The organism is Streptomyces sp. MRC013 (genome assembly GCF_023614235.1).
GTDB lineage: Bacteria > Actinomycetota > Actinomycetes > Streptomycetales > Streptomycetaceae > Streptomyces.
Map to the genome: position 1 here is coordinate 2,796,706 of NZ_CP094264.1, position 227,709 is coordinate 3,024,414.

General features: G+C 73.2%; 189 protein-coding genes, 11 tRNA genes, 3 rRNA genes, 1 other RNA gene, 11 pseudogenes and 1 riboswitch (2 of these 216 cut by a window edge). Of the genes and pseudogenes, 116 read left to right on the forward strand and 99 right to left on the reverse strand.

What is annotated here, in order from left to right; all coding sequences use genetic code 11:
- Nucleotides 1-617, reverse strand: partial view of a hypothetical protein gene (locus LUW75_RS12865; RefSeq protein WP_250337649.1) — the 5' portion only. The gene continues 370 nt to the left of window position 1, outside the view; only the first 617 of its 987 coding nucleotides appear in the window; its start codon is at nucleotides 615-617; its stop codon lies off the left edge, out of view.
- A gap of 143 nt (nucleotides 618-760) precedes the next feature.
- Nucleotides 761-2,245, reverse strand: coding sequence for an APC family permease (locus LUW75_RS12870; RefSeq protein ID WP_250335729.1), 1,485 nt, complete (start codon nucleotides 2,243-2,245; stop codon nucleotides 761-763).
- Nucleotides 2,246-2,917: 672 nt separating this feature from the next.
- Here LUW75_RS12870 and cbiE point away from each other — a divergent pair.
- From cbiE to LUW75_RS12885, 3 genes are all read left to right on the forward strand, one after another.
- On the forward strand, nucleotides 2,918-4,186 hold the full coding sequence (cbiE, locus tag LUW75_RS12875; RefSeq protein WP_250335730.1) for a precorrin-6y C5,15-methyltransferase (decarboxylating) subunit CbiE: 1,269 nt from the start codon (nucleotides 2,918-2,920) through the stop codon (nucleotides 4,184-4,186).
- A complete protein-coding gene (gene cobM / locus LUW75_RS12880; protein ID WP_250335731.1) occupies nucleotides 4,183-4,935 on the forward strand; it encodes a precorrin-4 C(11)-methyltransferase in 753 nt (250 codons plus the stop codon). Before cbiE ends, cobM begins: the two co-directional genes overlap by 4 nt.
- A 279-nt stretch (nucleotides 4,936-5,214) precedes the next feature.
- Complete coding sequence (locus tag LUW75_RS12885) at nucleotides 5,215-6,504, forward strand: COG1361 family protein (RefSeq protein WP_250335732.1); 1,290 nt, start codon at nucleotides 5,215-5,217, stop codon at nucleotides 6,502-6,504.
- Between the two features lie 337 nt (nucleotides 6,505-6,841).
- On the opposite strand, the gene LUW75_RS12890 is transcribed toward LUW75_RS12885, so the two are convergent.
- From LUW75_RS12890 to LUW75_RS12910, 5 genes are all read right to left on the reverse strand, one after another.
- Nucleotides 6,842-7,489 (reverse strand): response regulator, encoded by a 648-nt coding sequence (locus LUW75_RS12890; protein WP_250335733.1) that lies wholly within the window; start codon nucleotides 7,487-7,489, stop codon nucleotides 6,842-6,844.
- Complete coding sequence (locus LUW75_RS12895; RefSeq protein ID WP_250335734.1) at nucleotides 7,482-8,948, reverse strand: sensor histidine kinase; 1,467 nt, start codon at nucleotides 8,946-8,948, stop codon at nucleotides 7,482-7,484. Before LUW75_RS12895 ends, LUW75_RS12890 begins: the two co-directional genes overlap by 8 nt.
- 6 nt (nucleotides 8,949-8,954) lie before the next feature.
- Nucleotides 8,955-9,743, reverse strand: a complete 789-nt coding sequence (locus LUW75_RS12900; RefSeq protein WP_250335735.1) for an ABC transporter permease — start codon at nucleotides 9,741-9,743, stop codon at nucleotides 8,955-8,957.
- Nucleotides 9,740-10,645, reverse strand: coding sequence for an ABC transporter ATP-binding protein (locus LUW75_RS12905; protein ID WP_250335736.1), 906 nt, complete (start codon nucleotides 10,643-10,645; stop codon nucleotides 9,740-9,742). Before LUW75_RS12905 ends, LUW75_RS12900 begins: the two co-directional genes overlap by 4 nt.
- 200 nt (nucleotides 10,646-10,845) lie before the next feature.
- Entirely contained in the window at nucleotides 10,846-11,295 is a 450-nt protein-coding gene (locus LUW75_RS12910; protein ID WP_250335737.1) for a hypothetical protein, read from the reverse strand.
- A gap of 230 nt (nucleotides 11,296-11,525) precedes the next feature.
- On the opposite strand from LUW75_RS12910, the gene LUW75_RS12915 reads away from it, so the two are divergent.
- From LUW75_RS12915 to LUW75_RS12930, 4 genes are all read left to right on the forward strand, one after another.
- Entirely contained in the window at nucleotides 11,526-12,008 is a 483-nt protein-coding gene (locus LUW75_RS12915; RefSeq protein ID WP_250335738.1) for an MSMEG_6728 family protein, read from the forward strand.
- Nucleotides 12,009-12,511: 503 nt separating this feature from the next.
- Nucleotides 12,512-12,961 (forward strand): helix-turn-helix transcriptional regulator, encoded by a 450-nt coding sequence (locus tag LUW75_RS12920; RefSeq protein WP_250335739.1) that lies wholly within the window; start codon nucleotides 12,512-12,514, stop codon nucleotides 12,959-12,961.
- Nucleotides 12,962-12,966: 5 nt separating this feature from the next.
- Entirely contained in the window at nucleotides 12,967-13,377 is a 411-nt protein-coding gene (locus tag LUW75_RS12925; RefSeq protein WP_250335740.1) for a VOC family protein, read from the forward strand.
- Between the two features lie 468 nt (nucleotides 13,378-13,845).
- Complete coding sequence (locus LUW75_RS12930) at nucleotides 13,846-16,278, forward strand: ATP-binding cassette domain-containing protein (protein ID WP_250335741.1); 2,433 nt, start codon at nucleotides 13,846-13,848, stop codon at nucleotides 16,276-16,278.
- 157 nt (nucleotides 16,279-16,435) lie between these two features.
- Here the strand turns inward: LUW75_RS12930 and LUW75_RS12935 are convergent, their stop codons facing one another.
- Complete coding sequence (locus LUW75_RS12935; protein WP_250335742.1) at nucleotides 16,436-18,634, reverse strand: FG-GAP repeat domain-containing protein; 2,199 nt, start codon at nucleotides 18,632-18,634, stop codon at nucleotides 16,436-16,438.
- An 800-nt stretch (nucleotides 18,635-19,434) separates the two neighbouring features.
- Between LUW75_RS12935 and LUW75_RS12940 the strand changes: the two genes are divergently transcribed.
- Nucleotides 19,435-19,764: a hypothetical protein gene (locus LUW75_RS12940; RefSeq protein WP_250335743.1), complete on the forward strand. Its 330-nt coding sequence runs from the start codon at nucleotides 19,435-19,437 to the stop codon at nucleotides 19,762-19,764.
- 697 nt (nucleotides 19,765-20,461) lie between these two features.
- Here LUW75_RS12940 and LUW75_RS12945 read toward each other — a convergent pair.
- Genes LUW75_RS12945 through LUW75_RS12955 form a run of 3 tightly spaced genes read right to left on the reverse strand, consistent with a single transcriptional unit; the run spans nucleotide 20,462 to nucleotide 23,551 of the window.
- Nucleotides 20,462-21,304: a hypothetical protein gene (locus tag LUW75_RS12945; protein ID WP_250335744.1), complete on the reverse strand. Its 843-nt coding sequence runs from the start codon at nucleotides 21,302-21,304 to the stop codon at nucleotides 20,462-20,464.
- A 10-nt stretch (nucleotides 21,305-21,314) separates the two neighbouring features.
- The gene (locus LUW75_RS12950; RefSeq protein ID WP_250335745.1) at nucleotides 21,315-22,190 is read right to left on the reverse strand and encodes a DNA adenine methylase; all 876 of its coding nucleotides are present in this window, start codon (nucleotides 22,188-22,190) and stop codon (nucleotides 21,315-21,317) included.
- Nucleotides 22,190-23,551, reverse strand: coding sequence for a hypothetical protein (locus LUW75_RS12955; RefSeq protein ID WP_250335746.1), 1,362 nt, complete (start codon nucleotides 23,549-23,551; stop codon nucleotides 22,190-22,192). The genes LUW75_RS12950 and LUW75_RS12955 overlap by 1 nt, the downstream gene beginning before the upstream one ends.
- Nucleotides 23,552-24,048: 497 nt before the next feature.
- Here LUW75_RS12955 and LUW75_RS12960 point away from each other — a divergent pair, with 497 nt between their 5' ends.
- The 14 genes from LUW75_RS12960 to LUW75_RS13025 all read left to right on the forward strand — a co-directional run bounded on the left by LUW75_RS12960 (nucleotide 24,049) and on the right by LUW75_RS13025 (nucleotide 33,952).
- On the forward strand, nucleotides 24,049-24,900 hold the full coding sequence (locus LUW75_RS12960) for a helix-turn-helix domain-containing protein (RefSeq protein WP_250335747.1): 852 nt from the start codon (nucleotides 24,049-24,051) through the stop codon (nucleotides 24,898-24,900).
- Nucleotides 24,901-24,997: 97 nt separating this feature from the next.
- A complete protein-coding gene (locus tag LUW75_RS12965) occupies nucleotides 24,998-25,390 on the forward strand; it encodes an ATP-binding protein (RefSeq protein WP_250335748.1) in 393 nt (130 codons plus the stop codon).
- Nucleotides 25,391-25,565: 175 nt separating this feature from the next.
- Nucleotides 25,566-26,417, forward strand: coding sequence for a sigma factor-like helix-turn-helix DNA-binding protein (locus tag LUW75_RS12970; protein ID WP_250335749.1), 852 nt, complete (start codon nucleotides 25,566-25,568; stop codon nucleotides 26,415-26,417).
- The gene (locus LUW75_RS12975) at nucleotides 26,414-27,235 is read left to right on the forward strand and encodes an integrase (RefSeq protein ID WP_250335750.1); all 822 of its coding nucleotides are present in this window, start codon (nucleotides 26,414-26,416) and stop codon (nucleotides 27,233-27,235) included. The genes LUW75_RS12970 and LUW75_RS12975 overlap by 4 nt, the downstream gene beginning before the upstream one ends.
- Nucleotides 27,236-27,433: 198 nt before the next feature.
- Nucleotides 27,434-27,781, forward strand: a complete 348-nt coding sequence (locus LUW75_RS12980; RefSeq protein WP_250335751.1) for an SCO3933 family regulatory protein — start codon at nucleotides 27,434-27,436, stop codon at nucleotides 27,779-27,781.
- Nucleotides 27,782-27,786: 5 nt separating this feature from the next.
- Nucleotides 27,787-29,151: an FtsK/SpoIIIE domain-containing protein gene (locus LUW75_RS12985; RefSeq protein WP_250337650.1), complete on the forward strand. Its 1,365-nt coding sequence runs from the start codon at nucleotides 27,787-27,789 to the stop codon at nucleotides 29,149-29,151.
- An 85-nt stretch (nucleotides 29,152-29,236) separates the two neighbouring features.
- Nucleotides 29,237-29,449, forward strand: a complete 213-nt coding sequence (locus LUW75_RS12990) for a hypothetical protein (protein WP_250335752.1) — start codon at nucleotides 29,237-29,239, stop codon at nucleotides 29,447-29,449.
- A gap of 24 nt (nucleotides 29,450-29,473) precedes the next feature.
- Entirely contained in the window at nucleotides 29,474-30,256 is a 783-nt protein-coding gene (locus tag LUW75_RS12995) for a DUF2637 domain-containing protein (RefSeq protein ID WP_250335753.1), read from the forward strand.
- Between the two features lie 14 nt (nucleotides 30,257-30,270).
- Nucleotides 30,271-30,450, forward strand: a complete 180-nt coding sequence (locus LUW75_RS13000; protein ID WP_250335754.1) for a mobile element transfer protein — start codon at nucleotides 30,271-30,273, stop codon at nucleotides 30,448-30,450.
- 13 nt (nucleotides 30,451-30,463) lie between these two features.
- The gene (locus LUW75_RS13005; protein WP_168437522.1) at nucleotides 30,464-30,619 is read left to right on the forward strand and encodes a hypothetical protein; all 156 of its coding nucleotides are present in this window, start codon (nucleotides 30,464-30,466) and stop codon (nucleotides 30,617-30,619) included.
- Between the two features lie 20 nt (nucleotides 30,620-30,639).
- Nucleotides 30,640-30,972 (forward strand): SpdD-like protein, encoded by a 333-nt coding sequence (locus tag LUW75_RS13010; protein WP_250335755.1) that lies wholly within the window; start codon nucleotides 30,640-30,642, stop codon nucleotides 30,970-30,972.
- Between the two features lie 98 nt (nucleotides 30,973-31,070).
- On the forward strand, nucleotides 31,071-32,447 hold the full coding sequence (locus LUW75_RS13015) for a replication initiator (RefSeq protein WP_250335756.1): 1,377 nt from the start codon (nucleotides 31,071-31,073) through the stop codon (nucleotides 32,445-32,447).
- Nucleotides 32,447-32,686 carry an excisionase family DNA-binding protein gene (locus LUW75_RS13020; protein ID WP_462933729.1) on the forward strand — a complete coding sequence of 80 codons (240 nt, stop codon included), beginning with the start codon at nucleotides 32,447-32,449 and terminating at the stop codon, nucleotides 32,684-32,686. Before LUW75_RS13015 ends, LUW75_RS13020 begins: the two co-directional genes overlap by 1 nt.
- Before the next feature lie 12 nt (nucleotides 32,687-32,698).
- Nucleotides 32,699-33,952, forward strand: coding sequence for a tyrosine-type recombinase/integrase (locus LUW75_RS13025; protein WP_250335757.1), 1,254 nt, complete (start codon nucleotides 32,699-32,701; stop codon nucleotides 33,950-33,952).
- Nucleotides 33,953-34,016: 64 nt separating this feature from the next.
- Here the strand turns inward: LUW75_RS13025 and LUW75_RS13030 are convergent.
- Nucleotides 34,017-34,104 (reverse strand) — tRNA-Ser (locus LUW75_RS13030).
- A gap of 72 nt (nucleotides 34,105-34,176) precedes the next feature.
- Here LUW75_RS13030 and ffs point away from each other — a divergent pair.
- The 6 genes from ffs (at nucleotide 34,177) to LUW75_RS13060 (ending at nucleotide 43,152) form a co-directional block, all read left to right on the forward strand.
- Nucleotides 34,177-34,275, forward strand: an RNA gene (ffs, locus tag LUW75_RS13035) — signal recognition particle sRNA small type.
- A 72-nt stretch (nucleotides 34,276-34,347) separates the two neighbouring features.
- Entirely contained in the window at nucleotides 34,348-36,600 is a 2,253-nt protein-coding gene (locus LUW75_RS13040; RefSeq protein WP_250335758.1) for a DNA polymerase III subunit gamma and tau, read from the forward strand.
- A gap of 61 nt (nucleotides 36,601-36,661) precedes the next feature.
- Nucleotides 36,662-37,915 carry a phosphoribosylamine--glycine ligase gene (gene purD / locus LUW75_RS13045; protein ID WP_250335759.1) on the forward strand — a complete coding sequence of 418 codons (1,254 nt, stop codon included), beginning with the start codon at nucleotides 36,662-36,664 and terminating at the stop codon, nucleotides 37,913-37,915.
- A 255-nt stretch (nucleotides 37,916-38,170) separates the two neighbouring features.
- Nucleotides 38,171-40,015 (forward strand): M48 family metalloprotease, encoded by a 1,845-nt coding sequence (locus LUW75_RS13050; protein ID WP_250335760.1) that lies wholly within the window; start codon nucleotides 38,171-38,173, stop codon nucleotides 40,013-40,015.
- A 685-nt stretch (nucleotides 40,016-40,700) separates the two neighbouring features.
- Nucleotides 40,701-42,164, forward strand: a complete 1,464-nt coding sequence (locus LUW75_RS13055; RefSeq protein WP_250335761.1) for a N,N-dimethylformamidase beta subunit family domain-containing protein — start codon at nucleotides 40,701-40,703, stop codon at nucleotides 42,162-42,164.
- Nucleotides 42,165-42,249: 85 nt separating this feature from the next.
- The gene (locus LUW75_RS13060; protein WP_250335762.1) at nucleotides 42,250-43,152 is read left to right on the forward strand and encodes a phosphoribosylaminoimidazolesuccinocarboxamide synthase; all 903 of its coding nucleotides are present in this window, start codon (nucleotides 42,250-42,252) and stop codon (nucleotides 43,150-43,152) included.
- A 131-nt stretch (nucleotides 43,153-43,283) separates the two neighbouring features.
- Here LUW75_RS13060 and LUW75_RS13065 read toward each other — a convergent pair.
- From LUW75_RS13065 to LUW75_RS13100, 8 genes and pseudogenes are all read right to left on the reverse strand, one after another.
- Nucleotides 43,284-43,359: transfer RNA gene (locus tag LUW75_RS13065), tRNA-Gly, on the reverse strand.
- 22 nt (nucleotides 43,360-43,381) lie between these two features.
- Complete coding sequence (locus tag LUW75_RS13070) at nucleotides 43,382-43,990, reverse strand: response regulator transcription factor (RefSeq protein WP_250335763.1); 609 nt, start codon at nucleotides 43,988-43,990, stop codon at nucleotides 43,382-43,384.
- A 540-nt stretch (nucleotides 43,991-44,530) separates the two neighbouring features.
- Nucleotides 44,531-45,310, reverse strand: a pseudogene (locus LUW75_RS24665) (histidine kinase); the annotation flags it as partial.
- 19 nt (nucleotides 45,311-45,329) lie between these two features.
- The gene (locus LUW75_RS13080; protein WP_250335764.1) at nucleotides 45,330-46,130 is read right to left on the reverse strand and encodes an ABC transporter permease; all 801 of its coding nucleotides are present in this window, start codon (nucleotides 46,128-46,130) and stop codon (nucleotides 45,330-45,332) included.
- Nucleotide 46,131: 1 nt separating this feature from the next.
- Nucleotides 46,132-47,097, reverse strand: a complete 966-nt coding sequence (locus tag LUW75_RS13085) for an ABC transporter ATP-binding protein (RefSeq protein ID WP_250335765.1) — start codon at nucleotides 47,095-47,097, stop codon at nucleotides 46,132-46,134.
- A gap of 173 nt (nucleotides 47,098-47,270) precedes the next feature.
- Nucleotides 47,271-47,346: transfer RNA gene (locus LUW75_RS13090), tRNA-Gly, on the reverse strand.
- Between the two features lie 79 nt (nucleotides 47,347-47,425).
- Nucleotides 47,426-47,497: transfer RNA gene (locus tag LUW75_RS13095), tRNA-Gly, on the reverse strand.
- Between the two features lie 198 nt (nucleotides 47,498-47,695).
- Nucleotides 47,696-48,022, reverse strand: a complete 327-nt coding sequence (locus tag LUW75_RS13100) for a histone-like nucleoid-structuring protein Lsr2 (protein ID WP_250335766.1) — start codon at nucleotides 48,020-48,022, stop codon at nucleotides 47,696-47,698.
- Nucleotides 48,023-48,389: 367 nt separating this feature from the next.
- Here LUW75_RS13100 and purS point away from each other — a divergent pair, with 367 nt between their 5' ends.
- From purS to purM, 7 genes are all read left to right on the forward strand, one after another.
- Nucleotides 48,390-48,638, forward strand: coding sequence for a phosphoribosylformylglycinamidine synthase subunit PurS (purS, locus tag LUW75_RS13105; protein WP_023587565.1), 249 nt, complete (start codon nucleotides 48,390-48,392; stop codon nucleotides 48,636-48,638).
- Nucleotides 48,635-49,315, forward strand: coding sequence for a phosphoribosylformylglycinamidine synthase subunit PurQ (purQ, locus tag LUW75_RS13110; RefSeq protein WP_250335767.1), 681 nt, complete (start codon nucleotides 48,635-48,637; stop codon nucleotides 49,313-49,315). Before purS ends, purQ begins: the two co-directional genes overlap by 4 nt.
- Before the next feature lie 88 nt (nucleotides 49,316-49,403).
- A complete protein-coding gene (gene purL / locus LUW75_RS13115) occupies nucleotides 49,404-51,653 on the forward strand; it encodes a phosphoribosylformylglycinamidine synthase subunit PurL (protein WP_250335768.1) in 2,250 nt (749 codons plus the stop codon).
- Nucleotides 51,654-51,890: 237 nt separating this feature from the next.
- The gene (locus LUW75_RS13120; protein ID WP_250335769.1) at nucleotides 51,891-52,691 is read left to right on the forward strand and encodes a maleylpyruvate isomerase family mycothiol-dependent enzyme; all 801 of its coding nucleotides are present in this window, start codon (nucleotides 51,891-51,893) and stop codon (nucleotides 52,689-52,691) included.
- Between the two features lie 60 nt (nucleotides 52,692-52,751).
- Nucleotides 52,752-53,567 carry an META domain-containing protein gene (locus LUW75_RS13125; RefSeq protein WP_250335770.1) on the forward strand — a complete coding sequence of 272 codons (816 nt, stop codon included), beginning with the start codon at nucleotides 52,752-52,754 and terminating at the stop codon, nucleotides 53,565-53,567.
- 151 nt (nucleotides 53,568-53,718) lie between these two features.
- Entirely contained in the window at nucleotides 53,719-55,245 is a 1,527-nt protein-coding gene (purF, locus tag LUW75_RS13130) for an amidophosphoribosyltransferase (protein ID WP_250335771.1), read from the forward strand.
- 40 nt (nucleotides 55,246-55,285) lie between these two features.
- On the forward strand, nucleotides 55,286-56,365 hold the full coding sequence (gene purM, locus LUW75_RS13135; protein ID WP_250335772.1) for a phosphoribosylformylglycinamidine cyclo-ligase: 1,080 nt from the start codon (nucleotides 55,286-55,288) through the stop codon (nucleotides 56,363-56,365).
- 57 nt (nucleotides 56,366-56,422) lie between these two features.
- On the opposite strand, the gene LUW75_RS13140 is transcribed toward purM, so the two are convergent.
- Entirely contained in the window at nucleotides 56,423-56,674 is a 252-nt protein-coding gene (locus tag LUW75_RS13140) for a DUF3073 domain-containing protein (RefSeq protein ID WP_023587557.1), read from the reverse strand.
- 402 nt (nucleotides 56,675-57,076) lie between these two features.
- Nucleotides 57,077-58,160 (reverse strand): annotated as a pseudogene (locus LUW75_RS13145) (Leu/Phe/Val dehydrogenase).
- 154 nt (nucleotides 58,161-58,314) lie between these two features.
- On the opposite strand from LUW75_RS13145, the gene LUW75_RS13150 reads away from it, so the two are divergent.
- Together LUW75_RS13150 and bldC are read left to right on the forward strand one after the other, a co-directional pair.
- A complete protein-coding gene (locus LUW75_RS13150; protein ID WP_250335774.1) occupies nucleotides 58,315-59,166 on the forward strand; it encodes a hypothetical protein in 852 nt (283 codons plus the stop codon).
- A 517-nt stretch (nucleotides 59,167-59,683) separates the two neighbouring features.
- A complete protein-coding gene (gene bldC, locus LUW75_RS13155; protein ID WP_003949541.1) occupies nucleotides 59,684-59,890 on the forward strand; it encodes a developmental transcriptional regulator BldC in 207 nt (68 codons plus the stop codon).
- 781 nt (nucleotides 59,891-60,671) lie between these two features.
- Here the strand turns inward: bldC and LUW75_RS13160 are convergent.
- Both LUW75_RS13160 and hrpA read right to left on the reverse strand, forming a co-directional pair.
- Nucleotides 60,672-60,746, reverse strand: a tRNA-Asp gene (locus tag LUW75_RS13160).
- A 108-nt stretch (nucleotides 60,747-60,854) separates the two neighbouring features.
- Nucleotides 60,855-64,814: an ATP-dependent RNA helicase HrpA gene (hrpA, locus tag LUW75_RS13165; RefSeq protein ID WP_250335775.1), complete on the reverse strand. Its 3,960-nt coding sequence runs from the start codon at nucleotides 64,812-64,814 to the stop codon at nucleotides 60,855-60,857.
- Between the two features lie 107 nt (nucleotides 64,815-64,921).
- On the opposite strand from hrpA, the gene LUW75_RS13170 reads away from it, so the two are divergent.
- The 3 genes from LUW75_RS13170 (at nucleotide 64,922) to LUW75_RS13180 (ending at nucleotide 66,977) form a co-directional block, all read left to right on the forward strand.
- Entirely contained in the window at nucleotides 64,922-65,359 is a 438-nt protein-coding gene (locus LUW75_RS13170) for a hypothetical protein (RefSeq protein WP_250335776.1), read from the forward strand.
- Between the two features lie 62 nt (nucleotides 65,360-65,421).
- Nucleotides 65,422-66,156, forward strand: a complete 735-nt coding sequence (locus tag LUW75_RS13175) for a DsbA family protein (RefSeq protein WP_250335777.1) — start codon at nucleotides 65,422-65,424, stop codon at nucleotides 66,154-66,156.
- Entirely contained in the window at nucleotides 66,153-66,977 is an 825-nt protein-coding gene (locus LUW75_RS13180; RefSeq protein WP_250335778.1) for a cytochrome c biogenesis CcdA family protein, read from the forward strand. The genes LUW75_RS13175 and LUW75_RS13180 overlap by 4 nt, the downstream gene beginning before the upstream one ends.
- A 4-nt stretch (nucleotides 66,978-66,981) precedes the next feature.
- On the opposite strand, the gene LUW75_RS24330 is transcribed toward LUW75_RS13180, so the two are convergent.
- The 7 genes from LUW75_RS24330 to LUW75_RS13210 form a co-directional block, all read right to left on the reverse strand.
- Entirely contained in the window at nucleotides 66,982-67,116 is a 135-nt protein-coding gene (locus LUW75_RS24330) for a hypothetical protein (RefSeq protein WP_284453832.1), read from the reverse strand.
- Between the two features lie 132 nt (nucleotides 67,117-67,248).
- Complete coding sequence (locus LUW75_RS13185) at nucleotides 67,249-67,539, reverse strand: WGxxGxxG family protein (protein WP_168440671.1); 291 nt, start codon at nucleotides 67,537-67,539, stop codon at nucleotides 67,249-67,251.
- A 17-nt stretch (nucleotides 67,540-67,556) separates the two neighbouring features.
- A complete protein-coding gene (locus tag LUW75_RS13190) occupies nucleotides 67,557-68,393 on the reverse strand; it encodes a DUF2382 domain-containing protein (protein ID WP_250335779.1) in 837 nt (278 codons plus the stop codon).
- Between the two features lie 301 nt (nucleotides 68,394-68,694).
- Nucleotides 68,695-68,771: transfer RNA gene (locus LUW75_RS13195), tRNA-Phe, on the reverse strand.
- A 22-nt stretch (nucleotides 68,772-68,793) separates the two neighbouring features.
- Nucleotides 68,794-68,868: transfer RNA gene (locus LUW75_RS13200), tRNA-Asp, on the reverse strand.
- Nucleotides 68,869-68,907: 39 nt separating this feature from the next.
- A tRNA-Glu gene (locus tag LUW75_RS13205) sits at nucleotides 68,908-68,980 on the reverse strand.
- A gap of 81 nt (nucleotides 68,981-69,061) precedes the next feature.
- The gene (locus LUW75_RS13210; protein ID WP_250335780.1) at nucleotides 69,062-70,708 is read right to left on the reverse strand and encodes a metallophosphoesterase family protein; all 1,647 of its coding nucleotides are present in this window, start codon (nucleotides 70,706-70,708) and stop codon (nucleotides 69,062-69,064) included.
- A gap of 77 nt (nucleotides 70,709-70,785) precedes the next feature.
- On the opposite strand from LUW75_RS13210, the gene LUW75_RS13215 reads away from it, so the two are divergent.
- From LUW75_RS13215 to LUW75_RS13240, 6 genes are all read left to right on the forward strand, one after another.
- Nucleotides 70,786-71,136: a metallopeptidase family protein gene (locus LUW75_RS13215; protein ID WP_189534212.1), complete on the forward strand. Its 351-nt coding sequence runs from the start codon at nucleotides 70,786-70,788 to the stop codon at nucleotides 71,134-71,136.
- Between the two features lie 151 nt (nucleotides 71,137-71,287).
- A complete protein-coding gene (locus LUW75_RS13220; RefSeq protein WP_250337797.1) occupies nucleotides 71,288-71,935 on the forward strand; it encodes a hypothetical protein in 648 nt (215 codons plus the stop codon).
- Between the two features lie 207 nt (nucleotides 71,936-72,142).
- Nucleotides 72,143-74,419, forward strand: coding sequence for a DEAD/DEAH box helicase (locus LUW75_RS13225; RefSeq protein WP_250335781.1), 2,277 nt, complete (start codon nucleotides 72,143-72,145; stop codon nucleotides 74,417-74,419).
- 154 nt (nucleotides 74,420-74,573) lie between these two features.
- Nucleotides 74,574-74,649, forward strand: a tRNA-Lys gene (locus tag LUW75_RS13230).
- Nucleotides 74,650-74,944: 295 nt separating this feature from the next.
- A complete protein-coding gene (locus LUW75_RS13235) occupies nucleotides 74,945-75,301 on the forward strand; it encodes a PRC-barrel domain-containing protein (RefSeq protein WP_250335782.1) in 357 nt (118 codons plus the stop codon).
- Nucleotides 75,302-75,331: 30 nt separating this feature from the next.
- Nucleotides 75,332-75,502 (forward strand): hypothetical protein, encoded by a 171-nt coding sequence (locus LUW75_RS13240; protein WP_250335783.1) that lies wholly within the window; start codon nucleotides 75,332-75,334, stop codon nucleotides 75,500-75,502.
- 12 nt (nucleotides 75,503-75,514) lie between these two features.
- Here LUW75_RS13240 and LUW75_RS13245 read toward each other — a convergent pair whose 3' ends face one another.
- Complete coding sequence (locus LUW75_RS13245) at nucleotides 75,515-76,003, reverse strand: DUF5994 family protein (protein ID WP_250337652.1); 489 nt, start codon at nucleotides 76,001-76,003, stop codon at nucleotides 75,515-75,517.
- Nucleotides 76,004-76,274: 271 nt separating this feature from the next.
- On the opposite strand from LUW75_RS13245, the gene LUW75_RS13250 reads away from it, so the two are divergent.
- Nucleotides 76,275-76,348, forward strand: a tRNA-Met gene (locus tag LUW75_RS13250).
- Nucleotides 76,349-76,669: 321 nt separating this feature from the next.
- A riboswitch (cyclic di-AMP (ydaO/yuaA leader) is annotated at nucleotides 76,670-76,805 on the forward strand.
- Nucleotides 76,806-76,817: 12 nt separating this feature from the next.
- A pseudogene (locus tag LUW75_RS13255) lies at nucleotides 76,818-77,884 on the forward strand (M23 family metallopeptidase).
- Between the two features lie 359 nt (nucleotides 77,885-78,243).
- Here the strand turns inward: LUW75_RS13255 and LUW75_RS13260 are convergent.
- From LUW75_RS13260 to LUW75_RS13275, 4 genes and pseudogenes are all read right to left on the reverse strand, one after another.
- Entirely contained in the window at nucleotides 78,244-79,596 is a 1,353-nt protein-coding gene (locus LUW75_RS13260) for a PrsW family intramembrane metalloprotease (RefSeq protein WP_250335784.1), read from the reverse strand.
- Between the two features lie 66 nt (nucleotides 79,597-79,662).
- Nucleotides 79,663-80,381, reverse strand: a pseudogene (gene trmB, locus LUW75_RS13265) (tRNA (guanosine(46)-N7)-methyltransferase TrmB).
- A 209-nt stretch (nucleotides 80,382-80,590) separates the two neighbouring features.
- The gene (lhgO, locus tag LUW75_RS13270) at nucleotides 80,591-81,802 is read right to left on the reverse strand and encodes an L-2-hydroxyglutarate oxidase (protein ID WP_250335785.1); all 1,212 of its coding nucleotides are present in this window, start codon (nucleotides 81,800-81,802) and stop codon (nucleotides 80,591-80,593) included.
- 142 nt (nucleotides 81,803-81,944) lie between these two features.
- Nucleotides 81,945-83,453, reverse strand: coding sequence for an MFS transporter (locus LUW75_RS13275; RefSeq protein ID WP_250335786.1), 1,509 nt, complete (start codon nucleotides 83,451-83,453; stop codon nucleotides 81,945-81,947).
- A gap of 701 nt (nucleotides 83,454-84,154) precedes the next feature.
- On the opposite strand from LUW75_RS13275, the gene LUW75_RS13280 reads away from it, so the two are divergent.
- Nucleotides 84,155-86,269: an asparagine synthase-related protein gene (locus LUW75_RS13280; protein ID WP_250335787.1), complete on the forward strand. Its 2,115-nt coding sequence runs from the start codon at nucleotides 84,155-84,157 to the stop codon at nucleotides 86,267-86,269.
- A gap of 260 nt (nucleotides 86,270-86,529) precedes the next feature.
- On the opposite strand, the gene LUW75_RS13285 is transcribed toward LUW75_RS13280, so the two are convergent.
- The 3 genes and pseudogenes from LUW75_RS13285 to LUW75_RS13295 all read right to left on the reverse strand — a co-directional run bounded on the left by LUW75_RS13285 (nucleotide 86,530) and on the right by LUW75_RS13295 (nucleotide 89,424).
- Nucleotides 86,530-86,955, reverse strand: a complete 426-nt coding sequence (locus LUW75_RS13285) for an NPCBM/NEW2 domain-containing protein (protein WP_250337653.1) — start codon at nucleotides 86,953-86,955, stop codon at nucleotides 86,530-86,532.
- Between the two features lie 671 nt (nucleotides 86,956-87,626).
- A pseudogene (locus LUW75_RS24670) lies at nucleotides 87,627-87,848 on the reverse strand (sigma-70 family RNA polymerase sigma factor); the annotation flags it as partial.
- A gap of 820 nt (nucleotides 87,849-88,668) precedes the next feature.
- Nucleotides 88,669-89,424 (reverse strand): TetR/AcrR family transcriptional regulator, encoded by a 756-nt coding sequence (locus tag LUW75_RS13295; RefSeq protein ID WP_250335788.1) that lies wholly within the window; start codon nucleotides 89,422-89,424, stop codon nucleotides 88,669-88,671.
- A 429-nt stretch (nucleotides 89,425-89,853) separates the two neighbouring features.
- Here LUW75_RS13295 and LUW75_RS13300 point away from each other — a divergent pair, with 429 nt between their 5' ends.
- Together LUW75_RS13300 and LUW75_RS13305 are read left to right on the forward strand one after the other, a co-directional pair.
- Complete coding sequence (locus LUW75_RS13300) at nucleotides 89,854-91,278, forward strand: NAD(P)/FAD-dependent oxidoreductase (RefSeq protein WP_250337654.1); 1,425 nt, start codon at nucleotides 89,854-89,856, stop codon at nucleotides 91,276-91,278.
- 107 nt (nucleotides 91,279-91,385) lie between these two features.
- Complete coding sequence (locus LUW75_RS13305; RefSeq protein ID WP_250335789.1) at nucleotides 91,386-93,098, forward strand: ATP-binding SpoIIE family protein phosphatase; 1,713 nt, start codon at nucleotides 91,386-91,388, stop codon at nucleotides 93,096-93,098.
- 10 nt (nucleotides 93,099-93,108) lie between these two features.
- Here LUW75_RS13305 and LUW75_RS13310 read toward each other — a convergent pair whose 3' ends face one another.
- The gene (locus LUW75_RS13310) at nucleotides 93,109-94,386 is read right to left on the reverse strand and encodes an MFS transporter (RefSeq protein ID WP_250337655.1); all 1,278 of its coding nucleotides are present in this window, start codon (nucleotides 94,384-94,386) and stop codon (nucleotides 93,109-93,111) included.
- Nucleotides 94,387-94,528: 142 nt separating this feature from the next.
- Here LUW75_RS13310 and LUW75_RS13315 point away from each other — a divergent pair, with 142 nt between their 5' ends.
- The 4 genes from LUW75_RS13315 to rrf all read left to right on the forward strand — a co-directional run bounded on the left by LUW75_RS13315 (nucleotide 94,529) and on the right by rrf (nucleotide 100,857).
- A complete protein-coding gene (locus LUW75_RS13315; protein WP_250335790.1) occupies nucleotides 94,529-95,083 on the forward strand; it encodes a MarR family winged helix-turn-helix transcriptional regulator in 555 nt (184 codons plus the stop codon).
- 626 nt (nucleotides 95,084-95,709) lie between these two features.
- Nucleotides 95,710-97,237: ribosomal RNA gene (locus LUW75_RS13320) — 16S ribosomal RNA — on the forward strand.
- A 308-nt stretch (nucleotides 97,238-97,545) separates the two neighbouring features.
- Nucleotides 97,546-100,662: ribosomal RNA gene (locus tag LUW75_RS13325) — 23S ribosomal RNA — on the forward strand.
- Nucleotides 100,663-100,740: 78 nt separating this feature from the next.
- Nucleotides 100,741-100,857, forward strand: a 5S ribosomal RNA gene (rrf, locus tag LUW75_RS13330).
- Together the 16S, 23S and 5S rRNA genes form the textbook arrangement of a ribosomal RNA operon.
- 201 nt (nucleotides 100,858-101,058) lie before the next feature.
- Here rrf and LUW75_RS13335 read toward each other — a convergent pair.
- Nucleotides 101,059-101,472, reverse strand: a complete 414-nt coding sequence (locus LUW75_RS13335) for a YunG family protein (RefSeq protein WP_250335791.1) — start codon at nucleotides 101,470-101,472, stop codon at nucleotides 101,059-101,061.
- Nucleotides 101,473-101,792: 320 nt separating this feature from the next.
- On the opposite strand from LUW75_RS13335, the gene LUW75_RS13340 reads away from it, so the two are divergent.
- On the forward strand, nucleotides 101,793-102,383 hold the full coding sequence (locus LUW75_RS13340) for a GNAT family N-acetyltransferase (RefSeq protein ID WP_250335792.1): 591 nt from the start codon (nucleotides 101,793-101,795) through the stop codon (nucleotides 102,381-102,383).
- Nucleotides 102,384-102,447: 64 nt separating this feature from the next.
- On the opposite strand, the gene LUW75_RS13345 is transcribed toward LUW75_RS13340, so the two are convergent.
- The 6 genes from LUW75_RS13345 to LUW75_RS13370 form a co-directional block, all read right to left on the reverse strand.
- On the reverse strand, nucleotides 102,448-104,010 hold the full coding sequence (locus LUW75_RS13345) for a type IV secretory system conjugative DNA transfer family protein (RefSeq protein ID WP_250335793.1): 1,563 nt from the start codon (nucleotides 104,008-104,010) through the stop codon (nucleotides 102,448-102,450).
- A 1-nt stretch (nucleotide 104,011) separates the two neighbouring features.
- A complete protein-coding gene (locus LUW75_RS13350; RefSeq protein ID WP_250337656.1) occupies nucleotides 104,012-105,421 on the reverse strand; it encodes an ATP-binding protein in 1,410 nt (469 codons plus the stop codon).
- Nucleotides 105,422-105,423: 2 nt separating this feature from the next.
- Nucleotides 105,424-107,082: an SCO6880 family protein gene (locus LUW75_RS13355; RefSeq protein ID WP_349816417.1), complete on the reverse strand. Its 1,659-nt coding sequence runs from the start codon at nucleotides 107,080-107,082 to the stop codon at nucleotides 105,424-105,426.
- Nucleotides 107,079-108,428, reverse strand: a complete 1,350-nt coding sequence (locus LUW75_RS13360) for a hypothetical protein (protein ID WP_250335794.1) — start codon at nucleotides 108,426-108,428, stop codon at nucleotides 107,079-107,081. Before LUW75_RS13360 ends, LUW75_RS13355 begins: the two co-directional genes overlap by 4 nt.
- Nucleotides 108,418-109,293 (reverse strand): hypothetical protein, encoded by an 876-nt coding sequence (locus LUW75_RS13365; RefSeq protein ID WP_250335795.1) that lies wholly within the window; start codon nucleotides 109,291-109,293, stop codon nucleotides 108,418-108,420. The genes LUW75_RS13360 and LUW75_RS13365 overlap by 11 nt, the downstream gene beginning before the upstream one ends.
- A 135-nt stretch (nucleotides 109,294-109,428) precedes the next feature.
- Entirely contained in the window at nucleotides 109,429-109,737 is a 309-nt protein-coding gene (locus tag LUW75_RS13370) for a hypothetical protein (RefSeq protein WP_149179851.1), read from the reverse strand.
- A 1,275-nt stretch (nucleotides 109,738-111,012) separates the two neighbouring features.
- Between LUW75_RS13370 and LUW75_RS13375 the strand changes: the two genes are divergently transcribed.
- Nucleotides 111,013-111,420 carry a YciI family protein gene (locus tag LUW75_RS13375; protein ID WP_250335796.1) on the forward strand — a complete coding sequence of 136 codons (408 nt, stop codon included), beginning with the start codon at nucleotides 111,013-111,015 and terminating at the stop codon, nucleotides 111,418-111,420.
- Between the two features lie 8 nt (nucleotides 111,421-111,428).
- Nucleotides 111,429-112,604 (forward strand): RNA polymerase sigma factor, encoded by a 1,176-nt coding sequence (locus LUW75_RS13380; RefSeq protein ID WP_250335797.1) that lies wholly within the window; start codon nucleotides 111,429-111,431, stop codon nucleotides 112,602-112,604.
- Between the two features lie 34 nt (nucleotides 112,605-112,638).
- Here the strand turns inward: LUW75_RS13380 and LUW75_RS13385 are convergent, their stop codons facing one another.
- Entirely contained in the window at nucleotides 112,639-112,980 is a 342-nt protein-coding gene (locus tag LUW75_RS13385; RefSeq protein WP_250335798.1) for a DUF397 domain-containing protein, read from the reverse strand.
- Between the two features lie 11 nt (nucleotides 112,981-112,991).
- Nucleotides 112,992-113,843: a helix-turn-helix domain-containing protein gene (locus LUW75_RS13390; protein ID WP_250335799.1), complete on the reverse strand. Its 852-nt coding sequence runs from the start codon at nucleotides 113,841-113,843 to the stop codon at nucleotides 112,992-112,994.
- Nucleotides 113,844-114,052: 209 nt separating this feature from the next.
- On the opposite strand from LUW75_RS13390, the gene LUW75_RS24970 reads away from it, so the two are divergent.
- A complete protein-coding gene (locus tag LUW75_RS24970) occupies nucleotides 114,053-114,223 on the forward strand; it encodes a hypothetical protein (RefSeq protein WP_462933730.1) in 171 nt (56 codons plus the stop codon).
- 341 nt (nucleotides 114,224-114,564) lie between these two features.
- Here the strand turns inward: LUW75_RS24970 and LUW75_RS13400 are convergent, their stop codons facing one another.
- Complete coding sequence (locus LUW75_RS13400; RefSeq protein WP_250335800.1) at nucleotides 114,565-115,815, reverse strand: DUF1266 domain-containing protein; 1,251 nt, start codon at nucleotides 115,813-115,815, stop codon at nucleotides 114,565-114,567.
- 345 nt (nucleotides 115,816-116,160) lie between these two features.
- Nucleotides 116,161-116,409 carry a colicin immunity domain-containing protein gene (locus tag LUW75_RS13405; protein WP_250335801.1) on the reverse strand — a complete coding sequence of 83 codons (249 nt, stop codon included), beginning with the start codon at nucleotides 116,407-116,409 and terminating at the stop codon, nucleotides 116,161-116,163.
- A gap of 315 nt (nucleotides 116,410-116,724) precedes the next feature.
- Here LUW75_RS13405 and LUW75_RS13410 point away from each other — a divergent pair, with 315 nt between their 5' ends.
- Entirely contained in the window at nucleotides 116,725-117,531 is an 807-nt protein-coding gene (locus LUW75_RS13410) for a transposase family protein (RefSeq protein WP_250333784.1), read from the forward strand.
- 195 nt (nucleotides 117,532-117,726) lie between these two features.
- On the opposite strand, the gene LUW75_RS13415 is transcribed toward LUW75_RS13410, so the two are convergent.
- Genes LUW75_RS13415 through LUW75_RS13430 form a run of 4 tightly spaced genes read right to left on the reverse strand, consistent with a single transcriptional unit; the run spans nucleotide 117,727 to nucleotide 123,866 of the window.
- Nucleotides 117,727-118,089 (reverse strand): hypothetical protein, encoded by a 363-nt coding sequence (locus LUW75_RS13415; RefSeq protein ID WP_250335802.1) that lies wholly within the window; start codon nucleotides 118,087-118,089, stop codon nucleotides 117,727-117,729.
- 5 nt (nucleotides 118,090-118,094) lie between these two features.
- Complete coding sequence (locus tag LUW75_RS13420) at nucleotides 118,095-122,729, reverse strand: putative T7SS-secreted protein (RefSeq protein ID WP_250335803.1); 4,635 nt, start codon at nucleotides 122,727-122,729, stop codon at nucleotides 118,095-118,097.
- A complete protein-coding gene (locus LUW75_RS13425) occupies nucleotides 122,729-123,370 on the reverse strand; it encodes a hypothetical protein (protein WP_250335804.1) in 642 nt (213 codons plus the stop codon). The genes LUW75_RS13420 and LUW75_RS13425 overlap by 1 nt, the downstream gene beginning before the upstream one ends.
- Nucleotides 123,360-123,866, reverse strand: a complete 507-nt coding sequence (locus tag LUW75_RS13430) for an SseB family protein (RefSeq protein ID WP_462933793.1) — start codon at nucleotides 123,864-123,866, stop codon at nucleotides 123,360-123,362. Before LUW75_RS13430 ends, LUW75_RS13425 begins: the two co-directional genes overlap by 11 nt.
- Nucleotides 123,867-124,025: 159 nt before the next feature.
- Between LUW75_RS13430 and LUW75_RS13435 the strand changes: the two genes are divergently transcribed.
- Both LUW75_RS13435 and LUW75_RS13440 read left to right on the forward strand, forming a co-directional pair.
- Nucleotides 124,026-125,039 carry a C40 family peptidase gene (locus LUW75_RS13435; protein ID WP_250335805.1) on the forward strand — a complete coding sequence of 338 codons (1,014 nt, stop codon included), beginning with the start codon at nucleotides 124,026-124,028 and terminating at the stop codon, nucleotides 125,037-125,039.
- Between the two features lie 146 nt (nucleotides 125,040-125,185).
- Nucleotides 125,186-125,905, forward strand: a complete 720-nt coding sequence (locus LUW75_RS13440; RefSeq protein ID WP_250335806.1) for a phosphatase PAP2 family protein — start codon at nucleotides 125,186-125,188, stop codon at nucleotides 125,903-125,905.
- 193 nt (nucleotides 125,906-126,098) lie between these two features.
- Here LUW75_RS13440 and LUW75_RS13445 read toward each other — a convergent pair whose 3' ends face one another.
- On the reverse strand, nucleotides 126,099-126,296 hold the full coding sequence (locus LUW75_RS13445) for a hypothetical protein (protein WP_250335807.1): 198 nt from the start codon (nucleotides 126,294-126,296) through the stop codon (nucleotides 126,099-126,101).
- Nucleotides 126,297-126,439: 143 nt separating this feature from the next.
- Between LUW75_RS13445 and LUW75_RS13450 the strand changes: the two genes are divergently transcribed.
- On the forward strand, nucleotides 126,440-127,315 hold the full coding sequence (locus LUW75_RS13450) for an SCO4651 family lipoprotein (RefSeq protein ID WP_250335808.1): 876 nt from the start codon (nucleotides 126,440-126,442) through the stop codon (nucleotides 127,313-127,315).
- Between the two features lie 153 nt (nucleotides 127,316-127,468).
- Nucleotides 127,469-127,657 (forward strand): hypothetical protein, encoded by a 189-nt coding sequence (locus LUW75_RS13455; protein ID WP_250335809.1) that lies wholly within the window; start codon nucleotides 127,469-127,471, stop codon nucleotides 127,655-127,657.
- A 72-nt stretch (nucleotides 127,658-127,729) separates the two neighbouring features.
- Here the strand turns inward: LUW75_RS13455 and LUW75_RS13460 are convergent, their stop codons facing one another.
- Nucleotides 127,730-128,083 carry a metal-sensitive transcriptional regulator gene (locus LUW75_RS13460; protein WP_250335810.1) on the reverse strand — a complete coding sequence of 118 codons (354 nt, stop codon included), beginning with the start codon at nucleotides 128,081-128,083 and terminating at the stop codon, nucleotides 127,730-127,732.
- 189 nt (nucleotides 128,084-128,272) lie between these two features.
- On the opposite strand from LUW75_RS13460, the gene LUW75_RS13465 reads away from it, so the two are divergent.
- Both LUW75_RS13465 and LUW75_RS13470 read left to right on the forward strand, forming a co-directional pair.
- Entirely contained in the window at nucleotides 128,273-128,893 is a 621-nt protein-coding gene (locus tag LUW75_RS13465) for a DUF47 domain-containing protein (RefSeq protein WP_250335811.1), read from the forward strand.
- Nucleotides 128,894-128,899: 6 nt separating this feature from the next.
- The gene (locus LUW75_RS13470) at nucleotides 128,900-129,898 is read left to right on the forward strand and encodes an inorganic phosphate transporter (protein WP_250335812.1); all 999 of its coding nucleotides are present in this window, start codon (nucleotides 128,900-128,902) and stop codon (nucleotides 129,896-129,898) included.
- Between the two features lie 148 nt (nucleotides 129,899-130,046).
- Here the strand turns inward: LUW75_RS13470 and pstB are convergent, their stop codons facing one another.
- The 8 genes from pstB to LUW75_RS24975 form a co-directional block, all read right to left on the reverse strand.
- Nucleotides 130,047-130,823 carry a phosphate ABC transporter ATP-binding protein PstB gene (gene pstB / locus LUW75_RS13475; RefSeq protein WP_250335813.1) on the reverse strand — a complete coding sequence of 259 codons (777 nt, stop codon included), beginning with the start codon at nucleotides 130,821-130,823 and terminating at the stop codon, nucleotides 130,047-130,049.
- Between the two features lie 67 nt (nucleotides 130,824-130,890).
- Nucleotides 130,891-131,970 (reverse strand): phosphate ABC transporter permease PstA, encoded by a 1,080-nt coding sequence (pstA, locus tag LUW75_RS13480; protein ID WP_250335814.1) that lies wholly within the window; start codon nucleotides 131,968-131,970, stop codon nucleotides 130,891-130,893.
- On the reverse strand, nucleotides 131,967-132,965 hold the full coding sequence (gene pstC, locus LUW75_RS13485; protein WP_250335815.1) for a phosphate ABC transporter permease subunit PstC: 999 nt from the start codon (nucleotides 132,963-132,965) through the stop codon (nucleotides 131,967-131,969). Before pstC ends, pstA begins: the two co-directional genes overlap by 4 nt.
- Nucleotides 132,966-133,070: 105 nt before the next feature.
- The gene (gene pstS, locus LUW75_RS13490; RefSeq protein ID WP_250335816.1) at nucleotides 133,071-134,201 is read right to left on the reverse strand and encodes a phosphate ABC transporter substrate-binding protein PstS; all 1,131 of its coding nucleotides are present in this window, start codon (nucleotides 134,199-134,201) and stop codon (nucleotides 133,071-133,073) included.
- Between the two features lie 285 nt (nucleotides 134,202-134,486).
- Entirely contained in the window at nucleotides 134,487-134,894 is a 408-nt protein-coding gene (locus LUW75_RS13495) for an NUDIX hydrolase (protein WP_250335817.1), read from the reverse strand.
- A complete protein-coding gene (locus LUW75_RS13500) occupies nucleotides 134,891-135,844 on the reverse strand; it encodes a CHAD domain-containing protein (RefSeq protein ID WP_250335818.1) in 954 nt (317 codons plus the stop codon). Before LUW75_RS13500 ends, LUW75_RS13495 begins: the two co-directional genes overlap by 4 nt.
- Entirely contained in the window at nucleotides 135,831-138,077 is a 2,247-nt protein-coding gene (locus LUW75_RS13505) for an RNA degradosome polyphosphate kinase (RefSeq protein ID WP_250335819.1), read from the reverse strand. The genes LUW75_RS13500 and LUW75_RS13505 overlap by 14 nt, the downstream gene beginning before the upstream one ends.
- A gap of 755 nt (nucleotides 138,078-138,832) precedes the next feature.
- A complete protein-coding gene (locus LUW75_RS24975; RefSeq protein ID WP_462933731.1) occupies nucleotides 138,833-139,180 on the reverse strand; it encodes a hypothetical protein in 348 nt (115 codons plus the stop codon).
- A gap of 517 nt (nucleotides 139,181-139,697) precedes the next feature.
- On the opposite strand from LUW75_RS24975, the gene LUW75_RS13510 reads away from it, so the two are divergent.
- The 3 genes from LUW75_RS13510 to LUW75_RS13520 all read left to right on the forward strand — a co-directional run bounded on the left by LUW75_RS13510 (nucleotide 139,698) and on the right by LUW75_RS13520 (nucleotide 146,112).
- Nucleotides 139,698-140,408 (forward strand): ABC transporter ATP-binding protein, encoded by a 711-nt coding sequence (locus tag LUW75_RS13510; RefSeq protein WP_250335820.1) that lies wholly within the window; start codon nucleotides 139,698-139,700, stop codon nucleotides 140,406-140,408.
- Nucleotides 140,405-142,921 carry an FtsX-like permease family protein gene (locus LUW75_RS13515; RefSeq protein ID WP_250335821.1) on the forward strand — a complete coding sequence of 839 codons (2,517 nt, stop codon included), beginning with the start codon at nucleotides 140,405-140,407 and terminating at the stop codon, nucleotides 142,919-142,921. The genes LUW75_RS13510 and LUW75_RS13515 overlap by 4 nt, the downstream gene beginning before the upstream one ends.
- A gap of 1,895 nt (nucleotides 142,922-144,816) precedes the next feature.
- Nucleotides 144,817-146,112: a DUF2079 domain-containing protein gene (locus tag LUW75_RS13520; protein WP_250335822.1), complete on the forward strand. Its 1,296-nt coding sequence runs from the start codon at nucleotides 144,817-144,819 to the stop codon at nucleotides 146,110-146,112.
- A gap of 192 nt (nucleotides 146,113-146,304) precedes the next feature.
- Here LUW75_RS13520 and mshD read toward each other — a convergent pair.
- Nucleotides 146,305-147,277, reverse strand: a pseudogene (gene mshD, locus LUW75_RS13525) (mycothiol synthase).
- Nucleotides 147,278-147,459: 182 nt separating this feature from the next.
- On the opposite strand from mshD, the gene LUW75_RS13530 reads away from it, so the two are divergent.
- The gene (locus LUW75_RS13530; RefSeq protein ID WP_250335823.1) at nucleotides 147,460-149,283 is read left to right on the forward strand and encodes a bifunctional metallophosphatase/5'-nucleotidase; all 1,824 of its coding nucleotides are present in this window, start codon (nucleotides 147,460-147,462) and stop codon (nucleotides 149,281-149,283) included.
- A gap of 255 nt (nucleotides 149,284-149,538) precedes the next feature.
- Here LUW75_RS13530 and LUW75_RS13535 read toward each other — a convergent pair whose 3' ends face one another.
- The gene (locus LUW75_RS13535; protein WP_250335824.1) at nucleotides 149,539-150,522 is read right to left on the reverse strand and encodes a S1C family serine protease; all 984 of its coding nucleotides are present in this window, start codon (nucleotides 150,520-150,522) and stop codon (nucleotides 149,539-149,541) included.
- A gap of 810 nt (nucleotides 150,523-151,332) precedes the next feature.
- Nucleotides 151,333-151,968, reverse strand: a complete 636-nt coding sequence (locus LUW75_RS13540) for a TetR/AcrR family transcriptional regulator (RefSeq protein WP_250335825.1) — start codon at nucleotides 151,966-151,968, stop codon at nucleotides 151,333-151,335.
- A 99-nt stretch (nucleotides 151,969-152,067) separates the two neighbouring features.
- On the opposite strand from LUW75_RS13540, the gene LUW75_RS13545 reads away from it, so the two are divergent.
- Nucleotides 152,068-152,721, forward strand: coding sequence for a CatB-related O-acetyltransferase (locus tag LUW75_RS13545; RefSeq protein ID WP_250335826.1), 654 nt, complete (start codon nucleotides 152,068-152,070; stop codon nucleotides 152,719-152,721).
- Between the two features lie 85 nt (nucleotides 152,722-152,806).
- A pseudogene (locus LUW75_RS13550) lies at nucleotides 152,807-153,724 on the forward strand (glycosyltransferase); the annotation flags it as partial.
- Between the two features lie 295 nt (nucleotides 153,725-154,019).
- On the opposite strand, the gene LUW75_RS13555 reads toward LUW75_RS13550, so the two are convergent.
- The 3 genes from LUW75_RS13555 to LUW75_RS13565 are packed head-to-tail and all read right to left on the reverse strand — an operon-like array spanning nucleotide 154,020 to nucleotide 155,995.
- Nucleotides 154,020-155,048: a LacI family DNA-binding transcriptional regulator gene (locus LUW75_RS13555; protein ID WP_250335827.1), complete on the reverse strand. Its 1,029-nt coding sequence runs from the start codon at nucleotides 155,046-155,048 to the stop codon at nucleotides 154,020-154,022.
- A gap of 24 nt (nucleotides 155,049-155,072) precedes the next feature.
- Nucleotides 155,073-155,855, reverse strand: a complete 783-nt coding sequence (locus LUW75_RS13560; RefSeq protein ID WP_250335828.1) for a response regulator transcription factor — start codon at nucleotides 155,853-155,855, stop codon at nucleotides 155,073-155,075.
- A complete protein-coding gene (locus LUW75_RS13565; protein WP_250335829.1) occupies nucleotides 155,852-155,995 on the reverse strand; it encodes a hypothetical protein in 144 nt (47 codons plus the stop codon). Before LUW75_RS13565 ends, LUW75_RS13560 begins: the two co-directional genes overlap by 4 nt.
- A gap of 593 nt (nucleotides 155,996-156,588) precedes the next feature.
- On the opposite strand from LUW75_RS13565, the gene LUW75_RS13570 reads away from it, so the two are divergent.
- The 7 genes from LUW75_RS13570 (at nucleotide 156,589) to LUW75_RS13595 (ending at nucleotide 161,200) form a co-directional block, all read left to right on the forward strand.
- The gene (locus LUW75_RS13570) at nucleotides 156,589-156,843 is read left to right on the forward strand and encodes a MoaD/ThiS family protein (RefSeq protein ID WP_250335830.1); all 255 of its coding nucleotides are present in this window, start codon (nucleotides 156,589-156,591) and stop codon (nucleotides 156,841-156,843) included.
- A gap of 10 nt (nucleotides 156,844-156,853) precedes the next feature.
- Nucleotides 156,854-158,368: a hypothetical protein gene (locus LUW75_RS13575; protein WP_250335831.1), complete on the forward strand. Its 1,515-nt coding sequence runs from the start codon at nucleotides 156,854-156,856 to the stop codon at nucleotides 158,366-158,368.
- Between the two features lie 147 nt (nucleotides 158,369-158,515).
- Nucleotides 158,516-159,205, forward strand: coding sequence for an LmeA family phospholipid-binding protein (locus tag LUW75_RS13580; RefSeq protein ID WP_250335832.1), 690 nt, complete (start codon nucleotides 158,516-158,518; stop codon nucleotides 159,203-159,205).
- Nucleotides 159,206-159,436: 231 nt separating this feature from the next.
- Nucleotides 159,437-159,520: a putative leader peptide gene (locus tag LUW75_RS24675; protein ID WP_349816468.1), complete on the forward strand. Its 84-nt coding sequence runs from the start codon at nucleotides 159,437-159,439 to the stop codon at nucleotides 159,518-159,520.
- Between the two features lie 149 nt (nucleotides 159,521-159,669).
- Nucleotides 159,670-160,515: a sulfurtransferase gene (locus LUW75_RS13585; RefSeq protein ID WP_250335833.1), complete on the forward strand. Its 846-nt coding sequence runs from the start codon at nucleotides 159,670-159,672 to the stop codon at nucleotides 160,513-160,515.
- Between the two features lie 36 nt (nucleotides 160,516-160,551).
- On the forward strand, nucleotides 160,552-160,839 hold the full coding sequence (locus tag LUW75_RS13590) for a DUF1416 domain-containing protein (protein WP_250335834.1): 288 nt from the start codon (nucleotides 160,552-160,554) through the stop codon (nucleotides 160,837-160,839).
- 97 nt (nucleotides 160,840-160,936) lie between these two features.
- The gene (locus LUW75_RS13595) at nucleotides 160,937-161,200 is read left to right on the forward strand and encodes a DUF3099 domain-containing protein (protein WP_250335835.1); all 264 of its coding nucleotides are present in this window, start codon (nucleotides 160,937-160,939) and stop codon (nucleotides 161,198-161,200) included.
- A gap of 703 nt (nucleotides 161,201-161,903) precedes the next feature.
- Here LUW75_RS13595 and LUW75_RS13600 read toward each other — a convergent pair.
- The 3 genes from LUW75_RS13600 to LUW75_RS13610 form a co-directional block, all read right to left on the reverse strand.
- Nucleotides 161,904-162,197: a hypothetical protein gene (locus LUW75_RS13600; protein ID WP_250335836.1), complete on the reverse strand. Its 294-nt coding sequence runs from the start codon at nucleotides 162,195-162,197 to the stop codon at nucleotides 161,904-161,906.
- Between the two features lie 224 nt (nucleotides 162,198-162,421).
- Nucleotides 162,422-162,676 (reverse strand): hypothetical protein, encoded by a 255-nt coding sequence (locus LUW75_RS13605; RefSeq protein WP_250335837.1) that lies wholly within the window; start codon nucleotides 162,674-162,676, stop codon nucleotides 162,422-162,424.
- 455 nt (nucleotides 162,677-163,131) lie between these two features.
- Complete coding sequence (locus tag LUW75_RS13610; RefSeq protein ID WP_250335838.1) at nucleotides 163,132-163,494, reverse strand: DsrE family protein; 363 nt, start codon at nucleotides 163,492-163,494, stop codon at nucleotides 163,132-163,134.
- A 486-nt stretch (nucleotides 163,495-163,980) separates the two neighbouring features.
- On the opposite strand from LUW75_RS13610, the gene LUW75_RS13615 reads away from it, so the two are divergent.
- Genes LUW75_RS13615 through ygfZ form a run of 3 tightly spaced genes read left to right on the forward strand, consistent with a single transcriptional unit; the run spans nucleotide 163,981 to nucleotide 166,032 of the window.
- Nucleotides 163,981-164,553, forward strand: coding sequence for a heme-binding beta-barrel domain-containing protein (locus LUW75_RS13615; protein WP_250335839.1), 573 nt, complete (start codon nucleotides 163,981-163,983; stop codon nucleotides 164,551-164,553).
- Nucleotides 164,554-164,591: 38 nt separating this feature from the next.
- Complete coding sequence (locus LUW75_RS13620) at nucleotides 164,592-165,041, forward strand: Fur family transcriptional regulator (RefSeq protein WP_250335840.1); 450 nt, start codon at nucleotides 164,592-164,594, stop codon at nucleotides 165,039-165,041.
- 10 nt (nucleotides 165,042-165,051) lie between these two features.
- The gene (gene ygfZ, locus LUW75_RS13625) at nucleotides 165,052-166,032 is read left to right on the forward strand and encodes a CAF17-like 4Fe-4S cluster assembly/insertion protein YgfZ (RefSeq protein ID WP_250335841.1); all 981 of its coding nucleotides are present in this window, start codon (nucleotides 165,052-165,054) and stop codon (nucleotides 166,030-166,032) included.
- A gap of 19 nt (nucleotides 166,033-166,051) precedes the next feature.
- Here the strand turns inward: ygfZ and dtd are convergent, their stop codons facing one another.
- Nucleotides 166,052-166,477 carry a D-aminoacyl-tRNA deacylase gene (gene dtd / locus LUW75_RS13630; protein WP_250335842.1) on the reverse strand — a complete coding sequence of 142 codons (426 nt, stop codon included), beginning with the start codon at nucleotides 166,475-166,477 and terminating at the stop codon, nucleotides 166,052-166,054.
- Nucleotides 166,478-166,589: 112 nt separating this feature from the next.
- On the opposite strand from dtd, the gene LUW75_RS13635 reads away from it, so the two are divergent.
- Entirely contained in the window at nucleotides 166,590-167,267 is a 678-nt protein-coding gene (locus tag LUW75_RS13635) for an RsiG family protein (RefSeq protein ID WP_250335843.1), read from the forward strand.
- A 78-nt stretch (nucleotides 167,268-167,345) separates the two neighbouring features.
- Here LUW75_RS13635 and LUW75_RS13640 read toward each other — a convergent pair whose 3' ends face one another.
- A complete protein-coding gene (locus LUW75_RS13640; protein WP_250335844.1) occupies nucleotides 167,346-168,098 on the reverse strand; it encodes an ABC transporter permease in 753 nt (250 codons plus the stop codon).
- Nucleotides 168,091-169,190 (reverse strand): annotated as a pseudogene (locus LUW75_RS13645) (ATP-binding cassette domain-containing protein). Before LUW75_RS13645 ends, LUW75_RS13640 begins: the two are co-directional and overlap by 8 nt.
- Nucleotides 169,191-169,295: 105 nt before the next feature.
- Between LUW75_RS13645 and LUW75_RS13650 the strand changes: the two are divergent.
- The 4 genes from LUW75_RS13650 (at nucleotide 169,296) to LUW75_RS13665 (ending at nucleotide 174,102) form a co-directional block, all read left to right on the forward strand.
- A complete protein-coding gene (locus tag LUW75_RS13650) occupies nucleotides 169,296-170,057 on the forward strand; it encodes a TetR/AcrR family transcriptional regulator (protein WP_250335845.1) in 762 nt (253 codons plus the stop codon).
- A 17-nt stretch (nucleotides 170,058-170,074) separates the two neighbouring features.
- On the forward strand, nucleotides 170,075-170,722 hold the full coding sequence (locus LUW75_RS13655; RefSeq protein ID WP_250335846.1) for a TetR family transcriptional regulator: 648 nt from the start codon (nucleotides 170,075-170,077) through the stop codon (nucleotides 170,720-170,722).
- A 48-nt stretch (nucleotides 170,723-170,770) separates the two neighbouring features.
- Nucleotides 170,771-172,807 (forward strand): HelD family protein, encoded by a 2,037-nt coding sequence (locus LUW75_RS13660; RefSeq protein WP_250335847.1) that lies wholly within the window; start codon nucleotides 170,771-170,773, stop codon nucleotides 172,805-172,807.
- A 119-nt stretch (nucleotides 172,808-172,926) separates the two neighbouring features.
- Nucleotides 172,927-174,102 (forward strand): ATP-grasp domain-containing protein, encoded by a 1,176-nt coding sequence (locus LUW75_RS13665; protein WP_250335848.1) that lies wholly within the window; start codon nucleotides 172,927-172,929, stop codon nucleotides 174,100-174,102.
- A 321-nt stretch (nucleotides 174,103-174,423) separates the two neighbouring features.
- Here LUW75_RS13665 and LUW75_RS13670 read toward each other — a convergent pair whose 3' ends face one another.
- Nucleotides 174,424-175,179: a DUF5710 domain-containing protein gene (locus LUW75_RS13670; protein ID WP_250335849.1), complete on the reverse strand. Its 756-nt coding sequence runs from the start codon at nucleotides 175,177-175,179 to the stop codon at nucleotides 174,424-174,426.
- A 283-nt stretch (nucleotides 175,180-175,462) separates the two neighbouring features.
- Nucleotides 175,463-175,738 carry a muconolactone Delta-isomerase family protein gene (locus tag LUW75_RS13675; protein ID WP_250337658.1) on the reverse strand — a complete coding sequence of 92 codons (276 nt, stop codon included), beginning with the start codon at nucleotides 175,736-175,738 and terminating at the stop codon, nucleotides 175,463-175,465.
- A 673-nt stretch (nucleotides 175,739-176,411) separates the two neighbouring features.
- On the opposite strand from LUW75_RS13675, the gene LUW75_RS13680 reads away from it, so the two are divergent.
- From LUW75_RS13680 to LUW75_RS13690, 3 genes are all read left to right on the forward strand, one after another.
- Nucleotides 176,412-176,813 (forward strand): helix-turn-helix domain-containing protein, encoded by a 402-nt coding sequence (locus LUW75_RS13680; protein WP_250335850.1) that lies wholly within the window; start codon nucleotides 176,412-176,414, stop codon nucleotides 176,811-176,813.
- 61 nt (nucleotides 176,814-176,874) lie between these two features.
- Entirely contained in the window at nucleotides 176,875-177,489 is a 615-nt protein-coding gene (locus LUW75_RS13685; protein WP_250335851.1) for a hypothetical protein, read from the forward strand.
- Nucleotides 177,490-177,623: 134 nt separating this feature from the next.
- Nucleotides 177,624-177,953: a DUF2516 family protein gene (locus LUW75_RS13690; RefSeq protein WP_250335852.1), complete on the forward strand. Its 330-nt coding sequence runs from the start codon at nucleotides 177,624-177,626 to the stop codon at nucleotides 177,951-177,953.
- Between the two features lie 37 nt (nucleotides 177,954-177,990).
- On the opposite strand, the gene LUW75_RS13695 is transcribed toward LUW75_RS13690, so the two are convergent.
- The 3 genes from LUW75_RS13695 to LUW75_RS13705 form a co-directional block, all read right to left on the reverse strand.
- On the reverse strand, nucleotides 177,991-179,226 hold the full coding sequence (locus LUW75_RS13695; RefSeq protein ID WP_250335853.1) for a PP2C family protein-serine/threonine phosphatase: 1,236 nt from the start codon (nucleotides 179,224-179,226) through the stop codon (nucleotides 177,991-177,993).
- 496 nt (nucleotides 179,227-179,722) lie between these two features.
- Complete coding sequence (locus LUW75_RS13700) at nucleotides 179,723-180,781, reverse strand: C40 family peptidase (protein WP_250335854.1); 1,059 nt, start codon at nucleotides 180,779-180,781, stop codon at nucleotides 179,723-179,725.
- A 219-nt stretch (nucleotides 180,782-181,000) separates the two neighbouring features.
- A complete protein-coding gene (locus tag LUW75_RS13705) occupies nucleotides 181,001-181,819 on the reverse strand; it encodes a class I SAM-dependent methyltransferase (protein ID WP_250335855.1) in 819 nt (272 codons plus the stop codon).
- A gap of 902 nt (nucleotides 181,820-182,721) precedes the next feature.
- On the opposite strand from LUW75_RS13705, the gene mshA reads away from it, so the two are divergent.
- Nucleotides 182,722-184,068, forward strand: a complete 1,347-nt coding sequence (gene mshA / locus LUW75_RS13710; RefSeq protein WP_250335856.1) for a D-inositol-3-phosphate glycosyltransferase — start codon at nucleotides 182,722-182,724, stop codon at nucleotides 184,066-184,068.
- Nucleotides 184,061-184,549 (forward strand): type III secretion system chaperone family protein, encoded by a 489-nt coding sequence (locus tag LUW75_RS13715; RefSeq protein WP_250335857.1) that lies wholly within the window; start codon nucleotides 184,061-184,063, stop codon nucleotides 184,547-184,549. Before mshA ends, LUW75_RS13715 begins: the two co-directional genes overlap by 8 nt.
- A 171-nt stretch (nucleotides 184,550-184,720) precedes the next feature.
- On the opposite strand, the gene LUW75_RS13720 is transcribed toward LUW75_RS13715, so the two are convergent.
- Nucleotides 184,721-186,064, reverse strand: coding sequence for an MDR family MFS transporter (locus LUW75_RS13720; protein ID WP_250335858.1), 1,344 nt, complete (start codon nucleotides 186,062-186,064; stop codon nucleotides 184,721-184,723).
- A gap of 134 nt (nucleotides 186,065-186,198) precedes the next feature.
- On the opposite strand from LUW75_RS13720, the gene LUW75_RS13725 reads away from it, so the two are divergent.
- Nucleotides 186,199-186,960: a phosphoglyceromutase gene (locus tag LUW75_RS13725; RefSeq protein WP_250335859.1), complete on the forward strand. Its 762-nt coding sequence runs from the start codon at nucleotides 186,199-186,201 to the stop codon at nucleotides 186,958-186,960.
- A 316-nt stretch (nucleotides 186,961-187,276) separates the two neighbouring features.
- Nucleotides 187,277-187,496: pseudogene (locus LUW75_RS13730) on the forward strand (hypothetical protein).
- A 572-nt stretch (nucleotides 187,497-188,068) separates the two neighbouring features.
- Here the strand turns inward: LUW75_RS13730 and LUW75_RS13735 are convergent.
- Nucleotides 188,069-189,610 (reverse strand): PucR family transcriptional regulator, encoded by a 1,542-nt coding sequence (locus tag LUW75_RS13735; RefSeq protein WP_250335860.1) that lies wholly within the window; start codon nucleotides 189,608-189,610, stop codon nucleotides 188,069-188,071.
- A gap of 147 nt (nucleotides 189,611-189,757) precedes the next feature.
- On the opposite strand from LUW75_RS13735, the gene LUW75_RS13740 reads away from it, so the two are divergent.
- Entirely contained in the window at nucleotides 189,758-191,317 is a 1,560-nt protein-coding gene (locus LUW75_RS13740) for a purine-cytosine permease family protein (protein WP_250337659.1), read from the forward strand.
- A 240-nt stretch (nucleotides 191,318-191,557) separates the two neighbouring features.
- On the opposite strand, the gene LUW75_RS13745 is transcribed toward LUW75_RS13740, so the two are convergent.
- A complete protein-coding gene (locus tag LUW75_RS13745) occupies nucleotides 191,558-191,707 on the reverse strand; it encodes a hypothetical protein (protein WP_250335861.1) in 150 nt (49 codons plus the stop codon).
- A 254-nt stretch (nucleotides 191,708-191,961) separates the two neighbouring features.
- Nucleotides 191,962-192,642 (reverse strand): phosphate signaling complex protein PhoU, encoded by a 681-nt coding sequence (phoU, locus tag LUW75_RS13750; RefSeq protein ID WP_250335862.1) that lies wholly within the window; start codon nucleotides 192,640-192,642, stop codon nucleotides 191,962-191,964.
- A gap of 206 nt (nucleotides 192,643-192,848) precedes the next feature.
- Between phoU and LUW75_RS13755 the strand changes: the two genes are divergently transcribed.
- Together LUW75_RS13755 and LUW75_RS13760 are read left to right on the forward strand one after the other, a co-directional pair.
- Nucleotides 192,849-194,069, forward strand: a complete 1,221-nt coding sequence (locus LUW75_RS13755) for a two-component system sensor histidine kinase PhoR (protein ID WP_250335863.1) — start codon at nucleotides 192,849-192,851, stop codon at nucleotides 194,067-194,069.
- Nucleotides 194,066-194,746 carry a two-component system response regulator PhoP gene (locus LUW75_RS13760; RefSeq protein WP_250335864.1) on the forward strand — a complete coding sequence of 227 codons (681 nt, stop codon included), beginning with the start codon at nucleotides 194,066-194,068 and terminating at the stop codon, nucleotides 194,744-194,746. The genes LUW75_RS13755 and LUW75_RS13760 overlap by 4 nt, the downstream gene beginning before the upstream one ends.
- A 105-nt stretch (nucleotides 194,747-194,851) precedes the next feature.
- Here LUW75_RS13760 and LUW75_RS13765 read toward each other — a convergent pair whose 3' ends face one another.
- Nucleotides 194,852-195,502, reverse strand: a complete 651-nt coding sequence (locus LUW75_RS13765) for a DUF461 domain-containing protein (RefSeq protein ID WP_250335865.1) — start codon at nucleotides 195,500-195,502, stop codon at nucleotides 194,852-194,854.
- 613 nt (nucleotides 195,503-196,115) lie between these two features.
- Between LUW75_RS13765 and LUW75_RS13770 the strand changes: the two genes are divergently transcribed.
- The 3 genes from LUW75_RS13770 (at nucleotide 196,116) to ispF (ending at nucleotide 198,176) form a co-directional block, all read left to right on the forward strand.
- Nucleotides 196,116-196,598: a CarD family transcriptional regulator gene (locus LUW75_RS13770; RefSeq protein WP_010472787.1), complete on the forward strand. Its 483-nt coding sequence runs from the start codon at nucleotides 196,116-196,118 to the stop codon at nucleotides 196,596-196,598.
- A 350-nt stretch (nucleotides 196,599-196,948) separates the two neighbouring features.
- Nucleotides 196,949-197,692 (forward strand): 2-C-methyl-D-erythritol 4-phosphate cytidylyltransferase, encoded by a 744-nt coding sequence (ispD, locus tag LUW75_RS13775; RefSeq protein ID WP_250335866.1) that lies wholly within the window; start codon nucleotides 196,949-196,951, stop codon nucleotides 197,690-197,692.
- A complete protein-coding gene (gene ispF, locus LUW75_RS13780) occupies nucleotides 197,682-198,176 on the forward strand; it encodes a 2-C-methyl-D-erythritol 2,4-cyclodiphosphate synthase (RefSeq protein ID WP_250335867.1) in 495 nt (164 codons plus the stop codon). Before ispD ends, ispF begins: the two co-directional genes overlap by 11 nt.
- A gap of 399 nt (nucleotides 198,177-198,575) precedes the next feature.
- On the opposite strand, the gene LUW75_RS13785 is transcribed toward ispF, so the two are convergent.
- Nucleotides 198,576-198,824, reverse strand: coding sequence for a DUF5133 domain-containing protein (locus tag LUW75_RS13785; RefSeq protein ID WP_250335868.1), 249 nt, complete (start codon nucleotides 198,822-198,824; stop codon nucleotides 198,576-198,578).
- A gap of 140 nt (nucleotides 198,825-198,964) precedes the next feature.
- Here LUW75_RS13785 and cysS point away from each other — a divergent pair, with 140 nt between their 5' ends.
- The 4 genes from cysS to LUW75_RS13805 all read left to right on the forward strand — a co-directional run bounded on the left by cysS (nucleotide 198,965) and on the right by LUW75_RS13805 (nucleotide 204,022).
- Nucleotides 198,965-200,365, forward strand: coding sequence for a cysteine--tRNA ligase (cysS, locus tag LUW75_RS13790; RefSeq protein WP_250335869.1), 1,401 nt, complete (start codon nucleotides 198,965-198,967; stop codon nucleotides 200,363-200,365).
- 86 nt (nucleotides 200,366-200,451) lie between these two features.
- Nucleotides 200,452-201,402 (forward strand): 23S rRNA (guanosine(2251)-2'-O)-methyltransferase RlmB, encoded by a 951-nt coding sequence (gene rlmB, locus LUW75_RS13795; RefSeq protein ID WP_250335870.1) that lies wholly within the window; start codon nucleotides 200,452-200,454, stop codon nucleotides 201,400-201,402.
- Between the two features lie 206 nt (nucleotides 201,403-201,608).
- On the forward strand, nucleotides 201,609-203,207 hold the full coding sequence (locus LUW75_RS13800) for a DoxX family protein (RefSeq protein WP_250337660.1): 1,599 nt from the start codon (nucleotides 201,609-201,611) through the stop codon (nucleotides 203,205-203,207).
- 215 nt (nucleotides 203,208-203,422) lie between these two features.
- On the forward strand, nucleotides 203,423-204,022 hold the full coding sequence (locus tag LUW75_RS13805; RefSeq protein ID WP_250337661.1) for a helix-turn-helix domain-containing protein: 600 nt from the start codon (nucleotides 203,423-203,425) through the stop codon (nucleotides 204,020-204,022).
- Nucleotides 204,023-204,094: 72 nt separating this feature from the next.
- On the opposite strand, the gene LUW75_RS13810 is transcribed toward LUW75_RS13805, so the two are convergent.
- From LUW75_RS13810 to LUW75_RS13820, 3 genes are all read right to left on the reverse strand, one after another.
- Nucleotides 204,095-204,832: a nucleotidyltransferase family protein gene (locus tag LUW75_RS13810; RefSeq protein WP_250335871.1), complete on the reverse strand. Its 738-nt coding sequence runs from the start codon at nucleotides 204,830-204,832 to the stop codon at nucleotides 204,095-204,097.
- 49 nt (nucleotides 204,833-204,881) lie between these two features.
- Nucleotides 204,882-205,298, reverse strand: a complete 417-nt coding sequence (locus LUW75_RS13815; protein WP_250335872.1) for a hypothetical protein — start codon at nucleotides 205,296-205,298, stop codon at nucleotides 204,882-204,884.
- Between the two features lie 242 nt (nucleotides 205,299-205,540).
- On the reverse strand, nucleotides 205,541-206,677 hold the full coding sequence (locus LUW75_RS13820) for an ABC transporter ATP-binding protein (protein ID WP_250335873.1): 1,137 nt from the start codon (nucleotides 206,675-206,677) through the stop codon (nucleotides 205,541-205,543).
- A gap of 180 nt (nucleotides 206,678-206,857) precedes the next feature.
- On the opposite strand from LUW75_RS13820, the gene LUW75_RS13825 reads away from it, so the two are divergent.
- Nucleotides 206,858-206,931, forward strand: a tRNA-Thr gene (locus LUW75_RS13825).
- Nucleotides 206,932-207,338: 407 nt separating this feature from the next.
- Nucleotides 207,339-207,812 carry a GNAT family N-acetyltransferase gene (locus tag LUW75_RS13830; RefSeq protein ID WP_250335874.1) on the forward strand — a complete coding sequence of 158 codons (474 nt, stop codon included), beginning with the start codon at nucleotides 207,339-207,341 and terminating at the stop codon, nucleotides 207,810-207,812.
- 309 nt (nucleotides 207,813-208,121) lie between these two features.
- Here LUW75_RS13830 and LUW75_RS13835 read toward each other — a convergent pair whose 3' ends face one another.
- On the reverse strand, nucleotides 208,122-209,036 hold the full coding sequence (locus LUW75_RS13835; protein ID WP_250335875.1) for an IS982 family transposase: 915 nt from the start codon (nucleotides 209,034-209,036) through the stop codon (nucleotides 208,122-208,124).
- Nucleotides 209,037-209,096: 60 nt separating this feature from the next.
- On the opposite strand from LUW75_RS13835, the gene LUW75_RS13840 reads away from it, so the two are divergent.
- Nucleotides 209,097-209,639 carry a DapH/DapD/GlmU-related protein gene (locus LUW75_RS13840; RefSeq protein ID WP_250335876.1) on the forward strand — a complete coding sequence of 181 codons (543 nt, stop codon included), beginning with the start codon at nucleotides 209,097-209,099 and terminating at the stop codon, nucleotides 209,637-209,639.
- 157 nt (nucleotides 209,640-209,796) lie between these two features.
- Here LUW75_RS13840 and LUW75_RS13845 read toward each other — a convergent pair whose 3' ends face one another.
- On the reverse strand, nucleotides 209,797-210,297 hold the full coding sequence (locus LUW75_RS13845) for a hypothetical protein (RefSeq protein ID WP_250335877.1): 501 nt from the start codon (nucleotides 210,295-210,297) through the stop codon (nucleotides 209,797-209,799).
- 575 nt (nucleotides 210,298-210,872) lie between these two features.
- On the opposite strand from LUW75_RS13845, the gene LUW75_RS13850 reads away from it, so the two are divergent.
- Nucleotides 210,873-212,273 carry a M1 family metallopeptidase gene (locus LUW75_RS13850; protein ID WP_462933732.1) on the forward strand — a complete coding sequence of 467 codons (1,401 nt, stop codon included), beginning with the start codon at nucleotides 210,873-210,875 and terminating at the stop codon, nucleotides 212,271-212,273.
- A gap of 11 nt (nucleotides 212,274-212,284) precedes the next feature.
- Here the strand turns inward: LUW75_RS13850 and LUW75_RS13855 are convergent, their stop codons facing one another.
- Nucleotides 212,285-212,797, reverse strand: coding sequence for a GNAT family N-acetyltransferase (locus LUW75_RS13855; RefSeq protein ID WP_250335878.1), 513 nt, complete (start codon nucleotides 212,795-212,797; stop codon nucleotides 212,285-212,287).
- 101 nt (nucleotides 212,798-212,898) lie between these two features.
- Nucleotides 212,899-213,474, reverse strand: coding sequence for a TerD family protein (locus tag LUW75_RS13860; RefSeq protein WP_250335879.1), 576 nt, complete (start codon nucleotides 213,472-213,474; stop codon nucleotides 212,899-212,901).
- Nucleotides 213,475-213,603: 129 nt separating this feature from the next.
- On the opposite strand from LUW75_RS13860, the gene arfB reads away from it, so the two are divergent.
- Entirely contained in the window at nucleotides 213,604-214,041 is a 438-nt protein-coding gene (gene arfB / locus LUW75_RS13865; protein WP_250335880.1) for an alternative ribosome rescue aminoacyl-tRNA hydrolase ArfB, read from the forward strand.
- A 207-nt stretch (nucleotides 214,042-214,248) separates the two neighbouring features.
- Here the strand turns inward: arfB and LUW75_RS13870 are convergent.
- Nucleotides 214,249-214,714 (reverse strand): annotated as a pseudogene (locus LUW75_RS13870) (flavin reductase family protein).
- A 356-nt stretch (nucleotides 214,715-215,070) separates the two neighbouring features.
- Here LUW75_RS13870 and cdgB point away from each other — a divergent pair.
- Nucleotides 215,071-216,771 carry a diguanylate cyclase CdgB gene (gene cdgB, locus LUW75_RS13875; RefSeq protein WP_250335881.1) on the forward strand — a complete coding sequence of 567 codons (1,701 nt, stop codon included), beginning with the start codon at nucleotides 215,071-215,073 and terminating at the stop codon, nucleotides 216,769-216,771.
- Between the two features lie 65 nt (nucleotides 216,772-216,836).
- Nucleotides 216,837-217,820 (forward strand): carbohydrate-binding protein, encoded by a 984-nt coding sequence (locus tag LUW75_RS13880; protein ID WP_250335882.1) that lies wholly within the window; start codon nucleotides 216,837-216,839, stop codon nucleotides 217,818-217,820.
- 148 nt (nucleotides 217,821-217,968) lie between these two features.
- Here LUW75_RS13880 and LUW75_RS13885 read toward each other — a convergent pair.
- Nucleotides 217,969-218,896, reverse strand: a pseudogene (locus LUW75_RS13885) (1-phosphofructokinase family hexose kinase).
- Between the two features lie 141 nt (nucleotides 218,897-219,037).
- Nucleotides 219,038-220,198, reverse strand: coding sequence for an N-acetylglucosamine-6-phosphate deacetylase (gene nagA / locus LUW75_RS13890; protein WP_250335883.1), 1,161 nt, complete (start codon nucleotides 220,196-220,198; stop codon nucleotides 219,038-219,040).
- 661 nt (nucleotides 220,199-220,859) lie between these two features.
- Between nagA and LUW75_RS13895 the strand changes: the two genes are divergently transcribed.
- From LUW75_RS13895 to LUW75_RS13915, 5 genes are all read left to right on the forward strand, one after another.
- Nucleotides 220,860-222,104 (forward strand): extracellular solute-binding protein, encoded by a 1,245-nt coding sequence (locus tag LUW75_RS13895; RefSeq protein ID WP_250335884.1) that lies wholly within the window; start codon nucleotides 220,860-220,862, stop codon nucleotides 222,102-222,104.
- Nucleotides 222,105-222,118: 14 nt separating this feature from the next.
- On the forward strand, nucleotides 222,119-222,358 hold the full coding sequence (locus LUW75_RS13900; protein WP_250335885.1) for a DUF3263 domain-containing protein: 240 nt from the start codon (nucleotides 222,119-222,121) through the stop codon (nucleotides 222,356-222,358).
- 63 nt (nucleotides 222,359-222,421) lie between these two features.
- The gene (otsB, locus tag LUW75_RS13905; RefSeq protein ID WP_250335886.1) at nucleotides 222,422-223,267 is read left to right on the forward strand and encodes a trehalose-phosphatase; all 846 of its coding nucleotides are present in this window, start codon (nucleotides 222,422-222,424) and stop codon (nucleotides 223,265-223,267) included.
- A gap of 17 nt (nucleotides 223,268-223,284) precedes the next feature.
- On the forward strand, nucleotides 223,285-223,716 hold the full coding sequence (locus LUW75_RS13910; RefSeq protein ID WP_250335887.1) for a hypothetical protein: 432 nt from the start codon (nucleotides 223,285-223,287) through the stop codon (nucleotides 223,714-223,716).
- Complete coding sequence (locus tag LUW75_RS13915) at nucleotides 223,713-226,442, forward strand: KGGVGR-motif variant AAA ATPase (protein WP_250335888.1); 2,730 nt, start codon at nucleotides 223,713-223,715, stop codon at nucleotides 226,440-226,442. The genes LUW75_RS13910 and LUW75_RS13915 overlap by 4 nt, the downstream gene beginning before the upstream one ends.
- Nucleotides 226,443-226,544: 102 nt before the next feature.
- Here LUW75_RS13915 and LUW75_RS13920 read toward each other — a convergent pair whose 3' ends face one another.
- A protein-coding gene (locus LUW75_RS13920; protein ID WP_250335889.1) for an alpha,alpha-trehalose-phosphate synthase (UDP-forming) crosses the window boundary here: on the reverse strand, nucleotides 226,545-227,709 show its 3' portion. The gene runs 230 nt beyond the window's last position; 1,165 of the gene's 1,395 nt are visible here — the last part of the coding sequence; its start codon lies beyond the right edge, outside the window — the gene reads right to left on this strand; it ends in the stop codon at nucleotides 226,545-226,547.

The window sequence follows — 227,709 nt, forward strand, 5'->3', positions numbered from 1 at the left end:
CAGCCGGGCGGCGCCGCGCCGGCCGCGTCGCGCGCGAAGTCGTACATCGAGCCGTGCGTGCCGTGCCACCGCGCCGACCAGTAGCGCAGCAGCTGCACGTGGCCCTCCGTGTTGTGCGGGTCGCGCCGGCGCAGCTCGTCCCACCAGCGGCGCAGCTCCGCCCGGCTCACCCCGCCCTCGTACAGCCGGGCCACCGTCAGCAGCGACACCCACGGCATCGGGTCCGCGGGCCGGACGTCCGCCGCGAACAGGCAGGCCAGGACCGTGGAGTCCAGCCGGGTGCGGTCCACGGCGCTGCCCCGGCCCGCCACGATCGCCGCGTCGAAGACCCGTACCACCTCGGTCGCGGCCCGCAGCACCGCCGCGTCCGGGTCGTCGGGCTCGGCGGCCCGCCAGCCCTCGACGGCCGACGTGCCGGCCGCCGCGTGGGCGAGCAGCCGGATGCGGTGGGTGCGCCGCGGCCAGTCGTCCCCGGTCTCCCGCAGCAGGTCCCGTACGCCCTGCCAGCGGCCGACGGCGATGTCGTGGCGCACGTCGCCGAGCGCCTCGTCCCCGAAGTACGGGTCGGGTTCGAGTGTGAGCCGGTCCTCGCGTGCGGAACGGCCCGCCCGGCCCATGAGCCCGGTCCGCCTCGTACTGCGCCCGTGCCGCGGCTTCCCGGAGCCGCCCCGGTCCGGGCGTCCCCCTCCGGTGGCGCGGTGGCGTGCGGCCATGCCTTCTCCCCCCGATCGCGTGGTCAGTCGCGTGGTCGGTCGCGTGGTCAGAAGTCGGTCGCCAGGGTCTCGTCGGCGGCCGGCCGGTGCCGCCGCGGTACGTCCCCGTACGGCGTGTCGCTCTTCGCCGCCAGTGCCCGCACCGCGTCCAGCTTCGCCGGACGGTAGTACGAACTACCCCGCCGCCAGTACCAGAACATCGGAATGAGTCCTGCCGCGAGTCCCCCGAGACCGATGGCGAGCGGCGCGGCGGGCAGCTCCACCAGCGACTCGTAGAAGACCCACGACATGAAAGCGGCCCCCGCCAGCGGCCACACCCCGCCCAGCAGCAGCTCCCGGACCGACGACAGCAGCACGCGGCGGTACGCGACGACGGCGGCGAGCCCGGCGAGCCCGTGGGAGAAGGCGAGCTGCAGGCCCATCGCACCGACCGCGCCGGACACGACGTCACCGACCGAGTCGAACGCGTTCGACGCGGCGAACAGCGCCAGCGCGACCCCGCCGACGGCGGCGACGGCCACCCACGGGGTGTTCCGCCGCCGGTGCACCAGCCCGAACGCGGACGGCACCGTGTGGTCCCGGCCCATCGTGAACAGCGTCCGCGTCACCTGGATCAGCGTCGTCTCCAGCGTCACCACGGTCGACAGCACCACCGCCACCACGAGCAGCCTCCCGCCGACCCCGGGCCAGACCGCGTCGCAGAGCAGGGCGAGGGTGCCGGCACCGCTCCGTGCGGTGGTCCCCTCCGTCGCCAGCACCACGTTGACCGCCAGGGTGAACGCCTCGAGCAGCAGGAAGACCGTCCCCGCCCCGATGAACACCGGCAGCACCGACCGGCGCCGGACGCCCCGCGCCTCCTCGCCGGGGCAGCCGGTGGCGTGCCAGCTCCGGTAGGAGAACGCCGCGACCAGCGCGCCCGCGGCGACGCCCGACACCCCGCAGAAGTCCCCGGACCCCAGCCACGACCAGTCGAACGCGGCCGCCGTGCCGTTGCGCGCCACCGCGCCCAGCACGAACAGCAGGAGGACCGCCAGCTCGACGCCCGAGACGATCGTCCGCGCCCGTGCGGTCAACCGGGCCCCCACCAGTGCCACCAGCAGCATCATCACCAACCAGCACGCCCCGGCCGCCGTCGCCGGCCAGGTGCCCCTCGCCAGCTCGGGGTCGAACAGGGTGAGCGTCAGCATCCCCGCCGGCAGCGCGCCCGCCACCATGAACAGCGTCGTCGACACGACCAGCGCCCACCCGCACAGGAAGCCCAGGAACGGATGGAGGGTCCGTCCCACCCACGAGTACGCGGCGCCCGCGTTCACGTCGAGCCGTTCGAGCCTTCCGTAGGCCAGCACGATGCCCAGCACGGGCAGCACGCAGTACAGCAGCGCGGCGGGGGCGGCGAGCCCGGCGGCCCCGACGAGCACGGCGGCCGTCACGACCGGCGAGTAGGCCGGGATGCCGCCCGCGGCCGCCCTCACGACGGTGCCGAACGTGCCCGGCACATCGGGTCGGAACCCTCTGCCGGAAGAGTTGCGCATGCCGAACGTCCTTGACTGGCAGGGGAAATGTCGCGGGGGACAGCCGCATCGTAGTGCCGCTCCCGGAACCCGGAGGTCGGGAGCGGTCCACACGCGCCACACCCTCGGCGCCGGCCGGCCGGAGGGCCGGCCCGCCCACCGGTCCCTCGCCCGCGGACGGGTTCGGCGGCGCCGTCCCGGGCCCGACCGCCGGCACCTCCGCCTCCGCGGGTCTTCCACACGCACGAGTGAACCCCACCGTTCGACCCGCGTACCGCCCGCGTACCGCCCGCGTTCCACCCGCGTTCCACCGCTGTCCGCCCGCGGGCCCGACCCCGGCATCCGGCCACCGCCCCGGCGCGGCCGCGGGCGGACCCGCCGGGACGGAAGGGGACGGCCGGGCCCCGGCGCGGCCGCGGGATGCGGCCGCACCCGCGGCACGGGAGCGGCACGGGAGCGGCCCCGGCCGCGCTGCCGGGTGCCAAAGCCGCTCCCGTACGGGAGGCCGGAGCTCCTCCCCGTGTCGGGGAGCGGAGCCCCTCCCGAGCCCGGGTGCCGGGCCGCCCCCGTCGGAGGCCGGAGGCCGGAGGCCGGAGGGCGGAGGGTGGCGGGCGGATTCCGCGTCGGCGAGCACGCCGCGAAGTGACCCCCGCCACCCGGCCGCCCCCCGGCCGGCCGGTAGGGTTCCGGCCCGTGAGCAGGCCATCCAGCAGCCAGGACGCCCCCCGTCCCGCCGACACCGTCACCGTCGTGGGCATCGGCGCCGACGGCTGGCCCGGCCTGCCCGAGGCGTCCCGCGCCGCCCTGCGCGCCGCGGACGTGGTCCTCGGCGGCGGCGCCCGCCAGCTCGGCCTGCTGCCGGCGGAGGTGACGGCCGAGCGCGTGCCGTGGCCCAGCCCCCTGCGCCCGGCCGTCCCCGCCCTGCTCGCGGCGCACGCCGGCAGGGCGGTCGCGGTCCTGGCGAGCGGCGACCCCATGTTCCACGGCGTCGGCCGCGCCCTCGCGGAGGTCCTCGGCCCGGACCGGCTGCGCGTCCTGCCGCACCCGTCCTCCGTCGCGTACGCCTGCGCCCGCCTGGGCTGGCCGCAGGAGGACACCGAGACGGTCACCCTGGTCGGCCGCCCCCTCGACACCCTGTCCGCCGCGCTCCACGACGGCCGCCGCCTGCTCGTGCTGAGCGCCGGCGCGGGCACCCCCGCCGAGGTGGCCGCCCTGCTGCGCGCCCGCGGCTACGGCCCGAGCCGCCTGCGCGTGCTGGAGCAGCTGGGGCACCCGGACCGCGAACGCGCCCTGCGCGGCACCGCCGACGGCTGGCCGCACCCGCCGGGCGATCCCCTGAACATCGTCGCCGTCGAGTGCGTCCGCGCCCCCGGCGCCCCGCGCCTCGGAGCCGTACCGGGCCTCCCCGACGACGCGTACGAACACGACGGGCAGCTCACCAAGCGCCACGTCCGCGCCGCGACGCTCGCCGCGCTGGCGCCCGCGCCGGGCGAGCTGCTGTGGGACGTCGGCGGCGGCTCCGGTTCCGTCGGCGTCGAGTGGATGCGCGTCCACCGCGCGTGCCGTGCGATCGCGGTCGAACGCGACCCGGTACGGGCGGAGCGGATCACCCGCAACGCCGCCGCGCTCGGCGTGCCGGGCCTGCGCGTGGTCACCGCCGCCGCACCGGACGGACTCACCGGCCTCGACGCACCGGACGCCGTCTTCGTCGGAGGCGGCCTCACCACGCCCGGCCTGCTCGACGCCTGCTGGTCGGCGCTGCGCCCCGGGGGCCGGCTGGTCGCGAACACCGTGACGCTGGAGTCGGAGGCGCTGCTCGCCGAGCGGTACCGGCGGCACGGCGGCGAACTCGTCCGGCTCGCGGTCGCGCACGCCGTGCCGGTGGGCGGCTTCACCGGCTGGCGGCAGGCGATGCCGGTCACGCAGTGGTCCGTAACGAAGGCGGGAGCAGAGGAACAATGACGGTCTACTTCATCGGCGCGGGCCCCGGTGCCGCCGACCTGATCACGGTGCGGGGCGCCCGCACCCTCGCCTCCTGCCGGGTGTGCCTGTACGCGGGCTCACTGGTCCCGGAGGAGCTGCTGGCCGAGTGCCCGCCGGACGCGCGGCTCGTCGACACGGCCCGCATGGACCTGGACGCCATCACCGCGGAGCTGGTCGCCGCCCACGCGGCGGGCCACGACGTGGCGCGGCTGCACTCCGGCGACCCGTCCGTGTTCAGCGCGGTCGCCGAGCAGATGCGGCGCCTCGACGCGGCGGGCGTGCCGTACGAGGTGGTGCCGGGCGTCCCCGCCTTCGCGGCGGCCGCGGCGGCGCTGAAGCGGGAGCTGACCGTCCCGACGGTCGGCCAGACCGTGATCCTGACCCGGATCGCCCGGCAGGCCACGCCCATGCCGGAGGGCGAGGACCTGGCGACGCTCGGCCGCAGCGGGGCCCTGCTGGTGCTCCACCTCGCGGCACGGTACGTCGACCGCGTCGTCGCCGAGCTCGTCCCGAACTACGGCGAGGACTGCCCGGCCGCCGTCGTCGCCATGGCGAGCCGCCCGGACGAGGTGGTGCTGCGCGGCACCCTCGCGGACATCGCCGCGCGGACGAAGGCGGCGGGCGTCACCCGCACGGCGGTGATCATCGTCGGGCGGACGCTGGCGGCGACGGAGTTCCGCGACAGCCACCTGTACTCGCCGGAGCGGGACCGGCACTCCTGCGGGTGATCCGCCGTCGGGCCGGGACGCCTGCGGGTGATCCGCCGTCGGGCCGGGACGGACCCACCGCCGGGCCGGGATGAGAAACCCCACACGGGAAAACCCGGGAACGGGGGCAACCGCGTTGAATGCCCCGGTTCGGTCGGCGGTGGAGCATTCCCTTCCGTGACCGGCCGGGCCGGGTGGGTCCCGGCTCCCTTCACCGTGCGGCGGTTCGGTCCCTACGATCGTTCGACCACCGACGTGCTCCGTCGCGTTCACGACTTCCGCTCCCGAGAAAGAGCATCCGTGAAGACCAGACGTACTCCCGCAACGGCCGTCGCCGCTGCCGTCATCGCGCCCGTCGTCCTCCTCGCCGCCTCCCCGGCGTACGCGGCGACGGCGACCCCGCCGCCCGCGCCGCCGGCCGTGTCCGAGCCGTCCGGGGCGCGGGGGCCGTCCGGGTTCGGGAAGGGCAGGTCCGTCGCGGACCTGGAGAAGGCCGTCGCGGAGGCCCGCAAGGCGTACGACGCCGCGATGGCCGCCAAGGCGGCCGCCTACGAGAAGCTGCTGGTGGCGGTCTCCGACACCACGCCGGAGGCCCTCGCGGCCGCCGCCGCCGGGAAGGAGGCCATCGCCGCCGCCGCCGCGCACACCGCCGCGGTGAAGGTGCTGGAGGAGGCCGAGGCGAAGCTCGCCGCCCTGCCGGACACGGCCGCCCCGGAGGCGCGGACGGCCGCCGAGAAGGCCGTCGCGGACGCCCGGACCGCCGTCGAGGAGGCCGCCGCGGAGAAGACCGCCGCGGACGGGAAGCGGGCCGAGGCCGGCAAGGCCCTCGACGACATGCGCGTCGCCGCCTTCCGGGCGGACCACCTGGCGGGGGAAGCGGTCAAGAAGGCCGCCGCCGACCTGGCCACCGCCGAGAAGGCGCTCGCGGACGCGAAGAAGGAGGAGGACGACGACGGCATGTGCGACGGGGACGACCGCCTCGTCGCCGAGCTGACCGGCCTGCCCGAGAAGGTGACCGCGGGCAGCACCGTCGACCTCACCGTCCGCGTCACCAACAACACCGGCGAGGCGGTGGACCGCGCGTACGCCCAGGTCACCCTCGCACCCGGCACGAAGGACCTCGTCACCCTCTTCGAGCCCCAGTACTCCACGGGCGCGTCCGCCACGTGGCGCGACTGGAACTCCTGGGGCATCGCCGTGAACGTCGGCGGGCTGAAGCCCGGGGCCCACGCCGACCTCAGGCTGCGGCTGAACCCGGCTGCGACGCTGAAGGACTGGTCGGGCCGCGTCGAGGTGAACGGCTGGTACGAGCGCGGCGACGACTGCGGCGCCAACACCACGCTGAAGCTCCACAGCTTCCAGGTCGTCGCGGCCCCGGTCGCGAGTCCGCCGCCGGCCCCGTCGCCGCAGGGCGGCACGACCACCCCGGTCGGGACGACCACGACGGCCACCACGCCGACGGCCGGGACGCTTGCCAGGACCGGTTCGTCCGATGCCCTGAACGGTCTCGCCGCCACCGCCGGCGCGGCGATCACCCTGGGCGCCGCCGCGGTCTACGGCACGCGCCGCCGCCGCTCGACCGGAGCCTGACGCCCGCACGCCCCGGGCGCCCCCACCCCGGCGGGCGCCCGGAACCCGATGGCCGGAACCCGATGGCCGGACCCACAGGCCGGAACCCGAAGGTCCCGACCGTCGGCAGCCAGGCCCGGCGGGCCGGGGCCTTCCGCACGCGGTGCGCGCACCACGCGCGCGGTGAGGGTGTGCCCGACCGCCGCCGTCCGGACGGGCGGGCACCGCCGAGCCGGACACACCGTCCCGCACCCCCGCGGAACCACGGGGCCCGCAAGGTCCCGCCGCGTCCCGCCGCGTCCCGCCGCGTCCCGCCGCGTCCCGCCGCGTTCGGGCACGTCCGGCCGCGTCCGGGTGCTCAGCCCAGGATGCCGCGGTCGTAGGCGGTCGCCACGGCGGCCGCGCGGTCCTTCACGCCGAGCTTGCCGTACAGGTGCGTCAGATGGGTCTTCACCGTCGCCTCGCTGATGAACAGCTCGCGTGCGATCTCGCGGTTGGAGGTACCCCTGGCGACCAGTTCGAGTACTTCGCGCTCGCGGGCCGACAGGGCGCGGTCCGCCGGCAGGGCGGGCCTCCTGACGGCCGATACCAGGCGGGAGGCGACGGCGGGCGACAGGACCGCCCGCCCCTCGGCCGCCGCCCGGACCGCCGCGAACAGGTCCTCGCGGGGCGCGTCCTTGAGCAGGTAGCCGGTGGCGCCCGCCTCGATCGCGGGGATCGTGTCGGAGTCCGTGTCGTACGTGGTGAGGACCAGCACCTTCGAGCGGGCGCCGCGCCGGGACAGCTCCGCGATGGCCTCCACCCCGCCCCCGGCCGGCATGCGCAGGTCCATCAGCACCACGTCCGGGTCGAGGCGCAGGGCGAGTTCGACGCCCTCGACGCCGCCGGCGGCCTCGCCGAGGACGTCGAAGCCCGGGTCGGAGGCGAACATGCCGCGCAGCCCGTCCCGCACCACGGGATGGTCGTCGACGATCAGCAGGGTGACGGCGGTGGTCCGGTCAGTCATGGCGCACCAACGGTACGCGGGCGCTGACGGCGGTCCCGTGGCCGGGTTCCGACTCGACGGTGACGGTGCCCGCGATGCGCTCCGCGCGGGCCCGCATGCCGTCGAGGCCGAAGCCGCCGGCGCGGGTGCGCGGCGGTACGGCGAGCGGGTCGAAGCCGCGCCCGTCGTCCCGTACGTCCAGGGTGATCTCGTCGTCCATGTACGAGAGGGTGACCCCGGCGCGGCGGGCGCCCGCGTGCCGGGCCGCGTTGGAGAGGGCCTCCTGGCCGATCCGCAGCAGGGTCGCGGCGACCTCGTCGTGCAGCGGCTCCTCCGTGCCGGTCACCGTGAACCGGGCGTCCGCGCCCGTTCGGTCGGCCCACTCGGCGACGGCCTTCTCCAGCGCCCGGGGGAGCGTGTCGTGCTCCAGCGCGGACGGGGAGAGGTTCTGCACGGAGCGCCGCGCCTCGCCGAGGGAGCGGCGTGCCAGTGCCTGGGCCCGGTCCAGGTGCTCGCGCGCCGCGTCCGGGTCGGCGGTGGTGGCGACGGCCTGGAGCTGGGCGATGACGCCGGTCAGGCCCTGGGCGATCGTGTCGTGGATCTCGGCGGCGAGGCGGCGGCGCTCGTCGGCGACGCCCGCCTCGCGGGCCTGGACCACGAGTTGGGCGTGGAGGGCGGCGTTCTCGGCGAGGGCGGACTCCAGGGCGGCGATCGTCCGCGCCCGCTCGGCCGCCTTCTCCGCCTCCTTGTCCTCCAGGTGGTCCATGACGACGGCGAGGGCCGCGTTGAGGACGAACAGCGCCCCGAACGCGGCCCAGTTCATCGGTGAGGCGGGCGGCAGGCCGCCGGACTGGGAGCCGGCCATGGTGACGGCGGTGACCGCGAGCCCGACGCGGGCGGCGCGCGGCGGGAGCAGGCGTCGGGCCTCGAAGTAGCCGAGGCAGGCGTAGACGGCGAAGAACGGGTTCAGCCAGGTGAGGACGAACGCGAGGAGGGTGCGGAGGGTGAAGTACACCCGCCCCGCGGCCGTCCCCTCCGGCAGCCCCCGCCCGGCGGCCCCGGCCCCGGCCCCGGCACCGGCACCGGCACCGGCGGTACGACCCGCACCACCCGTACCACGGGGCACGTCCGACCCGCCGGGGCCGCACGCACCGCCGGGGCCGCCCACCTCACGGGGGCCGCCCACCTCACGGGGGCCGCCCACCTCACGGGATCCGCCCGCCTCACCGGATCCGCCCGCACGGCCGGCCCCGCCCGTACCGCCGACCCCGTCCGCATCGCCCTGCGGCCGGGGCGCGGCCCGCGTCCACCACAGCTGGAGGACCAGCGAGGCGAGGAGCGGCACCCCGGCGGCGTACGCCTCCCGCCGGGTCATCACCAGGTCGGCGGTCGCGGCGGAGAGCAGCGTCGCGAGCCCCAGCAGGGCGTACGGGCCGTACCGGAAGAACTGCGCCCACCGCTCCTCCAGCGTCGTCGTCATGCGGACCTACTCCCAGGTGAACCAGCGTCGCGCCGCGGCCGTCAGCACGGCGCTCCAGAGCGCCATGATCCCCAGGTGCGTCCACGCGGGCCAGCCCCCCGCCGCGGCCTGGTCGAGGGCCCGCGCGGCGGCACCCAGCGGCGTGAGGTGCACGATCCGCTGGAGGGCGTCCGGCATGGCGGAGACCGGCAGCCACACCCCGGCGGTGAACATCGAGGGGAAGAACACCACCGACCCCACCGCCTGCGCGATCTTGACGGTGCGGCTGACGGCCGCGACGGTCCCGCCGAGCGCCAGCGTGGTGAACGCGGCCAGGACGAAGGCGGCGAGGTACCCGGGTGCGTGGCCGGGCAGCGCCACGCCGAACACGGTCCGCCCCACGGCGAGGGCCAGCAGCCCGGACACCACCACGGCGGCGCCGTGCAGCACCACCTGCGCCCCGACGAGGGCACCGGGCCGCACCGGCGTGGTCGACATGCGGCGCAGGATGCCCCGCTCCCGGTAACCGCTGAGGACGGGCGGCATGGACTGGATGCCGGACGTGACCAGCGCCAGCAGCACGGTGACGGGGACGTACAGGTCGATGACGCGCAGACCGCCCAGGTCGGGCGACGGCTTCCGGAACGAGGGGACCGCGCCCAGCACGCACAGCAGGGCCGTCGGGAAGACCAGGATCCAGAACAGCGACGCCGGCTCCCGGAGGAAGAGGCGCGCCTCGGACCGCAGTACGGCGGCGGCGCTGCCCCTGACGGCGGCGCTCCGGGTACGGGCGGGGGCGGGGGCGGGGGCGGTCATGCGTCCAGTCCCGTCAGGTCGAGGTAGGCGTCGTCCAGGGTGGCGTCGGCGACGCGGAGGCGGAGGGCGGTGACGCCCCGCCGGGCGAGGAGCGACAGCACGGCGTCGACGGTCTCGTCGGTGCCGTGCAGGACGATCCGGCCGCCGTCCCGCTCCGCAACGGAGGCGACGGAGGGCAGATCGGCCAGCAGCCGGACGTCCAGCGGTGCGGAGGGCGTGAAGGAGACCTCGGCGTTGCGCGCGCTGCGCCCGATGAGCCCGGCCGGGGTGTCCAGCGCGGTGACCCGCCCCCCGTCGACCAGGGCGATCCGGTCGCACAACCGCTGGGCCTCCTCCATGAAGTGGGTGACCAGCAGCACGGTGACCCCGCTGTCCCGCACGTCCTCGACGAGCCGCCAGGTGTCGCGTCGGGCGCGCGGGTCGAGCCCGGTGGTCACCTCGTCCAGCACGACGACGCGGGGGCCGCCGACCAGGGCGAGCGCGATGGACAGGCGCTGCTTCTGGCCGCCGGACAGCTTCGCGAAACGCGTGTCGAGCCGGTCGGCGAGCCCGAGGCGCTCGGCGAGGGCCCGCCAGTCGGCCGGCTCCGGATGGCAGGCGGCGTACAGTTCCAGCGCCTCCCGCACGGTGATCCTCGGCTGGAGCTCGCTCTCCTGGAGCTGCACCCCCAGCAGCCGGGTGACCGCGTCGCGGTCGGCGGCGGGGTCGTACCCGGCGACGCGCACCGTCCCCCCGTCGGGCCGCCGCAGCCCTTCCACGCACTCGACGGTGGTGGTCTTGCCGGCGCCGTTGGGCCCGAGGATCCCGAAGACCTCGCCCTCCTCGACGGCGAAGGTCACCCCGTCGACGACCGTCCTGCCCCCGTAGACCTTGCGCAGGTCGTCGACCTCGATGATTCCCATGCCCAGGAGCCTCCCGCCCCCGGGCACCCGGCGGCATCCCCCACCCCGCCGGACCCGGCGTCAACCGATCGGTCGACCCCGCATACGACCCCGCCGGCGCCGCCCCGCCCGGCACCACCCCTCCCGACGGGCCGGCAGGGGTCCCCGGCCACGCCCCCGGCAGGTCCGGCGGAGGCCTTCCGGCGGCCCGGCGGACCTCGTCAGCGAGCCGTGTCGGGGCGGGCGGTGTGGTCGGGGTGGCCCGGGGTGCGGCGGGCCTCCTTCATCTCCGCCTCGTACAGGTGGCGGCGCCCCTCGGCCAGTTCCCGCACGGCGGCGCCTTCGAGGTCCTTGAACGGCCCGTAGTACGTGTCGTCGTAGGCCTCGACGATCTGGAAGGTCCAGTGGCCGGGGATGACGTTGCGGCCCAGGACCTCCGTCGCCACCCGCTCGGCCCACTCCGGGCGACCGGCCTCGCGCAGCAGCGCCACGGCCCGGTCCAGTTCGAGGTCCGCGGTGCCGGTCAGCTGGTGGAACGAGTAGAGGTGCCCGCGCGCCCGCTCCGTCGTCTCGAGGGCCTTCGACAGGGAGCCCAGGGCCTCCACCAGAACGTCGCTGAGGCCCTCGGGTCGCTGGTGGGCACGGTCGGGGCCGTCGTGGTGCGTGTGCATGATCCTGCCGTTTCGCCGAGGCTGCCGGAGGGGCGGGCGGGTGCCCGCCGCCGGGCGCGGACCGGTCCGCCCGGTGCGGGTGCCCCGTCGCCGGCGGGAGAATCCCGGATGTCGCCGAACGATGTACGGGCCGCGGGGCTCCGCCCCGGTCGCAGGTGCGGCCCGCGCCCCGCGTGGTACCCGGGCGGTACGCGCGCGCCCCGTCGCGCACACCGTACGAAGGGCGACCGATGCAGACCTTCCTGCCCTACGCCGACTTCCGGGCCTCGGCGCAGGCCCTGGACCGCCGCCGGCTCGGCAAGCAGCGGGTGGAGGCGCTCCAGATCCTGCGCGGCCTGACCGTCGCCGGTTACGGATGGCGCCGGCACCCGGCGGTGCGGATGTGGGCGGGGTACGAGGAGGCGCTGGTCCGCTACGGCCTGGAGGTGTGCCGGGTCTGGCGCGACCTCGGCCACCAGGACAGCTGCGCGGCCTCCCTCGTCTCCGGCTGGGCCGGACTGCGCCCGCACACCCAGGTGCGCGGCCAGGCGGTCCTGGCGGACGCCGGGGAACTGCCGCCCTGGCTGGGCGACGACGCCTTCCACCGCAGCCACAGGTCGGCACTGATCCGCAAGGACCCGGCCGCCTACACCTCGCTCTTCCCCGGGGTCCCCGACGACCTGCCATACGTCTGGCCGCCGTCGGACCGCCGCACCGACCTCCACCCCGCCTGACCGCCCCGGCGCCCGCGAAGGACCGGACCGCCCCACTGGCCCCGAAGGACCGGACCGCGCCCGGGGCCCGGCCCCCGAGCGGTTCACCCGCACCCGGCCGCAGAGGTCCTGGGAGGCCCACCTGCCGCTGTGTGTCGCCGCCTGTTGCGCGTCGCCGTCCGCCGCCCGCTGCCCGTCCGCCGCCCGCCGCCCTTCCGCTGCGCGTCGCCGTCTGCCGTCGCCCGATGGCCGGTGGCCGATCGGCGACCCGCAGGCCGGGGTCGGCCTCCGCGAAACCGCTGCGCCGTACCGGGAGGGCCGCGGCGGCGGGACGGAAGCGATCGCCACCGGCTGCGGGCCCCACCCGCCGGACGCGCCCGCCGGACGCGCCCGCCGGACGCGCCCGCCGGATGCGGGCGCCGGATGCGGGCGGCGGCGGGACGCGACCCCGGAGGACGCGCCGGCGAGTACGCGCGCCCGGCGGTCCACTGCGCGCCCCGGTGCGATGTGGCACGATCAAAGGAGTGAGCAACAGGCCTGCCGCAGCACAGAACTTGAGCGACCTCGCACGTCTGCGCCGGGTCCGCGACCGGATCGACCGGGAGTACGCGCAGCCGCTGGACGTCGAGGCGCTCGCCCGCGGCGTGAACATGTCGGCCGGGCACCTCAGCCGCCGGTTCCGGCTCGCCTACGGCGAATCGCCGTACTCCTACCTGATGACGCGGCGCATCGAGCGCGCGATGGCACTGCTGCGCCGGGGCGACCTCAGCGTCACCGAGGTCTGCTTCGCGGTCGGCTGCTCGTCGCTGGGCACCTTCAGCACCCGCTTCACCGAACTGGTCGGCATGCCGCCCAGCGTCTACCGGCGCCGGGCGGCGAGCGCGCCGGCGGGAGTGCCGTCCTGCGTGGTGAGACAGGTGACCAGACCGATCAGGAATCGAGAAGCGCCGGCCGCGAGGCCCCACTTAGCCTGAGCCCCATGGACATCACCATTCACACGAGCTTCCTCCCCCACGACGACCCGGACGCCTCCCTGGCCTTCTACCGGGACACCCTCGGCTTCGAGGTCCGCAACGACGTCGGCCAGGGCGTGATGCGCTGGATCACGGTCGGCCCTCCCGGCCAGCCCGGCACGTCCATCCTCCTGGCGCCTCCGGCCACCGACCCCGGCATCACCGACGACGAGCGCCGCACCGTCACCGAGATGATGGCCAAGGGCACCTACGGCTGGATCCTGCTGGCGACCAAGGACCTCGACGCCGCCTTCGAGAAGGTGGTGGCCGACGGGGCCGAGGTCGTCCAGGAGCCGACCGAGCAGCCGTACGGCATGCGCGACTGCGCCGTCCGCGACCCCGCGGGCAACATGGTCCGCATCCAGGAACTGCGCTGAACCGTCCGGTGACGCGGCCCCGCCCGGCCCCGCCCCGCCCCGGCCCTGCCCGGCCCCGGCCCCGGCCCGTACGGACCCCGGCCGCCGGCGCACGGCCCGGCGGCCACCGCCACCGGCTTCCCCGAGCCCACCGCCCCCGGCCGTCCGGCCACCGCCCCGGCACCCCCACCTCCACCACTGCCACCCCCGGCCCCACCCGCCCCACCGGCCCCGATCCCACGCCTGACGGGCTCCGGCCTCCGTACGCGGTCCGCCCGCGACACCGGGCACCAGCCCGCCCGCGACACCGGGTCCGGGGCCGACGAGGCCGCCCCGCCCGGACGGCGGGGACGGACGGACCCCGAGAGGGGCCGGAAGAACGCACCGGAGCCCGCCAGGTCTCACCGGAGACCGCCAGAACCGGCGGAGTCCGCCGAAGCCCGCCAGAGAACCGCCGAGAACCGCCGAGAACCGCCAGAGGGAGACACGATGAGCAGGGCCGAGAGGACGGATCCGCAGCCGTCCACGCCCCACGCCGCCGACAGCCACGACCTGATCCGCGTGCACGGCGCGCGCGAGAACAACCTCAGGGACGTCAGCGTCGAGATACCCAAGCGCCGGCTCACGGTGTTCACCGGTGTCTCCGGCTCGGGCAAGAGCTCCCTGGTGTTCGACACGATCGCCGCGGAGTCCCAGCGGCTGATCAACGAGACCTACAGCGCCTTCCTGCAGGGTTTCATGCCGGCGCTGGCACGGCCGGAGGTCGACGTCCTCGACGGGCTGACGACCGCGATCATCGTCGACCAGCAGCGGATGGGCGGCGACCCCCGGTCCACGGTCGGCACCGCCACCGACGCCAACGCGATGCTGCGCATCCTCTTCAGCCGACTCGGGCAGCCGCACGTCGGCCCGCCCGGCGCCTTCGCCTTCAACATCCCCTCGGTCCGGGCGAGCGGGGCGGTCACCGCCGAGCGCGGCGACGGCAAGACCGTGAAGGTGACCTACACCCGCACCGGCGGCATGTGCGCGCGCTGCGAGGGCCGGGGCACCGTCACCGACTTCGACCTGACCCGGCTCTACGACGCCTCCAAGTCGCTCGCCGAAGGCGCGATCACCGTCCCCGGCTACGGGGAGAAGAGCTGGAACACGCGGCTCTTCAGCGAGTCGGGCTTCCTCGACCCGGACAAGCCCGTCCGCGACTACACCGAGGCGGAACTGCGCGACTTCCTCCACCGCGAGCCGACCAAGGTGCGGATCGGAGGCGTCAACCTCACGTACGAGGGGCTGATCCCGCGGGTCAGGAAGTCGTTCCTCGCCAAGGACCGGGAGGCGATGCAACCGCACGTCCGGGCGTTCGTGGACCGGGCGGTCACCTTCACCACCTGCCCCGACTGCGACGGCACCCGGCTCTGCGCGGCGGCCCGGTCGTCGCGGATCGAGGGTGTCGGCATCGCCGACGCCTGCGCCATGCAGATCAGCGACCTGGCCGAATGGGTCCGCGGCCTCGGCGAACCCTCCCCGGGCTTCCCGGACGGGCGGTACCCCACGGTGGCACCGCTGCTCACCGCGCTGCGGCAGACCCTCGACTCGTTCGTGGAGATCGGCCTGGGCTACCTCGCGCTCGACCGGCCGTCGAGCACGCTCTCGGGCGGTGAGGCGCAGCGCGTCAAGATGATCCGCCACCTCGGCTCCTCGCTCACCGACGTCACCTACGTCTTCGACGAGCCGACCGTCGGCCTGCACCCCCACGACATCCGGCGGATGAACGGCCTGCTGCTGCGACTGCGGGACAAGGGCAACACGGTGCTCGTCGTGGAGCACAAGCCGGAGACGATCGCCATCGCCGACCACGTCGTCGACCTCGGCCCCGGCGCCGGTGCGGCGGGCGGCACCGTCTGCTTCGAGGGCACCGTCGAGGGGCTGCGGGCCTCGGGCACGGTCACCGGTCGCCACCTCGACGACCGGGCCGCCCTCAAGGACACCGTGCGCGAGCCCGTCGGCGCGCTCCGGATCCGCGGCGCCACGGCGAACAACCTGCGCGACGTCGACGTCGACATCCCGCTCGGGGTGCTCGTCGCCGTCACCGGTGTGGCGGGCTCCGGCAAGAGCTCGCTCGTGCACGGGTCGCTGTGCCGGGAGCCGGGGCCCGCCGGCACGGACGTGGTGTCGGTCGACCAGTCGCCGATCCGCGGCTCCCGGCGGAGCAACCCGGCGACGTACACCGGGCTGCTCGACCCGATCCGCAAGGCGTTCGCGAAGGCCAACGGCGTGAAACCGGCGCTGTTCAGCGCCAATTCCGAGGGCGCCTGCCCCCGGTGCAACGGCGCCGGCGTCGTCTACACGGACCTGGCGATGATGGCCGGCACCGCGACCACCTGCGAGGACTGCGAGGGTAAGCGGTACCAGGAGTCGGTGCTCGAACACCGCCTCGGCGGCAGGGACATCAGCGAGGTGCTCGCGATGCCGGTGACCGAGGCCCGGGAGTTCTTCGGCGCCGGCGAGGCGCGTACGCCGGCCGCGCGCGCCGTCCTCGACCGGCTCGCCGACGTCGGACTCGGCTACCTCACCCTCGGCCAGCCGCTCACCACCCTGTCCGGCGGGGAGCGGCAGCGGCTCAAGCTGGCCGCCCGCATGGCCGAGGAGGGCGGCGTCTACGTCCTCGACGAGCCGACCACCGGCCTCCACCTCGCCGACGTCGAGCAACTGCTCGGCCTGCTCGACCGGCTCGTCGACTCCGGCAAGTCGGTCATCGTCGTCGAGCACCACCAGGCGGTCATGGCGCACGCCGACTGGATCGTCGACCTCGGCCCCGGCGCCGGCCACGACGGCGGCCGGGTCGTCTTCGAGGGCACCCCCGCCGCCCTCGTCGCCGCCCGCTCCACCCTCACCGGCGAGCACCTCGCCGCCTACGTCGGCGCCTGACCGGCCCCGCGCCCCCGGCCCCGCACGACCCCGAGCCCGGCCCCGCGCCCGATCCCGCAGCCCCGTGGACCCGCGGTCACCACGAGGGTGACCGCGGGCGCCGGTGGCGAGCCGGCGGTGGTGCCGGGGAGGGCGCGGTGCACGGTGGCACCGCTTTTCACGCGAGGTGGTTGAACCTGGAGCCCTCGCCCGCGTACAGCGATGTCGACTGACGGTTGAAGGGGGCGGTGACGGAGCCCGTCGAGCGGTAGACGTACGTGCCGCCCGTCCCGTACGCGATCATGTCCGGGCGCCCGTCGCTGTCGACGTCACCGGCGCCGACCAGCTGGGTGAAGGCGTTCCAGCCGCTGCCGACCCGCACGCGGGCGGCGAAGCCGCCGGCGCCGTTGCCCTGGTACAGCCAGAGGACGCCGGAGGTGTCGCGGGCGACCAGGTCCCCGGAGGCCGTACCGGCGATGTTCCCGACGGCGGTGAGCTGGTTGTAGACGCCCCAGCCGCTGCCGACGCGCACGCGGGCGGCGAAGGGGGCGGTCGCGGAGCCCGTGCCCTTGTAGAACCACAGGACGCCGGCGGTGTCCACGGCGAGGAGGTCGGCACGGCCGTCGCCGTTGAGGTCCGAGCCGCCGGTGAGCTTGGTGTAGACGCCCCAGCCGCCGCCGATCCGCGCCCGGGCGGCGAACGCGCCGTCGCCCCTGCCGAGGTAGTGCCAGAGCACGCCGGAACCGTCGAGGGCCACCAGGTCGCCGACCTCGTTGCCCGCGATGTCGCCGACGGCCTCGATCTGCTTGTACGTCTGCCAGCCCCGGCCGACCTGGGTGCGCCGGGCGGACACGACCTTGCCGTCCACCGGCCGGTCCCGCAGGTCGTCGCGCCACAGCACACCGGCGGCGTCCCGGGCGAGGACGTCCGTGGAGCCGTTGTCCGTGTAGTCGTGCGGGTTGGCCGAGCGGACCACGTTCATGAGCCAGCCCTGGTAGGCGGGCTCCCCGGAGCCGTCGAGGAGCCTCGCCTCGGCCTCCACCCCGTACGAGCCGTTCGGCGCGTCCACCCCGTCGACGGTGCCGTCCCAGGAGAAGGAGAAGCGGGTGCCGGTGGCGGGGGCGTTCACGCGCGTGCGGAACTCCCTGCCGGTGACGACGTGGGTGAGCGTGACGTCCAGGTAGGCCTCGCGGTGCGACAGCGTCCACCCCATGGCCACCTCGCCGCCGGTCGTGTCGAGGTTCACCGTGTCGGGGACGTGGACCTGCTCGATCTTCAGCTCGGCCGGCTCGGCCGGCTCGCCCGCTTCCGCCACCTTGGTGACCGTCGGGGCGCCGTCCGCCGCGGCCGCGATCCGGAACAGCCCCTCGCCGTCGGCGGCCCGGCCGCCGCTCACCAGCACGCTGCCGTCGCCCGCGGCCGCCGAACCGGTCGCATGGTCGATGAGGTCGCGGACCTCGCCGCTGGTCAGGGAGACCGCCCGGGCGGGTGTCGAGGAGTTGCCGTACACCAACCAGCCGCCCACGAGGTCCATGTACCACTCGCTGTCGCGGGCGCCCAGGACGGTCCGCCTCTGCTCGCGCGTCCTGCGGTCGACGGAGGTGACGAACAGCCCGGTGCCGCTCTGGTAGTCGAGCCAGGCCACGTGCGAACCGGAGAACATCAGGTGGCTGAAGTCGTACCCGGACTCGACGGAGGCGTACGTCTCGACCACGGTCCCGGTCGCCACGTCGACCAGCGCCCGGCCGCCGGTCCTGGCGTCCGCCGGGCCCGTCTCGTACCCGACGAGGGCGATCCCGCCCCGGACCGCCGAGCCGATGAAGTCCGTGGCGTCCGCGGGCAGCCCCGACACCCTGCGGCTCGTCGCCGTGGCGCCGTCCTTGGTCACGACGTGGAGTTCCGCCGCGCCGTCCTTCGTCACCTGGGCGAGCACGCTCGTCGGGCTCAGCACGGCCACGTAGTTGCCGTTGAGGGCGCCGAGGTCGATGTCGACGCCCGGGGCCGAGGGGTCGGCCATGTTCCGCAGGGTGAGCGAACGCATCTGGACGTTCCAGTTGGCGTCGCCGAGGACGACCACGTCGCCGCCCGACGTGGTGAAGCCGCCGTTCTCGGGCGCCCGGAGCCGGGTCGGGGCCCCGCCGTCGTACGGCGTCCAGAGCAGGTCGGTGGACCCGTCCTGGGTGAAGGAGTAGGAGAGGAACCCGGTGGTGCCCGCGCCGTGGAGGTTGGAGCCCGTCGGGAAGAGGGGAAAGGCGGTGGACCGCTCGGCCGAGGCCGGGCCCGACACGGAGCCAGGGCCGGTGGCGGAGGCGGCCGGGGCGGTGGTCAGCGTGCCGGCGCCGAGGGCCGTGACGGCGAGGACGGCGGTGACGGCCATGGCGAGACGGGTGGAACGGAATTGCAAGGTGGACCCCCACGAGAAGAACGGGCACGGAAGTGCCGTGCCCGGTCAGACTCATGGCTGATTCGTTCGGTTGTACGGGAATTTCGATGAACCGTTCGACCTCGTCGGGGCGGATGTCGGCACCCGTCACCCGAGCCATCCCCTCCGCCCGCTCACTCCACCACCCCGCCCGTTGGCCTGTGTCCTGCCCTGCGCGCCGCCCTGTGCGCTGGCTCAGAACCGGCCGCACCGGCGAAGCCGTGCGCCGTGCGCCGCGCGCCGCGCGGCGGACGGCGGACGGCGGACGGCGGACGACCGGGATGACGGACCTGCTGACCGGGTTGCTCCGTGCTGTTCCGTGCGCGCGGGGGCTCGGAACGGGAACAGGCGGAGGCCGGCACCGATCGGGTCGGCACCGGGCGCACCCTCACCTCTCCTGCCGACGGTCCGTTGGCCCTGGACACCGCCCACTGACCCGGACACCGAGGGACGCACGACGGCGAAGGGCCCCACCGATGATCGGCGGGACCCTTCTACCTCGTGCCCGGTAAGGCCTGGCGGAGGATACGAGATTCGAACTCGTGAGGGGTTGCCCCCAACACGCTTTCCAACTGTGTTGGAGCCTTGCGGGGCCTCGTACAGGGGCGTTCACCTGGGTTCACCGCCGGGTGGACGCCGGAGCGGCTACGGGCTTCGGCCCCGGCTGAACGGCCTTGAACGGCACTGAATGAGACGGAAACTGAGACGGGCTGCGAACCGGGCTGGCTGGCATCGCGGCTGTTGAGGGGAGCCTCATGGCACTGGTCCGCAAGGGATCGCGACGGATCATCGTCGACGGCACGGTCTACCGCTGGCGGCTGCGGGGCCGGCCGACGTACTGCCGGGGGTTGGCCTGGTCGCCGTGTGCGTTCGCGGTGGAGCATGCGGACACTCCGGGGGCGACGCTCGTGGTCGTCGCCGACCAACCGCACCCGAGCAACTGGACCGGCCGCGAGGCTGAGCCTGTAGTGCCGTCCCGTGTCGCCGCGGCTGTTCGGCTCGCCCTGAGCAAGGGTTGGACCCCGACGACTCCGGGCTCCTCGTTCCACCTCGACCAGTCCACCGGCTTCACGCCCTCGTCCTAAGCGGTGTTGAAAGCAGCCACCGCTTTAGGAGAGAGGCTGGGTGATCTGCGGGCTGAGCTGCGGCTTTGCTAAGCGAGGTAGCGGGCGACTACCCGACCGCGGGACACCGGCGCTGACCGTGACTGACCCCTGCATCTGGCACGGTTGTGGCACGAACCTCAGCCGACGACAGTCAGCCACGACGGCGGGCGCGCCGACCGACCAGGCGCGCGTGTGCCTCGCTGCACCCCCACCGGTCTCAGCCACGTTGTCGAGTAGTGCCGGCCAGTCCTTCCGCGGCGAGCGGAGTGGTACACGGCTCCGGAGGCCCTTTGTGGCATAGGTGAAGCAGGAGGTGGGCGGGTTCTCTGTGGCGTAGACGGCAGCTTCAGCCCACGGATAGTCCATAGCTCCGGCGAGTGTCGGCCGAGTACCTGGCGGCCCGCCAAGTACTCGGCATGCTCGCTCGATCCGTCTGTCACCCGTCGCAGAGCCCCCGGGCTAGCAGCTGCTTGCGGGTCGACTGTGTGGCGTGTGTCACATGCGCCCTAAAAGTCGGCCAGCTGTCCTCGGGAGGCTGTTACGGTGTTCTTGCTATGAGGGTGCGAGGCTGAAGAAGCCCACTACGGCTCATGACCGTTGGCATCCGCAGAAGAGGGAGGTCCGGGTTCGAGTCCCGGCTGGTAGCTTAACAGGTAGAGCGTCCTCTTTTCATCTTTTACCAGCCCGCTCGCTGTATTGCCGAGTTCAACTCGCTACTACTCAGATTGAGCGGGCTGTAGTACGTCTTCAAAAATCCCGGCAACTTACGCCTTTTCTGGGAAATGTGCTTAAGTGTCGGGTGTTGGGACTCAAAGTCCTCCAGGCATATATCTGCCCAAACTTCGCGTTTCAATCTATCCCTGAGTAGATAGTTCATTTCCTGGGATATCCGCTTCGTGACAGCGAGCGCGAGAATCAACTCGCCGTGCGAGAAGGTCACCGGAACCCCCGGGGTGATGCGCGTCTGTGGATGCTCTCCGGTTACCCTAATCCACTGGTCTTGGGCGCTCTGACTGAGGCCGCCGGCTGCTCGCACGAGGCGCGCCTCGGGCATTCCTCCAGCGTGAATAACTGCGTTCCTCATCTGGCGAATCAGATGAAATTGCTGCATGGAGTCCTGAGGGAGGCCCTTCCCCACCTTTCTTTCGAAAGTTGCATGCATGGAGTACGCCTTCGTGCTGTCGGCCTCTCCTTGAGTCATTTGCCCCGCTCTGATGAGCAGGTCAAAGCAGGTGTGCACAAAATCCTCGTGGATTGCCAGGGCATACGGAACCGCCATCGCGCTGAGGTGCGTCTCTGCCTCGGCTAGGAGCGATTGCGCGTTCGCGGTAGACAAATTCATGCGCCTGATGTGAGGTACAGCTGGGAAGATCTCAGGCAATAGACGAGTACTGCCCGCGGTTAACCGAAGAGTATTCTCGGCAAGTCGAGAGCCAGCTAGAAGTGCCATAATTGCGTCGCTGGCGCGAATTCTATCTTGTTCATACGCGCGATACTCAGGAAAATGAACAAGGCTCACGCTAGATTCCTTAGTTGGTTAGCCACAGGTAATCACCTGTCCCAATCACCCCATCGAATTCCGGCACGGTGAGAGAGTCACTGAAGACAGCGTACTCGACGCCTTGATGACGCACTTGGGCGCTGTGAGAGATCTCGAATTGCATGCAACGATGCCTAGAGTAGAGTTCTTCCGTGATTCGGGCCTCGGCATCATAGGTAAGGAACCACTTGATTGGAGTTTCTCCCAAGAGAGTGGCTAGCTCGGTATGGTCTCCGGAGCTCAGGGAGTCCATGTACAGGCGATCACCCTGCACTAGATAGGGTGGATCCACGTAGGCAATGATGTCCTGCCCTAACACGGCGAGGCTGCGAATATGGTCCCTACCGTCTTGCTGTGACAAAGAAACTCTGTCACCGTAACGTCCCAGGAACTCGATACGTTCTGCTAGAGCTTCACGATTGAATCGGGCATCAATCTTCCACTTTCCAGTCTGCTCGAAACCGCCAATCGGGCGGGCGCGCAATATACCGGATCGGTTACATCGGTTGAGGAAAAACGTTGCGAAGCCGAGCTCCAAGTCGTTCTTTCCTATGGGGCTCGCGTAGATAGCCGAATTACTCCGCCACGCCTCGACAGTCACCTCAGCGCTACGGATCATTGAGGCTAACTCATTGCTCTTTCCGAAGACGCAGCGCCAGAAGGCCGCGATCCCAGGATCTGCGTCATTCAAGTGAATGCGCTCCACGGCGCCGTCTACGAGGAGCTTTAAGGCGGCGCCGGCTCCGCCGCAGAATGGTTCTGCGTAGTGCTTCGGTTGGGGGTTTTGGGCGCGAATGAGTTGACTGATGTAGCCCGCGAGACGGGCTTTCCCGCCCGGGTAGCGCAGAGGGCTGATGTACCTCATTACTTGTGATTCTCTCCCAAGGAAGCATCAAGCTTCATGAGCATTGGTGTGTAAACTGCGCTCAGCTTGGTGATGTCGAGGATCATGGGTTCGACGTCCCACTGATGCATGAAGGCGTGGAGATTTTTAACAGAAAGAGCCCCATCGTTTTGAGACATTCGGCGAGCCTCATCTAGATCCCGATCGCTACTATCAGGGTCTATGTGCAGCAATGCCAGGCGGATACGGTCGCGCAGCCTGTCTTGCTTTCTCCGCCATCCTTTCTTTTCGGCGAGCTCGGTGACGGTAATGTCGATCACTGCGCGGATCATGATAGCCGCTACGTTCGGAGACTCTGTAATGATGACTTTCTTCGCCTCGTTGAGTACTTTTGCGGTTCGCGGGCTGACGTTCCGCAGCACAACATTCTGGAAGACACGCTTGTCTTGATTTGGGCGCCCGACAGCAGGAAGTCTTTTCTCCGGCGTGGCCGTTTGACTGGGTGGTGTGACGGACCGCTGAATAGCGGTGGGCTGCGTAGCGTCAGTACCTGGTACTAGGCGGGGTTGTGCAAGGCGATCTGAATTCTGAGGAAGATGGTCCTTTATTCCAGCGATGTACTCACGGCGTTGATCTTTGTTCTTGACGTGGGATACCGAAAGGTGAGATGCCAGATCAGAGAAGAGCTTACGAACTGAGCTATGCATAGCTTCTGGTTCGTAATCAGCAAGAATACCCTTCTCAGTGAATTCGATTCCCAAGGCGTTTCGAACCTTGGAGTCGCTGAGTACCCGAGCTAGTGTCGTGAGGCGAGTAGATCGGACCTTCTCGACGTCCGCAAGAAGTTCTCGGTCGTGGGCATACCAGAGGTAGACCTGATGGATGAAGCGCAGCGCCCTTTCGGAGGGGTTCTTCTTCTTCGCGTACCGGGTTACCTGTTCGTGGTTCCATCTGACAACACCTACGCCACCATTCTCTCCAGTGTGCCGGAGTGCGATCCAATGGCGTGCTGCGTCTCTATTGGGCGAAACAATGCATCGCACCGTGTGAGGGATTGTGTTTCGATTTCGGCGGGCAATGATCGCGATTTGCTTCCGGATCTCGGGATCATCTACTAGTGTCGAATCTAATAATGCCTTGAGCGCCGAAATTCTCCGATTCCCTTCAATTACTACCATGTCGCCTTCTTCCTGCACGACGATGGTCAGTTCAGTTGGGTTCAGACCCTTGGAGGCGATGTCTTGGGCCAAGTTCACCCATTTATCCGGATCTGTCGCAAGGAGAGCTGAGATGGCCTCGCGTGTCGTTGATGTGGGCACGTCGTGCCGAGGATTCTGCTTGTCAAGGGTGAGGTCTGTGACCGCGAAGTCCTTCTGCTCCATGGTGATGATGTTCTCATTTGGGTCGCCAACTGCGGTAGCGATCTAGCAAAGTTGCCCCGCTGAAGAGCCTGCCGAGGCGGAGCGGGTTTGGCCGGTGGCCTGCCCGGTCTGGGGTCGAGCATGATCAGGGGGCCGTACGCTGGTTGGCAACTCGGGCAGGCTGTGGACCTGCCCGCAATGTGCACGAGTGGCCCCCTGGTCTTGCTCGACGCGGGACCCGGACCGGGGAGGTGGCTAAAGCCGTGGAGCCCCCAGCCACGGCGTACCCCTCCTCTGGCATCAGGCGGCTGATTGCTCTGCGCGCGGCACGGGCGTCGGTCGGGCTGGAGCGGGGCGGAGACAGGAGCGCAGGTCCGGCCGGGGGCCGGGCCGCGCGCGGGGAGCGGAGCGAGCCGCCTTGAACCCGTAGAGAAAGTTTGAATCACGCTCGGGCCTCCTGGTGATCGCTGGGGCTCGTGCATCCGGCTCCCGTCGCCTCGTGGTGTAGAACCCTGGGTATGGGGAGTGAGCGGCGGGAGCGGATGAAGGCGCTGGGGATGCGTCTTCGGGAGCTGCGTGCGGGGGTCGGTCTGACGGGTGCCGCGCTGGCTCAGCGGGCCGGGGTGGGACAGCCGACCGTGTCCAAGGTGGAGACGGGGCGCATGGTTCCGAGTGCTGATGTGCTCGACCGGCTCTTGCGCGCCCTCGACCTCGACGAGTCGACCGCCCGTGAGGTCCGTGACCTCCTGGCCGCCGTGGAGGCTGCCGCGGACTTCGATCCGGTACCGGATGAGGGTGCTCCCGCCGGGGCCGTCCTTGATGAGGCGGTGCGGTCGGCTCGGCTGGTGCGGTCGTTCCAGTGCGTCGTCCTGCCGGCCCTGCTCCAGAGTGCGGAGTACGCCCGGCACGTCTTCGCGAGTGCGCCGAACGCGACTCCGGAGGGTGTCGGGCGGGCGGTCGCTGCTCGGGTGGAGCGGCAGAGCGTGTTGTACGAACCGGGGCGGGAGTCGGTGTTCGTCCTGACGGAAGCGGTGTTGAGGACCTGGCCGGGGACTCCGGCGCTGATGCTCGCCCAGCTCGACCGGCTGCTGGCCGTCGAGAGTCTGAGCACCGTACGGCTCGGGGTCGTCCCGTGGTGCCGGCCGGTGCCGGTTCTGCCTCGGCACGGGTTCACGTTGTGCGACCGGCGGACGGTCGTGATTGAGGCGTTCGCCGATGAGCGGGTGTCGACCGACTCCGCCGAACTGGCCGCGTATGAGGAGACGTTCAGCCGCTTCGAGCGGACTGCCGTCTTCGGCGACGAGGTGCGGGACCTGCTGTTGCGCGTGATGAGGGAGTTCCGGGACATGGGAGACACCCTCACCCCATAGAGGAATAATTCCTCGAAATGCCTAGCGTGCCGCTCGCTCATGGGAATACTCTGCCGCTGCGCTGTCTAGACCCCTAGACGCAGAGAGGGAGTTCGTCATGCCTGCCAAGTGGTTCCGCGCCTTCCCCGGCCTGGCCGAGCAAGTGACCCACGCCCGTCACTTCGTGGCCACTCTGGTCACGGGGAGGGGGCCGGTCGACGACGCCGTCCTGATCGTCAGCGAGTTGGCGGCCAACGCCGTGCGACACACGCTGAGCGGTTCGGCCGGCGGCCGGTTCTTCGTGATCGTCGGCTTCGATGACGACCACGTGCGCATCGAGGTGGTCGACCAGGGCGGCAAGCGCGTCCCGGAACTGCGCGACGCGACCGACCAGGAGGAGGAAGGCGGGCGCGGGCTGCTGCTGATCGCTTCCTGCGCCAAGAGGTGGGGCGTACGGGACTGGGCCGACGGGCGCTCCGTGTGGGCCGACCTGGCGCTGGGGGATGCGTGAACGTGCTCTGCTCGTCGACGGTCGACGGCCGCCCCATAGGTGGTGGCGGGTGACTCCCCGGGGTGTACCTCGTCGGCGGTCCCGGTTCTTCGTGGTCGGCGTTCGTACGGGACGGCGCCTGTCGCCCATTCCGTCTAGGGCCCTAGACTCCTGGTTACTTCCAGGAGGTGTGATCATGTCGGACGAGTTGCAGCGGATCATGGCGATCGATGATCCGTACCTGCTCCTGCGTGAGGTCACGACGAGGTTGGCCGCCGCGCAGCAGGAGGTGACCGAACTCGCCCGGCTCCGCCGCCGCGTGGTCCAGGACCTCCACGCGCAAGGGCTGTCCTACGCGCAGATCGCCGAGAAGGCCGGTCTCAGCCGCGGGCGGATCCATCAAATCCGGCACACCGGGCCGGCGCCTGAGGGGGCCTTCCTCGGTACGGGCGCCGTCACCGTCGTGACCCCGCTGCGGTGGGACGACGTGAAGAAGCGGCCGGTCGTCGCCATGGCCGACATGAACTCCGGCAAGCGGCTGGAGGAGCTGGCGAAGTCGTACGGGCTCGACGTCAGCTCCGGCCACGTACTCGTGAGCGGTGAGGTCGACCTCAACCGCAACGGCCTGGTCGTCGTCTGCGGACCGGCCATGTCGCAGGCCATGCGGGACCTGTACGCCCAAGATCCGGTCCTCGGCTGGGAGCACCCGGAGGGTGAACCGTGGGCGCTGGTGGACCGGCGTACCGGTGCGAAGTACAACGCCGGGGCGGACCTGGAGCCGCGCCGCCCGCACGATGTCGGGTACCTCGGTCGCCTGCCTCGCCCGGACGGCAACGGCTCGGTGCTCGCCATTGCCGGAATCCACACGGCGGGCTCCCTCGGCGTCGTCCACCTGCTCACCTCGGACCTGAGCACCTTGTGGGGGCAGGTGGGGGAGCGCCATTTCTCCACCCTCGTAGGCGTCGAGTACGACCCCGAGACCGATGAGCCGCAGTCGGTCGAACTGCTCTGCCCCCTCTACCTGCACGACGAGGAGACGGCGGCGTGAACGTCGACCTCGCCTCCCTGCCTGCCGAACCCGGGCAGGAGAACGAGGACTTCGCGGCCGTCGCTCCCGGTGCGGCCGTCCTCCTCGACGGCGCCGGCGTGGCCGGGGCGGAGACCGGATGTGTCCACGGCATCGCGTGGTTCTCCTCGACGCTGGGCGGGCTGCTGCTGGGCAGCATCACGGCGCATCCCGCCCGGCCGCTCGCGGACTGCCTCGCCGATTCGATCCGCGGCGTTCGGTCCCTGCACGAGGACACGTGTGACCTGACCTACCGGGCCAGTCCGACCAGTACGGTCGTCGCGATCCGGGCCGGTGCGGGCACCCTGGAATACCTCGTCCTGGGTGACTCGACCCTCCTCTTCGCCGACGGGGAGGGGAAGGCGACCGCCGTCACGGATCAGCGCCTGGACGAAGTAGGCGAGCGGCTTCGTGCACCGGTCGACGAACTGCCCACCGGCTCACCCGAGCACGCCGCCGCCCTGGCCGAGTACCGCGACGCCCTGACGGGGCTCCGCAACCGGCCGGGCGGCTTCTGGATCGCCGGCCCCGACCCGCGGGCGGCCGAACACGCCCTTACGGGGACGGTGCCGCTGGACTCCTTGACGTCCGTGACGCTGCTGAGCGACGGCGCGACGCGCCTCGTCGACGAATTCGGCCTCGCGGACTGGCGGGACGTGCTGGGCATCCTCGGTTCCTCCGGTCCGGATGGGCTGATCCGCCGGGTGCGGGAGGTGGAGGACGACGACCCCGACGGTCGGCGCTGGCCGCGCGGCAAGGCGCGCGACGACGCGACGATCCTTCACTGGGCGCTTGGGTAACGGTGCTCTTGTAGCGCATCTGTGCGTCCACTGAAGCCCGTTCGTATACCCCCCTAGACAGTTGACGGGGTGTCGCGTTACGGTAGTCGTCAACCCCCCTAGACAGATAGGACGGGTCGCCCTTCTGCTGTCTAGGGGGGTATTCAGTTCGGTGCGGTGCCGCACGACGGATACCGCCGACCCTGTGAGGTTCAAAGAATGCGTGTCATCCCCGTGGACACCTCGGCCGCGACGCTCCTCGTCACCAAGCTGCCCGAGGTGAAGGTGAAGGACCGGCAGACCGGTGAGGTCGCCGTGGACCCGGTGAACGGGCAGCGGCTGATGGTGCTGGAGCTGGTGTTCATCGCGTCCGGCGGCTCGGACATGATCAAGGTCACCGTTCCCGAACAGGGCATCGGCGAGGGCCTGGTCATGGGCACGCCGGTCATCCTGTCCGGCCTGGTGGCCCGGCCCTGGGAAAGCGAGTTCGGCGGGCGCAGCCGGCACGGCATCGCCTTCCGGGCCGACGCGGTCATGGTCAACGCCCCGGCCTCGGTGCAGGGCTGATGACCATGGCCGACGTCGTCCGGGTGCTGCTGCCGGTTGTCCTGGTCCTGGTCGTGCTGCTGGCGGTGCGCCGCCGATCGCCGGTCCTGTTCTGGTGGCTGGTCGGGTATCCGCTCGTCGCGCTGCGGGTGCTCGCCTCGTACCGGGCGACGATGGACGCCTGCGGCCTGACGGTCCCGGCCTCGCCCGTCCGCCGGGCCACGGCCCGGATGGTGGGGCGGCAGGCGGCTCCCGTACCGCCCCGCCGGTCGCTGCCGCGGCCGACCGGGTCCGGCCTCGTGATGCGGCTGCGCATGGCGGCCGGGCAGGCGCCCGAGGACTTCACCGCCTCGGCCGACCGGCTGCGGCACGCCTGGGGCGCCCACGCCGTGCACGTCCGCCCCACCAAACCGGGCTGGCTCGAACTGCGGCTCGTCGGCTGGGACGTGCTCGCCGAGGTACGGCCTCCTCGGCGTCGGCTGGCGGCCGGTCCGCTCCGCCTGCCGCTGGCGCTGCGGGAGGACGGCGAGTGGCACGTACGGGACTTCCGCACCGTGCCGCACGAACTGATCCTCGGCGCCACGCAGTCGGGCAAGTCCGTCTACCTGCGCAACCTGCTGTGCGGGCTGGCCCGGCAACCGGTCGTCCTCGTCGGCATCGACTGCAAGTGGGGTGTCGAACTGGCGCCGTTCGCACCTCGGCTGTCGGCGCTCGCCGACACCCCGGACCGGGCGGGCGAACTGCTCGACGCCCTGCTGGAGGAGATGGAGGCGCGGTTCCGGCTGATCGGCCTTTCGAGCGGGGCCGGCCCGGACGCCGTACTCACCTCGGACGTGTGGGGACTGCCGGAAGCGGTACGGCCGGTGCCGGTCGTGCTCGTCGTCGACGAGGTCGCGGAACTCTTCCTCGCCGCGAACAAGGACGACGAGAAGCGGCGGGACGCCATGGTCACCAAGCTCATCCGCCTCGCCCAGCTCGGCCGCGCGGCCGGCATCTACCTGGAGGTGTGCGGGCAGCGGTTCGGCTCCGAACTCGGCAAGGGCGCCACCATGCTGCGCGCCCAGCTCACCGGCCGGGTCTGCCACCGCGTCAACGACGAGACCTCCGCCACCATGGCGCTCGGCGACATCGCGCCGGAAGCGGTGTTGGCCGCCACCGCCATCCCGGCCGAACGGCCCGGCGTCGCCGTCGTCGGCGACTCCTCCGGCGGCTGGTCCCGCGTCCGCTCGCCTCATCTCTCCCTCGACGACGCGGCGGCCGTCTGCCGCGACACCTCCGCCCTGGTGCCGGAACTGCCTCGGCTCGATCCCTTCCGGCCCGTCGTCGCCATCGAACCGGCCGGGTCGTTCTCCGCACCGGCCGTGCCTCTCACCCACCCGGTGACCGAGTAGCCGCGCCCCTCCTCCCCTCACGGCCGGCGCGACCGCCTCGCGCCACGTCCCTACCCCTCCCATGCCGGAAACCGGAAGGAACCCCATGTCACGTCCCTCCATCGCCGAGGTCAGCGCGCTCGTCGCCGACCTGGCCGCGCTCCGCCGGGGCGGCACCTCCGCCGAGTACGCCGAACTCATGGACCGGAAGGCGGAGCTGCTGGAGCGCATCGCCGCCCACACGCCCGGCGACGACGAAGCCGCCGAGGTGGCCCGCCTCGCCCGTGAGCGCGCCGATGCGTTCAAGTCCGCCGACTGATCGCACAGAAGGGAACCCCAGCCGATGCGTGCCCATCTGGCCCGTGTGGACGCCGTGCTCGTCCAAGCCGCCATCGCGGGTGCCCTGTCCTTCTCGCACCTGCACGACCTCGCGGCGGCGGCCGGACAGAGCGGCTGGAAGGCGTGGGCCTACCCCGTGAGCGTCGACCTGCTGCTGGTCGCCGCCTGGCGCCGGATGCGTCAAGCGCAGCAAGCAGGACGGACGGCCCAGGGGCCGCGGCTGTGGTTCCTCGTGGCACTGGCCGCGTCCCTCGGCGCCAACGTCGCCACCGCCGGACTCCTCGACCTCGACCACGTCCCCGCATGGCTCCGCGTCGTCGTGGCGGGCTGGCCTGCCGTCGCTTTCTTCGGCGGGACGCTGCTGGCCCATACGCCTCACGGACCGGAAGCTTCGTCGGCGCCGGTCCCGACTCCTGACCGGGTTCCGGCCTCGACTCCGGCTCCGTCGACGACGGGCACGGACACGGAACCGCAGTCCGTCCTGGACGCCGTCGACGCGCCCGGCCGTGAAGCGCTGCCGGTGCCGTCCACCACCTCGGAGCCTCCGCCCGAACCCGCTCCCAAGCCCGCCGTTGCCGAACCGGTCGCCAGTCCGGCCCCGGCATCGACCCCGCCCACGCCTACGCCCCCAACCTCCGCCGCCCTGCCGCCCGCCCTCGTCGACCGCGTCCGGACCCTCGCCGAGGAGCACCGCTCCACCACCGGGCGCCCCGCCGACCCCGACGCCGTACGCGCCCGGCTCGGCCTGCCCCCATCCATGACCGCATCCGTCGCCACCTACCTCTGAGAGGAGCACCAACCATGAACCCGCGCTTCCGCAACGTCCGCCGCATCGGCCCCGTCAACGTCGCCTCGTATCTCGTCCGCGGTCGCAACCGCCACGTGGCCGCCTGTACCGCGCCGCGCTGTGACTTCTCGGCCGAGTACGACAGCCGCGCCGCCGCCGAACTCGCTGCCCGTACCCACCGCTGCCCGGCCTGACAGGAGCGCCGTCGTGGACGTTCCCCTCTGGTTCGCCCTGCTCGTCGTCGGCGCCTTGGGCGTCAAGCTCGTCCGTCCGCCCTGGTGGCTCGTCGCCGTGCTGCTCCTCGGCGGCTACCTCCTCGCCGACAGCCTGCTTGCCCCCGTCATCGACTCCGCCGTCAAGTAACCCCCGGAAGGACCGCGCTCATGTTCCGACCGAAGCTCCCCACCATGCCGCAGCCGACCGGCCCGGTCCTCCCGTCCGCCGCCGTCGAGCCGCACTCCGTCGCGCCGGCCGCCCCGGTCGTCCCGGTCGCCCCGGTCACCTCGGTTCCTCCGCCCGTCCCCGCGACGTCGGCACCGTCCCGCACGACCGCCCAGCTCACCCCCGGGAACGTGCTCGCCCTCGTCGGCGCCGGTACCGCCGTGGCCCTGGTCGTCGGCGCGGTCCTGGTCTCCATGCTCCTCGCCGTGGCCGTCACGGCTGCGTCCGTGGCCGTGTGCGCTGTCGTCGTCCGCTCCGTCCTCAAGGACCGCTGACCTTCTTCGTTCCGCTCGCTCGGTTGCCCACCCTGTCTAGTCCCCTCGACAGGGTGGGAGCCCGTCCCGCTCCCGCTCTCCCAAGGAGGAACCCGCACATGCACCCCGCGGCTCCGGCCGGAGCCATCCGCCGGCTTGCGGCCCTCGCCCGACACGGCGACCTCAGCGCTTACGCGCGCCAGATCCAGCGCCTCGGCGGCTGCGAGCGGCCCGTCCGGATGGAGGGCTACCGGCTCGACGTCCACTCCGGTACGGGTGAGATCGTCCGGGAGATCGCCGACCGCGACCTTCCGGCCGGACAGCTCCTCATCCGCTGCAACAACCGCCGCGCCACCCGGTGCGCCTCCTGCGCCGAGGTGTACCGCAGGGACACCTTCCACCTGGTCACGGCCGGACTGAGCGGCGGCAAGGGCATCGGCCCGTCCGTCGCCCGGCATCCGCGGGTCTTCGTCACCTTCACCGCCCCGTCCTTCGGTCCCGTCCACAACCGCCCCGGCGGCGGCCGGTGCCGCTGCGGTCGCCTCCACGCCGAGGACGATCCCGCCCTCGGCACGCCCCTGGACCCGGACCGGTACGACTACCGCGCGGCCGTCCTGTGGAACGCGCACGCCGGGGCGCTGTGGGGCCGCTTCGCCACCTACCTGCGCCAGCAGCTCGCCTCCCGCGCGGGCCTCAGCCGCTCGGCGCTGCGCCATCACCTCAAGGTGTCGTATGCCAAGGTCGCCGAGTACCAGCGGCGCGGCGCCGTCCACTTCCATGCCGTCATCCGCCTCGACGGCCCCGACGGCGCCGAGGACGACCCGCCAGCCTGGGCCACGACCGAACTCCTCACCGATGCCATCCGCTCCGCGGCTCAGCTCGCCGAGGCACCCGGCCCGGTCCTCGACGGCCGCGCGTACGCCTTCCGCTTCGGCGACCAACTCGACATCCGCCCCATCCGCTCCGCCGACTTCACGGGCACCTCGGAACTGTCCAGCCGCGCCGTGGCCGCCTACATCGCCAAGTACGCCACCAAGGGCGCCGAAACCGCGGGCACCCTCGACCGCCCCATCCGCAATCCGATCACCGACCTGATCGGCTCCGGCGTCACCGACCACGCCCGGCAGATGATCCTCACCTGCTGGCATCTCGGCACCCGGCCCGAACTCGAAGACCTGCGCCTGCGCAAGTGGGCCCACATGCTCGGCTTCCGCGGCCACTTCTCCACCAAGTCCCGCGCCTACTCCACCACCCTCGGCACCCTCCGCCAGGAACGCGCCGACCACAACGAAGCCGCGGCCCGTGAACGCGCGGCCGACGCCGGCCACCCGCTGCCCGACCCGGACACCGTCCTCGTCCTCTCCCACTGGCGCTTCGCCGGCACCGGCCTGACCGACGCAGAGCACCTGCTCGCCCATGGCGCTCCGCCACCTGATGCCGCACGACCGACCGTGACCTCTGACGTTCCCCTCCTCGACCAGATGGGAGATGCCTGATGACCGTATTGACGACCGCTGAACCGTCGGCCGACACCATGAGCACCGACGGTTCCGGCCCGGTGCTGCTGACCGTCGAAGAGGCCGCGCGACGGCTCCGGATCGGCCGTACGACGTGCTTCCGGCTCGTCATGTCCGGAGAGATCGAGTCCGTGACCGTGGGGCGGCTGCGGCGCATTCCGGTCGACGCTCTCCCGGCGTACGTGGCGAAGCTGCGTCGTCCGGCCGTCGCCGCATAAGGGGTGGGGGAGATGGCAGAGAAGAAGCGCACCCGTCAGCCCAACGGGGCCTCGTCGATCTACTTCGGCAAGGACGGCAAATGGCACGGCCGGGTGACGGTCGGCGTTCGCGACGACGGCAGGCCCGACCGCCGCCACATCGAGCGGAAGACCAAAGCGGAAGTGACCAAAGCCGTCCGCGAAATGGAGCGGGCGCGCGACGAGAGGAAACTCAGGAAGCCGGGGCAGAGCTGGACCCTCCAGGCCTGGCTGGAGCACTGGGTCGAGAACATCGCCAAGCCGTACGTCTCCGAGAACACGTACGACGGGTACGAAGTCGATGTACGCGTGCACCTGGTGCCCGGCCTGGGTGCCCACAAGCTCGACCGCCTGGAGCCCGAACACCTGGAACGCTTCTACCGGAAGATGCAGGATTCCGGGAGCTCTGCCGGCACCGCCCACCACGTCCACCGGACGATCCGGGTCGCCCTCGGTGAGGCGGTCCGGCGCGGACACGTCCCGACCAACGCGGCCGAGATCGCAAAGGCTCCACGGCTCGAAGAGGAGGACATCGAGCCGTACACGATCGAGGAGGTTCAGAGCCTGCTCGTCGAGGCGTCGAAGCTGCGGAACAGCGCGCGGTGGGTCGTCGCCCTCGCCCTCGGGTTGCGGCAGGGGGAAGCGCTCGGGCTCCACTGGGAGGATGTCGACCTCGACGCGGGGTACGTCCGCATCCGCAAGAACCGGTTGCGGCCGAAGTACCGCCACGGCTGCGGCGGGACCCCGTGCGGCAGGGCCGCGGCCGGCTACTGCCCCCAACGCGAGCAGATCCGGCGTGAGCACAAGTCCACCAAGTCGCGTGCCGGGCGCCGAATGATCGGACTGCCCGACCCGCTGATCAAGCTCCTTTGCCAGCACCGGGAGGAGCAGGAACGCGAGCGGATCGCTGCCGGCGCCGACTGGGAGGGCAAGGGATACGTCTTCGCCTCACCCACCGGCGGGCCGCTGAGCCCGAACACCGACTACCACGTCTGGAAGCGGCTGCTTCGGGACGCCGGTGTGCGAGACGGTCGTCTCCACGACGCCCGCCACACCGCCGCGACCGTGTTGTTGATCCTCGGCGTCCCGGACGTCGTGATCGACTCGATCATGGGGTGGGAGCCCGGGGGAGCGGCACGGATGCGCGCCCGGTACATGCACGTGACGGGGGTCATGCTGCGCAAGGTCGCCCAGCAGGTCGGGGACGCGCTGTGGGAGCCGCCCGCCACCGGTGGGAAAACCGACTGAGACGGAAACCGAGACGGAGAAACGCCAGAGGGCCGGATCGCTTTCGCGGTCCGGCCCTCTGAGCTGGCGGAGGATACGAGATTCGAACTCGTGAGGGGTTGCCCCCAACACGCTTTCCAAGCGTGCGCCCTAGGCCTCTAGGCGAATCCTCCGCCGGGAACATTACATGACTCCCAGGGGTGGTCGCGAACTCGTTCCCCGGCCGACGGATCGGGTACCCTGGGCGCAGCCCCTCACGTGGCGCTATCTGACTGAACTCCCCCAGGGCCGGAAGGCAGCAAGGGTAGGTCGGCTCTGGCGGGTGCGTGGGGGGCGCTTGCGTGGGGGCGGGAGGAGTCGCCGGCGGGGATCCCGGTGCGGTCCGGTTGTCGGTGCGGCCCGATATCGTCGTAAGCGTGTCGTCCCTCGCGCTGTACCGCCGCTATCGACCCGAGTCCTTCGCAGAGGTCATCGGGCAGGAGCATGTCACCGACCCGCTGCAGCAGGCGCTGCGGAACAACCGGGTCAACCACGCGTACCTGTTCAGCGGTCCGCGCGGCTGTGGCAAGACGACCAGCGCCCGCATCCTCGCGCGGTGCCTGAACTGCGAGCAGGGGCCCACGCCGACGCCGTGCGGCGAGTGCCGGTCCTGCCGGGACCTCGCGCGCAACGGGCCGGGTTCCATCGACGTGATCGAGATCGACGCCGCGTCGCACGGCGGTGTGGACGACGCCCGCGACCTGCGCGAGAAGGCGTTCTTCGGACCGGCCTCCAGCCGGTACAAGATCTACATCATCGACGAGGCGCACATGGTCACCTCGGCGGGGTTCAACGCCCTGCTGAAGGTGGTCGAGGAGCCGCCGGAGCACCTCAAGTTCATCTTCGCCACGACCGAGCCCGAGAAGGTCATCGGGACCATCCGGTCGCGGACCCACCACTACCCCTTCCGGCTCGTGCCGCCCGGCACGCTGCGGGAGTACCTCGCCGAGGTCTGCGGGCGCGAGCAGATCCCCGTCGAGGACGGTGTGCTGCCGCTCGTCGTGCGGGCCGGCGCCGGATCGGTGCGCGACTCGATGTCCGTCATGGACCAGCTCCTCGCCGGCGCCGGCGAGGAGGGCGTGACGTACGCCATGGCCACGTCCCTGCTCGGGTACACCGACGGGTCGCTGCTCGACGCGGTCGTCGAGGCGTTCGCGACCGGGGACGGCGCGGCCGCGTTCGAGGTGGTCGACCGGGTCGTCGAGGGGGGCAACGACCCCCGCCGGTTCGTCGCCGACCTGCTGGAGCGGCTGCGCGACCTGGTGATCCTCGCCGCCGTGCCCGACGCCGCCGACAAGGGGCTCATCGACGGGCCCGCCGACGTCGTCGAGCGCATGCAGGCGCAGGCGTCCACGTTCGGCGCGGCCGAGCTCAGCCGGGCCGCCGACATCGTCAACGGCGGGCTCACCGAGATGCGCGGCGCCACCTCGCCACGCCTCCAGCTGGAGCTGATCTGCGCGCGCGTGCTGCTGCCCGCCGCTTTCGGCGACGTGCGGTCGGTGCAGGCCCGCCTGGAGCGGCTGGAGCGCGGGGTACGGGTGCAGCCCGGGCCCGCCGCAGGCCACGTGCCGGTGCCCGGCGCCCCCGTGCCCGGCGCCGTCACGGTGCCGGGTGCCGCGTACGCGGGTGCGGTGCCCGGCGGCCCGGCGGCGGGGGACGGGACCGGCGCCCCGGCCGCCCCCGCCCCGGCGCGGTACGCGGACCTCGTGGAACCCGCCCCCCCGACGGCCCCCGCCGGGCCGTCCGCCGTCGGGCCGTCCCCCGCCGGGCCGTCCGCCGTCGGGCCGTCCGCCGTCGGTCCGTCCGCCGCCCGCGCCCCGGGCGCCTGGCCCCCCGCCGCGTCCGGTGCCGGTGGTGCCGCCGGTGGTGCGGACGTACGGCAGCCCGGTGCCTGGCCCTCCGCCGCCGCACCCGGCCAGGGCCGCCCCGCCGCGCCCGCCCGGCCGCAGCGGCCCCAGGCACCCGCCCCGGCCGCCCCGGCCGTTCCCGCCGCCCCCGGCGCCTCCGCCGACATGGCGCAGGGCGCCGCCCAGGTCCGTGCCATGTGGCCCGGGATCCTCGACGCCGTCAAGAACAGGCGCCGCTTCACCTGGATCCTCCTCAGCCAGAACGCCCAGGTCGCCGGGTTCGACGGCACCACCCTCCAGCTCGGCTTCCTCAACGCCGGCGCCCGTGACAACTTCGCGGGCAGCGGCAGCGAGGAGGTCCTGAGGCAGGCCCTCGCCGAGCAGTTCCACGTCGACTGGAAGATCGAGGCGATCGTCGACCCGTCCGGCGGCGCCGGGCCGGTCCCCTCTCCCCAGGGCGGCCACGGCGGCCCCCTCCGCCCCGCGGCCCCGCCCGCACCGCAGGCCCCTCCGCCCCCGCAGGCCGCGCCCCGTCCCGCGCAGCCCGCCCCCGCCGGCCCCGCCCCGCACCGGCCGCCGCGGACCGGCCCCGGCCCCGCCGGTCCCGGGTCCGGCCCCGCCGGCCACGCGGCCCCGCCCCCGGCCCCGCCCCAGCCGGTCGCCCCCGAGGACGACGTACCGGAGGAGGACGACCCGGACCTCGTCGACTCCGCGCTCTCCGGCCACGAACTGATCGTCCGCGAGCTCGGTGCGACCGTGGTGGAGGAGTACACGAACGAGTAGGGGCGGCCCGCCCGGCGGCCCGCACGAGGAGCGGGCCGCCCTCCGGGCTACCCTGACTGGCGTGAAGGTCCTCGTCATCGGCGGCGGCGCCCGCGAACACGCCCTGTGCCGCTCCCTCTCCCTCGATCCCGACGTCACAGCCCTGCACTGCGCGCCCGGCAACGCCGGAATCGCGGAGGTCGCCGAGCTCCACCAGGTCGACGCCCTCGACGGCGCGGCCGTGGCCCGCCTCGCCGGTGACCTGGGGGCCGACCTGGTCGTCATCGGCCCGGAGGCGCCGCTCGTGGCGGGCGTCGCCGACGCCGTGCGCGCGGCGGGCATCCCCTGCTTCGGCCCCTCCGCGGAGGCCGCGCGACTGGAGGGCTCGAAGGCGTTCGCCAAGGACGTGATGGCGTCCGCGGGCGTACCCACGGCCCGCAGCTACGTGTGCGCCACCCCCGCCGAGATCGACGAGGCGCTCGACGCGTTCGGCCCTCCGTACGTCGTCAAGGACGACGGCCTCGCCGCCGGCAAGGGCGTCGTGGTCACCGAGGACCTGGAGCGGGCCCGCGCCCACGCCCTGTCCTGCGACCGCGTCGTGGTGGAGGAGTACCTGGACGGGCCCGAGGTCTCCCTCTTCGCGATCACCGACGGCACGACCGTCCTCCCCCTCACGCCCGCCCAGGACTTCAAGCGCGCCCTCGACGGCGACGAGGGTCCCAACACGGGCGGCATGGGCGCCTACTCGCCGCTGCCCTGGGCCGACCCGAAGCTGGTCGACGAGGTCGTGGAGACGGTCCTGCAGCCCACCGTCGACGAGCTGCGCCGCCGCGGCACCCCGTTCTCCGGCCTGCTGTACGCGGGTCTCGCGATCACGTCGCGCGGTGTGCGGGTCATCGAGTTCAACGCCCGCTTCGGCGACCCCGAGACGCAGGTCGTCCTCGCCCGGCTGCGCACTCCCCTCGCCGGTGTCCTGCTGCACGCGGCGACCGGCTCCCTCGACTGCGAGGCGCCGCTCACCTGGCGCGACGAGGCCGCCGTCACCGTGGTCGTCGCCGCGTGCGACTACCCCGGCACCCCGCGCACCGGCGACCCGATCACCGGCCTGGACGAAGTCGCGGAGCTGGACGCCCCGCACGCGTACGTCCTGCACGCCGGCACGAAGCGGGACGGCGACGCGGTGGTGAGCGCCGGCGGGCGGGTCCTGTCGGTCACCGCGACCGGCGAGGACCTGGCGCAGGCGCGGGAGCGGGCGTACGCGGCGGTCGGACGCATCCGGCTGGACGGCTCCCAGCACCGCACGGACATCGCGCGGGCGGCCGCGGAGCGGCGGTAGGCACGGGGCGGACCCGGGTACGTGCTCCCCGGGCCCGCCGTACACCCCCGAGCACCCCGAACCACCCCCGGCCCTGCCCAAGCCATTCCATCGAGTGACGGCTGCCTCATCCGAATGACGCCCGCGGACACCCCAACTAGGGTGCCGCGCAGGCATTCCGGCACTTGGCCCACTGACATTGCGGTGTCGGTGGCGGGTGTCACAGTGGGGGAGTGAGTAAAACCGCCGCAGGGGTGGAGGGGGTGACGTACGGCCGTGTTCGGTTCCGGATCGGACGGCGGCGACGGGCGCGCGACGCGCGTCGCGGACGCCTTGGGTGAGGAGCGGGGAGCGCGGGCCGCGCGCGCCCGGGCCCTGGCCGTGCTGCGCGTGCGCGGCAGGGCCCTGGCCGTCGCGCTCCTGCCGGCGGCCCTGGCGACCGTACTGCTGGCCGGCGGGGTCACGGGCAGTCTGGAGGGCCCCGGCTGGGACACCGCCCGGTGGGCGGTGTCCGCTGTCGCGGTGGTCGTGCTGCTGTCCGCGGCGGGGGTCGGAGCGGCGATCGCGCGGGCCCGGCCGGCGCTCACGCCGACGGTGGAGATCGCGGAGTCGTCCGCGCCCGACCTGTACCGGATGGTGCGGGACCTGGCGGTGCGGCTGGCGGTGCCCGCGCCGTCCGCGATAGCGCTCACCCCGGACTGCGATAGCTGGCTGGAGGACCGTACGCACCGGGCCCACCGCACCTCCGGCGGGGAGGCGCGCGGGGCGTCGGACGCCGCTCCGGTGCTGGTCATAGGCTCGCCGTTCCTCTGGTGGATGCGGGTCGGCGAGCTCCGGGCGGTACTGGCGCCGGTGGTGGCCGGTACGGGGCCGTCCGCCGACCCCGACATAGCCGCCGCGCGGCGGTTCGTGCGGGGTCTGGACGCCGCTGTGGCGCTGCCCGGCCGACCGGGCCTCGGCGCGGTGCGCCGTCCGGGCGCGCGGGCCGTGGGCGCGGTGGCCCGGATGATCCTGAGGGCCGTGCGGGACCACGCCGCGGAGATGGAGCGGGGCGCCGCGGCCGCCGCGTCGGAGCGGGCGCAGACGGTGGACTACGGGCTGCGGATCGTCGCCCAGGAGCAGGTCGGCCTCGCGTACGCGGGGTGGGACCGGCTGCTGACCCGGGTGGCGCTGCCCGCCTGGCGCATGGGGAGGTGGCCCTCCCGGCTGGACGCGGGCGTCGTCTCGGCCCTCACCGAGCTGTCCCGGCGCGACCGGCTCGCCGAGGGGTTCGCGTCGCGGCTCGGCGAGCGGCCCGCGTGCGACCTGCTGGAGGAGCCGGGTCTCGTCGACGAGGCCGCATCTCTGCTGGCCGCCCGCCTCTTCCACGGCGGGCCCGCCGAGCCGGGACCCGACTGGGCGCCGGTGGACTGGCATCGGTACCCGGAGGAGGTCGTCGACCGGAAGTGGCGCACCGAGGCCGCGCGCCTCCACCGCGTCCTGGATCGCCTGGGCGCCCGTACCGCCCCGGAGGGGCCGACGCTGACCCGGGTCATGGACCACTTCTCGACGGCCGACGGCACGGAGGCGCTGGCGGCGGCGCTGAGCGCGGAGCTCTCCCGCGAGGAGCGCTCGCCCCGCGGGAGCACGGCGGGGCGGGCGGTGCCCGCCGCGTCCGCGCCGGCCGGGGACACCGCCCCGGCCGCGGAGGGCGACCGCGCGGCGGCCGCCGGCCGGAGCGGGGACGGCGCCGGCCCGGACCCCGGCGGGGACCCGGGTTCCGACGCGGGCGCCGCCGCGTCCGCCGGGCCCGCGCTCTCCGTCCCGGCGACCGACGAGCTGCCCCTGCTGCCGCTCCAGCCGCCGCGCAGCGGGCGCGAACTCCTGACGGACCACGTGCTGGCCATGGTGTGCTGTGCCGCCGTGGACACCGCCGGCGCGGCACCCGGACTGGACTGGCTGGACGGCCCCGTACTGCTCGTCGGCGTCGGCGTCGGCGACGGCGACGGCGGCGGCGGGCGTCGGCGGGCCGACGTGACCCCGGGGGTCCACGCGCTGGTCGAGGACGCCGACCCCGCGCCGCTGCGCGACTGGCTCGCCTCCGTCGGGGCGCGCCCCGAGAAGCCCGTGCGCCTCGTCTGACCCCCGTGTGCGTGCTCCCCGTCCGGGCCCGCCCCGCAGGACGTGCGGCACTCCTCGTCCGGCCCGCCCCGCACTTCGGGCGGTACTCCTCGTCCGGCCCGCCCCGCACTTCGGGCGGTACTCCTCGTCCGGGCCCGCCCCGCACTTCGGGCGGTACTCCTCGCTCGGCCTCGTCCCGTACGCCGTGTGGTGCTTCCCGTTCGGCCTCGTCCCGTACGCCGGCTCCGTGCCCGCGGCCCCTCCCCGAAGGCCCGCCCCTCGCATCCGCGCCCCGGTCCCCGAACGCCCACGTTCCGCACCCGCGACCCGTCCCCGACGACCCGCCCGCGCACGCCCGCGCGCGCCCGCGGCCACCCGAATACACGACCACGCGGATACACGGCCACGCGACGCTGCAACACCGCGGTCATGCGACAACGCGACCATGCGGGGCCGCGGCGGTGCGAAGCCGCGGCCATGCGGGGCCGCGTCTATGCGACACCGCGACCGTAGGCCGAAGCGAGCACACGTATACGCGATCACGCGATCACGCGTGTACACGTATCGCGTTTCGGGACATCCCCTTCCGTTCACGCCAATTCGCGACGACGGGTGACGGAGTGCATGCGTAATGTGATGTGCTGTGGACCGGCGTTGAACGCGTCGGAACGGCCGGGCACCGGGGGAGCCGAAGGAGGGGCGCAGCATGGGGGCGGAGCAGGTTCGGCGGTGGGAGTCGGGGGCCCTGGCCCACGCCGCGGACGACCCGTTCGGTCAGGGGCCGCTGCCCTGGCTGCGCGGCACCGAGCAGTACGTGGGCGAGGACGGCCGGATCACCCCCTGGTACGCGCAGCCCGCCCCGCCCCGCGCCGCGCCGGGCGGCGGCCCCCGCGCGGCCGACGACGTCCACCTCCAGATCAAGGGCTTCGCCTCGGCCGGCGCCGTCTCCCCCGGTGAGGCGATCGACTTCCACGTCACCGTCAACCCGCCGCAGCAGTTCTCGGCCGACGTCTACCGGGTCGGCCACTACGGCGGGGACGGCGCCGCCAAGATCACCACCAGTCCCCGCCTCTCCGGCATCGTCCAGCCGGCACCGCTCACCGCCGACCGCACGGTCTCCTGCCACCACTGGTGGCTCTCGTGGCGGCTGCAGGTCCCGTCGTACTGGTCGACCGGGGCGTACGTCGCCGTCCTCACCACGGCCGACGGGTACCGCTCCCACATCCCCTTCACCGTCCGCGACGACCACCCGGCCGACCTGCTGCTCGTCCTGCCCGACCTGACCTGGCAGGCGTACAACCTGTACCCGGAGGACGGCCGCACGGGCGCCAGCCTCTACCACGCGTGGGACGACGGGGGCCGTCTCCTGGGCGAACCGCACGCCGCGGTCACGATCTCCTTCGACCGCCCGTACGCCGGCCAGGGCCTGCCCCTGCACATCGGCCACGCGTACGACGTCATCCGCTGGGCGGAGCGCTACGGCTACGACCTCGCCTACGCCAACGCCAGCGACGTCCACTCCGGCCGCGTCGACCCCGCCCGCTACCGGGGCCTGGTCTTCCCCGGCCACGACGAGTACTGGTCGGCGCCGTTGCGCCGAGCCGTGGAGGAGGCCCGCGACGGCGGCACCTCCCTGGTCTTCCTCTCCGCCAACACCCTGTACTGGCGGGTCGAACTGACCCCGTCCCCGTCCGGTGCCCCCGACCGCCTCCTGACGTGCCGCAAGCGCCGGGGCCCCGGCCGGCCGGCGCTGTGGCGGGAGGCGGACCGGCCCGAGCAGCAGCTGCTCGGCATCCAGTACGCGGGCCGCGTCCCGGAGCCGCGCCCCCTCGTCGTGCGCAACGCCGGGCACTGGCTGTGGGAGGCGACCGGCGCCGACGAGGGCGACGGGCTGCCGGGGCTCGTCGCGGGCGAGGCCGACCGGTACTTCCCGCGCACGGCACTGCCCGCGCACCGGCGCCGCATCCTCCTCGCGCACTCCCCCTACCGGGACGCGGGCGGGGCCGTGCGCCACCAGGAGACGTCCCTGTACCGGGCCCCGTCCGGGGCGCTGGTCTTCGCGTCCGGCACGTTCGGCTGGTCCCCGGCCCTGGACCGGCCGGGTCACGTCGACACGAGGATCCAGCGCGCCACGGCGAACCTGCTGGACCGCATCTGCAAACGCGACTAGAACATCCCCGCACCCCCTGACCGCGGCGCACCTCCCCGCGTACGGGAGAATCGGAGCCGACGGGACAGAACCACGGGGAGGAACCGTGTCCGGATTCGTAGAGAAGCCCGAGCCCCTTCAGGTGCCGGGCCTGGTGCATCTGCACACCGGGAAGGTGCGCGAGCTGTACCGCAACGAGGCGGGCGACCTCGTGATGGTCGCCAGCGACCGCATGTCCGCGTTCGACTGGGTGCTGCCCACGGAGATCCCGGACAAGGGGCGCGTCCTCACCCAGCTCTCCCTGTGGTGGTTCGACCAGCTCGCCGACCTGATCCCCCACCACGTGATCTCGTCGGAGGTCCCGGAGGGCGCCCCCGACGACTGGGCGGGCCGCACGCTGGTCTGCAGGTCGCTGCGGATGATCCCGGTCGAGTGCGTGGCCCGCGGCTACCTCACCGGTTCCGGTCTGGCCGAGTACGAGGAGTCGCGCACGGTCTGCGGCCTCGCCCTCCCCGAGGGCCTCACCGACGGCTCGGAGCTCCCCGCCCCGATCTTCACGCCCGCGACGAAGGCCGCGGTCGGCGAGCACGACGAGAACGTCTCGTACGAGGAGGTCGCCCGCCGGGTCGGTGCGGAGACCGCCGCGCGGCTGCGCCAGACGACGCTCGCCGTCTACAGCCGCGCGCGGGACGTGGCGCGGGACCGGGGGATCGTCCTGGCGGACACGAAGTTCGAGTTCGGCCACGACGAGGACGGCGGGCTGGTCCTCGCGGACGAGGTGCTCACCCCGGACTCCTCGCGGTTCTGGCCGGCCGCCGAGTGGCAGCCGGGCCGCGCGCAGCCGTCGTACGACAAGCAGTACGTGCGGAACTGGCTGACCTCCCCGGAGTCCGGCTGGGACCGCCGCGGCGAGCAGCCGCCCCCGCCGCTGCCGCAGGAGGTCGTCGAGGCCACGCGCGCGAAGTACGTCGAGGCGTACGAGCTGCTGACCGGTACGGCCTGGTCGTAGCGGCGGGAGGCCGGCGGGGCCGGTGCGGGTACACCGGCCCCGCCGGGTCCGGCGCTCCCGCTTCCGGGACGGCGGACACGGCGGTTCCGGGAACGCCGAAGGCCCCGGTCCGATGACCGGGGCCTTCGCTCTGGAGCGGACGACGAGATTCGAACTCGCGACCCTCACCTTGGCAAGGTGATGCTCTACCAACTGAGCCACGTCCGCCTGCGCCGCAGCGCGAGAACCACTATACCCAACCTCGCTCGCGTGCGAGACGCACCGCCGTGTGACGGTTCTCCGCACCGAGCTTCAGCACGGCGGAGGAGAGGTAGTTGCGGACCGTTCCGGGGGAGAGGGACGCGCGCCGGGCGATCTCCGCCACGGGGGCGCCGTCGGCGGCGAGTTCCAGCACCTCGGCCTCGCGGGCGGTCAGCGGGGAGTCGCCCGTGGAGATGGCGTCGGCCGCCAACTCCGAGTCCACGTAACGGCTTCCGGCGTGGACGGTGCGGATGATCTCGGCGAGCCGCTGGGCGCTGACGGTCTTCGGCACGAAGCCGCGCACCCCGGCGGCGAGGGCCCGCTTGAGGTGCCCGGGGCGGCCGTGGCCGGTCAGGATCATGGTGTGGCAGCCGGGGAGCTCGGTCCGCAGTGCTGTGGCGACCCTCACACCGTCGGCGCCCGGCATCTGGAGGTCGAGCACCGCCACGTCGGGGCGGTGGGCGCGGGCCATGGCGATCGCCTCCGGGCCGGACGCGGCCTCGGCGACGACCTCCAGGTCGTCCTCCAGCCCGAGGAGCACGGCGAGCGCGCCCCTGATGAGGTGCTCGTCGTCGGCGAGCAGGACCCGTACGGTCATGACAACCCCTTCCCCGCCGGTTCGCCCGCGGCGGGGAGCCGGTCCTCGCCCGCGAGGGGCACCCGCGCGGTCACCCGGAACCGCCCGCCGCCCGGGGGCCCGGCCTCCAGCGCCCCGCCCAGCACCACGAGCCGCTCCCGCAGCCCGGCCAGCCCGGACCCGGCGGTCCCGCCGGGCGCCTCCGGCTCCCCGGCCGCCCCGGTGCCGCCCGGCGTCCCGCCGCCGTGCGGGGGGTCTCGCGCCCGCGCCGTCGTTCTCGACGACCAGCACCGCCTGCCCCCCGTCCGACGGTGCCGAGAGCGTCACCCGGCAGTGGCGGGCGTCGCTGTGGCGCAGGACGTTCGTCGTGGCCTCCCGGACGACCCAGGCCAGGGCCGACTGCGCCGCGGCGGACAGGTCCGCGTCCGGGTCGCGGACGTCGATGCGGCAGTGTATGCCCGCCGCGGCCAGGACGCCGCGCGCCCCTTCCAGTTCGGTGTGCAGGTCGGCCTCGCGGTAGCCGCGCACCACGTCCCGCACCTCCCGCTGGGACTCGCGGGCGATCCGCTGGACCTCGACCATCTCGTCGACGGCCCGGTCGGCGTACCCGCGCCGGGCCAGCCGCACGGCCAGTTCGCTCTTGAGGGCGATGACCGAGAGGTTCCGCCCCATCACGTCGTGGAGGTCCCGCGCGAACCGCAGCCGCTCCTCGGCGACGGCCAGCCGCGCCTGGAGCCGGTGGGCGGCGTCCAGCTCCCACACGGCCCGCAGCAGCCACCCGGAGAAGCCGCTGGTGAAGGTGAAGACGACGGTGCCGAACGCGGCCGGGAACACGTACGTGGCCGTGTCGACGGGCGGCAGCCCCACGACCAGCGAGGCCGCGAAGAGCCCCGCCACCGTGACCACCGTCAGACCCAGCATGTGCCGTACCCGCACCGTGCACAGGGCGAGCGCCCCGACACCCCAGCTGGCCAGGCCGGCCACCACGTACATCGACATCTCGAGGTCCACGTCCGGCCTCGCCCGCCGCAGTGTCAGCACCGCGCCGCAGCCGGCCGCGGTGAGCACGGCGACGGCGACGGCGAGCCGCTTCGGGCGCCCGCGCCGGCCGAGCTGCCAGCTGAGCGCCCGCGACGAGAGCACGGCGACGACCACGGTGTGGAGGAGCACCGCGAGGGACAGCCACCCGCCGACCGGCCCCGCCTCCCCGGTCGCGGCCAGTGCGGGCAGCCCGCCGACGAAGACGGCCACGCAGGCGAGCCCGTGGTACGTCCAGCGCGTGTAGAGCTCGACCTTCTCCGGGTTGCTCCTGCGGGTCCACCAGCCCGTCAGCGCGGTCATGCTTCCGTGTCCCTCCCCCTCAGCGGCGCGGCTCCCACCGGAACCGCCGCCGCACGGCGAACAACGCCGCGGCGGTCCAGGCCAGGGCGGTCGCCCCGGCCCGTACGAGCTCCCCCGCGTCGGCCCCGCCGAGCCACCCGGCCCGTACGAGCGCCACCACCCCGGTCACGGGCAGCAGCGCGCACACCGCCTCGACCCGCTCGGGCAGCGCCTCCAGCGGGACGAACAGCCCGGAGCCGAACGCCGACACCAGGAACAGCGGCATCGTCGTCAGCTGCGCGCTCTCCACGGTCCTGGTGAGCGTCGCCGTGAGCGCGGCGAGCGCGCCCAGCAGCACTATGCCCACCAGCATGCCCGCGACGAGCAGTTCGGGCCGCCGCGGCGCCCGCACGCCGAGGAACGCCACCGCGGCCACCGACATGATCACGCACTGGGCGAGGGCGAGCGCCACCGAGGGCAGCGCCGTCCCGGCGAGGATCTCCGCGTCGGAGACCTCCCCGGTGCGCAGCCGCTTCAGCACCAGCTCCTCGCGCCGGCTGACGTAGGCGGGAACGAGGTTGAGGTAGACGACGATGACGAGGACCATGCCGAGACCACCGGTCACGGCGGCCTCGACCAGGGTCATCCCCGTCCCCTCCAGGCCGGTCCCGTCGAGGGCGGCGCGGAGGGAGCCGATCATCAGCAGCGGCATGAGGAGGGTGACGAAGAGGGCGGTCCGGTTGCGGACGAGGAGGAGCAGTTCGGCGCGGGCGAGCGCGCCGAGCCGCCCGGCCGCCGTGGTGCCGGTGCCGGACCGGCGCGGAGCGGTCGTGGTGGCCATGTCACACCCCCGCCGGCTCGGCCGCGGCGCCGGAGCGGGCGATCTCCAGGAACGCCTCCTCCAGGGACGCCGACCGGGCGTCGAGCGCTTCGAGCCGTACGCCCCGCTCGTCCGCCCACCGGAGCAGCTCGGCCAGCGAGGACTGCAGGTCGTGGGTGCGGACCTCGACGCGCCGCCCGTCCGGCAGGGCGGCCCGCAGGGAGAGCGGGAGCTGTGCGGCGGCCACCCCGGCGGGCAGCTCGAAGCGGATGCGGGCGGGCCGGGAGGCGGTGACCTCGGCGGGGGTTCCGGAGGTGACGATCCGGCCGCCGTGCATGATCGCCAGCCGGTCGGCGAGGGCCTCGGCCTCCTCCAGGTAGTGCGTGGTGAGCAGCACGGTGGTGCCGGTGTCGCGGAGGTCCCGCACGAGGTTCCAGGTGTCGCGGCGGCCCTCGGCGTCGAGCCCGGTGGTCGGCTCGTCGAGGAACAGCACCTCGGGCCGTCCGAGCAGGGCGAGCGCCAGGTCGAGGCGGCGCCGCTCGCCGCCGGAGAGCTGCTTGACGCGGACGCCCGCGCGGCCGGCGAGGCCGACCGTCTCCAGGGCCTCACCGGTGGGACGCGCCCCGCTGGTGCAGCCCGCCCACATGCGGACGGTCTCGGCGACGGTCAGGTCGGAGGGGAAGCCGCCCTCCTGGAGCATCACGCCGATGCGCGGCCGGACGGCGGCGCGCTCCCGGTACGGGTCGCGGCCGAGGACGCGGACGCGGCCGCCGCTCGCGGGGGCGAGACCCTCCAGGAGCTCGACGGTGGAGGTCTTGCCCGCGCCGTTGGTGCCGAGAAGGGCGAAGACCTCACCGCGGGGGACGGCGAAGGTGACGCCGCTCACGGCCTCGAAGCCCCCCGTGTAACTGCGCCGTAGTTCTTCGGCCTCGATCACGTGGCCGTGCGCGGGGCGGTCGCGGCCCGTGTGGTGGTCGTAGCTGGTCATGGCTCCAGCCTCGGGGTGCCCGGGGACGCCCGGCAGTACGCGGTGTCAGCGGCCGGCGATGACAAATGTCATGGGGAGGGGCGGCCCCCGGGGACGAACGGCGAAGCCCGGCCAGACGGTGAAGCCCCCACCGAATGACGAAGACCCCGGTCTGATGACCGGGGCCTTCACTCTGGAGCGGACGACGAGATTCGAACTCGCGACCCTCACCTTGGCAAGGTGATGCTCTACCAACTGAGCCACGTCCGCATTGCTCCCGACCGGCTCTCACCGGGCGGTGCGAACACCACTCTACCTGATCCACCGGAGTGGTAGGTATGTGGTGCGGAGCGGGTGACAGGAATCGCACACTGCGCCTTCCCCCTGGAAGGGGGATGTTCTGCTACTGAACTACACCCGCACGCTCCGTGAGGCGCTCGGCTTTTCCGCCGCGCCCCTCGGCGTGCTCCAGACTCTAGCCGATCAAGGGGGGTGCCACGCAACTCGATGCCCGGGGCCGACCCCGGCCCGCCGTCCCGGCCGGTCGGCGTCCGGGACGGCGGGCCGGGAGGGGTGCGGCGGCGCGGCGGCGTCCCGCGCGGGAACGCTCGCCCCGGCCTCAGTTGGCCTGGTGGAAGGCTTCGTAGATCCGCTTCGGGATGCGCCCGCGCGCGGGCACCTCCATCCTGTTGGACTGCGCCCAGGCGCGCACGGCCGCGGGGTCGGGGTCGACGGCGGTGTGCCGGAACGGCTTGCGGGCCTTCTCCGTGCCGGACTTCTTCCGCCCCGCCTCCATGTACGGCTCGAGGCTCTTGCGCAGTTTCTCTGCATTGGTTTCGCTGAGGTCGATCTCGTACCACTTACCGTCGAGGCCGAACCTGACCGTTTCCGCCGCTTCTCCGCCCTCGATGTCGTCGGTGAGCGTCACCACTACGCGCTGCGCCACGGATATCGGTCCTTTCCCGTGGTAAGCCGCCGTTCAAGGTGTGTTCTGTCACACGTGTGACGTGCGGCGATACCTGATTTACATGGTGTATTCCTTTGTACATCCCGGAGTGCCGCACTGGGAAGACCCGGCAATTGTCCCAGCGTGTCCTCCGGCAATCGCCGCACCTGATTCTTTTCCCGGATTTTCCCGCGTGCTCCCCGGCGCCGGGCCGCCGGGCCGCCGGGGCGTCCGCGGCGCCTGCTCGATCCCTCCCATCCATGATCACTTCGTGCGTTTGTGGGATCCTCTGGAAATCTACTCGCGTAGAATTTGTCGGCAGGTACGCTGAGGGAACCGCCCACGCAACACACCACCGGGAGTGCCAGTGGCACGCGTCGTAGTCGACGTCATGCTCAAGCCGGAGATCCTCGACCCGCAGGGACAGGCGGTGCAGCGCGCACTGCCCCGCCTCGGTTTCGAGGGGATCGCGGACGTCCGTCAGGGGAAGCGTTTCGAACTGGATGTGGAGGGTCCGGTCGACGACGCCGCCCTCGCCCGCATCCACGAGATGGCCGAGACCTTCCTCGCCAACACCGTCATCGAGGACTTCGTCGTCAAGGTGGAGGAGGCGTGACGTCCCGCATCGGAGTCGTCACCTTCCCCGGGACGCTCGACGACCAGGACGCCCTGCGCGCCGCCCGGCTCGCCGGCGCCGAGCCGGTCCCGCTCTGGCACCGCGACAAGGACCTCAAGCAGGTGGACGCGGTCGTCCTGGCGGGCGGCTTCTCCTACGGGGACTACCTGCGCGCCGGGGCGATCTCCCGGTTCTCGCCGGTCATGGAGACGATCGTCGAGCAGGCCAGGGCCGGCATGCCGGTCCTCGGCATCTGCAACGGCTTCCAGGTCCTGACCGAGGCGCACCTGCTGCCCGGCGCCATGCTGCGCAACGACCACCTGCACTTCGTCTGCCGCGACCAGAGGCTGCGGGTGGAGAACGCCGAGACCGCCTGGACCGCCGACTACGAGCGGGGCCAGGAGATCTCCGTACCGCTGAAGAACATGGACGGCCGGTACGTCGCCGACGAGCGCACGCTCGACGAGCTGGAGGCCGAGGGCCGGGTCGCGTTCCGGTACCTGGACGTGAACCCCAACGGCTCGCTGCGCGACATCGCGGGCGTCACCAACGCCGCGGGCAACGTCGTCGGCCTCATGCCCCACCCCGAGCACGCCGTGGAGCCGCTCGTCGGCACGGGCCGCACGGACGGGCTCGGTTTCTTCACCTCGGTCCTCAAGAAGCTGGTCAACGCCTGATGGGCCTCGACGCCGGAACGGCCGCGGGAGCGACTGGGCGCCCCGGCCCTCGACATCTGCACCACCCCGCGCGAAGGAGCGACCGAGCGTGACCCTCGACACCGTCAAGCACGCCGCCGAGACGCCCGACGTCGAGCAGCCGTGGGCCGAGCTGGGCCTGAAGAAGGACGAGTACGCGCGCATCCGCGAGATCCTCGGCCGCCGCCCGACCGGCGCCGAGCTGGCCATGTACTCGGTCATGTGGTCCGAGCACTGCTCGTACAAGAGCAGCAAGGTCCACCTGAAGCAGTTCAGCGAGAAGAAGCCCGACTCCGACGCGATGCTCGTCGGCATCGGCGAGAACGCCGGCGTCGTCGACGTCGGCCAGGGGTACGCGGTCACCTTCAAGGTGGAGTCGCACAACCACCCCTCGTACATCGAGCCCTACCAGGGCGCGGCCACGGGCATCGGCGGCATCGTCCGCGACATCCTCGCGATGGGCGCCCGCCCGGTCGCCGTCGTCGACCCGCTGCGGTTCGGCGCCGCCGACCACCCCGACACCCGGCGCGTCCTGCCCGGCGTCGTCGCCGGCATCGGCGGCTACGGCAACTGCCTGGGCCTGCCCAACATCGGCGGCGAGGTCGTCTTCGACCCCTGCTACCAGGGCAACCCGCTGGTCAACGCCGGCTGCATCGGCGTGATGAAGCACGAGGACATCCACCTCGCCAAGGCGTCCGGCGCGGGCAACAAGGTCATCCTGTACGGCGCCCGGACCGGCGGCGACGGCATCGGCGGCGTCTCGGTCCTCGCGTCCGAGACCTTCGACGACACCAAGCCCGCGAAGCGCCCGGCGGTCCAGGTCGGCGACCCCTTCCAGGAGAAGCTCCTCATCGAGTGCACCCTGGAGGTCTTCGGGGAGAAGCTGGTCGCGGGCATCCAGGACCTCGGCGGCGCCGGCCTGTCCTGCGCCACGTCCGAGCTGGCCTCCGCGGGCTCCGGCGGCATGCGCGTGGAGCTGGACCGCGTCCACCTGCGCGACGCGACGCTCTCGCCCGAGGAGATCCTCATGAGCGAGTCGCAGGAGCGGATGTGCGCGATCGTCGAGCCGCAGTACGTCGACCGCTTCATGGAGATCTGCGAGAAGTGGGACGTCGTCGCCACCGTCATCGGTGAGGTGACCGACGGCGACCGCCTGGAGATCTTCTGGCACGGCGAGCAGATCGTCGACGTGCCCCCGGGCACCGTCGCCCACGAGGGCCCGACGTACCACCGGCCGTACGAGCGCCCGGAGTGGCAGGACGCCCTCCAGGCCGACGACGCGGCCGCGCTGCCCCGGCCGGAGACCCCCGGGGAGCTGCGCGAGCAGGTCCTCAAGCTGGTCGCCCACCCCAACCAGGCGTCCAAGGCCTGGGTGACGGACCAGTACGACCGGTTCGTGCAGGGCAACACCGTCCTCGCCCAGCCCGAGGACTCCGGCATGATCCGGATCGACGAGGAGACCAACCTCGGCGTGGCGATGGCGACGGACGGCAACGGCCGGTACGCCAAGCTCGACCCGTACGCGGGCGCGCAGCTCGCGCTGGCCGAGTCGTACCGCAACGTCGCCGCCTCCGGCGCCAGGCCGCTCGCCATCTCGAACTGCCTGAACTTCGGCTCGCCCGAGGACCCGGCGGTCATGTGGCAGTTCGCCGAGGCCACCCGCGGCCTCGCGGACGCCTGCCTGGAACTGGGCACGCCCGTCACCGGCGGCAACGTCTCGCTGTACAACCAGACCGGCGACGTCGCCATCCACCCGACGCCCGTCGTCGCCGTCCTCGGCGTGATCGACGACGTGACGCGGCGGACGCCGATCGCCTTCGCGGAGGAGGGCCACCTCCTCTACCTGCTGGGCGACACCCGCGAGGAGTTCGGCGGCTCGGCCTGGTCCCAGGTCGTCCACGACCACCTCGGCGGCCTGCCGCCCAAGGTGGACCTGGAGCGCGAGCGGCTGCTCGGCGAGATCCTCGTCGCCGCCTCCCGCGACGGCATGGTCGACGCGGCGCACGACCTGTCCGACGGCGGCCTGGTCCAGGCGGTCGCCGAGTCCTGCCTGCGCGGCGGGAACGGCGCGCGGCTGGTCGTCCCGGACGGCCTGGACGCGTTCACCTTCCTGTTCAGCGAGTCGGCGGGGCGCGCCGTCGTGGCGGTGCCGCGCGGCGAGGAGCTGCGCTTCACCGACATGTGCGGCGCGCGCGGGCTGCCCGCGACGCGCATCGGCGTCGTGGACGGCGACGCGATCGAGGTGCAGGGCGAGTTCACCATCCCGCTCGCGGAGCTGCGCGAGGCGCACGAGGCGACCATCCCGGGCCTGCTGGCCTGAGACCCGGACGCCCGGACCGCACGCACTGCGGAGGGCCGGCCCCGCGACACCGCGGGGCCGGCCCTCCGCGGCGTCGCGGCCCCGGCCGGGCCGGTGCGCCGTCCGTCCCGGGGAAGCCGGACGCCGCCCCGCGCCACGGCCGCCCGGCGCGGCGGCGGGGACGTCCGGCCGGGGCGGGAACGGCGGATGTGCGGCGGACACGGCCGCGGCCCGGCGGAGCGGCGGTAACCTCGGGGCATGCCAGAGCCGAGGAAGCGCGCCCGCCGGTACGACTCCGCGAAGACCCGTACGGCGGTGACGGCGCAGTTCACGCACGTGCGGGACGGTGTCGCACGGCTGACGGAGGAGCAGTCGCGGCTGCCGACGCGCCTGGGCGAGTGGACGGTGCGCGAACTGGCCGCCCACATCGCGCTGGTGCTGCGGTCCGTCGTGCGGGGTGTGGCGGCACCGGAGCCCGCTACGCGGGACGCGGGGCTGCTCGACTGGCCCGCGGCGACCCGGAGGTTCGCGACGGCGGTGGACGAGGACACCCGCGAGCTGGCCGAGTGGGCGGACGAGGCGGGCGGGCTGACGGAGCTGTACGCGCGCACGGCGGACGAGCTGGCCGAGGCGTTGGAGGCGCCGGACGAGCGGCTGATCGCGACGCGGTTCGGGGGGATGCCGCTGGGCGACTTCCTGGTGACGCGGACGGTGGAGCTGACCGTGCACACCGACGACCTGAACGCCGCGACGGGACTGGCCGTCCCGCACGACCGGCAGGCGCTCGCGACCTGCACGCGCGTGCTGTCGGACGCGCTGGCGCTGAAGGCGCCGGGCGGCTCGGTGGAGCTGCGGGTGCCGCCGTACGCGGTGGTGCAGTGCGTGGAGGGCCCCCGGCACACGCGCGGGACGCCCCCGAACGTCGTCGAGACCGACCCGCTGACGTGGGTCCGCCTGGCTACGGGGCGGACCTCCTGGCAGGAGGCGCTGTCCGGGGCCCGCCTCCACGCCAGCGGCGAACGCGCCGACCTGGCGCCCTGGCTCCCCGTCCTGGGCTGACCCCGTCCCCGCGCCGGCGCGGGGACGGAACCGGTTCGCCGCGCGACCCGTCAGAACGGCATGCGGATCAACAAGTGCCTGCTTCCCGTACTCGCCGCCACCGCCACCGCCCTCGCCGGCTGCGCCGGCGGCTCCGGCTCCGGACCGGGCTCCGGAGACCGGCCCGACATCCCTCTCACCGGAACCCACTGGGCCCTCGACGCCCTCACCGCCGACGGCGCGAAGAAGACCGCCCCCGCCCCGGGGGCCTACGTCGAGTTCAAGCCGGACGGCTCGGTCCAGGGCACCGCCGGATGCAACCACTTCTTCAGCGAGGACACCGTCGTCGACGGCGACACCGTCACCGTGGGTCGGGTCACCATGACCAAGAAGGCCTGCGAGAAGCCCGTGGGGGACTTCGAGGAGGCCTTCCACGAGGCGTTCACCGGCAGGCTCGAAGCCCGCCTCGACAGCGGCGGCGACCGCCTCACCCTCACCACCCGCGGCGGCGACACCCTCGTCTTCTCCGAGCGGCCGGAGGCGCCCCTGAAGAACACCAGGTGGAGCGTGGAGACGCTCGTCGAAGGGGGGACCGCCGCCTCCCTGCCCGCCGGTGTCAAGGGCAGGCCGCACCTCACCATCGGCGCCGACGGCACCGCGCGCGGAAACCTCGGCTGCAACAACTTCACCGCCACCGTGAAGACCGAGGGGGACCAGCTCACCTTCGGCTCGCTCGCGGTGACCCGCCGCATCTGCGCCCGGCCCCAGAACGAGCTGGAGCGGAAGCTGTACGGAACGCTGGGCAGCGGACCGGTGACGTACCGCGTCGAGCAGCGCGCACTGACGGTCACCGCGCAGGACGGCTCCGGGTTCGAAGCCCGCGCCACGACCCCGTGAGGTGCGAGGTCCGTCACACCGGACACGGCCTGGAAGGGCCCCGGAAGCGGGGAAACGCCGCCTGGACAGGGGGCCCTTCCCGCTGCGGGGCCCTCCGGGCGGCTCCGTCCCCAATTCGGACCAGTGGTCGACCTCGCCTACACTCGGTGGCGTGCCACGTGGTGACGGTCGACTCAATCACGATCTGCTTCCCGGCGAGAAGGGCCCCCAGGACGCTTGCGGCGTCTTCGGCGTCTGGGCTCCGGGCGAAGAGGTCGCAAAGCTCACGTACTTCGGGCTCTACGCCCTCCAACACCGGGGTCAGGAATCGGCCGGAATAGCGGTCAGCAACGGCTCCCAGATCCTCGTCTTCCGGGACATGGGACTCGTCTCCCAGGTCTTCGACGAGACCTCCCTCAGCTCCCTGCAGGGTCACATCGCGGTCGGTCACGCCCGCTACTCGACCACCGGCGCGTCCGTCTGGGAGAACGCCCAGCCGACGTTCCGGGCCACCGCCGACGGCTCCATCGCCCTCGGCCACAACGGCAACCTCGTCAACACGGCGCAGCTCGCCGAGATGGCCGCCGGCCTCCCCAAGGGGAACGGCCGGTCCGACCAGGCTGCCGCCACCAACGACACCGACCTCGTCACGGCGCTCCTCGCGGGCCAGACCGACGAGGACGGCGAGCCGCTGTCCGTCGAGGAGGCCGCCGCCAAGGTCCTGCCGCAGGTCCAGGGCGCCTTCTCCCTCGTCTTCATGGACGAGGGCACGCTGTACGCCGCCCGCGACCCGCAGGGCATCCGCCCGCTGGTCCTCGGCCGGCTGGAGCGGGGCTGGGTCATCGCCTCGGAGACCGCCGCCCTCGACATCGTCGGCGCCAGCTTCGTCCGCGAGATCGAGCCGGGCGAGCTCATCGCCATCGACGAGAACGGCCTGCGGACGTCCCGGTTCGCGGAAGCCAAGCCCAAGGGCTGCGTCTTCGAGTACGTGTACCTGGCCCGCCCGGACACGGACATCGCCGGCCGGAACGTCTACCTCTCCCGGGTGGAGATGGGGCGGAAACTCGCCAAGGAAGCTCCCGCCGACGCCGACCTCGTCATAGCCACGCCCGAGTCCGGCACCCCCGCCGCGATCGGCTACGCGGAGGCGAGCGGCATTCCGTTCGGCGCGGGCCTGGTCAAGAACGCGTACGTCGGGCGGACCTTCATCCAGCCGTCCCAGACCATCCGCCAGCTGGGCATCCGCCTCAAGCTGAACCCCCTCAAGGAAGTCATCAAGGGCAAGCGCCTGGTCGTCGTCGACGACTCGATCGTCCGCGGCAACACGCAGCGCGCACTCGTCCGGATGCTCCGCGAGGCCGGCGCCGCCGAGATCCACATCAGGATCTCCTCGCCGCCCGTGAAGTGGCCGTGCTTCTTCGGCATCGACTTCGCCACCCGCGCCGAGCTGATCGCCAACGGCATGACGGTCGACGAGATCGGCAAGTCCCTCGGCGCCGACTCGCTCGCGTACATCTCGCTCGACGGCATGGTCGAGGCGACCACGATCGCCAAGCCGGACCTCTGCCGGGCCTGCTTCGACGGCGAGTACCCCATGGAGCTGCCCGACCCCGAGCTGCTCGGCAAGCAGCTGCTGGAGACGGAGCTGGCCGCGGGCCTCGCCGCCACGGCCGCCGCCGACGCGCTCCGCCGCCCGTAGGCACCCACGCCCCCGCCGTACGACCGAAAGTTCTGTAGCCATGTCTCAGGCCACCAGTGCCACAGGCGGCGCCAGCTACGCCGCCGCGGGCGTCGACATCGAGGCGGGCGACCGCGCCGTCGAGCTGATGAAGGAGTGGGTGAAGAAGACCCGGCGCCCCGAGGTCCTCGGCGGCCTCGGCGGTTTCGCCGGCCTCTTCGATGCCTCCGCCCTCAAGCGCTACGAGCGTCCCCTCCTCGCCTCCGCCACCGACGGCGTCGGCACGAAGGTCGACGTCGCCCGCCGCATGGGCGTGTACGACACGATCGGACACGACCTCGTCGCCATGGTCATGGACGACATCGTGGTGTGCGGCGCCGAGCCGCTGTTCATGACCGACTACATCTGCGTCGGCAAGGTCCACCCCGAGCGGGTCGCCGGCATCGTCAAGGGCATCGCCGAGGGGTGCGTCCTCGCCGGCTGCGCCCTCGTCGGCGGTGAGACCGCCGAGCACCCCGGTCTCCTCGGCCCCGAGGACTTCGACGTCGCCGGCGCCGGCACGGGCGTCGTGGAGGCGGACCGGCTGCTGGGCGCCGATCGCATCCGTACGGGTGACGCGGTCGTCGCGATGGCCTCCTCGGGTCTTCACTCCAACGGGTACTCGCTCGTCCGCCACGTCCTGTTCGACCGGGCCGGCATGGCGCTGGAGCAGCACGTGGACGAGCTCGGCCGGACCCTCGGCGAGGAGCTGCTGGAACCCACCAGGATCTACTCGCTGGACTGCCTGGCGCTCACCCGGACCACCGAGGTGCACGCCTTCAGCCACATCACCGGCGGCGGCCTGGCGGCCAACCTGGCGCGGGTCGTCCCGGACCACCTGCACGCCGTGGTCGACCGGTCGACGTGGGCGCCCGGCGCGGTCTTCGACCTGGTCGGCAGGGCCGGTCGGGTGGAGCGGCTGGAGCTGGAGAAGACCCTGAACATGGGAGTCGGCATGATGGCCGTCGTCCCCGCCGAGTCGGTGGACGTCGCGCTGGCGACGCTTGCGGACCGGGGCGTCGAGGCCTGGGTCGCGGGTGAGGTCACCGAGCGCGGGGACCACGCGGCCGGTGCCGCCCTGACGGGTGACTACGCGGGCTGAACAGCACCAAACCCGGTCCGGGGCGGAACCCCGGACCGGGTTGGAAGAGTGCGGGCGTCAAGCGCCGCGACGCTGCGATGACGGACCGGACTCCTCGTCCTCGTCATCGTCGTCGTTGTACAGCTCCGCATAGCGGGCGTACGGGTCGTCTTCCTCGTCGTCGTCCTCGAACGGCTCTCCGTTCGGAGGCTGACTCGAAGTCGATGCGCCCAGCTCGCTGGCCAGCCGTGCGAGGTCCGTCCCACCGCTGTTGTACTTCAGCTGGCGGGCGACCTTCGTCTGCTTGGCCTTGGCCCGGCCGCGCCCCATGGCTCGACCCCCTCGGTGACGGGGCTCGACGGCCCCAGAGTCTTGACACGCGTTCATGGTGCGGAACGGACTCTCCGCGGAGAGACCGGCCCGTGGGCTTTAACGGTACCTGCTTCCGCGGCCATACGGTACGCCGCCCGCATGACGCGCCTCGGCGCCGGACCCGCGAGGCGCCCCGTCCTCGCTGGTCAGCTGCGATTCTAGCTTCTTCCGAAGGTCGACCCGCCGACCGGGGTGAGCCATCTCTCCCCGACGGCGGGCGCAGGATTGTGCGAACCCACCAATGCGGAGAGTGTCCGAAAGGCGCCTCTGAGCACATGTGCGGCGTCCGCCGGATGGCCTGTCAAGGGAGCCCACCCGGCGGACGTGCGTTCCATGACCGGAAACGGCCCGTGCGCGGTGCTACGCGCGGCGGGCGTCGGCCATCCGCTGCTCGGCGATCCGGTCGGCCGCGGCGGCCGGCGGAATGCCGTCTTCCTTCGCACGTGCGAAGATCTCCAGCGTGGTGTCGAAGATCTCCGCCGTCTTCGCCCTGCAGCGGTCGAAGTCGAAGCCGTGGAGTTCGTCGGCGACCTGGATCACACCGCCCGCGTTGACGACGTAGTCGGGCGCGTAGAGGATCCCGCGCTCGGCGAGGTCCTTCTCGACGCCCGGGTGCGCGAGCTGGTTGTTGGCCGCGCCGCACACCACCCGCGCCGTCAGGACGGGCACGGTGTCGTCGTTGAGCGCGCCGCCGAGCGCGCACGGCGCGTAGACGTCCAGGCCCTCGGTGCGGATCAGGGCGTCCGTGTCGGCGACCACCCGGACCTGGGGGAACCTGTCGGTGACACGGCGCACCGACTCCTCGCGCACGTCCGTGACGAGGACCTCGGCGCCGTCCCGGACCAGGTGCTCGACCAGGTGGTGGCCGACCTTGCCGACGCCCGCGACGCCGACCCTGCGGCCGCTCAGCGTCGGCTCGCCCCACAGGTGCCGGGCGGAGGCGCGCATGCCCTGGAAGACGCCGAAGGAGGTGAGGACCGAGGAGTCCCCGGCGCCGCCGTTCTCGGGGGAGCGGCCGGTCGTCCAGGGGCACTCGCGGGCGACGACGTCCATGTCCGCCACGTACGTGCCGACGTCGCAGGCCGTGATGTACCGGGCCCGCCCAGGAGGCCACCATCCGGCCGTAGGCCAGGAGCAGCTCCTCGGTCTTGACGACCTCCGGGTCCCCGATGATCACGGCCTTGCCGCCGCCGTGCTCCAGACCAGCCAGGGCGTTCTTGTACGACATCCCCCGCGACAGGTTGAGCGCGTCGAGGACGGCCGCCTCCTCGGAGGCGTACGGGTAGAAGCGGGTGCCGCCGAGGGCGCTGCCCAGGGCGGTCGAGTGGATGGCGATGACGGCCTTCAGGCCGGAGGCGCGGTCCTGGCACAACACGACTTGCTCGTGGCCCCCCTGCTCCGACCGGAACAGGGTGTGCAGGACGCCGTCGGTCACATCGGTCACGGTGGTGACTCCCAAGTACGAAGCGGCGGTATCGGTTCCTCCGGGGGGTGGGGAGGGACCTGTCCGCAAGAGGGTAAGTCCTACCTGGCCGTAAAGCCGACGCAGTGCGCAGGATCACCTTCCCGGGGGGCGCCTGCGTGGAAGGATGCGGCGCATGTCGGCTGTCTCCTCGGTCCTCGTCCCGTACGCCTCCTACCTGCGCGTGTACGAGCCCCTGGCCGCCTTCCCGGAGCCCGAGCGCGCCCACTGGGCCCGCTACGCGGAGCGCGTCCTGCGCGGCGGGGGGCCCACGGCCCAGGACGAGTTGCGGCGCTCCCTCGCCGACCTGGTGCCGACACCGCCCGTGCCCGTGCCGGTGCACGAGAGCGCGGAGGCGTTCGTGGCGGAGTCGGCCGGCGCGTTGTGCGTCTGCCCGTGGCGCACGCGGCTGCGCTCCTGGCTGGCCCTGGGAGAGGCGCAGGAGCTGCTGCCGCGGTCCGTGCTGGACGCGGCGCTGCCGCCGCCGGTGCGGAGGCAGGCCGCGGCGGACCACGAGCGGTGGCGGGAGCGGAACCCGGACGCGCGGCCGTGGATCAGGAGCGCGGTGTGGCAGGTGCCCGTCCGGTGGTTCGTCCTCTTCGCGGACGAGGAGCGCGAGTACGCGCCGGGCGGCGGAGGGGAGGCGCCGGTGCTGCGGTACCGCACGCCGATGGTCCAGGCGCGGCGGCGGGTGGCGCGGTCGCTGCGGACGCTGCGCGAGTCGGTCGACGAGGGGCCGCTCACCGAGGGCCTGCTCGACGTGGGCCGGTGGCTGGAGGAGTTCCACCCGCGTTCGCTGGTGGAGCTGGACTACGGCGGCCTGGTGCACGCCCTGCCGGCGGAGCTGCTCGCCGGGGACCGGTCCGCGGCGGACGTCGCGGCGGGCATCGCCGCGCTCCGGGACGGCGACGGGGCGGCCGCGGGGGCGGCCTACGAGCGGCTCGCAGAGCGGTGGCGCGCGGTGCGGCACCGGCAGTTCGCCAACTGAACGGAAGATTCCCGGGCCGGGCTGTTGCATCGGGCACTGTTGCGCTTGAGTCTTGTGTGACGTCAGGTGATGGAGGGATCCCCTTCGAACCGGGCCTTTGTCCCAAGGGTGATGGATCGCACTAACAGTGGCTCTTGCGCCCATCGCCCAACCTCGTGTCAAAATAGGACAAGGAGTCCGGGGAGGGCTCTTTCCGTCCAACTATGGGTGGAAGGCTCAGCATTGCACGCTATGGGGGGTCTGGTGGCTCCTGATCGCTCTGTGACTGATCGTCACTGTGACGTGACTGTCCGCTATGGCATGGTCCATCGACTTCCGCCGTTGATGGATGCCTGAGAGGGCAATTCCATCGGTTTGGCCGAAGGTGGCTGGACAGATGGTGTAGTTGTAGTGCCGAGGACAAGCCGTTCGTCCTATAACCGACTCGGCCCGCGTCCGCCATTTCGGGCAACGCGGGTCAAGGTGCAGAATTTAGAGGAAAGAACCGAGAACGTCGGTTCTCCCGAGGAGGCCGCTCATGACCGCTCGCACCCCTGATGCTGAGCCGCTGCTGACCCCCGCCGAGGTCGCCACGATGTTCCGCGTGGACCCGAAGACGGTGACCCGCTGGGCAAAGGCGGGCAAGCTCACGTCCATCCGCACGCTGGGCGGGCACCGCCGGTACCGCGAGGCGGAGGTCCGTGCGCTGCTCGCGGGCATCCCGCAGCAGCGAAGCGAGGCCTGAACACCCTTGTGAACCGGGCTTTTCCGGGTCCCCCAACCCGGTCCGCCCACCCCATGCGCCACCGACGGCCACCCGCCCCAACGGGCTGACGTCATCGATCGCGCCGGACTCCGCCGGGTCCGGCGCGATCTTTTTTGTGTGTCCATGCGCACATGGGGCGCGGTGCAATTGCACACTTTAAATGGGGCGGGTGGTCGGGAGGGGCGGATGGGTCGGCTGTAGGGAAAAGTTCCGTGACTCGTGTCACACCGCACCGTGGCTCCGACACCCCGTCAGGGGCGGCTGCCGTGCCGGAAGCCGGGCTGCCCGGGTCTCCCCCTTTCCCGCGCAGCCCGCGGGAGCGCCCGCCCCCGGGGTGGCGACCGGGCCGGCGGTACGGGCGGACGGCGACGGCCGGGGACGAGCCGCGTGGGAGCGCACGGCCCCCGCCTCCACGGTCCCCCGCCCGGTCGCGGGTCCCGGTTCGGCCGGGGGCGGTTCGTGCGGCCGCCGCTCCCGGTCCGGCCGCACGCGGCTTGTCCGGCTCCGGGTCGCCCGCCCGGTCGTGGGCCGCCGCTCCGGGCCGTCCGCCTCCGGCCGGGACCGGCCGCGTCCCCGCAGTCCGGGCCGTCCGTCTCCGGCGGCCGGCACCGATCCGCCGGCGGGCGGTACCGGCCCCGACCGCCGGCGCGCGTCGTGCGGGACGACGGGAGGGCGGCGGGAGCGCGGCAGAGCACGACGGGGACGCGACGGGAACACGACTGAGGCCCGCACCTCTCGGTGCGGGCCTCGTCGATCGATGCGGTCCTGACGGGATTTGAACCCGCGGCCTCCACCTTGACAGGGTGGCGAGCACTCCAAACTGCTCCACAGGACCAGGTTTCGCAGCCGCTTGCTCCCCGGCTGCGAGAGAGACTCTACAGCAGGCCGGACCGTGCGGTCGAACTCACCCGCGGCGACCGTCCCGTCACCACGTCGCGCGGCCTCACGGGGCCAGCGCGTCGATCGCCTTCACGATCCGCTTGTCCGACACCGGGTACGCCGTCCCCAGCGCGTGCGCGAAGTAGCTGACCCGCAGCTCCTCGATCATCCACCGGACGTCCAGGACCTCCTGCGGCACCGGACGCTCCTCCGGGAACTGCTCCAGCAGCCACGCGTACTCGTCCTGCATCTCGTGGACCTTCTCCATGCGGGTGGTGTCCCGCTGCACCGACGTCGGCATCTGCTGGAGGCGGCGGTCCACCGCCACCAGGTACCGCATCAGGTCCGGCAGGCGGCGCAGGCCCGTGGCGGTGACGAAACCGGGGGGCACGAGCGCCGCCAGCTGCTCCCGCACGTCCTGGAGGTTGTTCACCAGGGCCGGGCTGTTCGCGGCCTTCAGGCGCCGCTCACAGGCCTGCCAGGCGGCCAGGACCTGCTGGACCCGGTCCACCGTCCGCACGGTCAGCTCCACCAGGTCGGCGCGGACGCCGTCGTACAGCTTCCGGTACGCCTCCTCGTCCCAAGCCGGTCCGCCGTGGTCGGCGATCAGTCTGTCCGCCGCAGCCGTCGCGCAGTCCTCGAACAGGGCCTGCACCGAGCCGTGCGGGTTGCGGGAGAGGGCCAGCTTCTGCTGGTTCGTCAGCTTTTCGGACGCGAACTTCGCCGGGTTCACCGGGATGTTCAGCATGATGAGCCGCCGGGTGCCCCGCCACATCGCACGCGCCTGCTCGGCCTCCGTGTCGAAGAGGCGCACGGCGACGGTCTCGCCCTGGTCGACGAGGGCCGGGTACGCCTTCACCGGCTGGCCCGCCCGGCGGGTCTCGAAGACCCGGGTAAGCGTGCCGATCGTCCAGTCCGTCAGGCCCGAGCGCTCCAGCGACCCGCCCGAGCCCGAGGGGCCCGCGGAGGCGGCCGCCGCGGCCTTCGACAGGGCCTGGCGGGCCTTGGGGCGCAGCGTCAGCCTCAGCGCCTCCAGGTCCTTGTCCTCGGCGAGCTTGCGGCGCCGCTCGTCCACGATCCGGAACGTGATCTTCAGGTGGTCGGGGACCTTCGCCCAGTCGAAGTCGTCCGGGCCCACCGGGACGCCCACCATGCGGTGGAGCTCGCGGGCCAGGACGGACGTCAGGGGCTCCGCGCTCGGCGCGGTCCGCTCCAGGAACCGCTGCGCGAAGTTCGGCGCCGGCACGTAGTTGCGGCGGACCGGCTTGGGGAGGGAGCGGATCAGCTCGGTCACGACCTCCTCGCGCAGGCCCGGGATCTGCCAGTCGAAGCCCTCGTCGACGACCTGGTTCAGCACCTGGAGCGGGATGTGGACGGTGACGCCGTCCGCGTCCGCGCCCGGCTCGAACTGGTACGTCACGCGGAACTTCAGCGGTCCCTGCCGCCACGAGTCGGGGTAGTCGGCCTTGGTGACCGCCCCCGCCTTCTCGTTGATGAGCATCTCGCGCTCGAAGTCGAGCAGCTCCGGCTCGTCGCGGCGCTTGTGCTTCCACCACGAGTCGAAGTGCGCGCCCGACACGACGTGCTCCGGGATCCGCCGGTCGTAGAAGTCGAACAGCGTCTCGTCGTCCACGAGGATGTCGCGGCGCCGCGCCCGGTGCTCCAGCTCCTCGACCTCGGTGAGCAGCTTCCGGTTGTCCGCGAAGAACTTGTGGTGGGTGCGCCAGTCGCCCTCCACCAGGGCGTGCCGGATGAACAGCTCGCGCGACGCCTCGGGGTCGACGCGCCCGTAGGTGACCTTCCGCTGGGCGACGATCGGCACGCCGTACAGCGTCACCCTCTCGTACGCCATGACGGCCGCCTGGTCCTTCTCCCAGTGCGGCTCCGAGTACGTGCGCTTCAGCAGGTGCCCGGCGAGCGGCTCGATCCACTCGGGCTCGATCCTGGCGTTGACCCGCGCCCACAGCCGGGACGTCTCGACCAGCTCGGCCGACATCACGAACCGCGGCGGCTTCCTGAACAGCGCCGAGCCGGGGAAGATCGCGAACTTGGCGTTCCGCGCGCCCAGGTACTCGTTCCTCCCCGCGGGCTTCCCGCCCTCCCCGCCGGTGGTCTTCACGTCCTTCACGCCGACGTGGGAGAGCAGGCCCGCGAGGAGCGAGACGTGGACGCGCTGCTCGTCGGCGTCCTCCTCGTTGGGGTGCATCCCCATCTGCTTGGCGACGGTGCGCAGTTGACTGTAGATGTCCTGCCACTCGCGGATGCGCAGGTGGTTCAGGTACTCCGCCTTGCACATGCGGCGGAACGCCGACGACGACAGCGCCTTCTGCTGCTCGCGGACGTACCGCCACAGGTTGAGGAAGGCGAGGAAGTCGGACGTCTCGTCCTTGAACCGGGCGTGCTGCTGATCGGCCTGCGCCTGCTTGTCGGCGGGGCGCTCGCGCGGGTCCTGGATGGACAGGGCCGCCGCGATCACCATGACCTCGCGGACGCAGCCGTTCTTGTCGGCCTCCAGCACCATGCGCGCCAGGCGCGGGTCGACGGGGAGCTGGGCGAGCTTGCGGCCGAGCGGGGTGAGGCGCTTCCGGGGGTCCTTCTGCGCCGGGTCGAGCGCGCCGAGCTCCTGGAGGAGCTGCACGCCGTCGCGGATGTTGCGGTGGTCCGGCGGGTCGATGAAGGGGAACTTCTCGATGTCGCCGAGTCCGGCCGCGGTCATCTGGAGGATGACGGACGCGAGGTTCGTCCGGAGGATCTCCGCGTCGGTGAACTCCGGGCGGGCGAGGAAGTCGTCCTCGGAGTACAGCCGGATGCAGACGCCGTCGCTGGTGCGGCCGCAGCGGCCCTTGCGCTGGTTGGCGCTGGCCCGGCTGATCGGCTCGATCGGCAGCCGCTGCACCTTGGTGCGGTGGCTGTAGCGCGAGATCCGCGCCGTGCCGGGGTCGACGACGTACTTGATGCCGGGGACCGTCAGGGACGTCTCCGCCACGTTGGTGGCGAGGACGACGCGGCGGCCGGCGTGCTGCTGGAAGACGCGGTGCTGCTCGGCGTGGGACAGGCGCGCGTACAGCGGCAGGACCTCGGTGTTCCGCAGCTTCCTCTTCAGCAGCGCGTCCGCCGTGTCGCGGATCTCCCGCTCGCCGGAGAGGAAGACCAGGATGTCGCCCGGGCCCTCCGCCTGGAGCTCGTCGACGGCGTCGCAGATCGCGGTGGTCTGGTCGCGGTCGGGCTCCTCGGAGTCCTCCTCCAGCAGCGGCCGGTAGCGCACCTCCACCGGGTACGTCCGGCCGCTGACCTCGACGATCGGCGCGTCCCCGAAGTGCCGGGAGAACCGCTCCGGGTCGATGGTCGCGGAGGTGATCACGACCTTGAGGTCGGGGCGATTCGGCAGCAGCTGGGCCAGGTAGCCGAGGAGGAAGTCGATGTTGAGGCTGCGCTCGTGGGCCTCGTCGATGATGATCGTGTCGTAGGCGCGCAGCTCGCGGTCGGTCTGGATCTCCGCGAGGAGGATGCCGTCCGTCATCAGCTTCACGAACGTGTCGGGGCCGACCTGGTCGGTGAAGCGGACCTTCCAGCCGACCGCCTCGCCGAGCGGCGTGCGCAGCTCCTCCGCGACGCGCTCCGCGACCGTGCGGGCCGCGATCCGCCGGGGCTGCGTGTGACCGATCAGGCCGCGCACGCCCCGGCCGAGCTCCAGGCAGATCTTCGGGATCTGCGTCGTCTTGCCGGAACCCGTCTCACCGGCGACGATCACGACCTGGTGGTCGCGGATCGCCTCCAGGATCTCGTCCTTCCTCCGGCTGACGGGCAGCTGCTCCGGGTAGGTGATCTCGGGCACGCGGGACGCCCGCTCGGCGGTGCGGGCCGCCGCCTTCGCCGCCTCGGCGGCGATCTCGTCCAGGACGGCCTGCCTGGCCTCGGGCTTGCGGATGCGGCGGGCGCCTTCGAGACGGCGGCCGAGCCGATGGGCGTCGCGCAGCGGGACCTCGGTCAGCAGGGTCTGGAGGTCGGCGAAGGAAGTAGACATACCGTTTCCCAGGATCTCACCTGCGGCTCGGGAGTGGCGAACCCATTTCCCCGTACCATTCCGGGCGAGCCGAACAACGGACCACCGACGAGGAAGGCGCCCCTCCGATGCCCCGTACCGATGCCCGGCGACGCGGCGCGGGGGCGCGCGCCGTGTGGGTGCTGGTACTGGTGCTGATGGGGCTGCCGGTCCGCGCGGACGCGGGGGACCGGCCGTACGGGGACCGCGCGCGTCCGGCGCACGCCGCCGCGGACCGCTCCCACCCGGTGGACCGCGCCGCCGCGGACGCCCCGGCGGCCGCCTCGCCCGGGGACGGCCGGCCGCCCGGCTGCCGGGACGGCTCCCGGCCCGACGGCGGGGTGGTCCCCGCCACCCCGCCGCGCGGACCGTCCCCGGGCGGGCCGCTCCCCGTGGCGCACGACGCGCGCGGCGCCGCGGCCCCCGCCGGGTGCGGGGCGTGGGAACCGGCCGCGACCGGCCCGAAGCGGGCCCCGCCCGCGCTCGCACCGCCTTCTCCGATGGACCTGTCGATCCTGCGCGTGTAGCGGGCGGTGTCCTCCCGCCGCACCGCCCTCCCACCCGCCAACCGCACCGCAGGAGCACACCCATGTCCACGAAACCGTCGTCCCTGAAGCCGTACGCCGTGGGAGCGGGGGTCGCGGCCGCCGCCGGGCTGCTCGCGTTCGCCTCGTACACGGCCACCAAGCCCGCCGACCGGGAGGACCCCGGTGTCTCCGCCGCCGCGCCGGCCTCCTCCTCCGCCCCCGCCGCCGGGGAGGACGCCCGCCCCGGGCCGGAGCGGTCGGCCCGCCGCGAACCCGGCGACGCCCTCGCCGTGGGCCGCGCCGACGCGCCGGTCGTGCTGGTCCAGTACGCCGACTTCAGGTGCGGGTACTGCGGGAAGTTCGCCCGCGACACCGAGCCGGAGCTGGTGGAGAAGTACGTCGAGAAGGGCGTGCTGCGCATCGAGTGGCGGAACTTCCCGGTCCTCGGCGAGGAGTCGGAGGGCGCCGCCCGGGCCGCGTGGGCGGCGGGGCGGCAGGGGCGGTTCTGGGAGTTCCACCGGGCGGCGTACGCCGAGGGGGCCGGGGAGAAGGGCTTCGGCGAGGACCGGCTGGTGGCCCTCGCGCGGGAGGCCGGCGTGCCGGACCTCGCCCGGTTCACCCGCGACCTGGGCGGCGCTGAGGCCCGGCGGGCGGTGAAGCGGGACCAGGAGGAGGGGTACGCCCTGGGCGCGACGTCCACCCCGACGTTCCTGGTCAACGGGCGGCCCATCATGGGCGCCCAGCCGCTGGAGACGTTCACGGCCGCGATCGACGCGGCGGCGGGGGCCGGCCGGTGACGGACGTCGGCTACCTGGCCGCGTTCCTGGGCGGCCTGCTGGCGCTGGTCAGCCCGTGCGGTGCGCTGCTGCTGCCGGCGTTCTTCGCGTACTCGATCGACTCGGCGGCCCGTTTGCTCGCCCGCACCGGCGTCTTCTACGCGGGTCTGGCGACGACCCTGGTGCCGCTGGGCGCGGCCGGCTCGCTGGCGGGGCGGTTCTTCCACGGCAACCGGGACCTGCTGGTGGCGGCGGGCGGCTGGCTGGTCGTCGCGCTGGGCGCCGCGCAGGTGCTGGGCCTCGGCTTCGCACCGCGCCGGATCGCGGAGGCGAGCGGCCGGATCCGCCCGACGACGGCGGTGTCCGTGTACGCGCTGGGCCTGGTGTACGGGCTGGCGGGGTTCTGCGCGGGGCCGATCCTGGGCGGCGTCCTGACGGTGGCGGCGCTGGGCGGCAGCCCCGTGTACGGCGGGCTGCTGCTGGCGGTGTACGCGCTGGGCATGGCCGTGCCGCTGTTCCTGCTGGCGCTGCTGTGGGAGCGGTACGACCTGGGGCGCCGCACCTGGCTGCGCGGGCGGGCGGTGCGGTGGGGCCGGCTGGAGCTGCACACGACGTCGCTGCTGTCGGGCGCCCTCTTCGTGCTGCTGGGCACCGCGTTCCTGGTCTCCGACGGCACGAGGGCCCTGCCGGGTCCGCTCTCCGTGGACGCCTCCTTCGAGGTGGAGCGCCTGGTCGCACGGGTGGGCGGCGCGGTGCCGGACCGGATGCTGCTGCTGGCCGCGGTCGCGGTCGTCGCGGTGGTGCTGGGGGTGCGCGGCTGGCGGCACCGCGGGCGGGCCTGACGCCTCAGGCGCCGCTGTCGAGGACGTCGCCGACGATCTCCGTCACACGGTGCTTCAGCTTGTGCCGGCGGTCGCAGTACCGCCTCGGGAACCACCGGCGGTCCTGCACCAGCGGCCTGTCGCACCACGCGCGGAGCACGGTCCGTCCCCGGTTCGCGAAGTCCCCCGCGGCACCTACCCCAACGGCCCCGGCCCGCCGGGGTGGCGGACCGACCGGAGACCGGCCGGTCCGCCACCCCCGGGAGGACCGCGGTGGGGCGGGGCGACCGTCTCAGATCCGGTCCGTGGGGTGGGCGCCGCCGCCGGTCCCCGGGCTGGTGCCGCGGGGGTTCGTGCCGTGCGACTTGGAGCGGCGGGGGATGAGCCCCAGCAGGCCCAGCAGGCCGGCGAGGCCCCACAGGCCCCAGCCGCCGTTGTCGTCGTCGTTGTCGCGGTTCTCCTGGGCCAGTACCTGAACCGCGGCGGTCTGGTCCGCCACCGGTGCCTGGGCCGCCGCGGTGGCCGCGGCGGGGCCCGCGACCAGCGCCGCGGTCAGGAAAGTACCGACAATCGTGCGTCGCATGGCTCCTCCTTCGCCGATCACCGGTTCGGCCCGTGCCCGGGCCCCCGGCCGCGTTCGGTTCCACGACCGCGTCCGGACCGGTCGTCGTCGTACTCGATCTTCTCCTTGCGCACCTGCTCGGTGACGTCCTGCTGTTCGGTGACCTTCTCGGTCTCCAGGCGGACGCGCTCGACGGGGACGGACTTCTTGCCCACGGTCGGGCGCTCGGCGTGCAGGGTCACCTCCTGCTCGGTGTCCTCCATGGGGGCCGCGCGCTCGCCGGGCCGGACGGGCTCGCGCACCACGCGGACCTCCTCGTGGCTCACCGGCACGCTCGTGGTCACGTCCTCCGTGACGACGTACTTGCGCAGGCGGGCACGTCCCGTCTCGTACTGCTCCGTACCGACCTGCACCTGCTCCTCGGAGCGGGTCAGGCCCTCGTCGCCCGCGCCGGAACGCATCGCGGCGGCCGGCTGGCGGCCCTGGTGGGCACGGCCCGAGGCCATGCCGCCGGCGGTCGTGCCCGTGGTGCCCGCCGTGCCCGCGGTGCCGCCCGGGACGAGCCGGTAGTGGCGGTAGAGGCGCTGCTCCTCGGCGGCGTCGAGGTGCTCGTCGACGTCGATCCGGGGAGCGTCCTTGATCATGTCCTTGACGTACGGCACGTGGAGTTCCCCACCCCGCCGACGGGCGCCGGCCAAGGGGACGAAGGTCTCCTTGGTACCGAACATGCCGGTCCTGACGGTCACCCACTCGGGGGTGCCGAGCCGGTCGTCGACGTAGACCTGGCCGATCGTGCCGATCTTCTCACCGTTCGAGTCGTAGGCCGTCTCACCCTGGAGTCCTTCCACGGGAAACGCCCTCTCGTTCTGGGCCATCCTGGATCCTTCCTGGCTGCGGGCCCGCCTCCGGAAGGCAGCGAGTGCGATGGGCCGGGCCCTGGATCCATTGCCGGTGACTCCGGAGCGCCCCGCAACTCGGGTTACGCCGGGGAGCCCCCTCCGCGCACCGGGCCGGGGCCCGCTCTCCCGGCCGGCCGGCGCTCCTCCCCTTGGGCCGGACGGGTGAACCCGGGCGGACGGGACCCGGTGGCGGCGGTCCGCACCGGGCGGTGGCCGGCGGGCGCGAACGGCGGGCGCGAACGGCGAAAGGCCCCGTCCGGAGACGGGGCCTTTCGGCTGGTGGCTGGGGCCGGGGTCGAACCGGCGACCTTCCGCTTTTCAGGCGGACGCTCGTACCAACTGAGCTACCCAGCCGTGCGGCTCTTCCGAGCCGCAGCGGTCCTGACGGGATTTGAACCCGCGGCCTCCACCTTGACAGGGTGGCGAGCACTCCAAACTGCTCCACAGGACCAAGCTTCGCGCGATCACTAGTCTCGCACAGGGTGAAGCGTGCCCCCAACGGGATTCGAACCCGTGCTACCGCCTTGAAAGGGCGGCGTCCTGGGCCACTAGACGATGAGGGCTAAAGGCCCGCCTGGGCGCTTCTTCAGCGCGTCGGGGACGTGAGAAGCATATGGGATGGGGGGACCGTTCGCCAAAACGGTTTACGGGCGGGGCACCGGGGCGGGGGACCGGACCGGCGGCGGGACCGGCGTGCCGGAGGGCCGCGGCGACTCCGCCGGGGTGCCGCTCGGTGCCGGGGACGTGCCCGGCAGCGCCTCGTCCGGGACGTGCCGGGCCACCTCCGCCGTGGTCAGGCCGAGCCCGCCCAGGGTGATCTCGTCCCACGCCTGCAGCCGTCGTGTGTCCCGGTCCAGGTAGAGCACCGACGCCTGGACCTTCTCCGGCTCCTCCCTCTCCACCGCCCGCAGCCCGCCGCCCCCCGTCGACCCCTCGACCTTCAGGCGGGTGCCGTTCGGCAGCACCTCGTCGACGCGCCGGTGGACGTGCCCGGACAGGACCAGCGGCACCGCGCCGTCCGTCTGGTGGGCGGCCACCGGGTTGTGGACGACCGCGACGTCCACCGGGGTGCCCGCCCGCGCCTGCGCGCGCAGGGCCCGCGCCAGCCGGGCGCCCGCCGCCCGCTCCGCGTCGTCCCCGGCCGCCACGACCGACCGGTCCGGCGTGAACTGCGGGTCGCCGATGCCCGCCACCCGCACCCCGGCGACGGTGACGGCCCGCCCCCCGTCCAGGACGTGCACGTTCCGCAGCCCCTCCAGGTACTCCTGGGTGGCCGCCGAGTCGTGGTTGCCGCGCACCCACACGTACGGCGCGCCGAGGCCGCTGATCGGGTTCAGGAAGACGTTCTCGGCGGTGCTGCCGTGGTCCATGGTGTCGCCCGAGTCGATGATCAGGTCGATGTCGTACTGCTTCACGAGCGAACCGACGATGTGCCACGACGCCGGGTTCAGATGGATGTCGGAGACGTGCAGCACCCGGATCGTCGCCGGGTCGGGCTGGTACGTCGGGAGGGTCGACGTCGCCTCGTACAGCCTGGTCACGTTCGTGACGAGCCGGGCCAGTTCCCGCTGGTAGACGTCGAACTCGGTGACGATCGACCGCGCGTTCCCGACGACCGACGGGGCGCTGCTGAGGAGGCCCGAGAAGCGGGGCTCCAGGACCGACTTGGGGTTCCAGGTCGCGTACGCCGAGGCGCCCGACGCCGCCAGCAGCGCCAGTGCCAGCCCCCCGGCCGCCAGGGCGCGGCGCGGACGGCGGTAGACGGCGAGGCCGAGGGCGGTGGCGCCGGTGACGACGGCGACGCAGGAGCGGACGGCCAGTTCGCGGGCGCCGTCCAGGACGTCCGCGGCGATCTCCTCCTGGAGGCCGGAGATCCGCTCGGGGTGTTCGACCAGGGCCCGGGAGCGGACCGGGTCGAGCCGGTCGACGTCCACGGCGAGGCGGACGGGCGCCGTGTGGGACTCCAGGTCGAGGGCGCCGAGCGGCGAGACGTTGACCTCCGTCCCGCCGGTGAGGGACGGGCGGAGCGTCATGCTCGTGTCCACCGGTCCGACCGGGACGTGCACCGCGCCGAAGGCCAGCAGCCCCAGCCACGCCCCGGCCGCGGCCACCGCCAGCAGCCCCAGGGCGCGGGCGGGGGAGCGCGGCGCGGGGGCGGGCGCGAGCGGAGGCGCCGAGGAGCCGGCGCGGCGCGGGGCGCGGCCTCCGGGGCGGTTCCCCGCGCGGTCCCTCACGCGGCGCAGGGCTCGGGCGACACGGGCGTACGAGACGCGGACGACTGCTCGGGCCATTGGGGCCGTATGCCCGCGGAGACGCGCGGCCATGCCCGGGCGCGCCCGGTACGCCTCCCATCCACGACAATGGCCGAGTGCTGGAGATGACGCGCGAGGAGTTCGAGGAACTGGTGGCCGAGGCGCTCGACCGGATCCCGCCGGAGCTCACCCGGCTGATGGACAACGTCGCCGTGTTCGTGGAGGACGAGCCGCCCGCGGACGACCCCGACCTGCTGGGGTTGTACGAGGGGACCCCGCTCACCGACCGCGGCGAGTGGTACGCGGGCGTGCTGCCCGACCGGATCACCGTCTACCGCGGGCCGACGCTGCGGATGTGCGAGTCCCGTGAGGACGTGGTCGCCGAGACGGAGATCACCGTCGTGCACGAGATCGCCCATCACTTCGGCATCGACGACGCGCGGCTGCACGAACTGGGGTACGGCTGACCGGTGCGCCGCCGGGGCGTGTCCCCCGCGGGGGGGGGGGAGTTGGGCAGGGGGACCCCGCCCGTCCCCGGGGCTCCCGTCCCGGCCCCGGGGATCCCTCCCCGGACCCCGCGTCCCGGTCCGGGAGTCCCGCCCGCCTTGGAGGTGCCCCGTGCGCCAGCTGCCCGCACCCGTCCGATGGGCCGTCACCGCGGTGGCGGTCGTGGCCTCCGCCGGTTCCGCCGGCGGTTGCATGAGCGTGTCCGACGACAGCGTCGAGCCGGTGGCGAGCAAGGCGGCGGTCCCCTCCGGGACGGCGGCGGCCGGGGAGGAGGCCGGGATGGCGGCGTCCGGCGGCGGACACGAGCCGCGCGGCGCGGGGGGCGCGGGCGGGGCCGCCGCGGGCGGCGCCGAGCCGCGGGCGGTGCCCTCCGTCCCCGCCGCGCCGCGCCCGTCGCCCGGCCGGGGCGGCGGGGACGGCGGGGACGGCGGAGGCGCGGGGCACGGCGGGAGGCCCTCGCCCGGTGCCCGCCCCGGCGGCGGGACGGGCGGCCCCGGGGGCGGCCCCGGCGGCGGGACGGGCGGTCAGGACGACGGCACGGGGCCCGGCCGGCCGTCCCCGTCGCCCTCCGCGCCCGACACCCCGCCCGAGCCGACCCACCCGGCGCCGCCGCAGCAGAGCGAGCCGCCGACGGCCGGGCCGACCGACCCGCCGTCCGAGTCACCCCCCGCCGACTCCCGGATCGACGCGATGCGCGACCGCCACCTGCCCGGCCACTGGCTTGAACCGACCGCATCGCCGCAGGTCACGTCCGTGTGACGTGATCGGCTTGCACGGAGCGGGGGAGGGTGCGTATGGTAGTAGATCGTTTGATCCCATTTGCCCGGCGCCATGACCGAAGCGCGCCGCGTGTGGCGCGTACTCTCCCTTGCCGTGGCTGACCGCATCGAGGCGGTCGATTTGCTAAGCAGCGAAACACGGAGTTGACGGGCGCGTGCCGAGACTCCGGAAGGTTTCGCATTTCGCATGTCCATTTCCAGCACTGACACCGTTCTGAACGAGAACGCCGAGATCCCCGCGACGGCCACGACCGACGAGCAGGCCCCCGCCGCCGTCGAGGCCCCCGCCGACATCGACGCCGACGCCCCCCGCGCCGGGGACGAGGCACCCGAGGCGGAGGCCCCCGAGGCCGGCGCCGAGGCCACCGTCACCTTCGCGGACCTCGGGCTTCCCGAGGGCGTCGTCCGCAAGCTCGCCCAGAACGGCGTCACCGTCCCGTTCCCGATCCAGGCCGCGACCATCCCGGACGCCCTGGCCGGCAAGGACATCCTCGGCCGAGGCCGCACCGGCTCCGGCAAGACCCTCTCCTTCGGCCTGCCGCTGCTCGCCACGCTGGCCGGCGGCCACACCGAGAGGAAGAAGCCCCGGGGCGTCATCCTCACCCCGACCCGCGAGCTCGCGATGCAGGTCGCGGACGCCCTCCAGCCGTACGGCGACGTGCTCGGCCTGAAGATGAAGGTCGTCTGCGGCGGCACGTCGATGGGCAACCAGATCTACGCCCTGGAGCGCGGCGTCGACGTCCTCGTCGCCACGCCGGGCCGGCTGCGCGACGTCATCAACCGCGGCGCCTGCTCGCTGGAGCAGGTCCGGGTCGCCGTACTCGACGAGGCCGACCAGATGGCCGACCTGGGCTTCCTGCCCGAGGTCACCGAGCTCCTCGACCAGGTCCCGGCCGGCGGCCAGCGCATGCTCTTCTCCGCGACCATGGAGAACGAGATCGCCACGCTCGTCAAGCGCTACCTGAACGACCCGGTCAACCACGAGGTCGACAGCGCCCAGGGCAACGTCACGACCATGAGCCACCACGTCCTCGTGGTGAAGCCGAAGGACAAGGCGCCGGTCACCGCCGCGATCGCCGCCCGGAAGGGCCGCACGATCATCTTCGTCCGCACCCAGCTGGGCGCCGACCGCGTCGCCGAGCAGCTGCGCGACGCCGGTGTGAAGGCCGACGCGCTGCACGGCGGCATGACGCAGGGCGCCCGCACGCGGACGCTGGCCGACTTCAAGGACGGGTACGTGAACGTCCTCGTCGCCACGGACGTCGCCGCGCGCGGCATCCACGTCGACGGCATCGACCTGGTGCTGAACGTCGACCCGGCCGGCGACCACAAGGACTACCTGCACCGTTCGGGCCGTACGGCGCGCGCCGGGCGCTCCGGCGTCGTGGTCTCCCTGGCGCTGCCGCACCAGCGCCGCCAGATCTTCCGCCTCATGGAGGACGCGGGCGTCGACGCCTCCCGCCACATCATCGGCCAGGGCGGCGCCTTCGAACCGGAGGTCGCCGAGATCACCGGTGCCCGGTCGCTGACGGAGGTGCAGGCCGACTCGGCCGGCAACGCCGCCAAGCAGGCCGAGCGCGAGGTCGCCGAACTGGCCAAGCAGCTGGAGCGCATGCAGCGGCGTGCCGCGGAGCTCCGCGAGGAGGCCGACCGGCTGATCGCCCGTGCGGCGCGCGAGCGGGGCGAGGACCCGGAGAAGGCCGTGACGGAGGCCGCGGAGGCGGCCGCCGCGGAGACGGCCCCGGCCGTCGAGGCCGAGGCGTCCGTCCCCGCCCAGCGGGAGGACCGTCCGTCGTCGTACGAGCGCCGTGGCGAGCGTCCGTCGTTCCACCGCGACCGTCGTGACGAGCGGGGTGACCGCCGTGACGACCGGGGTGGCGACCGGGGCGGCTCCCGCCGCGACGAGCGCCCGTCGTCGTACGAGCGCCGCGACGAGCGCCCCTCGTTCCACCGCGACCGCCGCGATGACCGGGGTGACCGTCGTGACGAGCGGGGTGGCGACCGGGGTGGCTTCCGCCGTGACGAGCGTCCGTCGTTCAACCGCGACCGTCGTGACGAGCGGGGTGGCGACCGGGGCGGTTTCCGCCGTGACGAGCGTCCGTCGTTCAACCGCGACCGTCGTGACGAGCGGGGTGGCGACCGGGGCGGTTTCCGCCGCGACGAGCGCCCCTCGTTCCACCGCGACCGCCGTGACGAGCGTCCGTCGTCGCACGAACGCCGTGACGAGCGTCCGTCGTTCAACCGCGATGGCCGTGACGAGCGGGGTGGCGACCGGGGCGGTTTCCGCCGCGCCGACCGCCCGTTCAACCGCGACCGCCGCGACGACCGCCCGGCCGGCGGCCACCGCGCGGGCGGCCACGACCGTCCGTACGGCCGCCGCGACGACCGCCCCGCGGGCGGCCACCGGGGCTCCGGCTCCTTCGGCCGACGCGACGACAAGCCGCGCTGGAAGCGCAACGGCTGACGCTCCGTAGGTCCCCTCGGACGGGCCCGCACGCGACCTCCGGGCGCCGCGTGCGGGCCCGCCCGCCTTCCGGGACGGACCGGAAGCGGGTGTTGTGCCGATACCCGATCGGCTCACGCCCCCGGGCGGGCTATGCTCGGGGACGACCCGTCGAGGGCCCTTAGCTCAATTGGCAGAGCAGCGGACTTTTAATCCGTTGGTTGTGGGTTCGAGTCCCACAGGGCCTACCAGACCGAAAGCCCCGCGGGGCTTCGACCGGCGTTCCACGCCCCGGCCGCCTCCACAGCGGCCGGGGCGCTCGTGCGTCCGGCCCCCTCCCGTGGCCGTGGCGCGGTGCACGGGCGGTCGAACCGGTGTCCGCGTAGAGCCCGGGCCGGCGGGAGGAGCGCCGGCCGGCCGGGTCCGTGTGGCGCCCGGAGGCGGGCCGGGGCAGGCTGGGGGGACGGGGGCGGGCACGGCGCCGTGCCGCTGTCGGCCGGTGGAGCGGCTCCGCCCGGAAGCCCGCCCGACCAGGGAGCGGACCGCATGATCCATCCAGCAGGCGTCAGGGAGTGGCGGCACCAGGACGTCGTGGACCCGAAGGGGCACGAGATCGGTGTGCTGGAGGCGGTCTACGTGAGCACCGCCACGGACGAGCCGGCCATGGCCACCGTCCGCACGGGGCTGCCCACCCGCCGGCGCCCGGTGTTCGTCCCGCTCGACGACGCGACCGTCGGACCGGACTACGTCAGGGTGCCGTACGACGAGGGCACGGTCCGCAAGGCTCCCGCCATCGGGACCGACGACGTGCTCGCCGCCGAGGACGAACAGGCCGTCTTCCACCACTACGGCATGGCCTACCGGCCCGGCGCCGCCGGCGAGCGGCGGCTCGCCCGCCGCTGAACCGTCCCGTCACACGGAGGAGCCCCCGGAATGGCGATCTTCTTGTTCTTCGTCCTCCTGGCCGTCGTGCTCGGCCTCGTCGGCGTCGCTGTCGAGGGCATGACATACCTTCTGGTCGTCGGCGCCGTCGTCCTCGTGGTGGACCTGGTCTTCCTCGGCGCCCACCTCTCCCGGCGCACCGGGAGGCGCTCGGTGCGGTAGGCGTCCCGCGGGTCAGTGCCGCGTCCCCGTCCTCCCACCGGCACCGGTGTCGACGAGGATCTGCCGGGCCTGTGCGACGTTGTCCGCCCGGACGGCCTGCGCCATCGCGGCGCGCGCCGCCTCCAGGGGGGTGTCCGGCGGCACGACGAGCAGCGAGAAGTGGTCCCCCTCGCCACGGGTGATCAGGACGGTGTCGTCACCCACGGGGAACGAGGTGATGTGCACCACCCGGTCGTCGATGACCAGGCGGACCGGCAGCCCGTCCCAGGCGGCGGCGTCCAGACCGACGCGGGCGATCGGCCCCAGGTGCTCGGCCAGGGCGCTGATCAGGGCGGGCAGCTCCTCCGTGATGTCACGGGAGCGCGGCCACCACGCTCCGTCGAGGACGCCTTCGCGGGAGCCCGTCGTCTCCAGCCGCAGGAGCGCCGTGCCGGGTCCCACCGCCTCGTGACCGGTGTACGGGAGGTGCCCGGGGGCGGTGGGTGTGTCGAAGTCGGCCATGCTGATGTCCGCCTGTCTGCGGGATCCGGTCCCCGTGGCGAACCGGACGTTCACCTTCCTCCCACCGTACTCCGCTCCGCGGGCCCGGTCGCCCGTCCGCCCGGCCACCCGGGGCCGGGCGGACGGGCGGGGGGCCGCCCCGGAGGTCCGGTGCGCCCGGGGGGAAAGGAGGCCGGAGCCCCCCGGAGGGGCTCGTCGAGCGCCTCCCGGCCGGTGGGACGGGGAATTGGTAAACGGTCTCTCCGGGATGGCGTAAGGTGGTGTTCACCGACGCGGGGTGGAGCAGCTCGGTAGCTCGCTGGGCTCATAACCCAGAGGTCGCAGGTTCAAATCCTGTCCCCGCTACTGAAACCGAGGGCCCGGTGCACAGCACCGGGCCCTCGGCGTGTCGACGCGGCGGTGCGTTCGGCCCGATATGTACGGTGTGTCACCGCAAGGCCGCGCTGTGCCACGTCGATTGACGCACCGTCAGGAGAACGGCGGGGGCTTTTCGGAAGTCGTGCTCCGCGAGGGTTGGTTCTTTTGCCGCCGGTTGTCCTTCTACGGGGCTTTGTTCCGGTGTGAATCGGGTCAGTTGCCCGAAGGAACGGCTTGGAATGCGGACCTCGCTTCTATTAACGTTCGATAACGCAGCGCGGTCGCGTCAGCCGCCGCAAGAGGTGGCACCGTGCGCATGCGCCGAATCCCGCGAGGGAACCGGGGAACCACCGCACCTGGGGTGAATCGGGCCTTCACCGGCTCGTAGGAGACCTTCCTGCTCCGAACCCGTCAGCTAACCCGGTAGGCGGAGAAGGAAGGAAAGGAGCGCGCCCCCGTGGCGTCCAACAAGCCTGCCTCCGAGGCCCCCTTCGGCCCGTACGGCACGATCGGTCACCCCACCGCTCCGGGAACCCCGGGCACCGCCGCGCCCGCGGCCGCCTCGGAGTGGAACCCGACCGAGGACACCGTCCGCCCCGTCCGGGGACGGCACCGCGTGGTCAAGCAGCGCGGCGGCCTCGCCCGCAGCTCCACCGTCCTCGGGGTCGGCGTCATCGCCGCCGTCGGTGCGGGCGGCATGGCCACCGCGCACGACAAGCCCCGCGTCGCGATCTCCCTCCCGGACGTGGGCCTCCCCGACGCCTCCTCGCTCCCCGGCGTCGGCGCGCTCGTCGACGGCGACGCGGACGACGCGCCCGACGAGGCCCCGGCCCCCGCCGGTCCCACCGTGCTCACGCCGTCCCCGGGAACGGCCCCGCCGGTGCCGACGCGGGCGAGACACTGCGGGCGCGCATCCTCCAGCAGGCCGAGCAGCAGCAGGCGTCCGCCGAGGCCGTGGTCCGCGCCGCCGCCGAGGAGGAGGCCGCGGAGGAGGCCGCGGAGAAGGCCGCCGCCCGGCAGGCCGCCGCCGCGGCCGAGGCGAAGGCCGCGGCGGCGGAGCGCAGGCGGGCCGAGGCGGAGGCCGCCGCGAAGGCCGAGGCCGGGCGCCTGGCCGAACTCGCCGCGAGCTACGCCCTGCCGACCTCCTCCTACACGATCACCTCCACGTACGGCCAGGCCGGCTCCATGTGGTCCTCCGGCTACCACACCGGCCTCGACCTGGCCGCCCCCACCGGCACCCCGGCCAACGCCGTCCACAGCGGCACCGTCAAGTCGGCCGGCTGGTCCGGCGCGTACGGCTACCGCGTCGTGCTGGAGCTGGAGGACGGCACCGAGGTCTGGTACTGCCACCTCTCCTCGATGACCGTCGGCGCCGGGCAGACCGTCGGCACCGGCGACACGATCGGCCGCGTCGGCGCCACCGGCAACGTCACCGGACCGCACCTCCACCTGGAGGTCCACACCGCCTCCGGTGACGGCGTCGACCCGCTGGCCTGGCTGCGCGGCAAGGGCCTCACCGTCTGACGCCCGGCGGCGCCCCGTCCGCCCCGGGCGAGTCCCGGCGCGCCTCACAGCGGGGCCGGACCCGGGGCGCTCCCCGGCGACGGTTCCCCGTGGTCCCGCAGGACCCTCCGGTTCTGGGGACGCCCTCCGGCACCGGTGGCGGGCCCCCGCCCGGGGCACCGATCCGCCCTTCCGGCCGTCCGCGGTCCGGCGCCCGCACCCTTCCGGCGGCCCCCGGGCACCGGACCGCGGTCCTCCGGCCGTCCGCGGTCCGGTATCCGCGGCCTCCCGGCCGTCCGGTGCCCGCCGCCCGCGGGCGGCCCGCCCGGACGGCCGGTGCCGGGGGCCGGGCGGCGCGGCCCGCCCGGCCCCGCACCGTCTCACCGGCGGTACGGGTTGTAGCCCGCGTAGTCGCGGTGCGGCGGCGGCGTCCACGCCCGGCCCGTCGCGCGCGCGGCGAACGTCAGGGCCGGGGCGGCCACCTCCTTCCGCTGCCACATGTGGTGCAGCAGCTCCTGCTCCCGCGCCGTGAAGTCCCGGTCGGCCGACCCCCGCCGCGCCCGGTGCCGCAGGAACGCCAGGGAGGTCGCGAACGCCTCGTACTCGCCCACCGACCGCGCCGCCGCCGGGCCGAACGCGCGCGCCGCGTAGGACCGCGCCAGGCTCCGCGCCCGCATCGACGACAGCGCGAGCGGCTCGTCCGCGGACAGCCAGCCGGCCGCGGCGTACGCGGGCAGCTCGCCGCACACCGTCCGCAGCTCCCGCTGGCGCGTCCACACCACCAGCCACGTCAGCAGCCCCAGCGCCGGCAGCATGAACGCCCCGTACACGAGGATGAACCCCCACGGCCCGAACGCCGTCGAGCCGTTCCACAGCGCGTGCACCCCCATCGCCAGGAACAGCCCCAGCAGCGGCAGCGACGTCCGCAGCACCACGCGCCGGCGCGCCGTCGCCGCGGCGACGCCGAAGCCGATGCCGGTGAACACCGTGAACAGCGGATGCGCGAACGGCGACATCACGATCCGCACGAAGAACGTCACCGCCGTGACCGACTCGAAGCCCGACGTACCGAACTCCTGGTCCTCACCGAAGGCGCTGCCCAGGTACAGGATGTTCTCGGTGAACGCGAAGCCCGTCGCCGTGAACCCGGCGACGACCACGCCGTCGACCAGCCCCGTGAACTCCCGCCTGCGGAAGAGGAAGATCAGCAGGATCGCGGTGGCCTTCGCGCTCTCCTCCACGACGGGGGCGACGACGGTCGCGCCGAGCGTGTCCGCCGCCGCCGGGTCCGCCGTCGCCACGGCTATCCAGCGCGTCGCGAAGGTGTTGGCGAGGATCGCGACGAGCGCCGCCGCGAACGCCCCCCAGGCGAAGGCGAACAGCAGGTTCCTCCACGGGCCCGGATCCACCCCGTCCAGCCAGCGGAACGCCGCCGCCAGCAGCGGTACGGGCAGCAACGCCAGCCCGAGGCCGACCAGGAAGCCCGTCGTGCCCGTCTGCTCCCGCACCAGCGCCAGGATCACCAGGGCGCACAGCGCGAGCACCAGGCTCACCGCCGACAGGCGGACCGCCCTGCTCCGCCAGAACGCGCCCCGCGGCTTGTACCGCCAGCGGGACCGGTCCGGCAGGGCGTCGAACGACGGCCGCGGATGGTACGCCGGGATGGCCGGCTGGGCGGGGCCGGCCGGCGGAGGGGTCCGCGGTGCGAAGCGGGGCGCGTGCGAATCTGACACCCGGTCGACCCTAGACGGCCGCACCGACACTCCGCGAGCGCGTTGCGGACGGCCGCGGCCGGGCCGTCACCTCCGGGCGAACAGCAGGTCGTGGACGACGTGCCCCTTCTCCAGGCCCTGCCCCTCGAACCGCGTCAGCGGCCGGAAGTCGGGCCGCGGGGCGTACCCCCGCCGGGCGCCGTGTTCACGAAGTCCGGGTGGGCCGTCAGCACCTCCAGCATCCGCTCCGCGTACGGCTCCCAGTCCGTCGCGCAGTGCAGGACCGCTCCCGGCCTCATCCGGGTCGCGACGAGGTCCAGGAAGGCGGGCTGGATCAGCCGCCGCTTGTGGTGGCGCTTCTTCGGCCACGGATCGGGGAAGTACACCCGGACGCCGGCGAGCGCGGCGGGCGGCAGCATCTCGCGGAGCAGGATGATCGCGTCGCCGTTCGCGACGCGGACGTTGGTGAGGCCGTTCCGCTCGACGAGGGCCAGCAGGTTGCCCTGGCCCGGCGTGTGGACGTCCACGGCGAGGACACCGGTCGACGGGTCGGCGGCGGCCATCCGCGCGGTGGCCTCGCCCATGCCGAAACCGATCTCCAGGACGACCGGCAGCCCGCCGAACACCTCGTCCGGGTCGAGGACGCGCCGCCCGTCGACGTCCAGCCCCCAGACGGGCCACAGGCGGCGCAGCGCGCCGGCCTGGCCCGCGGTGACGCGGCTGCGGCGCGGCTGGAAGCTGCGGATGCGGCGCTCGAAGTGCGAACCGGCGGGGTCGGGCGCGGGTCCGTTCCCGTCGGGGAACATCCGGCTGCCGCGGCGCGACGCGGGCACGCCGGAGACCCCGCCGGAGACGGGCGCGGGGCCGCCGGGCGCCCCGGGCGCGGACGCCGGGGGCGCGGCCGCGGGCGCTTCCGGGGCGCCGGGCCCGGCGGGGGCGGGGTTCGTGGGGTGCGTGCTCGACGCGGTCTTCTCGGACACAGTGCCCTCGATTCTACGAACCCTCCCCGCGTTCCCTACCCGGCCAGGTGCGCCAGGGCCCGCCGGGCCACCTCCCGCCCGATCGGCAGGGACGCCGTCGCCGCGGGCGAGGGGGCGTTCAGCACGTGCACCGTGCGCGGCGCCTCCCGGATCAGGAAGTCGTCCACCGGCGTCCCGTCCCGCAGCACCGCCTGCGCCCGCACGCCCGCCGGGGCCGGCCGCAGGTCGGCGGCGGTCACCGCGGGCAGCAGCCGCCGCACCGCCTCCGTGAAGGCCGCCTTCGACAGCGACCTGCGCAGCTCGCCCGCCCCGTACCGCCAGTGCCGCCGGGCCATCGCCCACGTACCGGGCCAGGCCAGCGTCCCGGCCAGCTCCCCGGGGCGCACGACGAGCCGGCCGTACCCCTCGCGGGCCAGCGCGGGCACCGCGTTCGGCCCGACGTGGACGCCCCCGCGGACGCCGCGCGTCAGGTGCACCCCGAGGAACGGGAACGCCGGGTCCGGCACCGGGTACACCAGGCCCCGCACCAGCTCCGGCCGGGCCAGCGCGTAGTACTCGCCCCGGAACGGCACGATCCGCACGCCCGGCTCGTCCCCCGCGAGCCGCGCCACCGCGTCGCAGTGCAGGCCCGCGCAGTTCACCAGCGCCCGCGCGCGCACCACGGAGCCGTCCGCCGTGCGCACCGCCACGCCCCGGGAACGCCGGTCGACGGCGGTGACCCGCGCCCCGTACCGCACCCGGGCGCCGGACTCCGCGGCGAGCCGCGCCGCCACCGCGCCGTAGTCGCAGATCCCCGTCGTGCCGACGTGCAGGGCGGCGACGCCCCGCACGTCCGGCTCGTACGCGCCGATCTGGGCCGGCCCCAGCTCGCGCACCGGGATGCCGTTCTCCCGGCCGCGCTGGGCCAGGGCGTGCAACCGGGGCAGCTCGGAGCGGTCCGTGGCGACGATCAGCTTGCCGGTGACCTCGTGGGGCAGCCCGTGCTCGGCGCAGAACTCCGCCATCTCGGCGCCGCCCCGCACCGCGAACCGCGCCTTCAGGGAGCCGGGGCGGTAGTAGACGCCGCTGTGGACGACGCCGCTGTTGCGGCCCGTCTGGTGGCGGGCGGGGCCGGGCTCCTTCTCCAGGACCGTCACACGCGTACCGGGCGCGGCCCGCGACAGCGCGTACGCCGTCGACAGCCCGACGATCCCCGCGCCGACCACCAGGACGTCGCAGTCGAACACGCCGCCGCCGAACCCGGACACCTGTGCCACCTCCCACCCCGATAGTGCACTGGCCCGCCGGCGACGCCGCTAAACCAGCCGCACACGGCGGTGGGAGACGGATCACGCCGGGCGGGCACGCACTCCGCGCCCCGCCCGCGCGGTGAGGGGACCGCGCCGGCCCCTACGCCGGGGCCGTCAGCAGCGGCCGGGCCCGCTCGCGCAGCTCCGCCACGCGCGGCTCGTCGCCGTACGGCTCCAGGCGGTGCAGCAGGTCCCGCACGTACTCCGTGGTGCGGGCCGACGAGATGCGCCCGGCCACCTCCACCGCGCGGGTGCCGGCCGCGCAGGCGGCGTCGAGGTTCCCCGACTCCAGTTCCGCCACCGCGCTGACGACCAGCCGCAACCCGTGGGACCGCACGTACTCCTCCGTCGGGCTCGACAGCGCCTGCTCGGTGAACCTGCGCACCTGGTGCGGCGCCTTCAGGTCGCGGTAGCACTCGGCGGCGTCGGCGGCGAACCGGTCGTACGTGTAGAAGCCCAGCCACGAGGGGTCGGCGTCGCCCTCCCGCGACCGCTCCAGCCACCCCTCGGCCGCCTTCAGCGCCGTCCCGGCGGCCGCCGCGTCCCCCGCCTTGGCGTGGGCGCGGGCCTCGACGAGGCGGAAGAACGACATGGTGCGCGCCGTGGCCAGGCCGCGGTTGCGCTCCACGGCCGCCTGGGCCAGGTCCACGCCCTCGTCGGCGAAGCCCCGGTAGGTGGCCTGCAGCGACATCGACGCCAGGACGTACCCGCCGAGCGGCACGTCCGCCGCCGCGCGCGCGAGGCGCAGCGCCTGGATGTAGTACCGCTGGGCGGCCTCCTGCTGACCCGTGTCGAAGGCCATCCACCCGGCCAGCCGGGTCAGCTCGGCGGTCGCGCCGAACAGGGCCCGGCCGACCTCGTCCGAGTACGAGCCCAGGAGCAGCGGCGCCGCGTCCATGCGCAGGCACTCGGGCACCATCGACGAACGCCAGTCGCCGCCGCCGTACTTGGAGTCCCAGCGGCGGGCGTCCTCGGCGGCCTCCCGGAGCTTCGCCACGTCGCTGTGGCCCACGCGCGCGGGCACGCCCTCCGCGGGGGGCTCCTCGACCGCCGCGACGGGCGCCGCGCCGGCCCGCGCGCCCGGAACGGCACCGCGCGCCGGACCGCCCGAGCCGCTCTCCGCGGGCGGCACCCTCCGCTCCACGGACGGGTCGGCCGGCGTGATCAACCACCGCGACACCGGCACCGCGTACGCGCTCACCGCGAAGGAGCCGGCCAGGGACTGCCAGATGCCGCCCGCGCCCGCGCGGCGCCCCGCCAGGTCCAGCCGGTACAGCTCCGTCGCCGACCTCACCGCCTCGCCCACGTCCCGCGGGAACGCCAGCCCCACCTCGGGCGCCGGGTCGGCGTCGGCCAGGCCTATCTCGTGCAGCGGCACCGGCCGCCCGAGCTTCTGCCCGATCGCGGCGGCTATGAGGTGGGGCGCGGCCCCCTGCGGGATCATGCCCTTCGACACCCAGCGGGCCACCGACGTCTTGTCGTAGCGCAGGGTCAGGCCGCGCTGCGCCCCCAGGTCGTTGACGCGTCGGGCCAGCCCGGCGTTGCTGATCCCGGCGAGGGCGAGAACGGTGCCGAGCTTCTCGTTCGGTCCACGTAACTCTCTGGACATGCGCCACCCCTCGACACCCAGACGGCTGCCGCGCCGCCGGTCGGGGCGCGCGGCATTCGTCAACCCAGCGTAGTTCGCCGCATCCCCACCGTTAAGGGGTGGCGTTCCCTCTGGCGGGATTGTTGTGCGTGCGGGAATCCGGCGCGCCGGGCCCTCCGCCGCCGTGCCCCCGGTGTGTGGCCGTGCGCCCGCCCGTGCGCTCTGGCCGGTGCCGCGGGGGAGGGATTGCATGGTGCCGCGTGGGTCGGCCCGCTGGCGGGAACCAGTGGGCCGGGGGGACACCGCCGTCTCATTCCCCGCGGGCGGCGGCCGGTCCGGGGGGCGAGCGGCGCCCTCCGGGCCGCACGCGCGGACCCCGGGTGAGGCCGGAGCGCCCGATGGGTGTTCCGGCTGGGCGGAGCGCGGAGAATGGCCGAATAACGCCTGCGGTTCGACCGGTCCGGTCCCTCGTCGCCCCCTCGGTACGGCCGGCCCGCCGGGTGCGGGAGCGGGCCGGCCGGCCGTGCGCGCGCACCGCCCCCTCGCTCCGCCAACCGCCAAGGGCGCGTTCCCTTTGCGTACGCGCCGCCCCGGCGGCCTCCCGCGCGCCGCTGCCGTGGCAGCATGTCCCCGTCGGCTCCCCCGTCGCACCAGCCGCCGCCGCGGCGCGCGCCGGACGGGCCGCGAGTGGCTGAAGGTGCCCACGGGCTGTGGAGGCGGCGATGCGCTGGCTGGTCGGGTGGAGCAGTGCCGCCGCGAGCTTCGGCACGAGGGGCGCGGCCGTCCCCGCCGAGGACGGCGCCGCCGTGCAGCCGGTCGGCGGGCAGCTTTTGTGGGACGGCCCGGACCCCCTGTGGGCCGTCGGCGACTGGCGCCCCGACGAGGTGCGCCTCGTCAGTGCCGCCCCCGACGTCCGCCTCGCCGTCCTCGGCTGCTGCGCCGCCTCCGACGACGAGCTGAGAGTCGGCCTGTTCGCCGCGCGCGGCGGCGCGCTGCGCCACCTCACCGCCTGGCACGGCAGTTACACCGCCGTCGTCCGGACCGGCCGCCGCGTCACCGTCGCCTCCGACCTCGCCGGCGCCCGCCCCGTCTTCCACACCCCCTGGGCCGACGGCACCGCCTACGCGACCGCCGCACTGCCCCTCGCCGACCTCGTCGAGGCGCAGCTCGACATCGGGCACCTCGCCGCGCTCCTCGCCTGCCCCGAGACCCCCGAGGCGCTGCGCGACTCCACCCCGTACGCGGGCGTGAAACGCGTCCCGCCCGGCCACGCCCTCGTCCTGCGGGAGGGCTCCCGGGAGATCACCGGGTACGAACCCGTCGCCTCCCTCGCCGTCGCCGCGCCCCGGCACGACCCGGACCACGCCGTCGAGGGCGTACGGGACGCCCTCGTCGAAGCCGTGCGCGCCCGACTCACCGCCCCCCGCCACGCCCCCGCCGCCCCGCCGCCCGACCCCGGACCGGTCCCCGGCATGGGCCCCGCCGACCGGCGCGCCGCCCGCGGTGAGACGCTCGCGCCCGGGATCGGCGCCGACCTGTCCGGCGGCAGCGCCTCCAGCACCCTCGCCCTCCTCGCCGCGGGCCTCCCCGGCGTACCCGGCACCATCACCGGGCACGGCGGCGCGGGCGCCGGCGAACGCCTCCTCGCCGTCACCTTCAACGACCTCGCCGCGAGCGCCCGCGAACCGGCCCACACCGCCGAGCTGGAACGCGCCCGCGCCCTCGCGGAGGATCCCCGCCTCCACCACGTCGTCGTCGCCGCGGCCGAGGAGGCCCTGCCCTACGCCGACCTCGACGTGCCGCTCACCGACGAACCGGGCCCCGCCCTGGTCGCCGCCGCCCGCCACCGCCGACGCCTCGCCGCGGGCAGCGCCGACCACTTCACCGGCCACGGCGCCCGCCAGGTGCTCGACGCCCACCCGGCCCGCCTCGCCGACCTGCTGATGGACCGCCGCCGCCGCCACCTGCTCCGCCCCGTCACCGCCCTCGCCCGCGCGACCGGGTCGACGGCCGGCTCCCTCCTCGTCCCGATCACCGTCTACCGGGCCGCCAGCCGCCTCGCCCGCACCTCCTACCGCGCCGGGCTGGAGGCCGCCGCCGACCGCCTCCTCGACGCCAACCGCGGCCTCGCCACCGGTACCGCCCCCGGCCCGCTCGACGCGTCCCTCGCCGCCCTCGCCTGGTCGCGGCCCGGCCCCGCCGCCCGCTGGCTCACCGGGGAGGCACTCGCGGAAGTATCGGTTCGCCTCCACCAGGCCGCCACCCGCCCCGCCTCCGTCCAACGGCCCGGCGAGGCCCGCGCCCGCGCGGCCCTGGCCCGGTACGCCGCCGACCACCGCGTCCTCGAGCAGGCGGCCGAGGTCCGCAGCCAGCGCCTGCACGCCCCGTTCCTCGACAACCAGGTCGTACGGGCCTGCCGCGACCTGCCCGAGTCGCTGCGGGTACGGCCCGGCGCCCGCGCCGACGTCCTGCGCGCCGTACTCGCCGGCACCGGCATCCACGACCTGCCGCCCGGCTGGGGCGCCCCCACCCGCGCCCCCTCCCCGGCCGCCGTCCGGGCCGGGCTGCGCCTCGCCCTGCCGCGGCTGCTCGCCCTGTTCGAAGCACCGCTCCTCGCGGACGCCGGGCTCGTCGAGGCGCGCGTCGTCCGCACGGCCCTGCGCGCCGCCGCCGACGGCGAACCCGTCCCCCTGGACGGCATCGCGGACCTGGTCTCCACCGAACTGTGGCTCCACCGCCTGCTGATGCGCCGCGGCACCTGCTGGTCCGGCACGGCCGCGCCCCGCCGCCGCGCCGTCGCCGCGGGCGTACCGTCCCGGCCCACCCTCCGCTCCTGACCGGCGGGCCCGGCCGGCCCGTCGAGGGCGCCCGCGGGGAGGGCCTCCGCGCCGGCCGCGCCCCGGTGCCGCCACCGGGACCGCCGCTGGGCTGTCCGGACGCCGTCGCCGACGCCGGGGGCGCGTTCGGGTGTCGGGGCTGTTGCCGGGGTGTGTTCGAGCGCCGGGGCCGGGGCGTGCCCGGGTGCCGCCTCCGCGGTCCCCGGCCCCGGCCCGCCGCACCGGTGGAACCGTGCCGCCCGCCGGCCCCGCGGCGCGCGTCAGCCGCCCGCGCAGTCGATGCGGGCCTCCGCCCAGACCGCCGGCACCAGCGCGCCGGACGGCCGGGACGCCTCCGCCACCAGGCGGATCGCGGAGCGGCCGGTGACGTCCACGCGGACCGGCACCGCGGAGTCGCGGCCCTCGACGACGGGCGACCGCCACAGCCGCACCCCGTCCGCCCACACGGAGAAGCGCGCCGCACCGAGTCCCCCCGACACGTCGTCGATCCCGGCGAGCGCCCGGTACGTGGAGCACTCCCGGTTCAGGTCGATGGTCACCGAGGACCTCGAGTGCACGGTGATGCCGTGCCCGTACGTCGTGCCGCCGACGGTCGGCCCGTGCCGCCGCCACACCCAGCCGGACCCGCCGAGCCGCAGTTCGGGCCCGGTGTGGTCGCCGAACACGTCGTACTCCAGCCGCGCCACCCGGTACGTGACCGGCTCGGGTGCCGGCGCCGGTTCGGGCGCCGGAGTCCGGACGGGCGGCGGAACCGGGGCGGGGGCGGGATCCGGAACCGGTGCCGGCACGGAGGCAGGTGACGCCTTCGCGGGGGCCGGCGCGGGCACGGGCCCCGCCGCGTCCGCCCCCGCCCTCGCCGGGACCGCGGCACGCACGGGCGCGGGGACGGGGACGGGGAGCGGTTCCGTTCCCGGGACCGACGCCGGCACGGGACCCGTCCGCGGCGGAGGGGGCGGCTGGGGCGCGGACGACCACGGCTGCGGTTCCACCGGAGGGGACACGACGGACCGCGCGGCCGGTGGACGGGCCCCCGGTCCCGGTACGGGGCCGAGGCCCCTCGCCAGCACCCACCCCAGGCCGGCCGCCGCGACGGCCAGCAACACCACCGCGAGCCCCGCCCTCGCCGGCGCCCCTCCCGGGGCGGCGGTGCCCGGGGTGACCGGCGCGCCCGCGCCCGCCGGACCGGCGGCGCCCCCGGAAACGGCTCCCCCGTCCTGAAGGAGTACCCGGCGGCGATCCAGCCGACGACCGCGACCGGCAGCAGCACGGGGAGGCCGCCGTCGGCCCGCGCCAGCTCCCCGACCGCCGAGCGGCACCCCGCGCAGCCCTCCAGGTGCCCGCGCAGTCCCCGCCCGGCCCGGCCCGGCAGCCCACCGCGCGCGTACGCGCCGAGCCGGTCGGCGTACCGGGCGCAGACGCCGCCCGCCGCCAGAGCCCGGTCGACGTGCGCCTGGAGGCACGCCCGCCCGAACCCCTCGCGGGCCCGGTCCGCCAGAGCGGCCGCGGCACCGGCGGTCAGCCCGAACAGCGGCGCGACCTCGTGCGGCGACTCCTCCTCGACGACCGTGTGCCACAACATCGCCTGCCACCGCTCCGGCAGCGACCGGAACGCCCGCACGGACGGCGACCGCTCGGCCTCCCGCACGGCCCGCACGGCCCGCACGTCCGCACCCGGCTCCACGGCGCCCCCGCCGGCCGGCTCCGGCGTCCGCGCGGCCTCCGCAGCGAACACCCCGAAGCCCCCGACGAGGCGCTCCCGCCGGACGGTCCTCGTCCAGCCCGCGGCCGCCTGCCGGACGGTCGCCAGCAGATGCGCCCGCACGGCCTCCTCCGGGCCCGCACCGCGGCGGAACGCCTGCCGGGCCCACGTGAACACCTCGGCCGTCAGGTCGTCGGCCGCGTGCCGGTCCCGGCAGCACGTGCGCGCGTACCGCCGCACCGCTTCCGAGTGGCGCCGGAACAGCTCCCGGTACGCCGGGTCGTCGTCCTCGCGCAGCCGCCGGACCAGCTCCGCGTCGGACGGCGGCGGCTCCACCGGCGCCCCGCCGCGACCCGCGACGGCGTCCGGGGCCCCGGCCGGCCGGACGCGTCCCCGTCGCGGCACGGCGCCCGGCCCGTCCTCCCGGAACGCGCTCCGGAGCGACCACCCGCCGCCCCGGGCCGGGGCCCCGGCCGGAGACCGCCCGCCGGCCGCTCCGGCCGCACCGCCGCCGAGCGGTCCACCGCCACCCTCACCGTTCAACGCGACCGCCCCCGCACCCCGCCTCAGACCGGAACACCGGCCCAGAGTGCCACGGCGCCGCCGGGCGGCCGCCACCGCGGAACCGTTCACCACCCGTCCGGGGAGGAGTCGTCGTACAAGCACTCCCACGGGCACGTGCCCGGAGCGGGCTTCCCCGTCACCGACGCGAGCGGAGCCCCTCCAGCATGATCTCCAGCAGCCGCGTCGAGGCCGCGCTCTGCTGCGCCGGATCAGGCAGGGACGGCGCTCCCGTCGCGATGACCAGCAGTACGTCCGCGACCGTCACGTCCCGCCGCAGTTCGCCGGCCTCCCGCGCGCGATCGACCAACTGGCCCACCACGTCCAGCAGCTCCGACGCACCCGTGTCGTCCGGCCCCCCGGCCGCCGGCACCGTGCGCGGCGCCGCCACCCGCAGGGGCGCCGACGCGGCCGCGTCCCGCTGGTGCGGCACCTGCGCGCCCTCCACCGGGGGTGCCTCCTCCCCGTCCACGCCCACCCGCAGCACCTGCGGCGGCAGCAGCCGCCCGGCACCCGACGCCACGGACGTGCGCAGGAAGCGGGCGAGCGCCGCCCAGGGCTCGTCCTCCTGCCCCAGGGCGGCCCGCGCCTGGTCGGCGAGCCGGGCCGTCTCCTCCTGAGCTATGCGCCTGACCAGCACGTCCTTGCTCGGAAAGCGCCGGTAGACCGTGCCGACGCCGACCCGGGCGCGGCGTGCCACGTCCTCCATCGGCGCCCCGTACCCCAGCTCCCCGAACACCTCGCGCGCGGCGCGCAGGACGTGTTCGAGGTTCCGCTGGGCGTCCACGCGGAGCGGCGCGGGGCGCACGGCCCCGACCGCGCCCCTCCCCGCCGCGGACACACCGCCGACGGCCTGCGCGGTCCGCGCCTGCCCACGCGAATCCTGAATGTGCATGCGTTCCCCCGGTCGCTTCGACGTCTCCCCCCGGAGACTCCCCGCCCTGACATCCGGGGCCGGCCCGACAACGCTCAGGTCATGCGCAACGACCCGGGCCCCGACGAGATATGAACATAGTTGAGGCGCAGTCAATTCAGAAGGGGTAGTTCCGTCCGGTGCGCCCCCCGATCGGAGCAAGGCCCGGAAGGCTCCCGTTTCCCTTCTTCCGGGCCACCTCCCCACCCGTCCCGAACTGCGCAATCACCCCCCACCGGTCCGGGCGCCGCTCCGCCCCGCGCGAGGTCCGCGGTCACACGATCCGTTCAGCCTGTGGACAAACCCCCGCGCCCGTTGCGTCATGGGAGGGTGACGGCTGCAACCCCGAGGGGATCCGACGAGTCCCCGGCCCGTGTGCGCGTTCTCGTCGTCGGCGGCGGCTACGTCGGCATGTACACCGCCCTGCACCTCCAGCGGCGGCTCAGGGCCGAGGTGAGGAGCGGCGCGGTCGAAGTCGTCGTGGTCACCCCCGACCCGTACATGACCTACCAGCCGTTCCTCCCCGAGGCGGCCGCCGGCAGCATCTCCCCCCGCCACGTCGTCGTGCCGCTGCGGCGCGTCCTGGACCGCTGCCGGATCGTCATCGGCGAGGTCACCTCCCTCGACCACGACGGACGCACCGCCACCGTCACCACCCTCGCCACCGAGGAGGAGGCCGCCGGTCCGCTCGAGCTCGCGTACGACGAGCTGGTCCTCGCGCCGGGTTCCGTCTCGCGCACCCTGCCCGTCCCCGGCCTCGCCGACCACGGCATCGGTTTCAAGACCGTCGAGGAGGCCATCGGCCTGCGCAACCACGTCATCGAACAGATGGACATCGCCTCCTCCACCCGCGACCCGGCCGTCCGGGACGCCGCGCTGACCTTCGTCTTCGTCGGCGGCGGGTACGCCGGCGTCGAAGCGCTCGCCGAGCTGGAGGACATGGCCCGCTACACCGCGCGGTACTACCACAACATCAAGCCCCAGGACCTGAAGTGGGTGCTCGTGGAGGCCAGCGACCGCATCCTGCCCGAGGTCGGCGAGGCGATGGGCCGGTACACGGTGCGGGAGCTGCGCGCGCGGAACATCGACGTGCGCCTGGAGACCCGCCTCGAGTCCTGCGCGGACCGGGTCGCCGTCCTCAGCGACGGCAGCCGCTTCCCCACCCGCACGGTCGTGTGGACGGCCGGCGTCAGGCCGGCGCCCGTCCTCGCCGCGACCGGCTTGCCGCTCGACGCCCGCGGCCGCCTGGTGTGCACCCCGTACCTCACCGTCGAGGGGGTCGACCACGCCTGGGCCGCCGGGGACGCGGCCGCCGTCCCGGACGTCACCGCCCCCGAGCCGGGCAGGGAGTGCGCGCCCAACGCCCAGCACGCCGTCCGCCAGGCGAAGGTCCTCGCCGACAACCTCGCCGCCTCCCTGCACGGCCGGCCGCTCCGGCAGTACGCCCACAGGTACGCCGGCTCCGTCGCGTCGCTCGGCCTCCACAAGGGCGTCGCCCACGTCTACGGGCGCAAGCTCAAGGGCTACCCGGCCTGGTTCATGCACCGCGCCTACCACCTCAGCCGCGTCCCCACCTTCAACCGCAAGGCGCGGGTGATGGCGGAGTGGGCCCTCGCCGGGCTGTTCAAGCGGGAGATCGTCTCCCTCGGCTCCCTGGAGCACCCGCGCGCCGAGTTCGCGCTCGCCGCGGGCCCCCCGTCCGACACGGCCGTCACCGCCGACTCGTCGCCCGACGCCCACGACACCGACGGCGGGGGCGGCCCGGACGACCCGAGGGGCACCGATGGCCGGGGGGGCGCGCGCGGCCCCGGCGGAACCGGTCCCGCGACCGAGTGACACCCTCTGTCGGAGCGCCCCACCACACTGGACGTGTGACCATAGGTGTGCTCACACCTGCACAGAGTGACCCACCACGGCGACGACACCACGAGGCATGGAGATCCGTGAACTTCACGCGTTGGAGCGCCCGCTTCCCCGGTACGCAGCGCCGCGCGGCCGCGCGCGGCACCGACGGCGGCGGTTCGCCGGCACGGCGAGGGGAGGGCTCCGTGCCCGCGGCGCGCGGCGAGTACGGCCGGCAACCGGCTCCCGGGCCCGGCGACGACCCCGCGGCGCCCCCCGACGCGTCCGGCGGGCCCCCCGCGCCCCCGGTGCCCGAGGACTTCTCCGTACGGGAGATCCTCGGCCACCTCCCCGGCCTCGTCGCCCTCACCTACGGCGCCGACCACCGCATCGCCTACGTGAACGACGCCTACGCGGCCGCCTTCGGCCACCGCGCCCCGGGCGTCACCGCCGCCGGCGGTTGCCCCGAACTGTCCGACCTGGGCCTCCTCCCGCTGATGGACCAGGTGCTGCGCAGCGGCAGGCCCCGCACGGTCAAGTCCCGCCGGACGAAGGACGGGGGCTCCTACACGGTGTCCTGCCTCCCCCTCGACGGCCCCGCCCACCGGGAGCGGACCGAGCGCCCCGGCGGCGTCCTCGTGCACGCCGCCGACGTCACCGACCACGCCGAGGCGGCCGAACGGCTCCGCGCCAGCGAGCGCCGCCACCGCGAGACCGCCGTCACGCTCCAGCGGTCCCTCCTCCCGCAGGAGCTGGAGCAGCCCGACGACCTGAGGGTCGCCGCCACCTACCAGCCGGGCGGCGCGGACGCGGCGGTCGGCGGCGACTGGTACGACGTGATCACCCTCGGCGCCGGCCGCACGGCCCTCGTCATCGGCGACGTCATGGGGCGCGGCGTGCGCGCCGCCGCCGTCATGGGCCAGCTCCGCACCGCCGTCCGCGCCTACGCGCGACTGGACCTGCCGCCGCACGAGGTGCTCCAGCTCCTCGACGGCCTCGCCGCCGAGATCGACGCCAGCCAGATCGCCACCTGCGTGTACGCGGTCCACGACCCCAACGAGGGCCACCTCGTCTACGCGTCCGCCGGACACCTGCCGATCCTCGTGCGCGACGAGGACGGCACCGTCCGCCGCGCCGACGACCCGACCGGACCGCCCCTCGGCACGGGCGGCTGGCTGCACACGTCCGGGACGATCGCCCTCCCGCCCGGCTCCACCGCCGTCCTCTACACGGACGGCCTGGTCGAGCGGCGCGGCGAGGACATCGACGAGGGCGTCGCCGCCCTGGAGCGCGCCCTGTCCGGTGCGACGGGCGCCCCCCAGGTCGTCTGCGACCGCCTCCTGCGCTCCCTGGGCGTGACCGCCGAGCACGACGACGACGTCGCGGTCCTCGTCCTCCAGCACCCGTCCCGCACCGGTTCCGACGCGGAGCTGTTCCACAACGCCGCGCTGGACCTGCTGGGCGGGGTGGAGGCGGCTCCGCGCGCCCGCGCCTTCGCCACCGGGGTGCTGTCCAGCTGGCGCTTCCCGGTGGAACTGCGCGACCTGGGCGTCCTCGCGACCAGCGAGCTCGTCGCGAACTCCCTCAAGCACGGCACGCCGCCGATGCGGCTGCGCCTGCGCCGCACCGACCGGCGGCTGATCATCGAGGTGACGGACGGCGACGACCACCTGCCGCGCCGCCGCCGCGCCGAGACGGAGGACGAGGCGGGCCGCGGCATCTCCATCATCGCCACGATCGCCTCGTCCTGGGGCAGCCGCCGCACGCCGGGCGGCGGCAAGACCGTCTGGTGCGAGTTCGCCCTGCCGGGCTGACCCGCCGAGGTCAGGCGCTCGTCCCGACCGCCCGCTCCCCGGCCGCGTGCCGGGCGACGACCCGTGACCGGACCGCCGCGTACGGATGGTCCTGCGCCGGTGTGAGCCCCCGGCCCAGCCGCAGCGCGAGCACGCTGACGCCCAGCGAGAAGAGCACGAACGTCACGATGTACGGCCCGTGCAGCGCCGCTCCCATGGGCCCGCCCACCGCCGGCCCGAGCGCCAGCGCCAGCTGCTTCACCAGGGCGAACGCCGAGTTGTACCGCCCGACCGCCGACTCCGGCGCCAGATCCGCCACCAGCGGTGCCACGGTCGGCGACAGCATCGCCTCGCCGAGCCCGAACAGTCCGTACGTGGTGATGAACGCCGCCGTCGCCACGGCCCGGCCGCCGTGCCCGAGCCCCGCGTACCCGGCGATCACCCACGCGACGGCCCAGATCAGGCCCACGGCCGCGATGACCCGGGTGCGGCGCCCGCGCTCCACGAACCGCAGCACCAGGAACTGCGCGACGACGATGACGGCCGTGTTGGCGGCCAGCGCCATGCCGAGCGTCGACGGCTCGATCCCGGCCGCCTCCGTCCCGTAGGCGGCGAGCCCCGACTCGAACTGCCCGTAGCAGGCGAAGAAGAGCACGAAGCCCAGGACGCACAGCCGCACCATCGCCCGGTGCCCGAGCAGCGCCCGCAGTCCGCCCGGTCCTCCGGCGGCCGCCCGGCCGGGCCTCGCGTCCCCGATGGCGGGGGTGCGGGGCATGCGCACGGTCGCGGAGACGGCCGCGAGCACCAGGAACATGGCCGCCTCGATGGAGAACAGCAGCAGGAAGCTGCCCGGGCGGCTCTCGTCGACGAGCTGGCCGCCGATGAGGCCGCCGATGCTGAGCCCCAGGTTCTGCAGGAAGAACTGCAGGGCGAACGCCCGCGTACGGGTCTCCGGCGCGGTGCTCCAGACGATCATGGTGGCCAGCGCGGGCTGCATCACGGCCGTACCGGCTCCGAGCAGCGCCGCGGCCCCGACGACGGCGGCCACGCCGCCGGCCACGCCCATCGCCAGCGCGCCGACCGCCGCCAGCAGCGCCGCGCCGACGAGCACGGGGAGGGGTCCCCGCCGGTCGATGGCCCTGCCGGTGAAGGGCAGCACGGCGAGGGCGGCCATGGCGAACACGGCCAGCACGGCGCCCGCCGCGCCGGCCCCCAGCTCCCGCACCTGAGCCACGTACACGTACAGATACGGAACGGTGAACCCGAGTCCGAACGCGCTCAGCGCGTTGCCCGCCTGGATCCGGCGCATCGCGGCACCCCTCGCCTTGGTCACACTCACCCACTTCGAACTTGTAAGACTGAAGCCTCAAGACTTCAAAGCTAAATTTCAATGATTGACTGTACACCTTGAAGGACTTCGAAGCCAAGCCGATCGTGGGATACTCCTCGGCATGCCCCCAGCCCAGGAGCCGAGCGCCGAACCGAGCCTCGACGAGCAGATCGCCGCCTACCAGCGCGAGTACCGCGACCTTGACCCGCAGGTCGAACAGGTCATCTCGGCGCTCGGCCGGCTGAACCGCCGGATGAACGTGGCGTACGGACGCCAGCTCGCCGAACTCGGCATCGGCAGCACCGAGTGGGAGGTCCTCAAGACCCTCGTCCTCGCGGGCGCCCCGTACCGGATGGGACCGAGCGAGCTGGCGAAGCGTCTGGGCCTGACGCCGGCGGCGATGACGCACCGCATCGACCGGATGGTCGGCGAGGGGCTGGTGACCCGGGACCGCGACGAGGCCAACCGGGTGCGGGTCATCGTCGAGGTGACGGACGAGGGCCGCGCCAAGTGGCTGGAGGCCATGCGGATGGCGACGGCGTTCGAGGAGGACCTGCTCCAGGACCTCTCCGGTGAGGAGCGGGGTCTCCTGGGCGAGCTGCTCGTCCGGCTGCTGCGCCGGGTCGAGCACGCGCAGCCGGACGCGGGCGGGCGGCTCACCGACCTCGACGGCTGACACGACCGTCGGCGGGTGTTGGCGACGGTTTGACACACCCTTCGCCTGTCCGTAAGGTTCTCCGGGTTGCCACGGGACCGGAACGGTTCCGCGGTGGCCCTTCCGCCGCGCGAAGCGGCACCCAAACTCAAGCACGATCTCCTGACGGAGTGGATTCCGGCATGCCGTAATTCATTTCAGCGGCCCGATTATGAGCCGCAGGGGGAATCCGCTAGGGTTTGAAACGTCGGAGCGGCCGGAAGGCTGTGAGGGCAACCCCTTCTGACGGGGATCAGGGCCGAAAGGATCTGATAGAGTCGGAATCGCCGGAAAGGGAAACGCGAAAGCGGGGAACGGTCCGGTGGCCCGCTCCAGCGGGTGGCGGAGACGGTAAACGGATCTGCTAGGCTGGAGAAACACCGAAGGGAAGCGCCCGGAGGAAAGCCCGAGAGGGTGAGTACGAGGGAAGCGTTCGTTCCTTGAGAACTCAACAGCGTGCCAAAAGTCAACGCCAGATATGTTGATAACCCCGTCTCTGTGAGACGTGGTTCCTTTGAAGAACACAGCGAGGATGCTGTGGATCGGGAGGATCATTCCTTCTTCCGGTCCCGCTCAACGCGGGTGTTTGCCCGGATGACCGGGAAGCATTCACGGAGAGTTTGATCCTGGCTCAGGACGAACGCTGGCGGCGTGCTTAACACATGCAAGTCGAACGATGAACCCGCTTCGGTGGGGGATTAGTGGCGAACGGGTGAGTAACACGTGGGCAATCTGCCCTGCACTCTGGGACAAGCCCTGGAAACGGGGTCTAATACCGGATACGACCGCTTCGGGCATCCGATGGTGGTGGAAAGCTCCGGCGGTGCAGGATGAGCCCGCGGCCTATCAGCTTGTTGGTGAGGTAACGGCTCACCAAGGCGACGACGGGTAGCCGGCCTGAGAGGGCGACCGGCCACACTGGGACTGAGACACGGCCCAGACTCCTACGGGAGGCAGCAGTGGGGAATATTGCACAATGGGCGCAAGCCTGATGCAGCGACGCCGCGTGAGGGATGACGGCCTTCGGGTTGTAAACCTCTTTCAGCAGGGAAGAAGCGCAAGTGACGGTACCTGCAGAAGAAGCGCCGGCTAACTACGTGCCAGCAGCCGCGGTAATACGTAGGGCGCAAGCGTTGTCCGGAATTATTGGGCGTAAAGAGCTCGTAGGCGGCTTGTCGCGTCGGATGTGAAAGCCCGGGGCTTAACTCCGGGTCTGCATTCGATACGGGCAGGCTAGAGTTCGGTAGGGGAGATCGGAATTCCTGGTGTAGCGGTGAAATGCGCAGATATCAGGAGGAACACCGGTGGCGAAGGCGGATCTCTGGGCCGATACTGACGCTGAGGAGCGAAAGCGTGGGGAGCGAACAGGATTAGATACCCTGGTAGTCCACGCCGTAAACGTTGGGAACTAGGTGTGGGCGACATTCCACGTCGTCCGTGCCGCAGCTAACGCATTAAGTTCCCCGCCTGGGGAGTACGGCCGCAAGGCTAAAACTCAAAGGAATTGACGGGGGCCCGCACAAGCGGCGGAGCATGTGGCTTAATTCGACGCAACGCGAAGAACCTTACCAAGGCTTGACATACATCGGAAACATCCAGAGATGGGTGCCCCCTTGTGGTCGGTGTACAGGTGGTGCATGGCTGTCGTCAGCTCGTGTCGTGAGATGTTGGGTTAAGTCCCGCAACGAGCGCAACCCTTGTCCCGTGTTGCCAGCAGGCCCTTGTGGTGCTGGGGACTCACGGGAGACCGCCGGGGTCAACTCGGAGGAAGGTGGGGACGACGTCAAGTCATCATGCCCCTTATGTCTTGGGCTGCACACGTGCTACAATGGCCGGTACAAAGAGCTGCGATACCGTGAGGTGGAGCGAATCTCAAAAAGCCGGTCTCAGTTCGGATTGGGGTCTGCAACTCGACCCCATGAAGTCGGAGTCGCTAGTAATCGCAGATCAGCATTGCTGCGGTGAATACGTTCCCGGGCCTTGTACACACCGCCCGTCACGTCACGAAAGTCGGTAACACCCGAAGCCGGTGGCCCAACCCCTTGTGGGAGGGAGCTGTCGAAGGTGGGACTGGCGATTGGGACGAAGTCGTAACAAGGTAGCCGTACCGGAAGGTGCGGCTGGATCACCTCCTTTCTAAGGAGCACTTCTTACCAGGCCGTCTGGTCTGGTCAGAGGCCAGTACATCGGCGAACGTCCGGTGCTGGTGGCTCATGGGTGGAACGTTGACTATTCGGCACACTCGGGATCTTCCTTTGTTAGTACTGCTTCGGCGTGGAACACGGGGAGGGGCCGGGGGTGTTGGGCGCGCTGTTGGGTGTCTGAGGGTGCGAGTGTTTGCTTGCCCTTCTGCGATGCCGGTCCCAGTGAACTCCAGGTGTGGCTTGGGGGTGGTGGGTGGCTGGTCGTTGCTTGAGAACTGCACAGTGGACGCGAGCATCTGTGGCCAAGTTTTTAAGGGCGCACGGTGGATGCCTTGGCACCAGGAACCGATGAAGGACGTGGGAGGCCGCGATAGGCCCCGGGGAGCTGTCAACCGAGCTGTGATCCGGGGGTGTCCGAATGGGGAAACCCGGCAGTCGTCATGGGCTGTCACCCGCTGCTGAACACATAGGCAGTGTGGAGGGAACGAGGGGAAGTGAAACATCTCAGTACCCTCAGGAAGAGAAAACAACCGTGATTCCGGGAGTAGTGGCGAGCGAAACCGGATGAGGCTAAACCGTATACGTGTGAGACCCGGCAGGGGTTGCGTGTGCGGGGTTGTGGGATCTCTTTTTCATGGTCTGCCGGCTGTGAGACGAGTGAGAAACCGTATGGGTAGGCGAAGGACATGCGAAAGGTCCGGCGTAGAGGGTAAGACCCCCGTAGCTGAAATTCATGCGGCTCGTTGGAGAGACACCCAAGTAGCACGGGGCCCGAGAAATCCCGTGTGAATCTGGCGGGACCACCCGCTAAGCCTAAATATTCCCTGGTGACCGATAGCGGATAGTACCGTGAGGGAATGGTGAAAAGTACCGCGGGAGCGGAGTGAAATAGTACCTGAAACCGTGTGCCTACAAGCCGTGGGAGCGTCGGGGTTTTCGGACCCTCGTGACTGCGTGCCTTTTGAAGAATGAGCCTGCGAGTTTGCGGTGTGTTGCGAGGTTAACCCGTGTGGGGAAGCCGTAGCGAAAGCGAGTCCGAATAGGGCGGTGTAGTAGCGCGCTCAAGACCCGAAGCGGAGTGATCTAGCCATGGGCAGGTTGAAGCGGAGGTAAGACTTCGTGGAGGACCGAACCCACCAGGGTTGAAAACCTGGGGGATGACCTGTGGTTAGGGGTGAAAGGCCAATCAAACTCCGTGATAGCTGGTTCTCCCCGAAATGCATTTAGGTGCAGCGTCGTGTGTTTCTTGCCGGAGGTAGAGCACTGGATAGGCGATGGGCCCTACCGGGTTACTGACCTTAGCCAAACTCCGAATGCCGGTAAGTGAGAGCGCGGCAGTGAGACTGTGGGGGATAAGCTCCATGGTCGAGAGGGAAACAGCCCAGAGCATCGACTAAGGCCCCTAAGCGTACGCTAAGTGGGAAAGGATGTGGAGTCGCAGAGACAACCAGGAGGTTGGCTTAGAAGCAGCCATCCTTGAAAGAGTGCGTAATAGCTCACTGGTCAAGTGATTCCGCGCCGACAATGTAGCGGGGCTCAAGCGTACCGCCGAAGTCGTGTCATTGCAGTACATACTCCTAACGGGGACTGTGATGGGTAGGGGAGCGTCGTGTGCCGGGTGAAGCAGCCGTGGAAGCGAGTTGTGGACGGTTCACGAGTGAGAATGCAGGCATGAGTAGCGATACACACGTGGGAAACGTGTGCGCCGATTGACTAAGGGTTCCTGGGTCAAGCTGATCTGCCCAGGGTAAGTCGGGACCTAAGGCGAGGCCGACAGGCGTAGTCGATGGACAACCGGTTGATATTCCGGTACCCGCTTTGAAGCGTCAGCGCTGAACCCAGCGATGCTAAGCCCGTGAAACCGCCGTGTGCGTCTTCGGACAAGTGCGGAGTGGTGGAGCCGGTGGCCCAGACTGGTAGTAGGTGAGTGATGGGGTGACGCAGGAAGGTAGTCCAGCCCGGGCGGTGGTTGTCCCGGGGTAAGGGTGTAGGCCGTGTGGTAGGTAAATCCGTCGCACGTGAAGGCTGAGACCTGATGCCGAGCCGATTGTGGCGAAGTGGATGATCCTATGCTGTCGAGAAAAGCCTCTAGCGAGTTTCATGGCGGCCCGTACCCTAAACCGACTCAGGTGGTCAGGTAGAGAATACCGAGGCGTTCGGGTGAACTATGGTTAAGGAACTCGGCAAAATGCCCCCGTAACTTCGGGAGAAGGGGGGCCATGTCTGGTGATGAGTCTTGCACTCGGAGCTGGGTGTGGCCGCAGAGACCAGCGAGAAGCGACTGTTTACTAAAAACACAGGTCCGTGCGAAGCCGTAAGGCGATGTATACGGACTGACGCCTGCCCGGTGCTGGAACGTTAAGGGGACCGGTTAGCTCCATTTCGGTGGGGCGAAGCTGAGAACTTAAGCGCCAGTAAACGGCGGTGGTAACTATAACCATCCTAAGGTAGCGAAATTCCTTGTCGGGTAAGTTCCGACCTGCACGAATGGCGTAACGACTTCTCGACTGTCTCAACCATAGGCCCGGTGAAATTGCACTACGAGTAAAGATGCTCGTTTCGCGCAGCAGGACGGAAAGACCCCGGGACCTTTACTACAGTTTGATATTGGTGTTCGGTTCGGCTTGTGTAGGATAGGTGGGAGACTGTGAAGCTTCAACGCCAGTTGGGGTGGAGTCGTCGTTGAAATACCACTCTGGTCGTGCTGGATGTCTAACCTGGGTCCGTGATCCGGATCAGGGACAGTGTCTGATGGGTAGTTTAACTGGGGCGGTTGCCTCCTAAAGGGTAACGGAGGCGCCCAAAGGTTCCCTCAGCCTGGTTGGTAATCAGGTGTTGAGTGTAAGTGCACAAGGGAGCTTGACTGTGAGACCGACGGGTCGAGCAGGGACGAAAGTCGGGACTAGTGATCCGGCGGTGGCTTGTGGAAGCGCCGTCGCTCAACGGATAAAAGGTACCCCGGGGATAACAGGCTGATCTTCCCCAAGAGTCCATATCGACGGGATGGTTTGGCACCTCGATGTCGGCTCGTCGCATCCTGGGGCTGGAGTCGGTCCCAAGGGTTGGGCTGTTCGCCCATTAAAGCGGTACGCGAGCTGGGTTTAGAACGTCGTGAGACAGTTCGGTCCCTATCCGCTGTGCGCGTAGGAATATTGAGAAGGGCTGTCCCTAGTACGAGAGGACCGGGACGGACGAACCTCTGGTGTGCCAGTTGTTCTGCCAAGGGCATGGCTGGTTGGCTACGTTCGGGAGGGATAACCGCTGAAAGCATCTAAGCGGGAAGCCTGCTTCGAGATGAGTGTTCCCGCCTCCTTGAGAGGGTAAGGCTCCCAGTAGACGACTGGGTTGATAGGCCGGATATGGAAGCCCAGTGATGGGTGGAGTTGACCGGTACTAATAGGCCGAGGGCTTGTCCTCAGTTGCTCGCGTCCACTGTGTTGTTCTGAAGGAACGACCTCCCGGTGTGCCGGTGGAGTGTCGGTATCTTCATAGTGTTTCGGTGGTCATAGCGTTAGGGAAACGCCCGGTTACATTCCGAACCCGGAAGCTAAGCCTTTCAGCGCCGATGGTACTGCAGGGGGGATCCTGTGGGAGAGTAGGACACCGCCGAACAATTCTTGAGACGGGAAAGCCCCGCACCTGACGGTGCGGGGCTTTCCCGCGTTTCCGGTTCTTTCATACCGACGGTTGTGTCAGGTTCCCGGTGTCGGTGTCGGTGTCGGTGTCGGTGTCGGTGCCCGGGGCGGGTGCGTGTCGTACGCCGGGCGGCAGTGACGGGACTGCGACCCGGGGCCGCCGCCCCAGGTCGCGACCCTAGCCGCGGACAGCCGAAGGTCCCGCCGGGCGCTTCCCGAGCTTCTCCGCGACCCGCTCCCGGAGGAGCTCGTACTCCTCGCGCAGCCGGACGAGTTTCGGCGGCCGGGGAACGACGACGCCCCCGGTGACGATCTCCTCCGGCCCGAACTGCTCACGGGTGAGATCGACCTCCACGCCCATGCCGAGCCGGTTCCACCAGTGGTAGTCCGTGCGCACACCGTCCACCAGCACCTCGCCGCGGATCAGCTCGCCTCCCAGCAGGTCGTTGAGGACCATCGCGGTGACACCGCACTGGTCCCGGGCAGGGTTGTCCGGCCTCCAGCGCGCCCGGAACTCGGGCGTGCACGTGTCGGCGTCCCAACTGCTGCGAACTGCCTGCTCGATGTCGGTGAGGAGCAACGGTGCCGTCATGACGGCCATCCTTGCAGCCGGCGCTGACAACAGCCGGCGGCGGCGAACCCCGCAGGCCCGCGTGACGGGGGCGGCCGCGGACTCCTGCGCGTTCACGGAGCTCGCCGCGTCGCCGGTGGCCGCGAGGAGCCGGCCGCGGTCCGCGGCGGCAGGCGGACGGGCGGCGGTGGAACGCCCTCGGCCGGGAGGGGGACGGGCAGCGGGGCGTCCCCTCCCGGGAGGAACGGGCGGCGGTGGACGGTGGGACGTGCGGGGTGCGACGTCGGGGCGGTGCGGTTATGCGGTTGCCCCGGCTCGAGGGCACTGGGGAGGATCGGGAGATGACGTACCTGATACGCCCCGTGCGGGCCGGGGAATGGCGTGAGGCCCGTGCTCTGCGGCTGGACGCGCTGAGGGATCCGGCGGCGCCGCTCGCCTTTCTGGACACGTACGAGGCCGCCGCAGCGCGGCCCGAAGCGTACTGGCGGGAGCGGACCGAGAGCACCGCCGAGGGCAGTGGGACGGGGCGGCAGGTGGTGGCCGTCGCGCCGGACGGGCGGTGGGTCGGGTCGGTGACCGCGTTGCTCGAGCCGCGGGGCCGGGAGGTGCTGTTCGGTGCGGTGCCGGAGGTGGACCAGGTGCACCTCGTCGGCGTCTACCTGCGGCCCGGGGCGAGGGGTGGCGGTGTGGCGGAGAAGCTGCTGGGGGCGGCCGTGGACTGGGCGTGGTCGCTGCGGGACCCGGTGGTGCGGCGGGCGCGGCTGTACGTGCACGAGCGGAACGGGCGGGCGGTGGCGCTGTACCGGAAGGCGGCGTTCCTGCCGAGCGGGCGGACCCTGCCGGTGGAGGGGGAGCCGGGTGTGGTGGAGCGGGAGTACGAGGTGTGGCGGCCGGACGGGTGCGCGGGCGGCGAGGGGCAGCCGGGACGGTAGGGGCCGTACCGGTGCGAGGCCGGAGCGGTTCTGGAGTCCGGAGGACGGGGGGCGGTCCCGGGGCTCAGGGGGTCGGTGCGGTGAGGGGTTCTCGCCAGCGGGCGCGGGCCTGCTCCCGGGAGCGGAGCAGTGCGAGGGGGGGGAGGCCCCGGTCGTGGCCGGTGGCGAGGAGTTCCGGGAGGCGGGGGACGGGGGCGACGGCGGCCACGTCGTCGAGGACGAGGGTCATTGGTGGGTCGAGCCGACCGTCGGATGACCGTGCGGCCATGCGGCGGCCGTGCTCGACCACGTGCGAGGTGAGGGCGGTGAGGAGGGGCATCGCCCCGGGGTCGGTCCGTGGCGCCTCGATCGGCTCGCCCACCACGTAGAGCGTTCCCCCTTCGACGGCGAATGATTCCAGGGCGAGCGCGTCGGTTCGGTTCGCGGTGCACGCCTCGCGGATGTGGACCGAGGAGAGGGCGGAGAGGGCACGGAGCGTCAGCGCCCGTGCGGCCTCGCGGCGTTCGGGGTGCGCGGTGAGCGCCGACTCCAGGAGGCCCGCGTGGCTGTTGGTGGCCTTGGGGTGGGTACGGAGGACGCGCACCGGCTCGTGGGCCGCGCCGTGGTGCTGCGCCCAGCGGTGCACCTGCTTGAACGGCCGGCCGTCGACGGCCGCGGCGTGCAGCCAGCAGTGCAGCAGGGTCTCGGCCGTGTCGGCGACGGCGGCGTCCAGACGGGCCGAGGGGCGTACGGGGGCGAGGAGCGCGGCGGCGCGGGACGCCGCCGTGGCGGTGTCCTCGCAGCCGTCCGCGGGCGACCAGTGGAGGCGTGCCGGGGTGTCGCAGAGGTGGCCGGGGTCGTAGAGGACGACCGGACCGAGTTCGGCGCGCGCGTCCTTGGTGTCCGCCCACAGGGTGGGGTCGGACGTGACGACGAGGGCGGGGCCTTCGGCGTCCAGGACGGCCCGGAGGGCGTGCGGGCGGCGGGTGGCGCGGTCGCCGTAGAGGAGGAGGGGTGCCGGGGTGCGGGGTGTGGGGAGGGCGGCGGCGGGGGCGCGCGGGCCGGAGGCGTCCGGTGCGGTCGCGGTCGGCGTCGTACGGGGCCCGGGTACGGATTCCGGTGCGGGTGCGGACGTGGAACCGGGTGCGGGGGTGGCCGTGGCGGCGGGCGTGGGGCCGGCCGGCTCCGGAGGGGCGGCCGGGGCGGTGGCCCGGGGCGTGGCCGCGCAGGCCGCCGCCGCGGCCGGACGGGCGGGGCGCCGGGCGCGGGCCGCCGCCCGTACCGCCCGCCAGCGGGCCACCGTACCCACGACGAACACGGCCAGCACCGCGGCCACCATCAGTTCGCCGATCAGCAGTCCCCAGAACACCCCGGGGCCGGGGAGCTGGTCGGCCGGCGTCAGCGGCCACGCGCCCGCCAGGTCCTGCGGGGCGGTGAGCAGGTGGCGCAGGGCCAGCGGGGTGCGGGCGAAGGTGGCGCCGCGCGGCCAGGAGCCGTGCGTGAACAGCCCGGCCAGGCCGGTCGCCGTCCACGCCGCCAGCGTCACGCCGAGCAGGAGCCCCAGCAGTGCCATGAGCAGTCCGTCGGGGATGCCCCGCTCGGCGGCTCCGCCCCGGCCCGGGCCGCGTACGTCCGGTGCGCGGTCCACGTCACGCCACCGTCGATTCGGGCGAGCCGTTCATCTGCCGCTCCATGAGGGCCGCGCGCTGCTCCGCCTCCCATTCGGCGGCCTTGACGTCCTCGGGCAGCTCGGGCGGGGCCGATTCGGTCATGGCGCGGTCGGTGTAGACGAGGGGCCGTTCCGCCTCGGTGATCAGGTGTTTGACGACCTGGACGTTGCCGTTGACGTCCCAGACGGCGATGCCGGGGGTGAGGGTCGGGATGATCTCCACGGCCCAGCGGGGCAGGCCGAGCACCCGGCCGGTGGCGCGTGCCTCGTCGGCCTTCTGGGCGTAGACGGTGCGGGTGGAGGCCATTTTGAGGATCGCCGCGGCCTCCCGCGCCGCCGCTCCGTCGACCACGTCGCTGAGGTGGTGGACGACGGCGACGAAGGACAGGCCGAGGCGCCGGCCGAACTTCAGCAGCCGCTGGAAGAGCTGCGCGACGAAGGGGCTGTTGATGATGTGCCAGGCCTCCTCGACGAGGAAGATGCGCTTCTTCCGGTCGGGGCGGATCCAGGTGTGCTCCAGCCACACGCCGACGATCGCCATGAGGATGGGCATGGCGATGGAGTTGCGGTCGATGTGCGACAGGTCGAAGACGATGAGCGGCGCGTCGAGGTCGATGCCGACGGTCGTCGGGCCGTCGAACATGCCGCGCAGGTCGCCGTCGACGAGCCGGTCGAGGACGAGCGCGACGTCGAGGCCCCAGGCGCGTACGTCGTCTATGTCGACGTTCATCGCCTCCGCCGACTCGGGTTCGGGGTGGCGCAGTTGCTCGACGATGTCGGTGAGGACGGGCTGGCGGTCGGTGACCGTCTCGTTGACGTACGCGTGGGCGACCTTCAGCGCGAAACCGGACCGCTCGTCGAGGCCGTGGCCCATCGCGACCTCGATGATGGTGCGCAGCAGCGCGAGCTGGCCCGTGGTGGTGATGGAGGGGTCGAGCGGGTTGAGGCGGATGCCGTCGTCGAGGGCGGCCATCGGGTCGAGGCGGACGGGGGTGATGCCCAGCTGCTCGGCGATGAGGTTCCACTCGCCGACGCCGTCCTCGCCCTGCGCGTCGAGGACCACGACCTGGCGGTCGCGGAAGCGGAGCTGGCGCAGGACGTACGTCTTCTCCAGCGCCGACTTGCCGTTGCCGGACTCGCCGAGGACCAGCCAGTGCGGGGCGGGGAGCTGCTGCCCGTACAGCTGGAACGGGTCGTAGATGTAGCCCTTGCCGCTGTACACCTCCCGGCCGATGATCACGCCGGAGTCGCCCAGGCCGGGTGCGGCGGTCGGCAGGTAGACGGCCTGGGCCTGGCCGGTGGAGGTGCGCACGGGCAGGCGGGTGGTCTCCACCTTCCCGAAGAGGAAGGAGGTGAAGGCGTCGGTGAGGACGGACAGCGGATCGCGCATCATCAGGCCCCTATCGTCCTGTCGGCTCGTCCTGTCGGCTCGTACGGCACCCGCGGCGCCCGTGCCCGGCGCGGCGGCCGTGCCCCATGGGGCGGCCGCCGGTTCACCGGCGGATGCCGGTCGCGAACGGGAGCGTGTTCACGAAGGCGCGGTGGTGCTCGCGGTCGCACCACTCCAGTTTCAGGTACGACTTGCCGGCGGACGCCCTGATCGTCCGCTTGTCCCGGGCGAGGGCCTCGGGGGATCGGGAGGAGACGGTGATGTACCCGACGAGGTTGACGCCCGCCGCGCCGCTGGCGAGGTCCTCGCCCCGCTGGTCGAGCCGGCCGTGGGCGGCGATGTCGCGGGGGTCGATCGTGCGGTTCATCTTGGCGGCGCGGCTCGCCTCGGCCTCGTCGTTGGTCTTCTCGGTGAGCATCCGCTCGATGGCGATCTCGGTCGGTTCGAGGTCCATGGTGACGGCGACCGTGCGGATCACGTCGGGGGGTGTGGACGAGCAGCGGCGCCAGGAAGTTGACGCCGACCGGGGTCATCGGCCACTCCTTGATCCAGGCCGTGGCGTGGCACCAGGGGGCGCGGGTGGTGGACTCGCGGGTCTTCGCCTTGAGGTACGTCGGTTCGACGGCGTCGAGCTCGGCCGGCCAGGCGTTGCGCCTGGACATGGCCTGGATGTGGTCGATCGGGTGGTCCGGGTCGTACATGGAGTGCACGAGCGACGCGAGGCGGGACTGGCCCAGCGGCTGGCGGACGCGGATGTCGGCCTCGGCGAGGCGGGCGCAGATGTCGGTCAGCTCGCGGGCCATGACGACGGCGAGTCCGGCGTCCTTGTCGAGCCGCTGCCGCCGGCCGCCGGTGTGGCGGGCGGCGCGGGCGATGGCGTGGGCCTCGGCGGCCAGCTCGCGCGTGTAGTGCATGCAGGCGACGAGGTACGCGCGGTGCTGCTCGCTGGAGGTCGACACCATGGAGAGCAGCTGGTCGTAGGAGTCGAGGAGCCAGCGCGGGGCGCCCGGGTCGCCGCGCTGGGCGACGTCCTTGGCGTGGGCGTCGGGGTCGGCGGGGAGGGTGCGGGCGAGCATCTGGATGCGGGTGACGAAGCCGTCCCCGTTGGCGACGTGCTTGAGGAGGGTGCCGAAGCGGTCCACCAGGGCTTCCTGGTCCTCGCTGTCGCGCAGGCCGACGCCGGGGCCCTCGATCTCGATGGCGGCGGTGACGGTGCGCCGGTCGGCGTGGAGGAGTACGGCGATCTCGTCGGGGCCGAAGGGGGCGGAGAGCCAGTTGATGCGGCCGATGCCCGGCGGGGGGCCGATCTCGACCTCGCGGCCGTCGAGGCGCGTGCCGGCCTCCATGGCGGCGGAGCGGTACGTGGTGCCCCGGCGGAGGACCCGCTTGTAGCTGCGGTTCACCTCGTACCAGCGGTAGAAGGTGCGGCCGCGGTAGGGGACGTACACGGCGGCGAGGGCGAGCATCGGGAAACCGACGAGCAGCACGATGCGCAGGGAGAGGACCGGGACGAGGAGGCCGCACATCATGCCGACGAACGCGCCGGCGATGATCAGGGCGATCTCGCCGGTCTCGCGGTTCTTGCCGATGATCGCGTTCGGCCGGGCGCGGCCGATGAGATACGTGCGGCGGGGCGTGATCGGATGGGACTGGGTCGTCACCGCCCTCCACCTCCTGGACTGTTGTTGCCGGTGTTGCCGGTGTTGCCGACACCGCGACTGGTATGCGGGCTGTTGACGGTCGCGGGGGTGCTGGGCGCGGTGCGCGGCGGGGGCGTGCCGGCGGGGGCGCCCGTGTGGGTGCCGCGGTTGCCGTGGGCGGCGACCCCGCCGGAGACGGCGACCCCGCCGGCGCCCTGCTGGTGGCTGCGGGCGCTGTGGGTCTTGATGCCCTGGGAGACCAGCGCGGCGGGGGAGGAGATCACGGCGGCCGCCTGGGCGCCGTCGGTGGCCTGCTTCCGGTTGGTGCGGGCGGTGGCGATCTCGTCGCCGAAGCCGGGCACGAAGCGGTAGATGGCGGCGGAGGCGAAAATCGCCAGCAGGATGATGGCGAGGCCGGAGACGACGGCGGAGAAGGCGTCGGGGCCGTCGCCGGAGGAGAGCGCCCCGGCGAGGCCGAGGACGATCACGATGACGGGCTTCACCAGGATGACCGCGATCATGATGCCGGCCCAGCGGCGGACGTGGCCCCACATGTTCCTGTCGACGAGCCCCGCGTAGACGACGGTCCCGAGCAGGGCGCCCACGTAGAGCAGGGCGGCGCGGATGACCAGCTCCAGCCAGAGGACGCCCGCGGCGAGGATCGACACGAGCGCGACGACGATCATCATGATCGGTCCGCCGCCGATGTCGTCGCCCTTCTTCAGGGCGGCGGAGAACGACCCGAAGAACTCGTCGGTCTGCCCGCCCGTACCGGAGGCGATCACCTCGGTGACGCCGTCGGTCGCGGAGACGAGGGTGTGCAGGACCAGCGGCGTGAACGCCGAGGCGAGCACGGTCAGCCAGAGGAAGCCGACGGCCTCGGAGAGCGCCGTGCTCAACGGCGCGCCCCGGATGGCCCGCTTGGCGACGGCGAGCAGCCAGAGGACGAGGGTGAGGATGGTGGAGGCCGCGAAGACGACGGCGTACTGCTTGAGGAACTGCGGGTTCGTGAAGTCGACGGCGGCGGTGCTGTCGACGGCGGCGCTCAGCTTGTCCACGGTCCACGCGGCGGCGTCGGCGCAGCCGCGGGCGAGGGAGGAGAGGGGGTCGACGGCGCCGCCGGGATCGAGGGGGCCGACGGAGCGGGAGGTGCCGTCGAGCTTGTCCTTCTTACAGTAGTCACGGGTGAGCCCGACGACGAGGTCGCAGGGGTCGCTGCTGCCGCTGGGCGACGGGCTGGGACTCGGTGCCGGTGAGGGGTCGGCGCCTGCACGCGAGGCGAACGCGATGACAAGAGTTTGGACCGTTCCGGCCGCTACCACGTAGGGGGCGAGCGATCGGCTCTGCTTGCGGGGACTACCGGGCATAGGTGAAGCCTCCGTATCCGGCGACCGCCTCGGCGATCTCGTCCGCGGTGGAGGCACGGTTGTCGCCGTTGACCGGCGTCGGTCCCTCCTTCTGGCTCGACGACTGGATCTTCCAGTCGCCGCCCACCCACTTGAGCTTCTGGGTGATGGTGAACCAGGTCTGGGTCACCGGTTTGGTCGATGTCTCGCCGGCCATGCCGACCAGGCCGGTGCACCACACCTCGACGGTGGCCGCGTCGCCGTTCATCTCGAGCAACTGCGTGCCGACCGGCATGGTGCGGGAGACGAACGTCAGACCGGGCGGGGTGGAACCGTCCTCGTTGAGCCCGACGTTCTTGAGGAAGCCGGGGGAGTACGCCTTGTCCAGGGCTGCCAGGAGCCCGTCTACGGCGGCCGGATCGTGGACCGCGCGAAGGATGGAGTGCCGGTTTTCCCTCTGGAACATACCGGCGGAGCCGAGCGCCACCGCGTAGTTCGCCGCGGCGCTCTGGGCTCCCTGCTCGTCGCGGGCGAAGCCCGCCGGGATCGTGCCGTTCTTCCCGGTGACGGGTTTCCTGCCGGTGGCCGCCGTGGGGGGCGGGGCGCCCTCGCGGGGGGCCTTGGCCGTGCCCTCGCCTTCGCCGTCGCCGGAGCGGTTCGCGAAGGCGATCGCGGCGATCAGCAGCACGACCACGCCGACGACCGTCACCAGTGACCGCGAGGAGCGCTGCGGGCGCCGCGCCGGGCCTCCGAAGTCGTCCCCGAAGCCGTTCCCGAAGTCGTCGGCGGGCTCGTTTCCGGGGAGGCGGGTGCGGGTCCGCCCCGTACCGCCCCGGCCGCCCCTGCCCCGGCCACCTCCGCCTTCGTACTCGTCGCCGAAGCTCATGACGGGTACGCCTCCTCGAACGACGACTGCTGCCGTGATGCTGTCCGCGTCGCGTACGCGGTGTGGTGAGTGGACATCAGGAGACGCATCCTTCGCGGGCGCCGGAGCGGAAGGCGGGTCGGGTGGAGCGGCGGGCTAGACGGCCATCCCGTACACGATGGTGAACAGCGTGCCGAGTGATCCGATGATGAAGACGCCGGTCAGGCCGGCCACGATCAGGCCCTTGCCCTGCTCGGCGCTGAACGTGTCCCGCAGCGCGGTCGCGCCGATGCGCTGCTTGGCCGCCCCCCAGATGGCGATGCCGAGGCACAGCAGGATGGCCACGGCCATCACGATCTCGATCATCACACGGGCCTGGTTGCCCAGGCTCCCGAAGGGCCCCCAGTTCGGGGCGATTCCGCCAATGATGGTGGTGATGTCGCCCTTCTCGGCCGCCAGGTACATGTAACTCACCGCCCCTGTTCGGTAGGTTGACGACCCGCCGGGTGCGCGGGCCGTCAACTATCTTCGCTGATCGAACCGCCGACGTACGACGTCTTGGCGGGTCTCTTTACCCGGACTCCGCACGTTTGACCGGCCCAGCCTCCCTGACCTGCGTGAGTGGGGTGCGCAACGCGTGCGGATATACGGATGACCACTCTGTTTATCACGCAGTGTGACCATGGGCAATGACCGCAGTTGTCCCCTGATCGGCGATTCGCCCGTATACGACGGCGCCGCCGTCGGAGGGGCTTCCGGCGGCGGCGGGCGCGGTGCGCCTGGGTGGGTGCGGGCCGAGCCCCGGCGGGGGCGGTACCGGCCCGTCCCGCGGTGCTAGCCCGTCTTGACGAGGAAGTAGCCCAGGACCGCGATGGCGAAGGCGGTCATCGCGATGACGGCGATCGCGGCGGCCGTTCCCCCGGGGTCTCCGAGCCGGCTCACCTTGTTCCCCATGGTGTTCTCCCGTGGTGCTGGCCCCGGCCCGGTTGCCGCCGGGGTGTGAACACAGCCGTTTGCGACTGCGGGCACAGCGTAACGGGCGTGGTCCAGACCAGATGGAGGGGGTCGAGTGGAGGGGGCGGCGGAGGCGGTCGGGGGCCTGCGGCCGCCGGGCCGGAACGGGGGCGCGGTGCCCGCCCTCGCGGTGCGAAGCGGGCGGGGAGTCTCCGGCAGTTCCGGTGTTTGTCCAGGTCGGGGTAGGACGGTACGTCGCGGCCCATCGGTGGGCGGGGAGCGGGGAGCGCCCGGCGAGAGGGTCCCGGAGTGTGGTGCGCGGTGCCTGCGGCTGCGGTGGGTGTGGTGTGGGGGTGCCGCGTTCTCGACAGAGACTGACTCTTTTGTTTCTCTGATGTTCATTCGCGTACGCCATGTGTTCGCTCGCGTCCGGATTCGTCCTCCCGTCGCCGTCCATCGGGCACGGAAGGACCCGCACGCGACGCCGAGTGCCCGCCCACCGCCCGCCGGCCACCACCCACCACCCGCCGGTCTGCGCCCCCGCAGCCCGGTCCGCTCGTCCGGCCGGTGCCGGTTCCCGGAGCCCCCGGAGCCCCCGGAGCCCCGAACCCCCGACACCTTCGCCCCCGTGCCGCGCCGCCGGTCCGGACGCCGCGAGGCACCCCACCCGGGCCCTCGACGAAAGCCGGAAGAGAATTCGACGGCGATGTCGAGAACCCGTGTTCGGCTCCGTCCCCGGGGTGAACGCGACCACAATGGGCCGCACGAGCACCGAGGAGAACCACGATGGCCAAGTACCTGCTGCTGAAGCACTACCGCGGCGCCCCGGCTCCGGTCAACGACGTGCCGATGGAGCGGTGGAGCCCGCAGGAGATCTCGGCGCACATGCAGTACATGAGCGACTTCGCGGCCCGGCTGCAGGAGACGGGCGAGTACGTCGACGGTCAGGCGCTCGCCCCCGAGGGAACGTGGGTCCGCTACGGCGGCGAGGGGCGCCCGCCGGTCACCGACGGGCCGTTCGCGGAGACCAAGGACCTCATCGCCGGCTGGATGATCGTCGACGTCGACAGCCACGAGCGCGCCGTCGAACTGGCCGGGGAACTGTCGGCCGCTCCCGGGGCGGGCGGCAGGCCGATCCACGAGTGGCTGGAGGTGCGCCCGTTCCTGACCCTGCCGCCCTCCGTCACGGAGTGACCTCCCCGATGGACGAAGCCCTGCTCAGGAGCCTCATCCCGAGCGTGCTCACCCTCCTCGTCCGCCGCGGAGCCGACTTCGCGGCGGCCGAGGACGCCGTGCAGGACGCCCTCGTCGAGGCGCTCAGGGTCGGGGCGGCCGGGCCCTCCCCGGGCTCCTCGGGCGGGGAGCACCCCGTGCGGGACCCGAAGGGCTGGCTGGTCGCCGTGGCCTGGCGCAGGTTCCTCGACGCGACGCGGGCCGACGCCGCCCGCCGCCGGCGCGAGGACCGCGTCGAGGGGGAGCCCGCGCCCGGACCGGCGTCCGCGGTGGACGACACGCTCCGGCTGTACTTCCTGTGCGCCCACCCGTCGCTGACCCCGGCATCGGCGGTCGCGCTCACGCTGCGCGCCGTCGGCGGGCTGACCACCCGCCAGATCGCCCGGGCCTACCTGGTGCCCGAGGCGACCATGGCGCAGCGGATCAGCCGCGCCAAACGCACCGTCTCCGGCGTGCGCTTCGACCGGCCCGGCGACGTCGCCACCGTGCTGCGCGTCCTCTACCTGGTCTTCAACGAGGGGTACTCCGGCGACGTCGACCTCGCCTCCGAGGCCATCCGGCTCACCCGGCAGCTCACGGCCCGGGTCGACCACCCCGAGGCGGCCGGGCTGCTCGCCCTCATGCTGCTCCACCACGCCCGGCGCGCCGCCCGGACCGCGCCCGACGGCAGCCTGGTACCGCTCGCCGAGCAGGACCGGAGCCGCTGGGACACCGCGCTGATCGCCGAAGGCGTCGGGATCCTCCAGGCGGCGCTCGCCCGCGACCGGCTGGGCGAGTTCCAGGCCCAGGCCGCCATCGCCGCCCTCCACTCCGACGCGCCCGCCGCCGAGGAGACCGACTGGGTGCAGATCGTCGAGTGGTACGACGAGCTCACGCGCCTGACCGACAGCCCCGTCGTGCGGCTCAACCGCGCGGTCGCCGTCGGGGAGGCCGACGGACCGCGCGCCGGCCTGGCGGCGCTCGCGGAGCTGGACGCCTCGCTGCCCCGCCACACCGCGGTGGCCGCGTACCTCCACGAGCGCGACGGCGACCCGGTGACGGCGGCACGGCTGTACGCCGAGGCGGCCCCCAAGGCCCCCAACCTCGCCGAGCGCGCCCACCTGACCCGCCAGGCCGCCCGGCTCAACGCCGGCCTGCGCCGCTGACGGGCCGCGCCCGGCTCCCGCGTACCCCGGCTCCTCACCCCGCGAGCCGGTCGAACTCCCCGTCCCGCACCCCGGCGGCGAAGGCGTCCCACTGGGCGGCGGTCGTGGTGACGACCACGCCCGGGTCGTCCGCGCTCCGCAGCCGGAGGACCCCGCCGGGGCCGCGCTCCACATCGGGAAGGGGCAGCCGGCCGGCGTTGACGGCGTCCCGCCACGCCCGCCAGGTGGCGGGGGCCAGGGTGAGCACGGCGCCGGTGGGATCGCCGCTCTCGACGAGTCTGACCGCACCCCCGGGAGCGGGCGCGAGGTGTATGCAGGCGTCGCCGGTGGCGCAGTGGGAGGACTTCCGCCAGGTCTGGCCGTACGCGTTACGCATCGGGGATCCCTTCACAGCTGTCCGGCGATGTGGTGGATGAGGTCGCGGGACTCCTCCGGCCCGAGGGCCACCGCTTCCATGCGGTCGAGGAGGAGCCGGTACTCCTCCAGTTCGGGCGGAGAGTCCAGCAGGACCGGGCCGTGCGACTGGTCGAGGTGGACGGTGTCGAGCTGCGGTACCGGCCCGCAGGCGAAGTTCACCGACTGCCCGGCGCCGGGGAAGGCGCCGACGTCGAAGGGGATGACCAGGACGCTGATGTGGGGCCGCTCGCTCATGTCCAGTACGTGCTGGAGCTGCGCCCTGGCCACCTCGGGGCCGCCGACCTTCATGCGCAGGGCGGCTTCGTGGATGATCGTGCTGTACGGGATCGGCCGCGGCCCGTGGAGGACGGCCTGGCGCCGGATGCGGTGGGACGCCCGGTGCTCGACCTCCGGCGGCGGGGTGACGGGAAGCAGTTGCCTGAAGATCTCGCGAGCGTGGTCGAGTGTCTGCAGCAGACCGGGGATGTGGGTGGTGTACGCCGTGCGCAACGCGGTCGCGTGGTGCTCCAGCTCCGCGAGGTCGAGCAGGCTCGGCGGCAGTATCCCGCGGTACTCCTCCCACCAGCCCTTCGTGCGCTCCCCCGCCATGGCCGCGAGGGCGTCGACGTACGCCTGGTCGGTGCAGCCGTACGTACGGGCCATCGCGCGCACGCGGTCGGGACTCACTCCGAAGCGCGCCCTCTCGACATTGCTGAGCTGCCCCGAGCTGGTGCCCAGCCGTTGGGCCGCCTCGGTCGAGGTGAGACCCGCGCGTTCGCGCAGGCGGCGCAGCTCGGCGGCGATGCGGGCGCGCCGCGCGGTGACGGGCGGCCGTGAGGTCATGCGACTCCTCCCGGGGAACAGCTGATTGGTCCGGTCACCCACACGGGCGTTTCCGGTACGAGAATCCTTGGATCCCCGCAAAGAATCTTTGCGACACCTCTAGTGTCCGTACCAGGCCACCCGCCAGGAAGCGCACCGGTCGACGGGCCGGCAGAGCCACCGGGCACACGCATGTTCGCCTCAACTCTCCCCACTCACCGGAGACTTCCATGTCCTTCACCGTAACGCCGCCGTGGGCGTACACCCTCCAGCTCCCGCAGGATCCGCGCGGCCCCGGCATCGCCCGGCGCACCGTCCGCACCGTTCTGGCGGCCTACGGGATGCAGGCCCTGACCGCCGTCGCCGAACTCGTCACCAGCGAGCTGGTCACCAACGCGTAGCTGTACTCCGACGCCCCGTACAGCCTCCACCTGGACGCCACCGGCCCGGGGCGGCTGCGGGTGAGCGTCCGGGACGGCAACCCGTACATCCCGGCCCCGTTCCGGGGCGGTACGGCCGCTCCGGCGGAGGACGGCGACGAACGCGGGCGCGGGCTGCGGCTCGTGGAGCTGTGCCGACGACTTCGGAGCGCGTCCGCTGGGCGACGGCGGCCCCTTCGGGGAGGGCGGCGGGAAACTGCTGTGGGCCGAGTGCGCGGAACCGGCGGCGGACGCGGGTGACGGCTGACACGGGTGACGGCCGGTGTCCGTGCGGCGGACCGGCCGCCGATGGGCGGGAACCCTCAGTTCCACGGGACGGTCAGCCAGGGGCTGGCGGGGTCGGACATCAGGACGCGGTGGCCGGTGAGGGCGGTCTCGTACCACTCGCCGAACTCCTCCTCGTCGAAGTGGAGGCAGCGGCCGAGGACGTACGCGGCGGAGAAGTCGGCCCAGGAGCGGTAGTTGGTGCGGACGAGCCGGCCGGCCCGGACGACGGCCGCCTCGGCCTCCGCGAGGGTGCCGTACCGCGCGCCCAGGCCCCAACGGGCCATGCCCGCGGCCCGCCCGTAGTCCCACGCCTCGGCGGTCCGGACGTACCCGTCCTCCGGGAGCAGGCCGTCGGCGCGGAACCGGGCCTCGTAGCGGGCGATGCGGCCCACCAGCCGCCGGACCCCGGCGACGCGCGACTCGATCGCGGTGGGGGACACCGTACGGCTCGCGATCACCCCGTCGGGGGTCAACCGGGGCTGCGCGGCGGCCTCGGCCCGAGCGCGGACCACGCGCTCCGCCGTGTCGCGCCAGTGCTCCAGCGACACCGGGCCCGCGTAGTCCTGCACCAGTGAGCGACGCACCTGGAGGACGAACTCCCACACGTCGCTGACCATGTCGGCGCTCAGGAGCCGTCGCAGCGCGTTCGACCAGTCCTCGCGGGTCGTGATGCCCCACCACTCCTCCAGCCGCTGCCTCTCGTGCCGGATGCCGCCACCGTGGTAGCCCATGGTGTTCCAGAACTCGCCGTTCCGTACGGAGAGGTGGGCGCCGGTCGCGAGACCGAAGGCGACGGGGCCCTGGAGGGGGCCGCCCACGTCGAGGCGGTGCACCGCGTCCTCGGCCAGCCCGACCCGCTGGACCCTCGCGTCGTGCTGCAACCACAGCGCCCGGCCCTCGGGCGTCGCCGGGAGGACGCCCTCACACGGGCTGCCCGGGTTCACCACGAGGTACGGCGGATCTCCCGGCTCCCACACGCGGGCGAGCCAGCCGAGGCTCTGCTGGGTGAACACCGGATCCGGGACGGGCGCGGGGAGCATGCCGGTGGTGTGGACGGCCAGGCACTTGGACCTGGTGTGCGGGTTCCAGTAGGGCAGGAACAGCACGCGACCCGGCCGCGCCTCGACCTCCGCCCGGGGCTGCGCCAGGTACAGGTGGGACCGGGCCACCACGTCGTAGTAGGCGGGCCAGTCCCCGCGCAGCCGCGCCTCGTACAACGCGCGCTCGATGCCGCTGGGCGGCTGCCAGCCGGGTGGGGTGCCGTGTTGTTGGTGCGTGGGGCTCACTTCGGGTGCCTGTGGTCTGGTCGGTATGGGATTGGTGATGTGGAGATGAGGGAATCGATCCTTGTCGCCTTTGCCGGAAGCCCGCTAAGAAACGGTGCATGGTAGTCATGGGCGTGCGGTGCCCCTGCTCGCTTCAGGATTCCCCTTGATTGATTGTTCTGCGGGTTAGTGGCCGTACCACTTTTCTTGTTGGTCCTCTATCTGGCTCAGCAGGGCCTTTTGCCTGGGATCCGCAGACAGTTCGGTCGCCCTGAGTCGCAGCATCTCCAGTTCTTTCAGTGCGCCAAGGTCTTCTTCCGTCATCAAGTCGTTGTTCGTGCGATTTTCGCCGGAAGGGTGTGATGTCTAATTTGGTTTTTTCATCTCTTGGAGGGTGTCGCGCACGATCGCAATCAATTCGTCGTCGCTGACGTCGCCTTCCTCGCGCAGTGCGGGGTCGATTGAGTAGTCCTCCAGTGCGTAGAAAACTCGATCAAGGAGTCGCCCCAGAGGTTCTTTCAGTCGCTCGCGTCGTCCTAGGGCGCGGCGACGTGCTGCCAGCCAGCCCCGGGCAAAACTTTCCGGCGTAGCAGATCCCTCACACAGCGCCTCCATGAGAGAAATCTGCTCAGCAGTTGCTGACCCATACTCCACTTCTTGTAGTGAGGGCGCGTGCGGTCTGTCCGCGTACAGAGCTGTCGGCCGTCACGCGTTCCAAGAGATAGCCGTCCTCTTGAGGTGGGGCGGAGGCGAGAAAATCGCTGAGGAAAAGTTCAGTGACGTTTTCTCAGCGAAATAATCTTCGGGAAGTGGGTTGATCAGGGCGTTAAGGGTTGGGTCGGACAGCGGTGGCCCGGGTGCGGACAGACGTGAAGCCTCTGGTAGGACAGTTCTCACCACAAGATCGTCCGTTGCACCAGAGGCTTCACGTTGGTCACCTATGTTGCCATGCTCGACGTCCCGCGCCACGTGGTGGAATACGTGGCCCGGCTGCTGGCCGGCCACCGCCGCCGGATCGGCACCCCGAAGGGCTCCCGGGCGTTGAGCCCGTTCCGGCAGGCCGTCTTCGTGCTGCGCTGGTTCCGCGAGGCCGGCTGCGTGCACTGCCTGGCCCGCGATGCGGGAATCTCGCAGGCCACCGGCTACCGCTACCTCCACGAGGCAATCGACGTCCTGGCCGACCAGGCCCCCGAGCTGCATGAGGTGCTGGACCGCTGCCGCGCGCGGCAGATGAGCCACGTGGTGCTGGACGGCACCCTGATCTCCTGCGACCGTGTCGCCGGGACTACCGAGAAGGGCAACGACCTGTGGTACTCCGGCAAGGCTCGGCACTTCGCCGGGAACATCCAGTTCGTGGCCGCACCCGACGGCACCCCGCTGTGGGTCTCCGACGTCGAACCCGGATCCGTCCACGACCTGCGTGCCGCCCGCATCCATGCCCTGCCCGCCTTGTACGCGGCGGCCCGCGCCGGTCTGCCGACGCTGGCCGACGTCGGCTACACCGGCGCCGGCAAGGGCATCCACACCCCGTTCCGTCCGCACCCCGACATCGCTTCCCCGCTCGCGCCGGACAACCGCGCCCACAACCGGCTCCTGCGCGGCATCCGGGCCCTGGGCGAACGGGCCGCCGCTGAACTCAAGCAGCGCTGGCGCGCGCTGCAGCACGTCACGCTCAGCCCCAGCCGGATCGGACGCATCGCCCAAGCCGCACTCGTCCTCAACAACTCATGGAAGTGACAACCGCTGAGAAAACGTCATTGTTCCCCATGCTTCGTCAACGGTCTCGAATATTTCGGCTCGGCCTGTATCGAGGGCCCCATGGGCGGGCTTACTGGGGTTTTCGCATGCATGTTGCATCATATGAATTATGTGATGCTTTGGTTCTGCTCTTGTGCGTTCTGCGCCAGGTCTGTAGTCGAGCCCCGATGGCCCTCAAGAGGAGGACAAGATTTTCTGCTTTTCGGTCTCGTAGATCTCCAGCGCGTGAGCCTCGTGTTCGTAGTAGGACTCCCAGAAGCCAACCTGACTCCACGGTTGCGGGCGCAAGGCAAATGATCCGGTTTCGAACTGGAAATATTGCCAGGTTGGTGGTAGGCGGTGGCACGTCACGGTAAAAACTCTACTGTCGAAGAGGGCGGGGCCCTCCCCTGTGATGAATTCGACGCGAAAAGCCGTACCGCCGCCATTATGTGAGAGCACTTCGAGAACTATGTACTCCCGACCTTCTTTGAGTGCGTCGACTCCTTGGAGAACTTTCGGGTTCGGTGTTTGAGGGAGGGTAAATTTAGCGCGCATCCTGATTACCTTCTGTTCATGACTACCTTGTAGTCGTATAGGAGGATTTTGCCCGTTTCGGGGTTGTAGTAATAATGCACCTGAAAGTCTCCATAGGGGGACTGGTGGGTTCTCGTGCTGTATTTTCCCCAATCCTCTAGGCTGCTGCCATCCGCAGTCATCAAGCTTCGTACCGCAGGGTTCCCGATGTCTATGCCATCAATCACGCGACGAGACCCGGCGATTGCCTCCGCAGTAAGCCATCCTTCTTCGGTGAAGATTGATTGGGCTGATTCCCTGCGTAGTTGATCGGCGAGATTTTCCCCTTCAAGTGAACCGGATATGAAGTTTCCGTTGGCCTGCTTCCCCTCTTGGAGAGGGCAAGGCGCCAGCCCCAGCGGGTCGGTCCAGGTGTGAGGATTGTCGACGTACGCCGCCGGGTTCGGTGCCGGGGCCAGCCCGAGCGGGTCGGGGCTCAGGTATCTGGCGGTCTCCGGGTCGTAGTGGCGGAAGACGTTGTAGTGGAGGCCGGTCTCCGGGTCGTAGTACTGGCCGGGGAAGCGGAGCGGGGTGTACGTGGTGCTGGTGGAGGACCAGGTGGTGGTGCCCCACAGCGTGGTGCGGGTGTGCCAGGCGAGGGCGCCGGACTCGTCGACGAGTTCGGACGGGGTGCCCACCAGGTCGGTGACCACGGCGAAGAAGCGGGCGTCGACGGCCTCCTGCGGGGCGTCCCGGCGCAGGAGGCGCTCGGTCTGGGCGAGGGGCTGGAGGCCCTTGTGGTCCCAGGTGAGGGCGACCGGGTGGGGGAGGTCCGGGGAGTCGGTGGTCTGCTCGCAGAGCGTGGTGCCGTCCCAGGTGAAGACGGTCTCCTCCAGGACCGTCTCGCCGTCGTCCGCCAGGCGCCGCTTCGCGGTGCGGCGGCCCAGCGGGTCGTACGCGTAGCGCCAGACCGTGCCGTCGGGGGTCGTGACCGAGGTGAGGCGGTCCTCCGGGTCCCAGGTGTAGCGCCAGGTGTCCGGTCCGCGCGACAGGCGGGGCTTTTGGCGGAGGACGACGCGGCCCTGGGCGTCGTGTTCGTAGCGGACCCGGCCCGCGCGGGTGATGCGGGTGCCGGTGTACGCGCGGGGGCCCGTGGCCTCCCGGCCGGGGTGGGAGGCGGGCCAGGACGCTTCGGTCTGGTTGCCGGCCTCGTCGTAGGCGTACCGCTCCGTCCAGTCCGCCGCGCGGACCGCCGTCACGCGGCCGGCCGCGTCGAGGTCGAAGCGGCGGGGGCCGGAGAGGAGGTCGTCGACGCCGGTGAGGTGGCCGTCGGCGCGGTAGGCGTAGGCGCGCTCCTGGAGGGTGCGGCCGGGCGCGCCCACGTGCTGGCGGGTGAGGCGGCCCAGTTCGTCGTAGGCGTGGGTGAGCCGGAACGCGCCGGAGAGGTGACGGGACGTCTCCCGGCCCGCCGCGTCGTACGCGAAGGCGAGGGTGCGGCCCGACGTGGTGAGGTGCGTGCGGCGGCCCGCCGCGTCGTACGTCCACTCGCTCACCGCGCCCGTGGGCGTCGTGCGGTGCGTGCGGCGGCCCACCGCGTCGTACGCGTACCGCAGTTCCCTGCCGTTCACCGTCTCCGACAGCAGGCGGCCGTGGCGGTCGCGCAGACGGGTGAGGGTGGCGTCCGGGGAGACCGCCTCGGCCAGTTCGCCGAAGACGTCGTACGCGAAGGTGGTGACCGTCCCCGCCGCGTCCTTGCGGACGGTGCGGCCCAGCGCGTCCCGCTCGTAGCGGACCGTCTCGCCGAGGCCGTCGGTCCGGGCGGTCAGCCGGCCGGCCGGGTCGTGCTCGTACGTCAGCGTGCGGCCGTCGAAGTCGGTCTCCGACCGCAGGCGGCCCGCCTCGTCGTACTCGTAGGTCCAGGTCAGGCCCTGCGGGTTGCGGACCTCCACCAGGCGCAGGTCGGTGTCGTGGGTGAACTCGTAGCGGACGCCGTCCGGGCCGGTGCGGGCCTTCAGCAGGTCGAAGTGGGTGTACTCGAAGCGCGACACCCCGCCGAGCGCGTCGGTGTGGGTGAGGCAGTTGCCCTCGCCGTCGTAGGTCCACCTCTGCTCCGCGCCGTCCGGCTCGACGCGGCGGGACAGCAGGCCCTCGGGGGTCCACTCCAGGCGGGTCGTCGCGCCCAGCGGGTCGGTGACGGCCGTCGGGCGGCCCAGGGCGTCGCGGGTGCAGCGGGTCGTCGCGCCCAGCGGGTCGGTGACGGCGGCCGGGAGGCCCGCGGCGTCGCAGCGGACCGCGGTGGTGTGCCCGAGCGGGTCGGTCACCGACAGGAGGCGGCCCGCGTCGTCGTACGCGAACGCGGTCGTCGCGCCCGACGGGTCGGTCACCGAGGTGCGGTTGCCGCGCTCGTCGTACGTCTGGCGCACCACCCGGCCGTCCGGGTGGACGATCCGCACCGGCAGGCCCAGGTCGTTGTGATCGGCCCTCGTCGAGCGGCCGTCGGGGTGGATCACCTCGGTGAGGTTGCCGCGCTCGTCGTAGGCGAAGCGGGTCGTGAGGCCCAGCGGGTCCGTGCGGGACAGCAGGCGGTTGCGGTGGTCGCGTTCGTACCGGGTGGTCGCGCCCAGCGGATCGGTCTCGGCGACGATCTGGTGGGCGGGGTTGACCAGGTAGCGGCGGGTGGCGCCGGCCGGGGTGGTGACCGTGGTGACGCGGTGGCCGGTCTCCGGGTCGGTCTCGTCGTAGGTGAAGCGGTGGGCGAGGTGGCCGTCCTGGCCGCCCTGGGCGACGCACCTGTCCAGGTCGTCGTAGGCGTAGTCGTAGCGGCTGCCGTTGCGGTCCGTCCAGGAGGTGATCCGGCCGCGGTCGTCGTAGGCGAAGCGGAGGGGCAGGCCCGAGGAGTCGACCACGTCGGTCAGGTGGCCGTCCGTGTAGCCGTAGCGGACGAGCTCCAGGTCCGTGCCGTCCGGCGCGCCGCCCGCCAGGTGCAGGGCCGTGACGCGACCGTCGCGGGTCGTCAGCCTCAGGTGGGGGCCGCCGTGGTGGACGATCGACGCGGGGGCGCCGGCCTCGTCGTACTCGAAGGTGATCAGGTTGCCGTTGCGGTCGTCCACCTGGCCGAGCAGGGCGCGGCCGGGCCGGTGCTCGGTGAAGTGCCAGGTGCTCCCCGTCTCCGGGTCGGTGACGGTGTAGCCGCCGTCGGCGTCGCGGCTCAGCGGCCGGCGCGGGCCGTGGCCCGGGAGCGTCGGCACGCCGGGGGCGGGGTGCGGGTACGACAGGAGCAGCCCGTCGTCGCACACGAGGACCACGCCCTGCGCGTCGATCTCCAGCCGCTGGTCCGCCGTCGAGGCCCACGACGGGCCGAACCAGCGGCCCGCCCGGTAGTCCGAGGCGGCCCGGCGGCGGAAGACCAGGGGGAGGACGCCGGGGAGGACCACGTCCGTCTGGGGGAGGAACACGGCGCCCGTCGCCAGGTCGACCGGGTCGGTGTTCCCGGAGCAGACGGCGTCGTTGGTCCGCGACTGCCGCGTCGGTTCCGCCGTCCCCCGGCGCGCCGCCTGCGCCGCGTCGTCCGCGCCGTGCCGTGCCGCGCCCTTCGCCCCCGCCGTCGCCACCGTCTTGAGGCCGCCCGCGCCCTTGGCGCCCAGGAGTTCGAGGATCAGACGGCCGCCGGCCTCGCTCGGGTCCTTCTTCGCGGCTTCCCAGGCCCTGTCCAGCGCCTGGTCGGGGTGGACGGTCGTCGTCACCAGGCCGGCGAGGGTCATGCTGGTGTTCTTGTAGTACTCGGCCGGGTGCGTGACGTTGTACGGGTCGATCGGCAGGAGCGAGCGGACGAAGTTGGTCAGGCCGATCGTGCCCTTCACCACGCCGCCGACGAAGTGGGTCCTCTCGATCCCCTGGGCCATCGCGGTGTCCTGCAGGGCGGCGAGCACCGTCTGGCCCGCCGACGGGTCGGGGGCGTGCCGCAGGGCGGCCTTCACCGAGGCCGCGGCGGCCCGCGCGGCCTCGTCCCGCTGCCGGCGCGCCGCCGCGAGGACCTCCTCGGCCTGCTCGCGCGGTCCCGCCCCCGGATCGGTGAACTCCGGGGGCCTGGGGAGCGGACGGTCCGACGTGAGGGAGGCGTTGTACGCGTCGACCTTCGCGTCGTGCGCGTCGACGGCCTTCCTCGACTCCTCGCGGCCCTTCCGGTGGAGGTCGATGGCCTCCTGCGCCATGGCCTGCGCCCGGGTGAGGACCTTCGCGTACGCTCCCAAGGCGGCCGCCGCCTCGCCGCAGGCGCCGGCCGCCCGCAGCCAGTCCGCGGGCAGCATGGCCGACCTCTCGCGGAACGCGTCGGCGGCCTCGCCCTTCCAGTCGGCGGAGTCCAGGCGCCTCAGGGCCTGGCCGACCGTGTCGAAGGCGCTTTCGAAGTCGCGGAGGTTCTTGGCCGTGGCCTCGATCGCGTCCGGTCCGCCGTGCACGAGTTCGTCGGCCTGCTCGGTCTGGCCGAGGCGCTGCTCGCGTACGTCCACGCCGAGCGACGAGGCGGTCTCGTCGCCCCAGTCCTCCAGGTCGTCGGCGACCCCCTCCGCGCCGACGCTCTCCAGGAACGCCCCGGTCCCGTCGGTCGCGCGGTCGATCGCCTGGCCGACGAAGCGCTTGGTGCCGTCCCAGGCGTTCCCCAGACCGTCCCAGACGCCACCCATCAGCCCGCGTCCTCCGGTGATCCCCCGGCACGCCGGACGGCTTCGTCCGTCGGGTCGAACGCCTCGCGCTGGAGCGCTTCCATCCGCTCGCGTTCGCGGCTGTCGTAGACCCCGAGGTCCTCCAGGGAGTTCGCGAACTGGTGGTTGACGTCGTAGGCGACGTCGCTCCAGACCTGTTTCGACTGCCGGTGGGCCTCGTCGAACGACTCGCCGCTCCAGTCGGCGCCGTCGGTGGGCCTCTGGTCGCGGATCTCCTCCCAGCTCTTGGCCTGGACCTCCTCCTCCGACAGGTGGGGGTTGCCGTTGACGCCGTTCACGACGACCTTGATCGTGCCCTTGACGTACTGGTCCTGCTCGTGGAGCCCGCCCGCGGCGAGGCCGACGGCCACCGCGAACTCGTTGCCGCGCTGCATGAGGGTGCGCACGCCCCAGCCCCAGCGGTCGCAGAAGGCGCCGAACTCGTCGGCCAGGCCCCGGTGCCCCAGCTCCATCGCGGACAGCGCGAGCCCGGAGAAGCCGTTCCCCGTCGCGGCGTTGCCGATCGAGGTGAGGCCCTTCAGCTCCCCGTGCGCCTTGTCGATGCCCTCGGCCAACAGCCGGGCCGTGTCCGGCGGCAGCCTCAGTTCCGGTTCACCGCTCATGGAGTCCCCCCTCGCGCTCGTCGTCGAGATCCACCGCCGCCGCGTCCGGCACCACGCCCCGGGCCGGCGGGAACAGCACCCCGTCCGCGCCGCCCGCGTCCAGCGCCACGCCCCCCGGGACGCCGAGCAGCGGCACCATGACGTCCAGCAGCCGCGCGCCGAGCACCGTGCGGTACTCCCACACCCGGTCCGCCTCGCCCCTGGCGCGCGCGAAGCGGGCCAGGGACTCCTCGTGGGAGAAGGCGCAGATCCAGCGGACGCCGCCCAGGTCCGCCGTCCACAGGCCGCCGCCGTCGGCGAGCGGGACGAGGACGGCGGTGCGGCGGAACTCGCCCAGGAGGACGGCGAACTCCCGCCGGGCTTCAGTCATCGCGTCTGGAAATAATCGTTGCAGTCGCGGTCTCGGCGGCCGCCGCCCCGGTGCCGGAGCCGACGCACCCCGCGGCGCGTCCAGGTACGCGATCCGCGACGACCTGCGCGGTTCCCCCGTCACGATGACTTCCTCATGGTCCGCCCCCCCATGTGGCCATGAGGTGGATCATCACATGTACCGGTTTTCGGGTGCAATGAGGTTCCGTGCTCACTCGGGTAGGGGATCGACACCTAGACTGGTCGGGGCGCGGATGGCTGTCCTACTGCATACGGGGGTTTGACGGTGCGTAAGACGTGGCTGGTGGGCGGGGTCGTCCTCGGGGCCTGCCTGAGTTTCGTCGCGCTCCTGGTGGTCGGGACCTACGTCGTCGCCGCCCAGCTCGCCGGCGGGGGAGGCGTGCGGGGGGCGGTGGGACTGGTCAAGGGCGCCGTCCCGGCCGCGTACCAGCCGCTCGTGCAGCGGTGGGGGAACCTCTGCCCGGCGGTCAACCCGGCCCTCCTCGCCGCCCAGCTGTACCAGGAGAGCGGCTGGAACCCCCGCGCGCAGAGCCACGCCCAGGCGCAGGGCATCGCGCAGTTCATCCCCGGCACCTGGGCCGCGCACGGCGTCGACGGGGACAAGGACGGCGACCGGGACGTCTGGGACCCCGACGACGCCATCCCGTCGGCCGCCTCCTACGACTGCTCCCTCGCCCGGTACGTGAAGGACGTCCCCGGCGACCCCACCGACAACATGCTCGCGGCGTACAACGCCGGTGCGTACGCGGTCATCAAGTACGGGGGCGTCCCCCCGTACAAGGAGACCCGGAACTACGTCCGGATCATCCGCTCCCTGGAGAAGAGCTTCGCCCGGCCGGTCGGCCCCGTCGAGCCGTCGCGGCAGGCCGCCGGGGCGATCTACTTCGCGCAGAAGCAGCTCGGCAAGCCCTATCTGTGGGGCGGCGAGGGCACCCCCGAGCAGGGCGGCCGGTTCGACTGCTCCGGGCTCACCCAGGCCGCGTACCGCACCGTGGGCATCGAGCTGCCTCGCGTCGCCAACGACCAGTACAATGCCGGCCCCCACCCCTCGCGGGACGAACTGCTTCCCGGGGACCTCGTGTTCTTCTCCGACGACCTGACGGACTCCCGGGCCATCCGGCACGTCGGCATGTACGTCGGCGGCGGGTACATGATCAACGCGCCCTACACCGGCGCCGTCATCCGCTTCGACAAGATCGACACACCGGACTACTTCGGCGCCACCCGCGTGACCAGGGACGGGGCGCAAGCGCTCCCGCAGGGCGACGCCGGCACCTGACCGGGGCGGCCCGGCCGCGGGCCGGTATCTCTCTTCGGTAACGTCGTGTGAGTGTTTGGTGGAGCGCGGAACGCCCCCTCACACGGGTCGTTCCCCCGACTGACCGCACCCACCGCACCGCAGCACAAGGCAAGGGGCCGCAGCGCATGGCCGAACTCGCATCGGACGGTACGAACCCCGATGTCAGCCTGCTCTACGACATCAACGGGCTGGCGAAGGCCGCCCCGGGCTGGTTCGACCGCGTCATGGGGTTCGTCGGCGAGTACGGGATCATGCTCGGCCTCGTCCTCGTGGTCCTCTGGTGCTGGTGGAGCGCCCGGCGGCGCGGCACGCCGGAGGACTCCGTCTCCGCGACCGCCGGAATCGTCTGGTCGCCGCTCGCCGCCGTGATCGCCCTGCTGGTCAACATCCCGATCCGCGGCTTCGTCGAGCGCCCCCGGCCGTTCCTCGACCACGAGGGGCTGGAGGTCCTCGCGAGGGGCAAGACGGACTTCTCGTTCGTCAGTGACCACTCCACCATGGCCATGGCCGTCGCGGTCGGCCTGTTCATCGCCGACAAGCGCTTCGGCCTCACCGCCATCGTCCTCGCCCTCGCGGAGGGTTTCTGCCGCGTCTACATGGGCGTCCACTACCCGACCGACGTCGTCGGCGGCTTCGCCCTCGGCACCGCCGTCGCCCTGCTCCTCGCGCCCGTCGCCCTGACGCTGCTGACGCCGCTGACCTCCGCCCTCGCCCGCTCCCCGCGCGCGGGAAGGCTCGTACGGTCCCGGAAAGCTCCCCGGGGCGGCCCGCGGCACGAGACGGTCGCGCTGGCGGACCCGCGCCTCGGGGCGGGCGGCGGTGAGGAACGCGGCCTCGCCGCCTAGGACGGACCCCGGAGTGCCGCGCTGCGCCCCGCGGCCGGTCCGGCTCCCCCGCCGAGGGGCTCGCCGGTGGGGGCGCGGCGGGCGCGGCGGGCAGGAGGACGCGGGCGCGCCGGACCCGCCGTCCGGTGCGGTCCGGCCGGTCCGTTCGGTCCGGCCGCGGGCCCGCGGCAGCGGTGCGTGGCGGCCCGCGGCGTCATCCCTGCGCGGGCCGCTCCTGTTCCGACGTGTGGGCGGCGGCGTCCGTCCGGGCCCGTTCGCGGGAGCGGCGGGCCGGTCCGCACCAGCCGCAGGCGCAACGCGCGAGGGCGAAGGCGCCGCGTTCGGTGATGGTCGTGCGGTGCGGAACGTCGGCCGCGGTCCCCGGTGCTGATGGCGCGTCATGCGTGTGCACGGGTTCACGGTACCGGGGGACGAGGGGGCGTGACGGGGGGTGGGAGCGGTCGTTATGCGAGTGGGTCGTCCCGGTCGCCGAGATCGCGGGCCGGAGGGCGGGGCCCCGGCGGGCAGCGGCACGGTGTTGGGGGTAGGCGGGCGATGGTGGTGCGGAGACTCGGACGGGCGGGCGGCGCGGACGCCGCCGCCACCGCGGTGGCGGCGGCGGTGGCCGCGGCACTCGCCGGGTGCTCGCCGGGTGCCGCCGACGCCGTCCCGCCCGCCGCCCCGCGCGCGGGAGCGGTCGCCGCGAGCGGCGAGCGGGACGGCGCCGGGGGCGGTCCGCTCCACGCCGTGCGCTCCGCCCCCGACCTCCTGGAGCGGGCCGGCACGTCGAAGGCCGGGACGGCCCTGGAGATGACGACGGGCGGCACGCGGCTGACCATCGAGGGCGAGGGGGTCTACGACTTCCGCGCGGGCCGCGGCCGGGTGCGGATCCTGCTCCCCGAGGACGGCGACCGGCCGCGCCGCGGGATCACCGAACTGTTCACGCCGGGCGCGCTGTACATGAAGAACCGCGGCGCCGGCGTCCCCGTCGACAAGTGGGTGCGGGTCGACACGACCACCCTCGCCGACGGCAACCTGGTCACGGGCGGCGCCACCGATCCCGGCGCGGCGGCCGGCCTGCTGAGGGCCGCGCGGGGGGTCGCCCACGTGGGCGAGGCCCGTGTCGGGGGCGTGCCGGTCGCGCACTACCGGGGGACCACCGACATCGGCGCCGCCGCGAGGCTCGCCCCGCCACGGCTGCGCGGGGCGCTGGCGGCCGCGGCGAAAGGGTTCACCACGGACACGGTGCCGTTCGACGCGTACCTGGACGAGGCGGGGCGGTTGCGGAAGGTCCGCCACCGGTTCAGCTTCGCGAACGGGGAGCGGGAGGTCGACGTGGTGTCGACGACGGTGCTGTACGGGTTCGGCACGCCCGTCGACCTGTGCTTCCCGCCGCGGCGGGACATCTACGCCGGGAAGATCGCCGGTTGAGCCGGAGCCGGAACGGACTCTGATCCGTGGGGCGGGGGAGACCGCGGGAGACTATTCGGAAGGCTCCGAGAATGGCCCGGACGAGTCATGCGCGGTGCGTGTCGCGCTCCCTACTCTGGGAAGCCGACATCGGCCTGGAAGAGGTGAACGCGCGTGGTCCCGCCCCTGAGCACGACGACCGTCCAGGACCATGTGGCACTCGCCGAGATCGAGTTGTGCGGCGAGCTGATGATCGCCGCCTCGGCGACCGAGGCGGAACGGCTCAGCGACGACCGGATCGACGAGGTGCTGAAGGTGGCCCCGGGGGTGGCGGGCCCGGCGGGGACCCCGGCCGGAGTGTGAGGACCGGAGCGCGAGCGGACAGGCCTGCACCTGTCGTGCAGGCGATCGATCAATTTCGGACAGCGCCGTAAGTCAGGTCCGCATCATCCGGGCGATCGCCTTCGTGGCCTCTTCCACCTTCGCCTCGATCTCGTCGCCGCCCTTCACCGCCGCGTCGGCCACGCAGTGGCGCAGGTGCTCCTCCAGCAGTTGGAGCGCGAAGGACTGCAGCGCCTTCGTCGACGCCGAGACCTGGGTGAGTATGTCGATGCAGTAGACGTCCTCGTCGACCATCCGCTGCAGACCCCTGATCTGGCCTTCGATCCGACGCAGCCGCTTGAGGTGCTCGCCCCTCTGCTCGTGGTACCCGTGCACCGCGTGGTCGTGGTCGGCGCGGGCCTGCCCGGCCTCCGCGACCGGGAGACCGGCCGGCTCGGTGGTCGTCATGGGGTCCTCCCGTCGTCCGCAAAGGGTGATATACCCCTCGCGGGTATATGGTACCGATCCTCACAGGATTGTGCGGGGCCGGTTCTGTTCACTGTGCCCTATGGGCGACACTGAGGAAGCCGGTTCGCCGTGGCCGGATGATGCGCCTAGCATCAGCCTGACCGACACCCATGCACCGAAGGACCCCACGTGCGCTTTCGTCTGACCCCCCGGGAGACGAGCTTCTACGACATGTTCTCCGCTTCGGCGGACAACATCGTCACCGGCTCGAAGCTCCTGATGGAACTGCTGGGAGCGGAGGCGCCCGCGAGGGCCGACATCGCGGAGCGGATGCGTGCGGCCGAACACGCCGGGGACGACGCCACCCACGCGATCTTCCATCAGCTGAACTCCTCCTTCATCACGCCGTTCGACCGCGAGGACATCTACGCCCTGGCCTCGTCGCTCGACGACATCATGGACTTCATGGAGGAGGCGGTCGACCTCGTCGTCCTCTACAACATCGAAGAGCTGCCCAAGGGTGTCGAGCAGCAGATCGAGGTGCTGGCCAGGGCCGCCGAGCTCACCGCGGAGGCGATGCCGCACCTGCGCACGATGGACAACCTCACCGAGTACTGGATCGAGGTCAACCGGCTGGAGAACCAGGCCGACCAGATCCACCGCAGGCTGCTCGCCCACCTCTTCAACGGCAAGTACGACGCCATCGAGGTGCTGAAGCTGAAGCAGGTCGTGGACGTGCTGGAGGAGGCCGCCGACGCCTTCGAGCACGTGGCGAACACGGTGGAGACCATCGCCGTCAAGGAGTCCTGAGGTCCCGTGGACACCTTCGCACTGGTCGTGACCGTCGGGGTCGCGCTCTTCTTCACCTACACGAACGGCTTCCACGACTCGGCGAACGCCATCGCCACCTCGGTGTCGACCCGGGCGCTCACACCGCGCGCCGCCCTGCTGATGGCCGCGGTCATGAACCTCGCCGGCGCCTTCATGGGCAGCGGGGTCGCCAAGACCGTCAGCGAGGGCATCATCGCCACGCCGATCGGCGACAAGGGGATGGGCATCCTCTTCGCCGCGTTGGTCGGGGCGATCGTCTGGAACCTGATCACCTGGTACTTCGGGCTGCCCTCCTCGTCCTCCCACGCGCTCTTCGGCGGCATGGTCGGCGCCGCCCTGGCGGGCGGCACGGAGGTCATCTGGTCCGGTGTGGTCGAGAAGATCGTCATCCCGATGTTCGTGTCGCCCTTCGTCGGCCTGATCATCGGCTACCTGGTGATGGCCGCGATCATGTGGATCTTCCGCAAGGCGGGGCCGCACCGGACGAAGCGCGGCTTCCGGATCGCGCAGACCGTGTCCGCCGCCGCCATGGCACTGGGCCACGGCCTCCAGGACGCCCAGAAGACGATGGGCATCGTGGTGATGGCGCTGGTCATCGCCGACGTCGAGCAGACCGGGGATCCGATCCCGCTGTGGGTGAAGGTCGCCAGTGCGCTGATGCTGTCGCTCGGTACGTACGCGGGCGGCTGGCGGATCATGCGGACGCTGGGCCGGCGGATCATCGAGCTCGACCCGCCGCAGGGGTTCGCCGCGGAGACGACGGCGGCGTCCGTCATGTACTCGGCGTCGTTCATGTTCCACGCGCCGATCTCCACGACGCACGTGATCACGTCCGCGATCATGGGCGTGGGCGCGACGAAGCGGGTCAACGCGGTCCGCTGGGGCGTCGCGAAGAACATCATCCTGGGATGGTTCATCACCATGCCGGCCGCCGCGGCGGTGGCGGCGGTGAGCTTCTTCGCCGTGTGGGCCCTCTTCGGTTAGCGGTCCCCGCCGCGGCGCGGCCGGCGGCCTCCGCCGCGGTACGGGACGAAAGCGGGCCCGCCCTCCCCGGGAGTAGGGGGGAGGGCGGGCCCTTCGTCCCGCGGCGGCACCGCCATGCAGCGCCGCGGGACGTCTGTGGGCGGGAGGATCAGCCGAAGCGGCCGGAGATGTAGTCCTCCGTGGCCTGGACCGACGGGTTGGAGAAGATCCGCTCCGTCTCGTCGATCTCGACCAGCTTGCCCGGCTGGCCCACGGCGGCCAGGTTGAAGAACGCCGTGCGGTCGGAGACGCGGGCGGCCTGCTGCATGTTGTGGGTCACGATGACGATCGTGAACCGCTCCTTCAGCTCTCCGATCAGGTCCTCGATCGCCAGGGTGGAGATCGGGTCCAGGGCGGAGCAGGGCTCGTCCATCAGCAGGACGTCCGGCTCGACCGCGATGGCGCGGGCGATGCACAGGCGCTGCTGCTGACCGCCGGAGAGGCCGGAACCGGGCTTGTTGAGGCGGTCCTTGACCTCGTTCCAGAGGTTCGCGCCCATGAGGGAGCGCTCGACGATGTCGTTCAGCTCGGACTTCCGGTAGTTGCCGTTCAGCCGCAGGCCCGCCGCCACGTTGTCGAAGATCGACATGGTGGGGAACGGGTTCGGCCGCTGGAAGACCATGCCGACCGTACGGCGCACGGCGACCGGGTCGACATCCTTGCCGTACAGGTTCTGGTCGTCCAGCATCACCTTGCCCTCGACGCGGCCGCCGGGGGTGACCTCGTGCATCCGGTTGAGGGTGCGCAGGAAGGTGGACTTGCCGCAGCCGGAGGGGCCGATGAAGGCCGTGACGGAGCGGGGCTCGACGGTCATCGAGATGTCGTCGATCGCCTTGTGGTTGCCGTAGTACGCGGAGAGGCCGCTGACGTCGATTCGCTTGGCCATCTTCAATCACTTCCCAGTGTGCGCCGCGACCCGGTGGAAACCGGGCGCGGAGCCGAATGTCGAGGCCTTAGCGGCCGGTCTTCGGGGCCTTCCAGCGGGCGATGCCGCGGGCCACCAGGTTGAGGATCATGACGAAGGCGATCAGGACGAGCGCGGCACCCCAGGCGCGGGCCACGGCGGCGTCCGTACCGACGGTGTACTGCTCGTAGACGTAGAGCGGCAGTGACGCCTGGGCGCCTTCGAACGGGTTCGGGTTGATCTGCTTCGTACCGAAGACGAGGAGCAGCACGGGGGCCGTCTCGCCGGTGATACGGGCGATCGCGAGCATGACGCCCGTGGTGATGCCGCCGATCGCGGTCGGCAGGACCACCTTGAGGATCGTCTTCCACTTGGGGACGCCCAGTGCGAGGGAGGCCTCGCGCAGCTCGTTCGGGACGAGCTTGAGCATCTCCTCCGTGGAACGGACGACCACCGGCATCATCAGGATGGCCAGCGCCATCGACCCGGCGAAACCGGAGGGCCCGAAGCCCAGGATCAGGTTCCAGGTGGCGAGGATGAAGAGGCCCGCGACGATGGACGGGACGCCCGTCATGACGTCGACGAAGAAGGTCACGGCCTGGGCCAGTCGGCCCCGGCCGTACTCGACCAGGTAGATCGCGGTCAGCATGCCGACCGGGGCGGCGATGACCGCGGCGATGGCGACCTGCTCGATGGTGCCGAGCAGCGCGTGGTAGACGCCGCCGCCCATGTCGGCGTCGAGGACGCCGTTCATCGAGTGGGAGAGGAAGTACCCGTCGACGACCTCCAGGCCCTCGCTCACCGTGACCCAGCCGAGGGAGGCGAGCGGGACCACCGCGAGGACGAAGCAGACCCAGACGAGGCTGGTCGCGACGCGGTCCTTGGCCTGGCGGGCGTTCTCGACCGCGGTGGTGATGCCGTAGGTCGCGACGACGAACAGCAGGGCGGCGATCATGCCCCACTGGATGCGGCTCTCCCAGCCGGCGGCGAGGCCGACGCCCGCGCCGGCGGCTATGGAGCCGGCGGCTATGGCGGCCGGGGCCCAGCGCGGCATGCGCGCGTGGGCGAGGGGGGAGTGCTGACGCACGGGCGCGGCGGCCGGGTGCTCGCCCTGGATGACGTGGCTCATGCGTTGGCCCCCGAGTACTCCTTGCGGCGCGCGATGATCCAGCGGGCGGCGCCGTTGACCAGCAGCGTGATGACGAAGAGGACGAGACCGGAGGCGATCAGCGCGTCGCGGCCGTACTCGTTCGCCTCGTTGAACTTGGCGGCGATGTTCTGTGCGAACGTGCCGCCGACCGGGTCGAGGATGTGCCCGGAGATGACGAAGCTGGGGGAGAGGACGACGGCGACGGCCATCGTCTCGCCGAGCGCGCGGCCCAGGCCCAGCATGGAGGCGCTGATGATGCCGGAGCGGCCGAACGGCAGGACCGACATGCGGATGGTCTCCCAGCGGGTGGCGCCGAGGGCCAGCGCGGCCTCCTCGTGCATCCGCGGGACCTGGAGGAACACCTCGCGGGTGACGTTGGTGATGATCGGCAGGATCATGATCGCCAGCAGGATGCCGACGGTGAGCATGTTCCGCGCGACGCCTTCGTCGGACTTGTCGAAGACGTACGTCCAGGCCATGTACTGGTCGAGCCACTTGTTGAGGCCGTCCAGGTACGGCACGAGGAAGATCGCGCCCCACAGGCCGTAGATGATGCTCGGCACGGCGGCGAGGAGGTCGACGATGTACGCGAGCGGGGTGGCGAGCTTGCGCGGCGCGTAGTGCGAGATGAACAGCGCGATGCCGATGGCGACCGGCACGGCGATGACCATGGCGATGATCGAGCTGACCACCGTGCCGAAGGCCAGGACGGCGATGCCGAAGACGGGCGGGTTCCCGGCCGGGTTCCACTCGGAGGTGGTGAGGAAGTTCCCCTCGTTGCCGGCGATGGCGAGGGCCGCGCGGTAGGTGAGGAAGACGGCGATCGCCGCCATGATCACGAGCAGGGTGATGCCGGAACCGCGGGACAGCCCGAGGAAGACCCGGTCACCCGCCTGGGAGGGGGTGGACGCCTTCGAAGGCGTTATCTCGTTCCGCCCCGGGGGCGGTGGTGTGTGTGTGGTGGCTGTGGCCATCGTTCTCGTTCTCCGGTCTGCGGAGCCTCGACGGCTCCTGGCGGCGGTGCACCGGATGCCGGGGCCGGCTGCCCGGAGGCGGGCGGGCCGGCCCCGGCGGGGTCGTCAGGAGAGGGTGGGGATGATCTCGCGGACCTTGGTCGCGATCTCGGTCGGCAGCGGGGCGTAGCCGGCGTCGGAGAGGACCTTCTGGCCCTCCTCGCTGGCCGCGTAGTTGAGGAACGCCTTCAGGGTCGGCAGGGTTTCCGCCTTGTTGCCCTTGTCGCAGGCGATCTCGTAGGTGACGAGGATGATCGGGTAGGCGCCCTCGGCCTTGGTCTTGTAGTCGAGGGAGAGGGCCAGGTCGTTGCCCGTGCCCTTGACCTTGGCGGCGGCGATGGCCTTGGAGGCGTTCTCCGTGGTGGCCTCGACCGGCTGGGAGGCACCGGTGTTCAGCTTGACCGTGCTGATGCTGCTGGCCTCGGCGTAGGAGAGCTCGAAGTAGCCGATCGCGCCGTTGGTGTCCTTGACGGCGGCGGCGACGCCGGAGGAGCCGTTCGCGGCCTGGCCGCCGGGGGCGGGCCACGACTTCGTCTTCGGGTCGTGCTTCCAGTCGGCGGCGGCGGCCTCGCTGAGGTACTTGCCGAGGTTCTGCGTGGTGCCGGACTCGTCGGAGCGGTGGAAGGCCTGGACCGCCACGTCGGGCAGCTTGACGCCCGGGTTCAGCTTGGCGATGGCGGGGTCGTTCCACTTCTTGATCTGCGAGTTGAAGATCTTGGCGAGGGTGGGGGCGTCGAGGACGAGGTTGTCCACGCCGTCCAGCTTGTAACCGATGGCGATGGGACCGCCGACCATCGGGAGGTTGATGCCCTTGCCGCCCTTGCAGATCTTCTGGGAGTCGGCGACCTCCTCCTCCTTCAGGGCGGAGTCGGAGCCGGCGAACGCCACCTGGCCCTGGTTGAACTTGGTGATGCCGCCGCCGGAGCCGATGGCCTGGTAGTTCACCTCGACGCCCTCGCAGGCCGCCTGGAAGTTCTTGACCCACAGGTCCATGGCGTTCTTCTGGGCGGTCGAGCCCGCGGCGAGGAGCTGGCCCTTGGCGCCCTCGCACTTGACGTCCGACGCGGCGGAGGGCTTCTTCTCGCCCCCGGGGTTCGTGTTGTCGTCCGAACCACACGCCGTGAGAACCAGGGCGCCGGAGACGGCGAGGGCGCCGAGCGCGGTGGCGCGAAGCCCGTTCTTGCGATGAAGCTTCACTTTCGGGTGTTCCTTCCAGTAACCGCCGAGCTGCGTGGCCGCATGGGGGCTGGTTCCGTGATCCGCGTCCATGGCCGGTCGTACGGCGGCGTGTGCCGGGGTAGGTGGTGAAGTTTGTGAGTCACCTCGTGCGGCTGAAATTAGGCAGAACAGGTGAAGCGGCCGACGGGAGCGCGTGAACGCGAGGTGAACCATGCTGTAAGTGCCGGTGAGTAGCCTTACAAGCCTTGCTCCCTCACGCCCCGCCTGTCGCATCCGCCACATACGTCACAGCTGCATCAGGGGTCACAGAGTGGCCAGGAACCAGGTGACCAGAGGACGGTCCTGAGGGTGGGACAGCAGCTCCCGGGCCTCCTCCGCGGGGAGCCACCGCAGGGCGTCCACCTCCCTGCCGGGGACGAAGGACCCCGACTTCGCCTCCGCCGACCAGTAGGTGACCTCCTTCTCCCGTCCGCCCGCCCGGTAGCGGACCGTGCCGAGCCGGGCCCCCGGCTCGCACACGCGGCCGGTCTCCTCGCGGACCTCCCGCACCGCCGCCGCCCGCAGCTCCTCCCCGGCCTTCACCTTGCCCTTCGGGAACGACCAGTCGTCGTACTTGGGGCGGTGGACCAGGCACACCTCCACCGTGCCGTCCGCCGTCCGGCGCCACAGGACGCAGCCGGCCGCGCGGACGACGCCGGCGCGGCCGCTCACTGCGCCGTCACCGCCGTGCGCCGCCAGGCCCGGTGGAAGGCGGCGCGGGCGGCCTCCACCTCGTGGCGCTGGTCGGCGTGGAGGACGCCGAGGGCGTACGCCGTCGCCGGGGCGATGCGCGGGGTGTGCGCGGCCGCCGCCGCGGCCGCCGCGGCCTCGGCGGCGTCCCGGTGCCGGTCCAGCGCGGTCGCCGCCTCGTACAGCTCGGGGACCGGGGAGCACCGCACCTCCAGCGCGTACCGGTGGAGGCGCAACAGGAGGCGCACCTGGTGCCAGTGCGCGTCCTGGGGCTCGCCGCCCACGGCCGGGCTCACGGGGAGGGCGGCCACGGCGTCCAGCAGGCGGCGCTCCACCGTCGCGGCGGGCACCGGCAGGACCTCCTCGGCGGCGGACGAGGCGGCGGGCCCGAGCGGCACCTCGGACGCCAGCAGGGCCACCGCGTCGGCCACCGCGTGGAACCGGGACGAACCCAGCGCCTCCAGGGCCGCCGAGTGGGCGCGCGTCCGGGCGAGGGTGAGCTGCCGCTCCAGCAGCGCGCCGGCGCGCGCGGCGCCCATCGCGATCGCCTCGCCGCCGGTGCGCGAGGCGCCCGAACGGGCGCCCCGCGGCGCCGGCACGGACCCGCCGGTCAGCCGGGACAGCGCGTCGACGAGCCGGACGAGCCGGGAGGTGCAGGCGTGCTCCTGGGCGAGCGTGCCGGAGAGCCAGGTCAGCTCGGAGCGCAGGCCGTCCGCCCACACCCCGTCCAGGAGGGGCCGGAAGGTGTGCAGCGTTCCGCTGATGCGGCGGGCGGCGGCGCGCAGGGCGCGGGTGGCCTCCTCCGCGCCGACGGTGTCCGAGCCGTTGCTCTCCATGTGGAGGCGCAGGGCGCGCAGGAAGTCGTTCGCCCGGGCGTGGAGGTACGGCGCCAGCACCTCGCCGGCGGACACCTGGCGGTCATGGTTGTGCACGTCGGCGCCTCCGGGCGTCTATGAGCATCTGCTGGACGTGCCGCAGCGGCCGGCCGTCGGAGTCCGTCGCGTGCCGGGTCCACTCGCCGTCGGGGCCGAGGTGCCACGACGAGGTCGTGTCGGCCATGCCGGTCTCCAGCAGACGGATCAGGGCCGCGCGGTGGGCCGGGTCGGCGACCCGTACCAGTGCCTCTATGCGGCGGTCGAGGTTGCGGTGCATCATGTCGGCGCTGCCGAGCCACACCTCGGGCTCCCCGCCGTTGCAGAAGGCGAAGACCCGGGAGTGTTCGAGGAAGCGGCCGAGGACGGAGCGGACCCGGATGTTCTCCGACAGGCCGGTAACGCCGGGGCGCACGGCGCAGATGCCGCGTACCCAGACGTCCACGGGCACGCCGGCCTGCGAGGCGCGGTAGCAGGCGTCTACGACGGCCTCGTCGACCATCGAGTTGACCTTGATGCGGACGTACGCGGGGCGGCCCGCGCGGTGGTGGGCGATCTCCTTGTGGATCCGCGACACGAGGCCGTCGCGCAGCGACTTGGGCGCGACGAGCAGGCGGCGGTAGGTCTCGCGGCGCGAGTAGCCGGACAGCCGGTTGAACAGGTCCGACAGGTCGGCGCCGACCTGCGGGTCGGAGGTGAGCAGGCCGAGGTCCTCGTACAGGCGGGCGGTCTTGGGGTGGTAGTTGCCGGTGCCGACGTGCGAGTACCGGCGCAGCACCTCGCCCTCCTGGCGGACGACCAGGGACAGCTTGCAGTGGGTCTTCAGCCCCACCAGGCCGTACACGACGTGGCAGCCGGCCTCCTCCAGCTTGCGCGCCCACTTGATGTTGGCCTGCTCGTCGAAGCGGGCCTTGATCTCGACGAGGACGAGGACCTGCTTGCCGGACTCGGCGGCGTCGATCAGGGCGTCGACTATCGGCGAGTCGCCGGAGGTGCGGTACAGGGTCTGCTTGATCGCGAGGACGTCCGGGTCGGCGGCCGCCTGCTCCAGGAAGGCCTGCACGGAGGTGGAGAAGCTGTCGTACGGGTGGTGCAGCAGCACGTCCCGCTCGCGCAGCGCGGCGAAGACGTCGGGCGCGGACGCCGACTCGACCTCGGACAGGTCGCGGTGGGTGCCCGCCACGAACTTCGGGTACTTCAACTCGGGCCGGTCCTGGCCCGCTATGTCGAACAGCCCCGTCAGGTCGAGCGGCCCGGGCAGCGGGTACACCTCGGCGTCCGAGACCTTCAGCTCCCGCACGAGCAGGTCGAGGACGTACGGGTCGATGGACTCCTCCACCTCCAGCCGCACCGGCGGACCGAAGCGGCGCCGCATGAGCTCCTTCTCCAGGGCCTTGAGGAGGTTCTCGGTGTCGTCCTCCTCGACCTCCAGGTCCTCGTTGCGGGTGACCCGGAACATGTGGTGGGCCAGCACCTCCATGCCGGGGAAGAGCTCCTCCAGGTGCGCGGCGATGACGTCCTCCAGCGGCACGTACCGCTGCGGCGACGCCTCCAGGAACCGCGACAGCAGCGGCGGCACCTTCACGCGCGCGAAGTGGCGGTGGCCGCTGACCGGGTTGCGGACGACGACGGCGAGGTTCAGGGACAGCCCGGAGATGTACGGGAAGGGGTGCGCGGGGTCCACGGCCAGCGGCGTGAGCACCGGGAAGATCCGCTGCCGGAACAGCGTGAAGAGACGCGCCTGCTCCTTCTCGGTCAGGTCGGGCCAGCGGATGAGGTGGATGCCCTCGTCGGCCAGGGCGGGGGCGACGTCCTGCTGGAAGCAGGCGGCGTGCCGGGCCATGAGCTCCCGCGAGCGGGTCCAGATCAGGTCGAGGACCTCGCGGGGCTGGAGGCCGGAGGCGGAGCGGGTGGCGACGCCGGTGGCGATGCGGCGCTTGAGGCCGGCGACCCGGACCATGAAGAACTCGTCGAGGTTCGAGGCGAAGATCGCGAGGAAGTTCGCCCGTTCCAGCAGCGGCGTCGCGGGGTCCTCGGCCAGTTCCAGGACCCGCTCGTTGAAGGCGAGCCAGCTGCGCTCGCGGTCCAGGAAGCGTCCCTCGGGCAGCCCGGTGCGCACGCCGTCCCCGTCGTCGTACGCGTCGAGGTCGGCGTCGGCGTCCGGCGCGAGGTCGGCGGACGCGCCGGCCGTGCTCCACCGCCGGTGCGCGGCTATGGACCCCACGGCCGGCCGCGCCTGCGCGGTGGGGGACTGCACCTGCTGGACCGGGACCTCTGCGGGCTGCTGGTTCATGACCCCATTCTTCCGCGCCGGGAGCTGGTCAGGCGCGTCGGACGGGCCGTGGAGGCGGACGCGGCGGGCTTCATTGGCCGAGCTTCGCAAGCGTGTCTGAATGATCGGTGAAGAGGACGTGACGTCCCGGGTGCCGGGCCGTGGGGGCGAAGTGTGCGCGAAGGCCGGTTCTGCGGCCCTTTCCCCCTTCGGGGCGCCGTGCGCGGAAACGTCGGGAGGGTGAACGCGCCCGGCGCCTCCCACCCGTGTGCGCCGCGCCCCCGACCGGGGTCCGGACCGCCTCCGGGACCGGCTCCCGCGGCCCCGGGCGCCGCGGTGCCCTTCCCGGGGCGCCGTGCGCTCCTCCCGGGGCTCCCGGGCCGCACCGCCCTTCCCGGGGCCCGCGCCGTCCCGTCGGTCCGCGCCGCCCGGTCCCCACCCCTTCGGGCCGTACCCGGCCCGCGGGGGCGGTGCCCGCGGGGGCGGTTCGGGGCGTGGCTCCGCGCGGTACGTGGCGGTACGTGGCGGTACGTGAAGGGGGCTCCGACGGTGTCCGGGCGTTGGCCGCTGCGGCGCATGAGCCGTCGGAGCCGCCGCGGAAGGGACCGGGGGTCGTTCGGCTCCGGTCCGTGGTCGGTGGTGCCGCCGGGCTTCCGTCACGGAGGGAGGGCGCGGTGACGGAGGGGGCCGAAGCCGGCGCGGCCGCGCGTCCGCCTCGTGATCCGCCCGATGCGGGGGCGGGGCCTTCCGCGCGGCCGGTGCACGGGGCGGGGCCGTCAGGCGTACCGCACCGTGCGGCGCCGATGGCGCTCCCGCAGCCCGGCGGTCCGCCCGCGGAAGGTCCGCCGCCGGCCGGCTGCCGGGACCGGGCGGACCGGCCGCCGGACGTGCAGGCGGCCCACGACCGGGCGGCCGTCGACCGGCACGCCCGCCACCGTACGGCGGTGGTGCCCGCGGACCTTCGCCGGCTGCGTGCCGCACACCGGGCAGGACGCCGCGTCCCCCGATGCGCGAAACCCGCGTGCAAGGAAACAAGCCGAAGATCGCCGAAGGCCGTGAGCCGCCGGCGCCGACGTATATCTTCGCTGTCGGTTCGATCGCGGCCTCGGGGAGGACGCCCGCACGTCTTTGCGCTCCTCCGTTCTCCGGTTCGTGTCGCGTGAAGGTCACGGCATCGCCGCAGGGGAAGGGGAACGTCCGTGGAGCGGAAACCGGCGGGGGCGGCGCTCCCCGGGGCGGCCGTGACCGTCGACGGGATCGGAGTCGCCGGTGCGGCGCCGGCCGGATGCGGGGTGGGGGGCTCTGCCCGCCCGTGAAGGGCGACGGCTGCGAGGGGGCCGGGCCGATCCGACCGGCACCGCCACGGCGGCGTTCCACGTGAGCCCGTGCGGATTCGACGGCCGGCCCGGCCCGTACCGCAGCGGTCACACCTGTGACGCCGCCCGGTTCACGGACGCCGACCTCGTCCGGTCGCCGGGTGCGTACACGGTGAAACCGACAGTCGGAGCTTCGGCTTTCAGGTTCCAGGACCGCGACGAGGCCGGCCCGGTGCGGAAGCGCGGCTTGCCCACGGCAGTCGGATGAGGTGACCCGTGGGGCGGCCGGGTCCGGCCGCCCCGCTCGCGCAGGAGAGGAACCACCATGCACATGGAAGACGACGCGGCGATCACCGCCATCGGGGTCGGCAAGACCTTCCCTGTGGGGAAGCACACCGTGACCGCGCTGCGCGACGTGTCGCTGTCGGTTCCCGCCGGCACGCTGACCGCGTTGACCGGGCCCAGCGGCTCAGGGAAAAGCACGCTGCTGCATCTGATCGCGGGCTTGGAGCGGGTGGACGCCGGCACTCTCGATGTCCTGGGCAGGCAAGTGCACGCGTGCACCCCGGCCGAGTCGGCCGCGTTACGCCTTCGGGAGATCGGTTTCGTTCACCAGGACTTCGGTCTCCTCGCCGACCTCACCCTGATCGAGAACGTGCGCCTTCCGCTGGAGGCGACGGGCACCGCCCGCGGGAACGCGGCGGCAGCGGCACGTGAGGCGATGGCCCGCGTCGGTCTGGAGGGGCTGGAGCAGCGGTTCCCCGCCGAGGTCTCCGGTGGCCAGCAGCAGCGCGCCGCCATCGCCCGCGCCATCGTCGGAAACCGCACGCTCGTCCTGGCGGACGAGCCCACGGGGGCGCTCGACTCCGCGACGGGCGCGGAGATCATGGATGTGCTGGCCCGACTCCGCGACGAGGGCGTCACCGTCGTTCTCAGTACGCACAATCCGGCCAATCTCTCCCACGCCGACCGGGTGGCCGTCCTCCGCGACGGCATGCTCCTCTCCCTCACCGCCCCGGGGGAAGGAGCGGCATGAGCAAGAGGTACCTGCACGTGGTGGGCAGGCGCACCGTCGTCGGCCGCGGCGGCAGGCGCACCGGGCTGCTCGTGCTGCTGGCGCTGCCCGTACTGCTCGCCACCTTCGCAGCCGGGCTGTTCGCCTCGGCCGCCCCCTCGGCGGAACAGCGGGCCGTCAACACCCTGGGGCGTGCGGACGGGTCCGTCACGCTCACCGACCCCGCGACGAGGGGTGAGCTCGCGGAGGAACTGCGACAGCGCGTGCCGGGGATCACCGTCCTGGCGATCGACGACAACAGCGGGTTCCCGGTGTGGGCGAAGGACCGCACGGTTCCTGTGCGATACGTGGAAACCGACTGGTCGTCGCCCTTGACGCACGGCCGCTACCGTTTGCTGGAGGGACGCTTCCCGTCGAAGCCGGGAGAGATCGCGGTCAGCCGGGCACTTGCCGGCGCATACGGACTGGACCTGGGCGGCAGCCTGCCCTACCGGTGGAAGCGCGACGCACCCGCACGGATCACCGGGCTGGTCGAGAGCCCGCAGGCCCACGCCGCGTACGACTACCTCGCCGCCCCCGGGCAGCTGCGGGCCTGGCCGGGGACCGGCAGCGACACCACCAACGTCGTACCGTCCGGCTACGGCCTTCTCCTGGCGGGTGACGCACTCCGGATGGAGGCGGCGCGGAACGCCGTCGGTGAAAGAGGTCTGCGGTTCGAGAGCCGATCGGACGTCACCGCGTCCCGAACGATGATCGAACGCGAACCGGCCCTGCTGCTCGTCCCCGGAACCGTCCTCCTCGGGGTCGTCGCCGCCGGGGCGTTCGCCCTGCGCATGCGGCGCACCCGGGCCGAGTTCGCGATCCTTGCCAGCATCGGCGTGCCGGACCGTGATCTACGGTACGCCGCCGTCTCCGGGGCGGTGTCGGCCAGTGTGATCGCCGTTCCCGCCGGGTGGCTCGCCGGGAGTCTGCTCGCCCTTGCGGCACGCCCGGTGCTTCCCCGCTTCACCGGCAAGGACACCGCCCCCTACGACCCGCTTCTCATTGGGGGCCTGCTGACCGTCCTGCTGTCGGTCGCCGTGGCTGCCCTGGCGGCCGTACCGACATCGCGGTACCCGGCGGGGCTCCCCGCCCGCGAGCGGGCCCGCACCGCCCTCCGTGACGGCGGGCGAGCCCGCCCGTGGCTCCCGGCGCTGTGCGGCGTGGCCGCGCTCGGGATCGCCCTCGCCGTGGTCCTCCAGGACGACGAGACGCTTTCCGCCGTCGCCGCCGTGACGGCCGTGGTGTCCCTGGAGGCCGCCGCCCTCACCCGGATCGGCGACGTGCTGCGTGGCCTGGCCCGTCTGGCCGATCGCGGCCTCAGCGCGCGTATCGCCCTGCGTGCGTTCGCCCGCGACCCCCGCCGGCCGGTCTCGGCGGTCGTCATCGGATCCGTCGCCCTCGCCCTCACCGTCGGCGTCCTCGGCACCCTGTCCAGCGCCACCGCGCAGGGACGTGCCGCCTACGTCGGCAGCCGCCACCTCGACCAGGTGGAAGCCCTGCTCTTCGCCGGCAGCGACCCCAGCGCCGTCGAGCAGGCCCTCGCCACCGTCTTCCCCGAAGGAACGCCGATCATCCGGGGCACGTACCCGGTCGACGAAAAGCTCCTCAAAGCCTCCGCCACCCCCGCCCTCACACCACCCTGGAGCGTCGCCTGGCAGGCGGGCGGAGAGTTTGCCAACAGGACGCAGACGATCGAAGTCGTCGACGACGAGGAGACGTTCAAGGCCCTGACCGGGCGGGCCTGGACCGTTCGCGAACGCAGGGCCCTCGAGGAGGGCCGCATCCTGGTCCTGGCCCCCGAGTACGTCGTCGGGGACCGGGTCGCGATCTCCAGGCCGACCACCCCGCTCACCGACCCGCACCCGTCGGACACCCGCCGCGACGTCGGCGGCGCCGTCCTCTCCGATCCGGTCGACGCCACCACCCTCACCCGGGCCTCCGCCTACATCACCACCGAAGCCGCACGCGCTCTCGGCGCGACGACCGTGGACTACTCCGTCATCGCATCCCCCGCCGGCCCCGTGCCCGATTTGGAGGAACGGCTCGTCAAAGCGCTCGAACCGGTCGACGTCCTGATGTCGGACGTCCGCATCGAAACCGGCCCCGAACTCACCCCGCCCTCCCTGTGGTACCTCCTGCTCGGCCTCGCGCTCGCCGCCGTGGTCACCGTTCTCGGCATCACCGTGACCTCCTCGGCGACCGAACTCCGGCCCGACCTGGTGCGCCTGCACCGTGTCGGCCTGTCACCGGGCACCCTGCGCCGCATCGTCGTCTGGCAGTCCGTCACTGTCGCCGCCCTCGCGGGAGTCCTCGGCACCGCCGCCGGCTGGGGCCTGACCGCCGCACGGAACTGGCCCGAGGACATCCCCGTCGTCATGGACTGGACAGCCGTCTCCGCCGTTACCGCCCTCACCATCATCCTCGGCGCGGTCTACGGCGCGCTCGCCGCACCACGCCGCCTCGGCAACACCCTCAACCGCACCGAGATCTGATCGATCGGGCCTCTTCGGAGGCCCGTACGGCCGAGCCGGTGCGGCACGCCGGGTGATCGTGAACGTCGGCCCGACGCAGCGGCCGGTTCCCGACCGGCTGCGGGGGAGAGGCGTTCCCCCTGCCCTCGTTCGCACCGCGCCCGCGGGGACGAGACGGACGAGGGAGGAGCCGGTACGGTCCCGAAGTCGTTCGCACCGCGCCCGCGGGGACGAGAGGAACGACTCCCCACGACGAGCGGGGCGTCCTCACGGCTGTGGCGTACGACGCTGACCAGCGGGTGTGTCCGGCGGCGTCTGCCGGAGGCCCGCGGTGTCCCGCCGGCCACCGCCCGTCGCCGGTTCACCGCCTGGACCCAGGCCGGGCCGTGGCGCCGCCCGTACCGGGCGGCGCCGGGGAACCCGGTGTCCGGAGTGGGGCGGACCGGGCCTCGACGATTGCCGACGCGGCGAGCGTGCGGGCGGAGAAGGGGCCTCACCGACCGGACGCGCCCCGGTCGCGGCCGGAGGGGCAGCGGGTTCCGCTTCCGCCGAGCGCGCGGAGGTCGCCCGCCGCCTCACCGTCCCCTACGGGCGCAAAGCGGCCGCTTCCCGGCCTTCCCCGACGTGCGGCGGTTCCGACCCGCGGCGAGGAGTCCGCGAGACCTGCCACACGGAACCAAGGCATCGCGCGCCGGCCCGAAGGGAACGAACATGTCGTTCTCGGCGTGAGAATCAGCCACCCGGCGCGTTCTCCAAGGAATTTCCGGATGGTTGGTTGTAGAGGGCCGATCTCTCGACTGCTTGCGACGTGTTTCATATCACAGATTTCGTGGATTTGTTTACAGCGCGCATGAACATTCGGGGCGGTAACGTCTGCCGCGGCGCGGGGGGTGCACCCTTCCGTGAACCGCCGGAGGGGGAAGCGTGTCGAAAGCGAAGGGGGTCTTCCCGGCCCTGGGCGGGACCTCGCCGGCCGCGGTGCTCGGAATGTGCGCCGCGCCGGTTCCGGCCGCGAGCCGTGAAGAACCCGGCGGCGCGGCCGTCGGTCTCCGCATGAATGGGGACACCGATTCCGTCTACGCGTCCGCCTGGAGAAGCGGGGAATTCCGCCGGGGGGCTGCGGGAAGACATTCGAGTGGCCGTCACCGAGTGGGGAGGCCGACCGCGCTTCGGCCCCCGGACCGGAGCACGGCCGGGGACGCGCAGGCGAACGCCTGCAGCGGCGGCCGGTGCCGGGAGTCCGGGCCGGGCAGCGACACCGCGGCCACCGCCCGCACCCCGGCGCGTCCCGCGCGTGCCCGGACCGCGGTCGCGGGAAGGGGCCGTGCGCGTGGGGCGGCACCGGTGGCCGCCGGTGCCGACGCCTGTGGCGGCCTGGGCGCCCCGTGGTCCACGTGCGATCCTGCTCCTCGCGGGACGTCGAGCCGCGTGGGGGCCGACCGGCGTCAGGACCGCCGGCGCGCCGTCTCCGGCTCCTGCTCCGCCGGCAGCCGTCTTCGATCTCCGTCGATCCGCGGCGTCCGGTCATCGTGCCGGCGGTCCGTCGACGCCCGGCGCGGCGGCGGAGGAGCGGAACGTCACGGAACCTGACACAGGGCCGCCCTCGCAGTTCGCGACTCTCGAAACAGGCCGGTGCGGTCGCCTCCGCGGTGAGGGGCCGGGAGGCCGACTGGCTGGTCTTCGATCTCATGCCGGCCGAATCGCGGAGTCCGTGCGTCGAAGAATGCGCACGGGCGAATGCGGAGTGAGCTGAAAGGCCCTCCGCCTGTTCTCGCGTGCCCTCAGTCGATCGATTTCAGGACTCGATGATCCCGTTGACCTCCTCTTTACAGGCTCACACGTTCTCCGGTGCCGCGGCAGTGCAACCGAAGCGGCCGCGGACGCGGCCCCGTGCCGTACCGGTTCTGGTCTCGGCGGTGGTTCTCCTCGTCTACGCGTATTTCGCCCTGCGGGAACACCAGCGATTCGGCACCACCGGCTACGACCTCGGCATCTTCGGGCAGGGTGTCCGGGCTTACGCGGAGCTGCGCACGCCGGCCTCCGAGATCAGGACGGCGACAGCGCCGACCGCCTTCTCGGGGGAGGCGTATCCCCTGCTGGGTGACCATTTCCATCCGATCCTGGCTCTCCTCGCCCCGCTGTACCTCCTCGCACCCCGTGTGGAGTCCCTGCTGCTCGCGCAGGCCGCACTGGTGGCCGGGTCGGCCTATGTGATGGCGAACGCCGCCGGGCGGCACCTCGGACGGCCGTGGGCGGCCCTGTCGCTGGGACTCGCCTACGGCTTCTCGTGGGGCCTGCAGGAACTCATAGCCTTCGACTTCCACGAAGTGGCCTTCGCCGTGCCGCTCCTGGCGCTGGCGTGCTCGGCGTACCTCGACGGCCGGTGGGTGGCCGCCGCCTGGTGGGCGTCCGGTCTTCTCCTGGTCAAGGAGGACCTGGGCCTCACCGCGGCCGTCCTCGGCGTCCTCCTGCTCCGCCACCACCGGCGGGCCGGGCTGGCGCTCTGCGTCGGCGCCACCGCGGCCACGGGGCTCGTCACGCTGGTCGTGGTACCGGCGCTCGCTCCGGACGGCCGGTACGGCTACCTGAACCAGCAGTACCCGTACGGGTTGCTCGACGGCTGGTCGGTCAAGAGCCAGACGCTCGTGGCACTCCTGGCCGTCACGGCCGGACTGGTCCTCCGCAGCCCCCTCGGCCTTCTCACGCTCCCGACCCTGCTGTGGCGTCTCACCTCGCCCAATCCGGCCTACTGGGATGCGGCCCTGCACTACTCCGCCGTCCTCATGCCCATCGCCTTCGCCGCCCTCGTCGACGCCCTGCGCAAGGACGCACGGCTGCCTCTCCTCATCCCGCTGGCCGTCATGGTGCTCATGCTCCCGGCGAAACCGCTGGGGGACCTGGCGACGCCGGACTTCCGGCGGGTGAGCCCCCGGGAGGCAGCGGCCCGCGCAGCGGTGGACCGGGTGCCCACCGGGGTCAGGGTGGCCGCGAGCAACAGCCTGGCCCCGCACCTGATCGACCGCACCCGCACCTACCTCGCGGTACGGCGTGTCCTGCAGGAGCACACGGACATCGACTGGATCGCGGTGGACGTACGCGAACCCTTTCCGGCGGGTGAGGCCGCGGCAGTGGTGCGGATAGCCGAGGCGAGGGGCTGGGCGCGTGTCCACTCCGACGGCGACATGGTCGTCCTCAGGCGTCCGGCCGCCTAGGTACCGCCGTCCGCCCCGGAGGCGGGTGCGGGGCCGCCCCGGCACGGACGCGGGGTGGGGGTCCGCCGTCGCGGTCCTCGACGTGAACCGGGCGAGGCGCGGCCTCCCACCGTCGGCCCGTACGAGGGCGGGAGGCCGCCCTCCGCCGGAGGCGCCGGCCCCTCGGGGGACGTCCCGCCGGGGCGGGCCGGGTCACGTCTCCGTGCGGTACATGAGGTCCACCTCGTGGGTGGCGAAACCCATCCCCTCGTACACGCGCAGCGCCGCGGTGTTGTCGGCGTCGACGTACAGCATCGCCGTCGGCAGGCCCTGCGCGGCGAGGTGGCGCAGGCCGATCGCGGTGAGCGCCTTGCCGAGCCCCCCGCCCTGCGCGTCGGGGGGAGACGCCGAGGACGTACACCTCGCCGAGCCGCTCCTCGGCGTGCACCTTCGTCCAGTGGAAGCCGGCCAGGGCGCCGTCGGACTCGCGTTCGGCGAGGAAGAAGCCCTTCGGGTCGAACCACGGCTCGTTCCTGCGGTCGTCCAGGTCGCGCTGGGTCAGGGCACCCTGCTCGGGGTGGTGCGCGAACGCGGCGGCGTTGACGGCGAGCCACGCGGCGTCGTCCCGGCCGGGGACGAACGTGCGGACCGCCACCCCGGCCGGCAGGACCGGCTCGGGGACGTCGAGCGGGGCCAGGGGCCGGCGCAGCTGCCGCAGCTCCCGGAAGAGGGAGAGGCCCAGCACCTGCGCCAGGTGGCGGGCGGCGGGCTTGCCGCCGTGCGCCCACACCCGCAGCCGCTTGCCCGACTCCGCGAGCAGCGCCGAACCGAGCGCCCGCCCGTGGCCGCGCCCGCGCTGCGCGGGCGCGACGACCAGCTCGGCGGCCGGGGCCTCGATCGGGTCGGTGCCCTCCAGCTGGGCGTAGCCGGCGAGCCGGCCGGAGACGTGGAGCAGCAGGTGCCGCACGCCCTCACGCCGCCCGCCGCTCCCGGCGGAGTCACCCTGCGCCGCGGTGAAGGCCTTCAGCTGGAGCCTGCCCTGCTCGGACACGGCCTGCACGCCGTCGACGCGGGCGGCGTCGGCGAGCAGGTCGAGGACGTCCCGGGCCTGTCCGGGGGTGAGCTCGTCGAGGATTTCGATGCGGCGGCCCGCCTCGGGGGCTGTTGCGCGAACGTCAGTGGTCATGGGTACGAGCCTACGGGGGGAGGGTGCGGCCCGGCGGGTGACGGCAACCAGGTCGTAACCCGGGTCCCCCTGTTGTGCTACGCGCGTTGACCTTAGGCTGCGCTCGGCAGACCAGGAGCCATGACCCCCGGCGTCGCCTGACGCCGCGTGAGGTCGTGTGGCGTCGAAGGGGAAAGGGACACATGTCAGCTACACGGCACGAAAAGCCCATGGGGCGGCGGATCATCGCCGCCGCGGCCGGCGTCGCCGCCCTCGGCGCGCTGGTGGCGGCCCTCCCGGCCGGCGCGGCCGAGGGGGCCGGCGCGGACGGCCGGACGTACGGCGGGAAGGCCCTCGGCCGCACCGTCGACGTGCAGCTGCTCTCCTTCAACGACCTGCACGGCAACCTGGAGCCCCCGGCCGGCTCCTCCGGCGAGGTCACGCACGTCCACGAGGACGGCACCACCGAGAAGATCAAGGCCGGCGGCGTCGAGTACCTCGCCACGCACCTGCGCGACGCCCGCAGGGGCAACCGCTACTCGATCACCGCGGCGGCCGGCGACATGATCGGCGCCTCGCCCCTGGTCTCCGGACTGTTCCACGACGAGCCGACGGTCGAGGCGCTCAACAAGCTGAAGCTCGACGTCAGCTCGGTCGGCAACCACGAGTTCGACGAGGGCGCGGCCGAGCTGGCCCGCATCCAGAACGGCGGCTGCCACCCCGTCGACGGCTGCGCCGAGGGCACGACGTACGAGGGCGCCGCCTTCCCCTACCTGGCGGCGAACGTCACGAACGAGAGGACCGGCAAGCCGGTCCTCGACCCGTACTTCGTCTGGGAGAAGAGGGGCGTCCGCATCGGTTTCATCGGAGTGACCCTGGAGGGCACCCCGAACATCGTCAACGCCGAGGGCATCAAGGGCCTGAAGTTCGGCGACGAGGTCGAGGCGATCGACAGGTACACGAAGGTCCTGGAGCGCAAGGGCGTCAGGTCCATCGTCGCCCTGATCCACGAGGGCGGCGCCCCGGCGTCCTCCGCGTACAACTACGACTGCGACAGCCCCGGCCCGGGCGACGGCATCTCCGGTCCGGTCGTCGACATCGCCAGGAGGCTCAACCCGCAGGTCGACGCCCTGGTCACCGGTCACACCCACCAGGCGTACGCCTGCACCGTCCCGGACCCGGCGGGCAAGCCGCGCACGGTCACCTCCGCGGCCTCGTTCGGCAAGCTGTACACCGACACGACCCTCACCTACGACCGCGCCACCAGGGACATCGTCCGCACCGCCGTCGCCTCCGCGAACCACGTGGTCACCCGCGACGTCCCCAAGGCCGCGGACATGACCGGCCTGATCGCCAAGTGGAACGGCCTGGCCGCGCCGATCGCCAACCGCCCGGTGGGCCACATCGCCGCCGACATCGGCGGCCGCGGTTCGAACGCGTACGAGAAGCCGCTCGGCGACCTGATCGCCGACGCGCAGCTGGAGGGCCTCGCCCCGGCCGACAGGGGCGGGGCGCAGATCGCCTTCATGAACCCGGGCGGCATCCGCGCCGACCTGGTGCACGCCAGGTCCGGCAGCGAGGCGGCGGACGGCATCGTGACGTACGGCGAGGCGTACACCGTGCAGCCGTTCACCAACATGATGACCACCGTCGACCTGACCGGCGCGCAGATCATCACCGCGCTCCGGCAGCAGGTCAGCGGGGCGAACGAGGCCTCGCCGAAGATCCTGCAGGTGTCGAGGGGCTTCACGTACACCCTGGACACGACGAAGACCGGCGCCGCCCGCGTCGACGCGTCCTCGGTGAGGTTGAACGGCAAGCCGCTCGACCCGGCCGGGACGTACCGCGTCGCGATGAACGAGTTCCTCGCGGGCGGCGGCGACGGCTTCCCGGCCCTCGGCCAGGGCACGAACAAGCTGGTCGGCGCCTCCGACCTGGAGGTCTTCACCGCCTACCTGGGCGCGCACTCCTCGCCGGACGCCCCGCTGAAGCCGCCGGCGGCGGACCGGATCACGGTCGTCGGGTAGGACCCCCGGCGATCCGAAGGGGCGGCGGACGGGACCGGTCCGCCGCCCCCCTCCTTTCCGGGGCGGGCGGGGCGGCGCCGGCGGAGTCCTTGCCGGGCGGGAGGAGCGGGGCGGACGCCCCGTCCGGGGGCGGCGGGCCACCCGCCGGGGCGGGGCCGGGCGCCCCGTCCGGGGGCGTGCGGGAGCAGGGGCGGCGGGACGGGATCCGGCGGCGGTGTCCGGGCGGGGCCGGCGCGGAGCGGCGCGGTGGGCGGGTCAGCCGCCGCGGAGGGCGTCCAGGCCGGACTTGAGGGTGTCGACCGGGATGGCGAAGCCGAGACCGACGCTGCCGGCGCCGGCGGGGTCGGTGGCGGCGTCCGGCGAGTACATCGCCGAGTTGATGCCGATGACCTCGCCCTTCAGGTTGATCAGGGCGCCGCCGGAGTTGCCGGGGTTGAGGGCGGCGTCGGTCTGGATCGCCTTGTACGCGGCCGGCGGGGAACCGGTGGCGCCGCCGTGCCCGGACGTCCGGTTCCGCCGGTCGGTCCGCCCGCTGTCGCCGCCGTCCCCGGTGACGGTCACGTCCCGGTCGAGGGCGGAGACGATGCCGCTGGTCACGGTGGTGGTGAGGCCCTCGGGCGAACCGATCGCGACGACCTGGTCACCGACCCTGACCGTGTCGGAGTCCCCGAGCACGGCCGCCTTGAGGCCCTCGGCGCCGCGGAGCCTGATCAGCGCGAGGTCCTTGACGGGGTCGGTGCCGACCACGTCGGCCGCGCGGACGGTGCCGTCGCCGAGCCGGACCTCGATGCCGGAGGCGCCCGCGATGACGTGGTGGTTGGTGACGACCTCGCCGTCCCCGGTGATGACCACGCCGGACCCGGTGGAGCCCCCGGAGCCGGAGGCGGCCCTGATCTCCACGATGCTGGGGGAGACGGCCTGCGCGACCCCGGCGACCGCGTCGGCGCCCGATCGCGGGACGGTCGCCCCGGAGGCCCCCGCGGGGACGGCCGCCGTGCCGTCGGCCGCGAGGTTCTGGGCGAGGGCGCCCACCCCGCCCCCGACGACGGCGGCCGCGACGGCGACGGCGGTGATCAACCCGCCCGGCCGCCCGGCCCGGTGGCGGCGGTGCCGCCGGGTGCCGGCGCGGCCCGTGGGCGCGTGCGCGGGCGGCGGTGGGACCGGGCCGTGGAACCCGGCGTACCGCTGTGGTTCGTCGTTCCCCTGGTGGCCGGCGGTGCGGCCGTCGTGGTCCGTCATGTGCACGCCTGGCTCCGGCAGATGAGAGGTCCCTGACGAGGCCCCGGGAGGGGCGGTGGAACCCCGTATGCCCGGCACGAGGACGGACATTCGAGGCGCGGGCGGCGGAGGTGCGGCGGTGCGGGGAGGCGGAGGTCCGGAGGCGCGGCGGTGCGCGGAGGCGGAGGCGGCGGTGCGGGGAGGCGGAGGTCCGGCGCCGCGGAGGTGCGGAGTCGGTGGTGCGGCGCCGCGGAGGTGCGGGAGCCGGCGGCCGCGCGGAGTCGGAGGTGCGGTGGTGCGGGGAGCCGGCGGCCGCGCGGGCTTCCGGCCGCTGACGGGCCGCCAGTGCGGTGCCGCAGTAAATGCGGGATTCACCGCGGCGGAGCCCCTACCGTGATCGTCGCGGGCCGCGGCGAACCACTCCGGCCGCCAGGGCGAGGTGTACGCGTTCACTGCGGCAGCGCCGGAAGGGCGGGGCGGGCGTGACGACCGAACCAGTGACCGAACTCGGAGCAGGGGGCGTGCTTCGGTTGCCGCGCGCCCGCGTCGTGCCTACGTGCGCTCCTCCGGCCTCGTACACCGCGGCGGCCGAGCGGTACCTCACCGGTGCGGGCGTGCGAAGTCCTCCGCGCGGACCTACCGGATCCCGCTGACGACGTGGGGTGGACGTTCGCCGCCGAGCGCGACCCGGCCGCCCGCCGCCGCGGGTGAGCCCTCAAGGGTCGACCTGGCGGCTATCTGCTCCCCGGTGTCCGAACCAGGGCTACCGAACCGTGAACCAGGTCTTGTCGCGCTCTCGGTCGCGCTTGCGTTCGCTCCCCATCTCCTGGATCACACGTGCTCTTCCCGCTCTTCCCGACGGACGGAGAAGGCACCCGCGGCAGCCGCCAGGACCGCCGACTCCGCCGCCCGTTCCGGGAGTTGCGGATCCGGATCGGCACGCAGGAGCACTAGCCGGTGGTAGAGCGGCGCCGTGGCGGCGATCAGCAGGCTCCGCGCGTCCGTGTGCTGTGCGGGAAGCTCACCGCGCTCGACGGCGCGCTCGACGAGGATCTCGCACTGGGCGTACCGGTCCGTCCACAACCGGGTCTGGGCCCGCGCGGCCCGTTCGGAGTGGAACGAGGCGGCCATCAGGGCGACGGCGAACGACGGCCGTACGACCAGGGATTCCTGGATCTCCTGGTTGAGGGCCGTCAGATCGCCGCGCAGCGAGCCGGTGTCCGGCGGCTGCCACTCGACCTCGCCGGCGGCGTCGATGACGTCGACGAGCAGGCCGCCGACATCGCGCCAACGCCGGTAGACCGTGGCTCGGTGCACTCCGGCGCGCGTCGCGACACCCTCCATCGTGAGTCCTTCGTGACCGCCTTCAGCGAGTTCGGCGCGCACCGCATCGAGGACCTGGGCGCGGATGCGGGCGGTGCGACCGCCCGGACGGCGGTCCGACGTCGTGTCCAGTGGGTCTGTCATCGGCGATCAGTATCCGGTTGATCAAGGCGGCAGGGCCGTGCCAGCATCTTAACGCGACAGTTGTCGCTCCAGGTTCACCGGAGAGGAACCGCCTCCACGATGCCGCCCGTTCCCGCTGACCCCACCGTGCTCCACCCGATGCCCGGGCACCCGCGCGTGGTTCTGCTCAAGCCGCTGGTGGAGTCGCCGCTGATCGAGGTCGGTGACTTCACCTACTACGACGACCCGGACGACCCGACCGCGTTCGAGACGCGCAACGTCCTGTACCACTACGGCCCCGAACGGCTTGTCATCGGCAGGTACTGCGCGTTGGGGACGGGCACCCGGTTCATCATGAACGGCGCCAACCATCGCATGGACGGTCCTTCCACCTTCCCGTTCCCCACGATGGGGGGCTCCTGGGCGGAGCACTTCGACCTGATCACCGACCTGCCCGGCCGGGGCGACACAGTCGTCGGCAACGACGTGTGGTTCGGCCACGGCGCCACGGTCATGCCCGGTGTACGCATCGGCCACGGCGCGATCGTCGCCGCCGGCGCCGTGGTCACCGGCGACGTCCCCGACTACGGCATCGTCGGCGGCAACCCCGCCCGGCTCATCCGCACCCGCTACGACGCTGCGGACATCGCCCGGCTCCTCGCCGTGGCGTGGTGGGACTGGCCCGTGCAGCACATCACCGGGCACGTACGGACGATCATGTCGGGGACCGTCGCCGACCTGGAGGAGGCCGCCGCGCGGGTCGACCAGCCCTGACAGCGCGTCCTCGCCACACCGCCCGCTCCCGTCCCGCACCGGAAACGAGTGATCGCCCGTGTCCCGTCCCCGCGCCCATGTCGCGATGGTCGGCGTCCCCATCGTCAGTCACGTCCTGCCCAGCCTCGCGCTCATCCGTGAGCTGGTGGACCGCGGGCACCGGGTCACCTACGCCAACGACCCGTTCGTGGCCGACCGGATCGAATCCACCGGCGCGGAGCTGGTGCCGTGCACCTCCACGTTGCCCGTCGAGGACAACGACTGACCCGCCGATCCCATCGCAGCGGCGAGCCTCTTCCTCGACGACGCCGTCCAGGCGCTCCCGCAACTGCGCGCCGTCTACGACGACGATCCGGCCGACCTGTACCTCTACGACATCGGCGCCTATGCCGCGCGCGCCCTCGCCGAAGCCCAGGGCCGTCCCCTCGTGCAGCTGTCCCCGACGTTCGTCGGCTGGGACGGCTACCAGGAGGAAGTCGCGGCTCACCTGCGGAAGTCGCCGGGCGCCGATGCGTACCGGGACAGGTTCGCACGGTGGCTCGCCGACTGCGGTGCGACCACTACGGACGTGGACACGTTCTCCGGCCCGCCCGCCCGAGCCCTCGCCCTGATCCCGAGAGCGATGCAGCCGCACGCCGATCGAGTCGACACCGACACGGTGACCTTCGTCGGCCCCTGCTCCGACGCCCGAGCGGACACGGACGGCTGGACCCGCCCGGCGACCGCGGACAACGTGCTGCTGGTCTCGCTCGGCTCGGCGTACACGCGCCAGCCCGCGTTCTACCGCCGGTGCATCGCGGCCTTCGGCGGGCTGCCCGGCTGGCACGTCGTACTCCAGATCGGCAAGTACACCGACCCCGGGGAACTCGGCACCATCCCGCCCAACGTCGAAGTGCACTCCTGGGTCCCGCAGCGGGCGATCCTGGAACAGGCCGACGCCTTCGTCCCGGTCGACCGTCCTGGTGGAGCGCGCCGGCGCGAGGTCCGGCCGGCTCCCGTCCTCCCCGGCTCCCGCCCTCCCCGGCCGCCGACCGGTACGGCTGCGCGGAGCCGTGGCCGTCCCGGATTCGTTCCGCACCCGCGTCATGCCGTCTTCGAGCAGCGTTCGGACCCCGATCAGGTCCTCCGGCTTCCCGTCCTGCCGCGTCGGTGCTCCTCCGCCCACCCGAGATCACTCGTCCAACTCAACGAGACGCCCAGTAAGGGGAAACGACGACCACGGCAGTCACACGGCGCCACGTGTCCGTTGGCCGTAGCCATACGGGAACAGGGCCGGGGAGGCAGCCGCGCGCAGGCGGCTACGGGCCGCCGCAGCCGCAACTGCGGCGGACCACCAGCGCCGACGGGAACTGCTTCACGCGCTCCCGGCGCTCCGCGGACGCCTTCAGTCCGTCGTCCAGGACCAGGTCCACCGCGGCACGGGCCATCGCCGGCCGGTCCGACGAGACCGTCGTCAGCGGCGGGTCCGTCAGCGCGGCCTCCTTCACGTCGTCGAACCCGGCCACCGCCAGGTCCCCCGGCACGTCCAGCCGCAGTTCCCGCGCCGCGCGCAGTACGCCGATCGCCTGGTCGTCCGTGGCGCAGAAGATCGCGGGCGGCCGGTCGGGGCCCGACAGGATCTTCAGCGCGGTCTCGTAGGCGTCGTACCGGTCGTAGGCGGCCTGGTAGAGCCGTCCCTCGACGGAGCGGCCCGCCTCCCGCATGGCGCGGCGCCAGCCCTCGACGTGGTCGGCCACCGGGTCGCCGACGGACGGCGTCGACTCGATCCCGCCCAGGCACGCCACGTACGCGTGGCCGTGCTCCAGCAGGTGGCGGGTGGCCAGCCGCGCACCGCCCACGTCGTCCGTCACGACCGCCACGTCGTCCAGTGCCTCCGGACGCTCGTGGAGCAGTACCACCCGCGCGTCCCACGCCTCGATCTCCTGCGCGGCGGGCTCGCTCATGCCCTGGCTGACCAGGATCAGGCCGGCGACCCGCATTCCGAGGAAGGCGCGCAGGTAGTGGATCTCGCGCTCGTCGCGGTAGTCCGAGTTGCCGACGAGGACCATCTTCCCGCGGTCCGCGGCGGCCCTCTCCACGGCGTGCGCCATCTCGGCGAAGAACGGCTGCCGCGCGTCCGGGACGATCATGCCTATGAGGTCCGTGCGCCGGGACGCCATCGCCTGCGCCACCCGGTCGGGCCGGTAGCCCAACTCCTTGATGGCGGCGAGGACACGCTCGCGCGTGGCCGGGGCGACCGGCCGGGGTCCGTTGTTGATGACGTAGCTCACGACCGCGGTGGAAGTGCCCGCCAGCCGTGCCACGTCGTCCCGCGTCACCTTGGCCACGCGCGGCAGTCTACGCGGGGTGACCTACCTCCGTGCAGGTCGTGCGGCCGCTTCCGTCCCGCTCTCCGTCCGGGGGACCTCCGGCGCGGCCTCCTCGGCGCGTCCGCCCGCCCGCGCCTTGCCCGCGGAGCGCTCCGCCTTCTCCGGCGTCACGAACCGGTAGCCGACGTTGCGCACGGTGCCGATCAGCGACTCGTGCTCCGGCCCCAGCTTGGCCCGCAGCCGCCGCACGTGGACGTCGACCGTGCGCGTGCCGCCGAAGTAGTCGTACCCCCACACCTCCTGGAGGAGCTGCGCGCGGGTGAACACCCGGCCCGGGTGCTGGGCGAGGTACTTCAGCAACTCGAACTCCTTGAAGGTGAGGTCGAGGACCCGGCCCTTCAACTTCGCGCTGTAGGTCGCCTCGTCGACCGAGAGGTCGCCGCTGCGGATCTCCATCGGGGAGTCGTCGGCGATCTGCCGGCGGCCCGTCGCGAGCCGCAGCCGCGCCTCGACCTCCGCCGGGCCCGCGGTGTCGAGCAGCACGTCGTCGATGCCCCAGTCGGCGGTGACGGCCGCGAGCCCGCCCTCGGTGACGACCAGGAGCAGCGGGCACCCGGGGCCCGTCGAGCGGAGCAGCCGGCAGAGCGAACGCACCTGCGGCAGGTCGCGGCGGCCGTCGACGAGGACCACGTCGGCGCCGGGGGCGTCCACGAGGGCGGCCCCCTCGGCGGGGGCCACCCGCACGTCGTGCAGCAGCAGCCCGAGCGCCGGGAGCACCTCGCTCGACGGCTGCAGGGCGTCGGTCAGCAGCAGCAGGGAGCTCATCGCGAACCACCTGCCGGGGTCGTCGTCCCGCCGGTCGTCCGGTCGGCGGTGGTCCCGCCGGCCGTCGTCCGGTCGGCCGTCGTCCCGCCGGTCGTCGTTCCGCCGGTCGTCGTCCGGTCGTGCACGGTCGGCTCGCCCATCACGTCGGTTCCTCCTCGGTCCGTACGAGGACGCTGCGGCACTGCTTCCTCCGGTGTCCCACCGGGGCCCCGCGCCACCGGGCCCCGTCCACCCGCCCGTGACCACGGTGGGAAAACGCGAGAGGACCCGGGGGCTGCGTCGCCTCGGATCCTCCGTCGGCCACGATAACCCACGGAAGGGCCGGGACGGAGGGCCCGTTCCACAGTGTGGCCGTCCCCCCGCTCACACGCGCCCCGGGTACGGGCTCCGCGCGAACCGCGGGCGGAGCGCGCCGGCAGGCCCCACGCGGCCCTCCCGGGTCCCGCGGCCCTCCCGGCCCCTGGAATCCTCCCGGGCCGCGCACCGGCGCCCGGGGCCACGGCGGTACGGCGGCGCCGCGCACGGCTCACCGGGCCGCCGCGTACGGCTGGCTCCACCGGGGCGGCGGTCCGCCGGGGGTCCGGGTGGACCGCCGCCGGGAGCTCCGGCGCGGAATGCCGGGAGCGGGCCGTCCGCGCAGGTCGCCCGGCGGCTCACCGCACCGGCCGGGCCGTCCGCGTCCCCGCCGCCCCGGGCGTGGCCCATCATGGAGCCTGACGAAAGGAGCCCTCCCATGGCAGCCGGGACCATCCGCTACTGGGCCGCGGCCAAGGCCGCCGCCGGTACCGCCGAGGAACCGTACGCCGCGGAGACCCTCGCGGAGGCGCTGGCCGCCGCCTGTGAGCGGCACCCGGGAGAGTTTCCGCGGGTGCTGCGGAGGTGCTCCTTCCTGGTGGACGGCGCCCCCGTGGGAACGCGCGGGCACGAGACGGTACGGCTGGCGGAGGGCGGCACGGTAGAGGTGCTCCCGCCGTTCGCAGGAGGGTGAGCCGCACGGCATGAGCAGCGATCAGCAGTACCCCTACGATCCGCGCGATCCGTCGCCGTACGCGGACCGGCCGCACGGGGAGGGCTCCTTCGCGGAGCCGTTCCCCGCAGGGCCGTCCTCCGCCGACGCGGGCGCCGCGGGTGTGGACGTGGCGCAGACCTGGCAGGGCCAGACATGGGACACCCACTACCAACCGGTCGTCCAGCCCGGACAACCGCAGCCGCAGCCGCAGCCGCAGCCGCAGCCGCAGCCGCAGCCGCAGCCGCAGCCGCAGCCGCCGCCGCCGCAGCCGCCGACGGCGGACGGCGCCGGCCCCACGCCGTACGGCTCGAACGGCCACCCGCTGCCGCCGGGGCCCCCGGCGGGGTACGAGGCTCCGACGGCGTATCTGCCGCCGGTCACCGGCCACGGCCCGGCTCCGGTGTCCCGTGATTTCGCCCCGGCCCCTCACGGTCAGGCGGTTCCGGCGGGGTACGAGGCTCCGACGGCGTATCTGCCGCCGGTCACCGGCCACGGCCCGGCTCCGGTGTCCCGTGATTTCGCCCCGGCCCCTCACGGTCAGGCGGTTCCGGCGGGGTACGAGGCTCCGACGGCGTATCTGCCGCCGGTCACCGATCACGGTCCGGCTCCGGTGTCCCACACCCCGGCCGCCCCCGCGCACGACCGTGCACCCCGGCCCGGCACCCCGGCCGCCCCCGCGCCCGGCACCCCGGCCGCCCCCGCCGCCGAGCCCGGGTACGGCGCGCCGACCACCCTCGGCAACGCCCGCATCAGCGACGCCCAGCGAGCCCGTGCCGAGGGCCGGTCGCCGATCATCGACCCGGGCATCCGGCCCGCCGGGCTCACCGCGCTGCTCGGCGTCCTCCTCGCCGGGGGCGCCGCCCTCGGCCCGTACGCGCTGCTGGTCCCGCTGGTGCTGCTGCAGGCGGTCACCGCGGCCGGCTGGTTCCGGCTCAACGGCATGTGGCCCGCCCGCCAGGGCATAGCCCTCGCGTTCCTCGGCGGCGCCGTCGCGGACGCCGCGCTGCTCGCCACCGGTCCGGAGCACGCGCCCGCCGCGATCCTCGGGACCCTCGGCGTCTGGGTCCTCCTCGTCCTCGTCCTCCAGCTGCGCAGCCACGCGGCGGCGGAGGAGCGGATGTACGGGCTGACGGCGACCGTCGTCTCCTCGGCGCTCGCCGTCGTGGCCGCCGGCTTCCTGGCCGCCGACCCCGGCGCGGTCGTCGCCGGCGCGCTCGCCGTGGCCGCCGCGACGGTCACCCGTGCGCTGCCGCTGCCCGGCCCCGCCTCCCCGGTGGCCGCCCTGCTGGCGGGCGCGGGTGCGGGGGCCGCGGCCGGCGCGGCGACCGGGCCGGGCGCGCAGGCCGCCGTGGTGGGCCTGGCCGCCGGGGTGTGCGCGGTGATCGGGCTGAGGGTGGCCGCGTACGACTACCCGTCGCGGTTCGTCCACATGACGGCCGGTGTCGCCCTGCCGCTCACGGCCGCCGCACCCGTCGTGTACCTGCTGGGACGTGCGCTGGCCTGACCTTCCCGCCGGTCCCGGCACGGTGCCGTGCCGGGACGGCGGCGTGTGTGGCGCCCGGGGCGCCGGGGAACCAATGAGCGATCCGCGTTCGTCGACCATTCAGTCGGCGGGTGCCGGTCACCGACAGGGCGGGGGAAACACCGAACCATGCGAGCACTGCGCACACTGCTGATCATCGTCGTCGTCCTCGGCGGGCTCTTCACGGTCGCGGACCGGCTGGCGGTCGCCGCCGCGGAGTCGAAGGCGGCCGACCGGATCCGGGCCCGGCAGGGTCTGTCCGGCACGCCGGACGTGTCGATCCGCGGCTTTCCCTTCCTCACGCAGGCCCTCGCCAAGGAACTGGACCGGGTCGACGCGGCCATGACCGGCGTCGAGGTGACGGCGGGCGACCGCAGGGTCCGGGTCGGCGAACTGAGCGCCGAGCTGCACGGCGTGCGGCTGGAGAACGGCTACTCGCGCGCGGTCGCCACGTCCGCGACGGGCACGGCCCGCATCTCGTACGAGGAGCTGCGCAAGGCGTCCGACCACGACGTCGTCCTCGGCTACGGCGGCAACGGCAAACTGAAGGTCACCGGCAGCGTCGAGGTGCTGGGGCGGAAGGTGACGCGCAGCGTGCTGTCCACGGTGAGCGTCGTCGACGGCCAGACGCTGCGGGTGCGGGCCGACAGCGTGCCGGGCGAGGGCATTCCCGGCGTCGAGGAGCTGGTCCGCGAGCGAACCGACTTCGACCGCGAGGTGAGCGGATTTCCGGCCGGACTGAAAATCCGGAAGGTCCAGGCCTCCCCCGACGGCCTGGAGGTCACGGTGGCGGGCCGGAACGTGGTCCTGGCGGGCTGAGGGAGCCCCGCGGCGACCCGGGCGCCGAGCGGGCAGCGGGTCCCGCCGACACCTCGGGACCACATGGCGAGACGGCTCCGTCCGGCCCGCAGACGAACCGCGACGGCGCCCCTCCGCGGACCGGCCCCGGGTCGATCCCGGGGGGTTTCTCGTCCCACCTCGTGGATGTTCGCGTCTCATCATGCGACACGCCGGTGACACGGCCGCCGGTCCGTCCCTACGATCGGACCCATGACGAAGCGACGGGCGGACCTCACGAAGCGGCGGGCAGTAGACCTGTGCCGCGTCGCCGCCATGCTCTGTCGCGCCGTCTGAGCGGGCTCTCGCGCCCCGCGCTCCCCGGCCCTCCCGCCCGGAGGGCCCTGCCCCGCCGGAGCAGCCCCGCACCCCCGCGTGCGCGGAGCGCCCGGCGCCCCTCGACGCACCCGCATCCCCCCGCAGACTGCCCCGGAGGAGAAGACCACATGAGCCGCAGCGACGTCCTGGTAGACGCCGACTGGGTCGAGGCCCACCTCGACGACCCGAAGGTCGTCCTCGTCGAGGTCGACGAGGACACGTCGGCGTACGACAAGAACCACATCAAGAACGCCGTCCGGATCGACTGGAGGAAGGACCTGCAGGACCCGGTCCGCCGCGACTTCGTCGACCGGGAGGGCTTCGAGAAGCTGCTCTCCGCGAAGGGCATCGCCAACGACGACACCGTCGTGCTCTACGGCGGCAACAACAACTGGTTCGCCGCCTACGCCTACTGGTACTTCAAGCTCTACGGCCACGAGAGCGTGAAGCTCCTCGACGGCGGCCGCAAGAAGTGGGAGCTGGACTCCCGCGACCTGGTCGACGGCTCCGAGGTCCCGGACCGCCCGGCCACCGAGTACAGGGCCAAGGCGCAGGACACCTCGATCCGCGCCTTCCGCGACGACGTCGTGGCCGCCATCGGCAGCCAGAACCTGGTCGACGTCCGCTCGCCCGACGAGTTCAGCGGCAAGCTCCTCGCCCCGGCGCACCTCCCGCAGGAGCAGTCGCAGCGCCCCGGCCACGTGCCGAGCGCCCGCAACATCCCGTGGTCGAAGAACGCCAACGACGACGGCACGTTCAAGTCGGACGACGAGCTGAAGGCCCTCTACGCCGCCGAGCAGGTGGACCTGGAGAAGGACACCATCGCGTACTGCCGCATCGGCGAGCGCTCCGCGCTGACCTGGTTCGTCCTGCACGAGCTGCTCGGCCGGGAGAACGTCAGGAACTACGACGGCTCGTGGACCGAGTACGGCTCCCTCGTCGGCGTGCCGATCGAGCTCGGCCCCGCCCGGTAACCCACCCCATCCGCGACCAGTAAGGACAGGTACGACATGTGTGGAGCCCAGGTCGGCGGCCCCGACGCCTCCTCGATCAAGCCCGGTGAGACCACCATCCAGGGCCAGGTGACCCGCGACGGGGAGCCCGTGACCGGCTACGTCCGGCTGCTCGACTCGACCGGCGAGTTCACCGCCGAGGTCCCGACCTCCGCGACCGGCCAGTTCCGGTTCTACGCGGCGGAGGGCACCTGGACCGTCCGCGCCCTGGTGCCGGGCGGCACGGCGGACCGCCGCGTCGTCGTGGAGACGGGTGGCCTCGCCGAGGTCGCGATCGCCGTCTGAGACGGCGGTACCGCCGAACGGCCGAAGGGCCGCACCTCCTGGGGGTTGGACGCTCTCCGGGACTCGAGGTGCGGCCCTTCGGTCATACCCTGGAGGCGTGTACGCACGTCGCCGGCGCGCCTACTTCGCGCTGATGGGCACCTGCCTCGCCCTCTTCGTCAGCGCGTGCGCCCTCGTGCGGCTGTGGTCCGTGGAGGTGGCCGCGGGGATGGTCTTCGCGGCGATGCTCCTGCCGCCGCTCGCCGCGTGGACGGCGAACCGGCGGGGTCCGGACGACCGCTGGTGGGACGACCCGACCGGCGACCGGCAGTCCGACGAGTGGTGGGACGAGCTGGACGGCAAGAGGAAACCGGGGCCGTAGCGCGGGTGCCGACGGCGCGGCGGACCGCGGGGCCGTGGTGCCCCGCACCGTCGGCACCACGGCCGGTAGCACGCCTCCGGTGCGCCCGCCGCCGAGGAGGAAGCACTCGGGAGGGGCGGGTGGTGGGGGAGCGCCCGGGAGGGGCGGGTACCGGCAGCCGTCAAGGGGCCGCCGCCGGCCGGTACGGCCGGTGCGGGCCGCCGGGAGGCCGGCGGCGGAGAAGGGGGAGGGCGCCGCAGGCCCCGGGGGAAGACGCCGGTGGCCGACCGGACCGCACCCGGAGGGACGGGAAGGCCCAGCGCGCCCGTCTTCCCGGGCCGATCCGTCGTGCTCGCCGGCCCGCGGGTTCTCCGCGGACGCACGCGTGCGGCGATGCGCCTTGCCTGAACGCTGCCGGTGCTCGATGGAGCGGACCGATGGTACGGGGCGGGCTGGGCCTGCCGTCATGCCGACCGGACGTGCGGCTGCGTCCGGGCCGTTGAACTGGTTGTCCGTCTAGGAGGACGACGGAGCCGGGTGCGACGGTCGGGACGCACGGCCGCCCGCGGGGGGTGAAGGAAGAGGACACCGCCGGGGCGGCGAGGCGTGCGCCTCGGCCGTCAGGTCCCACGCTGCCCGTCCAGCCGCGCCGGACGGGGCCCGGAGCGGCTGGACGCCATGCCTGCTCGGCGTCTTCGGCGTACCTGGACGCCGAGCAGCATGATCAGCGGTTCTGGTGACCCTTGGGGAGGACCACCGCGGTCGCGTGGGCGTTGTCCTCGTCGACGATGTGCACCGACTCGTGCTCCTCCTCCTTGACGTTCTCGGAGCAGTCGATGTTGTTGTTCGCGGCCGAGAGGATCGGGATGTCGATGACCTCGATGACGTCGCAGCTGAGGACCTGGCTGCTGTTGTCGAACTTCGTCGTGTCGTCGTCGGCGGCCTGAGCGGTGCCGGCGGCACCACCAGCCACGGCCAGGGCGGCGAACGTGCAGGCGAGGGCGCTCTTGAGCTTCATCCTTCTCTTTTCCTTCTGAGTCTGAGAGATTTTTATGTCGTTGCGCCGACAGGGCGGAACGCCTGTGTGGCCGATACTCGGCCTCGGGTTCGACCGCAATGCCGGATTGTGGTTTTCCATGCCGTCAGAGTGCTGATGTCGGTAAGACATCAGATCCGCTTTCCGGCATCACCAATCAGTAAACGAAGCGCCGCCTCCGGGGGTATTGCTCCGACTGGGTGATGTCAGCGCCGCGACTCGTGCGTGACGCTGTGGCTCTGCTCGGAGTGGTAGTTCTTCGAGCAGTCGATGTTGTTATTCGCGGCGGAAGCGATCGGGACGTCCAGGACTTCCAGGCTGAAGCAGGAAAGAATCTGGGTCTCGTTGTAAAACTTGGGCGCGTCGTCCGCTTGCGCCATGCTGCCGCCGCTGCCCGCCAGAAGAGCTGCGGCGGACAGGGAGAGCGCCGCGAATCCCTTTTTACGCATGAGGACCTCCACCAGGCCTGGTCTCGTCGCCGGCACGTCTTCGGTGCCGACGGGCAGGAGAAAATACCCACCCGCTTCGTTGAACGACGGCAGGCACGGCGAGGCATTCCGCCATAAGAGTGGTGAAGTCGTCGCCCCGGCGGCGAAGAGGGCCGCGGGGGGAAAAGCGGTACCAGCCTGTCCGTGAGAAGGATTGAGAAAGACAGCAGGCTGGCACCGCCGCTTCGGAGGCGAGGAGTACCCCTCCGAAGGCGCCGAACCGGGGCCGCGGCCGTGGTCCTGGGAGGCCCGCGCATCCGCCGCTGCGCTTCGGCATCCTGTGCAACCCGCCGCGGCGGGGCGAAGTTCTCCGGAGTCACCCGGATGCGGGATTACCACGACAAGCGGCGACCGCCGCCGAGCCGCTTCCGCACGCCGGCGCGCGCCGGGAGGACCCGCCCGGCCGGGAACACCCCGGCGGGCGCCGGTCAGTAGACGAGGGCCTGCGCCCCGTCCTCCACGACCTCGCTCAGGAACACCTGGGCGCCGGCGATCCGCACGCCCTCGATCACGTCCTCCTCCGTGATGTCCCGGCGGGCCGCGCACTGCGTGCACAGGGTGATCCGGCCGACCGCGCGGATCGTCTCGATCAGGTCGGGCAGCGGCGCGGCGTGCGGCAGCTCGAACCCGGCGGCCCTCCCCGGCAGCGCGAACCAGGAGGACTCCCCGGTCAGCCACAGGGAGACCTCGACGCCGCTGGCCGCGGCGACCGCCGCCAACGTGAACGCCTGCGAGCACCGTTCGGGGGCGTCGGCCCCGGCGGTCACCTTGATCACGAGCTTCTTCGCCATGCCCCGAACTGTAATGCGCACGGGCGCGCCCCCTCCCGCCGCACGCCGGCGGGGCGTGCGGCCGGGACCCGGGGCGCCCGGGCGGCCCGTCCCGGAAGGACCCCGGTCCCCCTTCCCGCAGGGACCGGACCTCCGCGGAAGGGGGCCGAACGGCGGCGCCCGGGCGGCTCCCGCGGGCGTGCGGGCGGTTCCCGCCGGGCGGCTCCCGCCGACCGGGCCGGCCCCGACCGGACCGGCCTCCTCCGCGCCCCGCCCCACCTCACGGGGGCGGGCCGGCCCCCACCCATTAGGCTGGGACCAGGTCCCCGTACCGGACCGCCCGTCGCCCATCCGAGGAGCCCCCCGTGCTTGAGGCCTTCTTCTCCGCCCTGCTGGTCCTGGTCTGCGTCGGCGTCCTCGCCTTCGCCTGGCTGACCGTGAAGAAGCTCTACCAGGGTCAGCGCTGACCCCCCGCACCCGCACAGATCGCCGGAGCAGCCTGACACCATGATCCAGATCCCGTCCGACCTGCACCCGGACCTCGTCCCCCTCGCGTTCCTCCTCGGCACGTGGGAGGGCGCGGGCGTCTCCGACTTCCCCGGCGCCGAGAAGTGCAACTTCGGCCAGTCCGTGACCTTCGGCCACGACGGCCGGGACTTCATCGAGTACACCTCCCGCACCTGGGTCCTGGACGCCGAGGGCGGCAAGGTCCGCCCGCTGGAGAGCGAGAGCGGTTACTGGCGCATCGGCAAGGACCGCAGGGTCGAGGTCGTCATGGTCCGCGACCAGGGCGTCGTCGAGGTCTGGTACGGCGAGCTCGCCGAGAAGAAGCCGCAGATCGACCTGGCGACCGACGCCGTCGCCCGCACCGCCGCCTCCGGCCCGTACAGCGGGGGCAAGCGGCTCTACGGGTACGTCAAGAGCGACCTGATGTGGGTCGGCGAGAAGGCCACCCCCGAGGTGCCGCTGCGCCCGTACATGTCGGCCCACCTGAAGAAGGTCGTCACCCCGGAGGAGGTCGAGGCCATGGCGAAGGGCCTGGGCGACCTGCCGGACGACGGCATCGCCTTCTTCCGGTAGCCCCTGCCGAGCCGGCCGGTGCTCCTACACTGGAGCGCGTGGTGAGCACCGACTGGCAGAGCGACCTCAGGCAGCGCGGCTACCGGCTGACGCCGCAGCGCCAGCTCGTCCTGGAGGCGGTGGACGTGCTGGAGCACGCGACACCCGACGACATCCTGACCGAGGTGCGCAAGACCGCCTCCGGCGTCAACATCTCCACCGTCTACCGGACCCTGGAACTCCTCGAGGAGCTGGGTCTGGTCAGCCACGCCCACCTGGGCCACGGCGCGCCCACGTACCACCTCGCCGACCGCCACCACCACCTGCACCTGGTCTGCCGGGACTGCCAGGGCGTCATCGAGGCGGACGTGTCGGTGGCGGCCGGTTTCACCCGCGAGCTCCTCGACGCGTTCGGCTTCGACACCGACATGAAGCACTTCGCGATCTACGGCCGGTGCCGGGGCTGCACGCGGAAGGCGCGGACGGGGGCGCCGGAGGACGGGTCGTAGGCTGGACGCCATGCAGCGCCCTTCACCGACCAGCCCCCTGCTGTCCCTGCCCGGTGCCGTCCCCGCCGAGGGGCGGGACGAGGGCGTCGCCGCGCACTACGGCGACCCCTTCCGCGAGCAGCGCGCCCTCGCCGCGGGAAGCGGCCTCGTCGACCTCTCCCACCGGGGCGTCGTCACCGTCGGCGGCGAGGACCGGCTGAGCTGGCTCCACCTGCTGCTCACCCAGCACGTCAGCGAGCTCCCGCCCGGCCGCGCCGCGGACGCGCTGATCCTCTCCGCGAACGGCCACGTCGAGCACGCCCTGTACCTCGTCGACGACGGCACGACGGTGTGGGCGCACGTCGAGCCCGGCACGCGGGAGGCGCTCCTCGCCTACCTGGAGTCGATGAGGTTCTTCTACCGCGTGGAGATCGCCGACCGCACGGACGACGTCGCCGTGGTCCACCTCCCGGCCGGCTCGATCGCCGGAGTGCCGGACGGGACCGTCGTCCGGGAGACCCCGCACGGCCGGGAGCTGTTCCTGCCGCGCGGCGAGCTGGAGGCGTACGCCGCCGCGCACGGCCCGCTCGCCGGGATCCTCGCGTACGAGGCGCTGCGCGTGGAGGCGCACCGGCCGCGGCTCGGCTTCGAGACCGACCACCGCACGATCCCCCACGAGATCGGCCTCATCGGCCGGGCCGTCCACCTCCAGAAGGGCTGCTACCGGGGCCAGGAGACCGTCGCCCGCGTCCACAACCTGGGGAGGCCGCCGCGCCGCCTGGTCTTCCTCCACCTGGACGGCAGCGAGGTGCACCTGCCGCAGCACGGCGCGCCCGTACGGCTCGCCTCCGACGGCCCGGAGGGGCGGCAGCTCGGCTTCGTCACCACGGCGGTCCGCCACCACGAGCTGGGCCCGATCGCCCTGGCGCTGGTGAAGCGGAACGTGCCGGTCGACGCGCCGCTCCTCGCCGGCGGGACGGCGGCGGCGCAGGAGCCGGTGGTGGAGCCGTAGGGCTCCGTACCGGTCGGGGTCAGACGTCGACGATCACCGTGAACGGGCCGTCGTTGGTGAGCGAGACCCGCATCCGCGCGCCGAACCGGCCCGTCGCCACGGTCGCCCCCATCTCCCGCAGCCGCGCCACGACCTCGTCGACCAGCGGCTCGGCCACGTCGCCGGGGGCCGCCGCGTTCCAGGTGGGGCGGCGGCCCTTGCGGGCGTCCCCGTAGAGGGTGAACTGGGAGACCACCAGCAAGGGCGCGTCCACGTCCGAGCAGGACTTCTCGCCGTCCAGCACGCGCAGTCCCCACAGCTTCCGCGCCAGCCTCGCCGCCTCGTCGGGGGTGTCCTCGTGGGTGACGCCGACGAGGACGCACAGGCCCTCGCCGACGATCTCCCCGACCGTCTCGCCCGCGACCTCGACCCGGGCCCCGTCGACCCTCTGCACCACCGCTCGCATACGGCCCAACCTACCGGGGCCGAACGGGTGCACAGGACTGCGCGCCGCATGAGGGAGTGGCACCATGCCTGTCAGGCGGTGCGCCTGAAGCACCGGTCGAGGGGACGGAAACATGAGCACACCTGGCACCGGGCGGCAGCCCGGCCCCACCACGGCCGCCTGTGCCGGTCCGGCGCTGGAGCGGGCCCGTCCGCCGATGCAGCGGTCCGCCGCCGGGCCGTCCGCCGCCGGAGCGGGGACGGCGGGCGGGACGAGGCGGGGAGCCGGCCTGGCCGCGCCGGAGGCCGTACGACCGCCGGAGTCCACCATGTCGCCCGACCTGAGGACACTGCACCTCGACGAGTTGCGGACACTGCGGCGCGACTCGCACGCCGACGAGGCCGACCTGAGTTACGTACGCCGGTTGCTGCAGGGCCGCATCGACATCCTCCGCGCGGAGCTGGCGCGGCGGGCGGCGCCGGAGGTCCCGGTGGTGGACCGGCTGCCGGAGATCCTCGTCGACGCGCCGTCGGTCCGCCGCCCCGCTTCCGCGCGGCACCTGACGCTGTCCACGCCGAAGAGCGAGGAGTACCGGGTGCTGGCGGCCGAGATGCTCGCCGAGGTGGAGCTGTCCGACCTCGGCGCCCGCACGGACACCGAACTCCGCGAGGCGATGGGGCGGCTGGCCCGGCACGAACAGGTGGTCTCCCGCCGCCGCCAGGAGCTCCAGCGCACGGCGGACGACTGCGGCGCGGAGATCGCCCGCCGGTACCGGGAGGGCGAGGCGCAGGTCGACGACCTGCTGGTGTGAGGCGGTGGCGGAGGGTGGAGAAGACCCTGCCGGGGGCCGGGCGGAGGGACCGGCAGGTGTCGTGCCACCGCGTGCGCGTCACTTCGTGCGGGCGCGGAAGAGCACGCCCGACAGGCCCAGGGCCACCGCCGCCAGCCCGCCCCACCACGCCAGCGCGATCCACGGGGCGTCGCCCACCGGCCGGTCGAGCAGCAGGCCCCGCAGCGACTCGATCACCGGTGTGACCGGCTGGTGCTCCGCGAAGCCGTGCAGCCAGCGCGGCATCGTGTCGATCGGGACGAACGCGCTGCTCGGGTACGGCAGGAACATCATGAAGAAGGTGAACCCGCTCGCCGCCTCCGGGGTGCGCGCCAGCAGCCCGGCCGCCGCCGACAGCCACGACACGGCCAGCACGAACGCCAGCAGCAGCCCCAGCGCCGCCGCCCACCCGGCGAACCCGGCCTCGGGGCGGAAGCCGATCAGGAACGCGACGCCGACGACGAGGGCCGTCGACAGCACGTTCCGCAGCACGCTCGCCCCGACGTGCCCGGCGAGGATCGGCGTCGCCCCCACGTCCAGCGAGCGGAACCGGTCCACAATCCCGGCCTTCATGTCCTCGCCGACCCGCACGGCGGTGGTGGACGCGCCGAACCCGGCGCACAGCAGCAGGACACCGGGCACGACGTACGTCACGTACGAGGTGCGCGTGCCGGTGTCGATGGCGCCGCCGAAGAAGTAGACGAACACCAGCATCAGCATCACCGGCAGCACCATGGCGGTGATGAGCGCGTCGGGGTTGCGGCGGCCGAGCCGGACGCTCCGGCCGACGAGGGTGAGGGCGGCGTCAGACACGGTGGGGCTCCTTCGCGGCGGTTCCGGTTCCGAGGACGGTGGCGGTGGCGGCGGTTCCGGTTCCGGCTCCGGCTCCGGTCAGGGCGAGGAACACGTCGTCGAGGGTCGCGGTGCGCACCGCGAAGCGGGCGATGTCGGTGCGGTCCGGATCGAGCGCGTCGAGCAGCGCCCGCACCTGCGGGGCGGTTCCGTCGGTGGGGAGTCCGAGCACGAGGCCCTCGGGGGGACCGGACGGGACCGGTTCCCGCGGGGCCGGTGCGGACGCCACGGGGCCGGAACCGGCGGGCGTCGCTCCGCGGGCCACCGCCCGCGCCCCCGCCGCGAGGCGGCCGTACGCCTCCGCGTCCGCGGCCACCAGGTCCAGGCGGTGGCCGGCCACGCGGGACTTGAGCGCGTCGGCCGTCCCCTCGGCGACGATCCTCCCCCGTCCACGACGGCCACGCGGTCGGCCAGCCGGTCGGCCTCCTCCAGGTACTGGGTGGTGAGGAAGACCGCCGCGCCGCCCGCCGCCAGATCCCGTACGACCTCCCACAACTCCTGGCGGCTGCGCGGGTCGAGGCCGGTCGTCGGCTCGTCCAGGAAGACCACCTCGGGCTCCCCGACGAGCCCGGCCGCCAGGTCGAGGCGGCGCCGCATCCCGCCCGAGTAGGTGCCGACGAGCCGGTCGGCGGCGTGCGCGAGGTCGAACCGCTCCAGCAGCGCGGTGGCGCGGTGCCGGGCGGCGCGCCGGGACAGCCCGGACAGCCTCGCCGTCGTGCGCAGGTTCTCGGCGCCGGTCTGCTGGTCGTCCACGGCCGCGTACTGCCCGGTCAGGCTGATGGCCCGGCGGACGCGGGCGCGTTCGGCGACCACGTCGTACCCGGCGACCCGCGCCCTGCCGCCGTCCGGCGGGGTGAGCGTGGCCAGGACGCGGACGGTGGTGGTCTTCCCGGCGCCGTTCGGGCCGAGCAGGGCGAAGACGGTGCCGCGCTCCACGCGCAGGTCGAGCCCGTCGAGGACGGGGACGTTCCGGTACGACTTGCGGAGGCCGAGGGCCTCGACGGCGGCACCGGTGACGGCTTCCGCGGCGGTGCGGGCGGTATGGCCCGGCATGGCGTTCCCCCTTACTGCGTATGTCATACGCGCTACTGCGTAAGGCTTACGCATTACTAGGATGGGTGTCAAGCGGCCCGGCGCCCGGGCCGGGGTCCGGAAGGGGTGGAGCCGGTGGCGGACGGTGGCGGTACGGGGCTCACACCCGGCCTGGAGGCCGCCTGGGGCCTGCGGGAGCGCCCCGCCAAGGGACCCAGGCCCGGCCTGAGCGTGCACCGGATCGTGGACGTGGCGGTCGCCCTGGCCGCGTCGGAGGGCCTCGCGGCGGTCTCCATGGGGCGCGTCGCGAAGAAGCTGGGCGCCTCCACCATGTCGCTGTACCGCCACGTCGGTTCCAAGGACGAGCTGTACGTGCTGATGCTGGACGCCGCGATCGGCGCGCCCCCGGATCCGCCGCCGCCCGGCACCGGCTGGCGCGACGCCCTGGCCCGCTGGGCGTGGGCGCAGCGCGAGATGTTCCAGCGCAACCTGTGGGCGCTGCACGTCCCCGTCTCCGGCCCCCCGGTCACTCCCCACTCGGTGGCGTGGTGGGAGGCCGGCATGGCGGCGATGGCGGACACGCCGCTGGACGAGGGGGCGAAGGTCTCGGTGGTGCTGCTGCTCGGCGGGTTCGTGCGGAACGAGACCCGGGTGATGGCCGACATCGCCGCGGCGGCCGCGGCGACGGGCGACACGCCCGAGCAGGTGATGGGCCGCTACGGCCGCACGCTGCGGCTGCTGGCGGACCCCGGGCGGTATCCGGCGGTGGCGCGGGCCCTGGAGTCCGGCATCATGGACGGCCCCGGCGACCCGGACGACGAGTTCCGCTTCGGTCTGGCCCGCCTGCTGGACGGGGTCCAGGTGCTGGTGGAGCGGCAGCGTGGCTGAGGGGGGGCGCGGGGCCGGTGAGGGGCGCGGGGGCGGGTGGCGGCTCGGCCGCCGGCCCCGGCCTGCGGGAGCGGAAGAAGGCTCAGACCCACCGGGTCATCTCGGATGCGGCCGTCGCCCTCTTCCTGGAGCGCGGTTTCGACCGGGTCTCCGTCGCCGAGGTGGCGGCGGCGGCCGGGGTCTCGAAGCCGACGCTGTTCCGGTACTTCCCGGCCAAGGAGGACCTGGTCCTCCACCGGTTCGCGGACCACCTCGACGAGGCCGCGCGCGTGGTCGCCGCCCGCGGGGAGGGCGTCGGGCCGCTGGCGGCGCTGCACCGGCACGTCCTCGACGGCCTCGCCCGCCGCGATCCGGTCACCGGGCTGAGCGACGAGCCATCCGTCCTCGCCTTCCACCGGCTGCTGTACGGCACCCCGAGCCTGGTGGCGCGCTTGTACGCGTACCAGGGCGAGTCCGAGCGGGCGCTCGCCGGGGCGCTCGGCGGGGGCGTCGGGGCGCGGCTCGCGGCGGGGCAGGTGATCGCCGTGCTGAGGGTCCTGGCGGAGGAGAACTGGCGGCGGATCGAAGCCGGGGAGAGCGCGGAGGCGGTTCGTCCGGACGCGGTCGCGGCGGCGGACACGGCGTTCCGCCAGCTGACGGGGGGACTGGCGGACTGGGTCCGTTAAAACGTTACTAGGTTAAAAAAGAGACCCGGTTGCTTTATTCTCGGGGGAATGACGCCACTCGACCACGAGCTGCTCCGGGAACGGGCCTTCCACGACCTCTGCCGCGCCGCGCTGACCCGCATGGCGGACGGCGCCGCCGAAACCGTCGTCACCGGCGAGGACGTCTCCGCCTCCGGGGCCGACGCCGAGAACCTCGGCTACCACCTGCGCAGCCGCGCCAGGGAACTCCACGAGGAACCACCCGGCCCGCTCTTCTTCGGCCGCCTCGACCACGCCGACGGCCGCAGCCACCACATCGGCCGCCGCCGCGTCGCCACCCACTCGGCCGAGCCGCCGCTCGTCGTCGACTGGCGGGCGCCCGTGGCCCGGGCGTTCTACCAGGCCCGGCCGGAGGACCCCCAGGGGGTGCGGGTCCGGCGGCGCTTCGGCTGGGCCCCGTACAGCAAGGGCGACTCCGCCGACCTGACCGGCCTGGAGGACGAGCACCTCCAGCACCCGGCGCCCGGAACCACCCCCGCCGCCGACGTGGACGGCCTGCTCGCCGCCGAGATCGAGAGACCGCGGGTCGGGCCCATGCGGGACATCGCCGCGACCATCCGGCCCGAGCAGGACGACCTCGTCCGCGCCCCGCTCGGCACCTCCCTCTGCGTCCAGGGCGCCCCCGGCACCGGCAAGACCGCCGTCGGCCTGCACCGCGTCGCCTACCTGCTCTACACCCACCCCCGGCGCGTCCAGCGGGACGGGATGCTCGTCCTCGGCCCCAACCGGGCCTTCCTCGCGTACGTCTCCGAGGTGCTGCCCGCCCTCGGCGAACGGGACGTCCGCCAGACCACCGTCGACGAGGAGATCGCCCGCACCGTCGGCCACACCCCGCGCGCCGAGGACACCGCGGCGGCGGCGGCCGTCAAGCACGACGCCCGGATGGCCGTCGTCCTGCACCGCGCCCTCCACGCGCGCGTGAGGCCCCCCTCCGAGGAGCTGGCCGTCCCGGACGGCACCTACCGCTGGCGCGTCCCCGCCGACGAGCTCGCCGCCCTCGTCGAGGGCGTGCGGGCGGAGGCCCCGCCGTACCCGGTCGGCCGGGAGCGGTTGCGCAGCCGGGTGGTACGGGCCCTGCGCGCGCGTGCCGAGCGGCGCGCCGGACCCGTGGGCGCCGCCTGGGAGCGGCGCGTCGGCCGGTCCCGGCCGGTGGCGGCGCTGCTCGACGCCTGCTGGCCCCGGGCCGTACCCGAGCAGGTGCTCGCCGAGGTGCTGGCCGACCCGTGCGACCCCGCGCTGACCGGCGCCGAACGCGAGGCGATCCGCTGGGCCCGGCCCCCGCGCTCGTACCGCTCCGCCCGCTGGACCGCCGCCGACCTGGTCCTCCTCGACGAACTGGCCGGGCTGATGGAACGCCCCGCCGGCCACGGCCACATCGTGGTCGACGAGGCGCAGGACCTGTCGCCCATGCAGTGCCGGGCCGTCGCCCGCCGGAGCGCCGCGTCCGGTTCGCTCACCGTGCTGGGCGACCTCGCGCAGGGCACCACCGCGTGGGCGGCCCGCGACTGGCGGGAGCAGATGGCGCACCTGGGCCGCCCGGACGCCCGCGTCACCGCCCTGACCGCCGGCTACCGGGTGCCGGGCGCCGTCGTGGACCTGGCCAACCGGCTGCTCGGCGCCCTGCGCGTGGACGTGCCGCCCGCCCGCGCGGTGCGCCGGGACGGCGAGGTGGCCGTCCGGGCGGTCACCGACCTGGACGCCGCCGTCGTGGACGCCGTGCGCGCGGCACTCGGCCGGGAGGGCTCCGTCGGCGTGATCGCGGCGGACGCGGCGTGCGGGCGGCTGCGCGACGCGCTGGCGGCGGCCGGGGTCGCGACCGGGCACCCCGGCGAGGTGGCCGCCGACGCGCCCCGCACCACGGTGGTGCCGGCCGGACTGGCGAAGGGCCTGGAGTACGACCACGTCGTCCTCGCCGAACCCGCCGCCGTCGCGGAGACCGGGCCGCGCGGTCCGAACCGGCTCTACGTGGCCCTCACGCGCGCGGTGTCCCGGCTGGACGTCCTGCACGCCCGGCCGCTGCCGGCGGAGCTGCGCGCGGCGCCCTGACCCCGTGGCGCCGGGCCCGCCGCACGGGCCCGGCGCGGGGGCGGTACGACTACGATCGGCCGTGTGGAGTGGGGGGACGGACACCGCGCGGGCCGTGCGCGCGCCCCGGAGCGGGCGCCGTGACGCTCGTCGTCCTCGGCGCCGACGCGGCGGTCGCCCGCGCGGCGGCCGGCCTGCCCGTCGACGTCGTCCACGTACGGCTGCCCGGCGCCGCGCCCCTCGACGCGCCCGCCGCCGCGTACCACGCGGCCGACTACCAGCACGGCCCGACCTTCCGGGCCTTCGTCGACGAGGTGCTGCGGCCCCTCGCCCCGGCCGCCGTCGTCTCGCTCACCGAACTCGGACTCGAACCGGCGGCCGCCGCGGCCCGCCGCCTCGGCGCGGCCGGGACGCCCCCGGAGGTCGTACGGGCGACGCGCGACAAGCTGGAGATGCGGCGCGCCCTGGAGCGGGCGGCCCCGCACCTGAACCCGCCGTTCGCCGCCGGCGACGACGCGGAGGCGGTGGCCCGGCTGTTCGGCGGGGGCGCCCCCGTGGTCGCCAAGCCGGTGGCCGGCACCGGCAGCAACGCGGTCGCGCTCGTACGCTCGGCGTCCGCCCTGCCGAAGGACCGCAGGACCCGTGCCACGCTTCTCGAACGGTACGTCGACGGACGGGAGTTCAGCGTCGAGACGCTCTCCTCGGGCGGGCGCCACACCTGCCTCGGCATCGCGGAGAAGCACACCGAGGGCGAGGCGTTCGTCGAAGTCGCCCATCTGATGCCGCCGCCGTCACTGGACGCGGTCGGGCGGCGTCGGGTGGAGCGGGCGGTCGCGGAACTGCTCGACGCGGTGGGGCTCACGGACGGCCCGGCGCACACGGAGGTCAAGGTCGACGGCGCCCGCGTGACCGTCGTCGAGACGCACACCCGCCCCGGCGGCGACGGCATCCCCGACCTCGTCCGCCTCACCCGGGGCGTCGACTGGCGGCGCGCCGCCCTGGGCTGGGCGATCGGCGAGGGCCCGCGCGAGGAGCCGGACGGGGCACCGGCGGCGGCCGCGGCGACCGTGTTCGTCACCGCCCCGCCGGGCCGCGTCACGGCGGTCGCCCCGCCGCCCGAGCCGACGCGGTGGCGGCTGCTGCGCTGGGACGTGCCGGTGGAGCCGGGCGACCCGGTCACCCCGCTCAGGTCGTCCGCGGACCGGCTCGGCACGGCGGTGCTGACGGCGGACGGCACGCGCGCGTGCGCGGCCGCGGTCGACGAACTGCGGTCCCGGGGGACGGTGAGGACGGGCACCTCGAAGGGCGAGGCGTGACACACCGAAGCGATCGGCCGGGCGGAACCCCGGGCGGTCCGCCGCCCCTGCCGGTCCGCGCCCCCGCCGCCCGCCGCCCGCCGCCCCGCCGGTCGTCCGCGGACTTCGAAGGCCGCCGCACGGACGCCTCGGCGGTCCCGAGCGCGGCTGCGTTCCCGCCGGGCGCCGGCACACCCCCTCGGCCGGGAGGCACACCGGACGTTCCACGGTCCCCGGGCCCGGCCGTGCGCACCCGCAGAAGAGCGGGGCCGCCCGCACGGCGCGGGGGCCGGACGACCGTGCCCCCGGAGGGCCGTGACGGCGAGTCGCGCTTCCGGGGGCCTACGACCGGCCCGCGGCGGGCGGGCGGCCGGTGTGCCGCCGCGGCGCGGGCGGGCGGCCGGCGGAGCGCAGCGTCCGCTCGGAGACCTCGGCGCGGACGTCCGCGCCGGGAGGCGGGGCGAGCCTGATCCCGGCACCGGTGAGGATGCCCAGGTCCAGCTCCCAGGCGACCCGGGAGCGCCGCTCCCACACCGCGAACGCGGTCCGCACGTGCTGCCGGGCCCGCGCCTCCGTCATCCCGGTGACCTCGACCAGGTGGGCGAACGCCTGCGCCTCGACGCCGCGGACCCGGGCGTACCCGTAGTGGGTGACCGTGTGGCAGTCGGTGCACAGGCAGATGAGCCGCTTCAGGGTCTGCACGCGCGCACGCTCGTCGTACGCCCACCGTTCGTGGGCCTCCAGCAGGCGCCGCCGCTCCCGGTCCTCGCCGGCGCCGCAGACCTCGCAGCGCCGCCCGGCCCGGCGGGTGATCATCCGGCGGAGCCGTTCCCAGTCCCGCCGGTCCACGCAGGACCGGACGTTGGTGAACCAGCAGGTCTGTGGTACCAGGTCGACGAAGAGCCCGTTCCCCAGGTCCCGGTCCTCGCCGGGCAGCAGGTCGGGGACGTCCGGCGCGGCCGCCCACCGCTCCAGCCCCGCCATCCCCGGCCGGGGCGCGTACCAGCGCCCGGCCGACGGATCCCACCGCGCCCCGCCCTTCTTCGCCTCGTCCTTCTCGGCGAACGGCACGTCCAACCAGATGCGTTCGGCTGCCACGGCGTCCCTCCCCGTCGACGTCCCCGCCCATGCTGGCACGGTCGGCGGGGTGCGACGAGGGGGGCCGGTCGGTCGGCGCGGACGTCCGGCGGCCGGTCCGGGCGGGCGGCGCCCCCGCCACCGGGGTGCGGCCCGCGCCGCCGGGGCACGGTGGCCGCCACGCCCCCGGGGCGTGGAGCCCGGGGCGCCGGAGCCGGGCCCTGTGCCGGGCCGGACGGGTCCGGGGCCGAACCCGGCCGCGTTCGGAGGCGCGGCCACCGGGTCCGGGTCCGTGCGGAGAGCCTCAGCGAGGACCGAATCCGCCGTACGGCCGCAGGGGGATGATCTGGAAGTCCGACATCCCCTTCTGCGCCAGGGGAAGCGCCGCCACGGCCGCTTCGGCCTCCTCCGGCGACTCGGCTTCGAGGAGGAAGCAGGCGCCCCGGGTGTCCCCGCGCAACCAGATCTGACGCAGCGCCCCGTCGGCGTAGAGCCCCCGGACCGTCTCGACCTCCCGGGGGAGGACGGCGGCGAAGTCCTCGTCGCTGAACCGATCGCTGTAGCGCCGCGTGATCACCATGAATTGCACGCGCCGAAGTTACCAAGGTACGGCGGCGTGAACCGAACGCGATGGCGAAGGAGGTCACCTCGACCCGGATCCGTGGCCGGACCGGTGACCCGAGTCCGGTGACCCGGGTCCGGTGGTGCGGGTCCGGTGGTGCGGGCTCCGGCTTCGGCGGGCCTCCCTCGGCCGCCGACGGGACGGCGGCGGGTCGCGGGTGCGCGGCGGGCGCGGGTGCGCGGCGGAGGCGGGCGGCGGCCACCGTCCGGGGCACCCGGCCGGTGACCGCCGCCGTTCGAGCCCGCACCGTCGGTGCGGGCGGGGCGGCTCCGGTGCGGGCGGGGTGGCTCCGGCACGAGAGGGGCTGCCGCTCGTACGGGCGGGCTGACCCCGGTACGGGGAAACCGCTACCGGCCCGGACGGCCCCGCCGGCCCGGGGAGCCGCCCCCGAACGCGTGCGTACGACGCCGACGGGGCCGGTCCCGACGGGTCCGCTGCCGCAGCGGGCGGGGGCCGGGAGCGCGGACCGTGCACCGGAGGACGCCCTCGCCGCCTCCCGCCGGGGACAGCTTCACCACGGCCGGCGCCGACCACTCCGACAGCCGGGCCGGCGGCCGGATCGGCGCCCCGGCGCATAACTTCCGCTAGCGTCCGCTTGCAATTGTTAGCGAAGGTGGTGCACCATCGGGGTATGGCATCACTGAACGTCGGCAACCTCGGCGAGTACCTGCGCGAGCAGCGGCGCACCGCGCAGCTGTCGCTGCGGCAGCTCGCGGAGGCGGCCGGGGTGTCGAACCCGTATCTGAGCCAGATCGAGCGCGGGCTGCGCAAGCCGAGCGCCGAGGTGCTCCAGCAGGTCGCCAAGGCGCTGCGGATATCGGCCGAGACGCTGTACGTGCGGGCCGGGATCCTCGACGAGCGGGACCGCGAGGAGCTGGAGACGCGGGCCGTCATCCTCGCCGACCCCTCGATCAACGAGCGGCAGAAGCAGGTGCTGCTCCAGATCTACGACTCCTTCCGCAAGGAGAACGCGCTCGACGCGCAGAGCGGCACCGGTGATGCCGGAGCAGCCGCAGGACCGACCGAACTCTGACTCCACCACGCTCGCGCGCACCGTCGCGCGACGAACCCGCGACACGGGAGGACCACAGACCATGGCCATCATCGACGAGCTGCGTACGCCCCTCTACTTCGCCGCCGGTACCGCCGACCTCGCCGTGCAGCAGGCCCGCAGGATCGCCGCCGAGGCCCCGGCCCGGCTGGACGCGGTGCGCAACACCGACCCGAAGGCGGTGCAGGAGAAGGTCGCCGCACAGGCGAAGGAGGCGCAGGCGACGCTCCAGACCAAGTTCACCGAACTGATCGGCGGCCTCGACACGGACCTGAAGAAGCTCGGCGGGACCGCCCAGAGCCTGGCCCTGCGCGGCGTCGGCGCGGCGGCCGAGTACGCCGTGAAGGCCCGCGAGGCCTACGAGAAGGTCGCCGAGCACGGCGAGCAGGCCGTCAGGGCCTGGCGGGGTGAGGCCGCGGAGGAGATCACCGAGATCGCCATCGCCGTCGAACCCGACTCCGTCCCGGGGGCCGGGGCCGACAAGGCCGAGCCCACCGGCAAGGCCGAGCGCGCCGACGAGACCGCGGGGACCGGGCAGGCCGACGCGGGGGACGCCGACGCCGAGGCGGCCACCGGGCCCGGTGCCACCCGGAAGGGCCCCGTCCGGAGGGCCGCCACCCGGAAGGCCACCCCTTCGGGTGGCGCCGACGAGAAGTGACCCCGAGCTGAGCGCCCGGCCGGGGCCGGCACCGGACCGGTACCGGCCCCGGCCGGGTACCGCCCCGGTTGCCGGGGCGGTGTACGGGTAGCTTGGCCGCGAACGCCCCACCCATCCGACAGGCGGTACCCACCATGCTGATGTCCGGCTTCAACTCGCTGCTCGGGCTGCTGTCCCTCGCGATGCTCGTGTTCGCCGTCGTCGCGCTGGCCCTCGCCGCTCTGGCACGGGAGGACGCCTACCGGGCCGCGGACAAGCAGACCAAGCCGTTCTGGCTGATCATCCTGGGTGTCACGGTCGTCGTGAACATCTTCCCGATCCTCCTGGTCCTCCAGCTCGCCGGACTCGTGGCGACCATCGTCTTCATGGTGGACGTCCGCCCCGCTCTGCGGCGGGTGTCGGGCGGCGGCCGGCGCGGATCCAGCAGCGACGGCCCGTACGGCCCCTACAACGGCGGCCGGTGACCGTCACCGGGCGGCCGGCCGCCCGGTGACGCGACCGTCAGCGGGCCGCCCTGTCCAGGAGCAGGACCGCCACGTCGTCCGTCAGCTCCCCGGCGTTCAGCTTGCGGACCTCCGCCACCGCGGCCTCCAGGAGTTCCTCGCCGACCAGGCCGCGGGCGAGCTGGCGGTTGATCATCTCGATCATGCCCTCCTGGCCGAGGCGCGGCGAGCCGGGACCCGCAGAGCGGCCCTCGATCAGGCCGTCCGTGTACATCATCAGGCTCCACACCCCGCCCAGCTCCACCTGCAGCCGCGGCCACCGGGCCCTCGGCAGCAAGCCCAGCGCCGGACCGCCGTCCTCGTACGGGAGCAGCCGGGCGCCCTGCGCGGGGCGGGCGAGGAGCGGCGCGGGGTGACCGGCCAGGCACACCCCGGCCCGCCGCCCGTCGGGCGCGATGTCCACGGTGCACAGGGTGGCGAAGACCTCCTCGCTCTCCCGCTCGTGCTCCAGCACCCGCTGCAGCGTCGACAGCAGTTCGTCCCCGCACAGCCCCGCGAACGTCAGCGCCCGCCACGCGATGCGCAGCTCCACGCCGAGCGCCGCCTCGTCGGGGCCGTGCCCGCACACGTCGCCGATCATCGCGTGCACCGTGCCGTCCGGGGTGCGCACCGTGTCGTAGAAGTCGCCTCCCAACAGGGCGCGCGAGCGGCCCGGCCGGTAGCGGGCGGCGAACCGCAGGTCGGATCCCTGGAGCAGCGGCGTCGGCAGGAGTCCGCGCTCCAGCCGGGCGTTCTCCTGGGCCCGCAGCCGCGACTCGGCCAGTTTCACCTGCACCGAGTCGGCGCGCTTGCGCTCCACCGCGTACCGGATGGCCCGGCTCAGCAGCGGCCCGTCCAGCTCCTCCCGGAACAGCCGGTCCTGCGCGCCCGCCCGTACCGCCTCCGCCGCCAGCTCCGCGTGCTCCGACCCCGCCAGGGCGAGTACGGCGTGGCGCGGAGCGACGCGCAGGACGTGCCGCAGCACGGCCAGGGGGTCGTCGTCGCGCCGCACGTCGGCGGGCAGGTCGAGGTCGACCAGGACGCAGTGCACGTCGTCGGTGAGCAGCCGCTCCGCCTCCGTGAGGTTCCGGGCGGTGCGTATGCGGATGCGGCCGCCGACGGCGTCGACCAGTTCGGGAACGGTGAAGGTGCCCGCCGGATCGTCCCCGATCACCAGCAGGGTGAGGTCGCCGTTCGCCACATCGAGCGTGTTCGCCCTCTGCCGCTGTGCGGGCAGGGACGCGGGTACGGGCATCGGTTCGGTTTCCTTCCCTCCCCCGAGGGTGCGGCGGAGCACCGGACGACACCCCGCCGACGGGGACCATAGCGGCACCCGGCGCCCGAACGGAATGGCGATCAGTTAAGAGACCGCGGCATATGCCATGCAAGGGGAGGGAGTCGGCCATTCCCGCATGAGAAACATCACGCGGGGAACGCCTTCCACCTGCGGTCCTTACCCCCGGGCCCCCGGGACCGACACCTCCCGGGCACCCGCGGGCCGCGGTCGGCACCGCTCGGGCGCCTGCGGGTTGCGGTCCGTACCGTCCGTGCCCGTGCCGCCGGGCGCCCGCGGGTTACGGTCCATGCGGTCGGGCATGTGCGGGCTGTGGTCCGCGCCGCCGGGTGCCCGCGGTGCGTACCGGTGCCGTCCGGCGTTCCGCCTCCGTCCTGCCCGGGTGTCCGCTCCCGTACCGTCCGGGCGCCCGTCCCCCGCCGTGCGGGTGCGCGTGGTCCGGTCGGTGCGGGGCGGGTCACCTGTCCGGGCGGACGACCCCCAGGATCGGCATCGAACCGGCCCCCGCCACCGTGATGTGCCGTCCCGGCCGCGGGGCGTGGACCATCATCCCGTCCCCGATGTACATCCCCACGTGGCTGGCGTCCCCGAAGTAGACGATCAGGTCGCCGGCCCGCATGTCCCGGATCGCCACCCGCGGCAGCAGCCGCCACTGCTCCTGCGACGTGCGCGGGATGCCGCGGCCGGCCGCGCCCCAGGCCCGCTGCGTGAGCCCCGAGCAGTCGTACGCGTCCGGGCCCTCGGTCCCCCACACGTACGGCTTGCCGACCTGTGCCATGGCGAATCCGATGGCCTCCGCGCCCTGCGCGCTCGCGCTGCGGCTGGTCTCCTTCAGGGCACCCGAAGCCAACCATGCCGCCTGCGCGTCCATCTGCGCCTGTCGCTCCAGGTGCCGCAGGCGCTCCCGCTCGGCTGCCTCCAGTTGCGACTCCAGCCTCTCCGCCGCGGCGATCTTCTGGGTTATCAGCTTCTTCGTCTCGGCCTGGCGGACACGGTTCGCCTCCAGGCGGGCCCATTCGACGCTGGCGTCCCTGGTGTACGTCTCCAGGTCCTCCTGGCCGCGCCGAAGCTCCGCCAGCAGGTCCCTGGTCGCCTTCTGGCCCTGCGCGAGGCGGTCGACGCCCTCCAGGAACAACCGCGGGTCGTCGGTGAGGACGAGCTTCGCCTCCTCCGGGATCCCGCCGTTGCGGTACTGGGCGCGAGCGGCCGCGCCGGCGCGCCGCTTCAGCCCGGCGATCCGCTCCCGGCCGTCCACGATCGCCTGGGACAGCTTCGCGATCTCGGCGGACTGCTTCTTCGCCCGCTCCTCCGCGAGGTTGTACGCGTCGGTCGCGGAGGACGCCTGCCGGTACAGCGCCTCGATCTCCGCGCGCACCTCCTCCAGGCTCCTCCGCGGCTGCTGGGCGCCCGCGCCGGGAGTCGGCGCGGGCACGGGCGCGGCGTGGGCCGGCCCGGCGAGAACGGTCAGGGCGCACACAGCGGTGATCGCGATGGTGACGCGACGGCGTCGATTCACAGGCTTCCCCCTCCGGACGTCGACCGGCCAGGCGGCACCGCACCCCATCTGATTTACCGTCAGTAACCCTCGGTGCCGCTGGCGATCGTGCCATGTCACCGGTGAAAGTAACAGGGCCGGGAAAGGAGTCCCGGTGGCCTTCCACAGGTTGGAGGCGAGTGGCGCCACCCGGGCGGTCGTCCACAGGGAGGGGTTGCGCCGCCGTGGGGCGCCGTGCTTCTACCGGGACGCCACGGACCATCCCCGCGGGGCCAGCGCGTTCCAGCGCACCGTCAGCTCGCCCTGGCGCCAGCGCCGGTGCCCGTCGGTCAGCGGCCAGTCCGCCGCCAGGGCCGAGGCCGTCGCGATCCACCGCTGCCGGGCGCCCAGGGAGGCGTACGGGGCGGCCGCCGCCCAGGCCCGGTCGAAGTCCCGCAGGAACGCGTGGACAGGCTCGCCCGGGACGTTCCGGTGGATCAGCGCCTTGGGGAGCCGCTCCGCCAGATCGGAGGGCCGCTCCAGGGAGCCCAGCCGCGTGGCGAACGTCACCGTGCGCGGCCCCTCGGGACCGAGCGCCACCCAGACGTGGCGGCGGCCGATCTCGTCGCAGGTGCCCTCCACGAGGAGGCCGCCCCGCGCCGCGAGCCGCCCGCACAGGCGGCCCCACACGTCCGCGACCCCGTCCTCGTCGTACTGGCGCAGGACGTTCGCCGCGCGGATCAGGTCGACCGGGCCGTCGACCGGAACCTCGAAGCCGCCGTGCGCGAACGACAGGCCCTCACGCGCGTGGGGCCGGGCGGCGGCCACCCGCGCGGGGTCGATCTCCACCCCCACGACCCGGACGCGCGGGTCGGCGTCCCGGCGGAGGCGCTCCAGCAGCTCCACGGCGGTCCAGGGGGCCGCACCGTAACCGAGGTCGACGGCGACCGGCGGGGCGGCGGAGCGGCGCAGGGCGGCGCCGTGGGCGTCGGCGATCCAGCGGTCCATGCGGCGCAGCCGGTTGGGGTTGGTGGTCCCGCGCGTGGGACTCCCGACGGGGCGTGTCATCCGCGGAGCCATGCCCACGAGCGTAGACGCTTCCCGGAGCCTGTCTCCGGGGCCTGTCCCCGGATCGCCCCGGGTTCCGCCGGGAACCTCGCGGCCGGAGGCGCCCTGCCGGGGGTCCCCTGCGCCGCCGCGGAGGCTCGGCGGAGCCCTGGGAGGCCGTGGCGCCGTCCCGGGACTCCGGCACCGTTCGGGACTCCGGCACCGTTCGGGACTCCGGAGCCGCTCGGTGCCCCCGGCGCCGCCTCGGGCGCTCGACGCCGTCCCGGGGCCCGACGCCGTACCGGAGGTCCCGGCCCCGTCCGGAGACACGGTCCCGTCCGGAGACACGGTCCCGTCCCGGAGGGCCCGGGCCCGCCCCGTGAACCCCGGTGGCGTACCGACGATCAGGGCCGTGCCGTGAAGGCTCCGGTGCCGTCTCAGGGCTTCCTGCTGAGTCCCCGGTACGGGGAGTCCGTCCCGCAAGGTTCATCCTTGTCCAGAAAGCGCCTGATTCGTCCCGGTGGGTTCCGGTACCCGCCCACCGAGCCGGTACCGGCGGCGTTCCCTCCGGAAGGCACCGGGACCCCGGAAGGCGCCGGACTCCCGGAAGGCACCGGGACCCCGCTGCCCGCCCCCACCCCAACCCTGGGCCCCACCCCTGGGCCCCACCCTTGGGCCCCAACCCTGGGCCCCGATCCGGGAACCCCGAGGCCCCGGCCCGGTATCCCTGAACTCCGAGCCCCGAAGCCCCCGAAACCCCCCCGAACGCCCAGGCCCCGAAACCCCGACCCACGACCGTCCGCGGCCCGGCGTAATGAATTGGCAAAGCGGAAATGAAAGCCCGTCCCCGCGCTGTTGTGGCGGGGCGGAAGGGCCCGCGGGCCCTGCTCCGCCGTGCCGCCCCGACCCTGCCCCTGAGCGGAAGGACCGACGACGTGAGCCAGTACGTGTCCCGGTTCGCCGGCACCCTGGTACCGCCGCCCCGGCTCAGGCTGTCCGGACGGCACCGCCGAGGGCCGCGGCGGGTCGCCATGCTGAGCGTCCACACCTCCCCGCTCCACCAGCCCGGCACCGGCGACGCGGGCGGTATGAACGTCTACATCGTCGAGCTGGCGAAACGTCTCGCCGCCATCGGCATCGAGGTCGAGGTCTTCACCCGCGCCACCGCGGGCGGCCTGCCCCAGTCCGTCGAGCTCGCCCCCGGCGTCCTCGTGCGGCACGTCGAGGCCGGCCCGTACGAGGGTCTCAACAAACAGGACCTCCCCGCCCAGCTGTGCGCCTTCACCCACGGCGTCATGCGCGCCTGGGCCGGCAACCGGCCCGGCCACTACGACCTCGTCCACTCCCACTACTGGCTCAGCGGCCACGTCGGCTGGCTCGCCGCCGAGCGGTGGGGCGCCCCGCTCGTCCACGCCATGCACACCATGGCCAAGGTCAAGAACGCCGCGCTCGCCGAGGGCGACACCCCCGAGCCCGCCGCCCGCGTCATCGGGGAGACGCAGATAGTCCGCGCCTCCGACCGGCTGATCGCCAACACCTCCGGCGAGGCCGAGGAGCTGGTCCGCCACTACGACGCCGACCCCGCGAAGGTCGCCGTCGTCCACCCCGGCGTCAACCTGGACCGCTTCCGTCCCGCCGACGGCCGCGCCGCCGCACGCGCCCGCCTGGGCCTGCCGCAGGACGCCTTCGTCCCCCTCTTCGCCGGCCGCATACAGCCGCTCAAGGCCCCCGACGTCCTGCTCCACGCCGTCGCCCGGCTCCTCGACGCCGACCCGTCCCTCCGCCCCCGCACGGTCGTCCCCGTCGTCGGCGGACCCAGTGGAAGCGGCCTCGCCAAGCCGGAGGGCCTGCAGAAGCTGGCGGCCCGGCTCGGCATCGCCGACGTGGTCCGCTTCCACCCGCCCGTCGCCCAGCAGGAGCTGGCCGACTGGTTCCGCGCGGCGAGCGTCCTCGTCATGCCCTCCCACAGCGAGTCCTTCGGCCTCGTCGCCATCGAGGCCCAGGCGACCGGCACGCCCGTCGTGGCGGCCGCGGTCGGCGGCCTGCCGGTGGCCGTGCGGGACGGCGAGACCGGCTTCCTGGTCGAGGGCCACGATCCGGCCGACTACGCGCGCCTGCTGGCCCGGTTCGCCGCCGACCCGTACCTCACCGGCCGCCTCGGCGACGCCGCCGCGCACCACGCCCGGTCCTTCGGCTGGGACCGGGCCGCGTCGGCCACCGCCGAGGTGTACGCGGCTGCCGTGCACGAGCGCCGCCGTCGCGTACGCTCGCCCCATGGCTGACGCACAGCAGATCATCGAGTCCGCACTGCGCGACGCCGACCTGGCCTGGGAGTCACCGGAGCCCGGCTCGTACGTCGTCACGCTCCCCGGCACTAAGAAGCTGTCCACCACGCTCTCGCTGCGCCTGGGCGACCACTCGCTGTCCCTCAACGCCTTCGTCATCCGCCACCCGGAGGAGAACGAGGCGGCCGTCCACCGCTGGCTGCTGGAGCGGAACCTGAAGCTGTACGGGGTCGGATACGCCATCGACCCGCTCGGCGACGTCTACCTCACCGGCAAGCTCCCGCTGTCCGCCGTCACGCCCGAGGAGCTGGACCGCCTGATGGGGTCCGTCCTGGAGGCGGCGGACGGCGCGTTCAACACCCTCCTGGAGATGGGGTTCGCCTCGGCGATCCGCAAGGAGTACGAGTGGCGGGTCTCCCGCGGCGAGTCCACCCGCAACCTGGACGCCTTCAGCCACCTCACGCAGCCGTCGAAGTGACGCCGTAGCCGGCCGGCCGTATCCGGCGGGCACGCCCGGAGCAGCCGCCCCCGCCCGCGCCACCGCACGGCCCGGGGCGTACGGCCCCCGGCTTCACCGCACGGCCCGGGGCGTACGGCGCCCCCGCACCCGTACGCCCCCGCGGTCCCCGTACCGCCGCCCGGCGCGGTCTCACACCACCTTGAGCCCGACCCCCTCGACGCCCGTCTTCCCGGCGTCCTCGACGTCCGTCCGCTCGGCGCCCGTGTCCTCGGGGTCCGCGCCCGCACCGGCCACCGGCTCGGCGTCCGCCCCGGGTCCGTTCAGCGGGCCCCGCAGCAGCGCGTACCCGGCGGCGGCCACCAGGGCGACGACGGCGCAGCCCAGCCACAGGGCGTCCGGTCCCGGCCCCTCGACGACCCAGCCCGCCGTGACCGGTGCGACGAACCCGCCGACCGACCACGCCATCCCCATCACGCCCTGGTACCGGCCCCGGGCGTGGACCGGCGACAGCCGGGCGGTGGCGGCGGCGCTCACCGGGATGTAGACCATCTCGCCGATCGTCCACACGACCACGGTCGCCGCGAACGCCAGGGGCGACCCCGCCAACGCCGTCGTGCCCATGCCCACCGCGAACAGCAGCGCCGAGAGGATGAGCAGCGCGGCCTGTGACCGCCCCTCGGTGATCCGGTTGACGAGCAGCTGGAAACCGACGATGACGACGCCGTTCACCGCGACGACCGCGCCGTACGCGTCCGGTTCCAGCCCCTCGGCCGTCATGGTCAGCGGCAGGCCTATCCACACGGTGCTGAAGACGGTGCACACGAGCAGGCTCAGCAGCACCAGCGTCCGGAACGGCCCGTCCCGCAGCACGTCCAGCGTCGTCATCCGGGGCTCGGCGGCACGCTTCCCCTCCGCGCCTTCTGCGTTCGACGGCGCCTCGGGACGGGTCTCCGGCAGCCGTACGAACACGATCAGCGCGCACAGCACCGTCGCGGCGGCCTCCACCAGGAAGAGCGTCCGGTAACCGAGGAACAGCGCGGCGCCGCCGCCGATCGCGGCGATGGCGAAGCCCAGGTTGAGCGCCCAGTAGTTCAGGGCGTAGGCCCGCCGCCGGTCGTGCTCCGGCACCTGGTCCGCGATGGTCGCGCCGATGGCGGGCCGCACCGACTGCATCGCGACGCCCATCAGCAGCACCACCGCCGCGACCGCCCAGGCGCTGGTCACCACGGCCAGCGCCGCCGCGCACCCGGCGGCCGCCAGGTGCCCGGCCACCATCGTCGGCCGGCGCCCCCACCGGTCGCTGAGCACGCCGCCCAGCGGCGCCCCGGCGATGCCGCCGAGCCCGTGCAGCGCGACCACGAGCCCCGCGTACCAGCCGGAGAAACCCAGCTCCTGGGTGAGGAAGAGCGACAGGAACGTCAGGACGAACGCGCCGGTGCGGTTCACCAGCGTCGACAACCACAGCCACCAGAACCCCCCGGGGAGCCCGGACACCGTACGACGCGCCGAACGTATGAGCGGGATGATGATCACGCGGATTCCCCCTGTAAGCGGCCGACTGCCTACCTGGAACTTACGAGCCTCACGGCCCGACGGCCAGTGGATTGACGGGGACCGTCAAGCGTCCGGCGTCCGGGGCGTGAAGGGCGTCCACTAACCTCGTACGCATGGCCGACGCACCGTACAAGCTGATCCTCCTCCGCCACGGCGAGAGCGAGTGGAACGCGAAGAACCTGTTCACCGGCTGGGTGGACGTCAACCTCACCGAGAAGGGCGAGAAGGAGGCGGTCCGCGGCGGTGACCTGCTGAAGGACGCCGGCCTGCTTCCCGACGTGCTCCACACGTCGCTGCTGAGGCGCGCGATCCGCACCGCGCAGCTCGCCCTGGAGACCGCCGACCGCCACTGGATCCCGGTCCACCGCTCCTGGCGGCTGAACGAGCGGCACTACGGCGCGCTCCAGGGCAAGGACAAGGCGCAGACGCTCGCCGAGTTCGGCGAGGAGCAGTTCATGCTCTGGCGCCGCTCGTACGACACCCCGCCGCCGGCCCTCGCCGACGACAACGAGTTCTCCCAGGCCGGCGACGCGCGCTACGCGGCGATCCCGCCGGAGCTGCGCCCCCGCACCGAGTGCCTGAAGGACGTCGTCGCCCGCATGCTGCCGTACTGGTACGACGGTGTCGTCCCCGACCTGCTGGCCGGTCGCACGGTCCTGGTGGCCGCCCACGGCAACAGCCTCCGCGCCCTGGTCAAGCACCTGGACGGCATCTCCGACACCGACATCGCGGGCCTGAACATCCCGACGGGCATCCCGCTGTACTACGAGCTCGACGCCGACTTCAGGCCGGTCACCCCGGGCGGCAGGTACCTCGACCCGGCCGCGGCCGCAGCCGCCATCGAGGCCGTGAGGAACCAGGGAAAGAAGAAGTAACCTCCCGCGAACAAGCCCCCTGCCTGCGGGGTCTCCGCGGGGAGGGGGCTCGGCGCTGTCTCCGGGCCGTCTCGGGGTTGCCTCCGAACTGCCTCGGGGTTGCCCCGGGACGCCGGGTGCGGGGCGGCCCGGGGACCCGGGTGCACGGGCTGATCACCCCTGGACCGACCCTGCGAGCCGTCCCTCCCGGTCCGGGGCCGGCTCCGCCGCGCCGCGGCGACCCCCGCCCGCGACCGGACCGTCCGGCGGCGGTGTGACGAACAACCGGCGCCGACCGCGTGCACCGCGCGGTGCACGCGTGCGCATACTGGTGGAGATGACAGAGCCAGCTGCCCCGAGGCGTTACCTGCCCACCAGTCCCTTCAAGGCCCCGGTCACGCCCTCACCCAAGCACTTCAGCGTGGGTGACCAGGTGACACGACGTGTACGGCCTCGGCCGGGTGGTCGGCGTCGAGCACGGAATCGCGGCGCTCGTGGATTTCGGTTCGACGCGAGAGCGGATCGTCAGTCCGTACGCCAAGATGAGCAAGCTGTAGCACCGCCGTGCCCCGGCCCCGGCCTGCCGGGTGCCTCCACGACCCAGTGACGAACGGGAGACCCCCATCGACCTCACCGCCGTGTTCTCCGCTCCGGAGGACGCGCCGCGCTCGGCAACGGCGGCGTCGCCGCCCCCGACGACGGACCTCTTCCGGGCTCCCGATTTCGGGGAGGACGACCCGTCCCCGCCCCCCGCTCCCCGACGTCACGGCACCCGATCGGCCTCCGAACCACCGGCCTCCGAGCCATCGACCTTCGAGCCATCGACCTTCGAGCGATCGGCCTTCGGGCGATCGACTCGCGAACGGCGGAGCGGCGCGGTGAACGACGCCGCCCGCGATCGATCGCGGCGCCCGGCGCGGGCGTCGCGGTGACGCAGACCCCCGGGGGTGACGCAGACCCCCTCAGCGGGGATGCGAACCCCTCAGGGGTGACGTAGACCTCTCAGGGGCGACCAGATTCCCCCAGGGGTGACGCAGACCCCCTCGGGAGGTGGCGCAGCCCCCTCAAGACGACGCGAATCCCCTCGGGGAGCGACGCGGGCTTCTCCAGGGGAGCGGCGCGGGTCCCCTCAGGCCAGGCCGGTCGCCCGAGCCGCGTGAATCGCCAGCCACACCTCCGCGAGTCCTCCGCTGGAGGTGAGGTCGCGGCCGGATATCGCGGAGAAGCGGCGCAGACGGTAGGCGAGCGTGTTGGGGTGGATGTGGAGGGCTTCGGCGGCCGCCTCGGTACGCCGGTCCCGTTCCAGCCACGTACGGGCGGAGGCCAGCAGGTGGGTGTCGTGCGCGGCGTCGTAGGCGATGACGGATCCGAGCACGTGCTCGACGAGCGCGGCGAGGACCGCCGGGTCGCCGGGCAGCCAGCGCTCCAGGTCGCTGTCGCCGTACACGACCAGGGCCCGTCCCGACTCCACCGCCTCGGTCAGCGCCCAGGCGGCCTCGCGCTGGGCGACGCGCAGGGCGGCGCCTGCCTCGAACGGCCGGCTGCGTCCCGTCGTGACGCCGGGCAGTGCGGCGACGTGGTCGGCGAGCGCCGGTGCGCCGAGGACGTAGTGGTCACCGCCCCGGTGCAGCAGCAGGTGGGGGTGGTCGGCGAGACGGGCGAGGAGTTCCCCGTCGGTGGCGTGACGGATCCGGAACAGGGCGCAGGTGCCCGTGACGTCGATGCCGTGCCGCAGCAGGCGGCGCCGCGCCGCGTCGGGCGGCAGGTCGTTCTGCAGCAGCTCGGCGAGGGTCTCGGCGCCCTCCCGGCGTGACGTCTCGCGCTCGCTGCGGACCATGGCCAGGCGCAGTGCGGCGACCGTGGCGATGTGCTGGGCGACGGCGAGCCCGGCCGGGCGCGCGCCCTCCCGCTCGTAGGCGACCAGGAAGCCGGCGGGGCCGTCCGGCGCGGGTACCGGCAGGAGGAAGCCGCCGGGGATGGTCGGGGGCACGTCGGCGGCGGGGGAGCCCGGTGCGAGGGTCCCGGGCCGGGGCAGGACGGCCGGGTCGGGTACGGGCGGCATACCGGGCAGCAGGGGGCCGCCGCGCGGGGTGCTGAGGTACAGGTCGTAGCCGGAGAGGCGCTCCAGGCGGCGGAAGAGGGCGGGGGTGTCCAGGTCCTCGGCGGCGAGCCAGCGCAGTGCGCCGAACACCTGCAGCTGCGGCCCGAGCCGCTGCTGGGCGCCTTCCATGACGGCGGCGGCGACCTCCTGGGCGATCACGACGAACGGTACCGACAGGGGCACTTCGAGCACCGGGAATCCGCGTTCGTCGGCGGTGGCGAGGAACTCCGGCCGCAGGGGCGGGGCGTGCAGGCGGGCCGAGACGGCGAGGGCGCTGACCCCGGCGTCGTCGAGGCGTTCCAGGTAGGCGCGCTGCGCGGCGGCGGCCCAGGGCAGCGCGTACCCGGTCGTCATGATCATCTCGGCGCCCAGGAGCCAGGGCGTGGGGTCGACCAGCTCGCTGGGGTGGGCCCACGACAGGGAACGCCGCAGGCCCGACGCGCCCGCCAGCACCTTCAGCTGCAGGGCGGGGAGGGCGAGCAGGTCCTCGACGAGCACCCTGCCCGAGCCGCCCGCCGGTGCCTCCGCCGGGCCTTCGGGCCCGGCCGGGGTGATGCGCCTCTCCGACACCCTCCTCGCCGCCTCCGCTTGTCCGCAGTCACAAACAGCCTCACACCCATTCGTGGCGGGCACAATTGTTCCTCCGCCCGCGCGTGCGGAGACTGGGTGGGCACCACGCCCGGAACCACGGATTCCGGGGTGGACGAAGGGAATGCGATGGGCACGAGTTCCTCCCCCGGCGGCGGTATCACCGAGGTCGAGACCGCAGGCGTCGAGCGGATCCCCGACGCCGATCGCACGGCCCGCCCGCTCGACCTGTTCCGGCTGGCCTTCGGCGGTGCCAACACCTTCGCCACCTGCGTACTCGGTGCCTTCCCGATCCTGTTCGGGCTCTCCTTCCGGCAGGCTCTGGCCGCGACGCTCCTCGGCCTGGTCGCCGGTGCCCTGCTGCTGGCCCCGCTGGCGCTGTTCGGGCCGGCCAACGGCACCAACAACGCCGTCTCCTCCTCCGCGCACCTGGGCGTGCACGGCCGGGTCGTCGGCTCGTTCCTGTCCCTGCTGACGGCCATCGCCTTCTTCTCCATCTCCGTGTGGTCCTCCGGCGACGCGCTCGTCGGGGCCGCGCACCGGCTGGTCGGGCTGCCCGAGTCGGGCCTCTCGTACGCGGTCTCGTACGCGGTGTTCGCGGGGCTCGTGCTGACGGTGTGCGTGTACGGCTTCCGGTTCATGCTGTTCGTGAACAAGATCGCCGTACTCGCCGCCTCCGCCCTGTTCGTCCTCGGCGCCTTCGCGTTCGCCGGTGACTTCGACCCGGGCTACGCGGGCGCCTTCGCCTCCCCCTCGGCCCCGATGTTCTGGCCGGCGTTCATCGGATCGGCGCTGATCGTGCTCTCCAACCCGGTCTCCTTCGGCGCCTTCCTCGGCGACTGGTCGCGCTACATCCCGGCGTCGGCACCGCGCCGCCGCGTCATGGGCGCGGCGTTCCTGTCGCAGGTCGCCACGCTGCTCCCGTTCCTCTTCGGCCTGGTGACCGCCTCGGTGATCGCCACGAAGGCGCAGGAGTACATGGACCCGGCCGCCCCGAACTACGTCGGCGGGCTGCTCGCCGTCTCCCCGGGCTGGTACTTCCTGCCGCTGTGCCTGATCGCCCTGATCGGCGGCATGGCGACCGGCACGACCGCGCTGTACGGCACCGGCCTGGACTTCTCCAGCGTCTTCCCCCGCTTCAGCCGCGTCCAGGCGACGCTCCTCATCGGCTCGCTGTCGATCGCGTTCATCTTCGTCGGACGCTTCGCGCTGAACCTCGCCCAGTCCATCTCGACGTTCGCCACGCTGATCATCACCTGCACCGCCCCGTGGCTGATCGTCATGACCATCGGCTACCTGACCCGGCGCGGCTGGTACGACCCGGACGCCCTCCAGGTCTTCAACCGCCGGCAGCGGGGCGGGCGGTACTGGTTCACGCACGGCTGGAACTGGCGGGGCATGACCGCCTGGGTGGTCGCGGCCGCCGTCGGCCTGCTGTTCACCAACCTGCCGGGCCAGGTGGTCGGCCCGCTGGGCGACCTCGCCGGCGGCACCGACGTCTCCCTCCCGGTCGGCCTCGCCCTCGCGGCCGTCGTCCACCTCGGCCTGCTCTTCGCCTTCCCCGAACCGCGCGCGGTGTTCGGGCCCCGGGGGCCGCTGCTCGTCCCCGCCTCGGACGCGGAGGTGCCGCCGATCGTCGACGCCGCGAACCGCGCCGCGGGGAACGGCGCCGCCGCGCCCGTCGACTGATCCGCCGCCGTCCCCGGCACCCGGCATCGGCGGGAGGGTCCGTGACCGGCCGTGCCGGCCGCGCTCGCCCCGGTGTTCGGCCGGGGCGCGGCGACGGCCGCTCCACCGCCCTGCGTACGTCCTCCCGCGCCGGAGCGCCCGCTCCCGGAGGGCCGCCGCACACAGGGGCCCCGTGGCGATTCGACTCGCCACGGGGCCCCGGGGACGGCGGAGCGGTGTCGGCCTCCGGCCCCTGATCCGCTAGCCGCAGTTGCCGCTGCACGAGCAGGAGCCGCCCGACTGGCAGCCGCAGCTGCAGCCGGAACCGCACCCGCAGGCGCCGAGCAGGGGAAGGTGAATCGTTTCGACGGGGGCTTCCTGCTCGAACCGGGTCTTCGGGGAATCTGCCATGGCTTCCTCCTCAGCGGGGACCTGTGTCACCTCGCCCCATTGCACGCCCGCCGGTGAGGGCGCATCAACGGCGCACGGAGGCGCCGCCCCGTCTTCGCGCCCCTGGCGTACCACCGGGCGCCCCCGGTCCCTCGCGGCACCGCCGCCGCACTTCGGGCCCCGGGGCGGCGTCCCGCCCCGGCGGGGCTCAGGCCGCCGAGGCCCGGGCCCCGGGTCAAGCCCCCGGGGCGCCGCTCCCGCGCGTCAGGAGGGCCTCACGCCCCCTCGACCGGCGCCTCCGGCTGCTGGATCTCGTCCGCGTGCTCGCCCGTCACCAGGTAGACCACCCGCTTCGCCACCGACACCGCGTGGTCCGCGAAGCGCTCGTAGTAGCGGCCCAGCAGCGTGACGTCGACGGCCGTCTCGATCCCGTGCCTCCAGCGGTCGTCCATCAGGTGCTGGAACAGCGCCCGGTGCAGCAGGTCCATGTCGTCGTCGTCCTGCTCCAGCTGGAGCGCCAGGTCGACGTCCTTGGTGATGATGACCTCCGCCGCCTTGGCCATCAGGCGCTGCGCGAGCTGGCCCATCTCCAGGATCGTGGCATGCAGGTCGCGCGGGACCGCACGTTCCGGGAAGCGGAGCCTGGCCAGCTTCGCCACGTGCTGCGCCAGGTCGCCGGAACGCTCCAGGTCGGCGCTCATGCGCAGCGAGGTGACGACGATCCGCAGATCCGTCGCCACCGGCTGCTGACGCGCCAGCAGCGCTATCGCGCGGGCCTCCAGGTCGTGCTGGAGGTCGTCGATCTTCTGGTCGGCGGCGATCACCGCCTCCGCCAGCTTGAGATCCGCGTCGAGCATCGCCGTCGTGGCGCGTCCGATCGCCGACCCGACCAGTCGGGCCATCTCGACCAGTGCTTCGCCGATCGAGTCCAGTTCCTCGTGGTACGCGTCCCGCATGGATGTCCCTCTCTCACTACGCTCGGGGTCCCGATGGGGCTGGGGAATGTCCGGACCCCACGTTCCCACGGTCACGGAGCGACGCGTCCGGGGCCTCCCTCCCAAGTGAACCGCCACCATCCCCTCAGTGAACTCTGGGCGACGAGTGTTCGATCAGCTGCTCGAACGGCTGGGAGTGCGCCGTTGACCGTGCCTAACCTTGATACATGGACGTGAACGCGGCGGTCGCCGCAGTGGCAGCGATCGCCGGGTTGCTCACCGGTGCCATCGCCGTGCTCGCGTTCCGCTGGAGCGAACGCGACCAGGCGAGGCCCACCCGTACGTCGCTGCACACGGACGCGGTGCTGCCCCCCGGCGTCGACACGGTCCTGTCCGTGCTGCGCTCCTCCGCCGTCGTGCTCGACGAGGCCGACTCGGTGGTGAAGGCCAGCTCGGCGGCGTACGCGCTCGGCCTGGTCCGCGGCGGGAAGCTGGCCGTGGAGCCGATGCTCCAGATGGCCCGCGACACCCGGCGCGACGGCGAGATACGGCAGGTGGAACTGGACCTGCCGCGGCGCGGTACGGGCCGGGGCGACGCCCTCGCCGTCTCCGCGCGCGTGGCGCCGCTCGGCTCCCGGCTGGTGCTCCTCCTCGTCGAGGACCTGACCGAGGCCCGCCGTATCGAGGCGGTGCGCCGCGACTTCGTCGCGAACGTCAGCCACGAGCTGAAGACGCCCGTCGGCGCCCTGTCGCTGCTGTCCGAGGCGGTCATGGACGCCGCCGACGACCCGGAGGCGGTGACCCGGTTCGCCGGCCGCATGCAGATCGAGGCGACCCGGCTGACCAACCTCGTGCAGGAACTGATAGACCTCTCCCGGGTCCAGAACGACGACCCGCTGGAAGACGCCGAGCCCGTCTCCGTCGGGGAGCTGGTCGACGAGGCCATCGACCGCTCCCGCCAGACGGCCACCACCAAGAACATCGCCATGGTCGCCGGAGGCACCACGGACCTGCGGGTCTGGGGTCACCGGGGCCAGCTCGCCGCGGCCCTCGGCAACCTCGTCGAGAACGCCGTCAACTACTCCCCGGCCCACACCCGCGTCGGCATCGCCGCCCGCCGCGTCACCGCCCCCGGCGGCGACCTCGTCGAGATCGCCGTCACCGACCAGGGCATCGGGATCCCCGACAAGGACAAGGAGCGCATCTTCGAGCGCTTCTACCGCGTCGACCCGGCCCGCTCCCGTGCCACCGGCGGCACGGGCCTCGGCCTGGCCATCGTCAAGCACGTGGCCGCCTCGCACGGCGGCGAGGTGACCGTGTGGTCCACCGAGGGCCAGGGCTCGACCTTCACCCTCCGCCTCCCCGAGGCGGGCGCGGGCCGCAACCGCCGCACCCCCAGCCCTGACACCACCAACGAACCGCTCACCGCCCCGGAGGTCCTCCCGTGACCCGAGTGCTTGTCGTCGAGGACGAGGAGTCCTTCAGCGACGCCCTGTCGTACATGCTCCGCAAGGAGGGATTCGAGGTAGCCGTCGCGACCACCGGGCCGGAGGGGCTCGACGAGTTCGAGCGCAACGGCGCGGACCTCGTCCTGCTCGACCTGATGCTCCCCGGGCTGCCCGGCACGGAGGTCTGCCGCCAGCTTCGCAGCCGGTCGAACGTGCCGGTCATCATGGTCACCGCGAAGGACAGCGAGATCGACAAGGTCGTCGGCCTGGAGATAGGCGCCGACGACTACGTCACCAAGCCCTTCTCCTCGCGGGAGCTGGTCGCCCGCATCCGCGCGGTGCTGCGCCGCCGCGGCGAGCCGGAGGAGAGCGCCCCGGCGGCCCTGGAGGCCGGCCCCGTGCGCATGGACGTGGACCGGCACGTGGTGACGGTGGACGGCACCAAGGTGGACCTGCCGCTGAAGGAGTTCGACCTGCTGGAGATGCTGCTGCGCAACGCGGGCCGCGTGCTGACGCGGATGCAGCTCATCGACCGGGTGTGGGGCGCCGACTACGTGGGCGACACCAAGACCCTCGACGTGCACGTGAAGCGGCTGCGCGCCAAGATCGAGCCGGACCCGGGCGCCCCGCGCTACCTGGTCACGGTCCGCGGCCTGGGCTACAAGTTCGAGCCGTAGAGACGACGGGCCCGTCCCGTACGACGCGGAGGGCGCCCCACCGGTCACACCGGTGGGGCGCCCTCCGCGTCGCCGGGGCCCCCGCGCGTACGCCGGGGCCGTGCGTCAGTGGCCGCTGCCGCCCGTGCCGTGGGCCGGCTCCGTCGGGGCGTCCGAACCGCCCGGCGACGCGTCCGGCGCACCGGAAGGGGAGCCGGACGGCGAGGCGGCCGGCGAGCCCGACGGCGAGGCGGCCGGGGACGAGGGCAGGGGGGTCGGCCCGAAGGTGTCGTAGTAGCTGCCCGTGGCGTGGACCAGCGCGTGGAGCTTCACGTCGCCCGTCTCGCTGAGCCGGAAGACGACCTCCTGGGCGCCGCCCCTGGCGGAACCCTTCAGGCCCTCGACCACGACGGAGGCGTTGCCCTTGCCGCCGAGGATCAGCGACCCGCCGGCGGGGACGGTGAGGGGGCCGGAGCCCTTGGCGGGCTTCAGTTCGACCTTGGTGCCGGAGCCGGGGAGCTGGACGGCCTCCAGCGTCTCGGCCTTGGAACCGCCGTTGAAGAGGGTGGCGGAGACGGCCGCCGGGCCCTCGGCACCCTCGGCCGGGGTGATCACGACGGCGTTCAGGACCTCGATGTCGCCGACGGTGGCGGTGGCGTTGTCCGGCTTGATCTGGAGGCTCTGTGCGTCGTGGCCCGCCCCGCATGCGGTGAGCGAGGCGACGGAGATCATGAGGGCGGTGGCGGCGAGGGCGCCGCGTCGAAGGCTGCGGCTCACGGCGGCGGCAACTCCTAGACGTACGGACTGGAGGACGGGCACGGTCGGTGGAACAACGTGCGACCTTTCCGGACCGGACCGGCAGGACCCGGTCGGGAGACGGTCAGCAGGCCCAGGTTACCGACCCCCTGTCACCGCCTCGCACCCGACCCGCCCTGTACCGCAGCCGGTGCTCCCGCCGCCGGGCGCGGCGGCCCCGCGGCGCCCGGCGGGAGCGGCTTCCCGGCCCCGTGCGCATAACCGGCTTGATCAATTCTGCGGCGCTCACACATTCCCCACGGAAAAGCCACCCGCGATCAATTGGGGAAAGCGGCCCGGCATCCACTCGTACGAGTGACCGACAACCGAACGAAGTGTGGGAACTGGACGCCTCCGAATCGGACAAAACGGGATGTTATTCCTCTCTGGCGGCCTTCCGGGTGGTCGTGTCCGGGGCGTTTCGGACCCCGGCCATAGCCGCTCCGACCTGCGAATACCCATCCCCGGGGGGTTGCCGCAGCACGCCCCCGGCGTTGTTGTCAAGCCCCGAGATATGCCCTGACCTGCGGAAACGCCATTCAGAAGAGGCTGTGTCCGTGTTACTCTGGATAGCCACGGAAGGGGTACCTGTCACATGACGTTCAAGGTTGGCGACACCGTGGTCTATCCCCATCACGGGGCCGCGCTGATCGAGGCCATCGAAACTCGTCAGATCAAAGGCGTGGACAAGACCTACTTGGTGCTCAAGGTCGCCCAGGGTGACTTGACGGTGCGTGTCCCGGCGGACAACGCGGAGTTCGTCGGTGTGCGCGATGTGGTCGGTCAGGACGGGCTGGACCGGGTCTTCGAGGTGCTCCGCGCACCGTACGCCGAAGAGCCCACGAACTGGTCCCGTCGCTACAAGGCGAACCTCGAGAAGCTCGCCTCGGGCGATGTGATCAAGGTGGCCGAGGTGGTGCGCGACCTGTGGCGCCGCGAGCGTGAGCGCGGTCTCTCCGCGGGGGAGAAGCGGATGCTCGCGAAGGCGCGTCAGATCCTCGTCAGCGAGCTCGCGCTCGCGGAGAACACCAACGAAGACAAGGCCGAGACTCTGCTCGACGAGGTTCTCGCGTCCTGACGCCGAGGTCCCCGGAGCCCCGGTGCGGCCGCACTCGCCGGAGAGGGCGCCCCGACCGGGGCCGCGCGCACCGAAAACCGGAGTGATCCACCCCCTGTGCGGTACGTCACCCCGCGGTGCGCCCCACATGGTGGAAGTGGCAACCACTGTCGCGGTGCCCGATGACATGCTGTCAGAACACAGCTTCGTCGCCGGGCGCCGCGGCATGTTCGCGTCCCTGCCGGGTCCCGGCCTTCGACGGCCGGGCGCTCGCTCGACCGGCGTCACGGAAGGGGCCGGTCCGGAGGTCGCGCCCGCGCTGTGGCCATACCCATGTCGGCCGAGTGAACAAACCTGCCGGAGTGCAACCGATGTCAGACGCAGCACCCCCCGCCCGCACCGCGGCGGTCATCCCCGCCGCGGGCCGAGGCGTACGGCTCGGACCGGGCGCCCCCAAGGCGCTCCGCGTGCTGGGCGGCACCCCGATGCTGATCCACGCCGTGCGGGCCATGTCCGCGTCCCGCGCGGTGTCCCTGGTCGTCGTCGTCGCACCGCCGGACGACGTCGCGGGCGTGCGGGTGCTCCTCGACGAGTACCCGGTGCCCGAGCGCACCGAGGTCCTCGTCGTCCCCGGCGGCGCCACCCGCCGGGAGTCCGTGCGGCGCGGACTGGAGGTCCTGCCCGACACGGTCACCACCGTCCTCGTCCACGACGCCGCCCGCCCCCTCGTCCCGGTCGACACGGTCGACGCGGTCATCGAGGCGGTACGGGTCGGGGGCGCGGCCGCCGTCGTCCCGGCCGTACCCCTCGCGGACACCGTCAAGGAGGTCGAACCGGCCCCCGACGGCACCCCCGAGCCCGTCCTCGGCACGCCGGAGCGGGCCCGGCTGCGCGCGGTGCAGACCCCCCAGGGGTTCGACCGCGCCACCCTCGCGCGCGCCCACGCGGAGGTCGCCGGTGAGGCCACCGACGACGCGGGCATGGTCGAGCGGCTCGGCGTCCGGGTCGTCGCCGTACCCGGCCACGAGGAGGCGTTCAAGGTGACGCGGCCGCTGGACCTGGTGCTGGCGGAGGCCGTTCTGGCGCGCAGGAGGAGGGTGAACGATGGGTTCTGAGGGCCTCCCGCTGCCGCTGGTCGGCATCGGCACCGACATCCACGCCTTCGAGCGCGGCCGCGAGCTGTGGTGCGCGGGCCTGCTCTGGGAGGGCGAGGAGTACGGCCTGGCCGGGCACTCCGACGGGGACGTGGCCGCCCACGCGGCGTGCGACGCGCTGTTCTCCGCCGCCGGGCTCGGCGACCTCGGCGCGCACTTCGGCACGGACCGGCCCGAGTGGTCGGGCGCGTCCGGGGCTTCCCTCCTCGCGGAGGCGGCGCGGATCGTCCGCGCGGAGGGGTACGAGATCGGCAACGTGGCCGTGCAGGTCGTCGGCGTGCGGCCGAAGATCGGCAAGCGCCGCGCCGAGGCGCAGAAGGCGCTGAGCGCGGCGGTGGGCGCGCCGGTCGCCGTCTCCGGGACCACCACCGACGGCCTCGGGCTGACCGGCCGGGCCGAGGGTCTGGCCGCCGTCGCCACCGCGCTGGTCGTACGCCGGCCGTAGGGGCGGCCGGGGCCGCCTCGCCCGGTCGCGGGCCGGGCGGGCCGGCCACGGGCGGACGTGCGCCGCAGGACCCCGGCCCCGGCGGCCGGGGCCGGGTCGACATCCCGGCCCCGACGGCCGCGCCGTGGGACCGGGGCTCCGGCACGCCCGCGGGCGCACGGCACGCGCGGCGCGGGGCCCCGCGGATCCGCGGTCCGAAGCCGTGCCGGGGCCCCGAAGGGGCGGGGGGCCCGTCCGCCGGACGCCCCGCGCGTTCTCCACGGTGCCCCGGCCCCCGCCGCGGGGCCGGGCGTACGGCTCCGGCCGGGGCAAAAGCCCCCTCGCGGGACCTCGGCGCCGGGACGCGGCCGGAGACGTGGGCCCCACGCCCGCCCCCGGGCCGCCGGGGCGGCGGGGAGATCAGGCCGCGAGCTCGGTGCGGGCCGCCTCCAGCCCGGGGGACGCGCTGGCGTCGGCCGACCGGGCGAGGAGGGCGTCGGCCGTCGCCAGGGCGTCCTCGATGCGGGTGGTGGCGGTGGTGACGCACAGCGTGTAGGTGATGTCGTCCAACTGCTGCTCGAGCCCCGTCTCGCCGCGGCTGTGCGCGATGCGCAGGTCCGCGTAGCGGGCGAGCAGGGAACGCAGGTGGCGGGGATCGGGTGTCAGCACGTCGCAGACCTCCATCGATGGGCCGGGACCGCGCGCCTACCCCGTCTTCGATCAAGCATGCGCGGGGGCCGCGGAAAAGGTGCGGCCGGAGTTTCGAACTGACGGGTGTGGGAAGCGGAACCGCCCACTACTCTGGACCGGTGACTATTCGGCTGTACGACACCAACGCCCGGCAGATCCGCGACTTCGCACCCCTCGAGCCGGGGCGCGTCTCGATCTATCTGTGCGGCGCCACTGTGCAGGCGGCCCCCCACATCGGCCACATCAGATCCGGGTTGAACTTCGACATCATGCGTCGCTGGTTCGCCTACCGCGGCTACGAGGTCACCTTCGTCCGCAACGTCACCGACATCGACGACAAGATCATCGCGAAGGCCGCCGACCAGGGCCGCCCGTGGTGGTCGATCGGGTACGAGAACGAGCGGGCGTTCAACGACGGCTACCGTGTCCTCGGCTGCCTGCCGCCCACGTACGAGCCCCGTGCCACCGGGCACGTACCCGAGATGGTCGAGATGATGCGCGGTCTCATCGAGCGGGGGCACGCCTACGAGGCGGAAGGCAACGTCTACTTCGACGTGCGGTCCTTCCCCGGCTACCTGGAACTGTCCCGGCAGGACCTGGACGACCTGCGCCAGCCGTCCGGCGAGGGGGAGACCGGCAAGCGCGACCCGCGGGACTTCGCCATGTGGAAGGCCGCCAAGCCCGGCGAACCCAGCTGGGAGACGCCCTGGGGCCGCGGCCGGCCGGGCTGGCACCTGGAGTGCTCGGCCATGGCCCACAAGTACCTGGGCGGGGTCTTCGACGTCCACGGCGGCGGCCTGGACCTGGTCTTCCCCCACCACGAGAACGAGATCGCCCAGGCCAAGGCGTACGGCGACGAGTTCGCCCGGTACTGGGTGCACAACGCCTGGGTGACCATGAGCGGCGAGAAGATGTCGAAGTCGCTCGGCAACTCCGTCCTCGTCTCGGAGATGGTCAAGAAGTGGCGCCCCGTCGTCCTGCGCTACTACCTCGGTACCCCGCACTACCGGTCGATGATCGAGTACAGCGAGGAGGCCCTGCGCGAGGCGGACGCCGCGTACGCGCGGATCGAGGGCTTCGTCCAGCGGGTCGTCGAGAAGGCCGGCCGGGCCGTCGAGCCCGCGGACGAGGTGCCGCCGGCGTTCGCCGAGGCCATGGACGACGACCTGGGCGTCCCGCAGGCGCTCGCGGTGATCCACAACACGGTACGCCAGGGCAACAGCGCCCTCGCCGCCGACGACAAGGACGCGGCCACCGCCCGCCTCTCGGAGGTCCGGGCGATGCTCGGCGTCCTCGGTCTGGACCCGCTCGACCCGCACTGGGCGGGCGAGGGCGGCGACGCCCAGAGCCTGCACGGCGTCGTCGACAGCCTCGTGCGGATGGTCCTCGACCAGCGGGAGGCGGCCCGCGCCCGCAAGGACTGGGCCACCGCCGACGCGATCCGCGACCAGCTCGGGCAGTCCGGACTCTCCGTCGAGGACGGCCCGGACGGTCCCCGCTGGACGCTCGGCGCCCGCTGAAACGCCCCTCGATGTGCCGCCCGGCCCGGCCGGGCGGCACACTGGCGTATGTACGACTGTGAAGTGTGACGACAGACAGGTAGGTCATGGCCGGGAACAGCCAGCGCAGGAACCGCCGCACCAGCAACAAGAAGGGCGCGACGGTCGGCAGCGGTGGCAACCGGCGCCGTTCGCTCGAGGGCAAGGGCCCGACGCCGCCCGCGCACATGCGCAAGGGCCACGTGAAGAACCGCGTCGCCAACGCGAAGGCCAAGCAGGCCGCGCGCCGCCCCGTCGCCCGGCGCGGCGGCAAGGGCCAGTCCGAGATGGTCGTCGGCCGCAACCCGGTCTACGAGGCCCTGCGCGACGGCGTCCCCGCGACCACGCTCTACGTCCAGCAGTTCATCGACAACGACGAGCGGGTGCGCGACGCGCTCAAGCTGGCGGCCGACCGCGGCGGCATCCACCTGATGGAGGCCCCGCGCGCCGAGCTCGACCGGATGACCGGCGGCCTGAACCACCAGGGCCTCGTCCTCCAGGTCCCGCCGTACGAGTACGCCCACCCCGAGGACCTGGCCGCCGCCGCGTACGACGAGGGCGAGGAGCCGCTGATCGTCGCCCTCGACGGCGTCACCGACCCCCGGAACCTCGGTGCGATCGTCCGGTCCGTGTCGGCGTTCGGCGGGCACGGCGTCGTCGTCCCGGAGCGGCGCGCCGCCGGCATGACGGCGGGGGCGTGGAAGACCTCCGCCGGCACCGCCGCCCGCACGCCCGTCGCCCGGGCCACCAACCTGACGCGCGCGCTGGAGGCGTACCAGAAGGCCGGGCTGACCGTCGTCGGCCTCGCCGCCGAGGGCGAGACCGAGGTCGGCGACCTGGAGGCGCTCGCGGGCCCGGTCGTCATCGTCGTCGGCAGCGAGGGCAAGGGTCTGTCCCGGCTCGTCGGGGAGACCTGCGACCACCTCGTCCGCATCCCGATGCCGGGCGGCGCGGAGTCGCTGAACGCGGGCGTCGCCGCCGGTGTGGTGCTGTACGAGGCGGCGCGCCGCCGCGGCTGACCGCCCGGGCCCCGGGCGTCCGCCCTTCGCGGGTGCCCCGTCCGCGCCTTCCGGTGCCCCCGGTACCGGGGGGCGCGTCGTGATCTTGACGGGTCTCGGACATTTGGGGGCCGCCGGAGCAGTGTCCTAAAGCGCCACCGCTCGGTTAGACGGGTGTGGACACCAGAACGCCCCGGCCCGGCTTCGATGATCAGCCTGCGCTGAACATGGTCAAGGTGCACAGCGACCCCGCGCAGGTCATCGTGAACCACGCCAGTTTCCGGGTAGAGCTCGCCCCGGTCCGAAAGCCCCGGTTCGCCGACCCCGGCCGCGTCCCCGCCGTGAGCGGCGGGAGCCGGCGGCGGGCGCCCGTCGTGTGGAGCGGCAAGTCCTCGCCCGGTGACCCCGGCGCGACCGGGCTCCTCCAGGCCGTACGCGACTCCGCCGCCGTCGACACCCTCGACCGCACGGCGGCCGTCCCGCGCGTGGACGTCGAGGCGGGCGCCACCAGGACGCTCCCGCGCGTCGGCAGCTCCGGTGACACGCTGCCGACGCCCGTCGTCGGCGGGCGTCGCGACCCCGGGGCGCCGCTGCTGCCGCCCATGCGGCGCGCCGAGGGCGCCTACGACGCGCGTCCCGAGGACACCGCCGCCCCCGGCGACGACGACTCCCGGTACGAGCCGGCGTACGAGGCGGACCACGGACCCGACGGCTACGACGACGGCTACGACGACGAGGACCGCGACGCGTACGCCGAGGAGTCCGCCGCGCACCACCGCCACGCCTACTACCCCGGCCGCCGGATGAACCTCGGGGTCGTGCTGCTGCCCCTGCGCGTCTTCCTCGGCCTCATCTCCGTCTACGCCGGCATGGGCAAGCTCTGCGACCCCGTCTACTTCGACGGCGGCGAGCGCGGCTCGCTGGTCCGGTGGCTCACCTCGCTGGAGCCGTGGCCGCTCGCCGAGCCCCTGCGGGACTTCGCCCTGTCCCATCCGGTCGGCGCGGGCCTCAGCGTGGCGTTCACCCAGGTCGTCGTGGGCGTCCTCACCATCCTCGGACTGTGGCAGCGGGTCGCCGCCGCGTTCGGCGCGCTGCTGTCGGCGGCGCTGCTGCTGACGATGAGCTGGCGGGCCGTACCGGTGTACGAGACGCCCGACATCATCTACCTCGCCGCCTGGTCGCCGCTGCTCATCGCCGGGGCGCCGGTCTACTCCGTCGACGGCCGCCTCGCGGGCGAGGCCTGGCGGACGCTCGGGCCGCGCGCCGCCCTGTGGGCGCTGCGCCGCCGCGTCCTGCGCCGCGGCGCGGTCGTCGCGGCCGTGGTGGCGGGGCTGACGCTGCTCGTCGGCTCGGTGCTCGGCGGGGCCGTGCGCTCCTCCGACCTGATCACCGTGCCCGGCCCGGACGCCGACCCGACGAACCACCTGCCCGGCCGGCCCCTGCCCGAGGAGCCCGCGGAGAGCGGATCCGCGAGCGCGTCGGCGGAGGCGCCGGAGCCGTCCGAGTCGGCCTCCCCCTCCGAGTCGGCCACCCCGAGCGAGAGCCCCACGGCCGGCCGGGAGGCGGAGGAGGAACCGGTGCACGACGGCGGCCGGGTCGAGGAGGAGCCCACCGCCACGGAGGGTACCGGCGAGGTCCTCCAGGAGCCCCGCCCCGAACCGCCGCCGGTCACCAGCGCCGGCCCCACGTCCGGCATCGGCGGCTTCGGCGGCGAGGACTTCGGCTCGGACGGCACGGAGGACGGTTCGTCCGGCGGTTCGTCCGGCGGCTCCTCCGGCGGGGACATCGGCGGCAACCGCAACCCGCTGGGCGGTCTCCTCGGGTGACCGGGCGGCCCGGGGCCTTCCCGCCCCCTCCGGGCCACGGAACCCGGAGGCGGCCGGCGCGAGGGCGCGCCGGCCGCCTCCGGCCGTTTCCCGGAAACGGCAACGTCCGTTGCCATTCCCAGGACGGCCGGGGTCCAATGACGGGCATGCGGTACGAGACGCCAGAGCACCGGTCCGTGCGGCGGCCGGCCCCCTCCGCCCCGCGTCCCGCCGACATGGAGCAGGCCCTCGCCCGGGTCGGGCCCCGGCTGAGGGAGCTCCGGCGGAGGCGCGGGGCGACCCTCGCCGAACTGTCCGGTGCGACCGGGATCTCGCGCAGCACCCTCTCCCGGCTGGAGACCGGGCAGCGGCGGCCCACGCTCGAACTGCTGCTGCCGCTCTCCCGGGTCCACCAGGTGCCGCTGGACGAGCTGGTCGGCGCCCCCGACGTGGGGGACCCGCGCGTCCGGCTCAAGCCGCGTACCGTGCACGGTTCGACCGTCGTGCCGCTCACCCGGCAGCCTGGTCCGATGCAGACGTACAAGACGGTCATCCCGGCGTCCCGCGCCACGCCCGACCCGCGCGTCCACGAGGGACACGAGTGGCTGTACGTGCTGGCGGGCCGGCTGCGGCTGGTGCTCGGCGACCACGATCTGGTACTGGGACCCGGCGAGGCCGCGGAGTTCGACACGCGGGTGCCGCACTGGTTCGGCAGCACCGGGGAGGGCCCGGTGGAACTGCTCAGCATCTTCGGCCCCCAGGGACGGCGGATGCACGTACGGGCGCGGACGCGCCGCGACGCGGTCGCGACGGACGGGCCCGGCCGGACCGGGTGAGGGGCCCGGCCGGCGCGCACGCCGCGGCCCGCCGTGGGGGAGGGGCCTCCACCGCCGGGGCGCGGCCCCTCGTCACGCCTGCGCGGTGCCCGGGACCCGCTCCCGCGCGGCCAGCTCCCTGGCGGCCTCCGCCAGGTCCTTCGCCGTGTCGATGGCCCGCCAGTAGGCGCCCTGGGGCAGGGGGAACCCGGCGAGGCGCCGTTCGCGGGCGAGCCCGGGGAAGGTGGTCCGCTCGTGATCGCCGCGCTCGGGCAGCAGCTCGCGGAAGGCCGCGGAGAACACGTACACGCCCGCGTTGATCAGGTACGGAGACGGGGGCGCCTCGATGAAGTCGGTGATGTGCCCGAACGCGTCGGTCTCGACGGCACCCCAGGGGATGCGGGGGCGGGCCAGGGCGAGCGTGGCGATGGCGTCGCGCTCGGCGTGGAACCCGGCCATCTCGCGCAGCGAGAACCGGGTCCAGATGTCGCCGTTCGTCGCGTACCAGGGCTCGTCGGGGTACGGCAGGTGGGCCGCCGCGTACTTCAGGCCGCCACCGCGGCCCAGCGGCTCCTCCTCGACGACGGTGGTGACGTGCAGGGGCGGTTCGGCCTCGTCGAGCCACCGCCGCAGGACGTCGGCGAGGTGGCCGCAGGAGACGACCGCGTGGGTCACGCCCTCGGCGGCCAGCCACGACAGCTGGTGGCCGATGATCGGGATCCCGGTGCCCGGGATCTCGACCATCGGCTTGGGGCGGTCGTCGGTGTAGGGGCGCAGACGGGACCCCTGGCCGCCCGCCAGGACGACGGCCTGCGTCGGAGTGGTGTGCATACCGGGCACGATAGGCGTACCGCGGTGGTCACGGGGCGCGCTCCGCCGCTCAGCTCGCCGAGGCGACGCCACCGGCGAACGACGTGTCGCAGACGGGCCGCGAGTAGGACTGCGCCTCGGTCGGGCCGTAGACGCGGACGGCGGCGGCGCCCAGGTCGCGGGCGATCGACCCGCAGTGCCCGGCGAGGGACGGGCTGTCCTCCACGGCGCGCTGGAGGTGCGTCAGGGCGACACCCGGGTCCTCGCGCTCCAGCTCCGCCAGGAGCCGGTCGCGGAGCACGTCCTGCGGGGCGCGCGGCGCGGCCGACCGCACCGGGACGTTCTCCGCGGAGGCGGTGAGGATCTGGGTGGCGGAGCGCTGGCCCGTCCAGGGCACGCTGGAGACCGCGAGCGTGCCGGAGAGGACCAGGACGACGGGCAGGACGAGGGCGAGGGAACGGCCGATGCGGCGTGCTGTCTGGTTCACGGAGGCGAGCGTAGCGCTCGGTGAAGTTTCGGGGACGCTCGGTCACTCTGACGAGGGAGGTTTCTCCGCCCTACCGTGCGACCCGTGTTGACGGGAGTCATCCGAAATGACCGATGCGCCGGGGTATTTCCGTATCGGGGGGCGCGGGCGGCTCCGCGCCAGGGGGTGCGGCTACGGGCGGCTCGCGCCGGGAGGTGCGGTCGCGGGCGGCTCCGCGCGGTGCCGCCCGCGGCCGGACGGGGTCAGTCGCTGAGGCGCTCGCCGGTGGAGGTGGAGAAGACGTGCAGCTCGCCCGGGCGCGGGACGACGTGCAGCTCGGAGCCCTTCTCCGGGACGGAGCGGCCGCCGACGCGGACGACGAGGTCCTTCGGCTCACCGCCGACGAGGGCGGAGCCGTACACGTAGCCGTCGGCGCCGAGCTCCTCGACGACGCTGACGGAGACGGCGAGGCCGGCCGGGGCGGAGGCGTCCTTGGACAGGGCCCGGGCGGCGTCGGCGCCCCCGTGCTCGACGACGTCGAAGTGCTCGGGCCGGATGCCGACCGTGACGGTCGTGTCGCCCCTGGCGGTGGCGGCGGCGAGGGCCTCGCGCGACACGGGGACGACGCTGTTGCCGAACGTGACGCCGCCGTCGGTGATCGGCACCTCGACCAGGTTCATGGCGGGGGAGCCGATGAAGCCGGCGACGAAGAGGTTGGCGGGGCGGTCGTACATGTTGCGCGGGGTGTCGACCTGCTGGAGCAGGCCGTCCTTGAGAACGGCGACGCGGTCGCCCATGGTGAGGGCCTCGACCTGGTCGTGCGTGACGTACACGGTGGTGATGCCGAGGCGCCGCTGCAGGGAGGCGATCTGCGTGCGCGTGGAGACCCGGAGCTTGGCGTCGAGGTTCGACAGCGGCTCGTCCATGAGGAAGACCCGCGGCTCGCGGACGATGGCGCGGCCCATGGCGACGCGCTGGCGTTGGCCGCCGGAGAGCGCCTTCGGCTTGCGGTCGAGGTACTCGGTCAGGTCGAGGATCCTCGCGGCCTCCTCGACCTTCCGGCGGATCTCCGCCTTGTTGACGCCGGCGATCTTCAGGGCGAAGCCCATGTTGTCGGCGACGGTCATGTGCGGGTAGAGCGCGTAGTTCTGGAACACCATGGCGATGTCCCGGTCCTTCGGCGGCAGGTGGGTGACGTCGCGGTCGCCGATGCGGATCGCGCCGCTGTTGACGTCCTCCAGGCCCGCGAGCATGCGCAGGGAGGTGGACTTGCCGCAGCCGGAGGGCCCGACGAGGACGAGGAACTCACCGTCCGCGATCTCGATTTCGAGCCGGTCGACGGCGGGCCTGGTGCCGCCCGGGTAGAGCCGGGTGGCCTTGTCGAACGTGACAGACGCCATGGTGACGGGTCCCTTCACCGGCAGGAACGTGCCGGACGATCCGAGTAAAGGAGGTGTGCCTCGTCGGCCCGGGGAGGGCTTCCCGGTGACGCTACCCGGTGGGACGGACTCTGTCAGCGGCTCGGGCCCGGCGGGATTCCCGGCGTCGGCACACCCGCGGTTGGTTACACTGACGAGGCTGCCGCCTTAGCTCAGTTGGCTAGAGCGCTTGACTTGTAATCTTGAGGTCGTCGGTTCGATTCCGACAGGCGGCTCCGTGAGGACTCCCGGCCCGTTCGGCCGGGAGTCCTCGGCTTGTGCGGTCTCGGAGGCGTGGAGATGGGGCCGGTGTGGCCGGTGTGTCCCTGTTGCGAGCAGACGTTCATCCGGGTGTACCGCTTCAAGGACGGTGGTGAACCGTTCCTGCTCTGCTCGGAGTGCGACGCCTTCTGGGGGCCCGACGACGTGGTGGGCGAGGGGACGGCCCCGTCGCTCGACGACGTGGTGGCGGCGCGGCTGGGCGTCGCGCGGAGGCCGTGTGGACGGGGCGCGCGCAGGCGGACGTCCCGGAGCCCCGGGAGTGAGCGGGGCGGCCCCGGCCGTGCGCGCCCGCCGGACCCCGCGGGCGCGCACGGCAGGGGGAGCCTGGACCGCGGGGTCCGGGACGGGAGAGGGTGGGGGGATGATCCGCAGCGCCACCGAGGCCGACGTGCCCGCCGTCCACGCCATGATCCGCGACCTCGCCGAGTACGAGAAGGCGCTGCACGAGGTGCGGGCCACCGAGGGGCGGCTGCGGGAGGCGCTGTTCGGGGAGCGGCCCGCCGCGTACGCGCACATCGCGCAGGACGAGGACGGCGAGACGGTCGGCTTCGCGCTGTGGTTCCTGAACTTCTCCACCTGGCGCGGGGTGCACGGCGTCTACCTGGAGGACCTGTACGTACGTCCCGAGGCGCGCGGCGCAGGGCACGGGAAGGCGCTGCTGCGGGAGCTGGCGCGGATCTGCGTGGAGCGCGGGTACGAACGGCTGGAGTGGTCCGTCCTCGACTGGAACACCCCGTCGATCGGCTTCTACCGGGCCCTGGGCGCCCGGCCGCAGGACGAGTGGACCGTGTACCGACTGACCGACGGGGCGCTCGCGGAGCTCGCCCGGGGATAGGTCCCGGGACCGCGAGAGGCCCCAGGGCCGGGTGGGGCCGGTTCTGCGGCCGGACCCTGCGGAGGGGCTCTACGGGGGAGGTCCCTACGGGAGCCCTGACGGGGAAGCCCCAGGGGAGAGGCCCCACGGGACCGGGACGCCGGTCCGTCGTGCGGCGGGTCGCCGGGGCGCGGTGTGCCCGTGCCGCTCCCGCAGCGGGAACCGCCGACGCCCGCGGCTCCTCCCGGTGGCCGGCCCCGTCCTGCCGGGGCCGGACGGGGACGCCCTGCCGCGGGGGCCGGGGCCGCCTAGATGATCGATTCCAAGGGGTCAGTGATCGTACGAGGTGAGCGAGCGGAGGGTGTCTTGTCCGGTGTGGTCGTTGTGCCAGATCACGGTTGTCAGGGCGAGTATGCGCTGCATGATGCGGGCGATCACGCCGCGGGGTGTGCGTCCTCGGTGCTGTTCGAGGTCGAGCTGTCCCTTGAGGGTCTCGTTGACCGACTCGATGACCTGCCGCAGCGGCTTGAACAGGGACCCACCGGGCCGCTGCCGTTCGCCCTTGCGGGTCGGCCGTAGCAACCGGATGCCCTGCTGGGCAAGTTCCTCCTCGAAGATGCGGCCGTAGTGATTCCTGTCGCCGATCAGGGTCTGGCCGGGCCGGGTGCTGACCAGGTGGGATTCCGCTGCAAACAAGTCCAGCAGGGTTTCGCGTTCGTCGGCCTTGGCTCCGGTCAGGGCGAAGGTGACGGGCAGGCCCTGGAGGGTGCACACCAGGTGCAGCCGCAGGCCCCAGAAGAAGCGGCTGTGGCTGGCGCAGTAGCCGTACTGGGCCCATCCGGCCAGGTCGGAACGCTTCACGGTTTCCCGTGAGCGGCCACATTCCACGGGTGTGGAGTCCACGATCCACACATCGTCACTCCACGCCGAGGTGCTGGTGGCCAGGACCCGGGTGACCCGACGGAGCAGTTCGGCGGCCTTGCGCAACCGCTTGTTGTAGCCGGATTGCTGTGGCAAGTACGGGGAGAGATGCCGCAGGTGGGCCCGGGCATGCCGGAGCCATCTGGCCTCGGAGGTGAAACCGAGCATGGCCTGCATCATCGCGAGGGTGACCGGTTCAGCGTCCGTGAGCCGCGGCGTGATCCCCACAGTCGGCCGCCACGGCGCCAGGTCCGGACGCTCCTTTAGTAGATCGTCGGTCGTCGCATAGAGTGCCGTCGCGAGGGTGTCCAGGTTGTTCGTCACACAACGATCTTGGACACCCTCGTTCTCGTCTCTGCAGGCGCCCCTCGAAAGGACCGTGGCATGTCCAGCGACCGTCTCATGCGCATCCACAGCGCAGAGTTCCAAGCCATGGCCGAGAGGGTCCTGCGGGCCACCGAGCTCACCTCCCGCCTGAACGCCCTGCCTTTCGAAGACGAAGCGGGCAAGGCGGAGCTGTTCGGACAGATCCTCGGCAAGCCACTGCCGCCGAGAGTCACGATCTATCCACCCTTCTACACGGACCATGGCCTGAACCTCGACCTCGCCGATCGCGTCTTCATCAACCAGAACTGCACGTTCCTGGACTACGCCGGCATCCGGCTCGGCGAGCGCGTGATGATCGGACCGAAGGTCACGTTCATCACCAGCGGCCACCCGGTTGATCCCGAGGAGCGGCGGCTATACCTCACCGGCGCTCCCATCGACGTCGCGGAGAACGTGTGGATCGGTGCCGGTGCCACAATCCTGCCCGGCGTCAGTATCGGCCGTGATGCCGTGGTCGCCGCCGGTGCGGTCGTGGCCGATGACGTTCCGCCGGCAAGCCTGGTGACCGGCAGTAAGGCAGCCGTGCACCGGCAGTGGTGACAACCCCATCGGAGTCACGCCGCGCCCCCGTCTACTGGCAGTCATGCATCACATCGGAAGGCTCACGCCCGGCCCGAAGCAACTGGCTCCAGTCCAAGGGCGAGAGACCCTTCACTCGCTCACCCCGCGCGGTCACCGACCCCTTGGAATTGATCATCTAGGGGACGCGGGGGAAGCGGGCCTGGAGGTCCCAGACGACGGGGTTGTCGGCGAGGCCCTCGTGCATGTCGACGAGGTCGGCGATCAGGTCGTGGAGGAAGTCCCGTGCCTCCCGGCGCAGTTCGGCGTGGCCGAAGGTGAGCGGCGGCTCGTCCCCCGGCATCCAGTCGGCCTCCACGTCCACCCAGCCGAAGCGGCGCTCGAACAGCATCCGGTCGGTGGACTCGGTGAAGTCCAGTTCCGCGTACTGCGGCTGCGCCGCCCGGCTGCCGCGAGGGTCCCGGTCGAGCCGCTCGACGATGTCGCACAGCGCCCACGCGAAGTCCAGTACCGGCACCCAGCCCCAGGCCGTGGACACCTCCCGGTCGGCCCCGGTGTCCGCCAGGTACACGTCCCCGCAGAACAGGTCGTGCCGCAGGGCGTGCACGTCGGCCCGCCGGTAGTCGGTCTGAGGGGGGTCGGGGAAACGGCGGGAGAGGGAGTAGCCGATGTCGAGCACGTACGCGATGGTGTCACGTCCCCGGGCCGCCGCGTCCGGCGGTGCGGCCGGAGGGCGGGCAGGCGGGCGGGCGGGTGACCGGGTGGCAGGGTCGTCGGGCGGGCGGCGCCGGGTGACCGGGCGGTGCCCGCGGCGCACGCCGCCGCGGACCGCCCGCCGGCCCCGCGGCGGTGCCCGGCGGGCGCGAGCCGGGCCGGGGTCGAGGGAGGTGCGGTGGGCGAGGGCAAGGGCGCGGGCCGGAGTCGGTGCCGGTGCCGGGGTCGGTGTCGGGGATGGGGTCGGTGCCGGGGTCCGGGGACAGGGGATGAGGGTCGGGGACAGGAGAGGTGCGGTGAACCGGGCGAAGGGCGCGGGCCGGAGTCGGTGCCGGTGCCGGGGTCGGTGCCGGGGTCCGGGGACAGGGGATGAGGGTCGGGGACAGGAGAGGTGCGGTGGGCCGGGCGAAGAGCGCGGGCCGGAGTCGGTGTCGGGGACGGGGACGGGGGCTGCGGGGCGGGCCGGAGTCGGGAACGGGGGGGATGCGGGTCGGGGTGGGCGCCGGCCGCCGAAGCGGGCCGCACGCCTAGGATCACCGGGTGACCCACGGCAAGGGGCGGAGGCGCCGCCCCGTCCGCGCCTCGCTGGCCGCGCTGACGGCGCTGCTGCCGGCGGCGGCCGGCTGCGCGGGCGGCGTCACCGGCACCCCCGGTGCCGCCGGGGTGCGCGACCCGTACTTCCCGCGCCTCGGCAACGGCGGCTACGACGTACGGCACTACGCCCTCACCGTCGCCTACGACCCCGCCACCGGGCGCCTCGACGGGACCGCGGAGATCACCGCACGCGCCACCCGGGCACTGAGCGCCTTCAACCTGGACCTGGCCGGGCTGACCGTCCGCGGCGCCACCGTCGACGGGGACCGGGCCTCCGTCCGGCGCGCCGGACACGAGGTGACGCTCCGGCCCCGCACCGACCTCGACGACGGAGCCGTCTTCCGCACGGTCGTGCGCTACTCGGGCGTCCCGCGCACGATCACCGACCCCGACGGGTCGGAGGAGGGCTGGCTGCGGACGGCGGACGGGGCGGTCGCGCTCGGCGAGCCGACCGGGTCCATGGCGTGGTTCCCCGGCAACCACCACCCCTCGGACAAGGCGACGTACACGGTCACGGTCACCGTCCCGGCCGGCCTCCAGGCCGTCGCCAACGGACTGCCCGGCCGGGCGGTCACCCGGGAGGGCCGCACCACCACCACCTGGCGGACCGCCGAACCGATGGCCAGCTACCTGGCGACGCTCGCCGTCGGCCGGTTCGACGTCACCACCACCCGCACCCCGGCCGGGCTGCCCGTGCTCACCGCCACCGACCGGACCGTCACACGGAGGAGCGCGGACCTGCTGGCCCGGCTGCCCGGGATGCTGGACTGGCTGACGGAGCGGTTCGGGCCGTACCCCTTCTCCTCCGCCGGGGTGATCGTCGAGCGGCCGGGCGACTCCTCGTACGCCCTGGAGACCCAGACGCGGCCGGTGATCCCGCAGGACCTGCTCACCGCCGGGACCCTCGTCCACGAGCTGGCCCACCAGTGGTACGGGAACTCCGTGTCGCCCGCGTCGTGGCGGGACATGTGGCTCAACGAGGGCTTCGCCCAGTACGCCGAGTGGCTGTACGCGGAGGACTTCGGGGGCAGGCCCGTGCAGAGGAGCCACGAGGCGGCCTTCGCCGCCCCCGCCAACTGGGAGTTCCCGCCCGCCGCGCCGCCGACCGCCGCCGACGTCTCGGGGGCGCCGGTGTACGGCCGGGGCGCGATGGTGCTGCACAAGCTCCGCCAGGCGGTCGGCGACGACGTGTTCTTCGACCTGCTCCGCGGCTGGGCGGCCGGGCGCCGGCACGGCAACGCCTCGACGGCCGACTTCACCGCGTACGTGGAGGAGCGGACCGGCGAGGACCTGACCGGGCTGTGGGACACCTGGCTGTACGGCCGGGGCCGGCCCGACGCGCCCTGAGCGGCGCGGGGCTACAACCGCTTGCGGAGCACCAGGCAGTCCCGGCCCGGCCGCCGGTCCCTGCGGCGGCCGACCTCCTCGTACCCGAGGGACCGCCAGAAGAGGAGCGCCTTGCGGTTGTTGTCCAGCACGGCCAGCTTGACGCCCTTGCGGCCGAGGGCCCGGAACCGCTTCTCGACGATCTCCGCCAGCTCGCGGCCGAAGCCCATGCGGTGGTCGCGGCCGTGCACCATCAGCAGCCCGACCCACGGGTCGGGGTCGTCGGGGTCCGGGTGGTGGGCCAGGGTCACGGCGATGCCGATCACCCGGCCGGCCGACCGGGCCAGCAGCACCTCGGCGCCCGGCTGCGCCAGCTCCTCGGCGAGCGAGACGGCCACCTGCTCGGGCCGGATGTCGTCCGGGTCCGGGAACTCCCCGCTGAGCTGCTGGAACTCCCGGTTCGACGCGTAGAGGCCGGTGATCTCGGTGAGGAGCGGGCCCGGCAGGGCGCCCTCCTCGCCGAGCTCCAGCGGTTCGACGATCATGTGCCCACAGTAGGCAACGACGGGCCCCGGGGCGGCGACCGCCACCGGGGCCCGTCGTCGGCGTGCGCGCGGACGCCCGCGCGTCCGCGGCGCCGCGTGGGTCAGATGCCCACGCCGAAGTCGCGGGCGATGCCCTCCAGGCCGGAGGCGTAGCCCTGGCCGACCGCGCGGAACTTCCACTCGGCGCCGTGCCGGTACAGCTCGCCGAAGACCATGGCGGTCTCCGTCGCGGCGTCCTCGCTGAGGTCGTAGCGGGCGATCTCGGCGCCGCCGTTCTGGTTCACGATGCGGATGTACGCGTTGCGGACCTGGCCGAAGTTCTGCGAGCGGGGCACCGCGTCGTAGATGGAGACCGGGAAGACGATCTTCTCGACGTTCGCGGGGAGGCCCGCGAGGTCGACGTTGATCTGCTCGTCGTCGCCGCCGCCCTCACCCGTGCGGTTGTCACCGGTGTGGACGATGGTGCCGTCGGGGGTGGACTTGTTGTTGAAGAAGACGAAGTGGGCGTCGGAGGCGACCTTGCCGGCCGCGTCGACGCCGATCGCCGAGGCGTCGAGGTCGAAGTCGGTGCCCGTGGTGGTGCGGACGTCCCAGCCGAGGCCCACCGTGACGGCGGTGAGGCCCGGAGCCTCCTTGGTCAGTGAGACATTGCCGCCCTTGGAGAGGCTTACAGCCATGGAAGTCCCTTTCCTTCATCTGAGCGCTCCGTGCGTCACTGCTGATAACGCCCGCGGGGACGGGGTGGTTCCACAACCGCCCGCCGTCGGCGGAAAAGCGCGTGACGGGGTGGGCGCCGGCCGGGGAACATGGAGGGCATGCCCGGTCCCCACGTCATCAGAGGTTCGGTCTCCCTGCCGGAGTCCGAGCTGGTCTGGCGTTTCTCCAGGTCCTCCGGGCCGGGCGGCCAGCACGTCAACACCAGCGACTCCCAGGTGGAGCTGCGCTTCGACCTCGCCCGCACGGAGGCGCTGCCGCCGGTCTGGAAGGAGCGTGCCCTGGAGCGGCTCGCCGGGCGGCTGACCGGCGGGGTCCTCGTCGTACGGGCCTCCGAGCACCGGTCGCAGTGGCGCAACCGGGAGGCGGCGGCCGCACGGCTGGCTGGGCTGCTCGCGGAGGCCACGGCGCCCCCGCCGCGGACCCGGCGTCCCACGAAGGTCCCGCGCGGCGTCAACGAGCGGCGGCTGCGGGAGAAGAAGCAGCGGTCCGAGACCAAGCGCGGACGCTCGGCGCGCGACTGGTCGTAGCGTCCACGGGGCGCCCCGGGGCGGGGCCGTCGCCGCGGGGCGGGACTCGCGCCCCGCAGGTACGCCAGGGCACCACCCCGAGGGATGTGGTGCCTGCATCGGAGGTACGTCAGCGGCCCACCCCGAGGGGTGTGGTGCCTGCCCCGCAGGTACGCCAGGGCACCACCCCGAGGGATGTGGTGCCTGTGCCGGAGGTACGTCAGGGGCCTACCCCAGGTGGCGGTACCTGCCCCGGAAGTACATCAGGGGCGTGCCCTCCGGGTTCGGGAAGGCGGCCGTCAGGACGCGGGCGAGCACCAGCGTGTGGTCCCCGGCCTCGACGCGCTGCTCCGTCCGGCACTCCAGCGTCGCCAGCGCCCCGCCGACCAGCGGCGCCCCCGTCAGCTCCCCGCGCGTGCAGGGGACGTCCGCGAACAGCAGGCGGTCGCTGACCCTGCCCTTCATCGCGAACCGGCCCGCGATGTGCCGCTGGCCCTCCGCGAGGACGGAGACCCCCCCACAGCGGCTGCTCCGCCAGCAGGTCGTCCATGCGGGAGCCGTTGCGCAGGCTCACCAGGACCAGCGGCGGATCCAGGGACACCGACACGAACGCCGTCGCCGTCATGCCGACGTCCTCGTCCATCGGCGGTTCCACCGCCGTCACCAGGACGACGCCGGCCGCCAGCCGGGACATCGCCGCACGGAACTCCTCGCCGCTCACCCCTCCAGGATGGGGCGGGCGAGGGTCTGACACGGGGCTTCGGGTGGTCGGCAGCACACCCGGAACGCTAACCTCGTCCGCCACCCGGCCGCATCGGACCGGAGGACCAGTCCGAGCCCCGGCGGACCTAGGTCCTCCGATGCGGTTTGCTTCCGGGATCTCCCCGACTTGGCCCATGTTTTTGTGACTTAAGTCACAGAGGGAACTAATTGTTGACCCTGTGTACCGGCGGCACAGCTCGCTGTGATTCAGTGGCCGGTGACACCGCACGAGAACGCCGCTGACGCATCTGGAGTTGTTGCTGTCGAGGTCTCGGGGGAGAGCGAACAATGGAGACCGAGTCGGAACCGTACGTCCGTCTTGCGACCCTGCGGCAACTGCACCAGGCCGTCGCCAACCTCAACACGGCCCGCAGCCTGGCCGAAACGCTGCAGACCGTCGCCGACGGCGTCATCACCGGCCTCGGTTACGAGCTGGCCTGCGTCAACCTCGTCCGCCCCGACGGCGACCTCGTCGTCGCCGCGCTCGCGGGCAACGCCGCGGCGGACGCCCTGATCACCGGCCGGGTCGGCTCCCGCCTCTCCTGGGAGCGGCGCCTCCACATGGGGGAGAGCTGGGGCGACCTGCGGTTCATCCCCTACGCCGAGGGCTGGGTCCTCACCGACGACGACGTGCCCCAGTGGCACACCGACGGCCCCGAGCCCCGCTTCGAGGGCGAGTGGCACCCCGGGGACCGGCTCTACGCGCCCATGTACACCTCCGGCGGCCAGCGGGAGCTGCTCGGCGTCATCTCCGTCGACCGCCCCCGCAACGGCCGCCGACCCGGCGCCTGGGGGCGCGAGGCGCTCCAGATGTACGCCTCCCAGGCGGCGATTGCGATCAGCAACGCCCGGCTGCGAGCAAACATGCAGCGGGCGCTCGTGCGGCTGGAGCGCGAGCAGCAGGCGCTGCGGGCCAGCGAGGAGTCGTTCCGGCAGGCCTTCGAGTACGCGCCGTCCGGGATGGCCATCGCGGAGATGGGCGGCGACCAGCACGGCCGGCTGCTGCGGGCCAACGACGCGCTGTGCCGGCTCCTGGGCAGGCCCGCCGCGGTGATGCGCCGGTACTCCTTCGCGGACCTCGTCCACCCCGAGGACGTCGGCACGCTGCTGCGGACGTCCGCCGAGGGCGGCCGCGCCGAACTGCGCCTCGCCCGCCGGGACGGCACGTACGTCTGGGTCTCCCTGCGGAACTCCGTGGTCGCCGACACCGCCGACGGCCCCCGCTTCCTCCTCACGCACGTAGAGGACATCGAGGAACGCAAGCGCCACGAGCTCCAGCTCGCCCACCGCGCCTCCCACGACGCGCTGACCGGCCTGCCCAACAGCGCGGAGCTGCGCGCCCGGCTCAGCGCCCGGCTGTGCTCCCGCCCCGGAGACCGCGTCCGGACCACCGCGGCCGAGGCGGCCGGCTTCGAGCCGGCGTACGGCGACCCGCACGGCACCGGCGCCGCCGACGCCCCCGGCGCGTACGAGTACGAGTGCGCCTACCGCGGCGACGGCTTCGACTTCGGCCCCTCCGGCGGCGCCGGCACCGGTCCGTACGACGGGCACGTGCACGCCGTCGCGCCCGACGGGGACGTCGACGACGGGACGAAGGGCCTCGCGGTCCTCTTCTGCGACCTCGACGGCTTCAAGTCGATCAACGACCGGTTCGGGCACCACACCGGGGACGCCGTCCTCATCGAGGTCGCCCGCCGGCTGACCGCCGGGGTCCGCGACGGGGACACGGTCGCCCGGCTCGGCGGCGACGAGTTCGTCGTCCTCGCCGACGGGCTCGGCGCGGCCGACGCCGCGGACCTGGCCACGCGCCTGCGCAACGGCATCATCCCGCCGATCCGGGTGGACGGACGGGCGGTGCGGGTGGGCGCCAGTTTCGGCATCGGCTGGGCCGAGTGCGGGATGTCCGTCGAGGAGGTCCTGAACTCCGCCGACCAGCGGATGTACGTGGAGAAGCGGTCCCGGTCCAAGACGCACCGCCGGGCGGGGTAACCCGTTCGCGGTAGGCTCGCCGGGGTCGGCGACGACTGGCGAGCACGGATGAGGAGTGACCAGGGATGGCTGCCGGAAACCAGGGCAACGGTGAGGGCACGCCCGAGGACGACGACCCGTTCGGCTACCTGTACGCGGACGGCCAGCCCTCCGGCGCCCAGCGGGGTGCCCGGCAGGGCGGCTACGGGTACCCCGGTCCCGCCGGCGCCCAGCCGGGGCGCCCCCGCACCTCGTACAACCAGGTCAGGGCGGTCGGCGAGCGCCCGCGCCCGCAGGTCCCGCCGCAGCCCCAGGCGCAGTACGGGCAGCAGCCCGGCACGCCCTACGGGCAGCCGCACCCGCAGTACGCCGCGCCCGAGACGTACCCGGGCGGCGCCCCCGTCCGGCCCGCCCCGGACCGGGGCGGCGGCCGCGGCGGCCGGAGCGGCGGCCCCAACACGAGGGGCCTGCTGATCGGCGCGGTCGTGGTGGTCCTGGTCGTGGTGGCCGGAATCACGGTGGCGTTCCTCGCCAACGAACCCGGCGGGACCGATGCGGCCCCCTCCCCGGCCCCCTCGGTCTCCGCGTCCCAGGGCACGCGGGACCCGGACCCGTCCCCGTCCTCCGGCCGGGACGCCGTGGAGCTGCCGAAGCGGGACGCCGCGACGCTCCAGCTCACCCCGCCCGCCGTGCTCGGCACGGACGTGAAGGGCGCCCGGGGCGCGGGTGGCGCGTACGTGATGTTCAACGGGGTCGGCGGCGCGGCCAGCTGGAAGGTCGACGTGCCGCAGGACGGTCCGTACACGCTGTTCCTCACCTACAGCGTGCCCGGCAAGGACGCGAAGGCGTCCCTCACCGTCAACGACGGCCAGCCGCGCGGGATCAGGATGTCGAACTTCGCGCACGCCCCCGAGGGCGACTGGGAGAAGGGCTGGACCCGGACCTACTCCTGGGTCCAGCTGAAGAAGGGCGAGAACACCCTGAAGATGTCCTGCGAGCCGGGCGACCAGTGCGAGGCCTACCTCGACCAGGTCTGGCTCAAGCCGGGGCACCAGAGCGGCGCCGGCTGACGGTCCGCGGACGGCAGGCCGTCCACGGGCGGGACGGGCTCTGCGCGCGGGGGCGGTGGTTTCGCGGTGCCCGCGGGGGCGGTGGTTCCGGCGGTGCCCGCGACGCGCGCGGGTCCTCCCACCCCCCGCGGCGGTGCGGCGCGGTGCGTCAGGCCGCGGTGGCGTGCTCCGTCACCGTCACCCGTTCCAGCAGTTCCCCGTACCGGTCCGGGTCGAACTCGCCGGCGGCCGGCGCGCAGACGGCGGCCGTCGCCAGGGCGGCGGCCCGGGCCAGCCGCTCGGGCCACGCGCGCCCCCTCGGCAAGGGCGGAGAGCAGCCCGGCGACCACCGCGTCGCCCGCACCCGTCGGGTCGCCCGCGACGCGGGCGGGCGGGGCCGCGGCCCAGGTGCCGTCCGGGGTGGTCGCGAGGAGCCCGTCCGGCCCGAGCGACGCGACGACCGCGTGGGCGCCGCGACGGCGGGCGTCGCGGGCGGCGCGCAGCGGCTCGCGGTAACCGGTGAGGGCGGCCAGCTCGTCGGCGTTGGGCTTGAGCAGGTCGGGACGGGCGGCGACGCCCCGGCGCAGCGGCTCACCGCTCGTGTCGAGCAGGACCGGTACGCCGGCGCGGCGGGCGCGGCGCACCAGCTCCCCGTACGCGCCGACGTGGACGCCGCGCGGCAGGCTGCCGCAGAGGGCGACCGCCCGGGCCCCGTCGAGCAGCCCCTCGTACGAGGAGACGAGCGCCGCCCACTCCGCGGGGGCGATCACCGGACCGGGTTCGCTGAACCGCGTCGCGTCGCCCGTCGCCGCGTCGGTGACGGTGACGGTGCGGCGCGTGGAGCCGGAGACCGGCACCAGGGCGTCCCGTACGGGCAGTGGGGCGAGCAGGCCGCGCAGGGTGTCTCCGGCGGGGCCGCCCGCGAAGCCCGTGACCACCGCCTCGTGGCCGAGCGCGGCGAGCACGCGGGCCGCGTTGACGCCCTTGCCGCCGGGGCGCTCGACCACCTCGGTGACGCGGTGTGCGGTGTGCGGGGTGAGCGCGGGCACCGTGTAGGCGAGGTCGAGCGCGGTGTTGAGCGTGACCGTGAGGATCACCGGTTCCCCCCACTCCCGGAGGTCGTGGGCCGGTGTCGTCGCGGCGCCCGGCCCGGAGGATTCGCGGCCCACGATCATGCCAAACGCGGGGCGGCCCGCCCAATCCCCCGGAGGGGCCGGACCGCCGCGGGCCCCCGGGGGTCAGCCCGTCCGGGGGTGGACCACCCACTCGCCCCTGCGCATCACGCCCTTGAGGACGAACCCCTCGTCGAGGACGACCAGGTCGGCGTCCTTGCCCGGTTCGATCGAGCCGATCCGGTCGTCCAGGCCCAGCAGCTTCGCCGGGTTGGCGGAGAGGGCGCGGACGACCGCCTCGACGGGCAGCCCGTCGACGGTGGCGGCGCGCCGGAAGGCCGTGTCGAGGGTGAGGGTGGACCCGGCGATGGAACCGCCGCCGACGAGCCGGGCCACCCCCTCCCTGACCTCGACCTCCAGCGGCCCGAGGCGGTAGGTCCCGTCCCCGAACCCGGCCGCGTCCATCGCGTCGGTGATGAAGGCGACCCGGTCCGCTCCGGCCTGCCGGAACGCCAGCCGCAGCGCGGCGGGGTGCAGGTGGACGCCGTCGTTGATCAGCTCGACGGTGACCCTCTCGTCCTCCAGGAGGGCGGCGACCGGACCCGGGGCCCGGTGCCCGAGGCCGGGCATCGCGTTGAACAGGTGAGTGGCGACGGTGGCGCCGGCCTCGACGGCCTCGACGGTCTGCTCGTAGGCGGCGTCCGTGTGGCCGACGGCGGCGATGACGCCGTGCTCGGCGAGGAGGCGTACGGAGTCGAGGCCGCCGGGCAGCTCGGGCGCGAGGGTCACCATGCGGGCGTGGCCCCGCGCGGCGGCGACCAGCGCGCCCACCTCGGCCGGGTCGGGGTCGCGCAGCAGGGCCTCGCTGTGGGCGCCCTTGCGGCACGGGGAGATGAACGGGCCCTCGAAGTGGATGCCGGCGATGTCGCCCTGTTCGGCCAGTTCGGCCAGTTCGCCGGCGCGGCGGGCGAGGAAGCCCAGGTCGCCGGTGACGGTCGACGCCACGAGGGTCGTCGTGCCGTGCGCCCGGTGGGTGCGGACGCCCCGCAGCACCTCGTCGAGGGTGCCCGAGGTGAAGGACGCGCCGCCGCCGCCGTGGTTGTGGAGGTCGACGAAGCCGGGCACCAGCCAGTGGCCCGTGAGGTCCAGTGCGGGCGCGTCGGCGGGGACACCGGCGCCGTCGGCGATCCGGGTGCCCTCGACGGTGACCCGCCCGCCCTCGACGACGCCGGTCGGCAGCACCACGCGGGCCCCGGCGAGGACCTCGCGGTCGGCGTGAACGGTCATCGGTCGGATACCTCCGGATCGGTGGCGAACGGGCCCCGGGCGGGGAGCCCCGCGCCCGGGCTCCCCGACGGATCCGGCCGGGGCGGCCTCCGGGCCGGTGCCGTCCGCACCGGGGCGATGACGTGTCCCACGGGGGACAGTCTCGCCCGTGGCGTCCCGAAGGCCCAGCCCACCCGGGAGTGACGCCGCTGTCCGGGGGGCACCGCCGCGCCCGGGGCCCGCGGCACCCGGCCCGGAGCGGCGGCCGCGGCCGGGCCCCGGCGGTGCTCCGCCGCCCGGCCGCCCGGGTACGCCTCCGTCCACGCGTCCGCCGCCCCGGCTTCCGCGTCTTCCGCGCCTCCCGTCTCCGCCGCCCTCCCACGGCTCCGGCACGGACCCGCATGCCGGTCCGCACCCCGGGAGCGTCCGCCGCCGGGCCGCCCGCGCGGCACCGCGGGCGGGTGCCGCGGACCGCGCGGCCGGGCGGTGGTTCCGGCGGCCGACCGGGGCGCGTGGGGCCTCCGGCAACCGCTTCCCGCGGACGCGCGGAAGGCACCCGGTGCCAGGAAGGACTGGTTCAGGGGTTCGAACTCGCGTGCAGACCTCTTATCCTTCCGGGGAGGAAGACGCAGCTCGAAGCAAGGGTGGTAGGGCAGTGCGCCGTTACAAGGGAACGACCGCGGTGCTGGTCGCACTGGTCATCACAGCGACGTCGTCGGGGTGCGGGCAGGACGCCGCCGACGGGGTCACCCTCAAGCTCGTCGCCGCCGACTACGGCAGCACCGGGGCCAACACGTCGGAGAAGTACTGGGACGACCTCGTCCGCGCGTACGAGAAGGAGACGCCCGGGGTGAAGGTCGAGGTCACCGTCCTGTCCTGGAAGGACGTCGACCGCGAGGTCGCCGAGATGGTCGAACGGGGCGAGGCTCCCGACATGGCCCAGATAGGCGCGTACGCCGACTACGCGCAGGACGGGAAGCTGTACCCGGTCGACAACCTCGTCTCCATACCCACGCAGGCCAACTTCCTGCCCATGCTGCGGCAGGCCGGCGAGGTGGAGCGCGTCCAGTACGGCCTGCCGTTCGGTGCGAGCACCCGGATGCTGTTCTTCAACCGGGAGCTGTTCGCGGAGGCCGGGGCGAAGCCGCCGACCGACTGGACCGAGCTGCACGGGGCCGCGCAGAAGCTGAAGGCGAAGGGCGTGAAGTTCCCCTTCGCGCTGCCGCTCGGCTCCGAGGAGTCCCAGGCCGAGACCATGATGTGGCTGCTCGGCGGGGGCGGCGGCTACCGCGACACGTCCGGGGCGGCGTACCAGATCGACTCGCCCGCGAACATCGACACCATGACGTGGCTGAAGGAGGAGCTGGTCGGCGAGGGCCTCACCGGGCCCGTCGCCCCCGGCGAGCTCGACCGGCAGCAGGCGTTCGACGCGTTCGTGCGCGGCGAGGTCGGCATGCTGAACGGCCACCCGACGCTGATGGAGGCCGCCGAGAAGGCGGGCGTGAAGGTCGGCAAGGTCCCGCTGCCCGGCGTGAACGGAAAGGCGAAGGCGACACTGGGCGTGGCCGACTGGATGATGGCCTTCAAGCAGAACGGCCACCGCAAGGAGATCGGGGACTTCCTCGACTTCGTCTACACCGACAAGAACGTGCTGGAGTTCTCCGACCGGTACGACCTGCTGCCCGTCACCGTCACCGCCAGCCACACCATGGGGACGGATCCCGAGCACGCGGCGCTCCGGCCATTCCTGGAGGAGCTGGAGGGATCGGAGCTGTACCCGGTGGGCGACACGTCCTGGGCGAAGGTCAGCGAGAGCGTGAAGAAGAACATCGGCAGGGCCGTGCGGCCGGACGGGAACCCGAGGGCCGTACTGGAGCAGATCGCGGATGCCGCCAAGGCGGCGGAGGCGTCGGCGGCGGTGCGGTAGGAGGAGGCGCTGACATGACCGAAGACCGTCCCGCACTCGGCGACCGTGAACGCGCGGTCCTCGCCGTGGAGCGGCGCTCCTGGCCGGGGCCGGGGGCGAAGGAGCGGGCGATCCGCGAGCAGCTGGACCTGTCGCCGGTGCGCTACTACCAGCTGCTGAACGCCCTGCTGGACGACGAGCGGGCGCTGGCCCACGACCCCGTCACCGTCAACCGCCTCCGCCGTCTCCGCGCCGCCCGGGACGCCCGCCGCTGAACCGCGCCCGCACCCCGGCGGGCGCGGGTGTGGTGCGGGCGGCCCGTGGATAGGTACGCACACATGTCCAGCAACCGGCTCCCCCGACCCACCACCCCCGCGGGCCGCGACGCCCTGGCCGCGATCCTCGCCCGCCCCTCCTCCGCCGCCGTCGCCGTCGACTTCGACGGCACCCTCGCCCCCATCGTCGCCGACCCCGAACAGGCCCGCGCCCACCCCGGCGCCGTCCCCGCGCTCGCCGCCCTCGCCCCCCGCGTCGCCTCCGTCGCGGTGATCACCGGCCGCCCCGCCGGCACCGCCGTCCGGTACGGCGGCTTCGCCGGGGTTCCCGGCCTCGACCGCCTCGTCGTCCTCGGCCACTACGGCGCCGAACGCTGGGACGCCGCCACCGGCGAGGTGCGCGCCGCCCCCGAGCACCCCGGCCTCGCCCCCGTCCGCGCCGAACTCCCCGGCGTGCTGGAGGGGGCCGGCGCCGGGCCCGGCACCTGGATCGAGGAGAAGGGCCGCGCGGTCGCCGTCCACACCCGTCGCGCCACCGACCCGCAGGCCGCGTTCGACGCCCTGGCCGGCCCGCTCGCCGACCTAGCCGCCCGTCACGGCCTCGTCGTCGAGCCGGGCCGCCTGGTCCTCGAACTGCGTCCCCCGGGCGTGGACAAGGGCCGGGCCCTCCTCGAGCACGTACGGGAGACGGGCGCGGGGGCCGTGGTCTACGCGGGCGACGACCTGGGCGACCTCCCCGCCTTCGCGGCGGTCGAGGAGCTGCGCGCGGACGGCGTACCGGGCCTGCTGGTCTGCAGCGGCAGCGACGAGGTGCGGGCCCTGGCGGCCCGCGCGGACCTCGTCCTCGACGGCCCGGCGGAGGTCGTCGCCTTCCTCGCGGCCCTGGCGGAACACGCCGCCTCGGCGTAGATCGATACCATCGGCGGGTGGTGGACGTCAGGGTGGGGCAGTTACGCAAGAGCCGCGACCGGTTGAGTACGCGTGGCGAGGAGTCGGCAGACCAAGGCGATCTGCCTACGGCCGGGTTGATGTTGTTCTACGCGGCCGAGTGCGGCCTCAAGGCTGAGATCCTCGTCAGTGTGCGGGCACGGGACACCAGCGCCCTCCCCGAGAATCTGCGGAGCCATGACCTCAGATCCTTGGCCAAGGCTCTGGGGCTTTCGCCCGCAGCCGCGCAAGCGGTGCAGCGCTGCCGACGCGTCATGCGCGGTTCGCTGAGCGAGACAGGGCAGCGTCATGAGTGGGTGGGGCCAGCCGAGCTGCACCAGGCATGGCGCTACGGGGCCGATTTGGATCCGGACGACGAGAAGCGCGCGGTCGAGGCCTTGCGACACCTCATCAAAGCCTCCCGGGCATGAACGTGATCGGAGACCAGATGGAAGCGACCTCGCCGCTGCTGCCGGGAAACCTGCTGACGTGGGTAGACGTCGATGAACACTGTGCGGCCCTGGCTGTGATGAATCGATGGCCGAGGTGGTTGAGGGAAGTCAGTGCCTGGTGGGACGGTATCGAGCTCACCGTGGCCTCCAACGTGTCGGACGAGGACGTTCTCGCTTGGCTGGACACGGCCTTCGGCATGGGGTCGGTCGTCGGCGAGCCGGAAGGCCCCGTACTGGTCCTCGACCGGCCCCAGGCCGTGGGCCGCGAAGGCCTGCCCGTACGCATCCTCAGGAGTGAGGACTTCACGCCGGGATTCCGGCCTCCCCGCCTCGTCGAGAGGCGCATCACCGAGGCGCTCAGCTCGCCCCTTCCCCGGCCCGCCGATGACGGCTTCCCAGGTGGCGTCCAGGTGGCGGCCTTCCACTCGTTCAAAGGAGGAGTCGGTCGCACGATCCACGCCGTCGCCTTCGCCGACCTGCTGGCACGGCGCGGACGTCGTGTACTACTCGTGGACGCCGATCTCGAGGCGCCCGGCATCACCTGGATGCACCAGGCGCAAGGCGGGGCCTGCGACATCGCCTACGACGATCTCCTGGCGCTCCTCCACAGCTCCACGGAGGGGGATCGGACGAAGGCGGTGCAAATCGCGACCGGTTATCTGGTCAATCAGGAGACGATCCGGCACAAGAACGACGGACGACTGGTCATTCTGCCCACGAGCAGGCGCACACGTCTCGGCCCCCCGCGTGTCGAACCCACTCAGCTCCTGACACCGGACCGGCCACGGTACTTCCTCACGGAGTCCCTCGCGGAACTGGCCGCCGTCGCCGACCTGGACACGGTGATCATCGATTTGCGCGCGGGCGCGTCCGAGCTGTCCGCACCCATCCTCCTCGACCCACGGGTACAGCGCATCTTCGTCACCACGCTCAGCAGCCAGTCCCTGGAAGGCACCGAGCAGATGATCCGCCAGTTGGGCGACAAGGCCGTGGCGATCACCGGCAGGGACCCCGAACCGGCTGTGGTGGTCACCCAGTTCCGCCAGGACCGGCACGCCACTGAGGTCACCGAGGCGCGCCTGCAGCTCTCGCGGGCACTGGAGGCCATGCGTGCCACATCCGTCGCCGGAGCCGCGGAGTCCACCAGCGCAGGCGACACCCTCGAGGTGGATGCCACGGTCCTCACAGAGCCGATCTTCAGCCCCTTCCACGAAGAACTGCTGGCACTGCCACAAAGCTGGGACGAGGTGGTCGAGGTCGTCCGTCGGCAGGGCATCGGCGAGTTGCTGGCCGAGACGCTGCCGTTGCTCTCGGAAACGGATTCCGTGCCGGGGAGCGTGATGGTGGAAGGCATCGAAGGCCGCCGTTCGGCGTTGCACCGCCGGGCGCAGTCCCTCGTCTTCGCCGAGCGCACAGGCTTGGACAGCGGTCTCGGTTTCCTTTCCACCGACCCGTTGCGACGACTGGTCGGGGACAACAGGACATCACTCCCGGTTACGGTGGTGGTCGGAGCCAAGGGCTCCGGGAAGACCTTCACCTACGCGAGGATGTGCGCGGCGGGGAGTTGGAGGAAGTTCGCGGCGGGGGCCGACGAGCTGGTCCGGATCGACGCACCGATCGTTCCCGTACTCGATCCTGCCAACATGGAGTTCTCCAGTGATGGCAGCAGTCCACAGCGGCTACGCGATCACATTGCGGGCGGTCGCGGCGCGGGAGTGCCGGAGATCAGAAAAGTCCTGTTGGACGCTCTCCAGGATCAGGACGGCCGGGAGGACGTCGTCCACTGGCGACGCGCCTGGCTCCGATGCATGGCCATGTCGCTGACCGGGTCGGCCGTCTCTCACGAGGACCCCGAGAGGGTGCTGCGCGAACGGTCACTCACCCAGCAGGCACTCTTCGTCTTCGACGGTCTGGAGGACTTCTTCCAAGAGCTCGAGGGAGAGGCGAAGAGAGTCGCCCTGCGTGCGCTCTTCATCGAGGTGCCCGATTGGCTGCGAGCCTTCCGGAGCCGCCCGTTCGGCGTGGTGATCTTTGTTCGGAGCGACCTCGTGCGGTTTGCGGTCCGTCAGAATCTCGGTCAGTTCCTCGACCGCTACGACCCATACGCGCTGCGCTGGGACTCCCAGGAAGCCCTGCGTCTCGCGCTCTGGGTCGCGACGACCGCTAAGGCCGTTCCGCAGGCGGACGGTGACCTGATGGACTACTCGTGGGAGCGCCTCGTACAGGCCCTCGTCCCCGTCTGGGGGGTGAAAATGGGGCGCAAGAACTCTCGGGAGGCCAGGTCGGACCGCTGGGTGCCGGCAGCCCTGGGGGACTTCAACGACCAGGTACAGGCCCGAGACGTCGTACGTTTCATCCGGGACGCCGCAGAGTTCTCCCGGAGGGACCAGGACTGGCCCGACCGCCTGCTCACCCCAGGCGCCATGCGTCAGGCTCTTGTGAAGGGAAGCCGGGAGAAACTGGATGAACTGCGCCAGGAGAATCCCGTCGTGGGCACGCTCCTCACCGATGTCGGACGGCATGCGGACGAGGTCGTCATGCCGTTCAATGCAGAGGACGTCGGTCTGGACGCCAACGCCATCGCGAAACTGAAGGAAGCCGGGGCCCTGGACCGGGATTCCGACGGCCTCTATCGACTGCCGGAGATCTACCGGCATGCCCTCGGCTTTCGCACACGGGGACGGGTCAGGGTCATCCGCTCCTGAGTTCCTCGAGCGATGCCGTGCGGAGCGCCTCAGCGGAGGCTGGGGCACTCATGGCACGCGAAACCGGACACCGGGCCTCCGGCAGGTGGGTCCACCACGGGGTCACTTGCCCCGCAGCGCCTCCAGCTGGTCCAGGAACCAGCGCTGGGGCGGGAGGGCCGTCGCCGCGGCGGCCAGGCGGGCGGTGCGGGCCGCGCGGTCGGCCGGGTCCATCGACAGGGCCTCGTGCAGCGCCCGGGCCGTGCCGGTCACGTCGTACGGGTTGACCGTCACCGCGTCGGCGCCCAGCTCCTCGTGGGCGCCCGCCTCGCGGGACAGGACCAGGGCGCAGCCCTCGTCGGAGACGACCGGGACCTCCTTGGCGACCAGGTTCATGCCGTCCCGGACGGGGTTCACCAGCGCCACGTCCGCCAGCCGGTACGCCGCCAGGGAGCGGGCGAAGTCGTCCTTCACGTGGAGCAGGACCGGCGTCCACGTCTCCGTGCCGAACTCGGCGTTGATCTCCTCCGCGACCCGCGAGACCTCCGCCGTGTACCGCCGGTAGACCTCCAGGTCCTGCCGGGACGGGTAGGCGAAGGCGATGTGGACGACCCGTTCGCGCCACTCCGGGCGCGAGGTCAGCAGCTCCCGGTAGGCCAGCAGCCCGCGCACGATGTTCTTCGACAGCTCGGTGCGGTCCACGCGGACGACCGTCTTCCGGCCGGTCCCGCCGATCTGCTCGCGCAGCGCCGCCATCCGCTCCTCGACGTCCGCCTCCCGCGACCGCGCCCGCAGGAAACCGGCGTCCGCGCCCAGCCCGTGCACCCCGATCCCCGTCCGGCCCGTGCCGCCCACCGCGCGGGCGCAGCACGCCGCGAACGCCTCCGCCCAGCGGTGCGTCAGGAAACCGAGCCGGTCCGCGCCCAGCATGCCGTGCAGCAGCTCGCGGGCGATGTCGTCGGGGAGCAGCCCGAAGTAGTCCGGCGGCGCCCAGGGGGTGTGCGAGAAGTGCCCGATGCGCAGGTCCGGCCGCAGCTCGCGCAGCATGCCCGGCGCCAGCGCCAGGTGGTAATCCTGGACCAGGACCGCCGCGCCCGGCGCCGCCTCCTCGGCCAGTGCCCGCGCGAAGGCCCGGTTGTACGCCCGGTACCCCTCCCACCGGCGCCGGAAGGCCGCGTCGAAGACGGGCTCCAGCGGCGTCTGGTACAGCATGTGGTGGACGAACCACAGCACCGAGTTGGCGACGTCGTTGTACGCGGCGGCGTGCGTCCCGTCACCCGCCAGCGCG

Bases quoted from the DNA above. Each gene is read 5' to 3' on its own strand.
- LUW75_RS12870 (WP_250335729.1), bottom strand. From the start codon at position 2,245: ATGCGCAACTCTTCCGGCAGAGGGTTCCGACCCGATGTGCCGGGCACG.
- cobM (WP_250335731.1), top strand. From the start codon at position 4,183: ATGACGGTCTACTTCATCGGCGCGGGCCCCGGTGCCGCCGACCTGATC.
- LUW75_RS12890 (WP_250335733.1), bottom strand. From the start codon at position 7,489: ATGACTGACCGGACCACCGCCGTCACCCTGCTGATCGTCGACGACCAT.
- LUW75_RS12895 (WP_250335734.1), bottom strand. From the start codon at position 8,948: ATGACGACGACGCTGGAGGAGCGGTGGGCGCAGTTCTTCCGGTACGGC.
- LUW75_RS12900 (WP_250335735.1), bottom strand. From the start codon at position 9,743: ATGACCGCCCCCGCCCCCGCCCCCGCCCGTACCCGGAGCGCCGCCGTC.
- LUW75_RS12905 (WP_250335736.1), bottom strand. From the start codon at position 10,645: ATGGGAATCATCGAGGTCGACGACCTGCGCAAGGTCTACGGGGGCAGG.
- LUW75_RS12910 (WP_250335737.1), bottom strand. From the start codon at position 11,295: ATGCACACGCACCACGACGGCCCCGACCGTGCCCACCAGCGACCCGAG.
- LUW75_RS12915 (WP_250335738.1), top strand. From the start codon at position 11,526: ATGCAGACCTTCCTGCCCTACGCCGACTTCCGGGCCTCGGCGCAGGCC.
- LUW75_RS12925 (WP_250335740.1), top strand. From the start codon at position 12,967: ATGGACATCACCATTCACACGAGCTTCCTCCCCCACGACGACCCGGAC.
- LUW75_RS12930 (WP_250335741.1), top strand. From the start codon at position 13,846: ATGAGCAGGGCCGAGAGGACGGATCCGCAGCCGTCCACGCCCCACGCC.
- LUW75_RS12935 (WP_250335742.1), bottom strand. From the start codon at position 18,634: ATGGCCGTCACCGCCGTCCTCGCCGTCACGGCCCTCGGCGCCGGCACG.
- LUW75_RS12940 (WP_250335743.1), top strand. From the start codon at position 19,435: ATGGCACTGGTCCGCAAGGGATCGCGACGGATCATCGTCGACGGCACG.
- LUW75_RS12950 (WP_250335745.1), bottom strand. From the start codon at position 22,190: ATGAGGTACATCAGCCCTCTGCGCTACCCGGGCGGGAAAGCCCGTCTC.
- LUW75_RS12955 (WP_250335746.1), bottom strand. From the start codon at position 23,551: ATGGAGCAGAAGGACTTCGCGGTCACAGACCTCACCCTTGACAAGCAG.
- LUW75_RS12960 (WP_250335747.1), top strand. From the start codon at position 24,049: ATGGGGAGTGAGCGGCGGGAGCGGATGAAGGCGCTGGGGATGCGTCTT.
- LUW75_RS12965 (WP_250335748.1), top strand. From the start codon at position 24,998: ATGCCTGCCAAGTGGTTCCGCGCCTTCCCCGGCCTGGCCGAGCAAGTG.
- LUW75_RS12970 (WP_250335749.1), top strand. From the start codon at position 25,566: ATGTCGGACGAGTTGCAGCGGATCATGGCGATCGATGATCCGTACCTG.
- LUW75_RS12980 (WP_250335751.1), top strand. From the start codon at position 27,434: ATGCGTGTCATCCCCGTGGACACCTCGGCCGCGACGCTCCTCGTCACC.
- LUW75_RS12985 (WP_250337650.1), top strand. From the start codon at position 27,787: ATGGCCGACGTCGTCCGGGTGCTGCTGCCGGTTGTCCTGGTCCTGGTC.
- LUW75_RS12990 (WP_250335752.1), top strand. From the start codon at position 29,237: ATGTCACGTCCCTCCATCGCCGAGGTCAGCGCGCTCGTCGCCGACCTG.
- LUW75_RS12995 (WP_250335753.1), top strand. From the start codon at position 29,474: ATGCGTGCCCATCTGGCCCGTGTGGACGCCGTGCTCGTCCAAGCCGCC.
- LUW75_RS13000 (WP_250335754.1), top strand. From the start codon at position 30,271: ATGAACCCGCGCTTCCGCAACGTCCGCCGCATCGGCCCCGTCAACGTC.
- LUW75_RS13010 (WP_250335755.1), top strand. From the start codon at position 30,640: ATGTTCCGACCGAAGCTCCCCACCATGCCGCAGCCGACCGGCCCGGTC.
- LUW75_RS13015 (WP_250335756.1), top strand. From the start codon at position 31,071: ATGCACCCCGCGGCTCCGGCCGGAGCCATCCGCCGGCTTGCGGCCCTC.
- LUW75_RS13020 (WP_462933729.1), top strand. From the start codon at position 32,447: ATGACCGTATTGACGACCGCTGAACCGTCGGCCGACACCATGAGCACC.
- LUW75_RS13025 (WP_250335757.1), top strand. From the start codon at position 32,699: ATGGCAGAGAAGAAGCGCACCCGTCAGCCCAACGGGGCCTCGTCGATC.
- LUW75_RS13055 (WP_250335761.1), top strand. From the start codon at position 40,701: ATGGGGGCGGAGCAGGTTCGGCGGTGGGAGTCGGGGGCCCTGGCCCAC.
- LUW75_RS13070 (WP_250335763.1), bottom strand. From the start codon at position 43,990: ATGACCGTACGGGTCCTGCTCGCCGACGACGAGCACCTCATCAGGGGC.
- LUW75_RS13080 (WP_250335764.1), bottom strand. From the start codon at position 46,130: ATGGCCACCACGACCGCTCCGCGCCGGTCCGGCACCGGCACCACGGCG.
- LUW75_RS13085 (WP_250335765.1), bottom strand. From the start codon at position 47,097: ATGACCAGCTACGACCACCACACGGGCCGCGACCGCCCCGCGCACGGC.
- LUW75_RS13120 (WP_250335769.1), top strand. From the start codon at position 51,891: ATGCCAGAGCCGAGGAAGCGCGCCCGCCGGTACGACTCCGCGAAGACC.
- LUW75_RS13125 (WP_250335770.1), top strand. From the start codon at position 52,752: ATGCGGATCAACAAGTGCCTGCTTCCCGTACTCGCCGCCACCGCCACC.
- purM (WP_250335772.1), top strand. From the start codon at position 55,286: ATGTCTCAGGCCACCAGTGCCACAGGCGGCGCCAGCTACGCCGCCGCG.
- LUW75_RS13140 (WP_023587557.1), bottom strand. From the start codon at position 56,674: ATGGGGCGCGGCCGGGCCAAGGCCAAGCAGACGAAGGTCGCCCGCCAG.
- LUW75_RS13150 (WP_250335774.1), top strand. From the start codon at position 58,315: ATGTCGGCTGTCTCCTCGGTCCTCGTCCCGTACGCCTCCTACCTGCGC.
- bldC (WP_003949541.1), top strand. From the start codon at position 59,684: ATGACCGCTCGCACCCCTGATGCTGAGCCGCTGCTGACCCCCGCCGAG.
- hrpA (WP_250335775.1), bottom strand. From the start codon at position 64,814: ATGTCTACTTCCTTCGCCGACCTCCAGACCCTGCTGACCGAGGTCCCG.
- LUW75_RS13170 (WP_250335776.1), top strand. From the start codon at position 64,922: ATGCCCCGTACCGATGCCCGGCGACGCGGCGCGGGGGCGCGCGCCGTG.
- LUW75_RS13175 (WP_250335777.1), top strand. From the start codon at position 65,422: ATGTCCACGAAACCGTCGTCCCTGAAGCCGTACGCCGTGGGAGCGGGG.
- LUW75_RS13185 (WP_168440671.1), bottom strand. From the start codon at position 67,539: ATGCGACGCACGATTGTCGGTACTTTCCTGACCGCGGCGCTGGTCGCG.
- LUW75_RS13190 (WP_250335779.1), bottom strand. From the start codon at position 68,393: ATGGCCCAGAACGAGAGGGCGTTTCCCGTGGAAGGACTCCAGGGTGAG.
- LUW75_RS13210 (WP_250335780.1), bottom strand. From the start codon at position 70,708: ATGGCCCGAGCAGTCGTCCGCGTCTCGTACGCCCGTGTCGCCCGAGCC.
- LUW75_RS13225 (WP_250335781.1), top strand. From the start codon at position 72,143: ATGTCCATTTCCAGCACTGACACCGTTCTGAACGAGAACGCCGAGATC.
- LUW75_RS13235 (WP_250335782.1), top strand. From the start codon at position 74,945: ATGATCCATCCAGCAGGCGTCAGGGAGTGGCGGCACCAGGACGTCGTG.
- LUW75_RS13240 (WP_250335783.1), top strand. From the start codon at position 75,332: ATGGCGATCTTCTTGTTCTTCGTCCTCCTGGCCGTCGTGCTCGGCCTC.
- LUW75_RS13245 (WP_250337652.1), bottom strand. From the start codon at position 76,003: ATGGCCGACTTCGACACACCCACCGCCCCCGGGCACCTCCCGTACACC.
- LUW75_RS13275 (WP_250335786.1), bottom strand. From the start codon at position 83,453: ATGTCCAGAGAGTTACGTGGACCGAACGAGAAGCTCGGCACCGTTCTC.
- LUW75_RS13280 (WP_250335787.1), top strand. From the start codon at position 84,155: ATGCGCTGGCTGGTCGGGTGGAGCAGTGCCGCCGCGAGCTTCGGCACG.
- LUW75_RS13295 (WP_250335788.1), bottom strand. From the start codon at position 89,424: ATGCACATTCAGGATTCGCGTGGGCAGGCGCGGACCGCGCAGGCCGTC.
- LUW75_RS13300 (WP_250337654.1), top strand. From the start codon at position 89,854: ATGTACACCGCCCTGCACCTCCAGCGGCGGCTCAGGGCCGAGGTGAGG.
- LUW75_RS13310 (WP_250337655.1), bottom strand. From the start codon at position 94,386: ATGCGCCGGATCCAGGCGGGCAACGCGCTGAGCGCGTTCGGACTCGGG.
- LUW75_RS13315 (WP_250335790.1), top strand. From the start codon at position 94,529: ATGCCCCCAGCCCAGGAGCCGAGCGCCGAACCGAGCCTCGACGAGCAG.
- LUW75_RS13335 (WP_250335791.1), bottom strand. From the start codon at position 101,472: ATGACGGCACCGTTGCTCCTCACCGACATCGAGCAGGCAGTTCGCAGC.
- LUW75_RS13340 (WP_250335792.1), top strand. From the start codon at position 101,793: ATGACGTACCTGATACGCCCCGTGCGGGCCGGGGAATGGCGTGAGGCC.
- LUW75_RS13350 (WP_250337656.1), bottom strand. From the start codon at position 105,421: ATGCGCGATCCGCTGTCCGTCCTCACCGACGCCTTCACCTCCTTCCTC.
- LUW75_RS13360 (WP_250335794.1), bottom strand. From the start codon at position 108,428: ATGCCCGGTAGTCCCCGCAAGCAGAGCCGATCGCTCGCCCCCTACGTG.
- LUW75_RS13365 (WP_250335795.1), bottom strand. From the start codon at position 109,293: ATGAGCTTCGGCGACGAGTACGAAGGCGGAGGTGGCCGGGGCAGGGGC.
- LUW75_RS13370 (WP_149179851.1), bottom strand. From the start codon at position 109,737: ATGTACCTGGCGGCCGAGAAGGGCGACATCACCACCATCATTGGCGGA.
- LUW75_RS13375 (WP_250335796.1), top strand. From the start codon at position 111,013: ATGGCCAAGTACCTGCTGCTGAAGCACTACCGCGGCGCCCCGGCTCCG.
- LUW75_RS13380 (WP_250335797.1), top strand. From the start codon at position 111,429: ATGGACGAAGCCCTGCTCAGGAGCCTCATCCCGAGCGTGCTCACCCTC.
- LUW75_RS13385 (WP_250335798.1), bottom strand. From the start codon at position 112,980: ATGCGTAACGCGTACGGCCAGACCTGGCGGAAGTCCTCCCACTGCGCC.
- LUW75_RS13390 (WP_250335799.1), bottom strand. From the start codon at position 113,843: ATGACCTCACGGCCGCCCGTCACCGCGCGGCGCGCCCGCATCGCCGCC.
- LUW75_RS24970 (WP_462933730.1), top strand. From the start codon at position 114,053: ATGTCCTTCACCGTAACGCCGCCGTGGGCGTACACCCTCCAGCTCCCG.
- LUW75_RS13405 (WP_250335801.1), bottom strand. From the start codon at position 116,409: ATGGAGGCGCTGTGTGAGGGATCTGCTACGCCGGAAAGTTTTGCCCGG.
- LUW75_RS13415 (WP_250335802.1), bottom strand. From the start codon at position 118,089: ATGCGCGCTAAATTTACCCTCCCTCAAACACCGAACCCGAAAGTTCTC.
- LUW75_RS13420 (WP_250335803.1), bottom strand. From the start codon at position 122,729: ATGGGTGGCGTCTGGGACGGTCTGGGGAACGCCTGGGACGGCACCAAG.
- LUW75_RS13425 (WP_250335804.1), bottom strand. From the start codon at position 123,370: ATGAGCGGTGAACCGGAACTGAGGCTGCCGCCGGACACGGCCCGGCTG.
- LUW75_RS13440 (WP_250335806.1), top strand. From the start codon at position 125,186: ATGGCCGAACTCGCATCGGACGGTACGAACCCCGATGTCAGCCTGCTC.
- LUW75_RS13450 (WP_250335808.1), top strand. From the start codon at position 126,440: ATGGTGGTGCGGAGACTCGGACGGGCGGGCGGCGCGGACGCCGCCGCC.
- LUW75_RS13460 (WP_250335810.1), bottom strand. From the start codon at position 128,083: ATGACGACCACCGAGCCGGCCGGTCTCCCGGTCGCGGAGGCCGGGCAG.
- pstB (WP_250335813.1), bottom strand. From the start codon at position 130,823: ATGGCCAAGCGAATCGACGTCAGCGGCCTCTCCGCGTACTACGGCAAC.
- pstA (WP_250335814.1), bottom strand. From the start codon at position 131,970: ATGAGCCACGTCATCCAGGGCGAGCACCCGGCCGCCGCGCCCGTGCGT.
- pstC (WP_250335815.1), bottom strand. From the start codon at position 132,965: ATGGCCACAGCCACCACACACACACCACCGCCCCCGGGGCGGAACGAG.
- LUW75_RS13505 (WP_250335819.1), bottom strand. From the start codon at position 138,077: ATGAACCAGCAGCCCGCAGAGGTCCCGGTCCAGCAGGTGCAGTCCCCC.
- LUW75_RS13510 (WP_250335820.1), top strand. From the start codon at position 139,698: ATGCACATGGAAGACGACGCGGCGATCACCGCCATCGGGGTCGGCAAG.
- LUW75_RS13515 (WP_250335821.1), top strand. From the start codon at position 140,405: ATGAGCAAGAGGTACCTGCACGTGGTGGGCAGGCGCACCGTCGTCGGC.
- LUW75_RS13530 (WP_250335823.1), top strand. From the start codon at position 147,460: ATGTCAGCTACACGGCACGAAAAGCCCATGGGGCGGCGGATCATCGCC.
- LUW75_RS13535 (WP_250335824.1), bottom strand. From the start codon at position 150,522: ATGACGGACCACGACGGCCGCACCGCCGGCCACCAGGGGAACGACGAA.
- LUW75_RS13540 (WP_250335825.1), bottom strand. From the start codon at position 151,968: ATGACAGACCCACTGGACACGACGTCGGACCGCCGTCCGGGCGGTCGC.
- LUW75_RS13545 (WP_250335826.1), top strand. From the start codon at position 152,068: ATGCCGCCCGTTCCCGCTGACCCCACCGTGCTCCACCCGATGCCCGGG.
- LUW75_RS13560 (WP_250335828.1), bottom strand. From the start codon at position 155,855: ATGAGCTCCCTGCTGCTGCTGACCGACGCCCTGCAGCCGTCGAGCGAG.
- LUW75_RS13565 (WP_250335829.1), bottom strand. From the start codon at position 155,995: ATGGGCGAGCCGACCGTGCACGACCGGACGACGACCGGCGGAACGACG.
- LUW75_RS13570 (WP_250335830.1), top strand. From the start codon at position 156,589: ATGGCAGCCGGGACCATCCGCTACTGGGCCGCGGCCAAGGCCGCCGCC.
- LUW75_RS13575 (WP_250335831.1), top strand. From the start codon at position 156,854: ATGAGCAGCGATCAGCAGTACCCCTACGATCCGCGCGATCCGTCGCCG.
- LUW75_RS13580 (WP_250335832.1), top strand. From the start codon at position 158,516: ATGCGAGCACTGCGCACACTGCTGATCATCGTCGTCGTCCTCGGCGGG.
- LUW75_RS24675 (WP_349816468.1), top strand. From the start codon at position 159,437: ATGACGAAGCGACGGGCGGACCTCACGAAGCGGCGGGCAGTAGACCTG.
- LUW75_RS13585 (WP_250335833.1), top strand. From the start codon at position 159,670: ATGAGCCGCAGCGACGTCCTGGTAGACGCCGACTGGGTCGAGGCCCAC.
- LUW75_RS13590 (WP_250335834.1), top strand. From the start codon at position 160,552: ATGTGTGGAGCCCAGGTCGGCGGCCCCGACGCCTCCTCGATCAAGCCC.
- LUW75_RS13600 (WP_250335836.1), bottom strand. From the start codon at position 162,197: ATGAAGCTCAAGAGCGCCCTCGCCTGCACGTTCGCCGCCCTGGCCGTG.
- LUW75_RS13610 (WP_250335838.1), bottom strand. From the start codon at position 163,494: ATGGCGAAGAAGCTCGTGATCAAGGTGACCGCCGGGGCCGACGCCCCC.
- LUW75_RS13615 (WP_250335839.1), top strand. From the start codon at position 163,981: ATGATCCAGATCCCGTCCGACCTGCACCCGGACCTCGTCCCCCTCGCG.
- ygfZ (WP_250335841.1), top strand. From the start codon at position 165,052: ATGCAGCGCCCTTCACCGACCAGCCCCCTGCTGTCCCTGCCCGGTGCC.
- dtd (WP_250335842.1), bottom strand. From the start codon at position 166,477: ATGCGAGCGGTGGTGCAGAGGGTCGACGGGGCCCGGGTCGAGGTCGCG.
- LUW75_RS13635 (WP_250335843.1), top strand. From the start codon at position 166,590: ATGAGCACACCTGGCACCGGGCGGCAGCCCGGCCCCACCACGGCCGCC.
- LUW75_RS13660 (WP_250335847.1), top strand. From the start codon at position 170,771: ATGACGCCACTCGACCACGAGCTGCTCCGGGAACGGGCCTTCCACGAC.
- LUW75_RS13675 (WP_250337658.1), bottom strand. From the start codon at position 175,738: ATGGTGATCACGCGGCGCTACAGCGATCGGTTCAGCGACGAGGACTTC.
- LUW75_RS13680 (WP_250335850.1), top strand. From the start codon at position 176,412: ATGGCATCACTGAACGTCGGCAACCTCGGCGAGTACCTGCGCGAGCAG.
- LUW75_RS13685 (WP_250335851.1), top strand. From the start codon at position 176,875: ATGGCCATCATCGACGAGCTGCGTACGCCCCTCTACTTCGCCGCCGGT.
- LUW75_RS13690 (WP_250335852.1), top strand. From the start codon at position 177,624: ATGCTGATGTCCGGCTTCAACTCGCTGCTCGGGCTGCTGTCCCTCGCG.
- LUW75_RS13695 (WP_250335853.1), bottom strand. From the start codon at position 179,226: ATGCCCGTACCCGCGTCCCTGCCCGCACAGCGGCAGAGGGCGAACACG.
- LUW75_RS13705 (WP_250335855.1), bottom strand. From the start codon at position 181,819: ATGGCTCCGCGGATGACACGCCCCGTCGGGAGTCCCACGCGCGGGACC.
- LUW75_RS13715 (WP_250335857.1), top strand. From the start codon at position 184,061: ATGGCTGACGCACAGCAGATCATCGAGTCCGCACTGCGCGACGCCGAC.
- LUW75_RS13725 (WP_250335859.1), top strand. From the start codon at position 186,199: ATGGCCGACGCACCGTACAAGCTGATCCTCCTCCGCCACGGCGAGAGC.
- LUW75_RS13740 (WP_250337659.1), top strand. From the start codon at position 189,758: ATGGGCACGAGTTCCTCCCCCGGCGGCGGTATCACCGAGGTCGAGACC.
- LUW75_RS13745 (WP_250335861.1), bottom strand. From the start codon at position 191,707: ATGGCAGATTCCCCGAAGACCCGGTTCGAGCAGGAAGCCCCCGTCGAA.
- phoU (WP_250335862.1), bottom strand. From the start codon at position 192,642: ATGCGGGACGCGTACCACGAGGAACTGGACTCGATCGGCGAAGCACTG.
- LUW75_RS13755 (WP_250335863.1), top strand. From the start codon at position 192,849: ATGGACGTGAACGCGGCGGTCGCCGCAGTGGCAGCGATCGCCGGGTTG.
- LUW75_RS13770 (WP_010472787.1), top strand. From the start codon at position 196,116: ATGACGTTCAAGGTTGGCGACACCGTGGTCTATCCCCATCACGGGGCC.
- ispD (WP_250335866.1), top strand. From the start codon at position 196,949: ATGTCAGACGCAGCACCCCCCGCCCGCACCGCGGCGGTCATCCCCGCC.
- ispF (WP_250335867.1), top strand. From the start codon at position 197,682: ATGGGTTCTGAGGGCCTCCCGCTGCCGCTGGTCGGCATCGGCACCGAC.
- rlmB (WP_250335870.1), top strand. From the start codon at position 200,452: ATGGCCGGGAACAGCCAGCGCAGGAACCGCCGCACCAGCAACAAGAAG.
- LUW75_RS13800 (WP_250337660.1), top strand. From the start codon at position 201,609: ATGGTCAAGGTGCACAGCGACCCCGCGCAGGTCATCGTGAACCACGCC.
- LUW75_RS13805 (WP_250337661.1), top strand. From the start codon at position 203,423: ATGGAGCAGGCCCTCGCCCGGGTCGGGCCCCGGCTGAGGGAGCTCCGG.
- LUW75_RS13810 (WP_250335871.1), bottom strand. From the start codon at position 204,832: ATGCACACCACTCCGACGCAGGCCGTCGTCCTGGCGGGCGGCCAGGGG.
- LUW75_RS13820 (WP_250335873.1), bottom strand. From the start codon at position 206,677: ATGGCGTCTGTCACGTTCGACAAGGCCACCCGGCTCTACCCGGGCGGC.
- LUW75_RS13830 (WP_250335874.1), top strand. From the start codon at position 207,339: ATGATCCGCAGCGCCACCGAGGCCGACGTGCCCGCCGTCCACGCCATG.
- LUW75_RS13840 (WP_250335876.1), top strand. From the start codon at position 209,097: ATGTCCAGCGACCGTCTCATGCGCATCCACAGCGCAGAGTTCCAAGCC.
- LUW75_RS13855 (WP_250335878.1), bottom strand. From the start codon at position 212,797: ATGATCGTCGAACCGCTGGAGCTCGGCGAGGAGGGCGCCCTGCCGGGC.
- LUW75_RS13860 (WP_250335879.1), bottom strand. From the start codon at position 213,474: ATGGCTGTAAGCCTCTCCAAGGGCGGCAATGTCTCACTGACCAAGGAG.
- arfB (WP_250335880.1), top strand. From the start codon at position 213,604: ATGGAGGGCATGCCCGGTCCCCACGTCATCAGAGGTTCGGTCTCCCTG.
- cdgB (WP_250335881.1), top strand. From the start codon at position 215,071: ATGGAGACCGAGTCGGAACCGTACGTCCGTCTTGCGACCCTGCGGCAA.
- LUW75_RS13880 (WP_250335882.1), top strand. From the start codon at position 216,837: ATGGCTGCCGGAAACCAGGGCAACGGTGAGGGCACGCCCGAGGACGAC.
- nagA (WP_250335883.1), bottom strand. From the start codon at position 220,198: ATGACCGTTCACGCCGACCGCGAGGTCCTCGCCGGGGCCCGCGTGGTG.
- LUW75_RS13900 (WP_250335885.1), top strand. From the start codon at position 222,119: ATGACCGAAGACCGTCCCGCACTCGGCGACCGTGAACGCGCGGTCCTC.
- otsB (WP_250335886.1), top strand. From the start codon at position 222,422: ATGTCCAGCAACCGGCTCCCCCGACCCACCACCCCCGCGGGCCGCGAC.
- LUW75_RS13915 (WP_250335888.1), top strand. From the start codon at position 223,713: ATGAACGTGATCGGAGACCAGATGGAAGCGACCTCGCCGCTGCTGCCG.